Origin of the sequence: Pseudomonas sp. MYb2, assembly GCF_002979955.1 — a bacterium.
Lineage (GTDB): Bacteria > Pseudomonadota > Gammaproteobacteria > Pseudomonadales > Pseudomonadaceae > Aquipseudomonas.
Genome location: NZ_PCQC01000004.1, coordinates 211723 through 442408, shown reverse-complemented (window position 1 = coordinate 442408; position 230686 = coordinate 211723). Strand labels below are relative to the sequence as shown.

Annotated in this window: 198 protein-coding genes and 1 pseudogene (1 of these 199 cut by a window edge); 99 read left to right on the top strand and 100 right to left on the bottom strand. The window is 59.7% G+C overall.

Annotation, left to right across the window (positions count from 1 at the left end; genetic code table 11):
* From CQ009_RS09410 to CQ009_RS09370, 9 genes are all read left to right on the top strand, one after another.
* Nucleotides 1-955, top strand: partial view of an NAD(P)/FAD-dependent oxidoreductase gene (locus CQ009_RS09410; protein ID WP_064388224.1) — the 3' portion only. It extends 728 nt beyond the left edge of the window; 955 of the gene's 1683 nt are visible here — the last part of the coding sequence; its start codon lies off the left edge, out of view; the stop codon is at nucleotides 953-955.
* A gap of 12 nt (nucleotides 956-967) precedes the next feature.
* The gene (locus tag CQ009_RS09405; protein ID WP_105705759.1) at nucleotides 968-1762 is read left to right on the top strand and encodes a carbon-nitrogen hydrolase family protein; all 795 of its coding nucleotides are present in this window, start codon (nucleotides 968-970) and stop codon (nucleotides 1760-1762) included.
* Between the two features lie 38 nt (nucleotides 1763-1800).
* Nucleotides 1801-4203 carry a pyrroloquinoline quinone biosynthesis protein PqqF gene (pqqF, locus tag CQ009_RS09400; protein WP_105705756.1) on the top strand — a complete coding sequence of 801 codons (2403 nt, stop codon included), beginning with the start codon at nucleotides 1801-1803 and terminating at the stop codon, nucleotides 4201-4203.
* Between the two features lie 168 nt (nucleotides 4204-4371).
* Nucleotides 4372-4446, top strand: a complete 75-nt coding sequence (gene pqqA / locus CQ009_RS09395; RefSeq protein WP_003422658.1) for a pyrroloquinoline quinone precursor peptide PqqA — start codon at nucleotides 4372-4374, stop codon at nucleotides 4444-4446.
* Nucleotides 4447-4527: 81 nt separating this feature from the next.
* Entirely contained in the window at nucleotides 4528-5439 is a 912-nt protein-coding gene (pqqB, locus tag CQ009_RS09390; protein ID WP_105705754.1) for a pyrroloquinoline quinone biosynthesis protein PqqB, read from the top strand.
* Nucleotides 5440-5579: 140 nt separating this feature from the next.
* Nucleotides 5580-6332, top strand: coding sequence for a pyrroloquinoline-quinone synthase PqqC (gene pqqC / locus CQ009_RS09385; RefSeq protein WP_105705752.1), 753 nt, complete (start codon nucleotides 5580-5582; stop codon nucleotides 6330-6332).
* On the top strand, nucleotides 6329-6604 hold the full coding sequence (pqqD, locus tag CQ009_RS09380) for a pyrroloquinoline quinone biosynthesis peptide chaperone PqqD (protein ID WP_105705750.1): 276 nt from the start codon (nucleotides 6329-6331) through the stop codon (nucleotides 6602-6604). Before pqqC ends, pqqD begins: the two co-directional genes overlap by 4 nt.
* Nucleotides 6576-7736: a pyrroloquinoline quinone biosynthesis protein PqqE gene (gene pqqE / locus CQ009_RS09375; protein ID WP_064388212.1), complete on the top strand. Its 1161-nt coding sequence runs from the start codon at nucleotides 6576-6578 to the stop codon at nucleotides 7734-7736. Before pqqD ends, pqqE begins: the two co-directional genes overlap by 29 nt.
* Nucleotides 7702-9513 carry a S9 family peptidase gene (locus CQ009_RS09370; protein WP_105705747.1) on the top strand — a complete coding sequence of 604 codons (1812 nt, stop codon included), beginning with the start codon at nucleotides 7702-7704 and terminating at the stop codon, nucleotides 9511-9513. Before pqqE ends, CQ009_RS09370 begins: the two co-directional genes overlap by 35 nt.
* Before the next feature lie 111 nt (nucleotides 9514-9624).
* On the opposite strand, the gene CQ009_RS09365 is transcribed toward CQ009_RS09370, so the two are convergent.
* A complete protein-coding gene (locus CQ009_RS09365) occupies nucleotides 9625-9783 on the bottom strand; it encodes a YqaE/Pmp3 family membrane protein (RefSeq protein WP_003228885.1) in 159 nt (52 codons plus the stop codon).
* A 193-nt stretch (nucleotides 9784-9976) separates the two neighbouring features.
* Nucleotides 9977-11260: an aspartate aminotransferase family protein gene (locus CQ009_RS09360; protein ID WP_105705745.1), complete on the bottom strand. Its 1284-nt coding sequence runs from the start codon at nucleotides 11258-11260 to the stop codon at nucleotides 9977-9979.
* A gap of 169 nt (nucleotides 11261-11429) precedes the next feature.
* Here CQ009_RS09360 and CQ009_RS09355 point away from each other — a divergent pair, with 169 nt between their 5' ends.
* Entirely contained in the window at nucleotides 11430-12344 is a 915-nt protein-coding gene (locus tag CQ009_RS09355; protein ID WP_105705743.1) for a LysR family transcriptional regulator, read from the top strand.
* Nucleotides 12345-12571: 227 nt separating this feature from the next.
* Here CQ009_RS09355 and CQ009_RS09350 read toward each other — a convergent pair whose 3' ends face one another.
* From CQ009_RS09350 to bioB, 10 genes are all read right to left on the bottom strand, one after another.
* Nucleotides 12572-14350, bottom strand: coding sequence for an acyl-CoA dehydrogenase C-terminal domain-containing protein (locus tag CQ009_RS09350; protein ID WP_105705741.1), 1779 nt, complete (start codon nucleotides 14348-14350; stop codon nucleotides 12572-12574).
* A 227-nt stretch (nucleotides 14351-14577) separates the two neighbouring features.
* Nucleotides 14578-16374, bottom strand: a complete 1797-nt coding sequence (locus tag CQ009_RS09345; protein ID WP_105705739.1) for an acyl-CoA dehydrogenase C-terminal domain-containing protein — start codon at nucleotides 16372-16374, stop codon at nucleotides 14578-14580.
* Between the two features lie 90 nt (nucleotides 16375-16464).
* Nucleotides 16465-17754: a GGDEF domain-containing protein gene (locus CQ009_RS09340; protein WP_105705737.1), complete on the bottom strand. Its 1290-nt coding sequence runs from the start codon at nucleotides 17752-17754 to the stop codon at nucleotides 16465-16467.
* 192 nt (nucleotides 17755-17946) lie between these two features.
* Nucleotides 17947-19752 carry a phenylacyl-CoA dehydrogenase gene (locus CQ009_RS09335; protein ID WP_008085151.1) on the bottom strand — a complete coding sequence of 602 codons (1806 nt, stop codon included), beginning with the start codon at nucleotides 19750-19752 and terminating at the stop codon, nucleotides 17947-17949.
* A 275-nt stretch (nucleotides 19753-20027) separates the two neighbouring features.
* Nucleotides 20028-20324 (bottom strand): hypothetical protein, encoded by a 297-nt coding sequence (locus CQ009_RS09330; RefSeq protein WP_064388199.1) that lies wholly within the window; start codon nucleotides 20322-20324, stop codon nucleotides 20028-20030.
* A 108-nt stretch (nucleotides 20325-20432) separates the two neighbouring features.
* Entirely contained in the window at nucleotides 20433-21113 is a 681-nt protein-coding gene (bioD, locus tag CQ009_RS09325) for a dethiobiotin synthase (RefSeq protein ID WP_016983173.1), read from the bottom strand.
* Nucleotides 21110-21919 carry a malonyl-ACP O-methyltransferase BioC gene (gene bioC, locus CQ009_RS09320; protein WP_105705735.1) on the bottom strand — a complete coding sequence of 270 codons (810 nt, stop codon included), beginning with the start codon at nucleotides 21917-21919 and terminating at the stop codon, nucleotides 21110-21112. Before bioC ends, bioD begins: the two co-directional genes overlap by 4 nt.
* Entirely contained in the window at nucleotides 21912-22643 is a 732-nt protein-coding gene (locus CQ009_RS09315; RefSeq protein WP_105705733.1) for an alpha/beta fold hydrolase, read from the bottom strand. The genes bioC and CQ009_RS09315 overlap by 8 nt, the downstream gene beginning before the upstream one ends.
* Nucleotides 22636-23814: an 8-amino-7-oxononanoate synthase gene (bioF, locus tag CQ009_RS09310; protein ID WP_105705732.1), complete on the bottom strand. Its 1179-nt coding sequence runs from the start codon at nucleotides 23812-23814 to the stop codon at nucleotides 22636-22638. Before bioF ends, CQ009_RS09315 begins: the two co-directional genes overlap by 8 nt.
* A gap of 129 nt (nucleotides 23815-23943) precedes the next feature.
* Entirely contained in the window at nucleotides 23944-24999 is a 1056-nt protein-coding gene (gene bioB, locus CQ009_RS09305) for a biotin synthase BioB (protein ID WP_064388191.1), read from the bottom strand.
* 90 nt (nucleotides 25000-25089) lie between these two features.
* Between bioB and CQ009_RS09300 the strand changes: the two genes are divergently transcribed.
* From CQ009_RS09300 to rarD, 5 genes are all read left to right on the top strand, one after another.
* A complete protein-coding gene (locus CQ009_RS09300; RefSeq protein WP_105705730.1) occupies nucleotides 25090-25824 on the top strand; it encodes a ComF family protein in 735 nt (244 codons plus the stop codon).
* 183 nt (nucleotides 25825-26007) lie between these two features.
* Nucleotides 26008-26772 carry a TOBE domain-containing protein gene (locus CQ009_RS09290; RefSeq protein ID WP_105705726.1) on the top strand — a complete coding sequence of 255 codons (765 nt, stop codon included), beginning with the start codon at nucleotides 26008-26010 and terminating at the stop codon, nucleotides 26770-26772.
* A 70-nt stretch (nucleotides 26773-26842) separates the two neighbouring features.
* Nucleotides 26843-28744, top strand: coding sequence for a PhoX family phosphatase (locus CQ009_RS09285; RefSeq protein ID WP_064388184.1), 1902 nt, complete (start codon nucleotides 26843-26845; stop codon nucleotides 28742-28744).
* Between the two features lie 170 nt (nucleotides 28745-28914).
* Nucleotides 28915-29889 (top strand): serine/threonine protein kinase, encoded by a 975-nt coding sequence (locus CQ009_RS09280; RefSeq protein WP_016983182.1) that lies wholly within the window; start codon nucleotides 28915-28917, stop codon nucleotides 29887-29889.
* A gap of 206 nt (nucleotides 29890-30095) precedes the next feature.
* Nucleotides 30096-30983, top strand: coding sequence for an EamA family transporter RarD (gene rarD, locus CQ009_RS09275; protein WP_064388182.1), 888 nt, complete (start codon nucleotides 30096-30098; stop codon nucleotides 30981-30983).
* Nucleotides 30984-31206: 223 nt separating this feature from the next.
* On the opposite strand, the gene CQ009_RS09270 is transcribed toward rarD, so the two are convergent.
* Nucleotides 31207-31725 (bottom strand): glycine cleavage system protein R, encoded by a 519-nt coding sequence (locus CQ009_RS09270; RefSeq protein WP_064388181.1) that lies wholly within the window; start codon nucleotides 31723-31725, stop codon nucleotides 31207-31209.
* Nucleotides 31726-32229: 504 nt separating this feature from the next.
* Between CQ009_RS09270 and CQ009_RS09265 the strand changes: the two genes are divergently transcribed.
* Nucleotides 32230-34407, top strand: coding sequence for a malate synthase G (locus CQ009_RS09265; protein ID WP_105705724.1), 2178 nt, complete (start codon nucleotides 32230-32232; stop codon nucleotides 34405-34407).
* A gap of 330 nt (nucleotides 34408-34737) precedes the next feature.
* Here the strand turns inward: CQ009_RS09265 and CQ009_RS09260 are convergent, their stop codons facing one another.
* Nucleotides 34738-35184 carry a response regulator gene (locus CQ009_RS09260; protein ID WP_105705721.1) on the bottom strand — a complete coding sequence of 149 codons (447 nt, stop codon included), beginning with the start codon at nucleotides 35182-35184 and terminating at the stop codon, nucleotides 34738-34740.
* Nucleotides 35185-35436: 252 nt separating this feature from the next.
* Between CQ009_RS09260 and CQ009_RS09255 the strand changes: the two genes are divergently transcribed.
* The 8 genes from CQ009_RS09255 (at nucleotide 35437) to CQ009_RS09220 (ending at nucleotide 44606) form a co-directional block, all read left to right on the top strand.
* Nucleotides 35437-37377 carry a DUF294 nucleotidyltransferase-like domain-containing protein gene (locus CQ009_RS09255; protein ID WP_105705718.1) on the top strand — a complete coding sequence of 647 codons (1941 nt, stop codon included), beginning with the start codon at nucleotides 35437-35439 and terminating at the stop codon, nucleotides 37375-37377.
* Nucleotides 37374-38081 carry a PolC-type DNA polymerase III gene (locus CQ009_RS09250; RefSeq protein WP_105705715.1) on the top strand — a complete coding sequence of 236 codons (708 nt, stop codon included), beginning with the start codon at nucleotides 37374-37376 and terminating at the stop codon, nucleotides 38079-38081. The genes CQ009_RS09255 and CQ009_RS09250 overlap by 4 nt, the downstream gene beginning before the upstream one ends.
* Before the next feature lie 244 nt (nucleotides 38082-38325).
* On the top strand, nucleotides 38326-38802 hold the full coding sequence (locus CQ009_RS09245; protein WP_371920179.1) for an RNA polymerase sigma factor: 477 nt from the start codon (nucleotides 38326-38328) through the stop codon (nucleotides 38800-38802).
* Nucleotides 38799-39773, top strand: coding sequence for a FecR domain-containing protein (locus CQ009_RS09240; RefSeq protein ID WP_105705710.1), 975 nt, complete (start codon nucleotides 38799-38801; stop codon nucleotides 39771-39773). The genes CQ009_RS09245 and CQ009_RS09240 overlap by 4 nt, the downstream gene beginning before the upstream one ends.
* Before the next feature lie 207 nt (nucleotides 39774-39980).
* Nucleotides 39981-42419, top strand: coding sequence for a TonB-dependent siderophore receptor (locus CQ009_RS09235; RefSeq protein ID WP_105705707.1), 2439 nt, complete (start codon nucleotides 39981-39983; stop codon nucleotides 42417-42419).
* A gap of 74 nt (nucleotides 42420-42493) precedes the next feature.
* The gene (locus CQ009_RS09230) at nucleotides 42494-43624 is read left to right on the top strand and encodes a PepSY domain-containing protein (RefSeq protein WP_105705769.1); all 1131 of its coding nucleotides are present in this window, start codon (nucleotides 42494-42496) and stop codon (nucleotides 43622-43624) included.
* On the top strand, nucleotides 43621-43800 hold the full coding sequence (locus tag CQ009_RS09225) for a hypothetical protein (RefSeq protein WP_064388170.1): 180 nt from the start codon (nucleotides 43621-43623) through the stop codon (nucleotides 43798-43800). Before CQ009_RS09230 ends, CQ009_RS09225 begins: the two co-directional genes overlap by 4 nt.
* A 176-nt stretch (nucleotides 43801-43976) precedes the next feature.
* Nucleotides 43977-44606, top strand: a complete 630-nt coding sequence (locus CQ009_RS09220) for a glutathione S-transferase (RefSeq protein WP_008078080.1) — start codon at nucleotides 43977-43979, stop codon at nucleotides 44604-44606.
* A 181-nt stretch (nucleotides 44607-44787) separates the two neighbouring features.
* On the opposite strand, the gene creD is transcribed toward CQ009_RS09220, so the two are convergent.
* A complete protein-coding gene (gene creD, locus CQ009_RS09210; protein WP_105705701.1) occupies nucleotides 44788-46158 on the bottom strand; it encodes a cell envelope integrity protein CreD in 1371 nt (456 codons plus the stop codon).
* A 141-nt stretch (nucleotides 46159-46299) separates the two neighbouring features.
* On the opposite strand from creD, the gene CQ009_RS09205 reads away from it, so the two are divergent.
* On the top strand, nucleotides 46300-47301 hold the full coding sequence (locus CQ009_RS09205; protein ID WP_105705699.1) for an acyltransferase: 1002 nt from the start codon (nucleotides 46300-46302) through the stop codon (nucleotides 47299-47301).
* Nucleotides 47302-47303: 2 nt separating this feature from the next.
* Here the strand turns inward: CQ009_RS09205 and creC are convergent, their stop codons facing one another.
* The 3 genes from creC to CQ009_RS09190 all read right to left on the bottom strand — a co-directional run bounded on the left by creC (nucleotide 47304) and on the right by CQ009_RS09190 (nucleotide 49979).
* Entirely contained in the window at nucleotides 47304-48722 is a 1419-nt protein-coding gene (creC, locus tag CQ009_RS09200; protein ID WP_105705696.1) for a two-component system sensor histidine kinase CreC, read from the bottom strand.
* A complete protein-coding gene (gene creB, locus CQ009_RS09195; protein WP_064388165.1) occupies nucleotides 48722-49402 on the bottom strand; it encodes a two-component system response regulator CreB in 681 nt (226 codons plus the stop codon). Before creB ends, creC begins: the two co-directional genes overlap by 1 nt.
* Before the next feature lie 73 nt (nucleotides 49403-49475).
* Nucleotides 49476-49979 (bottom strand): ATP-dependent zinc protease, encoded by a 504-nt coding sequence (locus CQ009_RS09190; protein WP_008078089.1) that lies wholly within the window; start codon nucleotides 49977-49979, stop codon nucleotides 49476-49478.
* Nucleotides 49980-50236: 257 nt separating this feature from the next.
* Between CQ009_RS09190 and CQ009_RS09185 the strand changes: the two genes are divergently transcribed.
* Entirely contained in the window at nucleotides 50237-51124 is an 888-nt protein-coding gene (locus tag CQ009_RS09185) for an acyltransferase (protein ID WP_105705693.1), read from the top strand.
* 1 nt (nucleotide 51125) lies between these two features.
* Here CQ009_RS09185 and CQ009_RS09180 read toward each other — a convergent pair whose 3' ends face one another.
* On the bottom strand, nucleotides 51126-51683 hold the full coding sequence (locus CQ009_RS09180; protein WP_064119218.1) for a DUF2780 domain-containing protein: 558 nt from the start codon (nucleotides 51681-51683) through the stop codon (nucleotides 51126-51128).
* Nucleotides 51684-51831: 148 nt separating this feature from the next.
* Between CQ009_RS09180 and CQ009_RS09175 the strand changes: the two genes are divergently transcribed.
* On the top strand, nucleotides 51832-52467 hold the full coding sequence (locus CQ009_RS09175; RefSeq protein ID WP_064388163.1) for a sigma-70 family RNA polymerase sigma factor: 636 nt from the start codon (nucleotides 51832-51834) through the stop codon (nucleotides 52465-52467).
* On the top strand, nucleotides 52464-53138 hold the full coding sequence (locus CQ009_RS09170) for an anti-sigma factor domain-containing protein (protein WP_105705691.1): 675 nt from the start codon (nucleotides 52464-52466) through the stop codon (nucleotides 53136-53138). Before CQ009_RS09175 ends, CQ009_RS09170 begins: the two co-directional genes overlap by 4 nt.
* Before the next feature lie 120 nt (nucleotides 53139-53258).
* Here CQ009_RS09170 and fdhA read toward each other — a convergent pair whose 3' ends face one another.
* From fdhA to CQ009_RS09125, 8 genes are all read right to left on the bottom strand, one after another.
* Nucleotides 53259-54458, bottom strand: coding sequence for a formaldehyde dehydrogenase, glutathione-independent (gene fdhA, locus CQ009_RS09165; protein ID WP_064388161.1), 1200 nt, complete (start codon nucleotides 54456-54458; stop codon nucleotides 53259-53261).
* A 200-nt stretch (nucleotides 54459-54658) separates the two neighbouring features.
* The gene (purU, locus tag CQ009_RS09160; RefSeq protein WP_008086918.1) at nucleotides 54659-55516 is read right to left on the bottom strand and encodes a formyltetrahydrofolate deformylase; all 858 of its coding nucleotides are present in this window, start codon (nucleotides 55514-55516) and stop codon (nucleotides 54659-54661) included.
* A gap of 215 nt (nucleotides 55517-55731) precedes the next feature.
* Nucleotides 55732-56364 carry a sarcosine oxidase subunit gamma gene (locus CQ009_RS09155; RefSeq protein ID WP_008086919.1) on the bottom strand — a complete coding sequence of 211 codons (633 nt, stop codon included), beginning with the start codon at nucleotides 56362-56364 and terminating at the stop codon, nucleotides 55732-55734.
* Nucleotides 56365-56496: 132 nt separating this feature from the next.
* Complete coding sequence (locus tag CQ009_RS09150; protein ID WP_105705689.1) at nucleotides 56497-59514, bottom strand: sarcosine oxidase subunit alpha; 3018 nt, start codon at nucleotides 59512-59514, stop codon at nucleotides 56497-56499.
* On the bottom strand, nucleotides 59511-59840 hold the full coding sequence (locus CQ009_RS09145; protein WP_105705687.1) for a sarcosine oxidase subunit delta: 330 nt from the start codon (nucleotides 59838-59840) through the stop codon (nucleotides 59511-59513). Before CQ009_RS09145 ends, CQ009_RS09150 begins: the two co-directional genes overlap by 4 nt.
* 14 nt (nucleotides 59841-59854) lie before the next feature.
* A complete protein-coding gene (locus CQ009_RS09140; protein WP_003206307.1) occupies nucleotides 59855-61105 on the bottom strand; it encodes a sarcosine oxidase subunit beta in 1251 nt (416 codons plus the stop codon).
* 20 nt (nucleotides 61106-61125) lie between these two features.
* Nucleotides 61126-62379, bottom strand: a complete 1254-nt coding sequence (locus CQ009_RS09135) for a serine hydroxymethyltransferase (RefSeq protein ID WP_008086924.1) — start codon at nucleotides 62377-62379, stop codon at nucleotides 61126-61128.
* 255 nt (nucleotides 62380-62634) lie between these two features.
* Complete coding sequence (locus CQ009_RS09125; protein ID WP_105705685.1) at nucleotides 62635-63345, bottom strand: TraX family protein; 711 nt, start codon at nucleotides 63343-63345, stop codon at nucleotides 62635-62637.
* 126 nt (nucleotides 63346-63471) lie between these two features.
* On the opposite strand from CQ009_RS09125, the gene CQ009_RS09120 reads away from it, so the two are divergent.
* The 3 genes and pseudogenes from CQ009_RS09120 (at nucleotide 63472) to CQ009_RS09105 (ending at nucleotide 66316) form a co-directional block, all read left to right on the top strand.
* Nucleotides 63472-64512, top strand: a complete 1041-nt coding sequence (locus CQ009_RS09120) for a low specificity L-threonine aldolase (RefSeq protein ID WP_064119210.1) — start codon at nucleotides 63472-63474, stop codon at nucleotides 64510-64512.
* Nucleotides 64513-64816: 304 nt separating this feature from the next.
* A pseudogene (locus CQ009_RS09110) lies at nucleotides 64817-65347 on the top strand (transposase); the annotation flags it as partial.
* A 144-nt stretch (nucleotides 65348-65491) separates the two neighbouring features.
* Complete coding sequence (locus CQ009_RS09105) at nucleotides 65492-66316, top strand: NAD(P)-dependent oxidoreductase (RefSeq protein ID WP_064388156.1); 825 nt, start codon at nucleotides 65492-65494, stop codon at nucleotides 66314-66316.
* A 181-nt stretch (nucleotides 66317-66497) separates the two neighbouring features.
* Here the strand turns inward: CQ009_RS09105 and gbcB are convergent, their stop codons facing one another.
* Entirely contained in the window at nucleotides 66498-67598 is a 1101-nt protein-coding gene (gene gbcB, locus CQ009_RS09100; RefSeq protein WP_064388155.1) for a glycine-betaine demethylase subunit GbcB, read from the bottom strand.
* 297 nt (nucleotides 67599-67895) lie between these two features.
* Here gbcB and gbcA point away from each other — a divergent pair, with 297 nt between their 5' ends.
* Complete coding sequence (gene gbcA / locus CQ009_RS09090) at nucleotides 67896-69191, top strand: glycine-betaine demethylase subunit GbcA (protein WP_064388154.1); 1296 nt, start codon at nucleotides 67896-67898, stop codon at nucleotides 69189-69191.
* A 948-nt stretch (nucleotides 69192-70139) separates the two neighbouring features.
* On the opposite strand, the gene CQ009_RS09085 is transcribed toward gbcA, so the two are convergent.
* From CQ009_RS09085 to CQ009_RS09060, 6 genes are all read right to left on the bottom strand, one after another.
* Nucleotides 70140-70910 (bottom strand): electron transfer flavoprotein subunit beta, encoded by a 771-nt coding sequence (locus CQ009_RS09085; protein WP_064388153.1) that lies wholly within the window; start codon nucleotides 70908-70910, stop codon nucleotides 70140-70142.
* 9 nt (nucleotides 70911-70919) lie between these two features.
* Complete coding sequence (locus CQ009_RS09080) at nucleotides 70920-72140, bottom strand: electron transfer flavoprotein subunit alpha/FixB family protein (protein ID WP_105705682.1); 1221 nt, start codon at nucleotides 72138-72140, stop codon at nucleotides 70920-70922.
* Entirely contained in the window at nucleotides 72140-74089 is a 1950-nt protein-coding gene (dgcB, locus tag CQ009_RS09075) for a dimethylglycine demethylation protein DgcB (RefSeq protein WP_105705680.1), read from the bottom strand. Before dgcB ends, CQ009_RS09080 begins: the two co-directional genes overlap by 1 nt.
* Nucleotides 74090-74252: 163 nt before the next feature.
* Nucleotides 74253-76313, bottom strand: a complete 2061-nt coding sequence (gene dgcA / locus CQ009_RS09070; RefSeq protein ID WP_016983627.1) for a dimethylglycine demethylation protein DgcA — start codon at nucleotides 76311-76313, stop codon at nucleotides 74253-74255.
* Between the two features lie 15 nt (nucleotides 76314-76328).
* The gene (locus CQ009_RS09065; protein ID WP_064388149.1) at nucleotides 76329-76859 is read right to left on the bottom strand and encodes a DUF5943 domain-containing protein; all 531 of its coding nucleotides are present in this window, start codon (nucleotides 76857-76859) and stop codon (nucleotides 76329-76331) included.
* Between the two features lie 106 nt (nucleotides 76860-76965).
* Nucleotides 76966-77943, bottom strand: coding sequence for a dipeptidase (locus CQ009_RS09060; RefSeq protein ID WP_007962626.1), 978 nt, complete (start codon nucleotides 77941-77943; stop codon nucleotides 76966-76968).
* A 234-nt stretch (nucleotides 77944-78177) separates the two neighbouring features.
* Here CQ009_RS09060 and CQ009_RS09055 point away from each other — a divergent pair, with 234 nt between their 5' ends.
* From CQ009_RS09055 to CQ009_RS09045, 3 genes are all read left to right on the top strand, one after another.
* Nucleotides 78178-78579 carry a lysozyme inhibitor LprI family protein gene (locus tag CQ009_RS09055; protein ID WP_105705767.1) on the top strand — a complete coding sequence of 134 codons (402 nt, stop codon included), beginning with the start codon at nucleotides 78178-78180 and terminating at the stop codon, nucleotides 78577-78579.
* 212 nt (nucleotides 78580-78791) lie between these two features.
* Nucleotides 78792-79046 carry a type II toxin-antitoxin system RelE/ParE family toxin gene (locus tag CQ009_RS09050; RefSeq protein WP_064388148.1) on the top strand — a complete coding sequence of 85 codons (255 nt, stop codon included), beginning with the start codon at nucleotides 78792-78794 and terminating at the stop codon, nucleotides 79044-79046.
* Nucleotides 79030-79353 carry a helix-turn-helix domain-containing protein gene (locus CQ009_RS09045; protein ID WP_105705678.1) on the top strand — a complete coding sequence of 108 codons (324 nt, stop codon included), beginning with the start codon at nucleotides 79030-79032 and terminating at the stop codon, nucleotides 79351-79353. Before CQ009_RS09050 ends, CQ009_RS09045 begins: the two co-directional genes overlap by 17 nt.
* Before the next feature lie 63 nt (nucleotides 79354-79416).
* Here the strand turns inward: CQ009_RS09045 and CQ009_RS09040 are convergent, their stop codons facing one another.
* Nucleotides 79417-80382, bottom strand: a complete 966-nt coding sequence (locus tag CQ009_RS09040; protein ID WP_105705676.1) for a tyrosinase family protein — start codon at nucleotides 80380-80382, stop codon at nucleotides 79417-79419.
* A gap of 229 nt (nucleotides 80383-80611) precedes the next feature.
* On the opposite strand from CQ009_RS09040, the gene CQ009_RS09035 reads away from it, so the two are divergent.
* On the top strand, nucleotides 80612-81028 hold the full coding sequence (locus CQ009_RS09035) for a DUF3010 family protein (protein WP_105705674.1): 417 nt from the start codon (nucleotides 80612-80614) through the stop codon (nucleotides 81026-81028).
* Between the two features lie 84 nt (nucleotides 81029-81112).
* Here the strand turns inward: CQ009_RS09035 and CQ009_RS09030 are convergent, their stop codons facing one another.
* On the bottom strand, nucleotides 81113-82057 hold the full coding sequence (locus tag CQ009_RS09030) for a GlxA family transcriptional regulator (RefSeq protein ID WP_064388144.1): 945 nt from the start codon (nucleotides 82055-82057) through the stop codon (nucleotides 81113-81115).
* A 191-nt stretch (nucleotides 82058-82248) separates the two neighbouring features.
* On the opposite strand from CQ009_RS09030, the gene CQ009_RS09025 reads away from it, so the two are divergent.
* From CQ009_RS09025 to CQ009_RS08990, 8 genes are all read left to right on the top strand, one after another.
* Nucleotides 82249-83193 (top strand): choline ABC transporter substrate-binding protein, encoded by a 945-nt coding sequence (locus tag CQ009_RS09025; protein ID WP_105705672.1) that lies wholly within the window; start codon nucleotides 82249-82251, stop codon nucleotides 83191-83193.
* 75 nt (nucleotides 83194-83268) lie between these two features.
* The gene (locus tag CQ009_RS09020) at nucleotides 83269-84156 is read left to right on the top strand and encodes a 3-keto-5-aminohexanoate cleavage protein (protein ID WP_016983621.1); all 888 of its coding nucleotides are present in this window, start codon (nucleotides 83269-83271) and stop codon (nucleotides 84154-84156) included.
* A gap of 142 nt (nucleotides 84157-84298) precedes the next feature.
* Nucleotides 84299-85264, top strand: coding sequence for an L-carnitine dehydrogenase (locus CQ009_RS09015; RefSeq protein WP_105705671.1), 966 nt, complete (start codon nucleotides 84299-84301; stop codon nucleotides 85262-85264).
* 394 nt (nucleotides 85265-85658) lie between these two features.
* The gene (locus CQ009_RS09010) at nucleotides 85659-86696 is read left to right on the top strand and encodes an ABC transporter ATP-binding protein (RefSeq protein ID WP_105705670.1); all 1038 of its coding nucleotides are present in this window, start codon (nucleotides 85659-85661) and stop codon (nucleotides 86694-86696) included.
* Nucleotides 86697-86712: 16 nt separating this feature from the next.
* Nucleotides 86713-87633: an ABC transporter permease gene (locus CQ009_RS09005; RefSeq protein WP_007908947.1), complete on the top strand. Its 921-nt coding sequence runs from the start codon at nucleotides 86713-86715 to the stop codon at nucleotides 87631-87633.
* A complete protein-coding gene (locus tag CQ009_RS09000; RefSeq protein ID WP_064393237.1) occupies nucleotides 87623-88447 on the top strand; it encodes an ABC transporter permease in 825 nt (274 codons plus the stop codon). Before CQ009_RS09005 ends, CQ009_RS09000 begins: the two co-directional genes overlap by 11 nt.
* A 165-nt stretch (nucleotides 88448-88612) precedes the next feature.
* Entirely contained in the window at nucleotides 88613-90037 is a 1425-nt protein-coding gene (locus CQ009_RS08995) for a gamma-aminobutyraldehyde dehydrogenase (protein ID WP_105705669.1), read from the top strand.
* Nucleotides 90038-90262: 225 nt separating this feature from the next.
* Nucleotides 90263-91747 carry an APC family permease gene (locus tag CQ009_RS08990; protein WP_105705667.1) on the top strand — a complete coding sequence of 495 codons (1485 nt, stop codon included), beginning with the start codon at nucleotides 90263-90265 and terminating at the stop codon, nucleotides 91745-91747.
* A gap of 58 nt (nucleotides 91748-91805) precedes the next feature.
* Here the strand turns inward: CQ009_RS08990 and CQ009_RS08985 are convergent, their stop codons facing one another.
* On the bottom strand, nucleotides 91806-92363 hold the full coding sequence (locus tag CQ009_RS08985) for a hypothetical protein (RefSeq protein ID WP_064120574.1): 558 nt from the start codon (nucleotides 92361-92363) through the stop codon (nucleotides 91806-91808).
* 443 nt (nucleotides 92364-92806) lie between these two features.
* Between CQ009_RS08985 and CQ009_RS08980 the strand changes: the two genes are divergently transcribed.
* Nucleotides 92807-93307 (top strand): Bro-N domain-containing protein, encoded by a 501-nt coding sequence (locus CQ009_RS08980; RefSeq protein ID WP_064393241.1) that lies wholly within the window; start codon nucleotides 92807-92809, stop codon nucleotides 93305-93307.
* A 55-nt stretch (nucleotides 93308-93362) separates the two neighbouring features.
* On the opposite strand, the gene CQ009_RS08975 is transcribed toward CQ009_RS08980, so the two are convergent.
* Entirely contained in the window at nucleotides 93363-93548 is a 186-nt protein-coding gene (locus CQ009_RS08975; protein WP_053117475.1) for a hypothetical protein, read from the bottom strand.
* Between the two features lie 403 nt (nucleotides 93549-93951).
* On the opposite strand from CQ009_RS08975, the gene CQ009_RS08970 reads away from it, so the two are divergent.
* Nucleotides 93952-95580 carry a glucan biosynthesis protein D gene (locus tag CQ009_RS08970; RefSeq protein WP_105705665.1) on the top strand — a complete coding sequence of 543 codons (1629 nt, stop codon included), beginning with the start codon at nucleotides 93952-93954 and terminating at the stop codon, nucleotides 95578-95580.
* 202 nt (nucleotides 95581-95782) lie between these two features.
* Here the strand turns inward: CQ009_RS08970 and CQ009_RS08965 are convergent, their stop codons facing one another.
* From CQ009_RS08965 to CQ009_RS08955, 3 genes are all read right to left on the bottom strand, one after another.
* Nucleotides 95783-96889, bottom strand: a complete 1107-nt coding sequence (locus tag CQ009_RS08965) for an NADH:flavin oxidoreductase/NADH oxidase (protein WP_064393243.1) — start codon at nucleotides 96887-96889, stop codon at nucleotides 95783-95785.
* Between the two features lie 253 nt (nucleotides 96890-97142).
* Complete coding sequence (gene recJ, locus CQ009_RS08960) at nucleotides 97143-98852, bottom strand: single-stranded-DNA-specific exonuclease RecJ (protein WP_105705662.1); 1710 nt, start codon at nucleotides 98850-98852, stop codon at nucleotides 97143-97145.
* Between the two features lie 55 nt (nucleotides 98853-98907).
* Nucleotides 98908-99450 (bottom strand): YaeQ family protein, encoded by a 543-nt coding sequence (locus tag CQ009_RS08955; protein WP_007908961.1) that lies wholly within the window; start codon nucleotides 99448-99450, stop codon nucleotides 98908-98910.
* A gap of 146 nt (nucleotides 99451-99596) precedes the next feature.
* Between CQ009_RS08955 and CQ009_RS08950 the strand changes: the two genes are divergently transcribed.
* Together CQ009_RS08950 and CQ009_RS08945 are read left to right on the top strand one after the other, a co-directional pair.
* Nucleotides 99597-100796, top strand: coding sequence for a CaiB/BaiF CoA-transferase family protein (locus tag CQ009_RS08950; protein ID WP_064393245.1), 1200 nt, complete (start codon nucleotides 99597-99599; stop codon nucleotides 100794-100796).
* Nucleotides 100750-101703: a TIGR02285 family protein gene (locus CQ009_RS08945; RefSeq protein WP_163024162.1), complete on the top strand. Its 954-nt coding sequence runs from the start codon at nucleotides 100750-100752 to the stop codon at nucleotides 101701-101703. Before CQ009_RS08950 ends, CQ009_RS08945 begins: the two co-directional genes overlap by 47 nt.
* Before the next feature lie 176 nt (nucleotides 101704-101879).
* On the opposite strand, the gene CQ009_RS08940 is transcribed toward CQ009_RS08945, so the two are convergent.
* The 7 genes from CQ009_RS08940 to xerD all read right to left on the bottom strand — a co-directional run bounded on the left by CQ009_RS08940 (nucleotide 101880) and on the right by xerD (nucleotide 109120).
* Nucleotides 101880-102161: a DUF3509 domain-containing protein gene (locus CQ009_RS08940; RefSeq protein ID WP_064393247.1), complete on the bottom strand. Its 282-nt coding sequence runs from the start codon at nucleotides 102159-102161 to the stop codon at nucleotides 101880-101882.
* A 162-nt stretch (nucleotides 102162-102323) separates the two neighbouring features.
* Nucleotides 102324-102731, bottom strand: coding sequence for a response regulator (locus tag CQ009_RS08935; protein ID WP_064393248.1), 408 nt, complete (start codon nucleotides 102729-102731; stop codon nucleotides 102324-102326).
* A gap of 127 nt (nucleotides 102732-102858) precedes the next feature.
* Nucleotides 102859-104217 (bottom strand): transporter substrate-binding domain-containing protein, encoded by a 1359-nt coding sequence (locus CQ009_RS08930; protein ID WP_105705660.1) that lies wholly within the window; start codon nucleotides 104215-104217, stop codon nucleotides 102859-102861.
* Between the two features lie 121 nt (nucleotides 104218-104338).
* Nucleotides 104339-105748, bottom strand: a complete 1410-nt coding sequence (gene thrC / locus CQ009_RS08925) for a threonine synthase (protein ID WP_064393250.1) — start codon at nucleotides 105746-105748, stop codon at nucleotides 104339-104341.
* Nucleotides 105749-105814: 66 nt separating this feature from the next.
* A complete protein-coding gene (locus CQ009_RS08920) occupies nucleotides 105815-107119 on the bottom strand; it encodes a homoserine dehydrogenase (protein ID WP_064393251.1) in 1305 nt (434 codons plus the stop codon).
* A 130-nt stretch (nucleotides 107120-107249) separates the two neighbouring features.
* Nucleotides 107250-107981 carry a bifunctional protein-disulfide isomerase/oxidoreductase DsbC gene (dsbC, locus tag CQ009_RS08915; RefSeq protein WP_105705657.1) on the bottom strand — a complete coding sequence of 244 codons (732 nt, stop codon included), beginning with the start codon at nucleotides 107979-107981 and terminating at the stop codon, nucleotides 107250-107252.
* 242 nt (nucleotides 107982-108223) lie between these two features.
* On the bottom strand, nucleotides 108224-109120 hold the full coding sequence (gene xerD, locus CQ009_RS08910; RefSeq protein WP_105705655.1) for a site-specific tyrosine recombinase XerD: 897 nt from the start codon (nucleotides 109118-109120) through the stop codon (nucleotides 108224-108226).
* 108 nt (nucleotides 109121-109228) lie between these two features.
* Here xerD and CQ009_RS08905 point away from each other — a divergent pair, with 108 nt between their 5' ends.
* Nucleotides 109229-111040, top strand: coding sequence for a sodium:proton antiporter (locus tag CQ009_RS08905; RefSeq protein WP_105705653.1), 1812 nt, complete (start codon nucleotides 109229-109231; stop codon nucleotides 111038-111040).
* 89 nt (nucleotides 111041-111129) lie between these two features.
* On the opposite strand, the gene CQ009_RS08900 is transcribed toward CQ009_RS08905, so the two are convergent.
* The 6 genes from CQ009_RS08900 to ffh all read right to left on the bottom strand — a co-directional run bounded on the left by CQ009_RS08900 (nucleotide 111130) and on the right by ffh (nucleotide 115207).
* The gene (locus CQ009_RS08900) at nucleotides 111130-111543 is read right to left on the bottom strand and encodes an acyl-CoA thioesterase (protein WP_105705650.1); all 414 of its coding nucleotides are present in this window, start codon (nucleotides 111541-111543) and stop codon (nucleotides 111130-111132) included.
* Nucleotides 111544-111634: 91 nt separating this feature from the next.
* On the bottom strand, nucleotides 111635-111985 hold the full coding sequence (rplS, locus tag CQ009_RS08895) for a 50S ribosomal protein L19 (protein ID WP_003175895.1): 351 nt from the start codon (nucleotides 111983-111985) through the stop codon (nucleotides 111635-111637).
* A gap of 45 nt (nucleotides 111986-112030) precedes the next feature.
* Complete coding sequence (gene trmD / locus CQ009_RS08890; protein ID WP_038357743.1) at nucleotides 112031-112783, bottom strand: tRNA (guanosine(37)-N1)-methyltransferase TrmD; 753 nt, start codon at nucleotides 112781-112783, stop codon at nucleotides 112031-112033.
* Nucleotides 112784-112785: 2 nt separating this feature from the next.
* Nucleotides 112786-113322, bottom strand: a complete 537-nt coding sequence (gene rimM / locus CQ009_RS08885) for a ribosome maturation factor RimM (protein ID WP_064393256.1) — start codon at nucleotides 113320-113322, stop codon at nucleotides 112786-112788.
* A 5-nt stretch (nucleotides 113323-113327) separates the two neighbouring features.
* Entirely contained in the window at nucleotides 113328-113579 is a 252-nt protein-coding gene (rpsP, locus tag CQ009_RS08880) for a 30S ribosomal protein S16 (RefSeq protein WP_003185073.1), read from the bottom strand.
* Nucleotides 113580-113830: 251 nt separating this feature from the next.
* Nucleotides 113831-115207: a signal recognition particle protein gene (ffh, locus tag CQ009_RS08875; protein ID WP_008081630.1), complete on the bottom strand. Its 1377-nt coding sequence runs from the start codon at nucleotides 115205-115207 to the stop codon at nucleotides 113831-113833.
* Nucleotides 115208-115417: 210 nt separating this feature from the next.
* Between ffh and CQ009_RS08870 the strand changes: the two genes are divergently transcribed.
* The 3 genes from CQ009_RS08870 to CQ009_RS08855 all read left to right on the top strand — a co-directional run bounded on the left by CQ009_RS08870 (nucleotide 115418) and on the right by CQ009_RS08855 (nucleotide 119030).
* A complete protein-coding gene (locus CQ009_RS08870) occupies nucleotides 115418-116230 on the top strand; it encodes an inner membrane protein YpjD (protein WP_038357737.1) in 813 nt (270 codons plus the stop codon).
* A gap of 12 nt (nucleotides 116231-116242) precedes the next feature.
* Entirely contained in the window at nucleotides 116243-117484 is a 1242-nt protein-coding gene (locus tag CQ009_RS08865) for a transporter associated domain-containing protein (protein ID WP_105705648.1), read from the top strand.
* Between the two features lie 229 nt (nucleotides 117485-117713).
* Entirely contained in the window at nucleotides 117714-119030 is a 1317-nt protein-coding gene (locus tag CQ009_RS08855; RefSeq protein ID WP_064393258.1) for an MFS transporter, read from the top strand.
* Between the two features lie 88 nt (nucleotides 119031-119118).
* Here the strand turns inward: CQ009_RS08855 and purT are convergent, their stop codons facing one another.
* The 5 genes from purT to CQ009_RS08825 all read right to left on the bottom strand — a co-directional run bounded on the left by purT (nucleotide 119119) and on the right by CQ009_RS08825 (nucleotide 122598).
* Nucleotides 119119-120300: a formate-dependent phosphoribosylglycinamide formyltransferase gene (gene purT, locus CQ009_RS08850; protein ID WP_102900595.1), complete on the bottom strand. Its 1182-nt coding sequence runs from the start codon at nucleotides 120298-120300 to the stop codon at nucleotides 119119-119121.
* Nucleotides 120301-120400: 100 nt separating this feature from the next.
* Entirely contained in the window at nucleotides 120401-120868 is a 468-nt protein-coding gene (locus CQ009_RS08845; protein WP_105705643.1) for a VUT family protein, read from the bottom strand.
* 352 nt (nucleotides 120869-121220) lie between these two features.
* A complete protein-coding gene (locus CQ009_RS08835) occupies nucleotides 121221-121430 on the bottom strand; it encodes a DUF1289 domain-containing protein (protein WP_105705639.1) in 210 nt (69 codons plus the stop codon).
* The gene (locus tag CQ009_RS08830; protein WP_064393263.1) at nucleotides 121427-121951 is read right to left on the bottom strand and encodes a gamma carbonic anhydrase family protein; all 525 of its coding nucleotides are present in this window, start codon (nucleotides 121949-121951) and stop codon (nucleotides 121427-121429) included. The genes CQ009_RS08835 and CQ009_RS08830 overlap by 4 nt, the downstream gene beginning before the upstream one ends.
* A 47-nt stretch (nucleotides 121952-121998) precedes the next feature.
* Nucleotides 121999-122598 (bottom strand): CoA pyrophosphatase, encoded by a 600-nt coding sequence (locus CQ009_RS08825; protein ID WP_064393264.1) that lies wholly within the window; start codon nucleotides 122596-122598, stop codon nucleotides 121999-122001.
* Nucleotides 122599-122745: 147 nt separating this feature from the next.
* On the opposite strand from CQ009_RS08825, the gene CQ009_RS08820 reads away from it, so the two are divergent.
* The 7 genes from CQ009_RS08820 to nagE all read left to right on the top strand — a co-directional run bounded on the left by CQ009_RS08820 (nucleotide 122746) and on the right by nagE (nucleotide 131512).
* Entirely contained in the window at nucleotides 122746-123300 is a 555-nt protein-coding gene (locus tag CQ009_RS08820; protein ID WP_064393265.1) for an NUDIX hydrolase, read from the top strand.
* Nucleotides 123301-123372: 72 nt separating this feature from the next.
* Nucleotides 123373-123888, top strand: coding sequence for a murein L,D-transpeptidase family protein (locus tag CQ009_RS08815; RefSeq protein WP_008081650.1), 516 nt, complete (start codon nucleotides 123373-123375; stop codon nucleotides 123886-123888).
* Nucleotides 123889-124170: 282 nt separating this feature from the next.
* A complete protein-coding gene (locus tag CQ009_RS08810) occupies nucleotides 124171-124902 on the top strand; it encodes a GntR family transcriptional regulator (protein ID WP_105705637.1) in 732 nt (243 codons plus the stop codon).
* A 30-nt stretch (nucleotides 124903-124932) separates the two neighbouring features.
* On the top strand, nucleotides 124933-126039 hold the full coding sequence (gene nagA / locus CQ009_RS08805; RefSeq protein WP_105705635.1) for an N-acetylglucosamine-6-phosphate deacetylase: 1107 nt from the start codon (nucleotides 124933-124935) through the stop codon (nucleotides 126037-126039).
* Nucleotides 126020-127042: an SIS domain-containing protein gene (locus CQ009_RS08800; protein ID WP_105705633.1), complete on the top strand. Its 1023-nt coding sequence runs from the start codon at nucleotides 126020-126022 to the stop codon at nucleotides 127040-127042. Before nagA ends, CQ009_RS08800 begins: the two co-directional genes overlap by 20 nt.
* Before the next feature lie 220 nt (nucleotides 127043-127262).
* A complete protein-coding gene (gene ptsP, locus CQ009_RS08795; protein WP_105705631.1) occupies nucleotides 127263-129776 on the top strand; it encodes a phosphoenolpyruvate--protein phosphotransferase in 2514 nt (837 codons plus the stop codon).
* A 23-nt stretch (nucleotides 129777-129799) separates the two neighbouring features.
* The gene (nagE, locus tag CQ009_RS08790; protein WP_105705630.1) at nucleotides 129800-131512 is read left to right on the top strand and encodes an N-acetylglucosamine-specific PTS transporter subunit IIBC; all 1713 of its coding nucleotides are present in this window, start codon (nucleotides 129800-129802) and stop codon (nucleotides 131510-131512) included.
* A gap of 260 nt (nucleotides 131513-131772) precedes the next feature.
* Here the strand turns inward: nagE and CQ009_RS08785 are convergent, their stop codons facing one another.
* The 3 genes from CQ009_RS08785 to purL form a co-directional block, all read right to left on the bottom strand.
* Nucleotides 131773-132135: a DUF6124 family protein gene (locus tag CQ009_RS08785; protein WP_053117409.1), complete on the bottom strand. Its 363-nt coding sequence runs from the start codon at nucleotides 132133-132135 to the stop codon at nucleotides 131773-131775.
* 1093 nt (nucleotides 132136-133228) lie between these two features.
* The gene (locus CQ009_RS08780; RefSeq protein WP_095050948.1) at nucleotides 133229-133540 is read right to left on the bottom strand and encodes a YqfO family protein; all 312 of its coding nucleotides are present in this window, start codon (nucleotides 133538-133540) and stop codon (nucleotides 133229-133231) included.
* A gap of 5 nt (nucleotides 133541-133545) precedes the next feature.
* On the bottom strand, nucleotides 133546-137442 hold the full coding sequence (gene purL, locus CQ009_RS08775; protein ID WP_105705628.1) for a phosphoribosylformylglycinamidine synthase: 3897 nt from the start codon (nucleotides 137440-137442) through the stop codon (nucleotides 133546-133548).
* Between the two features lie 285 nt (nucleotides 137443-137727).
* Between purL and mltF the strand changes: the two genes are divergently transcribed.
* On the top strand, nucleotides 137728-139188 hold the full coding sequence (gene mltF / locus CQ009_RS08770; RefSeq protein ID WP_082355505.1) for a membrane-bound lytic murein transglycosylase MltF: 1461 nt from the start codon (nucleotides 137728-137730) through the stop codon (nucleotides 139186-139188).
* A gap of 83 nt (nucleotides 139189-139271) precedes the next feature.
* On the opposite strand, the gene pdxJ is transcribed toward mltF, so the two are convergent.
* The 8 genes from pdxJ to lptF form a co-directional block, all read right to left on the bottom strand.
* Nucleotides 139272-140018: a pyridoxine 5'-phosphate synthase gene (gene pdxJ / locus CQ009_RS08765; protein WP_047292711.1), complete on the bottom strand. Its 747-nt coding sequence runs from the start codon at nucleotides 140016-140018 to the stop codon at nucleotides 139272-139274.
* A gap of 39 nt (nucleotides 140019-140057) precedes the next feature.
* Nucleotides 140058-140747: a DNA repair protein RecO gene (recO, locus tag CQ009_RS08760; RefSeq protein ID WP_064393275.1), complete on the bottom strand. Its 690-nt coding sequence runs from the start codon at nucleotides 140745-140747 to the stop codon at nucleotides 140058-140060.
* A 114-nt stretch (nucleotides 140748-140861) separates the two neighbouring features.
* Nucleotides 140862-141764: a GTPase Era gene (gene era / locus CQ009_RS08755; RefSeq protein ID WP_007909024.1), complete on the bottom strand. Its 903-nt coding sequence runs from the start codon at nucleotides 141762-141764 to the stop codon at nucleotides 140862-140864.
* Nucleotides 141757-142446, bottom strand: a complete 690-nt coding sequence (gene rnc, locus CQ009_RS08750; RefSeq protein ID WP_016986099.1) for a ribonuclease III — start codon at nucleotides 142444-142446, stop codon at nucleotides 141757-141759. The genes era and rnc overlap by 8 nt, the downstream gene beginning before the upstream one ends.
* 182 nt (nucleotides 142447-142628) lie before the next feature.
* Nucleotides 142629-143483 carry a signal peptidase I gene (lepB, locus tag CQ009_RS08745; RefSeq protein WP_064393276.1) on the bottom strand — a complete coding sequence of 285 codons (855 nt, stop codon included), beginning with the start codon at nucleotides 143481-143483 and terminating at the stop codon, nucleotides 142629-142631.
* Between the two features lie 5 nt (nucleotides 143484-143488).
* Nucleotides 143489-145288 (bottom strand): translation elongation factor 4, encoded by a 1800-nt coding sequence (gene lepA / locus CQ009_RS08740; RefSeq protein ID WP_038357686.1) that lies wholly within the window; start codon nucleotides 145286-145288, stop codon nucleotides 143489-143491.
* Between the two features lie 172 nt (nucleotides 145289-145460).
* Nucleotides 145461-146522 (bottom strand): LPS export ABC transporter permease LptG, encoded by a 1062-nt coding sequence (gene lptG, locus CQ009_RS08735; protein WP_064393277.1) that lies wholly within the window; start codon nucleotides 146520-146522, stop codon nucleotides 145461-145463.
* On the bottom strand, nucleotides 146515-147636 hold the full coding sequence (gene lptF, locus CQ009_RS08730) for an LPS export ABC transporter permease LptF (RefSeq protein WP_064393278.1): 1122 nt from the start codon (nucleotides 147634-147636) through the stop codon (nucleotides 146515-146517). The genes lptG and lptF overlap by 8 nt, the downstream gene beginning before the upstream one ends.
* A 576-nt stretch (nucleotides 147637-148212) precedes the next feature.
* Here lptF and CQ009_RS08725 point away from each other — a divergent pair.
* The 5 genes from CQ009_RS08725 (at nucleotide 148213) to rlmF (ending at nucleotide 154889) form a co-directional block, all read left to right on the top strand.
* Nucleotides 148213-149703 carry a leucyl aminopeptidase gene (locus CQ009_RS08725; RefSeq protein ID WP_064393279.1) on the top strand — a complete coding sequence of 497 codons (1491 nt, stop codon included), beginning with the start codon at nucleotides 148213-148215 and terminating at the stop codon, nucleotides 149701-149703.
* A gap of 60 nt (nucleotides 149704-149763) precedes the next feature.
* Nucleotides 149764-150192 carry a DNA polymerase III subunit chi gene (locus CQ009_RS08720; RefSeq protein WP_064393280.1) on the top strand — a complete coding sequence of 143 codons (429 nt, stop codon included), beginning with the start codon at nucleotides 149764-149766 and terminating at the stop codon, nucleotides 150190-150192.
* Between the two features lie 8 nt (nucleotides 150193-150200).
* Entirely contained in the window at nucleotides 150201-150596 is a 396-nt protein-coding gene (locus CQ009_RS08715) for a hypothetical protein (RefSeq protein ID WP_064393281.1), read from the top strand.
* Between the two features lie 193 nt (nucleotides 150597-150789).
* Nucleotides 150790-153636, top strand: coding sequence for a valine--tRNA ligase (locus CQ009_RS08705; RefSeq protein ID WP_105705626.1), 2847 nt, complete (start codon nucleotides 150790-150792; stop codon nucleotides 153634-153636).
* Between the two features lie 233 nt (nucleotides 153637-153869).
* A complete protein-coding gene (gene rlmF, locus CQ009_RS08695) occupies nucleotides 153870-154889 on the top strand; it encodes a 23S rRNA (adenine(1618)-N(6))-methyltransferase RlmF (RefSeq protein ID WP_105705622.1) in 1020 nt (339 codons plus the stop codon).
* A 197-nt stretch (nucleotides 154890-155086) separates the two neighbouring features.
* On the opposite strand, the gene CQ009_RS08690 is transcribed toward rlmF, so the two are convergent.
* Nucleotides 155087-155368 carry an HU family DNA-binding protein gene (locus CQ009_RS08690; RefSeq protein ID WP_003221909.1) on the bottom strand — a complete coding sequence of 94 codons (282 nt, stop codon included), beginning with the start codon at nucleotides 155366-155368 and terminating at the stop codon, nucleotides 155087-155089.
* 520 nt (nucleotides 155369-155888) lie between these two features.
* Between CQ009_RS08690 and yejK the strand changes: the two genes are divergently transcribed.
* Nucleotides 155889-156893: a nucleoid-associated protein YejK gene (gene yejK, locus CQ009_RS08685; protein WP_007909053.1), complete on the top strand. Its 1005-nt coding sequence runs from the start codon at nucleotides 155889-155891 to the stop codon at nucleotides 156891-156893.
* The gene (locus CQ009_RS08680; RefSeq protein ID WP_034154584.1) at nucleotides 156893-157243 is read left to right on the top strand and encodes a glutaredoxin family protein; all 351 of its coding nucleotides are present in this window, start codon (nucleotides 156893-156895) and stop codon (nucleotides 157241-157243) included. Before yejK ends, CQ009_RS08680 begins: the two co-directional genes overlap by 1 nt.
* Nucleotides 157244-157359: 116 nt before the next feature.
* Here the strand turns inward: CQ009_RS08680 and CQ009_RS08675 are convergent, their stop codons facing one another.
* From CQ009_RS08675 to CQ009_RS08655, 5 genes are all read right to left on the bottom strand, one after another.
* Complete coding sequence (locus CQ009_RS08675) at nucleotides 157360-158295, bottom strand: glutathione S-transferase family protein (RefSeq protein WP_105705619.1); 936 nt, start codon at nucleotides 158293-158295, stop codon at nucleotides 157360-157362.
* An 84-nt stretch (nucleotides 158296-158379) separates the two neighbouring features.
* On the bottom strand, nucleotides 158380-158682 hold the full coding sequence (locus CQ009_RS08670; RefSeq protein WP_008083651.1) for a GIY-YIG nuclease family protein: 303 nt from the start codon (nucleotides 158680-158682) through the stop codon (nucleotides 158380-158382).
* 39 nt (nucleotides 158683-158721) lie between these two features.
* Nucleotides 158722-159192 carry a nuclear transport factor 2 family protein gene (locus CQ009_RS08665; RefSeq protein WP_105705617.1) on the bottom strand — a complete coding sequence of 157 codons (471 nt, stop codon included), beginning with the start codon at nucleotides 159190-159192 and terminating at the stop codon, nucleotides 158722-158724.
* 192 nt (nucleotides 159193-159384) lie between these two features.
* The gene (locus CQ009_RS08660) at nucleotides 159385-160689 is read right to left on the bottom strand and encodes a CynX/NimT family MFS transporter (protein ID WP_064393287.1); all 1305 of its coding nucleotides are present in this window, start codon (nucleotides 160687-160689) and stop codon (nucleotides 159385-159387) included.
* The gene (locus CQ009_RS08655; RefSeq protein ID WP_105705615.1) at nucleotides 160679-161338 is read right to left on the bottom strand and encodes a FadR/GntR family transcriptional regulator; all 660 of its coding nucleotides are present in this window, start codon (nucleotides 161336-161338) and stop codon (nucleotides 160679-160681) included. Before CQ009_RS08655 ends, CQ009_RS08660 begins: the two co-directional genes overlap by 11 nt.
* A gap of 265 nt (nucleotides 161339-161603) precedes the next feature.
* On the opposite strand from CQ009_RS08655, the gene CQ009_RS08650 reads away from it, so the two are divergent.
* Nucleotides 161604-163229, top strand: a complete 1626-nt coding sequence (locus CQ009_RS08650) for a S8 family serine peptidase (RefSeq protein WP_105705613.1) — start codon at nucleotides 161604-161606, stop codon at nucleotides 163227-163229.
* A gap of 65 nt (nucleotides 163230-163294) precedes the next feature.
* Here CQ009_RS08650 and CQ009_RS08645 read toward each other — a convergent pair whose 3' ends face one another.
* The 4 genes from CQ009_RS08645 to CQ009_RS08630 all read right to left on the bottom strand — a co-directional run bounded on the left by CQ009_RS08645 (nucleotide 163295) and on the right by CQ009_RS08630 (nucleotide 167454).
* Nucleotides 163295-164059 carry an amino acid ABC transporter ATP-binding protein gene (locus CQ009_RS08645; protein ID WP_038357653.1) on the bottom strand — a complete coding sequence of 255 codons (765 nt, stop codon included), beginning with the start codon at nucleotides 164057-164059 and terminating at the stop codon, nucleotides 163295-163297.
* 11 nt (nucleotides 164060-164070) lie between these two features.
* Nucleotides 164071-165165, bottom strand: a complete 1095-nt coding sequence (locus CQ009_RS08640) for an amino acid ABC transporter permease (protein WP_105705611.1) — start codon at nucleotides 165163-165165, stop codon at nucleotides 164071-164073.
* Nucleotides 165166-165175: 10 nt separating this feature from the next.
* The gene (locus CQ009_RS08635) at nucleotides 165176-166357 is read right to left on the bottom strand and encodes an amino acid ABC transporter permease (protein WP_064393292.1); all 1182 of its coding nucleotides are present in this window, start codon (nucleotides 166355-166357) and stop codon (nucleotides 165176-165178) included.
* A gap of 65 nt (nucleotides 166358-166422) precedes the next feature.
* A complete protein-coding gene (locus CQ009_RS08630) occupies nucleotides 166423-167454 on the bottom strand; it encodes an amino acid ABC transporter substrate-binding protein (protein ID WP_007914328.1) in 1032 nt (343 codons plus the stop codon).
* 468 nt (nucleotides 167455-167922) lie between these two features.
* Between CQ009_RS08630 and CQ009_RS08625 the strand changes: the two genes are divergently transcribed.
* The 5 genes from CQ009_RS08625 (at nucleotide 167923) to CQ009_RS08605 (ending at nucleotide 173231) form a co-directional block, all read left to right on the top strand.
* Nucleotides 167923-168579, top strand: a complete 657-nt coding sequence (locus tag CQ009_RS08625) for an alpha/beta hydrolase (protein ID WP_064393293.1) — start codon at nucleotides 167923-167925, stop codon at nucleotides 168577-168579.
* A gap of 96 nt (nucleotides 168580-168675) precedes the next feature.
* Nucleotides 168676-170154, top strand: a complete 1479-nt coding sequence (gene rhlB / locus CQ009_RS08620) for an ATP-dependent RNA helicase RhlB (RefSeq protein WP_064393294.1) — start codon at nucleotides 168676-168678, stop codon at nucleotides 170152-170154.
* Between the two features lie 135 nt (nucleotides 170155-170289).
* Complete coding sequence (locus CQ009_RS08615; RefSeq protein ID WP_105705609.1) at nucleotides 170290-171234, top strand: ornithine cyclodeaminase family protein; 945 nt, start codon at nucleotides 170290-170292, stop codon at nucleotides 171232-171234.
* A 148-nt stretch (nucleotides 171235-171382) separates the two neighbouring features.
* Nucleotides 171383-172510: an FAD-binding oxidoreductase gene (locus CQ009_RS08610; protein WP_105705606.1), complete on the top strand. Its 1128-nt coding sequence runs from the start codon at nucleotides 171383-171385 to the stop codon at nucleotides 172508-172510.
* Nucleotides 172511-172604: 94 nt separating this feature from the next.
* Entirely contained in the window at nucleotides 172605-173231 is a 627-nt protein-coding gene (locus CQ009_RS08605; protein ID WP_064393297.1) for a transcriptional regulator, read from the top strand.
* 124 nt (nucleotides 173232-173355) lie between these two features.
* Here CQ009_RS08605 and CQ009_RS08600 read toward each other — a convergent pair whose 3' ends face one another.
* The 6 genes from CQ009_RS08600 to CQ009_RS08575 all read right to left on the bottom strand — a co-directional run bounded on the left by CQ009_RS08600 (nucleotide 173356) and on the right by CQ009_RS08575 (nucleotide 178638).
* Nucleotides 173356-174132 (bottom strand): ABC transporter substrate-binding protein, encoded by a 777-nt coding sequence (locus CQ009_RS08600; RefSeq protein WP_105705602.1) that lies wholly within the window; start codon nucleotides 174130-174132, stop codon nucleotides 173356-173358.
* A gap of 241 nt (nucleotides 174133-174373) precedes the next feature.
* A complete protein-coding gene (moaE, locus tag CQ009_RS08595; RefSeq protein ID WP_105705599.1) occupies nucleotides 174374-174826 on the bottom strand; it encodes a molybdopterin synthase catalytic subunit MoaE in 453 nt (150 codons plus the stop codon).
* 3 nt (nucleotides 174827-174829) lie between these two features.
* A complete protein-coding gene (moaD, locus tag CQ009_RS08590) occupies nucleotides 174830-175072 on the bottom strand; it encodes a molybdopterin converting factor subunit 1 (protein ID WP_064393300.1) in 243 nt (80 codons plus the stop codon).
* Nucleotides 175069-175542 (bottom strand): cyclic pyranopterin monophosphate synthase MoaC, encoded by a 474-nt coding sequence (gene moaC / locus CQ009_RS08585; RefSeq protein WP_064393301.1) that lies wholly within the window; start codon nucleotides 175540-175542, stop codon nucleotides 175069-175071. The genes moaD and moaC overlap by 4 nt, the downstream gene beginning before the upstream one ends.
* Before the next feature lie 239 nt (nucleotides 175543-175781).
* Nucleotides 175782-177176 carry a PhoH family protein gene (locus CQ009_RS08580; protein WP_008080207.1) on the bottom strand — a complete coding sequence of 465 codons (1395 nt, stop codon included), beginning with the start codon at nucleotides 177174-177176 and terminating at the stop codon, nucleotides 175782-175784.
* A 337-nt stretch (nucleotides 177177-177513) separates the two neighbouring features.
* Nucleotides 177514-178638 carry a polysaccharide deacetylase family protein gene (locus tag CQ009_RS08575; RefSeq protein WP_105705596.1) on the bottom strand — a complete coding sequence of 375 codons (1125 nt, stop codon included), beginning with the start codon at nucleotides 178636-178638 and terminating at the stop codon, nucleotides 177514-177516.
* A 250-nt stretch (nucleotides 178639-178888) separates the two neighbouring features.
* Between CQ009_RS08575 and yaaA the strand changes: the two genes are divergently transcribed.
* From yaaA to CQ009_RS08510, 13 genes are all read left to right on the top strand, one after another.
* Nucleotides 178889-179668, top strand: coding sequence for a peroxide stress protein YaaA (yaaA, locus tag CQ009_RS08570; protein ID WP_105705592.1), 780 nt, complete (start codon nucleotides 178889-178891; stop codon nucleotides 179666-179668).
* Nucleotides 179669-180479: 811 nt separating this feature from the next.
* Nucleotides 180480-181796, top strand: a complete 1317-nt coding sequence (locus CQ009_RS08565; protein WP_008087506.1) for a nucleotide sugar dehydrogenase — start codon at nucleotides 180480-180482, stop codon at nucleotides 181794-181796.
* Nucleotides 181797-181974: 178 nt separating this feature from the next.
* Nucleotides 181975-183456, top strand: coding sequence for a mannuronan synthase (gene alg8 / locus CQ009_RS08560; RefSeq protein ID WP_301303247.1), 1482 nt, complete (start codon nucleotides 181975-181977; stop codon nucleotides 183454-183456).
* Nucleotides 183457-183491: 35 nt separating this feature from the next.
* The gene (locus CQ009_RS08555; protein WP_105705589.1) at nucleotides 183492-184661 is read left to right on the top strand and encodes an alginate biosynthesis protein Alg44; all 1170 of its coding nucleotides are present in this window, start codon (nucleotides 183492-183494) and stop codon (nucleotides 184659-184661) included.
* A 9-nt stretch (nucleotides 184662-184670) separates the two neighbouring features.
* Entirely contained in the window at nucleotides 184671-186176 is a 1506-nt protein-coding gene (gene algK / locus CQ009_RS08550) for an alginate biosynthesis TPR repeat lipoprotein AlgK (protein ID WP_305889162.1), read from the top strand.
* The gene (locus CQ009_RS08545) at nucleotides 186173-187654 is read left to right on the top strand and encodes an alginate export family protein (RefSeq protein ID WP_105705586.1); all 1482 of its coding nucleotides are present in this window, start codon (nucleotides 186173-186175) and stop codon (nucleotides 187652-187654) included. Before algK ends, CQ009_RS08545 begins: the two co-directional genes overlap by 4 nt.
* Before the next feature lie 26 nt (nucleotides 187655-187680).
* A complete protein-coding gene (algG, locus tag CQ009_RS08540) occupies nucleotides 187681-189252 on the top strand; it encodes a mannuronan 5-epimerase AlgG (protein ID WP_105705765.1) in 1572 nt (523 codons plus the stop codon).
* Nucleotides 189253-189262: 10 nt separating this feature from the next.
* The gene (locus CQ009_RS08535) at nucleotides 189263-190723 is read left to right on the top strand and encodes an alginate O-acetyltransferase (protein WP_105705583.1); all 1461 of its coding nucleotides are present in this window, start codon (nucleotides 189263-189265) and stop codon (nucleotides 190721-190723) included.
* Nucleotides 190724-190731: 8 nt separating this feature from the next.
* Nucleotides 190732-191856, top strand: a complete 1125-nt coding sequence (locus CQ009_RS08530) for a mannuronate-specific alginate lyase (protein ID WP_064393309.1) — start codon at nucleotides 190732-190734, stop codon at nucleotides 191854-191856.
* Between the two features lie 330 nt (nucleotides 191857-192186).
* The gene (locus CQ009_RS08525; protein WP_105705580.1) at nucleotides 192187-193752 is read left to right on the top strand and encodes an MBOAT family protein; all 1566 of its coding nucleotides are present in this window, start codon (nucleotides 192187-192189) and stop codon (nucleotides 193750-193752) included.
* Between the two features lie 10 nt (nucleotides 193753-193762).
* The gene (locus CQ009_RS08520) at nucleotides 193763-194938 is read left to right on the top strand and encodes an alginate O-acetyltransferase (protein ID WP_105705577.1); all 1176 of its coding nucleotides are present in this window, start codon (nucleotides 193763-193765) and stop codon (nucleotides 194936-194938) included.
* Nucleotides 194939-194952: 14 nt separating this feature from the next.
* Nucleotides 194953-195609, top strand: coding sequence for an alginate O-acetyltransferase AlgF (locus tag CQ009_RS08515; protein ID WP_105705573.1), 657 nt, complete (start codon nucleotides 194953-194955; stop codon nucleotides 195607-195609).
* 205 nt (nucleotides 195610-195814) lie between these two features.
* Nucleotides 195815-197266: a mannose-1-phosphate guanylyltransferase/mannose-6-phosphate isomerase gene (locus CQ009_RS08510; protein ID WP_105705571.1), complete on the top strand. Its 1452-nt coding sequence runs from the start codon at nucleotides 195815-195817 to the stop codon at nucleotides 197264-197266.
* Nucleotides 197267-197348: 82 nt separating this feature from the next.
* On the opposite strand, the gene CQ009_RS08505 is transcribed toward CQ009_RS08510, so the two are convergent.
* Both CQ009_RS08505 and CQ009_RS08500 read right to left on the bottom strand, forming a co-directional pair.
* Complete coding sequence (locus tag CQ009_RS08505; RefSeq protein WP_105705569.1) at nucleotides 197349-200198, bottom strand: RHS repeat-associated core domain-containing protein; 2850 nt, start codon at nucleotides 200196-200198, stop codon at nucleotides 197349-197351.
* A gap of 169 nt (nucleotides 200199-200367) precedes the next feature.
* Nucleotides 200368-203193, bottom strand: a complete 2826-nt coding sequence (locus CQ009_RS08500; RefSeq protein WP_105705567.1) for an RHS repeat domain-containing protein — start codon at nucleotides 203191-203193, stop codon at nucleotides 200368-200370.
* A 178-nt stretch (nucleotides 203194-203371) separates the two neighbouring features.
* Between CQ009_RS08500 and CQ009_RS08495 the strand changes: the two genes are divergently transcribed.
* Together CQ009_RS08495 and CQ009_RS08490 are read left to right on the top strand one after the other, a co-directional pair.
* Nucleotides 203372-203836 (top strand): hypothetical protein, encoded by a 465-nt coding sequence (locus CQ009_RS08495; RefSeq protein ID WP_064393316.1) that lies wholly within the window; start codon nucleotides 203372-203374, stop codon nucleotides 203834-203836.
* 37 nt (nucleotides 203837-203873) lie between these two features.
* Nucleotides 203874-204698 carry an SDR family oxidoreductase gene (locus CQ009_RS08490; RefSeq protein ID WP_105705565.1) on the top strand — a complete coding sequence of 275 codons (825 nt, stop codon included), beginning with the start codon at nucleotides 203874-203876 and terminating at the stop codon, nucleotides 204696-204698.
* A 106-nt stretch (nucleotides 204699-204804) separates the two neighbouring features.
* Here CQ009_RS08490 and CQ009_RS08485 read toward each other — a convergent pair whose 3' ends face one another.
* The gene (locus tag CQ009_RS08485) at nucleotides 204805-205686 is read right to left on the bottom strand and encodes a LysR family transcriptional regulator (RefSeq protein ID WP_064393318.1); all 882 of its coding nucleotides are present in this window, start codon (nucleotides 205684-205686) and stop codon (nucleotides 204805-204807) included.
* Between the two features lie 110 nt (nucleotides 205687-205796).
* Here CQ009_RS08485 and CQ009_RS08480 point away from each other — a divergent pair, with 110 nt between their 5' ends.
* Together CQ009_RS08480 and CQ009_RS08475 are read left to right on the top strand one after the other, a co-directional pair.
* Entirely contained in the window at nucleotides 205797-207167 is a 1371-nt protein-coding gene (locus tag CQ009_RS08480; protein WP_105705563.1) for an MFS transporter, read from the top strand.
* Nucleotides 207164-207562: a hypothetical protein gene (locus CQ009_RS08475; protein ID WP_064393320.1), complete on the top strand. Its 399-nt coding sequence runs from the start codon at nucleotides 207164-207166 to the stop codon at nucleotides 207560-207562. Before CQ009_RS08480 ends, CQ009_RS08475 begins: the two co-directional genes overlap by 4 nt.
* A gap of 114 nt (nucleotides 207563-207676) precedes the next feature.
* Here the strand turns inward: CQ009_RS08475 and CQ009_RS08470 are convergent, their stop codons facing one another.
* The 4 genes from CQ009_RS08470 to CQ009_RS08450 all read right to left on the bottom strand — a co-directional run bounded on the left by CQ009_RS08470 (nucleotide 207677) and on the right by CQ009_RS08450 (nucleotide 212576).
* On the bottom strand, nucleotides 207677-208543 hold the full coding sequence (locus CQ009_RS08470) for an HlyD family secretion protein (protein ID WP_064393321.1): 867 nt from the start codon (nucleotides 208541-208543) through the stop codon (nucleotides 207677-207679).
* 10 nt (nucleotides 208544-208553) lie between these two features.
* Nucleotides 208554-208754 carry a DUF1656 domain-containing protein gene (locus CQ009_RS08465; RefSeq protein WP_007914106.1) on the bottom strand — a complete coding sequence of 67 codons (201 nt, stop codon included), beginning with the start codon at nucleotides 208752-208754 and terminating at the stop codon, nucleotides 208554-208556.
* Nucleotides 208744-210936, bottom strand: coding sequence for an FUSC family protein (locus tag CQ009_RS08460; RefSeq protein WP_105705561.1), 2193 nt, complete (start codon nucleotides 210934-210936; stop codon nucleotides 208744-208746). The genes CQ009_RS08465 and CQ009_RS08460 overlap by 11 nt, the downstream gene beginning before the upstream one ends.
* 140 nt (nucleotides 210937-211076) lie before the next feature.
* Entirely contained in the window at nucleotides 211077-212576 is a 1500-nt protein-coding gene (locus CQ009_RS08450; RefSeq protein WP_105705559.1) for an efflux transporter outer membrane subunit, read from the bottom strand.
* Nucleotides 212577-212883: 307 nt separating this feature from the next.
* Here CQ009_RS08450 and CQ009_RS08445 point away from each other — a divergent pair, with 307 nt between their 5' ends.
* The 4 genes from CQ009_RS08445 to CQ009_RS08425 all read left to right on the top strand — a co-directional run bounded on the left by CQ009_RS08445 (nucleotide 212884) and on the right by CQ009_RS08425 (nucleotide 216833).
* Nucleotides 212884-213852, top strand: a complete 969-nt coding sequence (locus CQ009_RS08445; protein ID WP_007914118.1) for a LysR family transcriptional regulator — start codon at nucleotides 212884-212886, stop codon at nucleotides 213850-213852.
* 259 nt (nucleotides 213853-214111) lie between these two features.
* Nucleotides 214112-214486, top strand: a complete 375-nt coding sequence (locus CQ009_RS08440; protein WP_105705557.1) for a DUF6124 family protein — start codon at nucleotides 214112-214114, stop codon at nucleotides 214484-214486.
* Between the two features lie 707 nt (nucleotides 214487-215193).
* The gene (locus CQ009_RS08430; RefSeq protein ID WP_105705555.1) at nucleotides 215194-216168 is read left to right on the top strand and encodes a D-glycerate dehydrogenase; all 975 of its coding nucleotides are present in this window, start codon (nucleotides 215194-215196) and stop codon (nucleotides 216166-216168) included.
* A gap of 155 nt (nucleotides 216169-216323) precedes the next feature.
* Nucleotides 216324-216833, top strand: a complete 510-nt coding sequence (locus tag CQ009_RS08425; protein ID WP_064387942.1) for a DUF2165 family protein — start codon at nucleotides 216324-216326, stop codon at nucleotides 216831-216833.
* A 27-nt stretch (nucleotides 216834-216860) separates the two neighbouring features.
* On the opposite strand, the gene CQ009_RS08420 is transcribed toward CQ009_RS08425, so the two are convergent.
* Complete coding sequence (locus CQ009_RS08420; protein ID WP_064387943.1) at nucleotides 216861-217763, bottom strand: DMT family transporter; 903 nt, start codon at nucleotides 217761-217763, stop codon at nucleotides 216861-216863.
* A gap of 139 nt (nucleotides 217764-217902) precedes the next feature.
* Between CQ009_RS08420 and CQ009_RS08415 the strand changes: the two genes are divergently transcribed.
* Nucleotides 217903-218778: an AraC family transcriptional regulator gene (locus CQ009_RS08415; RefSeq protein WP_064387944.1), complete on the top strand. Its 876-nt coding sequence runs from the start codon at nucleotides 217903-217905 to the stop codon at nucleotides 218776-218778.
* A gap of 214 nt (nucleotides 218779-218992) precedes the next feature.
* On the opposite strand, the gene CQ009_RS08410 is transcribed toward CQ009_RS08415, so the two are convergent.
* From CQ009_RS08410 to CQ009_RS08385, 6 genes are all read right to left on the bottom strand, one after another.
* A complete protein-coding gene (locus CQ009_RS08410; RefSeq protein WP_105705553.1) occupies nucleotides 218993-221422 on the bottom strand; it encodes a TonB-dependent receptor in 2430 nt (809 codons plus the stop codon).
* A 206-nt stretch (nucleotides 221423-221628) separates the two neighbouring features.
* Nucleotides 221629-222618, bottom strand: a complete 990-nt coding sequence (locus tag CQ009_RS08405; protein WP_105705551.1) for a FecR family protein — start codon at nucleotides 222616-222618, stop codon at nucleotides 221629-221631.
* Entirely contained in the window at nucleotides 222615-223181 is a 567-nt protein-coding gene (locus CQ009_RS08400; protein ID WP_105705549.1) for an RNA polymerase sigma factor, read from the bottom strand. The genes CQ009_RS08405 and CQ009_RS08400 overlap by 4 nt, the downstream gene beginning before the upstream one ends.
* Before the next feature lies 1 nt (nucleotide 223182).
* Nucleotides 223183-223509 (bottom strand): DUF3325 domain-containing protein, encoded by a 327-nt coding sequence (locus CQ009_RS08395; protein ID WP_105705547.1) that lies wholly within the window; start codon nucleotides 223507-223509, stop codon nucleotides 223183-223185.
* Nucleotides 223509-225095 (bottom strand): PepSY domain-containing protein, encoded by a 1587-nt coding sequence (locus CQ009_RS08390; protein WP_105705545.1) that lies wholly within the window; start codon nucleotides 225093-225095, stop codon nucleotides 223509-223511. Before CQ009_RS08390 ends, CQ009_RS08395 begins: the two co-directional genes overlap by 1 nt.
* Complete coding sequence (locus CQ009_RS08385; RefSeq protein ID WP_016986986.1) at nucleotides 225092-225397, bottom strand: DUF3649 domain-containing protein; 306 nt, start codon at nucleotides 225395-225397, stop codon at nucleotides 225092-225094. Before CQ009_RS08385 ends, CQ009_RS08390 begins: the two co-directional genes overlap by 4 nt.
* A gap of 188 nt (nucleotides 225398-225585) precedes the next feature.
* Here CQ009_RS08385 and CQ009_RS08380 point away from each other — a divergent pair, with 188 nt between their 5' ends.
* From CQ009_RS08380 to CQ009_RS08365, 4 genes are all read left to right on the top strand, one after another.
* Entirely contained in the window at nucleotides 225586-226074 is a 489-nt protein-coding gene (locus CQ009_RS08380) for a sigma-70 family RNA polymerase sigma factor (RefSeq protein WP_064387950.1), read from the top strand.
* Complete coding sequence (locus CQ009_RS08375; RefSeq protein WP_105705542.1) at nucleotides 226071-227003, top strand: FecR domain-containing protein; 933 nt, start codon at nucleotides 226071-226073, stop codon at nucleotides 227001-227003. Before CQ009_RS08380 ends, CQ009_RS08375 begins: the two co-directional genes overlap by 4 nt.
* A gap of 179 nt (nucleotides 227004-227182) precedes the next feature.
* The gene (fecA, locus tag CQ009_RS08370) at nucleotides 227183-229516 is read left to right on the top strand and encodes a TonB-dependent Fe(3+) dicitrate receptor FecA (protein WP_105705540.1); all 2334 of its coding nucleotides are present in this window, start codon (nucleotides 227183-227185) and stop codon (nucleotides 229514-229516) included.
* Nucleotides 229517-229848: 332 nt separating this feature from the next.
* Entirely contained in the window at nucleotides 229849-230217 is a 369-nt protein-coding gene (locus tag CQ009_RS08365) for an endonuclease domain-containing protein (protein WP_064387953.1), read from the top strand.
* The last annotated feature ends 469 nt before the right edge of the window (nucleotides 230218-230686 follow it).

Sequence of the window (230686 nt, the reverse complement as noted above, 5' to 3'; positions counted from 1 at the left end):
GCTGGAAATCTTCCGCGTGGTGATGACCAACTGTGACGATCACCAACACTTGGTGGTCGGCGGCGTTGAGCAAGTGCCGCAAGGCATCTGGCGGCATGTGCCGGAGCGCTGCGTGCACTGGCCGGAGGGCACCAGCCTGAAATCCCTGCACCGTGGTGCGCCGCGTTCCGGCGTGAAGAAAATCGCCCACGCGCCGGATGGCCGTTTCGCGGTCACCGACAACAACGGCGACACCCGCGAATACGCCGCTGTGCTGACCACTTGCCAGAGCTGGCTGCTGACCACGCAGATCGAATGCGACGAAAGCCTGTTCTCGCAGAAGATGTGGATGGCCCTCGACCGCACCCGCTACATGCAGTCGTCGAAAACCTTTGTGATGGTCGACCGGCCGTTCTGGAAGGACAAGGATCCGGAAACCGGCCGCGATTTGATGAGCATGACCCTCACTGATCGCCTGACCCGTGGCACTTACCTGTTCGACAACGGCGACGACAAACCGGGGGTGATCTGCCTGTCGTACTCGTGGATGAGCGATGCGCTGAAGATGCTGCCGCATCCGGTGGAGAAACGCGTGGAGCTGGCGTTGAATGCATTGAAAAAGATCTATCCGAAAGTCGACATCGCCGCGCGGATCATCGGCGATCCGATCACCGTTTCCTGGGAAGCCGATCCTTACTTCCTCGGTGCGTTCAAGGGCGCCCTGCCCGGCCACTATCGCTACAACCAGCGCATGTACGCGCACTTCATGCAGGACGAGATGCCGGCCGAGCAGCGCGGGATTTTCATCGCCGGCGACGACGTGTCGTGGACGCCAGCCTGGGTCGAAGGCGCAGTGCAGACCTCGCTCAACGCGGTGTGGGGGATCATGAAGCATTTCGGTGGTTCGACACATAAAGCGAACCCTGGCCCGGGTGATGTGTTCAAAGACATCGGCCCTATCGCCCTGCCCGAGTAAGAGGAATCCCTGATGCGTGTAGCCCTTTACCAATGCCCGCCGCTGCCCCTGGACCCCGCCACCAACCTGCAACGCCTGCATCAAGTGGCGATGGAGGCCAAGGGCGCTGACCTGCTGGTGCTGCCGGAGATGTTCATGACCGGCTACAACATTGGCGCCGAAGCGGTCAGCACATTGGCCGAGGTCTACAACGGTGAATGGGCGCAGCAGATCGGACGAATCGCCAAAGCCGCAGGTTTGGCGATTGTTTACGGCTATCCGGAGCGCACTGCCGACGGGCAGATCTACAACGCCGTGCAGCTGATCGATTCGAGCGGTGAGCGCCTGTGCAACTACCGCAAAACGCATCTGTTCGGTGATCTGGATCGCTCGATGTTCAGTCCCGGCGATGATGACTTCCCCATCGTCGAGCTCAACGGCTGGAAGCTGGGTTTCCTGATCTGCTACGACCTGGAATTCCCGGAAAACACCCGACTTCTGGCGCTCGCCGGCGCCGAGCTGATTCTGGTGCCGACGGCGAACATGATCCCATTCGATTTCGTCGCCGACGTCACGGTGCGTTCGCGTGCCTTCGAAAACCAGTGCTACGTGGCTTACGCCAACTATTGCGGCAGCGAAGGCGAGATCCATTATTGCGGGCAAAGCAGCCTCGCCGCGCCGGACGGCAGCCGTATTGCCCAGGCCGGACTCGACGAAGCGCTGATCATCGGCGAACTGGATCGACAGTTGATGCTCGACTCGCGCGCGGCCAATCGCTACCTCAGCGATCGCCGCCCCGAGCTTTACGGCGCGCTCAACCAGCGTTAATCCGCTAGCATTGGCACTTCACTGTTCTGGAAGTGCCCATGCCTGCGCTGACTCACCCCCGCCCCCACACTGAAACCCTGGCCAACGGCTTGCGTGTGACCCTGCGTCATGTGCCCGGTCTGAAGCGCAGCGCCGCCGCGTTGCGCGTAGCTGCAGGTAGCCATGACGTGCCATTGGCGTGGCCGGGGCTGGCGCATTTTCTCGAGCATTTGTTGTTTCTCGGCACTGAGCGTTTTCCTGCGGGCGAAGGGCTGATGGCCTATGTGCAAGGTCACGGTGGCCAAGTGAATGCCAGCACCCGCGAACGTACTACAGATTTTTTCTTTGAGTTGCCAACACGTTCGTTCAGCGCTGGGCTGGAACGTCTGTCAGACATGCTCGCCAAGCCGCGTATGAATCTGCACGATCAGTTGCGGGAACGCGAAGTGTTGCAGGCGGAATTTGTCGCCTGGTCGCAGGATCCTGCAGCGCAGCAGCAGTTTTCCTTGTACGAAGGTTTACCGGCAGAGCATCCGCTGCGCGGATTTCATGCGGGTAACCGGGAAAGCCTGAGCGTGGAAGATCCGGCGTTTCAGCAGGCGTTGAAAGATTTCCACCAACAGTTTTATCAGACCGGGCAAATGACCTTGAGTCTGACGGGCCCGCAAAGTCTTGAAGAACTCAAAGCGCTGGCTGAGTCATTCGCGTCCAAGTTGCCGGTTGGGGATAAAGTTGCGCAGGCCGCGCCCCTGCCGCTGGCGGTGAAAAGTTATCAACAGGTCGCTGAGAGACGCGGCAATCTTTTATTCGCGCTTGATGCTTTGCCTGAGTCATCTGTCGAAGCTTTGGCGTTTCTCTGCCATTGGCTAAGCAGCGCCAAGCCCGGCGGACTGCTGGCGTATTTGCAGCAACAACAACTGGCGGATGGGTTGAAAGCCACGCCGGTTTATCAGTTTGCCGGGCAAGCGTTGTTGCATCTGGAACTCACCGCCCCCTCCGAGCCGTTAAACGCCATTCGCGAACAACTGCTGGATTGGCTGAGCTTCTTTGCTCAGCAGGATTGGACACCATTGCGCAAAGAATACGCGGCGTTGCTTCAGCGGCATCAGCAAGTCAGCGGCGCACTGCAACTGGCGCGACTCGACAGCGAACAGCTGGATAATGGCCTGTCCGAGGCGGGCGTAGCAGCCCTCACGCAGATCCTCCGTGAAATCGGCACTGTGGATAACTTCGCCAACCAATGGCACCTGCCCGCCGCCAATCCTTTTCTGCGAACCGGCGAACCGTTGGCCAACGCCGGACTGATTCGCGGCCAGACCAGCGCCCACCGTGGCCTGCGCACGTTTGCTCAGGATCGCTCGCGCGGCCGGCGCGAACGCTCACCGATGCAGTTCAGCCAGGCGTTGCCGGACGGCGGCGATGAAGGCGCGATTTATCTACGCTGGCAGGTGGAGGCCGCCGCCAGCGCAGATCTGCAATCGCGGTTGCAGCGTAGTCTCTGGCAAACGCAGCAGGACGCGCGCGAGGCCGGCGTTGACTTGTCTTTCAGCGCCACGGGCAATCAATGGCTATTGAAACTGACCGGCCTGCAGGAGCCAATGCCCAGCGTCCTTGAGCACGCGCTGAAATGTCTTACGCAAGTTGAGGCGGATTCGCCGCTTACTGCGCCTAAAACGCCGCTGATCCCCATTCGCCAATTGCTTGAAGTGCTGCCGGAACGGGTTCTGCAATTCGCCAAAACCGGTGACGATGCCAAACAGCTGTGGACAACTTCGCGCTGGGACGGACTCGCGCTGGGTCTGAACCAACAAACGCAATCTGCCATGGGCCTGGCGCTGAGCCGTATTCCCGGCATTCCGGACAATCAGTTGCCCGCGCCGACGGCGCTCACCGCGCAAAAACAGTGGCGCCACATCGACACCGCCTCCAGCGAACATGCCTTGCTGCTGTTCTGCCCAACCGCCAGCGGCGACATTGCCGACGAAGCCGCATGGCGCCTGCTCGCGCAGCTTTGCCAGACGCCGTTCTATCAGCGCCTGCGAGTCGAATTGCAATTGGGTTACGCGGTGTTCAGTGCCCTTCGCCAGGTTCAGGGACAAACCGGCCTTTTATTTGGCGTGCAATCGCCAAGTGCCAAACCCGCGGAGTTGCTCGAACACATTCAACAGTTCCTCAAAGGCGTTCCCGCTTTGATCGAACAGCTTGATGACGCCAGTCTCGACCGGCACCGGCAAAACCTCGCCAATCAATTCGATGCTGCCACCCTGGCGGACAAAGACGCCGCCGAACTGTTGTGGCAGGCCAGACTCGCGGGCCACTCGTCGGATTATCTTGAGCAACTGATAGCCGCCATCGGCCAACTGAATCGCCAGACACTGCTCAACGCAGCGCAGCGCTTGATCGACGCAGAGGGCGGCTGGCTCTGCCTCGCCAGCGATCCAGCGCCCGAAACCCCGTGGTGAGCGGCAAATTGATCATTACCGAGGCTGCAAGGAGCTTTCTCAAAGATTCATGGGCATTTACCCGGAAATTTTGAGTAACATAGCAGCCTAACTATTTGGAACATCTATGCACTGCCGTGGACTATAACTATGGACAGCGCTATCCCACCAACCCTGAAGGAGACACCCATGTCCTGGACAAAACCAGCTTACACCGACCTGCGTATCGGCTTCGAAGTCACCATGTACTTCGCCAGCCGCTGAGTTCTGCTTACGTAGAATTGCAGTGCAACGCCTCGGCTCGCCGGGGCGTTTTATTTTCCGCGTTGAAATGATGGAGTGTTCATGTTCGTCCAGATTCTGGGTTCGGCCGCTGGCGGCGGTTTTCCGCAGTGGAACTGCAACTGCGTCAACTGCGCAGGTTTTCGCGACGGCAGCCTGAATGCCAAGGCCCGTACCCAATCGTCCATCGCGATTTCCGATGACGGCGTGAACTGGGTGCTGTGCAACGCCTCGCCGGACATCCGCGCGCAGCTGCAAAGCTTCGCCCCGATGCAACCGGGTCGCGCCCTGCGTGACACCGGCATCAGCGCGATCATCCTGATGGACAGCCAGATCGACCACACCACCGGTCTGCTCAGCCTGCGCGAAGGTTGCCCGCATCAGGTCTGGTGCACGGACATGGTTCACGAAGACCTCAGCACCGGTTTTCCGCTGTTCAAGATGCTCACGCACTGGAACGGCGGGCTTGACTGGAACCGCATCGAACTCGACCAGAGTTTCACCGTGGCCGCGTGCCCGAACCTGCGTTTCACCCCGCTGCCATTGCGCAGCGCCGCGCCACCGTACTCGCCGCACCGCTTCGATCCGCATCCGGGCGACAACATTGGCTTGATCGTTGAAGACCTGAAGACCGGCGGCAAACTGTTCTACGCGCCGGGTCTGGGCAAGGTCGATGCGCCGTTGCTGGAAATCATGGCCGGCAGCGATTGCCTGTTGGTCGACGGCACGATGTGGGATGACGATGAGATGCAGCGTCGTGGTGTTGGCACCCGCACCGGTCGCGAGATGGGCCATCTGGCGCAGAACGGACCTGGCGGCATGCTGGAAGTGCTGGAGCAGTTGCCGGAGCAGCGCAAAGTGCTTATCCACATCAACAACACCAACCCGATTCTCGATGAGGATTCGCCGGAGCGTGCGGAGTTGGCGCGGCGTGATGTTGAAGTGGCGTTCGATGGCATGAGTATTGTGCTGTAAGCATTTGAGAACGCTGCGCGGTCTATCGCGAGCAGGCTCACTCCTACATTGGAATGCGATCACCTGTAGGAGTGAGCCTGCTCGCGATAAGGCCGGCACAGACACCAGATATTTCTAGGGTTGTTCCCCGGAGAACCGCAATGACCGACTCCCCGCTGTCCCCCGCCGAATTCGAAGCGGCCCTGCGCGCCAAAGGCGCCTACTACCACATCCACCACCCGTATCACGTGGCGATGTACCAAGGCCGCGCCACGCGCGAGCAGATTCAGGGCTGGGTCGCCAACCGCTTTTACTATCAGGTGAACATCCCCCTGAAAGACGCGGCGATCCTCGCCAATTGCCCGGATCGGGAAATCCGCCGCGAATGGATTCAGCGCCTGCTCGACCACGACGGCGCCCCCGGCGAAGACGGCGGTATCGAAGCCTGGCTGCGTCTCGGTCAAGCGGTCGGTCTCGACCCGGATCAACTGCGTTCCCAGGAACTGGTATTGCCCGGCGTACGCTTTGCCGTCGACGCCTACGTCAACTTCGCCCGCCGCGCCAGTTGGCAGGAAGCCGCCAGCAGTTCGTTGACCGAGCTGTTCGCGCCGCAGATCCACCAGTCGCGCCTCGACAGCTGGCCGCAGCATTACCCGTGGATCGATCCGGCCGGTTACGAATACTTCCGCACCCGCCTCGGTCAGGCGCGGCGTGATGTCGAGCATGGTCTGGCGATCACGCTGGAGCACTACAAGACTCGCGAAGGTCAGGAGCGCATGCTGGAAATTCTCCAGTTCAAACTGGACATTCTTTGGAGCATGCTCGATGCCATGAGCATGGCCTACGAACTGAACCGCCCGCCGTATCACAGCGTGACCGAACAACGGGTCTGGCATAAAGGAATCACCTTATGAGTTTCGACCGCAGCAAAGTCCCGAGCTGGCGCCCTGGCTACCGCTTCCAGTACGAACCGGCGCAGAAAGGTCACGTGCTGCTCTATCCGGAAGGCATGATCAAGCTCAATGAAACCGCTGCGTTGATCGGCGGCTTGATTGACGGCGAACGTGATGTTGCGGCGATCATTGCCAAGCTCGATGAGCAGTTCCCCGGCGTGCCCGAGCTCGGTGACGACATCGAGCAATTCATGGAGGTTGCCCGTGCGCAGCACTGGATCACCCTTGGCTGATCTGCCGGCAAAACCTGAAATCGGCCTGCCGCTGTGGCTGCTCGCCGAGCTGACGTATCGCTGCCCGCTGCAATGCCCGTACTGCTCCAATCCACTGGATTTCGCCGAGCAGGGCAAAGAGCTGAGCACCGAGCAGTGGATCAAAGTCTTTCGCGAAGCGCGGGAGATGGGCGCGGCGCAACTGGGCTTTTCCGGTGGTGAACCGCTGGTGCGGCAGGATCTCGCCGAGCTGATTCATGAAGCGCGGCAGTTGGGTTTTTACACCAACCTGATCACTTCCGGCATCGGCCTGACTGAGCAAAAAATCAGCGACTTCAAGAAGGCTGGTCTCGATCACATCCAGATCAGTTTCCAGGCCAGCGACGAGCAAGTGAACAACCTGCTCGCTGGCTCGAAAAAGGCTTTCGCGCAGAAGCTGGAAATGGCCCGCGCGGTGAAGGCCCACGGTTATCCGATGGTGCTGAACTTCGTCACCCATCGGCACAACATCGACAAGATCGACCGCATCATCGAACTGTGCATTGCGCTTGAGGCCGACTTTGTTGAACTCGCCACTTGCCAGTTTTACGGTTGGGCGCAGCTCAATCGTGTCGGCCTGCTGCCGACCAAAGAGCAATTGGTGCGCGCCGAACGCATCACCAATGAATATCGGGCGAAGCTGGAAGCCGAAGGGCATCCGTGCAAGCTGATTTTCGTCACCCCGGATTACTACGAAGAACGCCCGAAAGCCTGCATGAACGGCTGGGGCAGCATCTTTCTGACGGTCACTCCGGACGGCACCGCCCTGCCCTGCCATGGCGCCCGACAGATGCCGGTACAATTTCCCAATGTGCGCGATCACAGCATGCAGCACATCTGGTACGACTCGTTTGGCTTCAATCGCTTTCGCGGTTACGACTGGATGCCGGAGCCGTGCCGCTCCTGCGACGAGAAAGAAAAAGACTTCGGCGGCTGCCGCTGCCAGGCATTCATGCTCACCGGTGATGCGAGCAACGCTGACCCTGTGTGCAGCAAATCCGAACATCACGGCGTGATCCTCAAGGCCCGCGAAGAAGCCGAGACCGCCACCCAAACCATCGAACAACTGGCCTTCCGCAATGAACGAAACTCGCGCCTCATCGCCAAGGGCTGAGCCTTTCAGCGCTTCGCAAGCCGTCGCTGCCGGCATGGACTTCGCCGAACTTCAGCTCGGCGCCAACGGGTTGTTCTGGAATGAATATCGCCCGGAAGATGCCGCGTGCCGGATCTGGCACTGGCGCGACGGCGTGGCGAAATGTCTGACGCCGAACGGCTTCAGTGTCCGCAGTCGGGTGTACGAATATGGCGGTGGCGCGTTTTGTCTGACGCCGGATGGGGTGGTTTTCGTCGCGGAGGCGGATCAGCAGCTGTATCGGCAGACGCTGGATGGAGCACCTGAGGCGCTGACGTCGGGCGAGTGTCGGTTTGGCGATCTGCATTTTGCGTTCGGCCAAGTGCTGGCGGTCGAAGAACAGCAAGATCAGCATCGGCTCGTAGCAATCGATCTGGCTGACGGGACGCGGCATTCATTGGCTGAAGGCGCGGATTTTTATGCGGCGCCAATCCTTAGTGTGGATGGCCAGCGTTTAGCGTGGATCGAGTGGAGTCGCCCGCATCAGCCATGGACGTCGACTCGGTTGATGGTGGCTGAGCGATTGACTGACGGGGCATTTGGTTCGCCGCGATGCGTTGCCGGCGCCGAGTTTGAAGAGTCCATCCAACAACCGCGATTCGATGCCGAAAATCGCCTGTATTGCCTGACCGATCGTGGTGGATTCTGGCAGCCGTGGGCTGAGACTTCCGACGGTTTGGAACCATTGCCTGCTGCACAAGCCGATCACGCGCCAGCACCGTGGCAACTGGGCGGCTGCACTTGGCTGCCTGTTGATAATTCGTATTTGGCGAGCTGGAGCGAAGGTGGTTTTGGCCGCCTGACGCTCGGTGACGAAGATTTCACGGGTGACTACAGCCGCTTCCGTCATCTCGCTGTGGATGAGCGACTTATCTACTGCATCGCCGCCTCACCGATCAGTCCTTCGGCGGTCATCGCCATTGATCGAACCACGCGAGAAGTGAACGTGCTGGTGGGTGGCGTGGCGCCCTTGCCTGCTGAACGCATCAGTCGTCCGCAAACACTGCGCTACCCAAGTGGTTCAGGCCAAGCTCACGGGTTCTTTTATCCAGCCATGAGCGGCGAGGCAAAACCGCCGCTGGTGGTGTTCATCCACGGTGGCCCGACATCGGCCTGCTACCCGATGCTTGATCCGCGCATTCAGTACTGGACGCAACGTGGCTTCGCCGTTGCTGATCTCAACTATCGCGGCAGCAGTGGATATGGCCGGGAATATCGCCAGGCCTTGTACCTGAGCTGGGGTGAGGTGGATGTCGAGGATGCTTGCGCGGTGGTGAGTTATCTGGCCGAGCAGGGTTTGATCGACGGTGATCGCGCGTTCATTCGGGGCGGCAGCGCAGGCGGTTACACAACGTTGTGTGCGCTGGCGTTCAAGCAGGTCTTCCGCGCCGGCGCCAGCCTTTACGGTGTCAGTGACCCGGTAGCGTTGGCTCGGGCGACGCACAAGTTCGAGGGGGATTATCTGGACTGGCTGATCGGCGATCCCGAACAGGACGCCGAACGCTACGCTGCCCGCACGCCGTTACTGCACGCGAGCAACATCCGCGTGCCGGTGATTTTCTTTCAGGGTGAACTGGACGCTGTGGTTGTCCCGCAACAGACTCGCGACATGGTCACGGCCCTGGAGCAGAACGGCATCCCGGTCGAAGCCCATTACTACCCCGACGAACGCCACGGCTTTCGCCGCGCGACCAATCAGGCGCATGCGCTGGAACAGGAGTGGAAATTCTATCGACGGGTGATGGGATTTACAGACTGAAACCCTCTCCCTGTAGGAGCTGCGGCACGCTGCGATCTTTTGATCCTGATCCTCGAATTAAAATCAAAAGATCGCAGCGTGCCGCAACTCCTACAGGTTTATGCCGCTGACTCAGCGCTTGGCGATGATGTACACCGCATGCACGATCCCCGGAATATACCCGCACAACGTCAGCAGAATGTTCAACCAGAACGCCCCGCCAAACCCGACCTGCAGAAACACACCCAGTGGTGGCAACAGAATAGCGATGATGATGCGAATGAAATCCATGGGGCAGCTCCTGTATGGGGGTTGGCTCACTTGAGCCATACAAGCTAATCGACCTGCGCCGTTCGTCAGGGTTCAGTGCAACTGCCATTTGATCGCCACCACCTCAAAAAAAACGCCCCACGCCAAAAGAATCAGGCGTGGGGCGTGCGTTATACCGCGAGACGGTTCTGGAAATCAGGTAGGAAACTTCAGCTCAGACGGCAATCCCTTTGCGGCATCGCAGTTGTGCGGTGCGCACTCGCGAGAACGCGCGGCCCAGGCGCAGGAGCATTTCGTCGATGTTGGCTTTGCTGACGGTGAGGGCCGGGGTGAAGCGCAGGCAGTTGGCTTGCGGGGCGTTGAGCAGCAGGCCTTCGTGGAGGGCGGCGTGGACCACGGCTTCGGCGGAATCGTCTGACAGGGTCAGTCCGTAGAACAGGCCTTGGCCGCGCAGTTCGCCGTGGTCGTAGCGGTGCGCCAATCGAGCCAGACCCTCGCGCAGGTGCTGACCGTTGTCGTTGACCTGCTGGAGAAAGCTGCGGTCGTGCACGCTGTCGAGCACCACCAGACCGGCGGCTGTCATCAGTGCGTTGCCGTGATGCGTACCACCGAGTTCGCCCGGCTCGAAACAGCAGGCCTTGCCCCGCGCCAGCAGCGCTGCCAAGGGCACGCCGCCGCCAAGCCCTTTACCGAGCACGACGATATCGGCGCGCACGCCGTAGGATTGTTCGGCGAGCAAGGATCCGCAGCGGCCGATGCCCGTTTGCACTTCGTCGAGGATCAGCAGAATGCCCAGTTCTCGGCACAGCCGCTCGACACCTTTGAGGTAATGTTCGGTGGCCGGCACAACCCCGGCATCACTCTGGATCGGTTCAAGCATGATTGCCACGGTTTGCGCATCGACCGCCGCATGCAGCGCCGGCAAGTCGTTGAATGGCACCTGATCGAAACCTGGCAACAGCGGCGCGAAACGGTTGTGCAGGTTGCAACTGTCCGAGGCAGAAATCGTCGCCAGACTACGGCCATGACACCCCTGCTTCGCGACAATAATCCGCGAGGCGCCGCCGCGATGCAGTTGGCCCCATTTGCGCGCCAGTTTGATTGCCGCTTCACAGGCTTCGCTGCCGCTATTGAGCAAGTACGCCTGATCGCTGGCGGTAGCGGCGCACAGACGCTCGGCGAGGTTGAGCATGCCGCGATTATGCAGATTGAAACCGGGGTTGATCAGTGCTTGCGCCTGACTGCTGATGGCTTTGACCAACGCCGAGGGGCTGTGGCCAAGGCTATTGGCGCCACCGGCCTGGGAAAAGTCGAGATAAGCGCGGTCATTACTGTCCCACAACCATGATCCCTGCCCCCGGACGAACACCTGTTGCGGTCGTTCGACGCTGGGCATCAGGCGCTCGACGCTGAGATTTTCGCTGTGGTCAGAAGGATTGGCCTCGAAAGCAAGGTCATCAAGACTCGGCATCTGGCGCCGCAAACTGAACAGATTCATTGAAAAACACCTCGTTTGAGGTGTTTTGAACTGCCTATGTAAACACTATCAAAGCGAACGCTATTCATCGCGCTTTCTGGCCCTGTAAGCCTTGTGAATGCGGTTAGACTAGGCTCACTGACGCCTTCGGGCCATTTCGATTTCCCAGCATTTTCGATAAGCATTACTTATGGATTTCAAACAACTGCGTTATTTCGTCGCGGTCTACGAAGAAGGCCATGTCGGCCGTGCCGCTGAACGCCTGTCGATCTCGCAACCGGCGCTGTCGCAGCAGATTCGCCAGCTCGAACAGAACCTTGACGTCACCCTGTTCGAGCGCAGCAGCAAACGCCTGCTGCCCACCCTCGCCGCGCATACGTTGTACAACCACGCACTGCCGCTGCTTGATGGTCTGCAACGGGCGCGCGAGGCATTGGGCAACTTCAAGGGCCAGGCATTGCGCACGCTGGCGATTGGCGTGCTGCAAACGGTGCACACCAGTCTGGTGCCGCAAATGCTCGAGCGGGTGCGCAAGGCGCAGCCGCATCTGGTGGTGCAGATTTACGAATTGACCGGGCTTGAGATCGAACGACGTCTGCTCAATGGCTCCCTGGATATCGGCATCAGTTATCTCCCGCCGCGCCAACCGGGCTTGCACGGCGTGATGCTCTACGAAGACGAACTGACACTGGTGATCCCGGCGGATCATCCGCTGCGCGAATTCAAGAAAGTCTCGATGCGCCAGGCCGCTGAATTGCCGATGTTGCTATTGGGCGAAGAGTTTCAGATCCGCCAGATCTGGCAGGCACAACTCACTGCCCTTGGGCGACGTCCGCAGGTGCAGGCCGAGCTGAATAATATGGTGGGGATTCTCGACAGTCTGCCGCACACCAAACTGGCGACGGTGCTGCCGGGTCGTTCGCAGAAGGAATACGACGATCAGGACCTGTTGTGGAAACCGCTGAGCGAACCACGGGTGCCACTGAAGGTTGGTTTGGTCTGTCGTGATGTACAGCGCCAGCAAGCACCTTTGGCGCTGTTGCAGACATTGCTGGAGGAAGTGATACAGCGCGAAGTGAGGCCTGAGCAGGAACCTCTGGCCTGATCACTTTTCTGCGGGCAAAAGAAAACCCCGCCGAAGCGGGGCTTTGCAGACTGTTTCCCTGACATCCATTTCACTCCGCCACCCTGGCAGAATCCTACGTGTCCGTGTTGTTGCTTTGCGCTTCCTGCGCGACGTCCATGAAATGTAGATTAGCCGTGGATCCAATCTACGCATATGGGAGAACAGCAGCACGTCATGTAAGAGAATGCTTACATGACGCTATCGCATCAGAATTGCGCTGCATCCAACAGGAACAACGACTCGCTACCGGCCTTCACTGAGGCGCTCAACGAGTGGATGCGCGGCAGCAGACGGGCGAAGTAGAAGCGCGCAGTGCCAAGCTTGCTGGCGTAGAAATCGTCCTGCGTTTCTTTGCCCAGCGAAGCCTTGGCCATCAGTGCCCACATGTAGGCGTACGCCGTGTAACCGAACGCTTGCAAATATTCGACCGAAGCCGCGCCGATTTCGTTCGGATTGTTTTTCGCCCGATCCAGCAACCACGACGTCAGTTCGTCGAGGGTGTCGACAGCGTCGTTCAACGGTCTGGTGAATTCGCCCAGATCGGCACTGGCCGTTGCGGAGAAATGACGGATCTCGTCAGCAAACAATTTGTAGAACGCGCCGCCGCTGCCGACGATCTTGCGACCAACCAGGTCCAGCGCCTGAATGCCGTTGGTGCCTTCATAGATCTGGGTGATGCGCACGTCACGCACCAGTTGCTCCTGCCCCCACTCGCGGATGTAACCGTGGCCGCCGAAAATCTGCTGGCCGTGCACGGTGGTTTCCAGACCCAGATCGGTAAGGAAAGCCTTGGCCACTGGCGTCAGCAGAGCAACCAGATCCTCAGCACGCTTACGCGTTGTAGCGTCTTCACTGAACTTGGCAGTGTCGAGTTGCATCGCCACGTAGGTGGAGAACGCACGGCCGCCCTCGTTCGAGGCTTTCATGGTCAGCAGCATGCGCCGCACGTCCGGGTGGACGATGATCGGGTCAGCGACTTTGTCTTTGTTCTGCGCGCCGGTTGGCGAACGGCTTTGCAGACGGTCGCGGGCGTATTCAACGGCGTTCTGGTACGAACGCTCACCAGTCGCCAGGCCTTGGATACCAACGCCCAGCCGCTCGTAGTTCATCATGGTGAACATCGCGGCCAAGCCTTTGTTTGGCTCGCCGACCAGATAACCGACAGCTTCGTCGAAGTTCATCACGCAGGTCGCGGACGCCTGGATGCCCATTTTATGTTCGATCGAACCGCAGTTCGCCGGGTTGCGTGCGCCCAGGCTGCCGTCGGCATTGACCATGAACTTCGGCACCAGGAACAGCGAAATGCCTTTCGGGCCCGCCGGGGCATCTGGCAGTTTGGCCAGCACCAGGTGAATGATGTTTTCGGTAAGGTCGTGTTCGCCACCGGTGATGAAGATCTTGGTGCCGCTGACCTTGTAGGAACCGTCGGCCTGAGGCTCGGCCTTGGTGCGAATAATCCCCAGGTCGGTGCCGGCGTGCGGCTCGGTCAGGCACATCGAACCGGCCCAGACGCCGGCGTACATGTTCGGCAAGTAGGCGGCTTTCAGCTCTTCGCTGGCGTGGGCGTTGATCGACAGGCAGGCGCCAGCGGTCAGCATCGGGTACAGACCGAAGGACAGGCTGGCAGAGTTGACCATTTCTTCAACTTGGGCCGAGACGGCTTTGGGCATGCCCATGCCGCCGTATTGCGGATCGCCACCGACGCCAACCCAACCGCCTTCAGCATAAGTCTGATAAGCCTGTGGGAAACCGGCCGGGGTGGTGACGGCACCGTCCGACCAGTGACAACCTTCTTCGTCAGCCGCACGGCTCAGAGGCGCGATGCTTTTGCTGGTGACCTTGCCGGCCTCTTCGAGAATGGCTTCAACGGTTTCGGCGTCGACGGTCTCGGCCAGCGCTGGCAGTTCGGCCCAGAGTTTGGCGACTTCGAACACTTCATTGAGGACGAAGCGCATATCGCGCAGCGGCGCTTTGTAGTCAGCCATGGCAAACCTCGCAAGATCTAAACAGGTGATTCGTGGAATGGTGTTTTCGTTGAGGCGGAGTGTACCTCAACAACTTTTGCGACACATAGGGTCAACCGGTGACTGATTTGTTATTTTTAGTCACCACAAAAAAGATCGCAGCCTTCGGCAGCTCCTACAGAGAAATTAGATCCCGTGTAGGAGCTGCCGAAGGCTCGGGCCGCGATCGGACGATCTTTTGATCTTCCTTAAAGCGCAAACACCTCCGCCGGCAACTTCATCAAACAATCACTCCCCGCCTCGATCGCCGCTCGATGCGCCGCCGTACGCGGCAACAATCGCTTGAAGTAAAACTCGCTCGTCGCCAATTTGCCCCGCAGGTAATCCGCCTCACCCTCGCCCGCTTCCAGTTGCGCCTGCGCCACCAACGCCATGCGCAACCACAGATAACCGAGAATGATGTAACCGCTGTACATCAGGTAATCCACCGACGCCGCGCCCACTTCATCCGGATTCTTCATCGCCGCCATGCCGACCTTCATGGTCAGGTCGCCCCACTGCTGGTTCAACTGATTGAGTTGCGCAACGAAACTGCCCAGTTGCGGATGCTCGGCGTTGGCTGCGCAGAATTTGTGGACGATTTTGGTGAAGCCACGCAGCAACTTACCCTGACTGCCCAGCACCTTACGTCCGAGCAGATCCAGCGCCTGAATGCCATTGGTGCCTTCGTAGATCGGTGCAATCCGACAGTCGCGAACCAACTGCTCCATGCCCCACTCGCGAATAAAACCGTGGCCACCAAACACCTGCATGCCGTGGTTGGTCACTTCCAGCCCGGTGTCGGTCATGAACGCCTTGCAGATCGGCGTGAGGAACGCCAACAGGTCTTCCGCCTCCTGCCGTGCCTCGGCGTCGCTGCTCAGATGCGCGACATCGAGCAACTGCGCGGTGAAGTAGGTCAACGCGCGGTTGCCTTCGTTGAAAGCTTTCATGGTCAGCAACATGCGCCGCACGTCCGGGTGGACGATGATCGGGTCGGCCGCTTTTTCCGGGGCTTTGGCGCCAGTCAGTGAGCGCATCTGCAAGCGGTCGTTGGCGTATTTGATCGCGCCCTGAAAGCTTGCCTCGCCCAGACACAACCCCTGCATGCCGGTGCCGAGCCGCGCGTGGTTCATCATGGTGAACATGCAGTTCAGGCCCTTGTTCGGTTCGCCGATCAGGTAGCCCTTGGCGCCGTCGAAGTTGAGCACGCAAGTGGCCGACGCTTTGATGCCCATCTTGTGCTCGATCGAACCGCAAGACACGCCGTTGCGCTCGCCTGCTTCGCCCGCCGCATCCGGCAAGAACTTCGGCACGATAAACAGCGAAATCCCTTTGGTCCCTGCCGGCGCGTCCGGCAGTTTCGCCAACACCAGATGGATGATGTTGTCGCTCATGTCGTGCTCGCCGGCAGAGATGAAAATCTTGCTGCCGGTGACCGCATAACTGCCGTCAGCCTGAGGCACGGCGCGGGTCTTGATGATGCCCAGGTCAGTGCCGCAGTGGGCTTCGGTCAGGCACATGGTGCCGGTCCATTGCCCGGCGGTGAGTTTGCTCAGGTAAGTTTCTTTTTGCTCGGCAGTGCCGTGGGCATGGATTGCCGACATCGCTCCGTGGGTCAGGCCCGGGTACATGCCCCAGGAGGTGTTGCTGGAGCCGACCATTTCGCTGATCACCAATCCCAGCGAACTCGGCAAGCCCTGGCCGCCATACACCGGATCCGCCGCCAGACCATGCCAGCCGCCCTCGACGTATTGTGCGAAGGCTTGCTTGAAGCCTGTAGGCGTTGTCACCACACCGTTGTCGAAATGGCAGCCCTCTTCGTCACCGCTGCGATTGAGCGGCGCGAGGACGTTCTCGCAGAACTTCGCACCCTCTTCGAGAATCGCGTTGATCATGTCCGGGCTGGCGTCGTGGGCGCCGAGGGCGGCGTAGTTGCTGTGAAAGTCGAAGACGTGGTCGATCAGAAAGCGCATGTCGCGCAGGGGAGCTTTGTACTCAGGCATGGTGGCTTCTCCGTCAGCAGATTTCTCCAACCTACTGCTGGCCACCACGCCCCACAATCACTGTGCAGACGCTGAATGCGCCGTCATCACTCAACCTGCGGCCGTGTCCATGCGCACCGCGCCGCGGCGGTTTTGTCCGTATGCCACCACGCAGTTACGCCCCGCGCCCTTAGCGGCGTAAAGCGCCTCGTCGGCGGACTTCAGCACTTGCTCCGGATTGCGCTGTTCCACTCGTTCGGCGACGCCGATGCTCACCGTCACCGATACGCTGGAGGCACCCGAGCCGGCCCGGCGCTGACGACCCTGTTGATCATCCTGCGGACGGTTTTCCTGATTGCGCAATTGAATGCTGTAGGAAGCAATCGACTCGCGGATCACTTCCAGATGCGGCATGCACTCCTCAAGGGTTTTGCCTGCAAACACCAAGGCGAATTCCTCACCACCATAGCGATACGCCCTACCGCCACCGCTGATTTTCGCCAGTTTGCTGGCGACCAGACGCAGCACCTGGTCACCGACATCGTGGCCATGGGTGTCGTTGAATTTCTTGAAGTGATCGACGTCACTCATCGCCAACACGTAGTTACGACCGAGGCGTTGCATGCGTTCGTTAAGTGCGCGGCGGCCCGGCAGACCGGTGAGTTCGTCGCGGAAGGCCATTTGATATGCCTCATGCGCAACTGCTGCGGCAATCATCAGCATCACCTGGCTGCACATGATGTTCAGGGTGAACGGCAGGATGAAGGTTTTCGGCAGCATCCAGAACACCCCGAGCAAGCCGACCAGTTGCGCCGCGTGCAGTGGGCGCGGATTGCGCCAGTATTGCCAGGCGAGCAACAGAAATGCCGAGATAAACACGGGATAGGACAGTTGGATCAGACTCATCCACGCACCGTGCAGTGCTGGCCAGCGAATCTCCGACAGCCAGATCAGCAGCGCCTGGGGATAACTTTGCTCAAGGCCCAACGCGACGCTGCCGAATGCCAGTAAAACGGCAAACCGCGCCACCATGTCCTGAAACAGATGCGTGCGCTCCTGCCACGCGGCGAAGAGGCCGAACAGTAAGGGCAGCAACAGGCAGACCAGATGAAACACTACCGCAGCGTCTTCGCGGACCTTGCCGTTGTCACGGTAATAATCGGTCTGGGTATCGAGGAGAAAGTAGGCGATGTACACCGTGAGCATCAGAAACAGTTCACGCTGACGGCGGTAAACCGCGCAATAAGCACCACCCAACAACAGCACCAACGTCGGCAACACATTGAACAGCGAAGTGAAGAACACGTTGAGGTCTTTGACGTACGCAGCCGCCAACCCCGCGAGTAATAAAAGCAGTGAAGGTAGGAAATGACTGAAACGTACAGCGGAAGAACGCGGCAAGGGTAAAGCTCCGACCCGTCATGGCAAAGAGATGGCATTGTGCCTGCAAAGTGCAGCCAAGCCCACACAATGTGATCCAGATCACACACTGTCTCTTTAACGGCCGGAAGCTCGACTATCTGAGCGATTCGCCAACAAAAAAACCGCTGCCCCCTAACGGGAGCAGCGGTTTTCATAAGACAGCGCTAGAGCTTAGTAACCCAGCGCGAAGTCTTCTTCTTTCATGTCCATCAGGTTGTTGGCGCCCGACAGCATGGTGGCCACGTGCGTACGGGTACGCGGCAGGATGCGCTGGAAGTAGAAGCGCGCAGTTTGCAGCTTGGCGGTATAGAACGCTGCGTCGCCAGTGCCTTCTGCCAGCTTCTCGGCAGCCAGACGCGCCATGTCGGCCCAGAAGTAAGCCAGGCAGGCATAACCGGAGTACATCAGGTAATCCACGGAGGCCGCGCCGACTTCTTCGCGATCTTTCATGGCAGCCATACCGACCTTCATGGTCAGCTCGCCCCACTCTTTGTTGATTGCCGCCAACGGTGCGACGAACTCTGCAACGGCTTCGTTGCCTTCGTTGTTCTGGCAGAACTTGTGGACGATCTTGGTGAAGCCTTTCAGAGCTTCGCCTTGAGTCATCAGCACTTTACGGCCGAGCAGGTCGAGCGCCTGAATACCGGTGGTGCCTTCGTACAGCATCGAAATGCGGCTGTCGCGAACGTTCTGCTCCATGCCCCACTCGGCGATGAAGCCGTGGCCGCCGTAGATCTGCACGCCGTGGTTGGCGGATTCGAAACCGACTTCGGTCATGAACGCCTTGGCGATCGGAGTCATGAAGGCCAGCAGTGCGTCGGCTTTCTTCTTCTCTTCTTCGTCCACACCGTATTTGACGATGTCGACCTGTTTGGCGGTGAAGTACACCATCGCACGGTTGCCTTCGGCGAACGCCTTCATGGTCAACAGCATGCGGCGTACGTCAGGGTGCACGATGATCGGGTCAGCGGCTTTTTCCGGCGCTTTCGGGCCAGTCAGGGAGCGCATTTGCAGACGATCGCGAGCGTATTTCAAGCCACCCTGGAAACCGATTTCGGCGTGGGCCAGACCTTGCAGCGCGGTGCCCAGACGTGCGGTGTTCATAAAGGTGAACATGCAGTTCAGGCCTTTGTTCGCCGGGCCGATCAGGTAACCGGTAGCGCCGTCGAAGTTCATCACGCAAGTGGCGTTGCCGTGGATGCCCATCTTGTGTTCCAGCGAACCGCAGGTCACTGCGTTGCGCTCACCGACAGTGCCATCGGCATTCGGCATGAACTTTGGAACGATGAACAGCGAGATGCCTTTGGTGCCAGCCGGCGCGTCCGGCAGGCGAGCCAGCACGATGTGGACGATGTTGTCGGCCATGTCGTGTTCACCGGCCGAGATGAAGATCTTGGTGCCGGAGACTTTGTAGGAACCATCAGCCTGAGGTTCGGCCTTGGTACGCAGCATGCCCAGGTCGGTGCCGCAGTGCGGTTCGGTCAGGCACATGGTGCCGGTCCATTCGCCGGAAACCAGTTTGGTCAGATAGGCTTCTTGCTGCTCAGGGGTGCCGTGCTCGGAGATGGTGTTCATCGCGCCGTGCGACAGGCCTGGGTACATGCCCCACGACCAGTTGGCTTCACCAACCATTTCGCTCACTGCCAGACCCAGCGACTCAGGCAGGCCTTGACCGCCGTGCTCGACGTCGTGAGCGAGGCTCGGCCAGCCGCCTTCGACGAATTGCTTGTAAGCCTCTTTGAAGCCGGTCGGGGTTTTCACGCCGGACTCGCTCCAGGTGCAACCTTCGAGGTCGCCCACGCGGTTCAGCGGTGCCAGTACCTGCTCACAAAACTTGGCGCCTTCTTCGAGAATGGCGTCAACCATGTCCGGAGTTGCGTCTGCGCAAGCCGGAAGGCTCTGATAGTGCGCTTCGTAGCCGAGCAGCTCGTCACGAACGAAGCGAATATCACGCAAGGGGGCCTTGTAGTCAGGCATAGCGATAAACCTCTGCTGATGTAACCGGGAATGAACGACCGTGTTGATTTGTTGTGACGGTCAAACAGTTGTTTGAAACATACGTTTACGCCGAAATCTTGTCAAGCATCGATCTTTTGCCGTTCGTCATCAGATTTTTAAAACGTCGGACACAGCAAAACGCCATGCACTCGAACGAGCCACGGGCGCTGAAAAAAGATTAGTTGAGGGAGAAGGACTTACAACAAAAAACGCCGCGAAAGGTCGCGGCGTTCAGCGTGCAGAAGACAAGAAAATCAGGCGAACGTATCGATGATCGTACCGAGCACTTCATCGGAAGCCTTGGCGACTTTCACACCCAGCTCTGCCTGGATCTTGCCCTGAGACATCTCGACCACATTGCTGGCCAGATCCGATTGCTGGGCACGATCGACACCACGCAGACGATCGATTTGCACTTCGGACGACTGGCTGGTCACCGAGCGTTCGATGGTGTTGTTGGCTATCTGGCTGGCCGCCTGATCGACGCGGTTCTGACCGCTCTGGATCGAGCTCAAACCTGCATAAAAAGCTGTGTTACCGGAGATTTCCATAACAGTTCTCATCCTTGGGAAGGATCAACGACCGCCATTGAAGCAGAGGCGTCAGAAAAACACCCGTCAAAAACACTAATGGCACAGTGCCTGCCCATAGAGAAAAGCTTAGTCGAGCAGATCCAGCTGTAAATGATCTGCCACCGCTTCTGCACTCAAGGCCTTGAGTTTAGGCACGCGTCCAAGACACGGTGCCGGAATCCGCTCAGCCAGCGTCGCGAGATTCTCCTCCAGCCGCGAAGTCTTCGGGTCGATGATATTCGCCACCCATCCCGCCAGTTGCAAACCATCACGGGCAATCGCCTCGGCCGTCAGCAAGGCATGACTGATACACCCCAACCGCACGCCCACCACCAGAATCACCGGCAGCTTCAGCGCAATCGCCAGATCCGACAGATTATCCTGATCGGCCAAAGGCACTCGCCAGCCACCCGCGCCCTCGATCAGAGTGAAATCGGCGTTCATCGCCAGAATTTCGCGCATCGGTGCCAGCAGCGATTGCACGGTCAAAGCCACGCCCGCCTCTCGCGCCGCCAAATGCGGAGCGATCGCCGGTTCGAACGCCACCGGATTGACCTGTTGATAACTCAGCGGCAACGAACATTCGGCCAGCAGCGCCAACGCATCGGCATTGCGCAACCCCTTGGGCGTCACTTCGCACCCGGATGCCACCGGTTTGCCCGCCGCTGTACTCAACCCGGCGGAGCGCGCCGCATGCAGCAACCCGGCGGCAACCGTGGTCTTGCCGACATCGGTGTCCGTTCCGGTAATGAAATAGGCTGCGCTCATACGGGTTTCTCCAACACGGCGTAGACCACCTGATAAGTCGCCGGCAATCCCGACGCCTCACGGAACTGCTCGTAAGCTTCGACCAGCCCGAGAATCCGCGCGCGCCCGGTCAAACCGCCCGGCCGTCCCGGGTTCAGATTGTGCGCACCCAAGGCTTTCAACTCGTGGGTCAAACTGCGCACATCCGGGTAATGCAGTACATGCGCCTGATTCTCTAGACTCAGCGTGCGCAAACCACTCGCCGTGCACAGTTGCTGATAGCGGGCGAACTCGCGGAAGCGGTTGACGTGCACCAGCCCGTCGACCTGCCGCCAGCTATCGCGCAGCTCAAACAACGTCCCTGTACAAAGACTAGCAAACGCAAAGATTCCGCCCGGTTTCAATACGCGAAAGGCTTCGTTGAGCACTGCGTCGAAATCCGCACACCACTGCACCGCGAGGCTGGAGAAGATCAGGTCGCAGGTCGAATCCTGTAACGGCAGCCGTTCCGCATCGCCGGCAATGAAATGCTGCGCGCCACCCAACGGACGTGCGTGCTCGAGCATGCCCTCGGCAATGTCCAGCGCCACACCGTGGCTCTCGGCAAACCGCGAAGCCAACGCGCGGGTGAAGTAACCCGTGCCACAACCGAGATCCAGCCAGCGCGCCGGGACGAAATCCGTCGACAGGCGCTGAATCAACTGTGTACCAACATCACGTTGCAACTCGGCGACGCTGTCGTAACTGGCCGCTGCACGGGAAAAAGACGCTGCGACCTGACGCTTGTCAGGCAAGCCGCCAGGCAGCACAAGAGACAAATCAGTCATCACCGCACTCATGTAAAAAAGCCTGGATTGCACCCGCCAGTCCGTGGGGGTCTTCCAGAAGAAACGCATGACTGGCCTGTTCGATCAGACCAATTTCGATATCCGGCAAAAGCGCGAACAACGCCCCCGCCGCTTCGGCCGGGACCAGACCGTCCTGCCCGCCGAACAAATGAAACTGCGGGCCACGAAACGCCTGCAGCGCCTCGCGGGTGTCGATCTGCGCGAGCAATTCCAGTCCCGCCATCAACGCCGCCGGCGTAGTCTGCGGTACGCCGCCGAGCATCAATCGCGACAAGCCGCGCGGATCCTGCGCACCTTGAGCACACAGCAGCGAGAAACGTTTGAGGGTCATCCGCGAATCAGCCTGGCAACCGGCAAGAAACGCATCGAAGGTCTCACCCGGCATCGCGTTCGGCCAATGTTCATGAGCAACAAAGGAAGGATTGCTCGCCAGCGTCAGCAAACCGCAGCAACGCTCGCCACGCCGTGCCGCCAATTCGGCCGCAAGCATGCCGCCCAGCGACCAGCCGCCCAGCCACACGTCCTGAGGAATGCGCTCGTCGAGTTCGTCGAGCCAGTCTTGCAGGTCGCTGGAATCCAGCTCCGGCAACGGCTCGATTTCAACGTTGAGATGTTCATCGAGCCCCTGCAGTGCCGCCGCCAGAGGCTCCATCGGCGAAATACCGAGGCCCCAGCCGGGCAGCAGAATCAGGCGATTACGCATGGTTTGGCTCCGGCGTCAGTTGGGCAAAGCAATCAGCCAGTCCCTCTAACAATAGCTGCACCTGCGCCTCGCTGTGAGCAGCGGTCAGGGTCACGCGCAGCCGAGCGCTGCCGGCAGGAACGGTCGGCGGGCGAATCGCAGTGACCATCAGCCCACGCTCGCGCAACATCTGCGACAGACGCACCGCGCGCCCGGCATCGCCGATCATGATCGGCTGGATCGGTGTGAAGCTGTCCATCAACTCCAGCCCGATCTGCTCGGCGCCACGGCGGAACTGGCGGATCAACGTCTGCAGATGCGCTCGGCGCCAATGCTCGGTGCGCAGCAGTTCAAGACTTTTCAGCGTTGCACACGCGAGCGCCGGCGGCTGGCTGGTGGTGTAGATGTACGGGCGGGCGAACTGGACCAGACTTTCGATCAGCTCCTCGCTGCCAGCGACAAATGCCCCAGCGGTGCCGAACGCTTTACCAAGGGTGCCGACCAGTACCGGCACATCCTCCTGGCTCAAACCGAAATGCTCGACGATGCCACCGCCATTTGCCCCCAGCGGCCCGAAACCGTGAGCGTCATCGACCATCAGCCATGCACCTTTGGCCTTGGCTTCGCGGGCCAGTGCCGGCAGGTCGGCCAGATCGCCGTCCATGCTGAACACGCCGTCGGTGACCACCAGCGTGTTGCCGGTGGCTTTCTCCAGGCGCTTGGCCAGACTGTCCGCGTCGTTGTGTAGATAGCGATTGAAACGCGCACCGGACAACAAACCGGCATCCAGCAGCGAAGCATGATTGAGGCGGTCTTCCAGCACCGTATCGCCCTGCCCGACCAGCGCAGTGACCGCGCCGAGGTTGGCCATGTAGCCGGTAGTGAACAGCAGCGCACGCGGGCGACCGGTGAGGTCGGCCAAGGCTTCTTCGAGGGCATGATGCGGACTGCTGTGGCCGATCACCAAGTGCGAAGCACCGCCACCGACGCCCCATCGCTGCGCGCCGTGACGCCAGGCTTCGATGACTTGCGGGTGATTGGCCAGGCCCAGGTAATCGTTGTTGCAGAAGGCGAGCAACGGTTTGCCGTCGACCACCACTTCGGGCCCCTGCGGGGACTCAAGCAGCGGGCGCTGGCGATAGAGGTTTTCGGCACGGCGGGCAGCAAGGCGTGCGGCGAGATCGAAAGACATGCAGGCCTCACATCTGAAAAATGACTGTGTAGGAGCTGCCGAAGGCTGCGATCTTTTGATGTTGTTTTTTAAAGACAAGATCAAAAGATCGCAGCCTTCGGCAGCTCCTGCATGGGATCCGTGGGGCGATCAGACGGCGGCGTTGTAGAACTGCTCGCTGCTCTTCTGCTCCACCAACGCCTGCTCGATCGCAGCCTGGTGAACCTCGTCGGCATGCTCTTCACGCGCTTCCGGCTGGATACCCAGACGCGCAAACAATTGCATGTCCTTGTCCGCCTGCGGGTTGGCGGTGGTCAGCAGTTTGTCGCCGTAGAAAATCGAGTTGGCGCCGGCGAAGAACGCGAGCGCCTGCATCTGCTCGTTCATCGCTTCGCGGCCGGCGGACAGGCGCACGTGGGATTGCGGCATGAGAATGCGAGCCACGGCGAGCATGCGGATAAAGTCGAACGGGTCGATGTCTTCGGCATTTTCCAGCGGCGTGCCGGCGACCTTCACCAGCATATTGATCGGTACCGATTCCGGATGCTCCGGCAGATTGGCCAACTGGATCAACAGATTGGCGCGGTCATCCAGCGATTCGCCCATGCCGAGAATGCCGCCGGAGCAGATCTTCATCCCCGACTCACGCACGTAGGCCAGCGTTTGCAGGCGCTCGCTGTAAGTGCGGGTGGTGATGATGCTGCCGTAGAACTCAGGCGACGTGTCGAGGTTGTGGTTGTAGTAATCGAGGCCAGCCTTAGCCAGCGCTTCGGTCTGATCCTGATCGAGGCGGCCGAGGGTCATGCAGGTTTCCAGGCCCATGGCCTTCACGCCTTCGACCATCTTCAGCACGTACGGCATGTCTTTCGCCGACGGGTGCTTCCACGCCGCCCCCATGCAGAAACGTGTCGAGCCGATGGCTTTGGCGCGGGCAGCCTCTTCGAGGACTTTCTGCACCTCCATCAGCTTTTCTTTTTCCAGACCGGTGTTGTAGTGACCGGACTGCGGGCAGTACTTGCAGTCTTCCGGACAGGCGCCGGTCTTGATCGACAGCAGAGTCGAAACCTGAACACGGTTGGCGTTGAAATGTGCACGGTGCACCGTCTGCGCCTGGAACAGCAAGTCGTTGAATGGCTGTACGAAGAGTGCTTTGACTTCGGCCAGAGACCAGTCGTGACGCAGGGTGGCGGTGGTGCTCGCGCTCATGGCTAATTCCTTGGTTATGCTTGCTGGCGGCTGCGGGAACGGAATACCCACAGGCGCTACACGGATGTTCGGCATATTTAAGGAAGAGACATGCGCTGTCAACCACCATGCAAAGAGTCGGTTTACATCTGTTTAAAAAACGTACAAACCTGTTTGTTGTGTGATGAGCCGGCAGAAGCAGAAATGCCAATGTGCGTGGCCTGCGAAACTGAATTGCCCTGGCTCGGCGATCACTGCATCTCCTGTGCTTTGCCGCTTCCCTCCGCCGGTCTGACCTGTGGCGAGTGCCAGCTAGAGCCGCCAGCTTTCGAAGATGTGGTGGTGCCATGGCTGTATGGCTTCCCGGTCGACAGTTTGATTACACGGTTTAAACACAACGCAAAATGGCCGTTTGGCCACCTGCTCGCCGACGTTCTCGGGCAATACCTGCAACATCGCTTCGATGAGGGTTTGCCCAGACCCGATGCGTTATTGCCGGTGCCGTTGGCGCGTAAACGTCTGCGCCAACGGGGATTCAATCAGGCTGCGATGCTGGCGCAGTGGCTGAACAAGTCGCTTGATCTGCCAATTGAGGAGACTGTTCTGCGTCGCATCAAAGACACTGATGCCCAACAGGACCTCGATGCCAAGTCGCGTAAACGCAATCTGCATAAAGCCTTCGACCTCATGCCGGACGCGCAGGTGAAAGGCCGGCATCTGGCGCTGGTTGATGATGTGCTGACCACTGGCGCCACTGCGCAGGCGCTTGCGCGTCTATTGATGGACGCTGGCGCTGCGCGGGTCGATGTCTATTGCCTGGCGCGCACGCCGAAACCCGGAAGCTGAAGCCAACACAATCCCCCTGTAGGAGTGAGCCTGCTCGCGATAGCGTCATCAATGCCAACATCTATGCTGACTGAACCACCGCTATCGCGAGCAGGCTCACTCCTACAGGGATTTGGGTTCGGCTTGACTCTCGCGTCGCTAGCGGCCAACTTCCACGTCCACCGCCACAAAAAGCACCCATCCATGTCCATGCCTTCCCTGTTGTCCCAGCACATCGTCCGCCGTCCGCAGCGTATCGCCCTGCTGCAACACATCGCCGAACAGGGCTCGATCACCCGCGCGGCGAAAAGCGCAGGCCTGAGCTACAAAGCGGCGTGGGACGCGATCGATGAGCTGAACAACCTCGCGCAGAAACCGCTGGTCGAGCGTGCCGTCGGCGGCAAGGGCGGCGGCGGCGCGAAACTCTCCAGCGAAGGCGAGCGCGTTTTGCGTCTGTACCAAAAATTGCAGGCCTTGCAGGCGCAGGTGCTGGAGGCAGCGGAAGATGCCAGCGACCTCGATCTGCTCGGTCGGTTGATGCTCAGAACCAGCGCGCGCAATCAGTTGCACGGCAAAGTCGTGGCAATCGAAACGCAGGGCCGTAATGACCTGATCCGCCTCGAACTGGCCGAAGGGCTGTGCCTCGACGCGCAGATCACCCACGACAGCACCGTGCATCTGGAGCTGCAAGCCGGTACCGAAGTGGTGGCCCTGATCAAGGCCGGCTGGCTGGAATTGCTCGGCAACGATCAGTCTGCAACGTCTGGTCACAATCTTCTAAAGGGCACCATCGAAGCGATTCTCGACGCCGAAGACGGCCCGAGCGAAGTGCGGATTACCCTGCCCAACGGCCATACCCTCTGCGCCCTGGCTGAGCCGCTCGACTTGCGCACGCGCGGATTGAGCGTGGAACAACCGGTGCAGGTGCAGTTTTCGCCGTCCAACGTGCTGATCGGCACACCGCTGTAATCAGGCGCTGCAACGAAAGCGTCATCGACGCTCATTAAGGTGGCTGCCAAAACCAAGCAGGGAGCCTGATGTGAGCCTATTAGAAGAAAACCAATCCACTGACCTGGAAAAAATGGTCGGCCTCAGCCGTCGCGGTTTCATCGGCGCCGGTGCGCTGTGCGGTGCGGCGATGTTCCTCGGCGGCAGCCTGTTGAGCCGCAGCGCGCTGGCCACAGGCATTAGCGCCGGCAACAGCCGTTTGCTCGGCTTCGAGAGCATTCCTGCCGCGACCACCGACGTCATCACACTGCCCAAAGGCTACAAGTCTTCGGTGCTGATCAGTTGGGGCCAGCCCCTGCAAAAGAACGGCCCGGCGTTCGACCCGAGCGGTAACGGCACCGCTGCCGCACAGGAAGTGCAGTTCGGCGACAACAACGACGGCATGAGCCTGTTCGCCTTCCCCGACGACCGCAACCGCGCGTTGATGGCGATCAACAACGAATACACCAACTACCGCTACCTCTACCCGCACGGCGGCATGCCGCAATCGGCCGAAGACGTGCGCAAGGCACTGGCTTGCGAAGGCGTGTCGGTGATTGAAGTGCAACGCAAGAACGGTCAGTGGCAGTTCGTTCAAGGTTCGCGCTACAACCGGCGCATCCACGGCAACTCGCCGCTGCGTATCAGCGGCCCGGCGGCCGGTCACGATCTGATGAAGACCGCTGCCGACAAGCACGGCAAGAAAGTCCTTGGCACGTTCCAGAACTGCGCCAACGGTAAAACTCCGTGGGGCACCTATCTGACCTGCGAAGAAAACTTCACCGACTGCTTCGGCAGCAGCAATGCCCAGCAGCAGTTCGACCCTGCGCAAAAACGCTACGGCGTCTCGGCTGCCAGCCGCGAAATCAACTGGCACCCGTACGACCCGCGCTTCGACATGGCGAAGAACCCCAACGAACTCAACCGTCACGGCTGGGTGGTCGAGATCGATCCGTTCGATCCGCAATCGACCCCGGTCAAACGCACCGCACTGGGCCGCTTCAAACATGAAAACGCCGCCCTGGCCGAGACCGACGACGGTCGCGCCGTGGTGTACATGGGCGACGACGAGCGTGGCGAATTCATCTACAAATTCGTCAGCCGTGACCGCATCAACCATCGCAACGCCAAGGCCAACCGCGACATTCTCGATCACGGCACCCTGTACGTGGCGAAATTCGATAATGGCGACAGCAACCCCGATCACCCGAAAGGCCAGGGCCAGTGGATCGAGTTGACCCACGGCAAAAACGGCATCGATGCCAGCAGCGGCTTTGCCGATCAGGCTGAAGTGCTGATCCATGCGCGCCTTGCCGCCAGCGTGGTTGGCGCAACGCGCATGGACCGTCCGGAATGGATCGTCGTCAGCCCCAAGGATGGCCAGGTTTACTGCACCCTGACCAACAACGCCAAGCGTGGCGAGGACGGCCAGCCGGTGGGTGGGCCGAACCCGCGTGAGAAAAACGTCTACGGGCAGATTCTGCGCTGGCGCACCGACCGTGACGATCACGCGTCGAAGACGTTTGCCTGGGACCTGTTTGTGGTCGCTGGCAACCCGGGCGTGCACGCCGGGACGCCGAAGGGCGGCTCGAAGAACATCACCCCGCAGAACATGTTCAACAGCCCGGATGGCTTGGGTTTCGACAAGGCTGGGCGCTTGTGGATTCTCACCGATGGTGATTCGAGCAACGCCGGCGACTTTGCCGGGATGGGCAACAACCAGATGCTCTGCGCAGATCCGAAGACCGGTGAGATTCGCCGGTTCATGGTCGGGCCGATTGGTTGCGAGGTGACGGGGATCAGCTTCTCGCCGGATCAGAAAACCCTGTTTGTCGGGATTCAGCATCCGGGGGAGAACGGCGGTTCGACCTTCCCTGAGCATTTGCCGAATGGCAAGCCACGGTCTTCGGTGATGGCGATTACCCGCGAAGACGGCGGGATCGTCGGCGCCTGACAGGCCCTCATCGCGAGCAAGCTCACTCCTACATTTGGCATGCGTGCGTTCCCCTGTAGGAGTGAGCCTGCTCGCGATGGCGTCAGCACAGACACCAACCACCTGCCCCGCTGCCATCTGCGCTACCATGCTGGGCCGGACGCGGCAGCCTGCTGCGCGCAGGAGTCAGCATGGCCCACCCGTTTGAAACCCTCACACCCGACCTCGTGCTCGATGCCGTTGAAAGCATCGGCTTCCTCAGCGATGCGCGCATCCTGGCGCTCAACAGCTACGAAAACCGTGTCTATCAGGTCGGCATCGAAGACTCCGAACCGCTGATCGCCAAGTTCTACCGCCCGCAGCGCTGGACCAACGAAGCCATCCTCGAAGAACACAAGTTCACCTTCGAACTGGCCGACGTCGAAATCCCGGTGGTGGCGCCGCTGATCCACAACGGCGAAACCCTGCACGAACATGCCGGTTTCCGCTTCACGTTGTTTCCGCGTCGCGGCGGCCGGGCGCCGGAGCCGGGCAATCTTGACCAGCTGTATCGCCTCGGTCAGTTGCTCGGGCGCATTCATGCGGTTGGCGCGACCAAGCCCTTCGAACACCGTGAAGCCCTCGCCGTGCAGAACTTCGGCCACGCCTCGCTGAACACCTTGCTCGAAGGCAATTTCATTCCGAAAAGCCTGCTGCCGGCCTACGAGTCCGTCGCCCGCGACCTGCTCAAACGCGTGGAAGATGCCTACGCCAACACACCGCACCAGAACATCCGCATGCACGGCGATTGCCACCCCGGCAACATGATGTGCCGTGACGAAATGTTCCACATCGTCGACCTCGACGACTGCCGCATGGGCCCTGCGGTGCAGGACATCTGGATGATGCTCGCCGGTGATCGTCAGGAATGCCTGGGGCAGTTGTCGGAATTGATGGATGGCTACAACGAGTTCCACGATTTCGATCCGCGTGAACTGGCGCTGATCGAACCGTTGCGTGCCTTGCGCCTGATGCACTACAGCGCCTGGCTGGCGCGGCGCTGGGATGATCCGGCGTTCCCGCACAGCTTTCCGTGGTTTGGCACCGAGCGTTATTGGGGCGATCAGGTGTTGGCGCTGCGTGAGCAACTTTCAGCACTGAATGAAGAGCCACTGAAACTTTTCTGATCCGCCTCCATCCTCTGTAGGAGTGAGCCTGCTCGCGATAGGGTTTTATCAGTCAACGAAAATGTTGAATGTCAGAGCGCTATCGCGAGCAGGCTCACTCCTACATTTGTTCGGTGTTCACAATTTCCCGACCTATCCGCTAAGGCATTCGTAGACAAACCTCCTTACAATCCCTCCTTTGTCAGCTGCCTAAGCAAGGACTCTGCATGCAAGCCGCCAACCCGCGTCGCGGGTACATTCTGGGCCTGAGTGCCTACATTATCTGGGGCCTGTTCCCGATCTACTTCAAAGCCATCGCCGAGGTGCCGGCGGTCGAGATCATCATCCATCGGGTGCTGTGGTCGGCGCTGTTCGGCGCGCTGCTGCTGATGGTGTGGAAACACCCGGGCTGGTGGCGCGAACTGCTGGACAACCCGAAACGTCTGGCAATTCTGGCGTTGAGCGGGACGTTGATCGCGGCCAACTGGCTGACCTATGTGTGGTCGGTGAACAACGGACGCATGCTCGAGGCCAGCCTCGGTTACTACATCAACCCGCTGGTCAACGTGCTGTTGGGGATGTTGATTCTTGGTGAGCGTCTGCGGCGGATGCAGTGGCTCGCGGTCGGTTTGGCGGCGGTTGGTGTGGCGCAGCAGGTATGGCAAGTCGGCAGTCTGCCGTGGGTGTCGCTGGTGCTGGCGTTGACCTTCGGTTTCTACGGCCTGATTCGCAAACAGGCACCGGTCAAGGCGTTGCCAGGGCTGGTGGTGGAAACCTGGATGCTGGTGCCGATTGCCATTGCCTGGCTGCTGTTCAACCAGACCGCGACCAGCGCGCAACCGGAGTTCTGGACCACGTCCCAAGCCTGGTGGCTGGTGGCGGCCGGCCCGGTGACATTGGTGCCGCTGGTGTGCTTCAACGCCGCCACGCGCCACTTGCCTTACACCACCATCGGCTTCCTGCAATACCTGGCGCCGACCCTGGTGCTGTTGCAAGCCGTGCTGTTGTTCGGTGAGCATCTATCGTCCAGCACACTGATCGCGTTCATCTTCATTTGGGCCGGTCTGGCCGTTTATAGCGTTGACGCCGTGATCAGTTTGCGCCGGCGCAGTTGATCAAAAAACGCACAAACCCTCGCAGGCCGCGGTTCTCGTGGCCTGCATCGTTCTTTCCCAAGGTTATCCACAGCGTGATCCCCGCCGTTTGTGCGCAAGTCACTGAATGTTGGCGGTTTTTTGATCAACTCCAGCAAAGCCACGGCGGGCCTGGCGATGCGGGCAGTCTCTACAGGTTATCCACAGGCAGGTGCACGTTTAAACTGGATAACCCGGGAGACGCTCAAAGGTCAGTGCGTAACACCAGTTCGACCATCAGATCATCGGCCAGGGTTTCCAGGCGCGACTGCAAGACGTCGAGTGACAAAGTCAGCGGTACCGCGAGAATCGCCTCAGCATGGAACAGCGGCTCGCTGCTCATCGGTGCCGGGCGCACTTCCGTCACCAGCCGTTCAAGGTTGACGCCCTGCTCGCTCAAAAGCCGTGTGATGTCGCGGACGATGCCAGGCCGATCATTGCCCACCAACTCCATGGCGATCGGCTTCCATGTGCAGGACTGCTCAATGCCACTCTCGGCAATCAATACGCGAATGCCATGCGTCGACAATGCTTGTAGGGAATCGACTAATTCGTCGTAAGCCTCTGCCGGCACGCCCACCCGAAGAATCCCGGCGAACTGCCCGGCCATCCGCGACATGCGACTTTCCAGCCAGTTACCGCCGTGCTCGGCGATGCATTGGGCGATGCGCTCGACCTGTCCGGGCTTGTCCGGGGCAAAAACGGTGAGTACGAGATGGTCCATGGCGTCGCCCTCTTGTCATGACTTTTGTTGTAGAAGGGGAAGTATAGGCAAGGGTCGATTTTGCGTTGAGGCGACCGACGCTTTCGCGAGCAGGCTCGCTCCCACATAAACCGCTGCCATAGCAGCCAAATAGTATTTATGTGTACAACTTTTGATATTTAGCTGGAACAATCCAATGGTTTTTTGAGAACATCCTGTTCCGCGATGTGACCGCAATGCGACATGAGGTCGCAGAACGACGTAATTAGTCTGATTTTCACAAGCGCAACTCATCATGTAGTATGCCGCAGCGCGCACTACATAACGCTGGATCGATGTCTGCCCAAGGCATGTTCGCAACCCTGAAAGCCCCGTCAGCAAGGCCCCAAGCCTTTGATTGGTCCCAGCCCAGCCGCCAGCAATGGCATGTACTGGTCGGCAGGTTTGTGGTTTAAATGGCCAGAGGCTTCATTGTCAAAATTGAAGAGCTGAAAAGCGAAATAGCTGAGCAGAGTGAGGCAAGCAATGACTGAACACGTTCAAGTCGGTGGCCTGCAGGTCGCCAAAGTCCTGTTCGACTTCGTGAACAACGAAGCCATTCCCGGTACCGGCCTCACCGCCGAAAAATTCTGGGAAGGTGCCGACAAGGTCATTCATGACCTGGCGCCGAAGAACAAAGCCCTACTCGCCAAACGCGATGACTTCCAGGCTCGTATTGACGCTTGGCACCAGGAACGCAACGGTCAGGCGCACGACGCCGTGGCCTATAAAGCCTTCCTGCAAGAAATCGGTTATCTGCTGCCAGAAGCGGCTGATTTCCAGGCAACGACGCAAAACGTCGATGATGAAATCGCCCGTACCGCCGGCCCGCAACTCGTTGTGCCGGTGATGAACGCCCGCTTCGCTCTCAATGCTTCGAACGCCCGCTGGGGTTCGCTGTATGACGCCCTCTACGGCACCGACGCGATCAGCGAAGACGGTGGCGCGGAAAAAGGCAAAGGCTACAACAAGGTGCGTGGCGACAAAGTCATCGCCTTCGCCCGAGCCTTCCTCGACGAAGCTGCGCCATTGGCTGCTGGCTCCCATGTCGATTCGACCGCCTACAAAATCGCTGACGGCAAACTGCTGGTCACCCTCAAGGGCGGCAGCAACACTGGCCTGCGCGATGACGCACAACTGATCGGTTTCCAGGGCGACGCCAACGCGCCAATCGCGATCCTGCTGAAACACAATGGTCTGCACTTCGAAATCCAGGTCGATGCCACCACCCCGGTTGGCCAGACCGATGCTGCCGGCGTCAAAGACATCCTGATGGAAGCGGCGCTGACCACCATCATGGATTGCGAAGACTCCGTGGCTGCCGTCGATGCCGACGACAAAGTGGTGATCTACCGCAACTGGCTCGGCCTGATGAAGGGCGATCTGGCGGAATCCGTGTCCAAGGGTGGCCAGACCTTCACCCGCACCATGAACCCGGATCGCACCTACGCCGTGCCGAATGGCGGTGAAGTGACGCTGCACGGTCGTTCGCTGTTGTTCGTGCGTAACGTTGGCCATCTGATGACCATCGACGCGATCCTCGATAAAGATGGTAACGAAGTGCCGGAAGGCATTCTCGACGGTCTGGTCACTTGCCTCGCGGCGATGCACAACCTCAACGGCAACACCTCGCGTCGCAACACCCGCACCGGTTCCGTGTACATCGTTAAACCGAAGATGCACGGCCCGGAAGAAGCAGCGTTCACCAACGAGCTGTTCGGTCGCATCGAAGACGTGTTGGGCCTGAAACGCAACACCCTGAAAGTCGGGATCATGGACGAGGAGCGCCGCACCACGGTCAACCTCAAGGCCTGCATCAAGGCTGCCAGTGAGCGCGTGGTGTTCATCAATACCGGTTTCCTCGACCGCACCGGCGACGAAATCCACACCTCCATGGAAGCCGGCCCGGTTGTGCGCAAGGCTGACATGAAGGCTGAGAAGTGGATCGGCGCGTACGAAAACTGGAACGTCGATATCGGTCTGAGCACCGGCCTGCAAGGTCGCGCGCAAATCGGTAAAGGCATGTGGGCGATGCCCGACCTGATGGCGGCGATGCTCGAGCAGAAAATCGCTCACCCATTGGCCGGCGCCAACACCGCTTGGGTTCCATCGCCGACTGCTGCTGCGCTGCACGCGCTGCACTACCACAAGGTCGACGTGTTCGCCCGTCAGGCCGAACTGGCCAAACGTGCGCGTGCTTCGGTAGACGATATCCTGACCATCCCGCTGGCGGTCAATCCGAACTGGACGCCAGAGCAGATCAAGAACGAACTGGACAACAACGCCCAGGGCATTCTCGGTTACGTGGTGCGCTGGATCGACCAGGGTGTCGGCTGCTCGAAAGTGCCGGACATCAATGACGTCGGCCTGATGGAAGACCGTGCCACGCTGCGTATCTCCAGCCAGCACATCGCCAACTGGCTGCGCCACGGTGTCGTCACCGAAGCACAAGTGATGGAAAGCCTCAAGCGCATGGCGCCGGTGGTGGATCGTCAGAACGCCAACGACCCGCTGTACCGTCCACTGGCCCCGAATTTCGACAGCAACATCGCCTTTCAGGCGGCGGTCGAACTGGTAGTCGAAGGCACCAAGCAGCCGAACGGTTACACCGAGCCGGTATTGCACCGTCGTCGTCGCGAGTTCAAGGCTGCCAATGGCCTGTAAATTTGCGTAGATGGTGGATATGAAAAAGCCCTGATCGAGAGATCAGGGCTTTTTTGTTTATGCGGCGGGGCTGGGTTTTCTGGTCGACTTAAGATCCATCCCCCTCACCCCAGCCCTCTCCCCCATGGGGTAGAGGGGAAAGGGAGCAGATCTGTATGCCTTTCAAAATCTGAGCTCGGCTCAGGAATTGCCAAGGATAGAGGGGCAACGGAGCAGATCTTGGTGCTTTTCAAAACCTGAGTTCGGCTGGGAATCTCAGGTCGGTGTACCTCGAACATCCACCGCGGTCAGTCCCCTCTCCCTCCGGGAGAGGGCTAGGGTGAGGGGCTCTTAGGGTTCAATCCCCAATTCATGTTTCACCAGCGCCAACAACTTGCCCGTATCAATCGGCTTGAGCAGAAAATCCACCACGCTCAAATGCATCGCCGCAATCGCGTCTTTCACATCGGCATCGCCGGAGACGATGATGATCGGCATCGCCGCCCGCACCGATTCGCGCACCTGCCGAATCAACTCAAGACCACCGACATGGCCCATACGCAGATCGGTGATGACCAGCCCGATCAAAGGCTTTTCCTCAAGCATTTTCAGCGCCGTTTCGCCACTGGCAGCGGTCAGGCAACGAATGCCGTCCAACGCGAGAATCTCCGACAACAGCTCCCGGGCGTCCTTGTCGTCATCGACGATCAATACGCGCTGCGGTGGAAGATCAGGTTCGAGCATGACTGCACTGAGCGCTTCTCGCTCGGCATCGCTCAAAATATCGTGGTCGGACATGGCGTTCTCTAAGTGTTCAAAACAGTCCCTTGGCAAGTGGTCAGACATCGCTGGGCAGAGCTTCAATGTGCACTTCGTCGGATTTTTTTCCAAGGGGGTAATCGAGGGAATTTCCGACTGTTTGCGTAGGGCATCTCCGAAACTTCGCCAATGGTGGCAAAACCTAGACTTACGTCCAATGGGCACCCTGTCCGTAGGGGCCGACCATGGCCATAACGATCCGACAACAACAATTCGAAAAAGACTGCGGTAATGGTTATGAGTAAAGCGGATGCCTTCACCCAGGCAGGGAAAACCGCGGTATTGCAGAACATTCAGGGCACCCTGCAATTCCTCCAGCGCTTCCCGCCCTTCAATCAGATGGAACACGCCCACCTCGCTTATCTGGTGGAACAATGTCAGCTGCGGTTTTACGCTCAGGGCGAGAGCATCATCAAACCCAGCGACGGCCCGGTCGAACACTTCTATATCGTCAAGCAAGGCCGGGTGGTCGGCGAACGCCAGCACATCACCAAACCCGGTACCGAAACCACTTTCGAGATCACCACGGGCGAATGCTTCCCGTTGGCCGCGTTGCTTGGCGAGCGGGCAACGCGTACCGAACACCTGGCTGGCGATGACACCTTCTGTCTGCAACTGAACAAACTGGCGTTCATCAAACTGTTCGCGCTCTCCAGCAGCTTCCGTGACTTCGCCTTGCGCGGGGTCAGCAGCCTGCTTGATCAGGTCAATCAGCAAGTGCAGCAGAAAGCCGTGGAAACCCTCGGCACACAGTATTCGCTGAATACCCGTCTCGGCGAACTGGCGATGCGTCATCCGGTGACGTGCAGCCCGGACACGCCACTGCGCGAAGCGGTGAAGTTGATGCACGAACAGCAGGTCGGCAGCATCGTCGCGGTGGATGAGCACAAGTCACCGCTGGGGATTTTCACCCTGCGCGATTTGCGTCATGTCGTGGCGCAAGGCATCGGCGACTTCAGTGAAGCCATCGAGCGTCACATGACTCACGCGCCCTTCTATCTTTCACCGGATCACAGCGCATTCGATGCGGCCATTGCGATGACCGAACGGCATATCGCCCACGTCTGCCTGGTCAAGGATCAGCGCCTGTGCGGCGTGGTCTCCGAGCGTGATCTGTTTTCCCTGCAACGGGTCGATCTAGTGCATCTGGCGCGCACCATCCGCAGCGCCCAACGTGTCGAGCAACTGGTGACCTTGCGCGGCGAGATCGGTCAACTGGTCGAGCGCATGCTCGCCCACGGTGCGTCGTCGACGCAGATCACCCACATCATCACCTTGCTCAACGACCACACCGTGTGCCGGGTGATCGAGTTGACCCTCGCCGAAAAAGGCGACCCCGGCGTGCCGTTCAGTTGGCTGTGTTTCGGCAGCGAAGGCCGCCGCGAACAGACACTGCACACCGATCAGGACAACGGCATTCTGTTCGATGCCCGTGATGCGGCACATGCCGCCGAGATTCGCGGCAAGCTGTTGCCGATTGCCCAGCAGATCAACCAGAGCCTGGCGCAGTGCGGCTTCACCCTGTGCAAGGGCAACATCATGGCCGGCAACCCTGAGCTGTGTTTGTCGCGGGCGGAATGGGCGCGGCGTTTTGCGGCGTTTATTCGCGAGGCGACACCGGAGAATCTGCTGGGCTCGAGCATCTACTTCGATCTGCGCGTGGTCTGGGGCGATGAACAAGGTTGCGCGCAACTGCGCCGGGGCATTCTTGATCAGGTCGGCGACAACCGTTTGTTCCAGCGCATGATGGCCGACAACGCGCTGCGCAATCGTCCCCCGGTGGGACGCTTCCGCGAGTTTGTGCTGGCGCGCAAGAATGGCGAGAAAGCCACGCTGGACCTCAAGGTTCAAGGCCTGACGCCGTTTGTGGATGGCGCGCGACTGTTGGCGCTGGCCAACGGTATCGACGCCAACAACACCCTCGAACGTTTCCGCCAGTTGGTCGACAAAGAGGTCATCGAACGGCTCGACGGCGCGGCGTATGAAGAGGCGTATCACTTCATTCAACAGACGCGCATGCAGCAGCATCAGTTGCAGACCCGCGAGAATCTGCCGTACTCCAATCGCGTCGATCCCGACAGCCTCAATCACCTCGACCGGCGCATCCTGCGTGAATCCCTGCGCCAAGCGCAGCGCCTGCAAACCAGCCTGACCTTGCGGTATCAGCTATGAGCCTGTTTTCGTGGCTGCGCCCGGCCAGTCCGGTGGTGCCGGCGCAGTTGCAGCAGCGTTTGGCGAAGCTGCCGGCGACCGGCGAGTTGAGCGACTGTACCCTGCGCGAGCAGCGTTGGGTGGTGCTGGATCTTGAAACTACAGGGCTCAATCTGAACAAGGATCGGGTGTTGTCGATTGGCGCGGTGGTGATCGAGGATGGCGCGATCGATTTCCGTCAACAGTTCGAACGCACGCTGCAGTGCCGCGAATTGAAGTTGAGCCCCAGCGTGCTGATTCATGGCTTGGGGCCGAATGCGATTGCAGCCGGCAGTGAACCCGCCGAGGCCTTGCTGGAACTGCTCGAGTTTATCGGCGACAGCCCGGTGCTGGCATTTCATGCGCCGTTCGATCAGCACATGCTCGGGCGGGCGTTAAGGGAACATCTGGGGCACAGGTTGCAGCAGGTGTTTCTGGATGTCGCTGATATTGCGCCGCTGTTGTGTCCACAGGCGCAGATTCGCGAGGCCGGGCTGGATGAGTGGATCGAGTGGTTCAAGCTTGAAGTGTTCGAACGGCATAACGCGAGTGCCGATGCGCTGGCCACGGCGGAGCTGGCGTTGATTCTGTTCAGCCGGGCGCGTCAGCAGCAGATTCACAGTCCGTTGAATTTGCAGCAGCGGTTGAGCCAATGGAAACGCCGCCAGCAAGCCCCCTCCTTCTAACCCTCCCTGTAGGAGCTGCCGCAGGCTGCGATCTTTTGACCTTGATCTGCAAAAACAAGATCAAAAGATCGCAGCCTGCGGCAGCTCCTACAGGTTTATCCAAACGTGTCACCTGACCAGTGGCCAATTGCTAACCATTCCCACCTCTGCCAGAATCGCGAACAATTCGCGTTAGTTAATATTTCCCAATCGGTGATATTTGGTGTCTTCAGCTCAGAGTCCTCACAGTGAACTCGTTGGTGCGATGTATCGCGACCATCGCGGTTGGCTATTGGCCTGGCTGCGACGCAATGTGGCGTGCCCGCAACGGGCCGAGGATCTGAGTCAGGACACTTTCGTGCGCCTGCTCGGCCGCGATGAAATGCTGACACCCCGCGAGCCACGAGCGTTTCTGGTGGCGATCGCCAAAGGCCTGCTGTTCGACTATTTCCGTCGCGCCGCGCTCGAACAGGCCTACCTCACCGAGCTGATGCTGATCCCCGAAGGCGAACAGCCTTCTATAGAAGAACAGCAACTGATCCTCGAAGACCTCAAGGCCATCGACCGCTTGCTCGGCCAACTGTCGACCAAGGCCCGCGCCGCTTTCCTCTTTAACCGCCTCGATGGCCTCGGCCATGCCGAGATTGCCGAGAAGCTCGGCGTTTCGGTGCCGCGTGTGCGCCAATACCTGGCGCAGGGCATTCGGCAGTGCTACATCGCCCTGTACGGTGAGCCGACGTGAGCCCGGCCAGTTCCAGACCGGTACCAGCGCATGTGCTGGACGCGGCAATTGCCTGGCAACTGACCCTCGATTCGAGCACCGCGCTGGAACGTGAAGAGTTCGCCAAATGGCACGCGGCGCATGAAGAACACGCCCGCGCCTGGCGCCAGTTGGGCATGCTTGATCAACGTTTCAGTGTGGCCAAAGGCCCGGCGCGCAATGCACTGCTGCAATCACGCGAAGGCATTCGCCGGCGAGTGCGCAAGCTCGGCAGCGGGCTGGCCAGCGTTGTGGTGATCGTCGGTCTCGGGCTGTTCGCCAGTGAACGGTGGCTGCCGCTGGACTACTGGCTCGCCGATCAGCGTACGGCCACCGGCGAACAACGCACCCTGCACCTTGCCGACGGCACCGTACTCAACCTCAACACCCACAGCGCAGTGGATGTGCGTTTCGATGACAAGCGCCGACTGATCGTTTTGCAGGAAGGCGAGATTCTCGTCGAAACCGGTCATGGCGATGCGCGGCCGTTTATCGTCGAAACCCGCGAGGGCAGCATGCGCGCCCTCGGCACGCGGTTCCTGGTCAAGCGCGAGGAAGATGGCACCCGCCTGAGCGTGTTGCAGTCGGCTGTCGCCGCCCATGCGCAGGCGAATCCTGAAGAACAGATCCTGCGTGAAGGCCAGCAAGTGCTGCTGCGCAGTGATGGCCTGGGCTCGATTGTCGCCCTTAATCCCGGCGCCGATGCCTGGACGCGCGGGATGCTGGTGGTCGACAACGCACGACTGAGCGATCTGGTGCATGAGCTCGGACGTTATCGCCGTGGGCATCTGGGCGTGGCGCCGGACGTGGCGGACTTGCGTATTACCGGCAGCTTCCCTCTGCATGACACCGATAAGGCTTTGAGCGCGCTGCTGCCAACTTTGCCGGTGCAGATCGAGCGGCATACGCCGTATTGGGTCACAGTCGCGAAGGCTGATTCCAAACCTGAATGATCGGGTGGCTGAGCGGTTGCCATCGCGAGCAGGCTCACTCCTACAGTTGAAATGCGTTCCCCTGTAGGAGTGAGCCTGCTCGCGATGGCGTCATCCGCCACACCGCTGTTTTCCTTAATCAAAATTATTTTCACCCAGCCCTATCACTTTTCGAGTTTCATCCGGCACACAGGCAATTGAGAAATATTTCCATTCAGGAGCCGCCGTATGTCCCGTTCGCTAGACACCTTGTTGCGCCCCAGCCTGCTGGCCGTCGCCATCGCGCTCAGCGCGCCGCTGATCAGCAACCCGTTGCTCGCTGCTGAACAAGCGTCCAGCGTGCGCGCCTACAACCTGCCGGCCGCTCCGCTGTCGACCACCCTCAACCAGATCGCCAGCCAGGGTGGCCTCGCGCTGTCGCTGAGCCCGGCACTGGCGGCGGGCAAGACGTCGGCACCGGTCAACGGCCAATACGACGCAGCCGGCGCTCTGCGCGCAGCCCTGCGCGGCACCGGTCTGCAACTGGAGCAGAGCGGCGCTGGCACTTACACTTTGGTCGCCGTGCCTGACGGCGCGATGGCCCTGCCGGAAACCGCGATCATTGGCGTGGAAAACAGCGAAAGCGCCTGGGGCCCGGTCGAAGGCTACACCGCCACTCGCACCGCCGCCGGCACCAAGACCGACACCGCGCTGGTCGAAGCGCCGCGGTCGATCTCCGTGGCCACCCGTCAGCAAATGGAAGATCGTGGCGTGCACAGCCTCGACGACGCGGTGCGTTACATGCCCGGCATCACCGCCAGCAGCTACGGCAGCGACACCCGCATCGACTGGCTGCGCGTGCGTGGTTTCGAACCGACCCAGTACCTCGATGGCCTGGCGCTGCCACGCGGCATTTACGCCAACCCGAAACCGGAAACCTGGAACCTCGACCGCCTCGCCTTGCTCCGTGGCCCGGCGTCTTCGGTGTATGGCCAAACCCCGCCAGGCGGCCTGCTCGACATGGTCAGCCGTCGTCCGAGCGCCGAAGCCAGCAGCGAAATCCAGTTGCAGTACGGCAGCGACAACCACCGCCAGATCAACTTCGCCAGCACCGGCAAGATCGATGAAGCAGGCCAGTTCCTGTATGGCATCAGCGGCGTCGTGCGTGACAGCGATACGCAGATCGACCACATCGAAAACAAGCGCTACAACATTGCGCCGAGCCTGACCTGGAACATCGACGACGACACCAGGCTGACCTTGCTCACGCAGTTCACCCGTGACGATACCGGGGTCACCAGCCAGTTCTACCCGATCCAGGGCACCAAGATCGACATGCCCTTCGGCAAGATCTCCCACCACAAGAACCTCGGCGATCCTGACTACGATTTCTACGACCGCACCTACTACGCGCTCGGTTATGCCTTCGAACATCGCCTGAACGATGTCTGGCAATTCAAGCAGAACCTGCGCTACACCAAGTCGGATCTGGCGTTCCAGACCGTCACCGTCAATAGCTACAACCCCTCGTTCGCCGGTTTCACCGTGGACAACCAGGGCAATGTCGGTCGCGGAACCACCAACGTCGATGAGGACATCAGCCAGTTCGCCGTGGACAACAACTTCCAGGCCGACTTCGCTACTGGCGACATCCGTCATACCCTGCTGCTGGGTCTCGATCACCAGCGCAGCAACGACAACTACACCTCGATCTTCGGCAGTGCGCCGGACATCAACGTCAACAACCCGATCTACGGCCAGACCATCGTTCGTCCACCGCGCTCCAGCGCGTTTTACGATTACGACCAGAAGACCACCCAGACCGGCCTCTATGTGCAGGACCAAATGGCCCTGGACCAATGGCGTCTGACCCTGGGCGGGCGCGAAGACTGGGTGCACACCAGCACCAGGTTCTTCAACAAGGACGACGCCACCAACACCCAGCGTGACAAGGCGTTCAGCGGCAACGCAGCGATCAGCTACGTGTTCGACTCGGGCTTCGTGCCGTACCTGTCGTACGCCGAATCCTTCCAGCCGACCGCTGGCGCCGATGCCACCGCTACGGACTCCTTCAAGCCGACCGAAGGCAAGCAGTGGGAACTGGGCATCAAGTACCAGCCACCGGGCAGCAAAACCCTGCTCAGCGCCGCGGTGTATGACCTGACCCAGAAGAACGTCTCGGTCAACAGCATCGTCAACAACGTGACCATCACCAGCCAGACCGGCGAAGTGAAAGTCAAAGGCCTGGAGCTCGAAGCGGTCTCCGACGTGACCGACAACCTGAAAGTCATCGCCGCCTACACTCTGGCCAAATCCGAAGTGCAAAAAGGCGTCGACAAGGGCAATCGCCTGCAACTGATGCCGAACCAGCAAGCTTCGCTGTGGACTGATTACACCTGGCACTCCGGCGTGCTCGATGGCTTCGGCATCGGTGGCGGTGTCCGATACACTGGCAACACCTACGGCGACAAAGGCAACACCTGGCTGGGCAAGGCGGACGCCTACACCGTGTTCGACGCGGCCGTGCATTACGACCTCGGTCGTCTGGACAACAGCCTCAAAGGTGCGTCGCTGGCACTCAACGCGACCAACCTGTTCGACAAGGACTACATTTCCACCTGTGACGGTTTCTATTGCTACTACGGCGACCAGCGCAGCGTCGTCGCCAGTGCCACTTACAAGTGGTAAACCACTGAGCTGAAACAGGCCCTGTTACCAGGCCGTCCTTCGTGGACGGCTTTGGTGTTTTTGAAGGTCATGAAATGAAAAGTAAAACAATTCGTCGCTGGGCGTTTATCCACACCTGGACCAGCCTGATCTGCACCGTGTTTTTGCTGATGCTGGCCTTGACCGGTCTGCCGTTGATTTTCAGTCACGAAATCGACCATTTGCTCGGTAACGCCCCGGAATTGCGGGAGATGCCGGCCGACACGCCGCAGCTCAATCTGCAGCAACTGGTGGATGCCGCGCAGCAACATCGACCGGGCGAGGTCATGCAGTACTTCGGTTATGACGACGAAGACCCGAATGCAGCGTTCGCGATCATGGCGAAAACCGCCGGCACCGAGCCCAACTCCTCGCACACCTTCATGCTCGATGCGCGTACGGGTGAAGCACTGGAAACCCCGTCGGCCAACGGCGGTTTGATGCTGTTTATCCTGCGCCTGCACGTCGACATGTTCGCCGGACTGCCGGGCAAGTTGCTGCTGGCGTTCATGGGGCTGCTGTTTGTCGTGGCCATCGTGTCGGGGACGGTGTTGTATTTGCCGTTCATGCGACGCTTGAACTTCGGTACGGTGCGTCAGGACAAGTCCACGCGGTTGCGCTGGCTCGACCTGCATAACCTGATCGGCGTGGTCACCCTGACTTGGGCGTTGGTGGTCGGCGTGACCGGCGTGATCAGCGCCTGCGCCGATCTGCTGATTGCCGCCTGGCGCAACGACGCACTGACCGCGCTGATCGAGCCTTACCGCGATGCGCCACCGCTGACACACCTGGCACCGGCCACCCGCTTGCTCGACATCGCCGCTGAAGTCGCCCCGGGCATGAAGCCGGATTTCATCGCGTTCCCCGGCACGCGGTTTTCCAGCGAGCACCATTACTCGGTGTTCATGAAGGGCGGCACGCATTTGACTTCGCACTTGCTGACGCCGGTGCTGATCGACGCCACAACCCTGAAGGTCACCGCCGTAGCCGAAAGGCCGTGGTACATGGACGCCATGGGCATGTCGCAACCGCTGCACTTTGGTGACTACGGCGGCATGCCGATGAAGATCCTCTGGGCCACGCTTGATGTGCTGACCATCATCGTCCTCGCCAGTGGCGTGTATCTGTGGGTGGTGCGACGCAAGGCCGCCAAGCCTGTGCTGGAAACGGCGGAGGCGTCTGCATGAAGCCGCGTCAGTCGAATTTCTGGAAAGTCTTCAGCACGCCGATCGTGATAGCGCTGCTCAGTGCGGCGGGGTTGTTTGCGGCGTTGCTGGGGGATGGCATCTGGGATGCGTTGAGCTGGGTCGGCTTGGGTGTTCCTGCGGTTCTGGCCATAAGAGGTCTACTGCTGCGAAGCTGAAAAACCTTGGTAGGAGTGAGCCTGCTCGCTATAGCGGTGGGCCATCCAACATTGATGTTGAATGTGATTGCGCTATCGCGAGCAGGCTCACTCCTGCATTGGGTCCGGCGTGAGGCTTGAGCTCGTGCGCTGACGCGCTATGCTGCTCCCTCATCGTTCTGATCGAGACCCTGCCAATGTCCGCCCCCAGCATGACCCTTTACCACAACACGCTCTCCCCGTTCGTACGCAAAGTGATGGTCTTGCTGCACGAGACCGGTCAGCAGGATCGCGTCGCGCTGCAAGACTGCGTGCTCAGCCCGGTCAGCCCCAGTGCTGAACTCAATGCCGACAATCCGCTGGGCAAGATTCCGGCCCTGCGTCTGGCCGACGGCAATGTCATCCATGACAGCCGCGTGATCCTCGAATACCTCGACCATCAACATGTCGGCAACCCGCTGATTCCGCGCGAAGGCGCAGCCCGCTGGCGCCGTCTGACCCTCGCCTCGATGGCCGACGGGATCATGGATGCCTCGGTGATGGTGCGTTATGAACAAGTATTGCGGGCCCCGGAAAAACACTGGGACGAATGGCTGGAGGCGCAACGCGAGAAGATCCGCCGTGCGTTGAACCTGCTGGAAAACGATGCGATTGCCGAGCTGACCAGCCACTTCGACGTGGCGGCGATCAGTGTGGCCTGCGCGTTGGGCTACCTCGATCTGCGTTTCCCCGATCTGGGCTGGCGTGAAGCCAACCCGCAACTGGCCAACTGGTTTTTTGAAGTGAGCCAGCGACCGTCCATGATCGCGACCATGCCCAAGCCTTAGTTTTTTGGCGCCTGCTCCGGCATCATCGCGAGCAGGCTCACTCCTACAGTTGAGCACATTTCCCTGTAGGAGCGAACCTGCTCGCGAATGCACCACCTCGGTTCCACAGGCAAAAACCCGATAATCCGCGTCACCAACTCATCCTTCCAGCGCTGATCCTCACGCAACCCCAGCGACCGGCTCATTCCACCACCCCGATATCAAACTCCAACGGCTTGCCCGGCTTCTGCCCGATCCCGTACCAGTCCAGTTTTCGCGTCAGCACCATAAACACGCCAAGCAAGCCGAACAGCAACAGCGACCCCATCAGCAAAGCGTAATCCTCGGCACTCAACAATCCATACAGCAGGCCATACAAGGCCGCCAACCCCGCCGAAAAACTCAAACCGTGACGCACGCTGTGCAGCACATGGCAGACATAAAAGCCGATCAACAACACACAACCACTGGCCGACAGCAAATACGCCAGAGCGAACCCGATGTGTTCCGACAACGACAGCAACAACAGGTAAAAGAACGCCAACGCTACGCCCACCAGTGCGTACTGCACCGGGTGCACCGCCAGGCTTTTGAGCACTTCGAAGAGAAAGAAACCGGCGAACGTCAGAACGATGAACAGCAGCGCATATTTGATCGCCCGGTCACTCTTCAGGTACTGATCCACCGGGTCGATAAAACTCACGCCGAAACTGCGGCCGTTGAACGCCGCGCAATCATTGCTGGCCACACAACGGCTCATCGCGTCCTGCAAATTGGTGGAAAAGAATGTGGTCTGCCAATCAGCGTTGAAGCCCTGATCATTGATCTCGCGCTTCGCCGGCAGGAAGTTGCCGATGAAGCTTGGATGCGGCCAGTTGGCACTGAGGCTGACACTGCTGGTTTTGCCCACTGGCAGCACTTGCAATGAACCGGTGCCTTGCAGGCGCAGGTCGAACGCAAAGGCCAGCTCGGTGTTTTGGCTGGTATCGAGCAGCGGCAGCGTCACGCGCACACCCTCGCCGAGCCAGCCGACCTGCGTACCCGGCACAAAGTCCAGGCGCTGTCCCTCGAACTCCAGTTTCAGGGCATTTTCGATCCCGCGAATGTCGCTGATACCGACCGCGAGAAATGGCGCATCAAACCGATAGTCAGTGAAATCTTCCTTGATGCCCAATTGCGCTGGCAACGAGAAATGTCCGTCGATGCGATTGTCGGCGTGGAACAGCCGCGCCTCGTAAATGCCCCGGGCGCGCAGCTCAGTCTGCACCTGGCCATCAAGCTCGAAACGCTCCGGCAGGAAGTACAGACGCCCGCGCTCCTCGTGTGGATCGTCGTAGCGCTGATTGGTCTTGTCGTTGATCTTCCAGTTGTGAATCACTTTGCGATACGGCACCACCATCACCGGCCCGCTCAGTTGTTGGCTGTAACTGGAGCTGCGGGCGATGTCTTCGAGTACGCCGTCACGCAGTTGCTGACGCTCGTCGATGACGCCATCGATCATCAGCAGGGGAATCAGCAACAGCAGGATCAGCAGGGCAATCGCCCCCAATTTCAGTGCCAGACTTCGGTTCATCAGGACGCTCCCTTGTTGGAATGGGGCGAGTCTGCGAGCGCTGTGTGGTTTTGTGATGGAGGTTGTGTGGGATTTGCGTGGAAATACCTGTAAAAGGTTTTTCCCATTTACGGGGCAGTGCTCAGACAAAGGACGATCACGTTGCGCAACAACTCTTTCGATTTGATCAGGCACCTGGCGGCGCTGATGGTGCTGGTCAGTCATCACTTTGCCCTGTCGGGCCTGGAAGAACCGGGCATTGCCGGTTACAACTCGCTGGGCGGTATCGCCGTGACGGCGTTCTTTTCGATTTCCGGCCTGCTGATCAGCCAAAGCTTTTTCAACTCGCGCAGCTTTGCCGATTATCTGGGCAAGCGCGTTGTGCGCATCTTCCCGGCTCTGATCCTTTGTGCGTTTGTGATGACTTACCTCGCCGGGGCGGTGTTTGCCGACGGCTATGTTGCGAGCTTCGGCGCCCTGGCTGACTTTCTGCGCATCTCGGTGTTCGGGCGGGCCAACATCGAACCGATCACCCAGGGGTTTATCCTCAGCGAATCCTTCAACGGCAGCCTCTGGACGCTGAAGATCGAATTCGGCTTTTACCTGTTGCTGGCGCTGGCGTTGGGCATGTATCGACGGGCACTGATGCCGTGGGTTTTGCTGGCTGTGTTTGCAGTAGCGACCTACGCTCTGGGCAATCACGTGCCCGGCGCGCTGGCGCAAAAGCTGGCGGTTTACAGCGCGGCCGGCATCGCGTTCTTTGCCGGCGCAGTGATTGCCTTCAACCAGCAATACCTGAGCGATCGCCGCGTACTGGCAATCGCTCTGGTGACAGCGGCAGGCTTGATATTTTTCAGCCTCGGCACGCCGCTGGCCAGCGTGCTGGCGACCCTGGGTGTGTGCCTCGCGACCCTGAGCCTGGGCTTGCTGTACGTCGACAAAACCATCCGCAGACGATTCGATATTTCCTACGGGATGTATCTGTACGCCTTCCCGGTGCAGCAACTGATCATCAACAAGACCTCACTGACGTTTATCCCGTCGATGCTCGTCTCGGCCGTGATCGTCATGGTTCTGGCCACGGTTTCGTGGCGCTTGGTCGAGCAACCAGCGCTGCAGTTTGTCCATCGCAGAAAGCACCCGCTGGCCGCCACGCAGCCCTGACGTTACGGCAGGCTGAGCGTCACTTCGACGCCGCCGGGCACATTGCGCACTGCCAGCCGGCCACCATGCAACTTGGCCACTTCTTCGACGAAGTTAAGTCCCAGACCGGTGCTTTTGCGGCCGCTGTCGGGACGAGGCAGTGAGTAAAAGCGTTCGGTCAGACGCGGCAAGGCGTAATCGGGAATCGGTGCGGTTTCATTGAACAGCTGCACCTCGATGTACTCGCCATGCCGTGCAGCACTGAAGCGCAGCAGGCACTGTGGCGCGGTGAAATCGAGCGCATTTTCCAGCAGATTGCCCAGCGCCTGACGCAATAGAAACGGCTCACCAATCAGCAGAAGATCCGCCGCAATCGTCTGTTCGACACGCAATTGCTTGCCCTCGATCCGCGCGGCCTGCCCTTGCAACAATTCGTCGACCAACACGGCCAGCGGCACGGCGACCCGCTCCTCCAACCCTTGGCGTTGTTCGACCTGCGCCAGATTCAGCAAGCGTTCGATCAACTGCTGCATGCGTGCACTTTCACTGTCGATATTGCCGACAAAACGCAGACGCTGAATCGGCGGCATTTCCTCTTGCAGCAATTCCGCCGCACCACGAATCGCGGCCAGCGGGCTCTTCAATTCATGGGTCAACGTGTGCACGTAACGCTCGACGTAAGCCTTGCCCTCCAGTTGCGTGCGCATCTGTTCGACCGCCGAAGCCAGTTGCTCCAGCTCGCCGCCGCGATAGTGCGGCACTTCCACGCGCCGGCCTTCGCTCACGGCCTGGGCATAACCGGTCAAGCGATGCAGCGCACGGCTCAGCCACCACGACAGCAGCGCGCCAAACAACAGGCCGAGGCCGATCAGGCCGGCGCCGTAAAACAGCAAACGCCGTTCGGTGCGATCGACATAGGGCTGCAATGAGCTGTTGGGCTTGGCCACAGTGACCACGCCGATAATCTGGCCGTTGTCGCGGATCGGCGCGCCGACGTGCATCACCGATGAACTCGCATCATGCGGATCGCTGCGGGTCGAGCGTGCGCCGTACTCACCGCGCAACGTCAGGTAGACGTCGTTCCAGCGCGAGTAATCCTGGCCGACCGCGACACCACTGGAATCGAGCACGACGATGCCCTTGGCGTCAGTCACGTAGATGCGGTGGTTGACCTGATTTTTCGGCAAGCCCCAGATCGTCGCTTGTGGCTGACGTTCGCCGTAAGCGCGGAGCAATTCTGGCCAGCGGTTCTCGCTGAGGGTGCCGGCCTTGAAATCGTCGCGCAGGATTTCCGCCATCAGGTTGGCGGTGTCGACCAGGGTTTCTTCGGTGGACTGGCGCACGCCGGGACGGATTTCTTCCATCACCGTGTTGAGCACGAAATAACCGGTAAGGCCGATGAACAGCACGTACACCAGAAAAATCCGCAGCCCCAGGGACATCAGCTGTGCCCCGGGCTGTAGCTGTAACCGAGACCGCGATGGGTCTGGATCGGCTCGGCGTCGGCGCGCACCAGGCGCAGTTTGGCGCGCAGGCTTTTGATGTGGCTGTCGATGCTGCGCTCGTAACCGGCGTCTGCGGCCACGCCCAGTGCGTCGAGCAATTGCTCACGGCTGAACACTCGCTCGGGTTGTTCGAGCAGGCATTGCAGCAGACGGAATTCGTGGCGGGTCAGGCTCAGGTTCTGGCCGCGATAACTGATTTGCACACGTTCAGGATCGACGCGAAACAGCGCTGAAGAAGCTTCAATCGGGGGGCGCGGCGCCATGCGCTTGAGAATGGCCTTCACCCGCGCGGCGACTTCCCGCGGGCTGAACGGCTTGACCACGTAGTCGTCGGCACCAATTTCCAGGCCCACCACGCGATCAATCTCGGCATCGCGCGCGCTGAGGAACAGCACCGGCACTTCACTGAAGCGCCGCAGCTGTTTGCAGGTTTCGAAACCGCTGATGTCCGGCAGGCCGATGTCGAGGATGATCAGGTCGGCCGGCGTCTGCCGCTGATGCTCCAGCGCCGCCGCGCCGAGGCTCAGCCACGTGGTGGTGAAGCCCTCGCCCTGCAAGGCAAAAATCAGCGTGTCGGCAATCGCCGCTTCGTCTTCGACAATCAGGATATGAGGCATGGCGTCCGAGCCCGTAGGTTAAGTGCGCGAACGGTGCCCCAAGCCTGACGTTACGTCAATCAGACCACTTGGCTCAGCAGTCAGGTTTGTCTGCGGTAAAGCGACGCGCCGGGTTCACCGCCGCGCCGAATTCGCGCAAGGCCTTGGCACCGATCAGCAACGGATAATTGAAGTTGCTGCGGTCGGTCAGGTTGACCTCGACAGTACGCTTGACGTTACCCAGACACAGCTCGAGATCGACCACCGGGCGTTTGGCGACTTCGGTGCTTTCGCCCTCGTCCTCTTCATCCGAACGGCTCTTGATCTTGCTGATCCGCGCGACCTTGTGTTCGTAGACCTTGTTGCTGGCGTCCTTGGTGCCGAGGCGGAAACGCACCCAGTCATCGCCGTCGCGAGTGAAGGTTTCGATGTCCTTGGCCGACAGCGAGGCGGTCAGTGCACCGGTGTCCATCTTGGCCTTGAGCACTTCGCCGCCGATTTCCGGCAGCGCAATGTATTCGTAGCGCCCGTACAGGGTCGGCTCGGCGGCCATGACCGGCAGGGCGACGAGGGCAAACAGTGCAAGGAGGGATTTCACGTAAGGGGCTTCCTTGGGGAGTTGGGCAACGGGATTTTAGACCGTTGCGCGCTTGATCGTTCCCACGCTCTGCGTGGGCATGCATCCAGTGACGCTCTGCGTCACAGGGACGCGGAGTGTCCCGGGCGGCGTTACCACGCAGAGCGTGGGAACGATCAGGTTAACGCGACTGAAGTGAAACATTCGTCACCGCCGATTTGGCCTGCCGCGCGAAGCTGCTTATCATGGCGCGCCCATCCGCTTGCAAAGAGTTGCTTATGCGCCGCCTGCTCACCGGCTGTTTCGTCACCCTGCTGCTGTTGCTCAACACCCTGATCCTGATCGGGCCGTTGCTGGTGTTTGCCCTGCTCAAACTGGTCGCACCGGGCCGCTGGCGTGACTACGCATCGGCGGCGGTGATGTGGATCGCCGAGACCTGGGCAGAAATCGACAAACTGATTTTCCGCTTGTGCATTCCCACCCAGTGGGACATTCGTGGCGGCGAAGATCTGCGTGGCGACACCTCGTATCTGGTGGTCAGCAATCACCAGTCGTGGGTCGATATTCCGGCACTGATCCAGACGCTGAACCGACGCACGCCGTTCTTCAAATTCTTCCTCAAGAAAGAGCTGATCTGGGTGCCGTTCCTCGGGCTGGCGTGGTGGGCGCTGGATTACCCGTTCATGAAGCGCTACACCAAGGCGTTCCTGGCGAAGAATCCGGAATTGGCGGGCAAGGATCTGGAAATCACCAGACAGGCCTGCGAGCTGTTCAAGCGTCAGCCGGTGACCGTGGTGAATTATCTGGAAGGTACCCGCTACACCGCCGCCAAAAGTGTCGAGCAACAATCTCCGTTCAACCACTTGCTCAAGCCCAAGGCCGGCGGCGTGGCGTTCGTGCTGGCGGCGATGGGTGAACAGCTGGACGCCATTCTCGATGTCACCGTGGTTTATCCACAGGCGAACATTCCGGGCTTCTGGGATCTGATCAGTGGCAACGTGCCGCGCGTGATCATCGACATCAAGACCCGCGAACTCGACCCGGCGTTGTGGCAGGGTGATTACGAGAATGATCCGGCGTTTCGCCAGACGGTCCAGAGCTGGGTCAACCAGCTCTGGAGCGAGAAGGATCAGCGCATCGCCGAACTGCGCAGCGAGCGCCGCTGAATCAGCTACCGGTGCCGGCGCCCCAGATGCTGCCCAGGCTTTGCAGCAGCGGGCCGCCGACGCCTTGGTCACCCAGATACTTGAGCAGCACCGGGGCAAACTGGCCGACCATGCCGCTGTCCATGCCCAGCGCGCCGAAGGCGTTGTTCAGATCATTGGTGTCCTTGACGTTGCCCAGGGCGTTTTCCAGACCGGCGGACTTACCGGACTGACCGAGCAAACCACTCAACGCCGCCAGGTTGCCGCTACCGCCCGACAGCTTGTCGATGCCTGGCACTTCTTTGGCCAGTTGCGAATAATCGGTGCTGCTCAATTGATTCTTGGCCAGGCCCAGCATGGCGCTGGTGCCGCCAACCGCTTGCTGCGGCGTAACACCCAGACCGGTGACGGCCTGCAGCAGACCGGCGGTTTCCGAAGTCGGCGCGGCGGCGGTGGCAGCGTTGCCGCCCTGCATGCTCGAAGCAGCCTTTGTCACGTCGTCCAGGCTGAAACCGGCAAACACCGGGCTGGCCGCAAGGGTCATCAGCGAAGCCATTGCAATACCGCGTGAAATCTTCATTCAGACATCCTCTTGCGCTGTGAAAACCGTCCGTCGATAGACGATAAAACTGCCGGTTTGACCGGGTACTCGCGGGCATGTTCCTCGCCTGCGCATCCATTTTCATCATACCCACGTATATGAATCGTGAAACCCTGGAATTACCGCGATGAATGGCACAACCGCTATCGCTGAACTAGCCTGTGAACATTCCGAGTCTAGCCCTCGTGCACTCAGCCTTGTCTGGAGAGTCGTCATTTCCATCGCCGACACCGATCAGTTGCGACAGCTGTTGGCCCAGTGTTCATTGGGTGATCGTCGCGCCTTCGAAACCCTCTACCGCAGTGTCGGCCCGCGTCTGCATGGCGTGGCCTTGCGCTTCATGGGCCGGACTGATCTGGCCGAAGAAGTGTTGCAGGAAGCCTTCGTGCGCATCTGGAACAACGCCTCACGCTACGAGGCGCACCTGTCGGCACCGCTGACCTGGATGATCAACATCACCCGTAATCAAGCCATCGACCAGTTGCGCAAGCACCGCGACCGGGCGCTGACCGACCTCGAACAAGACGCCTTGCCGGACCAAAGCCCGTCAGCCCATGACCAGTTGAACAGCGCCCGCGAGGCCACGGCCCTGAACCGTTGTCTGGAAACCCTGGAAAGCATGCAGCGCCAGTCGATCAGCGTGGCTTACTTTCAGGGCTTGTCCTGCTCGGAACTGGCCGAACACCTGGCGGCGCCACTCGGTTCGGTGAAATCGTGGATCCGCCGGGGTATGGAACGCCTGCGCCGGTGCCTTGAATCATGAATTACCAGACCCCTGCCCTGCGCCGAGCCCTCGCAGCCGATTACGCCATCGGCCTGATGTCGGCGGCGGCGCGTCGACGGTTTGAACAGCTATTGCTCGATGACGCCGCGCTCCGGGCGGAGTTGGCGCAGTGGCAGGAAACGCTGGTCAGCCTCACCGAATCCCTGCCGGACCATCCAGTGCCCGACCGCGTCTGGCAAGGCATCACCGCGCGCATCGAACCCCAAGTGCTGCATGTCCCCGAGAAACGACCGTTCTGGAACTGGCTGCGACTCACCGCAGCGGTGTGCTCCATCGCGGTGCTGGTGCTCCTCGGCTCGCTGTACAACCGCGACGACGCCCGCTATCGCGCCACCCTGCTGACCGCCGACGCGCAACCGGCGTTGAAGGTCGAGGCGCATGAAGATTATCTGCAGGTTGAGCCACTGACATTGGCGGCGGTCGATGCGGATCGCAGCCTGGAACTGTGGGCGATTCCGGCGGATGGCAAACCGATCTCGCTGGGGGTGATTCCGGCGGGGGGCAAAGGCAAGGTTGAGTTGAGTGAGGTGCAGCGGGGGTTGATCGAGCAACCGATTGCGTTGGCGGTGAGTCTGGAACCGAAGGGTGGTTCACCGACCGGGCAGCCGACTGGGCCGGTTTTGTATCAAGGGGCTTTGGCGGCTCTCTGATTGCATAAGATCAAAAGATCGCAGCCTTCGGCAGCTCCTACATTGATCCGTGTAGGAGCTGCCGAAGGCTGCGATCTTTTGATCTAAAAAAAAGGCGACCCGAAAGTCGCCCTTGCTTACTTATGCCGCACTAAACAACTTGTGCGGATCAATCACAAACTTCTTCGGCACGCCCGCATCGAACTCGCCGTAACCTTCCGGCGCCTGATCGAGGCTGATCACTTGCACGCCCACCACTTCAGCAATGTTGATGCGATCCCACATGATCGCCTGCATCAGTTGGCGGTTGTATTTCATCACCGGCGTCTGGCCGGTGTGGAAGCTATGCGACTTGGCCCAGCCCAGACCGAAACGAATGCTCAGGCTGCCCATTTTTGCGGCAGCGTCGACGGCACCCGGATCTTCGGTGACGTAGAGGCCCGGAATACCGATCTTGCCGGCAACACGTACCACACCCATCAGCGAGTTGAGCACGGTGGCCGGGGCTTCGGCTTTCACGCCGTCGTGGCCGTGGCCGCGCGCTTCGAAGCCGACGCAGTCCACTGCGCAATCCACTTCCGGCTCGCCCAGCAGTGCGGCGATCTGCTCATGCAGCGGCGTGTCTTGCGACAGGTCGACGATCTCAAAACCCTGAGCCTTGGCGTGGGCCAGGCGGATGGTGTTGACGTCGCCGACGATCACCACCGCCGCCCCGAGCAGACGCGCGGAAGCTGCGGCGGCCAGACCGACCGGGCCGGCACCCGCGATGTAAACGGTGCTTCCCGGACCCACGCCAGCCGTGACGGCGCCGTGGTAACCGGTTGGCAGAATGTCGGAGAGGCAGGTCAGGTCGCGGATTTTCTCCATGGCCTTGTCGCGATCCGGCAGTTTCAGCAGGTTGAAGTCGGCGTACGGCACCAGCACGTATTCGGCCTGGCCACCGGTCCAGTCACCCATGTCGACGTAGCCGTAAGCACCGCCGGCACGGGCCGGGTTGACGGTCAGGCAGACCCCGGTGTGTTGCTCCTTGCAGGAACGGCAGCGCCCGCAAGCAACGTTGAACGGTACGGAAACCAGATCACCGATTTTCAGGTTTTCGACGTCGGAGCCTTTTTCGATCACCTCGCCGGTGATTTCGTGGCCCAGCACCAGACCGGTCTGCGCCGTGGTACGGCCGCGCACCATGTGCTGGTCGGAGCCGCAGATATTGGTGGAAACCACTTTGAGAATGACCCCGTGCTCGATCTTGCGACCGCGCGGGTCCTGCATTTTCGGATAGTCGATTTTCTGTACTTCGACCTTGCCAGCGCCGAGATACACCACACCACGATTGCCAGACATGCTTTCACCTCGCTGTTGTTTTTATGGAACCGCGTTGCCCAGGCAGGCAGCGCGTTAAGTGCTCGGGTACAGATGCTGTTTCTTGTGTTGCCTGTCAGGGCCTCATCGCTGGCAAGCCAGCTCCCACAGGATTTGTGTCGTTTACAGAATTTGAATTCAACACCGAATCCTGTGGGAGCTGGCTTGCCAGCGATGGCGATCTAAAGTACGACCGTACGATTGGCGTTCAAAAAAACCCTTCTTTCGATGTGATACCCAACGGCACGGGCAAGGGTCAGGCCTTCGATATCACGCCCCTTGGCAATCAGATCCTCAGGGTAATGACTGTGATCCACCGCCTCGACGCCCTGGGCAATGATCGGCCCTTCATCGAGGTCGTTGTTGATGTAATGCGCCGTCGCGCCAACCAGCTTCACGCCCTTGTTGTAGGCCTGGTGGTACGGTTTGGCGCCCTTGAAGCCCGGCAGCAGCGAGTGATGAATGTTGATCGCCTTGCCATCGAGCTTGCGGCACAACTCCGGCGACAGCACCTGCATATAGCGCGCGAGAATCACCAGTTCGGCGCCGGACTCTTCGATCACCTGCCACACCTGACGCTCCTGCGACGGTTTGTCGTTGGGGTCGAGGGGGAAATGGTAGTAGGGAATCTGGTGCCAGTCGGCCAGCGGCTTGAGATCCGGGTGATTGGACACCACCGCCGCGACGTCCATCGACAACTGACCGATGCGCTGGCGATAGAGCAAATCGTTAAGGCAGTGATCGGCCTTGGAAACCATGATCACCACTTTCGGCCGGTAGTTTGGCGCTGTCAGCTCGAAGATCATGCCGAATGCCTGTCCGCGTTCGGCTAAACCGGCGCGGAAGGACTGTTCGTCGAAGCCGTCGGGCTGGCGGAATTCCACGCGGATGAAGAAACGCCCCGAGAGGCGGTCATCGAACGAGTGGTGCTCGGTGACGTAGCAACCCTGCTCGAACAGAAAACGCGTCACCGCGTCCACGGTGCCGAGGACGCTGGGGCAGTCGGCGGTCAGAATCCATGTGTCTGGGGCGCGGCTCATGGTGCGGTGACTCCTGTTCTTTGTGCGGGGTGGCAGGTTTTTCCCTCACCCTAGCCCTCTCCCAGAGGGAGAGGGGACTGACCGAGTTGTTCTCTCGCGTTACGCCGACCTGAGATATCGGGTCGAACTCAGGCTCGAAAACCACACAAATCTGCTCCCTTTCCCCCTCTCCCCCTGGGGGAGAGGGCTGGGGTGAGGGGGGTGGCTTTTGATCTTCAGGCCTGAACGCTCAACCCGTACTCAGCCGAAGCATCCTGCAACCACAACCACCAGTAATCCGAGAAGCTGCGACGAATCAGCAGTTCCCAAGTGTCTTCGGCGGTATGACGAATCATCAGCTGCGACTTGGCGAACACCGTGCCGACCGCTTTACCGACCGGAAAGTTATTCGGATGCACGTCATAGCTGGTCGACTTCATCAGCACCTGACGCACGTTCGGCCCGCTGAGTTCGAGCACCTGCTGGCCGCCGCTGACGTTGACGATCGCGATGTGCAGATCGCCCAGCGCTTCACGCAGTTTCTGTTCGGCAGCGAATTCTTCGCCGCTCGGCACGATCAGCAGCCACTCGTCCGGGCCCATCCATTGCAGGCTGGTTTCGCCTTTGACGATCACGCTCAGGGCGCCGGGCAATTCGATGCCCAGCGCTTTATGGACGCCGGCGGCGAACGCCGCATCGTGGCCATCGCCACGGATGGTCAGGTGACCGAGGAGTTTCTTTTCACGCACGATCACACCGGCGTTCTTGCGGCCCTTGCCGACCAGGCTGGCGAGGTCGGCATGGTGCAGCGACGACTCGGCCTTGGCGCCGGTGGTCGGGCGTTGTTGGTAAACATTGGCTGTGGTCATAAAGCACCTTCCTGAATTCTTGATCGTTCCCACGCTCTGCGTGGGAATGCCGCCATGGACGCTCTGCGTCCGCTCTTGGGACGCAGAGCGTCCCGGGATGCATTCCCACGCAGAGCGTGGGAACGATCAGTGTCAGATGTTCTGGCGATCACCCTTCGGATCGAAGAACACCGAAGAAACGATTTCCGCCTCGATCACGCTGCCATCGGCCAGCGGTGCAAACACCCGCTCCCCAAGACGCTTCAGACCGCCCTTGACCACACCCATGGCAAACGAATAGCCGAGGGAGTTGTGCGCGTAGCTGGAGGTCACGTGGCCAACCATGGTCATCGGGATCGCCTGCTTGGTGTTGAACACCAATTGCGCACCTTCCGGCAGCCACACGTTCGGATCGATCGGCTTGAGTCCCACCAGTTGCTTACGCTGATCTTTCACGCAGTCTTCACGGTTCATCCCACGCTGGCCGATCCACGAGAACGGTTTGGTGCGACCCACGCACCAGCCCATGTTCAAGTCGTCCGGGGTCATCGAGCCGTCAGTGTCCTGGCCAACGATGATGAAACCCTTCTCGGCACGCAGCACGTGCATGGTTTCAGTGCCGTACGGGGTCAGGTTGTACTGCTTGCCGGCCTCGACGATTTTCTCCAGCACGCCCATCGCATAGTCGGCCTGCACGTTGACTTCGTACGACAGCTCACCGGTGAACGAAATGCGGAACACCCGCGCCGGCACACCGCCGACCAGACCTTCTTTCCAGGTCATGAACGGGAACGCTTCGTTGCTCAGATCAATGTCGGTCACGGCGCTGAGCAGCTTGCGGCTGTTCGGCCCGGACAGGGTCATGGTCGCCCAGTGGTCGGTGACGGAGGTGAAGTAAACCTTCATGTCCGGCCATTCGGTCTGGTGGTACAGCTCCAGCCACTGCAATACGCGAGCGGCGCCGCCGGTGGTGGTGGTCATGACGAAATGGTTGTCGGCCAGACACGCCGTGACACCGTCGTCGAAGACCATGCCGTCTTCTTTGCACATCAAACCGTAGCGGGCTTTGCCCACGTCGAGCTTGGTCCAGGCATTGGTGTACACGCGGTTGAGGAACTCGCGGGCATCCGGGCCTTGAATGTCGATCTTGCCGAGGGTCGAGGCGTCGAGCAGGCCGACGCTGTCGCGCACGGCTTTGCATTCGCGCTTCACCGCGGCATGCAGGTCTTCGCCGTTTTTCGGGAAGTACCATGGACGCTTCCACTGACCGACGTCTTCAAACTCGGCGCCGTTCTTCACATGCCAGGCGTGCAGTGCGGTATGACGCACCGGCTCGAAGATGTGCCCACAGTGACGACCGGCCACGGCGCCGAAAGTCACCGGCGTGTAGTTCGGGCGGAACATCGTGGTGCCCATTTGCGGGATGGTCACGTTCAGCGAGCGGGCGGCGATGGCCAGACCGTTGACGTTGCCGAGCTTGCCCTGATCGGTGCCGAACCCCAGCGCGGTGTAGCGTTTGACGTGCTCGACTGACTCGAAACCTTCGCGGGTTGCCAGTTCGATCGCTGCAGCGGTCACGTCGTTTTGCAGGTCGACGAATTGCTTCGGCGCCCGTGCGGTGTTCTTTTCATGCGGCACCTGGAACAGCGCCAGCGTCGGTTCTTCGTGACGGCTCAGGGCTTTCGGCAGCACGCCTTCGACAGTCTGGAAACCGGCTTCAGCGGCAGCGCGCACGCCGCCTTCAAAACCATCGGCCAGAGAATCACCGAGTACGTAAACGCCGTTGATGCCACCGACGCACACGCGTTTCTGCGGTGCTTCGCCCGGTACGAAGCCGAGGATGTCTTCGCGCCAGGTCGGCTTGCCACCGAGGTGCGAAGCCAGGTGAACGACAGGGCTGTAACCACCGGAACTGGCGACCACATCGCAGTCGAGCCATTCGCCTGGGCTGGTCACGGCGTGGGCTTTGACATCAATCGCAGCAACACGGGCAGCGGTGACACGCTTGCTGCCACGGGCTTCGATCACGGCGCTGCCGGTGAGAATCCGAATACCTTTGGCGCGGGCTTCTTCCACCAGCGCACCACGCGGATTGCTGCGCGCATCGGCGATGGCGACCACTTGCAGGCTGGCGTCGAGCCAGTCCAAAGCAACGCGGTAGGCGTGATCGTTGTTGGTGCTAAGAACAAGCTTCTTGCCCGGAGCTACGCCGTAGCGACGCACGTAAGTCGACACAGCGCCGGCCAGCATGTTGCCCGGCACGTCGTTGTTGCCGTAAACCAGCGGACGCTCGCAAGCACCGGTTGCCAGCACGACACGCTTGGCGCGAACACGGTGAATACGCTGACGCACCTGGCCAATCGGCGCGCGGTCACCGAGGTGATCGGTGAGGCGCTCGTGAATGGTCAGGAAGTTGTGGTCGTGGTAACCGTTGACCGTGGCGCGCGGCAACAGCAGCACGTCCGGGGTGTTCTTCAGTTCAGTGATGACACTGGCAACCCAATCCATCGCCGGTTTGCCGTCGAGGCTTTCACGAGAGTCGAGCAGGCTGCCGCCAAACTCTTCCTGCTCATCGGCAAGAATCACTCGGGCACCGCTGCGCGCAGCGGCCAGTGCAGCGGCGAGACCGGCCGGACCAGCGCCGACGATCAGCACGTCGCAATGCTGGTTCATGTAGTCGTAGGTGTCCGGATCGACCTCGGTCGGCGAGCGGCCCAGACCGGCAGCCTTGCGAATGTACTTCTCGTACGTCATCCAGAACGATTGCGGGTACATGAAGGTTTTGTAGTAGAAACCCGGCGGCATCAGCTTGCCGCCGACCTTGCCGAGAATGCCCATCATGTCGTTGTTGACGCTCGGCCAGCCGTTGGTGCTGGTCGCGACCAGACCTTGATACAGCGCTTGTTGCGTGGCGCGCACGTTGGGAATCTGGGTGGCTTCGGTGGCACCGATCTGCAGCACCGCGTTCGGCTCTTCGGCACCGGCAGCAAAGATCCCGCGAGGACGCGAATACTTGAAGCTGCGGCCAATGATGTCGACGCCGTTGGCGATCAGCGCGGCGGCCAGCGAGTCACCCTCGAAGCCTTTGTAGCTCTGACCGTTGAAGGTGAAGCTCAGCACTTTGTTGCGGTCGATCCGTCCACCGTTGGACAGGCGATTGGTCTGGCTCATACCTTCTCTCCCTGCGCCGTCGTGGCTGTTTTCGCCGAATCAGCCTTGTCGGTGAATTGCGGCTTGGTGCCGATCTTGTAGGTTTCGAGAATCTCGTAGGTCACGGTGTCGCGGGTGACGTTGAAGTACTGACGGCAACCGGCAACGTGATCCCACAGTTCGTGGTGCAGACCGCGCGGGTTATCGCGGAAGAACATGTAGTCGCCCCACTCCTCGTCGGTGCAGGCGCCTGGATCGAGCGGGCGCGGAATGTGCGCCTGACCGGATGCGTGGAATTCCTCTTCGGAGCGCAGTTCGCCGCAGTGAGGACAGAAGATATGCAACATGGGGATTTCTCCTGTTAGTGGGCGACGGCAGCAGCGCCGTGTTCGTCGATGAGTGCGCCGTTGTGGAAACGGTCGATGGAAAACGGTGCGGCCAGCGGGTGCATTTCACCCTTGGCCAGACTCGCGGCAAACACGTTGCCCGAGCCAGGCGTTGCCTTGAAGCCACCGGTGCCCCAACCGCAGTTGAAGAACATGTTCGGCACCGGGGTTTTCGAAATGATCGGGCAAGCGTCCGGCGTGGTGTCGACGATGCCGCCCCACTGGCGGTTCATGCGTACGCGGGACAACACCGGGAACATCTCGACGATGGCCTGAATGGTGTGCTCGATCACCGGGTACGAACCACGCTGGCCGTAGCCGTTGTAGCCGTCGATACCAGCGCCGATCACCAGGTCGCCCTTGTCGGACTGGCTGATGTAACCGTGCACGGCATTGGACATGATCACGCTGTCGATAATCGGTTTGATCGGTTCCGACACCAGCGCTTGCAGCGGGTGGGATTCGATCGGCAGACGGAAACCGGCGAGCTTGGCCATGTGCCCGGAGTTACCGGCAGTGACCACACCGACGCGTTTGGCGCCGATGAAACCCTTGTTGGTTTCAACACCGATGCACACGCCGTTTTCCTTGCGGAAACCGATGACTTCGGTCTGTTGGATCAAGTCCACACCGAGGGCGTCAGCGGCACGGGCAAAGCCCCAGGCCACGGCATCGTGACGGGCGACGCCGCCGCGACGCTGAACGGTGGCGCCCATCACCGGGTAGCGGGTGTTTTTCGAGCAGTCGAGGTACGGAATCTCGTCAGCGACTTGCTTGGCGTTGAGCAGTTCGCCATCGACGCCGTTGAGGCGGTTGGCGCTGACCCGACGCTCGGAATCACGGATGTCCTGCAGGGTGTGGCACAGGTTGTAGACGCCACGCTGAGAGAACATCACGTTGTAGTTGAGGTCCTGCGACAGGCCTTCCCACAGTTTCATTGCGTGTTCGTAGAGGTGCGCCGACTCGTCCCACAGGTAGTTGGAGCGCACGATGGTGGTGTTGCGCGCGGTGTTACCGCCGCCCAGCCAGCCTTTCTCGACCACGGCCACATTGGTAATGCCGTGTTCTTTTGCCAAGTAGTAGGCAGTCGCCAGACCGTGCCCGCCGCCGCCGACGATGACCACGTCGTAGACCTTTTTCGGCGTCGGCGTGCGCCACATGCGCTGCCAGTTTTCGTGGTGGCTGAGGGAGTGTTTGAAGAGGCCGAAGCCCGAATAGCGTTGCATAGTCAGTTACTCCAGAACACTCAGCGATAAACCGGGAAGTCTGCGCACAGGGCCGACACTTGCTGGGCAACATTGGCCTCGACGTCGGCATCACCGAGGTTGTCGAGGATGTCGCAGATCCAGCCAGCCAACACTTCGCACTGGGTCACCTTGAAGCCGCGAGTAGTGACCGCCGGGGTACCGATGCGCAGGCCCGAGGTCACGAACGGCGATTGCGGGTCGTTCGGCACGGCGTTCTTGTTGACGGTGATGTGCGCACGGCCAAGGGCGGCGTCAGCATCTTTGCCGGTCAGACCCTGACGGATCAGGCTGACCAGGAACAAGTGGTTGTCGGTGCCGCCGGACACTACATCGTAGCCACGTTTGATAAACACGCTGGCCATCGCCTGAGCGTTGTCGATCACTTGCTGCTGATAAGCCTTGAAGCCTGGCTCCAGCGCTTCCTTGAAGCACACGGCTTTACCGGCGATGACGTGCATCAGCGGGCCACCCTGAGCGCCGGGGAACACGGCAGCGTTGAGCTTCTTCTCGATCTCTTCGTTGGACTTGGCCAGGATCAAGCCGCCACGTGGGCCGCGCAGGGTTTTGTGCGTGGTGGTGGTGACCACGTCGGCGTACGGCAGCGGGTTCGGGTACAGACCGGCAGCGACCAGGCCGGCGACGTGGGCCATGTCGACGAACAGCAGCGCGCCGACCTTGTCAGCGATCTGACGGAAGCGCGGGAAGTCGAGGGTCTTCGAGTAAGCAGAGAAACCGGCGACGATCATTTTCGGCTTGGATTCGACGGCGAGACGTTCGACTTCGTCGTAATCGATCAGCCCGGTGTCGGTGTTGATGCCGTACTGCACGGCGTTGTAGAGCTTGCCCGAGGACGACACTTTGGCGCCGTGGGTCAGGTGACCACCGTGGGCCAGGCTCATGCCGAGGATGGTGTCGCCCGGCTGGATCAGCGCCAGGTACACGGCGCTGTTGGCCGAAGAACCGGAGTGCGGCTGGACATTGGCGTAATCGGCGCCGAACAGCTGCTTGGCGCGCTCGATGGCCAGCGCTTCGACTTTATCGACGTGCTCGCAGCCACCGTAGTAGCGCTTGCCCGGATAGCCTTCGGCGTATTTGTTGGTCAGGCCGCTGCCTTGCGCTTCCATGACGCGTTTGCTGGTGTAGTTCTCTGACGCGATCAGCTCGATGTGATCTTCCTGACGTTGCTCCTCGGCATTCATCGCCGCCAGCAGTGCATCGTCGTAACCCTGGATCTGGTCTTGCTTGCTGAACATCGCGTCTCTCCCAGCGGCATCTGTGCGCCATTCGTCTCGGTAAGGCACTGGCAATCACGGCAGTGCCCTTTGATGCCGATGGTATGACCGGCGCAGACAGCTCAAATGCCTGCGCGCGCCACGCAAAGGTGCGTTTACGACATGGCTGAAAATGGCTTGTTGAATCTGCACAGATCCCCTGTAGGAGTGAGCCTGCTCGCGATGGCGGTGGGTCAGATACGCCGCCATCGCGAGCAGGCTCACTCCTACAGGGGGTTATGCGGCGAGCTGGCGGATAAGTAGCAGCAGGAGGAAATGCGCGGGATAGAGGGCATAAGCCCAGCGCCGCATCGGCGGTGGCTGGAGATGTCGCACATGTCGCAACAGGAACATTCCGAGCACTGGCGCAAACAGACAGGTGGCAATGCCAAGAATGGCGACGCTGCTACCGAACCTTGCCGAGTCGTAAAGCACTTGCCACTGATTCGCTGCGAGGCATATCAAACCCGGCAGCAAGCTGAAGTACCACGGCCGGCGAAACACCAATAGCATCGCCAACGGGAGCAGAACCCCGAAGAAGCCGAACATCAGTCGTTCCGGGAAAACTATCGCCATCACCAGGGCAGCAACACCCAGCAATCGCGACATGATCGAGGGATCCTGCCACCCCCGCGCCACCAGTAAACCCAGCGCCAACGTCGGCATCACGTTCAACGTATCCGGCTCTGGAATGTACAGCCGATAGGGGATTTCACTCACGGCGCTGAACAACACCAACCAGCCCAGATAGCGCCATTCCGTCTTCCGCGAACCATCGCGCGCCAGATTCGCCGCCATCGCCAGACAAAACCATGGAAACGCCAGCCGCCCCGGCACGTACAGCCAATCGGCGGAGAACCCGACATATCGCAGGTGATCGAGCAACATGCTCAGCAGCGCCAGCCACTTGAGCAGATCCAGCGCGCCGTCGCGTTTTCTCAGGTGCATAATCGGCCTGCGTCCATGTAATGTTCTGACAGCGACATCCCGTGTGCTCCCCGGAAGATCTTCGGTAAAGTGCGCACCATCATTGACCACGAGCCTTCACAAGAGTCTCGACCACGGAAGCCGGCCATGACCGACAAGAGCCAACAATTCGCCAGCGACAACTATTCCGGTATCTGCCCTGAAGCCTGGGCTGCCATGGAACAGGCCAACCACGGCCACCAGCGCGCTTACGGCGACGATGAATGGACCGCTCGCGCGTCCGATCATTTCCGCAAACTGTTCGAAACCGACTGCGAAGTGTTCTTCGCCTTCAACGGCACCGCCGCCAACTCGCTGGCGCTGTCGTCGTTGTGCCAGAGTTACCACAGCGTGATCTGCTCGGAAACCGCCCACGTCGAAACCGACGAATGCGGCGCCCCGGAATTCTTCTCCAACGGCTCGAAACTGCTGATCGCCGGCACTGAAAACGGCAAGATCACCCCGCAGTCGATCCGCGAAGTCGCGCTCAAGCGTCAGGATATTCACTACCCGAAACCGCGCGTGGTCACCCTGACCCAAGCCACCGAAGTCGGCAGCGTCTACACCCCGGAAGAAGTCCGCGCCATCAGCGCCACCTGCAAAGAGCTGGGCCTGCACCTGCACATGGACGGCGCGCGTTTCTCCAACGCCTGCGCGTTCCTCGGTTGCTCGCCAGCAGATTTGACCTGGAAGGCTGGCGTCGACGTGCTGTGTTTCGGCGGCACCAAGAACGGCATGGCCGTGGGTGAGGCGATCCTGTTCTTCAACCACAAACTGGCCGAAGACTTCGACTATCGCTGCAAACAGGCCGGTCAGTTGGCGTCGAAAATGCGCTTCCTTTCGGCACCGTGGGTCGGCATCCTTGAAACCGATGCATGGCTGAAATATGCGCGCCACGCTAACCACTGCGCACAATTGCTGGCAGAACTGGTCAGCGACATTCCGGGCGTCGAACTGATGTTCCCGGTCCAGGCCAACGGCGTGTTCCTGCAACTGTCGGAACCGGCCATCGCTGCGTTGACCGCGAAGAACTGGCGTTTCTACACCTTCATCGGCAAGGGCGGCGCACGCTTCATGTGCTCGTGGGACACCGAAGAAGAACGCGTCCGCGAACTGGCCCGCGACATCCGCGAAGTCATGTCCGCCTGACCTGACGCCTGCGCACTGATCGTTCCCACGCTCTGAGTGGGAACGCCTCCCGGGACGCTCCGCGTTCCAGCCCCAGATGCTAAACACCGCGATGACGCGGAGCGTCAGTGGCTGCATTCCCACGCGGAGCGTGGGAACGATTTTCGGTCGGGAATGATTTTTCCCACCAGCACTTCAGACTTCTCTGCTAGCGCAATCACTTCGTCCGTCTCACCCTGATCGTTCCCACGCTCTGCGTGGTAATGCCTCCCGGGACGCTCCGCGTTCCATTCCCGTCGCACCGCAAGATTCAAGGAAGAATCCCATGGGCCGCAGCCGCTATACCATTACCGAAACCGACAAACCGCATTTTCTGACCTGCACGATCATGGAATGGTTACCGCTGTTCATCCGCCCATACATCGTCGACCACCTGCTCAACTGCTGGCGATATCAACAGGCCCACAATGACTTGAAGCTGTACGGCTACGTGATTCTGGAAAACCATCTTCACTTCGTCGCTCAGGCGCCCGACCTGAGTAAATGCCTCAGCCAATTCAAATCATTCACTGCTCGACAGATTATTGATGACTTGCAAAGCAAAGGCGCTGACAAAGCCCTGCAACGGCTGCGCTTTAGCAAACGGGCGCACAAGCAGGATCGCGTGTATCAGCTGTGGCAGGAAGGCTCCCACGCAGAGATGGTTTATAGCGAATCGGTCATGCGCCAGAAGCTTGAATACATCCACAACAACCCGGTGAAACGCGGGTATGTGGATTTGCCAGAGCATTGGCGTTATTCGAGTGCCAGGGACTACGCGGGAACGCCGGGGCTGATCGAGGTTCAGTGCTGGTATGGAAATGGGACGCAGAGCGTCCCGGGCTGCATTCCCACGCTGAGCGTGGGAACGATCAATGGCGGAGAAAGTGCTACCTGATCTGCTTGGTCTACATTGTCTGTCGAGCCCTCCGCTCGCATAACAATAAGCAGGAGCATCGGCATGTCGTTACAAGGCAAAACCCTGTTCATCACTGGCGCCAGCCGTGGCATTGGCCGTGAGATTGCGCTGCGTGCCGCGAGGGACGGGGCCAATATCGTGATTGCGGCGAAGAGCGCCGAACCCCACGCCAAACTGCCCGGCACCATTCATAGCGTCGCCGCTGAAGTCCAGGCGGCGGGCGGCAAGGCGTTGGCGTTGCAGGTGGATGTGCGTGATGAGGACGGCGTACGCCGGGCTCTCGCCCAAGCCAACGAACATTTCGGCGCTATCGATGCGCTGGTAAACAACGCCGGGGCGATCAAGTTGACCGGTGTGCAGCACATCGAACTCAAGCGCTTTGACCTGATGCACCAGATCAACACCCGTGCGGTGCTGCTGTGCAGTCAGGCCGCCCTGCCCTATCTGAAGAAATCCGCCGGGCATATTCTCAATCTGTCGCCGCCGCTGAATCTGGCGAGCAAGTGGTTTGCGCAGTTCAGCCCGTACACGGTGACCAAGTACGGCATGAGCATGCTGACGTTGGGGATGAGCGAGGAATTTGCCAGTTACGGGATCAGCGTCAACTCACTGTGGCCGCAAACGATGATTGCCACGGCGGCGATTGAGTTTCAGTTGGGCAATCGCGAGTCGTTCAAACAAGCGCGCCAGCCTTCGATCATGGCGGATGCCGCGCATGTGATTCTGGATAGCAGCAACCGGCAGATCACCGGGCGGTTGTTGATTGATGAGGAGATTTTGCGGGAGAGCGGCGTTGGCGAGTTTGAGCATTACCGGTTTGATCGGGAAAGCGAGGCGGCGTTGATGCCGGATTTGTTTGTTGACTGAAATAGCCCCTCACCCTAGCCCTCTCCCAGAGGGAGAGGGGACTGACCGTGGTGTTTATCAGAGTTACGCCGACGTGAAATACCGAGCCGAACCCACATTTTGAAAAGCCCAAAAATCGGCTCCCTCTCCCTCGGGAGAGGGCTGGGGTGAGGGGCAAGCCGTACGCAAAAATTCGAACCACTCAAAAATCGATACGCACATCCCCCTTCGGCACACTGCAGCACGACAAGATAAACCCTTCCGCCTCATCGTCCTCGGTAATCCCGCCGTTGTGCTCCATCTCCACCTCACCGCCCAGCTTGAGCACTTTGCACGTCCCGCAAATCCCCATGCCGCAGGCCTTCGGAATCATCAGCCCCAGCTTGGCCGCCGCCGCATGCACGGTCTCACCCGGTGCCACACGAATGCTCTTGCCGGACGAGGTGAATTCGACCTGATGCAGGTCGGCGATATCGATTTCCGGCGCATCCGCTGCCTGCTCGGCCTGTTCCACCGCATCGGCACGGGCTTCCGGTGGCGTCGCACCGAAGGATTCCTCGTGATAACGCGACATGTCGTAACCGGCCACTTCGAGCAGGCGCTTGACCGCGTTCATGTACGGCGTCGGGCCGCAGCAGAACACCTCGCGCTCAAGGAAGTCCGGCACCATCAATTCGAGCATCTTGTGATTCAGGTAACCGCGATATCCGGCCCATGGCTCACCCAAGCCATGCTTCTCGCAAATCAGATGCAGGCTGAAGTTGTCGATCCGCGACGCCATGTGCTCCAGCTCGCGGTGATAAATGATGTCTTTGGGCGAGCGTGCACTGTGGATAAAGGTCATGTCGACGTTGGCGTTGGTGTCGTAAAACCAGCGCGCCATCGACATGCACGGCGTGATACCGACGCCGCCGCTCAGATAGAGGACTTTCGGGCTCGGGAAATCGATGGCATTGAACAGCCCGACCGGCCCGTGCACCGCCAGCTCCTGCCCTTCGTGCAAGGTGTCGTGCAGCCAGTTGGAAACCTTGCCGCCCGGCACGCGTTTGATCGTCACCGAAAAGCTGTACGGCACCGACGGCGAACTGGAAATCGTGTACGAGCGCATGATCGGCTGCCCTTCGATTTCCAGCTCCAGGGTGACGAACTGCCCGGGCTTGAAGAAGAACAGGATCGGCTGGTCAGCCATAAAGCAGAAGGTGCGCACGTCCCAGGTTTCCTGGATGACTTTGACGCAACGGACGATGTGTCGGCCATTGGCCCAGGTCTGGGTGGTGACCGGATTCAGGAAGCTGTTGGACATGCTGTTCTCCACGGCCGACTGTCGGCCTCATGTCGGCGATTCTGCGTATAGCGCGAACCGCCCGTTTACCTATCCGCGACATCGGCATACTTATCGCGACCAGCCCCCAACCACCGGGGGTTGCGCGTCGGGAACAGATTGCACCATGTCGCCCATGGATAAGGTTGCGCCCTGCGCCGGGCCCACACTCGCCCCAACACCAAGACAGCTTCTTTACACCTTGCGTAGCAACCGTTAGCAGCACACCTGATCAGCCACTTTTCGCCGGCCACGCAGATGGCCATGAGGATCACATCGATGGACGTCACCGCAAAAATCAGCCTGGGCGATCCGCTGGAACCCGCACGCAAGGCCACCGCGCAAATGCTCCAGGAGCGCGAGCGCACCTTTTCGCTGCCGCAACCTTTTTATAGCGATGAGCGGCTGTTCGATATCGACATGCAGGAGATCTTCCAGAAAGAATGGTTGATCGCCGGCATGACCTGCGAAATCCCGGCCAAAGGCAACTACCTGACCCTGCAGATCGGCAAGAACCCGATCATCGTCATCCGGGGTGCCGAAGGCGTGGTGCATGCGTTCCACAACGTCTGCCGTCACCGTGGCTCGCGTCTGTGCACCAGTGAAAAAGGCAAGGTCGCCAAACTGGTCTGCCATTATCACCAGTGGACGTACGAGCTGGACGGTCGCCTGCTGTTCGCCGGCACCGAAATGGGCGCCGACTTCGACATGAAGCAGTACGGCCTGAAACCGGTGAACGTGAAGACCGCCGGCGGCTACATCTTTATCAGCCTGGCCGAGAATCCGCCGGCCATTGATGACTTCCTGTCGACGCTGAACCATTACATGGAACCGTACGACATGGAGAACACCAAGGTGGCAATCACCACCACCTTGATGGAAAAAGCCAACTGGAAACTGGTGCTGGAAAACAACCGCGAGTGCTACCACTGCAACGCGTCGCACCCGGAACTGCTGAAAACCCTGCTGGAATGGGACGACGTCACCGACCCGCGCGCCGATCAGGCGTTCAAGGACCACGTCGCCGCGTCCGCCGCTGCCTGGGAAGCCGAGAAGATTCCTTACGCCCACGCCAGTTTCGGCCTGCGCAACCGCATCGTGCGCATGCCGCTGCTCAAAGGCACCGTGTCGATGACACTCGACGGCAAACAGGGCTGCGCGAAACTGATGGGCCGGATCAAGAACCCGGATCTGGGCTCGATGCGCATCCTGCATCTGCCACATTCGTGGAACCACTGCATGGGCGACCACATCATCGTCTTCACCGTGTGGCCGATCAGCGCACAGGAAACCATGGTCACCACCAAGTGGATCGTGCACAAGGATGCGGTTGAAGGCGTGGATTACGATGTGGAACGCATGCGCCAGGTGTGGGATGCGACCAACGATCAGGACCGGCGTCTGGCGGAAGAGAACCAGCGCGGGATCAACTCCACGGCGTATCAGCCTGGGCCTTACTCGAAGACGTATGAGTTTGGTGTGGTCAACTTCGTTGATTGGTACAGCGAGCGCCTGTTGAGCAACCTCGGCGCCGAGCCTGCGCCGTACCTCAAAGGCGTGCCTGTGCAGGGCTGATCAAGATCAAAAGATCGCAGCCTTCGGCAGCTCCTACAGGTGGAATGCGTTCCCTTGTAGGAGTGAGCCTGCTCGCGATAGCTATCTCACCTTCACCACATCCCTGAACCTTGATTGCACAATTTCTGATCAATCACCCCACACCCTATACCCACCAAGCCTCCCAGCCTTTCGCAAACAAGTTATCCACATAGCCACCCACAGCAAATGGGGGTAACTGTGGATGAACGAAAAAATAACTGACTGATTTATGAAGAAAAATCGTGACTTATCCAGAAGTACGGTTTGCAAGACGCATTGGTTGTTTTTTGATCATATTCCTGTAAGCCAAGTTCTGCATGGTCTGTAGAGGATGACGAACACGTTATCCACAGAAGCGCCAACAGAGTTCGGGGGTAACTTTGCCTTATCTGTGGAAAAGCCTTGGAGGCTGTGTGAAATCGGGATTTGCGCGGGAGTTTTTCGTCGAAACAGATTAATTGATTGTTTTTTGATCAACTCTTCACAGGCCACGTTTTATAAGGGTCTCAGCGGATAGCGAACATCTTATCCACAGAAGCGCCAACAGAGATTGGGGGCAACTTGCTGAGTTATCCTGGCGAAAAAGCCCTGAAAATCCGTGACTTAGGCTGGCTGTTTTTTGATCGGATAGCTGCAGGGCTTGAATGACGTGGGGTGTAGAGAGGGGCGAACATGTTATCCACAGATCGACCAACAGGGACTGTGGGTAAACCGCTACCCTCATCTGAACGCCGCCCGCCCAGCCCTCTCCCGGAGGGAGAGGGAGCCGACCGAATCGCCTATTTGAACTCCATCGACCTGAACGAACATTGTGATCTCAGGCTTGGCCAAACCAACGTCACCACGCAATCGCAGGTCGATGTAATTAGCCAATACCACTCGGTCGGTCCCCTCTCCCTCTGGGAGAGGGCTAGGGTGAGGGGCTTTTCAGCGAACAACACCTTCTTCAATCAGCAACTTGAGAATCGCTTCAGCACCGGCCTGCGCGGTAACTCCTTTGAGCACCTGTCCACCGCCGCCACTGGCTTTGGCCGTCGCTGCTTTCATCCGGTCGGCACCGCTTTTGGCTTTGATCACTTTCAGGCGCTTGGGCCTTGGTTTGGCCGGTTGCAGGGTGGCGGCAGCGAGGAGTTCATCGTCGATAACTTCAACGTCGTCCGCCTCCAGCACCCCACGACGCGCCGGGCCGTAGGCACTCTGCCGAGGCTTCGGCGCAGCGTTATCCACAGTTGCCATAAACGGCAGCTTCACCTTCAACCGCCGCCGCTGCCCACGCGGCAACGCTTGCAGCACTAGCGCCGAACCGTCATTGATCGACTCCACCTGAGCCAGCCCCACTACCAGCGGCCAGCCCAGACCTTCCGCCAGCAGGAACGGCAACATCCCCGAACCTTCACCGGTTTCTGCCTGGCTGCCGGTCAGCACCACCTGCGCACCGGCATCGCGCAGATACGCGGTCAGCGCCGGCAGCGCATCGGCGCCAGCCGGTTGCTCCAGCACGTGCATCTGTTCCAGCCCCATGCCCAGGTAGGCGCGCAACGCCGGTTCCGCAACGTCGCCGGCATGCAGCACTTGCAGGTTATCCCCAGCCAGTTGCAGACCCAGTTCCACGGCGCGCGCGTCCTGATCAGCACGGCGTGGCCGCCCGGAAGTCGGGTGAGCGCCGATTGAAACCAGACTGATTACTTTCGTGTTCATAGCGTTTCCTTAAGCCGCATCGCGCTTGGCTTCGTTGCGGTAAGCCGCGACCGCTTCGATCAACGCCTGAAGAATCTCCGCGCTCTCGCCGATCACCGACAAATCGGCACGCTTGATCATGTCGCAACCCGGATCAAGGTTGATTGCCACGACCTTGTCGCAGGCACCAATGCCTTGCAGGTGCTGGATCGCGCCTGAGATACCCACAGCCACATACACCCGCGCGGTCACCCAGGTGCCGGACGCGCCGACCTGGCGATCACGGGCCATGAAGCCATCGTCCACGGCGACCCGCGAAGCGCCTTCGGTAGCGCCGAGCACTGCGGCCGTTTCGTGGAACAGCGCCCAGTCTTTGACGCCGTTGCCGCCGGAGAAAATGAACTCCGCTTCGGCCATCGGAATCGCCGCCGGGTCCACTGCCACCGCACCGAGATCCTCAATCCGCGACAGGCTGCGCGCGACACTTGTGGATAACTCCACCGGTAATACTTCATGACGGGTTTCACTGACTGGCTCGGCGCATTCGGCCGCCGCCAGAATCAACCGCGCGACCGGACGGGCAAGGTCTTGCAAGCCCGCACCTGCACGGCCGATGCACTCCTGATCCTTGACCTGCCAGACCCGTGTCGCCGGGCGCTCGCCCAATGCTGCAGCAAAACGCCGACCGAGTTCACCACCACCGCTGCGACTGTCCGGCAGCAGCCAATGCCGTGGATTGAACTGGTTATCCACAGCGCGCAAACCTTGCACGCGTTGCTCCGGTGCATAACCGTTGAACTGTTCGCCTTCGAGCACCAGCAGGCGATCGACGCCAGCAGTGGCGAAAGCGTTTTCCTTGTGCTCGCCAAAAACCACGGCCAACACCGCGCCGTCATTACCGGCAAGCTGATGGGCGAGACCGAGCAAGTCACGGTCGTGGCTGCTCAAGCGACCGCCGACCATGTCCGGCACCACGCTGATGTAGAACGCCGGGGCCGGCACTTGATGCAGCGGCAATTGCACTTCCACAGCCGCCGAACGTTTGACCGCCCCGCCCTGTTGCGCACCGCTGCGGTCGATCCGTTTGATGCCGTTGGGGCCGATAAAACCGATGCCGTGCAGGTTCTTGCGGATGACGCCGTTGGGCCCCATCCAGCTGTGTTGCGCCGGTTGCATGGCCGCATGCAGCGGATGCAGGCGGTTACGCGCAATCCATTCGGCGCGTGGGTCGCGGCGGATAATGTCGCTCATCAGTGGGCCTCCGCAGGTTCACGTTTGGCCGGGGTGGCAGGCTTGCTCGGCGCGGCGTCTTCGAGCAGCGCGTCGGCCACCAGTTCAGCGATGTCCTTGATCAGCGGACGCGGTTCGACCACGCCTTCGAGCATCGCCGTGCACTGTGGACAACCCACGGCCACCAGTTCGGCGCCGGTCTCGCGGATGTCTTCCATGCGCATATCAGGTATCCGTTGCTTGCCCGGAATGTCGGTGATCGGCGCCCCGCCACCGCCGCCGCAGCAGCGCGAACGGAAGCCGGAACGTTGCATCTCTTTGACTTCAATACCGAGCGCACGCAGCACTTCACGCGGCGCTTCGTACTCGCCGTTGTAGCGGCCGAGGTAGCACGGATCGTGATAAGTCACGCTGTTGCCTTTGTGCTGTCCGAGATTGAGTGCACCGGCCTGAATGATTTCCGCCATGTAGGTGCTGTGGTGCTGCACCAGGTAGTTGCCGTCGAACGCGCCGTACTCGTTTTTCAGCACGTGGAAGCTGTGCGGATCGCAAGTGACAATGCGGTTGAAGCTGTATTTGGCCAGAGTCTGGATGTTGCGTTTGGCGAGCAACTGGAAGGTCGCTTCATCGCCGAGACGCCGCGCCACATCGCCACTGTCACGCTCTTCGAGACCGAGCACGGCGAAGTCGATTTTCGCCGCTTTCAGCACTTTGACGAACGCGCGCAGGGTGCGCTGGTTACGCATGTCAAAAGCACCGTCGCCAACCCAGAACAGCACGTCGGTGGATTTCTTTTCGCTGAGCAGATTGAGGTTCAGATCCGCCGCCCAGTTCATCCGACCGCCCGGAGCAAAACCGCCGGGGTTGTCGGTGGCGATAAGGTTTTCGAGAACTTCGGCCCCCTTGTTCGGGGTCGCGCCTTTTTCCAGGGTCAGATGGCGGCGCATGTCGACGATGGCGTCGACGTGCTCGATCATCATCGGGCATTCCTCGACGCAGGCGCGGCAGGTGGTGCACGACCAGAGGGTTTCGGCGTCGACCAGACCGTTGACGATCGGTTGATGCGGATTGCCTGAGTGTTCGCCGATGGGTTTGCCAGGATAAGGACTGCCGGCGAACTTGGCATCGGTGCCGCCAGCGAGGCCGACGACCATGTCCTGAATCAGTTTTTTCGGGTTCAGCGGCTGGCCGGCGGCGAAGGCCGGGCAGGCTGCTTCGCACTTGCCGCACTGCACGCAGGCGTCAAAACCGAGTAACTGGTTCCAGGTGAAATCCTTGGGTTTTTCCACCCCCAGTGGTGCGTTCGGATCGTTCAGATCCAGCGGCTTCAAACCGGTGGAACGACCGCCGCCAAAGCGTTCGGCGCGACGGTGCCAAGCCAGATGTAGCGCACCGGCGAAGGCGTGTTTCATCGGCCCGCCCCAGGTCATGCCGAAGAACAACTCCGACACGCCCCACAGCACACCAATCCCCAGAATCGCCGCAAGCACCCAGCCGCCGAAGTTCTCCGGCAGGATTCCAGCCACTGGCAAGGTCAGCAGAAAGAACGACGCCGAGAACGCCAGCAGGCTTTTCGGCAGGCGCATCCACGGACCTTTCGACAGCCGCGCGGGCGGGTTGCGCCGACGCAGATAAACGAAGATCGCGCCGACGAACATCACTGCCGTCATCAGCAGCAAGGCGTAACCGAGAATGCGGTTATGCAGGCCGAAACCGTGCACCAGCAGCGCCAGCACAATCGACGCCACCGCGCCGCCGGCCGTGGCCACGTGGGTATTGGCGATGTATTTGTCCCGCGCCACCACATGGTGCAAATCGACCATGTAACGCTTGGGCATGGCCAACAGGCCGCCGATCAGATCGACCTTCGAGGCCCGGCCCCGACGCCACATGGCCACCCGCCGCAACGCGCCAAGGACACCAAGGCCGATAGCTGCGAACAACAGGATTGGAAGAAGGGTGTTCAACATGGTGAAGCTCCCACCAGTACAACCTGGAGAAACACGGCGTTCAATGATCGTTCCCACGCTCTGCGTGGGGATGCATCCCGGGACGCTCCGCGTCCCAAGCGGACGCAGAGCGTCCATTGCGGCATTCCCACGCAGAGCGTGGGAACGATCGGTTCACTAGCCCTTAGAAATCCTTGCAGAGCCGCAGGGCGTCATAGATCGCAGCGTGGGTGTTGCGCTGCGCCACGCAGTCGCCGATGCGGAACAGCAAGTAGCCGTCGCCCGCCTCGCTCAGCGAAGGTTGTGGCTGGATCGCGAACAACGCTTCGACGTCGATCTGGCCCTTGTTGCGCGAACCCTCTTTGAGCGCGTAGTAGATTTCCTCATCCGGACGCACGCCGTTTTCCACCACCACCTGATCGACCACCCGCTCCTCTTTCGCGCCGGTGTATTCGTTCTCCAGCACCGCAACCAGTTTGTCGCCTTCGCGGTAGACCTTCTCGAGCATCATGTCGCCGGTCATGATCACTTCTTTCGGGTACATGCTGCGGTAGTAGGTCGGGAACGACGTACCGCCGATCGCCACGCCCGGCTTGATGTCGTCGGTGACGATCTCGACCTGGCTGCCCTTGTCGGCGAGGAAGTCGGCTACCGACATCCCGGTGAACTCGCAGATGGTGTCGTAGACCAGCACGTTCTTGCCCGGCGCGACCTTGCCGTCGAGCACGTCCCAACTGCTGACCACCAGCCCTTCGGCGGCACCCCAGTGTTCGTTTTGTTCCAGGTACGGATGCCCGCCGACCGCCAGCACCACCACGTCCGGACGCAAGTCCATGATGGTGTCGGCATCAGCCGCCGTGCCCAGACGCAGATCGACTTTCAGCCGCGCCAGTTCCAGCTGGAACCAGCGGGTGATGCCGGCGATCTGGTCGCGCTGCGGTGCTTTCGATGCGGTGGTGATTTGCCCACCGATGAATTCCTTTTTCTCGAACAGGGTCACGTCGTGGCCACGCTCGGCGGCAACGCGTGCCGCTTCCATGCCGGCAGGGCCGGCACCGACGATCACCACTTTGCGTTTCGGCCCGGTGGATTTCTCGATGATGTGCGGCACGCCCATGTATTCACGGGACGTCGCGGCGTTCTGGATGCACAGCACGTCCAGACCTTGGTACTGGCGGTCGATGCAATAGTTGGCGCCGACACACTGCTTGATCTGGTCGATCTGGCCCATCTTGATCTTGGCGATCAGGTGCGGGTCAGCGATGTGCGCACGGGTCATGCCGACCATGTCGACGTAACCGCCTTCAAGAATCCGCGTAGCCTGGTTCGGGTCCTTGATGTTCTGTGCGTGCAGCACCGGCACCTTGACCACTTCCTTGATCCCGGCGGCCAGATGCAGGAACGGCTCCGGTGGATAACTCATGTTCGGAATCACGTTGGCCAGGGTGTTGTGGGTGTCACAACCCGAGCCGACGACGCCGATGAAGTCGAGCATGCCGGTGTCGTCGTAATACTTGGCGATCTGCTTCATGTCCTCGTGGGACAAACCGTCCGGGTGGAACTCGTCACCGCACAGACGCATGCCGACGCAGAAGTCATCACCGACCTCGGCGCGCACGGCTTTCAGCACTTCCAGACCGAACTTCATCCGGCCTTCAAAGGTGCCGCCCCATTCGTCGGTACGCTTGTTGACGCGCGGACTCCAGAACTGGTCGATCATGTGCTGGTGCACCGCCGACAGTTCAACGCCGTCGAGGCCACCGGCCTTGGCCCGGCGCGCGGCCTGGGCGTAGTTGCCGATCACCCGCCAGATTTCTTCCGGCTCGATGGTTTTGCAGGTGGCGCGGTGCACCGGTTCACGGATGCCCGACGGCGACATCAGGGTCGGCCAGTTGAAGCCGTCCCAGCGCGAGCGCCGGCCCATGTGGGTAATCTGAATCATGATCTTGGCGCCGTGCTTGTGCATGGCGTCCGCCAGATTCTGGAAATGCGGAATGATCCGGTCGGTGGACAAGTTCACCGAGCTCCACCACTCCTGCGGGCTGTCGATGGCGACCACGGAGGAACCGCCACAGATCGCCAGGCCGATGCCGCCCTTGGCTTTCTCTTCGTAATACTTGACGTACCGGTCGGTGGTCATGCCACCGTCAGTCGCGTAGACCTCGGCGTGCGCAGTGCTGAGCACGCGGTTGCGGATGGTCAGTTTGCCGATCTGGATCGGCTGGAACATTGCTTCGAAAGCCATGGCGGGTTCCTCGACTTACAACGGCTTGACGGTGAACAGGCCGTCGTCGTGGCCTTCTTCAGAGCCACCGTAAACTTGCTCGGCAACCGTGCGAATCTTGCTGCCGCGCGCCTCAAGAATCTGATCCATGGCACCGGCAAACCAACCGGTGAACATGTAGTCGACTTTGCGCCCGACCTTGCCGTAGACGTAGACGAATGCCGAGTGTTCGAGCTTGACGCTGGCGGTGCCTTTGTCGAGGTCGATGTCCTGGATCCTGAACAGGCCCCAGCCGCGTTGCGACAGACGCTTCATGTAGTGCTCGAACACCGCGACGCCTTCCAGGCCGTGGCATTCAGCTTCTTTTTCGCACCAGTGCCAGGCGGATTTGTAGCCGGCCTTGTAGAGGATCTCGGCGTAGGCTTCAGCGCCCAGGACCTCTTCAATGCCCATGTGGTTGTTGACGAAAAAGTGGCGCGGTACGTAGAGCATCGGCAGGGCGTCGGAAGTCCAGACACCGGTCTCGCTGTCGACTTCGATTGGCAATTGCGGGGCGATCTTGGCCATGGAAACTTAACTCCAGAAAAATAGTGGATTCAGTGGTGACCGCTGCCCTCACCCCAGCCCTCTCCCACAGGAGAGGGGGCAGATCGGCGGCGGTCTTGAGTCAGCGTTACTCGCCCCAGACGTCTTTGAGGACGTTGACCCAGTTTTCGCCCATGATCTTGCGCACCACGCGCTCGGAATGGCCGCGCTTGAGCAGGGTTTCAGTGAGGTTCGGGAACTCGCCGACGGTGCGGATGCCCAGCGGGTTGATGATCTTGCCGAAGCTGGTCAGACGGCGGGCGTAGCCCTTGTCGTGGGTCAGGTATTCGAAGAAGTCCTGCCCGTGGCCCTGGGTGAAGTCGGTGCCGATGCCAATGGCGTCTTCGCCAACGATGTTCATGGTGTATTCGATCGCTTCGGCGTAGTCGTCGATGGTCGAATCGATGCCCTTGGCGAGGAACGGCGCAAACATGGTCACGCCGACAAAACCGCCATGGTCGGCGATGAACTTCAGTTCTGCATCGGACTTGTTGCGCGGGTGTTCTTTCAGACCCGACGGCAGGCAGTGGGAATAGCACACCGGTTTTTTCGATTCGAGGATGACCTCTTCGGACGTCTTCGAACCGACGTGGGACAGGTCGCACATGACGCCGACGCGGTTCATCTCAGCCACGATCTCGCGACCGAAGCCCGACAGGCCGCCGTCACGTTCGTAGCAACCGGTGCCCACCAGGTTCTGGGTGTTGTAGCACATCTGCACGATGCCGACGCCGAGCTGTTTGAACACCTCGACATAGCCGATCTGATCTTCAAAGGCGTGGGCATTCTGGAAGCCGAAGAGGATGCCGGTCTTGCCTTGTTCTTTGGCGCGACGGATGTCGGCGGTGGTACGCACCGGCATCACCAGATCGCTGTTTTCGCGGATCAGCTTCTGGCTGGCAGCGATGTTGTTCACGGTCGCCTGAAAGCCTTCCCACACCGACACAGTGCAGTTGGCTGCCGTCAGACCGCCCTTGCGCATGTCTTCGAACAGCTCGCGGTTCCATTTGGCAATGATCAGACCGTCGATAACGATGCTGTCGGCGTGTAATTCGGCTGGGCTCATCAGGCGTCCCCTTATTGGCGATTCATGCGCCGAATCGTCTGCCGGCGCTTTGGGGCCAGCATATGCCTCGGTGCCGGGGCGACCGGGTGCAAAAACGACAGGGGAATTGCCGAAAGCGTCAATCCGCGACAAAGGGTCGCCAGACGCTCCGATCAGCTACCTGTTCAAGCCCGCCAGCTTGAGCCAGAATCTGGCGCATCTTGGAAACACCACTGGATTAGAGCGGCGACAACAATGAAATCGATCTTCCTGGCTTTGGCTTTGATTGCGACCGGCGTACAAGCCGCCGAAGAATCCGACAACAACCCCTGCGACGCCGTCGAAAACGACGTCCAGACCCTGGAATGCTCGACCTACAGCCGCACCACCGCTGAAGACCTGCTCAAGGACAACTACGCCAGCCTGACCGAACGCATGCAGACCGCGTACGGCAAAAACGCCACGCAACTGGCGGATATCACCGCCAAGCTCAAGACCGCCCAGCAACAATGGCTGAAGACGCGGGATGCCGATTGCGCGGTGGAAGCGTTCCCGGCCACTGCTGGCAGCAAGGCGTTCACAATTGCGCAGAATGATTGCGTGGCGCGGATGAGTGATGAACGGTCGGAGTTTTTGGAGTCGATTGGGCAGGAATAGTCCTCAAAATTTGAAGGAAAATTGGCACTGCTTTCTGCAATTGCCTCGTGAATCTCTTCTTCTTACGGCACATGCCAACTTCGCCTACACCTATTGCGTGAAAGCCCCGATCTACGGGCGCTTCACGCAATATCCTGACAACTGTTCTTGATTGGCCACTTTAAAAATATAAGTAAATATTCGCGAATCTTATAAAAGACTTATATTCTTCCATGAACAGCATCCACTGGACACGAAAGGCCGTTAAGCAACTCTTGAAATTGCACTCTGTGCATCAGGTACAGGTTCGAGATGCCGTTACGGCGCTTGCCGACATGCCTGATGTGGGCAATGTCAAAGCACTGATTGGCCATGACTACGCCTACCGCCTGCGTGTCGGTAATTATCGAGTCATGTTCGACTGGGATGGCGCAATCAAAGTGGTCAGTATTCAAGAGGTCAAGAAACGCGATGAACGCACCTACTGACATCCAAATCATCAACGACGCCGAGGGCAAACCGGCCTTCGTGGTCATTCCCTATGCGCAATATGTCGCGCAGAAAATGCAGCCCGATCTGATTCCCCATGAAGTGGTCAGTCGGATGGTCGACGGAGCGACACCGATCCGTGCCTGGCGCGAATACCTAAACCTGACTCAGGAAGAAGTCGCCAAACGCATGGGCATTTCGCAACCGGCGTTTGCTCAACAGGAAACGGTGTCCAAGCCACGAAAAGCAACTCGCGAAAAGATTGCGGCGGCCTTTGGAATCAGCTCTGAGCAGCTTGAGCTCTAGCCGGTAACGGCGTGTTTGCCTGCTGCAAAAGCCAGACATTCACACCGCCACCCGATGCCAGCATCAGTCGTGAAATGGAGAACGAGGTTTCACATGATCGAGGATCAGACGTGGCGCCTCATATTCATACCCCAGGTCAGCGATGTCGCTCACGTCCCGAGCAGTCTGAGCAAACGGTTCGAGCACATCATCATAGTTATGTCCTTTCGGACCATTAACCAGCGGCGCGTAATGCGGCGCCCAACGTTCGTTGCTCTGGAGCATCAGTGACTGCCAGTCTGCCCACACCTTGTCGACAAAGCAGTGATGCAGGAAGAACACCGGATCATCTGGAGAGGTCATCGGCAACATATTGCCGCCCACCCAAAGGTGGACGCGATTATGCAGTTGTGAACCCGCAGTGGTTACCTGCGGATCACCGCGCTGGGTGATCCAGCCTTCCAGACGATTTCGGAAGCCGCGCACAGTTGGACCGGAATCATAAGGCGGGGTGTCGTAAAGACTTTCGCGCAAAGCCATTTGCAGATCTTCCGGGGTCGGCAATGAGTTTACGACCAGCCCGAACTGGCGCTTCAAACCAGGACCTGGCAAATCGTCATCCGGATAGGAGGGAACCGGCCATTGACCGTGTTTATAGGCAAACCGACCGGTTGCTACACGCCAGTCATCGCCTTCAACACCATTGCCGCCCATAAAATCCTCAGCCCACACTGGAGAGTTGTGCGGATCGGCTGCATCTTCGGTCCAGTTCCAGTACGGGATCGTGATGGAGGGGTTAATCGCCTGAAGGTCATTTTCGAACTTCAGCAAAAACGCGCGGTGCCAAGGCAGGAACGAAGGCCCACGGTGGGCACCATTGCGGTAGTTCGGATCGTTTGGTTCATGTGGCAGCACGGTGGGCTTCATGACCTGGTGATGCAGATGCACATACTCATCGTATTGGCCTGACTGTTTGAGCTGGAGGCAGGCATCGACGAAGTTGTCTTTTTCGATTGGGGTCAGCGAGCGAATGTTCTTGCGCTGCTTCATGTCTTCAATCCCTTGAGCGAGGTTAGGTGTAGAAAGGGCGACAATCGTCCCAATCCTCCGACAACCAAGCTAGGCGCCAGTCGGAAGGCCGTCTACTGTCAGAAATTACAGGTCAGCGACGATTTCTGACCAGCGGTATTGCACCGTTGGGGCGCCGACGCGAAGTGACTTGACCGCCCGACTGCGTCAACATGACCGCCATCCAATTCGCTCATAAGGTCACTCGCCCATGAACATCTGCGGCATCGAAATCAAAGGCAGCGAAGCAGTCATCGCCGTGGCCGCTCTCGACGGTTCGGCTTTGAGCCATGTCCCCCTTGCCACCAAGAAGATCGCCCTCGAAGACGATGACGAGGCGGCCAACGTGAAGCTGTTCGCGGCGCAGGTGGCGTCGTTTGTGCGCGAGAACTCGGTTGACCGGATTGCGATCAAGAAGCGCAGCAAGAAGGGTGAGTTTGCCGGTGGGCCGACGACGTTCAAGATTGAGGGGATTTTGCAGCTGCTGGATGGCTGTGAAGTGACGTTGTTGTCGCCGCAGACGATCAATGCGCAGGCGAAGAAGCATAATTTCGAGCTGCCGGGGACGCTGAACAAGTATCAGCATGAGGCTTACAAGGCAGCGTGTTCGGCGTTGATGAAGAAGTAAGATCAAAAGATCGCAGCCTGCGGCAGCTCCTACATTGGAATGTATTTCCATGTAGGAGCTGCCGCAGGCTGCGATCTTTTGATGTTAGGCCTGGGCGGTACGCCGGTCTTCGCGCGGGCAGCGCGCAAAGCGTGCCCGGTAGCTGCGGGTGAAGTACGACGGTGATTCAAACCCGCAGGCAATGCTGACTTCGAGCACGCTCATGTCGGTCTGGCGCAGCAGCTGCCGGGCCTTTTCCAGGCGCAGGCGCAGATAGAAATTGCTCGGCGTATCGTTCAAGTGCAGCCGAAACAAGCGCTCCAATTGCCGCCGCGTCACCTTGATCGAATCCGCCAGTTGCAGCGTGGTCAGCGGCGGTTCGCTGTGCTGCTCCATCTCGCCGATCACTTGCACCAGTTTCTTGTTGCTGATCCCGTAACGCGTGGCGACTTCCATGCGCTGGTGGTCTTTGCGCGGACGGATGCGCCCCAGTACAAACTGCTCGCTGACCTGAATCGCCAGCTGCGGGCCGTGGGCCTGGGCGATCAGATCGAGCATCAAATCAATCGAAGCGGTGCCGCCCGCCGAGGTGATGCGCCGACGGTCGATCTCGAACAGCTCTTGGGTCACGCTGAGCTGTGGATAAGATTCCTTGAACGCGTCGATGGCTTCCCAGTGCAGGGTCAGGCGATGGCCATCGAGCAGGCCCGCCTCGGCAAGGACAAAGCTGCCGGTGTCGATGGCGCCGAGTGTCACGCCGTCGTTATCCAGCCGCCGCAACCAGTGCTCCAGCGCTGGCGTGGCGAATTTCAGCGGTTCAAACCCAGCCACCACCAACAACGTCGCGCCTTTCTTCAACGGCTCCAGTGCCGCATCGGCATTGACCGACATGCCATTGCTCGCCAGCACCGCCCCGCCATCAGCGCTCAACACGTGCCAGCGATACAACTCGCCACGAAAGCGGTTGGCCACGCGCAGCGGTTCGATCGCGGAAATAAAGCCGATGGCGGAGAACCCCGGCATCAGCAAAAAGTAGAAATCCTGGGACATGGGCGCACTCGGTTGGCGGGTAGCGTGGGATGTTGATACGCCAGTTGTCTTCGGCATTCAAGACCGCAGGTCGCTACAGTGCAAATGCCAGTCGCCGCAGTGCGCTTTCATGGGCGTATAGCTGCGTAACTTTGCATCACCGGCACGACAGATGCCGGAACTCACAATAACGACCTGCCGAGGAACCCGACATGAAACGACTGATCAGCAGCTGTGTTCTTGCACTCAGCGGTACCGCTTTCTTGAGCGCCAGCGTCATGGCGGCCGAACCCGCCTCGTGCCAGAACGTGCGCATGGGCGTGGTCAACTGGACCGACGTGATCGCCACCAGTGCCATGACCCAGGTCCTGCTCGACGGCCTCGGCTACAACACCAAACAAACCAGCGCCTCCCAGCAAATCATCTTCGCCGGGATCCGCGATCAGCGCCTGGACCTGTTCCTCGGTTACTGGAACCCGCTGATGACCCAGACCATCACCCCTTTCGTCGACGCCAATCAGGTCAAAGTGCTTGAAGCGCCGAGCCTGAAAGACGCTCGCGCGACCCTCGCGGTGCCGACCTATCTGGCCGACAAGGGCCTGAAAACCTTCGCCGACATCGCCAAGTTCGAAAAAGAACTGGGCGGCAAGATCTACGGCATCGAGCCAGGCTCGGGCGCCAACACGCAGATCAAGGCAATGATCGCGAAGAACCAGTTTGGCCTCGGCAAGTTCCAGCTGGTCGAGTCCAGCGAAGCCGGGATGCTCGCCGCCGTCGATCGCGCCGTGCGCCGCAAAGAGGCCGTGGTGTTCTTCGGCTGGGCGCCGCACCCGATGAACGTCAACGTGCAGATGACCTATCTGACCGGCAGTGACGACGCTCTCGGCCCGAACGAAGGCATGGCCACCGTGTGGACCGTCACCTCGCCGAAATACGCCGAGCAGTGCCCGAACGTTGGCCGTCTGCTGACCAACCTGACGTTCACCGCCGAGGACGAGAGCCGGATGATGCAGCCGCTGCTCGACCACAAGGACGCTTTCGAATCGGCCAGGCAATGGCTCAAGGATCACCCCGAAGACAAGCAGCGCTGGCTCGAAGGTGTGACTACTTTCGATGGCAAACCGGCCGCTGAAAATTTCCAGCTGACCAGCAAATAACTCACCCCGAATCAACGCTTCGCAGCCCCGAAAAGGGCTGCGGACAGACCCATCACGCCTGAAGGAAACCGCACCATGAACCACGACGTCATCATCACCTGCGCACTCACCGGTGCTGGCGACACGACCGCCAAGAGCCCGCACGTGCCGGTCACCCCGAAACAGATCGCAGCGGCAGCCGTTGAAGCGGCCAAGGCCGGCGCCACCGTCGTGCACTGCCATGTGCGCGATCCGCAGACCGGCAAGTTCAGCCGCGACGTGGCGCTGTACCGCGAAGTGATGGAGCGCATCCGCGAGGCGGACGTCGACATCATCGTCAACCTCACCGCCGGCATGGGCGGCGACCTGGAGATCGGTGCTGGCGAGAACCCGATGGAGTTCGGCCCGAACACTGATCTGGTTGGCCCGCTGACCCGTCTCGCTCACGTTGAAGAGTTGCTGCCGGAAATCTGCACCCTCGACTGCGGCACGCTGAACTTCGGCGATGGCGACACCATTTACGTCTCCACCCCGGCGCAACTGCGTGCTGGCGCCAAGCGCATCACCGAGCTGGGCGTGAAGGCTGAGCTGGAGATTTTCGACACCGGGCATCTGTGGTTTGCCAAGCAGATGATCAAGGAAGGTTTGCTGGATAACCCGTTGTTCCAGCTGTGCCTGGGCATCCCGTGGGGCGCGCCGGCGGATACCACCACGATGAAAGCCATGGTCGATAACTTGCCAGCCGATGCGGTGTGGGCCGGGTTCGGGATTGGCCGGATGCAGATGCCGATGGCGGCGCAAGCGGTGTTGCTCGGCGGCAACGTGCGGGTCGGGCTGGAAGACAACCTGTGGCTGGACAAGGGTGTGCTGGCGACCAATGGCCAACTGGTTGAGCGCGCCACCGAGATTCTCAGTCGCCTCGGTGCCCGCGTGCTGACCCCGGCGGAAGGTCGCAAAAAAATGGGCCTGACCCAGCGCGGTTAACGAACTCACCTCAAAACCCTGTGGGAGCGAGCCTGCTCGCGAAGAGGCCGGTACATCCGAAGCATCTTCAGCAGCAGAGCCAGCGCATTCGCGAGCAGGCTCGCTCCCACAGTTGATCGCCGAACTATTCAGGAATGTCGCTATGAGCTTTATCACCGAAATCAAGACCTTCGCCGCGCTGGGCAGCGGTGTCATCGGCAGCGGCTGGGTCGCGCGCGCCCTCGCCCATGGCCTGGATGTGATCGCTTGGGATCCGGCCCCCGGCGCCGAAGCAGCACTGCGCAAACGTGTGGCCAATGCCTGGGGCGCGCTGGAGAAAAACGGTCTGGCGCCGGGTGCTTCGCAGGATCGTCTGCGCTTTGTCGCGACCATCGAAGAGTGCGTACGCGATGCCGATTTCATTCAGGAAAGCGCCCCGGAACGTCTGGAGCTGAAACTCGATCTGCACAGCAAGATCAGCGCCGCGGCCAAGCCGAATGCGTTGATTGGTTCAAGTACGTCCGGCCTGTTGCCGAGCGAGTTTTACGAGAGTTCGACAAACCCGGAACGCTGCGTGGTCGGCCACCCGTTCAACCCTGTCTATCTACTGCCGCTGGTGGAAGTGGTCGGTGGCAAGAACACCGCGCCGGAAGCTGTGCAAGCAGCGATGAAAGTCTACGAATCCCTCGGCATGCGCCCGTTGCATGTGCGCAAGGAAGTGCCTGGGTTCATCGCCGACCGCTTGCTCGAAGCGCTGTGGCGTGAAGCGCTGCATCTGGTCAACGACGGCGTGGCGACCACTGGCGAGATCGATGATGCGATTCGCTTTGGCGCTGGTTTGCGCTGGTCGTTCATGGGCACGTTCCTGACTTACACGCTGGCCGGCGGCGATGCGGGCATGCGTCACTTCATGTCGCAATTCGGCCCGGCGTTGCAGTTGCCGTGGACCTATCTGCCGGCGCCGGAGCTGACTGACAAGTTGATTGATGATGTGGTGGATGGCACCAGCGATCAGCTTGGTCGTCACAGTATTTCGGCGCTGGAGCGTTATCGTGATGATTGTTTGCTGGCGGTGCTGGAGGCGGTGAAGACTACCAAGGAGAAGCATGGGATGGCGTTCAGCGAGTGATGTTTCTGGAATGACATCGTGGCCCTCACCCTAGCCCTCTCCCAGAGGTAGAGGGGACCGACCGCGGTGTTTATGCGAGCCGCACCGACCTGATTTATCGAGCCGAACTCAAGTTTTGAAAGGCCCCCGATCTGCTCCCTTTCCCCCTCTCCCCCTTGGGGGCGGTCCGACGTTTCGGGAGGGCTGGGGTGAGGGGGTAGCTTTTGACCTTGCCTCTGATTTCAGAGCAAAGGTCGAAACCGCCACCCTCACCCCCCGCCCTCTCCCGGAGGGAGAGGGAGCTAAAAGCAATCCCTGCATCCTGCACACCTCCTGTAGGAGCTGCCGCAGGCTGCGATCTTTTCGACGCCACACACGACTTTTTTGAAAGCCCGCTTTACCGGAGCACCGCACCATGACGCTTGCAGTCCAGTTCACCAACGTTTCCCGGCAGTTCGGCGACGTAAAAGCCGTTGACCGGGTTTCCATCGATATCGAGGACGGCGAGTTCTTTTCCATGCTCGGCCCTTCCGGCTCGGGCAAAACCACCTGCCTGCGCCTGATCGCCGGGTTCGAACAACCGAGCGCCGGCTCGATCCGCATTCACGGTGCTGAAGCGGCCGGTTTGCCGCCGTATCAACGCGACGTCAACACGGTGTTTCAGGATTACGCGCTGTTCCCGCACATGAACGTCCTCGACAACGTCGCCTACGGGTTGAAGGTCAAAGGCGTCGGCAAAACCGAACGGCACAAACGCGCCGAAGAAGCCTTGGACATGGTCGCCCTCGGCGGTTACGGCGCGCGCAAACCGGTGCAGTTGTCCGGCGGTCAGCGCCAGCGTGTCGCCCTCGCCCGCGCCCTGGTCAATCGTCCGCGCGTGTTGTTGCTCGATGAGCCTCTGGGCGCGCTCGATTTGAAATTGCGCGAACAGATGCAAAGTGAATTGAAGAAACTGCAGCGCCAGCTCGGCATCACCTTCATCTTCGTCACTCACGATCAAACCGAAGCGCTGTCGATGTCCGATCGTGTCGCCGTGTTCAACAAGGGCCGCATCGAACAGGTCGACACGCCGCGCAATCTGTACATGAAACCGACCACTACATTCGTGGCTGAATTCGTCGGCACCTCGAACGTGATTCGCGGCGATCTGGCGCGTGAAATCAGCGGTCATCCGCAGCCATTTTCGATCCGCCCCGAACACGTGCGTTTCGCCGAAGGCCCACTGGCCAGTCACGAAATCGAAGTCAGCGGTCTGCTCCACGACATCCAGTACCAGGGCAGCGCCACGCGCTATGAATTGAAGCTGGAAAACGGCCAGACCCTGAGCATCAGCCACGCCAACAATCAGTGGATCGACAGCAGCGCGCAACACCAGACCGGTCAGCGCCTGAGTGCGCGTTGGGCGCGGGAAGCGATGATTCCGTTGCACGACACCGTGACGAGCGGGGTTTGATATGAGCACGCTCGCGATGACTGCATCGCCGCCGTTGCGCAGGTTTTCCAACCTGCTCTACCGCAAGCCGAACCTGTATTTGTCGATGCTGCTGGTGCCGCCGCTGCTGTGGTTCGGCGCAATCTATCTTGGCTCGCTGCTGGTGCTGTTGTGGCAGGGTTTCTACACATTTGACGACTTCACCATGGCGGTCACTCCTGACCTGACCCTGGCCAATTTCGCCGCGCTGTTTCAGCCGTCGAACTTCGACATCATCCTGCGCACGCTGAGCATGGCCATCGTTGTGTCGATCGCCAGCGCCATCGTCGCGTTCCCGATCGCCTACTACATGGCGCGCTACACCACGGGCAAAACCAAGGCGTTTTTCTACATCGCGGTGATGATGCCGATGTGGGCCAGTTACATCGTCAAGGCCTATGCGTGGACGTTGCTGTTGGCCAAGGGCGGCGTGGCGCAGTGGTTCGTGCAGCACCTGGGGCTGGAGCCGGTTTTGCAGTTCATTCTGGGCATTCCCGGGGTGGGCGGCAGCACCTTGTCGACCTCGCATCTGGGGCGGTTCATGGTGTTTGTCTACATCTGGCTGCCGTTCATGATTCTGCCGATTCAGGCGTCGCTGGAACGTCTGCCGCCGTCGCTGTTGCAGGCCTCCGCTGACTTGGGCGCGAAGCCGCGGCAGACCTTTATGCAGGTGATTTTGCCGCTGTCGATTCCGGGCATTGCCGCTGGTTCGATCTTCACGTTTTCGCTGACCCTGGGCGACTTCATCGTGCCGCAACTGGTCGGGCCGCCGGGGTACTTCGTCGGCAGCATGGTCTACGCGCAGCAAGGGGCGATCGGCAACATGCCGATGGCCGCGGCGTTCACGCTGGTGCCGATTGTGTTGATTGCGGTTTACCTGTCCATCGTCAAACGACTGGGGGCTTTCGATGCGCTCTGATTCTTCATCACAAGGGCATGCCTCTCCAGGCCTGAAAATCGCAGCGTGGGGCGGGTTGGTGTTTTTGCACTTCCCGATCCTGATCATCTTCCTGTACGCCTTCAACACCGAGGAAGCCGCGTTCAGTTTTCCGCCGAAGGGCTTCACGCTGCACTGGTTCAGCGTGGCGTTTTCCCGGCCGGATGTACTGGAATCGATCAAGCTTTCATTGCAGATAGCAGCCATCGCTACATTGATCGCGATGGTGCTCGGCACGCTGGCTTCGGCAGCGTTGTACCGCCGGGATTTCTTCGGCAAGCAGGGCATCTCGCTGATGCTGATCTTGCCGATTGCGTTGCCGGGGATCATCACCGGGATCGCGCTGCTGGCGACGTTCAAGACACTGGGCATCGAGCCGGGGATGTTCACCATCATCGTCGGCCACGCGACCTTCTGTGTGGTGATCGTCTACAACAACGTGATCGCCCGCCTGCGCCGCACTTCGCACAGCTTGATCGAGGCGTCGATGGATCTCGGCGCCGATGGCTGGCAGACGTTTCGTTACATCATCCTGCCGAACCTTGGCTCGGCATTGCTCGCTGGCGGCATGTTGGCGTTTGCGCTGTCGTTCGACGAAATCATCGTCACCACGTTCACCGCCGGGCATGAACGCACGTTGCCGTTGTGGCTGCTCAATCAACTGAGCCGACCACGGGATGTGCCGGTGACCAACGTCGTCGCGATGCTGGTGATGATGGTGACGATGCTGCCGATCCTCGGCGCGTATTACCTGACGCGCGGTGGCGAGAGCGTCGCTGGCAGCGGCGGTAAATAAATATCTAACAAACACCAAAAATCCCCTGTGGGAGCGAGCCTGCTCGCGAAGAGGCCGTCACATCCAACATCGATGTCGACTGATACACCGCTTTCGCGAGCAGGCTCGCTCCCACAGGGTTCTCGATTCGGCCAGAACAATAAAAGTGTTAGTGAGGACAAACCCATGCAAACCAAACTCTTGATCAACGGCCAACTGGTCAACGGCGAAGGCCCGGCGCAACCGGTGCTCAATCCTTCGCTTGGCGAAGTGCTGGTAGAAATCAACGAAGCCAGCGAAGCCCAGGTTGACGCTGCCGTACGCGCCGCCGATAACGCCTTCGCCGACTGGTCGCAAACCGCGCCGAAAGACCGTTCGCTGCTGTTGCTCAAACTTGCCGACGCCATCGAAGCCCACGGCGAAGAGCTGGCCAGACTGGAATCCGACAACTGCGGCAAACCTTACAGCGCCGCGCTCAACGACGAGATTCCGGCGATTGCCGACGTGTTCCGTTTCTTCGCCGGTGCCAGCCGTTGCATGAGCGGTTCGGCCGCTGGCGAATATCTGCCCGGCCACACCTCGATGATCCGCCGCGATCCGGTCGGCGTGATCGCCTCCATCGCGCCGTGGAATTACCCGCTGATGATGGTCGCCTGGAAAATTGCCCCGGCGCTGGCCGCCGGTAATACCGTGGTGCTCAAGCCGTCGGAACAAACCCCGCTGACCGCGTTGCGTCTGGCCGAACTGGCGTCGGAAATCTTCCCGGCCGGTGTACTCAATCTGGTGTTTGGTCGTGGGCCTACCGTTGGTAGTCCGTTGGTCACCCACCCGAAAGTGCGCATGGTCTCGCTGACCGGATCCATCGCTACGGGCGCCAATATCATTTCCAGCACCGCCGACAGCGTCAAACGCATGCACATGGAACTGGGCGGTAAAGCGCCGGTAATCATCTTCGATGACGCCGATATCGATGCGGCGGTGGAAGGCATTCGCACGTTTGGTTTCTACAACGCCGGGCAGGATTGCACGGCCGCCTGCCGGATCTATGCCCAGCAAGGCATCTACGACAAGTTCGTCGAGAAGCTCGGCGCGGCGGTCGGCAGCATCAAGTACGGCTTGCAGGATGATCCGTCGACTGAACTGGGTCCGTTGATCACGGCGCAACATCGCGACCGCGTTGCCGGGTTTGTCGAGCGTGCTGTGGCGCAGCCGCACATTCGTTTGATCACTGGTGGCAAAGCTGTTGATGGCAATGGTTTCTTCTTCGAGCCGACGGTGTTGGCCGATGCGCAGCAGGACGACGAAATCGTTCGTCGCGAAGTGTTTGGGCCAGTGGTTTCGGTGACCAAGTTCACCGATGAAGCGCAGGCGCTGGAATGGGCCAACGATTCGGACTACGGCCTCGCGTCCTCGGTGTGGACGGCGGATGTAGGACGCGCGCATCGCCTGTCGGCGCGCTTGCAGTACGGCTGCACGTGGGTGAATACGCACTTCATGCTTGTCAGCGAAATGCCTCATGGCGGTCAGAAATTGTCCGGGTACGGGAAGGACATGTCCATGTATGGGCTAGAGGACTACACCACGGTTCGCCATGTGATGTTCAAGCATTAACAGCGAAAAGATCGCAGCCTGCGGCAGCTCCTACATGATGGACGCCGCTCTTCTGTAGGAGCTGCCGCAGGCTGCGATCTTTTCCGCGACACACGGACGATGTCGGCGATTCACCACCAGGCTTCACCGAAACCAAAACAACAACTACCGACCCGGGCGGCGCCCACAAAGCCCCGCCACGGTCTCGGCCATCCGAAATCTGCCGATTTCACGGAGCAAGCACACATGAGTTCCTCATCCGATCTCGCCACAGCCGTTGCCGACAGCGATGCCGAACAACTGCGCAAACTGGGCTACACCTCGAACTTCAACCGCAGCATGAGCCTGTGGGAAAACTTCGCCTTGGGCTTCACTTATCTGTCACCGGTCGTAGGGGTTTATACCCTCTTCGGCCTGTGCCTCGCCGCTGGTGGCCCACCGATGTTCTGGGCTTACTTGCTGGTCGGTTGCGGCCAATTACTGGTGTGCCTGATCTTCGGCGAAGTGGTTTCGCAGTTCCCGATTTCCGGCGGAGTTTACCCTTGGGCACGTCGATTGGTCGGTAAGAAATGGGCATGGATGGTCGGCTGGATCTACTCCATCGCCCTTTGCGTGACCATCGCTGCCGTTGCGGTCGGTGCGGGCCCGTACCTGGCCGCCATGCTCGGCTTTGAGCCAAGCAACAACACCAACATCGTCATCGCGCTGGTGCTGACCCTGTTCGCCACACTGGTCAACCTCAGCGGCACCAAAGTACTGGCGCGCATCGCCATGTTCGGCTTCCTCTGCGAACTGGTTGGCGCAGTGATCGTCGGCGTTTACTTGCTGGTGTTCGAACGTCACCAACCACTCAGCGTGTTGTTCAACACCTTCGACATCAGCGTCGACGGCTCTTACCTGCCGGCGTTCCTCACCGCATCGCTGGCGGGGATGTTCCTCTACTACGGCTTCGAGGCCTGCGGCGATGTCGCCGAAGAAACCCCGAACCCCAGCGCAAAAATCCCGGTGGCCATGCGCATGACCATTTACATCGGCGGCATCGCGGCGATGTTCGCCTGCCTGGCGCTGATTCTTGCCGTGCCGGACATGCAAGCGGTGATCAACGGCACCGACAAAGACCCGGTCACTACCATCCTCAACAATGCCTTCGGCCCGGTCGGTTCGAAACTGGTGATGGGCGTGGTAATGATTTCCTTCATCTCCTGCGTCATCAGCCTACAAGCAGCGGCGAGCCGTCTGCTGTACTCCTACGCTCGCGATGAAATGGTCATCGGCAGCCGACTGCTGAAAAAGATTTCTCCTACAACCCAAGTACCGGTTGCCGCGCTGTTCGTGTCCGGCGTCCTGCCGGCCCTGATCATCGCCCTCGGTTTCTTCCTGCAAGACGCCGTGGCCACCATCGTCAGCTTCGCCGCCATCGGCATCTATCTCGCCTTCCAGATGATCGTGCTGGCCGCGCTGTACGCCCGCAGCAAAGGCTGGAAACCGAGCGGCAAATTCACCCTCGGCGCATGGGGCTGGCCGGTGAACATCGGCGCGCTGGTGTATGGAGTTGGCGCAATCATCAACATGGCCTGGCCACGTACGCCGGATGCGGCGTGGTATGTGAACTATGCGATGGTGTTGAGCACGGCGATCGTGATTGGCTTGGGCTTGATTTATATGTGGATTGGCAAGCCGTATGACCATGGCAAGGCGCCGGCTGGGGATGCTTGGAAGGTGAGTCGCTAAAAGCGTTTGATCCCGGCACCGACAAGGTGCCGGGGTTCCGGTAAGCCATGAAACCTCATCAAAAAGAAAGCTCCGCCTGATCGTGCTTCAACAGGGAAATACGGTCGAACAGTTTGATTTTTTCATTGGCTTTTTGCTTGGCGTGATCGGACATGAATGCAATCAATTCTTCGAGCTGACTGACGTCTCCGACCACCTTGAATTCCTTTTCCTTGTTGACGAAAACAAGCGACTTCTTCTTTCTCGACAACAGTTCAATGACGTTACTGAGCGTACCGGTGCTCTTTGCGTCCCAGATCATCAAACCGTAGTCAGCTGCTTCGGCCATGACGACGTCTTTTTCGGTGAAGAAGGCTCTCGACCCCTTGGAATGCTTGGAGTCGACTGTTCTGGCGGGCCACTGTCCAAGGTTATTCCTCGGAGCAGAACCGCTGCAGAACACTGTGGTTCTGGATCGTTCGAGACTCAGCAGGTACTCCTGAATGGAGGTATCGGCGCCACCTGCATCCCCAACCACCACCTCAAAATCTGACGCGACGATATTATTGATGCGCTCTTTAACCTTCGGATCAAGGTTCTTGATGTTGATAGAGCCGGCAATAAATACAGTGGTCATTGAGTTCACATCATCTGCAGCACTTCTCGAGATTCATATGAATAAAGGAAAAAATGCCGGTCAGGGATGAGCTCACCGTCATCAGTGCAAAATCAGGCATTTCCTACAGATATGACCTTCCTGAAAAAGCCCCATTTCCTACGCTGTGCGTCGACAGAGTAGACTTGTCGCCGCAAGCGCCTGACCGATAGGCTTTATCCCGTCGCTGCTAATTCAGCGACCCGGGGTCGAAGCCGGAAACTGTCAACGCGGTGCTTGCATGCCCTCCATTGAACTGTGGCTGTCACAGCTTCAGTTTTGCTTTATGGCGGGCCGTGTGGCGCGGGCCTTCTGGCTTTTCCGTGTTTGACTGGAAGTATCCCGACTTCGAACGCCACACGGTTCGCCACCCAACTTGTCGAAGAGTTGATGGCGACTTTCCTACTCAAATCGGAAGTCACTAAATGTCTGCGCAAATCCAAAATTCATCGTCGACCCACTTCACCCCCACCATCTTCACCCGCCACAACCGCTTCCTCCACGCCTTCATGCAAGACCACGAAGCCTGGTTCTGTGTCCAGGATCTCGGTCGCCTGATGGGCTATCCGCTTAACGAACGCCTCACCCTGAAACTCGATCCCGACCAGCGTCGCCATGTCCTCCTGCGTCGGGACGGCGAAATCATCGATTGCGCGATGGTCAGCGAGTCCGGCCTGTTCGCCCTGCTCGTCCATCACTTCGTCCCGGAAAACCGGCACCTGCGCCAATGGCTGAGCCATGAAGTCATCCCGATGCTGCGCGAAACCCATTCAAGCCCAATGGACAACCATCCGAGCCTGAGTTCGATGCATTGGGCAGGCGTCACCGTGCCGCTGCTGCACTGGCAACAGCAGGCGTGGGTCAAATGGCGGGATGTGCCGGAGTTGATGCATGGACAGCGACCGTATCCGGTATCGGGAACGTGAAGCTGATTCCATAAAAAAGGGGCGGACTTCTCAGTCCGCCCCTTTTGATCTTCTCTTAAAACCGCGAAACACTCCGCATCGCATCCACCAGATACCGCATCGCGATCCGGTCACTTTCCGAAAGCTCGCGATAACGCTCCACCAGCTTCAGCTCCTCCGAGTTCAGCCGACGCCTTCTGCGCCCACTGCCCAAGCAAGGAAAGATGCCCAACATGTCGGTAATGCCTTGGATTTTTGCCATGGACGATGTCCTTCTCTAATACTGCAAAGAACTGCTTAAACACCACATCGCCCTGCCCCTTACAGCAGCGCCTTGTGCCCTGCCGGCTAAATGGGTCGCGCCGGCCATGCCCCTAGAATAGAAATTAATTCGGCGCTGAAAAGGGGTTTTTAGAGTAATTAGTCAAGAAAAGCAGATATGCCGTGTAAATCAGAAAGTCCTGTCAGATTTTTAACCGACATGTCTTGTTTCATTGACACCCTGTCGCACTGAATCAACGAATTTTGCATTGCGAGCGAACGGTTTAAGCTAGCGGGCATCTGTTTATAGTCCGTTGCGTTTGGCCGAAGGCTTGTCCGAACCGTTATTTCTGATCCAGCACGTGCCAGGAACGGCGCGGGATTGCACACGACAGGTTGTATTTATGCACCGCAGGAATTTGCTCAAAGCGTCCATGGCCATTGCGGCTTACACCGGTCTTTCGGCCACCGGCCTGCTGGCTACCCGTGCGTGGGCCGCCAGTGGCGGCGCTGCGGATGGCGAAGCGCAGGCCTTCGATTTCGAAGCGCTCAAGCGCCAGGCCAAGCAGCTCGCTGGCAGCGCCTATCAGGACACTAAACAGGTGCTCCCACCGACGTTGGCGACGATGACGCCGCAGAACTTCAATGCGATCCGCTACGACGGCGAGCATTCGTTGTGGAAGGAGAACAAGGGCCAGCTCGACGTACAGTTCTTCCACGTCGGCATGGGTTTCCGCCAGCCGGTGCGCATGTACAGCGTCGACCCGAAGACCCGCACCGCGCGCGAGGTGCATTTCCGCCCGACCCTGTTCAATTACGAGAACACCTCGGTCGACACCCAGCAGCTCAAGGGCGATTTGGGTTTTGCCGGCTTCAAGCTGTTCAAGGCGCCGGAACTGGATCGCCATGACGTGGTGTCGTTCCTCGGTGCCAGTTACTTCCGTGCCGTGGATGCGACTGGCCAATATGGCCTCTCCGCGCGCGGTCTGGCGATCGACACTTACGCCAAGAAACGCGAAGAATTCCCCGACTTCACCAAATTCTGGTTCGAGACCCCGGATCAGAACGCCACGCGTTTTGTGGTGTACGCCCTGCTCGACTCGCCGAGCGCGACCGGCGCGTACCGCTTCGACATCGATTGCCAGGCCGAGCGCGTGGTGATGGAGATCGACGCACACATCAATGCGCGCACCGCCATCGAGCAACTGGGCATCTCGCCGATGACCAGCATGTTCAGCTGCGGCAACCACGAACGCCGCATGTGCGACACCATTCACCCGCAAATCCACGACTCGGACCGTCTGGCCATGTGGCGTGGCAACGGTGAGTGGATCTGCCGTCCGCTGAACAACCCGGCGACCCTGCAGTTCAACGCGTTTGCCGATACCAATCCGAAGGGCTTCGGTCTGGTGCAGACCGACCATGAGTTCGCCAACTATCAGGACACCGTCGACTGGTACAGCAAGCGCCCGAGCCTGTGGGTAGAACCGACCACCGCGTGGGGCGAAGGCTCCATCGATCTGCTGGAAATTCCTACCACCGGCGAGACGCTCGACAACATCGTCGCGTTCTGGACCCCGAAGAAACCGGTGGCTGCCGGTGATTCGCTGAATTATGGCTACAAGCTCTACTGGAGCGCTCTGCCGCCGGTGAGCACGCCGTTGGCGCGGGTGCAGGCGACTCGTTCTGGCATGGGCGGTTTTGTTGAGGGTTGGGCACCGGGTGAGCATTACCCGCCGGTGTGGGCGCGTCGTTTTGCCGTGGACTTCACCGGTGGTGGTCTGGATCGACTGCCGCAGGGCACCGGTATTGAGCCGGTAGTGACGTGTTCGAACGGCAAGGTGCAGGATTTCAGCGTGCTGGTGCTGGATGACATCAAGGGTTACCGGATCCTGTTTGACTGGTACCCGACCAGTGACAGCGTTGAGCCGGTGGAGCTGCGGTTGTTTATTCGCACCAACGATCGCACGTTGAGCGAGACCTGGTTGTACCAGTACTTCCCGCCGGCGCCGGATAAGCGCAAATACCCTTGAGGGGTCTGTAGCGCCTGATTGGGCCTCATCGCGAGCAGGCTCGCTCCTACAGTTGATCTCTGTCGAACACGTATTTTGTGAACGACAAATAATCCTGTAGGAGTGAGCCTGCTCGCGATAGCGTCCGCCCAGTCAGCACAAAAAAACCAGAAAAAAGCCCCGGCCATCACTGACCGGGGCTTTTTGCTTTATCGCTATTCATTCAATCCCGTAAATCAGACTCATGAATCGGCTGATCCCGATGCGTCGCACGCTGATACTGCGCCGGCCACACCGCTTTGCGTCCACCCAGATCATCGTCGGCATGCAGCGGCCAGTACGGATCACGCAGCAGCTCGCGGGCGAGGAAGATGATGTCGGCCTGACAGGTGCGCAGAATGTGCTCAGCCTGCGCCGGCTCGGTAATCATTCCCACAGTGCCGGTGGCGATGCCTGACTCTTTACGTACGCGCTCGGCGAAACGCGTCTGATAACCCGGCCCCACCGGAATCTCAGCGTTGGCTGCGGTTCCGCCCGACGACACGTCGATCAGATCGGCGCCAAGGGTGTGCAGGCGTCGCGCCAGCTCGACGGTTTCATCCGGGTTCCAGCCATCCTCAACCCAATCGGTAGCCGAAACGCGAACAAATAACGGCAACTCCTCAGGCCAAACCGCCCGCACCGCCTCCGTCACTTGCAGCACCAGACGAATACGATTTTCAAACGAACCTCCGTACTGATCGCGGCGCTGATTGCTCAGCGGCGAGAGAAACTGATGCAGCAGATAACCATGCGCCGCATGCACCTCAACCACACTGAAACCGGCCTTCAACGCGCGTTTCGCGGCATCGACAAAGGCCTGAATGACGTCGGCAATCTGCCCTTCATCGAGTTGTTTCGGTTGCGTGTGTTGTGGGTCAAAGGCAATGGGCGAAGGCCCGACCGGTGTCCAGCCGCCGTCATCGGGTTTGACGCTGCCATGCTTGCCGATCCACGGCCGATGGGTGCTGGCCTTGCGCCCGGCGTGGGCCAGTTGAATCCCGGCGACCGCGCCTTGGGACGTGATGAAGCGGGTGATGCGTTGCAGCGGTTCGATCTGTTCGTCGTTCCACAGGCCAAGGTCTTCGGCGGTGATCCGCCCGTCGGCGGTGACTGCCGTCGCTTCGGTGAAGACCAGGCCTGCGCCACCCACGGCGCGGCTGCCGAGGTGTACCAGGTGCCAGTCATTGGCCAGGCCATCGACACTGGAGTACTGGCACATCGGTGACACAGCGATGCGGTTGGGCAAGGTCAGTTGGCGCAGGGTGAAGGGTTCAAGCAGCAGACTCATGGGGCACCTCTCAAATCAGTGGGCAGGCTCCAGGGTTCTGTTTGAATAGTCGACGAGTGACAGGAAAAAGGTGCAGCACCCGCCCCCGCGGGCAAAAAATTCGACAAGACGTCACAAGGCCAATCAAGCAGTGCTTAGAGCCTAGTCGACAACGGGGGATCGGGGGAAATTCAAGAAAAGATCGCAGCCTGCGGCAGCTCCTACAGAGCGCACTTCTATGTAGGAGCTGCCGCAGGCTGCGATCTTTTGATCTTCAGCGCGGTTCGATATGAGCAATCATCAACTGAACGGTCTCATTACCCCGAAACTCGTTAACGTCGAGCTTATAGGCGAGCTCAACCCACTTGATCGTCGGATTCGGCCAGATATCCCGGTCAATCCCAAACGCAATGCCATCCAGTTTCACCGAACCACATTCGCTCTTCAGCACCACTTTCAAATGCCGCTCGCCGACGACGCGCTGTTCAACCAACTGAAACACGCCGTGAAACAGCGGCTCCGGGAAGTGCTGTCCCCAAGGCCCAGCGTGGCGCAGGGCGCGGGCCAGTTCGAGGTGAAATTCTTCTACCGCCAGTGTGCCGTCCGACAGCATGCGCCCGGTCAGGTCTTCCTCGCGAAGTTGCCTACGCACTTCAGCGTCGAATGCCTCGGCGAACAGCGGAAAATTCTCCTGCGGCAAGGTCAGACCGGCCGCCATCGCGTGGCCACCGTACTTGGCGATCAGGGTCGGATGCTGCGCCGCGACCACGCTCAAGGCATCGCGAATATGGAAGCCCTGAACAGAGCGGCCCGAGCCTTTGAGCAAACCATCACCGGCATCGGCGAAGGCAATGGTCGGACGGAAGTAACGCTCTTTCATCCGCGACGCGAGAATCCCGATCACGCCTTGGTGCCACTCCGGATCGAACAGGCACAAGCCAAACGGCATCGATTCGACCGGCAAATCCTTGAGCTGCGCCAGCGCTTCACGCTGCATGCCCTGCTCGATGGATTTGCGATCCTGGTTCATGCCGTCCAGTTGCGCGGCCATTTCCCGGGCCAGATTGGCGTCGGCGGTGAGCAGGCATTCGATGCCCAGGCTCATGTCGTCCAGACGCCCGGCGGCGTTCAGGCGTGGACCGACGATAAACCCCAGATCGGTGGAGGTAATGCGCGCGGCGTCACGCTTGGCCACTTCAAGGATCGCTTTGATCCCCGGCCGTGCGCGACCGGCGCGAATGCGTTCAAGACCTTGATGCACCAGAATGCGGTTGTTGGCGTCCAGCGGCACCACGTCGGCAACGCTGCCCAGCGCCACCAGATCCAGCAGCTCGCCGATGTTCGGCTGCGGCTTGTTCTCGTACCAGCCGAGGCTGCGCAACCGCGCGCGCAATGCCATCAACACGTAGAAAATCACCCCGACGCCGGCCAGCGCCTTGCTCGGAAATTCGCAACCGGGCTGATTCGGGTTGACCAGCGCATCGGCCTGCGGCAGTTCATCGCCCGGCAAGTGGTGGTCAGTGATCAGCACTTTGAGGCCATGGCGCTTGGCGGCGGCCACACCTTCGACGCTGGAGATGCCGTTGTCGACGGTGACCAGCAAATGCGGCTCACGAGTCAAAGCGACTTCAACGATTTCCGGGGTCAGGCCGTAGCCATATTCAAAGCGGTTCGGCACCAGATAATCGACGTGCGCCGCACCGAGCAAACGCAAACCGAGCATACCGACCGTGCTGGCCGTCGCACCGTCCGCGTCGAAGTCGCCGACGATAAGAATGCGCTGGCGCTGCTCCAGCGCCGTCACCAGCAAGTCCACCGCCGCGTCGATGCCCTTGAGCTGCTGAAACGGGATCAACCGCGCCAGGCTCTTGTCCAGCTCTGCCTCGGACTGCACGCCCCGTGCCGCGTACAAGCGGGTCAGCAGCGGAGGAATATCACCCAGAAAGGGCAGCGTGGCAGGCAGTTGACGAGGTTCGATGCGCATGGGGTGACGGAGACTTCTCTCTAATACGTGGGATTATGCAGTTGAAGGCGCGGGATCAGCCGCGCTCACCTTGCAGCCATTGCAACTGGACTTCGTGCTGACCACGGTCGTCGGTGACGAAGATCGTCCCTTCGCTGATCATCACGTCCCACTTGATGACGCGGGGCATGTCCTTGGCCAGCGTCTCCAGCACTTCCTGCGGGACGGCGGCGATGTTGACGTTTTTCAGGTTCTTGATCGCCGGGATCACCTTGGTTTCCCAGACGCGCAGACTGCCATAGGCCAGCAGGCTGGTGCGCTCGGTGCGACGCGAGCACCAGGTCAGACGGTCGGCGTCTGGCTGGCCGACTTCGATCCAGTGCAGAACACGGTCGTCCAGGCTCTTTTCCCACAGTGCAGGTTCATCCACGTCTGACAGACCGCGACCAAACGACAACTGCTCGTTGTACCAGAGGGCGTAGGCCAGCAGGCGCACGGTCATGCGCTCTTCGGTTTCCGAAGGGTGACGGGCGATGGTCTGCTTGACGCTCTCGTAGACACTGCGGTCGAGATCGGTGAGGTTCAGTTCAAACTTGTAGGTAGTGGACGGCTGGGCCATGAACGGGCTTCTTGATACGAGGAAAGTCGGCAAGTCTAACCGATGCGGTAGGCAATCATCGAATTGATGGCGATCAAGCTGCGGCGTCTGACCGCCGGCTATGTTAAAACGCTGTATCCGCACAGCCTTGTCCTACAGGATTCAGTATGCCGTTCGCCAACAAACCGCTCTCGGGTGTGAAAGTCATTGAATTGGGTACGTTGATTGCCGGGCCGTTTGCCTCGCGTATTTGCGGCGAGTTCGGCGCCGAAGTGGTCAAGATCGAATCGCCGGACGGCGGTGATCCGCTGCGCAAGTGGCGTAAATTGTACGAAGGCACGTCCCTGTGGTGGTTCGTCCAGGCGCGCAACAAGAAGTCGCTGACCCTGAACCTAAAACACCCCGACGGTTTGGCGATCCTGAAAAAACTGCTCAGTGAAGCGGACATCCTCATCGAAAACTTCCGTCCAGGTGTCCTGGAAAAACTTGGCCTGAGCTGGGAAACCCTGCACGCCTTGAACCCGAAACTGGTGATGGTGCGTCTGTCCGGTTTCGGTCAGACCGGACCGATGAAGGATCAACCGGGCTTCGGCGCGGTCGGCGAATCCATGGGCGGCTTGCGTTACATCACCGGTTTCGAAGACCGCCCGCCAGTGCGCACCGGGATTTCCATTGGCGATTCGATTGCCGCGCTGTGGGGCGTAATTGGTGCATTGATGGCGCTGCGTCATCGCGAGGTCAACGGCGGCCTCGGCCAGGTAGTTGATGTGGCGTTGTACGAAGCAATTTTCGCGATGATGGAAAGCATGGTGCCGGAGTTCGATGTGTTCGGCTTTATCCGCGAGCGCACCGGCAACATCATGCCCGGCATCACACCCTCCTCCATCCACACCAGCGCCGACGGCAAGCATGTGCAGATCGGCGCCAATGGCGATGCGATCTTCAAGCGTTTCATGCTGATCATCGGCCGTGATGATCTGGCTAACGATCCGGCATTGGCCAGCAACGACGGTCGCGATAATCGCCGCGATGAGCTGTATGGCGTCATTGATCGCTGGGTCAACTCGCAGCCGTTGCAAACCGTGCTCGACCTGCTCAATCAGGCCGGTGTGCCGGCCAGCCGGATCTTCAGTGCCGAAGACATGTTCAACGATCCGCAGTATCTGGCCAGGGAAATGTTCCTGCATGCCAAGCTGCCGGACGGCAAGGACTTCAAGATGCCCGGCATTGTGCCGAAACTCTCTGAGACACCGGGCTCTTCCGAATGGGTCGGACCGCAGCTGGGTGAACACAATGCGCAGGTACTTCACGATCTTGGTTATGACGAGACACAGATCGCCCGACTGCGTGAAGACGGAGCCATTTAAGCTGAAGCGCCAGCCATCATCTCCCAACAACCGCGCCCGTCACTGGTGGACATGGCGGCTGTTCAGTCTGTTATTTCTGTTGGCCCTGTCCGCCGGAGCTCAAGCAAAACCGACGCTGATCTGGTTGCTGCGTGATCTGCCGCCACTGACCATTTTCGAAGGCCCTAAAAAGGGCCAAGGCGTGATCGATCAACTGATGCCGATGCTGATTGCCGGCATGCCGCAGTACGAACACAAGGTGATGCGGGTCAATCGTGCCCGCGGCCTGCAAATGCTTCATGAGAACCCCTTCGCCTGCGACCCCGCGCTGCTGTGGAGCAAAGAGCGCGCGCAGTGGGTGGCGTATTCGATCCCGGCGATTCGCGCGGTGGCCAATGGCTTGGTGGTGCGCCAACAGGATCGCGCGGTGCTTGAACCGTATCTGGCCGATGGTGAAGTGGATCTGTCGGCGTTGCTGGCCGCGACTGACCGCAAAGTCGGCGTCGTTGCCGAGCGCAGCTACGGAGAATTCATCGACACCCGGTTGCATCAGGCACCCAGCGGCGCACTGACGGCGCACTATGGCAACGATGCGCTGAGCAATCTGCTGTCGATGCAGCGACTGGGCCGGTTGCAGGTGGTGCTGGGTTATTGGCCAGAGATTCGCTATCAGGCGAAACAGGCGCAGATCAATGAAGATGAGCTCGAGTTCTATCCGATTGCGGGCAACGGCAAATATCTTTCAGGATACGTCGCCTGTTCCGACACCACACAGGGACGTCAGGCCATCACCGAGATCAACCATCTGCTGCGCACCCTGCCCCACGAACGCTTGAATGAGCTCTACGCCGCGTGGCTAGACCCCGACAGACGCGAGGATTACCTGGAGCAGGCCCATCTGTTTTTCGAACATCAGGCCGCGCAATAAGCAAACGCCAGACAAAAGAAACCCCGAGAAGTGGGGAGACGACTCGGGGTTAAACGTGGCCTACATAAAGACCCGTAGCAGCAAGCGACAAGCACCGGAGCACAATGCTTGATCCTGCTGTTATGGGGTCTGACTGACAGGGACGCCGGAAGGTTCCCACAAAAAATATTTCATCTTCACAGCACCGGACGCTTGTCCAGGGCTGCATTGCGCAAAGCCGCAATGACACAGGGTTCCAGCCGCCCTTCGGCGATCAGGATGTCGCGGTGCAAGCCGTCGACCACATCGGTCAACTGACGTTTGTCGCTCAACTGCGCCTGATTGAATTCGCGCTCTACGACGATGGCGCCGCTGCTGTTCTTCAAGCTCACCAGGCATTCGCCACGGGTGCCGCCAGGTGACAGGGAAACCTGATACGGGCTCAGAGCCTCACCGAGCAATAGACTGATACTTTCCATCTCGATCTCCACTCAATCGTCCGAAAACATTGTGTCTGGGGCGTGTCCACAGTAAATGACCACCGGCCCGAGAAGAAAGTTCTGAATAGCCGACTCGTCCCTGAGTTGTCACTGGCCTGTCAGAGCATGCACGGAGAAGATGACAGAAACATAACTGCCTGCTCACGCGCGTGCCGGATGCCTTACCGTCATCAGGTAACTGTCGAGCATTGCTCTCATCAGTACAGCCGAAACCGGCGTATGAAGCCGCCCCAACAGCTGTAGCTCATGCTCTTGCAGCAGCGCTTCGAGATCGCTGTGCAATCCCGGCGGCGCCCGACCCAACAGAATGACGGCGCGCGCCTCCTGACGCTCCGCCAGTTGCCGGATGAGCGCGATTCCTTCACCACCACTGAGCAGTGGATCGCAGATCGCAATGTCGATCATGGCACGGTGCGCCAGCGAGCGTCGTGCCGAAGCCAGCGACGAAGAGGTCAGGACATCGTAGATTCCGACTGCATTGAACATCTGGTGCAGCGCCATCAGTTGATAAGGATCGGGTTCGAGAATCAGGACTTTGAGCGAGCGCATGGCAACCTCTGTGACGGCAATCGCGGGCTCTCCCGCAGTAGCCGTTCACTCTAGGCGAGCCTTCTACAGCCTCCCATCGGAAAAGGCGGCGCGTGACATAGGAATTTTCCTTACTTCAATCAAGACATCAGCTTTCCGACGCCGCGTCGCCCGGAGTGATATCTGTCCAGCCGCCAAGCAAACCGCGTAATTGGCCATCGGCACTGTAAAAAGGCACCGTCCATTGGTAAATCTCCCGGTGGCCGCTTCTGAGTTGCAGGTGGCGTTTGCTGAAGCGCGTTCTGCGCGATCTCAGTTGCTCCATGAACTCTTCATGGAGCAAACCAGCGGTGCTTTCCGGGACGGCATCGACATCAATCAATCGTTGCCCCTGAACCTGATCGAAGCGGATCGACAACGCCTCTTCATAGCTTTTGTTGCACAAAATCAGGCGTCCCTCCAGATCGCGGACGAACACCGGATCGGGCATCGCATCGAGTAGTACCCGCTGGAACACCAATTGATCGCCCAGATGTTTTTCCGCATCGTGGCGCTGCTTGATCTCCGCTGTCAGGCGGCGATTCCAGAGCAGCGATAACGCAGCGAAAATGCAGCCGGCAGACAGTCCCCAGAAAATCAGTTCAGTCAGGCTCCGGCGTTGCTTGGAGGTCCGCTCCGCGCCGATGCCACCCAGCCATTTCTGGCGAATGGCGCGCAACTCGACGGCCGGAAAAGCTTCCAGCGCCTTGTTCAGGATACTCAGCAGTTCGGGCTGGCCTTTGCGCACTGCCAGGTGATCGGCTTCCCACTTGCCCTCCAGCAACTCACCGACATGCAGCAGTCCCGAAGGAAACAGTTGCGCGCCGATTTCGTTTTCGATGGTGACGTAGGCCTCGCCACTTTCAACCAGTGCCCGGGCTTCAGCGTAGGTTTTTACCGAACGTATTTCGATTGAGGGGTAATCGCGGCGAATTGTACTTTCCAGCGCGTGTCGTGCTGGCAACACCAATACTCGCTTGGCCAATTGTTCGAGCGATTGTACGGCCGGCTCGCCCGCGCGCCCGACGAATAGCCAGCCAGCGCCGCCAAACGCATGACTGAAATCCAGTGTCATCCTGCGCTCATCGTTGTCTGCCAGCGTTGTACTCATGTCGGCGGTACCGTTTTCAAGGTGCTCAAGCATCCGGTCGGTGGAGAACGACTCTCGAAAAACGAACTGCAAACCGGTCATGGCGCTGATGCGCTTGAGCAAATCGCTATTCAAACCGTTCCAGTGGCCGTGCTCATCCTGGAACAGGTACAACGGGTATTGCACCGATGCGACGATGACGGTCGGGTTTTCGCGAACCCATTGACGTTCGTGCTCATTAAGCTCCACAGGCCGGACGCTTGGGGCCTGTTCTTCATTCAGCACCAGGTGGGCCGCTACGCCAATGCGCCAGCAGCTCAACAGGCCCATAAGAAGAATCCCGTTCAGGGTATGTATCCATCCTCTCTCAAACAGCATTGCCACTTCCTTCGTGATCGACTCACCCGTCCTTACATGGGCGAAAACCCGAGCAGTGTGGCAGCAGAAACAAAAAAGCCCGTCAGGAGACGGGCTTCAAAATGTGACAGCTTTTCCAGGCTTAAAGCGGCTTGCCGCGGTTGCCATGCTGGCTGACAAAGGCTTGCACGGCTTTCAGCTCGTTTGGCAAAACGGTGCAACGCTCGTTTCGCTCAAACAAATCAGAAAGATGTGCAGGTAGCTCGAGAGCTTTTCCTACACCGGCTTTTTCCACGGCATCGGGGAATTTAACCGGATGAGCGGTGCCCAGGATCACCATCGGGATATCCAGGCTGCGGCGGCACTCGCGCGCCGCCTTGACGCCGATGGCGGTGTGCGGGTCCAGCACTTCGCCAGTCTGCTCGTAGACTTCGGCGATGGTTTCGCAGGTTTGTGCGTCATCCACGGCCAGCGAGTCGAACAGTTTGCGCGCTTCGGTCCAGCGCTCTTGCTCGACGCTGAAACCGCCGCCCTGCTTGAACGAATCCATCAGACCGGCGATCGCTGCACCGTTGCGACCGTGCAGGTCGAACAGCAGGCGTTCGAAGTTCGACGAGACCATGATGTCCATCGACGGCGACAGGGTGGCGTGCAAGGTGTCCTTGACGTACTGATTGCCGCTCATGAAGCGGTGCAGGATGTCGTTGCGGTTGGTGGCGACGATCAACTGGTTGATCGGCAAGCCCATGTTGCGCGCCAGGTAACCGGCGAAGATGTCGCCGAAGTTACCGGTTGGCACCGAGAACGACACCGAACGCGCCGGGCCGCCCAACTGCAGGGCTGCGTGGAAGTAGTAAACGATCTGGGCCATGATCCGCGCCCAATTGATCGAGTTCACCGCGACCAGACGCGTGCCTTTGAGGAAGCTCTGATCGGCGAAGCTCGCCTTGACCATTTCCTGGCAGTCATCGAAGTTGCCTTCGATGGCGATGTTGTGGATGTTCTCGCCGAAGATCGTGGTCATCTGGCGACGCTGCACTTCGGACACACGGTTGTGCGGGTGCAGAATGAAGATGTCGACGTTTTCGCAGTGCTTACAGCCTTCGATGGCGGCCGAGCCGGTGTCACCGGAGGTCGCGCCGACGATGACCACGCGCTCGCCGCGCTTTTCCAGCACGTAGTCGAGCAGACGACCGAGCAGTTGCAGGGCGAAGTCCTTGAACGCCAGGGTCGGACCGTGGAACAGCTCCAGCACCCATTCGTTGCCGTTCAGCTGACGCAGCGGCGCGACGGCGCTGTGGGCGAACACGCCGTAGGTTTCTTCGAGAATCTTTTTGAAATCGGCATCGGGAATGCTGCCGGTAACGAACGGGCGCATCACGCGGAAGGCCAGTTCGTGATAGGGCAGGCCGGCCCAGGAAGCGATTTCTTCCTGGGTGAAACGTGGCAGGTTTTCCGGGACGTACAGACCGCCGTCGGTTGCCAGACCAGCCAGCAGGACGTCTTCGAAATTCAGGGCCGGTGCCTGGCCGCGGGTACTGATGTAACGCATGACTGACTCCAATGGAGAGTGTTCACGGCACTGGCCCCGTTCACGGGGCCGGTGCAGGACAACGACTTAGTTCAGGTGCTCGACGCGGATCCGTACAACCGGACCATTGACGCCGGCCAGCGCTTCGAGGGCGGCGATGGCATCGTTGATGCGCTGCTCGACCACACGGTGGGTCAGCAGGATCATCGGCACCAGACCGTCGTGTTCCTCGACTTCCTTCTGCATGATCGACTCGATGTTGATGCCGCGCTCCGAGAGGATGCTCGCTACCTGAGCGAGTACGCCCGGATGGTCCTTGGCCTGAATACGCAGGTAGTACGCACTTTCGCAGGCTTCGATCGGCAGGATCGGATGGGCCGACAGCGAGTCCGGCTGGAAAGCCAGGTGCGGCACGCGGTTTTCCGGGTCGGAAGTCATGGCGCGAACCACGTCGACCAGGTCGGCGATCACCGACGAAGCGGTTGGCTCCATGCCGGCGCCAGCGCCGTAGAACAGCGTCGAACCGGCGGCGTCACCGTTGACCATCACCGCGTTCATCACGCCGTTGACGTTGGCGATCAGGCGATCGGCCGGGATCAGCGTCGGGTGGACGCGCAACTCGATGCCGGCGTCTGTGCTGCGCGCCACACCGAGGTGCTTGATGCGATAACCCAGCGCTTCGGCGTAGTTGACGTCAGCGGTGGTCAGCTTGGTGATGCCTTCGGTGTAAGCCTTGTCGAATTGCAGCGGAATGCCGAACGCGATGGAAGCCAGAATCGTCAGCTTGTGCGCCGCATCGATGCCTTCGACGTCGAAGGTTGGATCAGCCTCGGCATAACCCAGCGCTTGCGCTTCGACCAGCACGTCTTCGAACGTACGGCCCTTCTCGCGCATTTCGGTGAGGATGAAGTTGCCGGTGCCGTTGATGATCCCGGCCACCCAGTTGATGCGGTTGGCGGAAAGGCCTTCGCGGATCGCCTTGATCACCGGAATGCCACCGGCCACCGCTGCTTCGAACGCCACGATCACGCCTTTCTCGCGTGCCTTGGCGAAAATTTCATTACCGTGAACGGCAATCAGAGCCTTGTTCGCGGTGACCACATGCTTGCCATTCTCGATGGCCTTGAGTACCAGCTCGCGGGCAACGGTGTAGCCGCCCATCAGCTCTATGACGATGTCGATCTCAGGGTTCGTGGCCACTTCGAAGACATCGTTGGTAATCGCAATACCGGTCGTCTGGAACTGAGGCTTTGGCGTGCGCGTGGCAATTTGTGCCACTTCAATCCCACGCCCGGCACGACGAGCAATTTCCTCGGCGTTGCGCTGAAGTACGTTGAAGGTACCGCCACCGACGGTCCCTAACCCACAGATGCCTACTTTGACCGGATTCACTGTGAACTCCCCATAAAACGGCCGACTCAGGGTCGGCCGGAAAACAACCGCGTGCTCGCGGCTCTCTATTAATGGCCCGGCGATCTCGCTGCCGGACCATGATCGTCACGGTTGACCGTGACGATGCGAATTACTTGGCGCCCAGCGCCAGTTTGGCGACTTGTGGCGCAGGCTGGTAGCCCGGAATGACTTGTCCGTCGGCCAAAACGATGGCCGGTGTACCGTTCACGCCAATCGACTGACCGAGGGCGAACTGTTTGGAAACCGGATTCTCGCACTTGGCGGCCTTGATTTCCTTGCCATCGACCATTTTGTCCATGGCCGCTTTCTTGTCTTTCGAGCACCACACGGCTTGCAGTTGCTCGTCACCCGGCGAGTTCAGGCCTTGACGCGGGAACGCGACGTAGCGCACTTCGATGCCGCGCTTGTTCAGCTCCGGCACTTCGGCGTGCAGCTTGTGGCAGTACGGGCAGGTGGTGTCGGTGAACACGGTGATGTGCGATTTGGTTTCGCCCACGGCCGGGTAGACCACGGTTTCGGCAACCGGAATGTCGTTGATCAGCTTGGAGATGCCCAGGCGCTCGGTCTTTTCGGTCAGGTTGACCGGTTTACCGTCCTTGAGCTGGAACAGATAGCCCTGCACCACGTATTGGCCGTCCGCGCTGGCGTACAGCACGCGGCTGCCCTTGAGCTTGACTTCGTACATGCCCGGCAACGGGCTGGCGGAAATGCTCTCGACCGGGACTTCGAGCTGGAGGTTTTCCAGGCTTTTACGAATGGCTTTGTCGGCCGCGTCATCGGCGACGGCAAAGGTGCTGACCAACGCAATGGCTGCGGCGGCGAAAATCTGGGTCAGACGCATGAGAACTCCTGAAGGCGGACAAATGAAACGGTCAGAACGCCCGTGCCGGAACACCGGGTCATAACCGTCCATCGTGCAAACCGGCAAAGCCTAACACATAAGGTCACGGTGGCCGAATGCGCCTGTCGCCACTCATCACCCCTGCCTCATGTAGGAGCTGCCGAAGGCTGCGATCTCTTGATTCAGTTTCTAAGATCAAAAGATCGCAGCCTTCGGCAGCTCCTACAGGGGGAGGTCTGTGGTTAGCCGCGGGGGTGGTGTTTGGCATGCAGTTCCTGCAATCGGGCGCGGGCGACATGGGTATAGATCTGCGTGGTGGAAAGGTCACTGTGACCGAGCAGCATCTGCACTACGCGCAAGTCCGCGCCATGGTTGAGCAGATGCGTGGCAAACGCGTGACGCAAGGTGTGCGGCGACAGCGACTTGCCGATTCCAGCAACCTTGGCCTGGTGCTTGATGCGGTGCCAGAACGTCTGGCGGGTCATCTGCTCGCCGCGCTGACTGGGGAACAGCACATCGCTGGGCCGCCCTCCGAGCAACTCGCCACGACCATCACGCATGTAGCGCTCGACCCAGACAATCGCCTCCTCGCCCATCGGCACCAGCCGCTCCTTGCTGCCCTTGCCCATCACGCGTAATACGCCCTGGCGCAGGTTGACTTGCTCCAGCGTCAGGCTGACCAGTTCGGTCACCCGCAAACCGCAGGCGTACAGCACTTCAAGCATGGCTCGGTCGCGCTGGCCGATGGCTTCGCTCAGATCCGGCGCTTTGAGCAACGCCTCAACATCGGCCTCCGACAAGGATTTGGGCAATGGCCGACCCAGTTGTGGCATGTCGACGCGTAACGTCGGGTCAACGCCGATCATCTTTTCCCGCAGCAGATAGCGATAAAAACCACGCACACCGGAGAGAAATCTCGCCGTGGAACGCGGTTTGTAGTTCTGCTCCAGACGCCACGCCAAGTGATCGAGGATCAGCTCGCGGCCGGCATTGATCAGTTCCAGGTTCTTCTCCTGCAACCAGCCGTTGAACAGCGCCAGATCGCTGCGATAGGCGCCACGGGTGTTATCGGACAGGCCCTTTTCCAGCCATAACGCGTCGAGGAATTGGTCAATGAGGGGATGATCGATGGCAGGCATGGGCGCTCAAGTCACACAGTCTCAAGGACTGTGAGCAAATGTAGAGTGAACTGTAGGAATGGGCACTAGTCTTTCATAGCCCGCAATTTCAAGGAACAGGGAGCATCAATGAACGAGCAGCAAATTCTATTGGCATTTGGCGGGATTGGCGCTGCGGCGCTGGGTTGCCAATGGCTGGCCTGGCGCCTGAAGCTGCCGGCGATTCTGTTTCTGTTGCTGACGGGGATCCTGGTCGGCCCGGTATTGGGCTGGCTTGATCCGCAGGAAATGTTTGGCCCACTGCTGATGCCGCTGGTGTCGCTGGCGGTGGCGCTGATTCTGTTCGAGGGCAGCCTGACCCTGCACCTCTCCGAATGGCGCGAGATCGGCAGCGTTGTCCATCGTTTAGTAACCATCGGGGCGATCTCGACCTGGGTAGTCATCGCCGTCGCGACGCACTTTTTGCTCGGCTTCGACTGGATGCTGGCCATTCTCTTTGGCAGCCTGACGCTGGTCACCGGCCCGACCGTGATCGTGCCGATGTTGCGGGTGGTGCGGCCGAAAGCTTCGATCGCCAACATTCTGCGCTGGGAAGGCATCGTCATCGACCCGATCGGCGCCCTCCTCGCCGTGGTGGTGTACAGCTTCATCATCGCCAGCGCTGAAGGTCATGGCCTCAAGCAGAGCCTGTTCACCTTTGGTGGCGTGATTCTGTGCGGCGCGGTGTTCGGCATTGTCGGTGGCTGGCTGCTCGGCACAGTGATCCGTCGGCAGTGGTTGCCGGAGTATCTGCATAACCTCGCCTCGCTGGCGGCGGTGTTGGGGATTTTCATTGCCTCCAACGAGGTGATGCACGAGTCCGGTTTGCTGGCGGTAACGTTGATGGGCATGTGGCTGGCGAACATGAAGGGCGTGGATGTGCGGCACATCCTGCACTTCAAGGAAAACCTCAGCGTGCTGCTGATTTCCGGGCTGTTCATCTTGTTGGCGGCGCGCCTGGATTTGTACGCCTTGATCGGCCTTGGGCCGCTGGTGTTGATTCTGTTGCTGGTGATTCAGCTGATCGCCCGGCCATTGAACGTGCTGCTCAGCACGGCTGGATCGAGCCTGAGCTGGCGGGAGCGCGCACTGCTGTGCTGGATTGCGCCACGGGGGATCGTTGCGGCGGCGGTGTCGGCGATTTTTGCAATTCGTCTGCATGAGGCCGGACACGAGGGCGCATTGCTGCTGGTGCCGCTGACCTTTGCGGTGATCATCGGCACCGTTGTGCTGCAAAGTGCGACTGCGCGACCGCTGGCACGCCTGTTGAAGGTTGCAGAGCCTGCGCCAAGTGGATTCCTCATCGTCGGCGCAAACGGGCCAGCGCGGGAGCTGGGCAAATCGCTGCAGCAACTGGGCAGCCGCGTGCTGTTGACCGATTCGAGTTGGGAAAATATTCGCGCGGCGCGGATGGAAGGCTTGCCGACATATTTCGGCAACCCGGCCTCGCAACATGCCGATGCGCATCTGGATCTGGTCGGGCTGGGGCATTTGCTGGCGCTGTCGCCGTCGGGCGAACTCAATACTCTGGCGGCGATGCGCTTTCGGCATGATTTCGGCCATCAGCGCCTGTTTGGTCTCGCCAGCGGGCATGAGAGCCGACGCAGCGACAAACACCGCGCCAGCCTTGAGCATCGCGGCAATCAGTTGGGTAGCGAGGCATTCACTTACGCGAAGCTGGCCAGCCAGATGGGCCAGGGTGCCGAGTTGTACAGCACGACGCTGACAGATGGATTTGGCTGGGAGGATTACCGGGCGCTGCATGGCAATCGCGCCACGTTGTTGTTCATGCGCGATGACAGTGGCTGGGTGCATGTGGTGACGCCGGAGACGGCGCTGAAGCCTGGGGCGGGGTGGACGTTGTTGGCGTTGATTCAGCCTGAGGCCAGCGGCGCCTCTTGAATCGAATCGCGAGCAGGCTCACTCCTACAGGGAACGCATTCCAACTGTAGGAGTGAGCCTGCTCGCGATGGCTTAGACTCGGTTTCAGATCAGGCAGCAAAACCCGGCAGCACCGGCACCGGCCGCTTCTCATCATCAATCGCGACAAAGCTGAACTGCCCATGAATCGCTTTCTCGCGGCCATCGCAGCTCATGCTCTCGACAAACACTTCCACCTCGACCTTGAGGCTGGTGTTGCCGACCTTGATCACCTTTCCGACCAGCTCAACGATGGAGCCGGCCGGGATGGCGTGGTTGAAGTCGATGCGATCGGTGGACACAGTCACCAGCGGCAGCCGGCAGAAACGCGTGGCGGTGATGAACGAGACTTCGTCCATCCATGCCAATGCGGTGCCGCCGAACAAAGTGTTGTGGTGGTTGGTGGTCGGCGGGAAGACGGCCTTGGTTACGCGGGTTACCGAGAGTTCGGTACGGCGCTGGATTTCCTGGTCGCGGGTGGTCATGGTTCGGGCCTGAAACGAAAATACGGTGAATAAATTGCAGGCAACAAAAAAGCAGCCCGTAGGCTGCTTTTTTCTGCATCGGAAGCTGGACTTAAGCCAGTTTTTCCTTGATGCGAGCTGCTTTACCCGACAGGTCGCGCAGGTAGTACAGCTTGGCTTTACGTACGTCACCGCGACGTTTGACAGCCATGCTGTCGATCTGCGGGGAGTAGGTCTGGAAAGTACGTTCTACGCCAACACCGTTGGAGATTTTACGAACGGTGAACGCACTGTTCACGCCGCGGTTACGCTTGGCGATTACAACGCCTTCGAACGCTTGCAGACGGGAACGATCGCCTTCCTTCACTTTCACCTGAACGACAATAGTGTCGCCTGGGGCGAAGGTAGGGATTTCTTTGGTCATCTGCTCTGCTTCGAGTGCAAGGATGATTTTGTTGGTCATGCTGTGCTCCTAAGGTAAATCGTTCGATCTACCATCGATACGTTGTTAACTATCGTCCCGCTCGCGGATGTATTCCTCGAGCAGCTTCTTCTCTTCTCCAGAAAGCGAGCGGCTTTCCAGAAGATCGGCGCGTCGTTCAAAGGTCCTACCAAGGGACTGCTGTAAACGCCAACGCCGGATATGCGCGTGGTTGCCACTCAGCAACACGTCGGGTACACGCTGATCCGCATACACCTCAGGTCGGGTGTAGTGCGGGCAATCCAGCAGACCATCCGTAAAGGAATCTTCCTCGGCGGAGTCCGCATGCCCTAAAGCTCCAGGCAGCAGTCGTGTAACCGCATCGATCAGGACCATGGCCGGCAGCTCGCCGCCAGACAGTACATAGTCGCCAATCGACCACTCTTCATCGACATGAGCTTCAATAAAACGCTCGTCAATGCCTTCATAGCGGCCGGCAATCAGGATCAATGCATCCGATTGTGCCAACTCGCGTACCGCCGACTGATTCAGTTGACGGCCTTGGGGGGACAGGTAAATCACCTTCGCCGCCTCCCCGGCTGCTGCCTTGGCCTGAGCCAGAGCATCTTCCAGGGGCTTGATCTTCATCACCATGCCCGGACCACCGCCAAACGGGCGATCGTCCACAGTGTGATGCCGATCCGTCGTGTAATCTCGCGGATTCCAACAGGTCAGCTGCAAGAGCCCCTGTTTGACCGCACGACTGGTGATGCCGTAGTCGCCGATGGCGGAAAACATCTCGGGAAACAAACTGATCACTTCTACGCGCAAGTTAGCCACGCTTAGAAGTCCGCGTCCCAATCCACCTTCATCTCGCCCGCTGCCAGGTCGATGGCCAACACGCATTGCTCCGTATAGGGCAACAGGCGTTCGCGATCATCCAGGCTGCCAGCGCAAGGCTTGACGACCATTACATCATTGGCGCCGGTTTCCAGAAGATGATCGATTTTCCCGAGCAATTGCCCAAGGGTGTCGATGACCTTCAGACCTTCCAGCTGGTACCAGTAGTACTCACCGTCGGTCAATTCAGCGAACAGATTGCGCGGCACGCAGATCTCATAACCGGCCAGAAGACGAGCTTCTTCACGATCATCAAGACCCTTGAGCTTTGCGACCAGGAACTTGTCGCTCCCGCGTCCACTGACCAGCTCGACCTGTTTGACATTGCCTTCGCGCTTGAGCGTCCAGGTTTTGTACTGCAACAGGTTTTCAGTCGGATCAGTAAAGGAATAAACCTTCACTTCGCCGCGAACGCCATGAACAGAATAAATTTTGCCAATAACGATCAAATCATCGGCAACAGCAGGCGTCGCGTTCATATTGCTCAGGCCGCAGCCTTTGCAGATTCCTTCAGCAACTGAGCAACACGCTCAGAAGGCTGTGCACCAACGCTCAGCCAGTAGGCTACGCGCTCTTGGTTCACGGACAGACGGATTTCCTGACCACGGGCAACAGGGTTGAAGAAACCAACCTGTTCTTTGTGGGAGCCGTCACGCGGGTTACGCGAGTCGGTTACGGTCAGGTGGTAAAACGGGCGCTTTTTGGAGCCGCCAAGGGCAAGACGGATTGTTAGCATGTGAACATCGTTCCTGTAGTCGGTGCTGCAAATCTAAATGCACAGCGGGCATGGGTGCCCGAAAGGCCGCATATTCTAAGGAATATCCGGACTTTTGCAAATGACTTTTTCCGGCGCCTGTGGCATGCCGTGCAGATCTGCATATAGAGCCGTCGATGAAAACGGCCAGTCAGCTCCCGCCGAGTGCGGGTTTGCTGTTGATCCTGCGTCCTTGCAGGGTCTGCGCCGGTACGACGACCGGCGCGGATTCTTTACATTTTCGGCATGCCGCCGCCGGGCAACATTCCGCCCATGCCGCGCATCATTTTCGCCATTCCGCCTTTGGCGGTGAATTTCTTCATCATCTTCTGCATCTGCTTGTGCTGCTTGATCAAGCGACCGATGTCCTGCACCTGAGTGCCGGAGCCCATGGCGATCCGGCGTTTGCGCGAACCGCTGATCAGCTCAGGGTCGCGGCGCTCGGCCGGGGTCATGGAATTGATGATGGCTTCCATCTGCTTGAACTGTTTCTCTGCGGCGTTCTGGGCATTGCCCATTTGCGACAGGTTGACGCCACCGATGCTCGGCAGTTTGTCCATGAGGCCACCGAGGCCGCCCATGTTCTTCATCTGTTGCAGCTGATCGCGGAAGTCTTCGAGGTCGAAGCCCTTGCCCTTCTTCAGCTTCTTGGCCAGTTTGTCGGCCTTGTCCTTGTCGAGGGTCGCTTCGGCCTGTTCGATCAGGCTGAGCACGTCGCCCATGCCGAGAATGCGCGAGGCGATACGCTCAGGGTGGAACGGGTCGAGCGCTTCGCTCTTCTCGCCCATACCGATGAACTTGATCGGCTTGCCGGTGATGGCGCGTACCGACAATGCGGCACCGCCACGGGCGTCGCCGTCGACCTTGGTCAGGATCACACCGGTCAGCGGCAGAGCATCACCGAAGGCCTTGGCCGTGTTGGCGGCGTCCTGACCGGTCATGGCGTCGACCACGAACAGGGTTTCGACCGGGTTGATCGCGGCGTGCAGCGCCTTGATCTCGCCCATCATCTCTTCGTCGATGTGCAGACGACCGGCGGTGTCGACGATGACCACGTCGATGAATTTCAGTTTTGCTTCTTTAATAGCCGCGGTGGCGATGTCGACCGGCTTCTGGCTCAGGTCGGACGGGAAGAACGTCACGCCGATGTCATTGGCCAGGGTTTCCAGCTGTTTAATCGCCGCTGGACGGTAAACGTCCGCCGACACGACCATGACCGACTTCTTCTTGCGCTCTTTAAGGAAGCGCGCCAGTTTGCCGGCGGTGGTGGTTTTACCCGCACCTTGCAGACCGGCCATCAGAATGACGGCAGGTGGCACGGCACTCAGGTTCAAGTCTTCGTTGGCCGCGCCCATCAGGCTTTCGAGTTCAGCCTGGACGATCTTCACGAACGCCTGGCCTGGCGTCAGGCTGCGCGACACCTCGGTGCCGACAGCGCGCTCCTTGACCGAATTGACGAAGTCCTTGACCACCGGCAGGGCGACGTCGGCTTCGAGCAACGCCATGCGCACTTCACGCAGGGTGTCTTTGATGTTGTCCTCGGTCAGCTTCGCCTTGCCGGTGACATGGCGCAGCGTCTGCGAGAGACGGTCGGTTAAGTTTTCAAACATTGCGCGATCCTTTCAGGCCCTGTGTAGACCGGGATAATGGCGGCCCAGACCGGAATCAACATGTGCTCGGCGAGCCTGCGGCGTGGGCAGGTCGCGGATTATAGCGAAGACTGCGGCTGGCGGACACCTCGCTGTCAGCTTCCTGAGTCTTTCGTGCGATGGCGGTTCTATGCCAAACTCAGCCCCTTTCGGGCTTGCCTAACAGGATTTATGCTCCCCTTGTCACCCAGTTTATTGACCACCCTCGCCGCCGCCCTTCTATATGCCGCTGCGACCCTTTATCAGAGCACCCGCCTGGCCACCGGCGCCAAGGCGAACAAGCGCCTGCTGGTCAGCCTCGGTGCGCTCGCCGTGGTGGCCCACGCCGCCAGTCTGCTCACTCACTTGTTGACGCCGATCGGTCTGGGCCTGGACTTCTTCAGCGCCTCGAGCCTGATCGCGGCGGCGGTGATTGCCCTGACCCTGATCGCCTGTTCACGAATCCCGGTGGAAAACCTGCTGGTGCTGCTGTTCCCGCTCGGCGCGGTCACGGTGTTGCTGGCGCAGTTCGCGCCCACCGGCACGGTGCAGATCATCGACGAAGAGCCGGGCATCCTCGCGCACATTCTGTTGTCGATCCTCGCCTACGGCATGTTCACCATCGCGGTGTTCCAGGCCTTGCTGCTATTGGTGCAAGACCACCAACTCAAGCACAAGCACCCGTCCGGGCTGATCAAGAATTTCCCGCCGCTGCAAACCATGGAAAGCCTGCTGTTCGGTTTCCTCTGGGCCGGCTGGACGCTGCTGTCGCTGTCGCTGATTTCCGGCTGGCTGTTCGTCGAGAACCTGTTCGCCCAGCACCTGGTGCACAAGACCCTGCTGGCCTGCCTGGCCTGGATCGTATTCAGCGTGCTGCTGTGGGGCCGTAATCGTCTCGGCTGGCGCGGTCACAAGGCGATTCGCTGGACTCTCGCCGGTTTCTGTCTGCTGATGTTGGCGTATTTCGGCAGCAAACTGGTTCGCGAATACATCCTGCACATCTGACGGGCGGCATAAATGGACGGTTTGCCCCTAGGGCCGATGCTCGCGGTATTTGTCCTGCTGATTTTATGGTCAGGGCTGTTTACCGCCGTCGAAATCGCGCAGCAACACCTGCTTGCGCAGCGCACCGCCTCGCGCGCCAGCGATAAACCGCTGGCGAAGCTGAGCTTCCCGCTCGACAGCCTGATCCTCTGCAACACCCTGTGCCGTGCGCTTGCTGTGGTGATCGCGACGCTGCTGGCGATTTTCCTCTGTGAAGAAAACGGCCCGTGGGCGGCGTGCCTGGTGGGCGGCGCGATCCTGCTGGTGTTCGCCGATTACTTCCCGCGCACTGTCGCCCGGCGCTACCCCGATGCCGTGCTGGCTTTCGGTAACTCCCTGTTGGCAGTACCACTGAAGGTCGTTTATCCGCTTGCCTGGCTGTTCAGCCGTATCAGCAGCCTGCTGATGCGTCCGTTCGTGCGCAAAGCGCAAGTGGTACAGCAAAGCGAAGACGATGCCCCTTCCGATCGTCACGATGACCCCGAGCACCCGGTTCATGCACATCCGGTTTCAGGCATCCACGCGTTGGACAACATTACGGTCAACGACATTCTGGTGCCGCGCAGTGATGTCGACGGCATCAACCTCGACGATTCGATCGAAGAGATCATTGAACAACTGCGCCATAACAAGCGCACGCGCCTGCCGGTGTTTCACAGCGACATCAATCAGGTTGAAGCCGTGCTCAATACCCGGCAGATCCGTCATCTGCTGAACAATGCCGATTTGACTCGTGAAACCCTGCTGGCGGCAAGTTACGAGCCGTACTTCGTACCGGAAAGCACACCGTTGCAACTGCAGCTGCTGAACTTCCACAAGCAACAGCGACGGCTGGGCATGGTAGTCGACGAGTACGGCGAAGTGCTTGGTATCGTCACGCTGGAAGATATTCTCGAAGAGATCGTTGGCGAATTTGAAAGTGAGCACAGCCTCGATAACCCGCATATTCATACGCAGCCCGATGGACGAATGGTGATTGATGGCACCGCTTCGATTCGTGAATTGAACAAGTGCCTGGGCTGGCATTTGCCGAGCGACGGGCCGAAAACGCTGAACGGGTTGGTGACTGAAGCACTGGAGACGATTCCCGAGAGTGCGGTTTGCTTGAAGATCGGCCGTTATCGCCTGGAGATTCTCGAGACCGAGGAGAACCGGGTGAGCAAGGTGTTGATCTGGCATACCTCGTCTGTGCCTGCTCTGATGCCTGCCCGATAGACGACTTTTTGCTCTTGTTCAATCGTTAGCCCCCTTCCTATAATCGAGGCGCTTACCCAAGCGCCGCCGAGCCTCGTGCTTACCCCGCACACAACAGGTTTCGGCCATTTCCGCTGCACTCCGGCGACTGTTCCTACCTGAAACAGCGACCGCGCCTCATCCCACATCCCTGGGTGTTCGACCATAATAATTCGCTCCAACGGAGCTCATGACTGTCAGGGATCACCGCATGACGACCAGTACTGCTTATAGCGACACCGCTCCTGCCCAACCGACCAACTCCGCCACCCGCGTGGCGACGGCGAGTTTTATCGGCACCGCAATCGAGTTCTACGATTTCTATGTTTACGCCACGGCGGCCGCGCTGGTGATCGGGCCGGTGTTCTTTCCGCAGACGTCCGGCACCGCGCAGATGCTCTCGGCGTTTCTTACTTTCGGTATCGCCTTCCTTGCCCGACCGCTGGGCTCGGCGCTGTTCGGCCACTTCGGTGACCGTATCGGGCGCAAGTCGACGCTGGTGGCATCCTTGCTGTTGATGGGCGTATGTACAACGCTGATTGGCGTGCTGCCGGGTTACGCCACCATCGGCGCGTGGGCACCGATTCTATTGTGCGTGCTGCGTTTTGGTCAGGGCCTGGGATTGGGCGGCGAATGGGGCGGTGCCGCCCTGCTCGCCACGGAAAACGCGCCAAAGGGCAAACGCGCGTGGTTCGGCATGTTCCCGCAGCTCGGCCCGTCCATTGGTTTTCTCGCGGCCAACGGCTTGTTTCTGACCCTGGCCATGACCCTCGATGACGAGCAATTTCGCAGTTGGGGCTGGCGCATTCCGTTCCTGCTCAGCGCAGCGCTGGTGATGGTCGGTTTGTATGTGCGTTTGAAGCTGCATGAAACCCCGGTATTCGCCAATGCCGTCGCTCGGCAGGAACGGGTGAAGGTGCCGCTGGTCGAGCTGTTCAGCCAGTACTGGGCGCCAACCTTGTTGGGCGCAGCGGCGATGGTGGTGTGTTATGCGCTGTTCTATATCTCGACGGTATTCTCCCTCAGCTATGGAGTTTCCACGCTCGGCTACAGTCGCGAAACATTCCTTGGGCTGCTGTGTTTTGCCGTGCTGTTCATGGCTGCCGCCACACCACTGTCCGCTTGGGCCAGCGACCGTTATGGACGCAAACCGGTGCTGATCATCGGTGGCGTGCTGGCGATACTTTCCGGGTTTCTGATGGAGCCGCTGCTGACTCAGGGTTCGACCTGGGGCGTAGCGCTGTTTCTGTGCATTGAGCTGTTCTTGATGGGCGTGACGTTCGCGCCGATGGGGGCGCTGTTGCCAGAGCTGTTCCCGACCCACGTGCGTTATACCGGCGCTTCGGCGGCGTATAACCTGGGCGGCATTGTCGGGGCCTCGGCGGCGCCGTTCTTTGCGCAGAAACTGGTGGCAATGGGGGGTTTGAGTTATGTCGGCGGGTATGTGTCGGGGGCGGCGGTGCTGAGTTTGATTGCGGTGCTGTGCCTGAAGGAAACGCGTGGCAACGATCTGAATCGGGTTGCCTGATAGGCCGCCATCGCGAGCAGGCTCACTCCTACAGGGGAACGCATTTCAACTGTAGGAGTGAGCCTGCTCGCGATGGGCGCGACTCGGTTTAGAGTTCTACGACAACAGCCTGAGCAGCACGGGTCGCCTTGGCACGCGCAGCCTCGATCGACTCATCCCGCGCCAGCGCCACGCCCATACGGCGCTGGCCATTCACTTCCGGTTTACCAAACAGACGCAACGCCGTATCGGGCTCGCTCAACGCAGCACCCAGATTGGCGAATGCGGTCTGGGTCGACTGCCCTTCCACCAGAATCACCGCAGAAGCCGAAGGCCCGAACTGACGGATCAACGGCACTGGCAGGCCCAGAATCGCGCGAGCGTGCAGAGCGAACTGCGACAGATCCTGCGAAATCAATGTAACCAGACCAGTGTCATGCGGACGCGGCGAGACTTCGCTGAACCACACCTGATCACCCTTGATGAACAGCTCAACGCCGAACAGACCACGGCCACCCAGCGCTTCAGTCACCGCTTTGGCAACGCGCTCGGACTCAGCCAGGGCAATCGGGCTCATGGCTTGCGGCTGCCACGATTCCTGATAGTCGCCCTTCTCCTGACGGTGACCGACCGGCGCACAGAACGTGGTGCCGCCGATGTGGCGCACGGTCAGCAGGGTAATTTCGTAATCGAAATCGATGAAACCTTCGATGATCACCCGACCTTTACCGGCGCGACCGCCTTCTTGCGCATAATCCCAGGCTTTCTGCACGTCATCGGCGCTGCGCAGCAAGCTCTGGCCTTTGCCCGACGAACTCATCACCGGTTTGACGACGCATGGGAAGCCCAGGTCTTCAACGGCTTTGCTGTAGTCCTCGAAGGTGTCGGCGAAGTGATATGGCGAGGTCGGCAGATCCAGCTCTTCAGCGGCCAGACGACGAATGCCTTCACGGTTCATGGTCAATTGCGCCGCGCGCGCGGTCGGGATCACGGTGAAGCCTTCGGCTTCCAGTTCGACCAGCGTGGCGGTGGCGATGGCTTCGATTTCCGGCACGATGAAGTGCGGTTTTTCGGCTTCGATCACTGCGCGCAGGGCAGCGCCGTCGAGCATGTTGATCACGTGGCTGCGATGCGCAACTTGCATGGCCGGCGCGTTGGCGTAGCGGTCAACGGCGATCACTTCAACGCCCAGGCGTTGCAGCTCGATCACCACTTCCTTGCCCAACTCACCACAGCCACACAGCAATACGCGGGTCGCGGTCGGCGACAATGGAGTTCCGATACGGGTCATCTCAGGTCCTCAAAGAAGCGGATCATCGAGGAAAGCAACGCCAGACGCGCTTTCCATGGGGAGAAAGCGCGGCATTTTACATGAACCCGAGGGTTTGGCTTCAGCCGGCGACGGCCTGTTTGCGATCGCGCCAGGCCATGATCAGCCAAACGGCGGTGACACCCGCGAATTTCGACAGCAGCGCAGTGATGATCACCGGCGGCGTCAGCAGGTCGATCATGCCGAAGAAGATAAAGGTATCGAGGGGAATACTCAGCGCCGAACTGATCCACAAGCGGTCGCGCAATGGGCGCTTGGTGATGCTGAATACCAGCCAGTCGATGATTTCCGACACCGCGAATGCCGTGGCACTGGCCAGCGCGATGGACGGATCGGAGGTGACGTAAGACAACACCAACGCCGCCAGCATCGCCACCAGCGCACCGTGACCGAAACGGGTTTGCACCATGTCGCGCAGTATGAACACCAGACCGCCCCAGGCCGACCAGATGATGTCCAGGTGTGGCGCGGTGGAAAAGGCGAAGTTGATCAGCACGACGCTGCTGATGTAGGCGATGAGGAAAATCATGGAGGCGACCTGGCAGATTGGCGCACAGATTACTGGACCCGCAGATCAAGAGCCACCCCCTCACCCCAGCCCTCTCCCCATGGGGGGCGAGGGGGAAAGGGAGCAGAACTTCGTTGAATCGACTCCCGAGTTCGACTCGATAACCCAGGTCGGTGCGACCCGAGCAATCAACGCGGTCGCTCCCTCTCCCTTCAGGCGAGGGGGAAAGGGAGCCTATTGGGGGCCTTTCAAATCTTGAGTCCGACTCGACATGTCAGGTCGGCGTATAGCGTAAGACACCTCGGTCAGTCCCCTCTCCCAATGGGCGGTCCGACGTTTCGGGAGGGTTAGGGTGAGGGCAATCTCTAGCCGTTCACGATTTCGAAGGGATCATCCACACCAACCCACTCGCCTTCGCCCGCTCATGACACAACCCCAGCACCACGCGGCGCTCGTCATTGGTCATGCGGCCCCAGCGGGTGATTTCCGCGACCGTACGCTGGCAGCCGGTACAAATATCCTGCTCATCCAGCGCACAAATATTCACGCACGGCGAGGCGACAGGTCTTTCGACAGTCGTCATTGTTCTTGCTCAACCAGATCGCGCGCGTAACGCTGCGAGTTATGCACATAGTGGGCGGCGCTGGCCTCAAGCATCTTCTTCTGCGCCTCGGTCAGCTCGCGCACAACCTTGCCCGGCGAACCCATGACCAGCGAACCATCGGGAATTTCCTTGCCTTCGCCGATCAGCGAGTTGGCGCCGATGATGCAGTTCTTGCCGATCTTCGCGCCGTTGAGAATCACCGCGTTAATGCCGATCAGGCTGTAATCGCCGACGGTACAGCCATGCAGCATCGCATTGTGGCCGATGGTCACGCCGGTGCCGATGGTCAGCGGATAGCCCATGTCGGTGTGCATCACGGTGCCGTCCTGGACGTTGCTGTTCTTGCCGATCAGGATCAGTTCATTGTCGCCACGCAACACGGCGTTGAACCAGACGTTGGCGCCTTCTTCCAGTTTGACCTTGCCCACCAGCACGGCATTGGGGGCGACCCAGCTCTGTGGATGGGTCTCGACACGGGCGTCGCCCAAGCGGTATTTCATCTTGTTTTCCTCAGGGCTCACGGTGAATGGCCGTTCGAACGACGGCTTCAGGTGTTGATAAAACTTTTCGGCGGTTGGTGCAGGCTGATTTTCGCGTCATAGAGCAGGTTGATCAACTCGACGATCATGATCGCCGTCAGGCCCCAGATTTTGTATTCGCCAAAGCGGTAGCTCGGCACGTACCAACTGTGTCCCTGATAGTCGATGCGATGGGTATGCTCGCGAGGGTCTTTACGGAAGAATTCCAGCGGCACGCTGAAGACAGCGGCAATCTCGGCATCATTGGCGCGATATTCGACAAAATCGGGAATCACACCGACATAAGGCGTGACCTTGATGCCGTGCAGGGAAATCAGTGGGCTGAGCGGGCCGATCACTTCGACCAACCCGGGCGGCAAACCGATTTCCTCTTCGGCTTCACGCAGGGCGGTGAAGATCAGATCCGGGTCTTCCGGATCGCGGCGCCCACCAGGGAAAGCGACTTCGCCGCCGTGGGTCGAGAGCCCGCTGGCGCGCAGGGTCAGCACCAGTTCCGGCTCGTCACTGCGGGTGATCGGCACCAGAACGGCGGCCTCGGGGAAACGTGTGTCGGTTTCCAGCGTGCGCGGTGTGTGGTTGCTTACCCGATGCAGTAGCTCGTCCAGCATGAGTGTTCTCGATCTGTGCCTTACCCTGCATCATGCACCAATCATTGCGAGTGCCCAAGCCCCGGAAACCTGTCGTGTCGCGAAACGACAACTTGCCGACCGGCACCGCTGCACGCCAAGATAGGCGCAGCATTCAGGAAGCCCAGCATGAATTTTTGCAGCCACTGCGGTAAACCGGTCACCCAGCGCATTCCCGAAGGCGATTCGCGGCTGCGATTTGTTTGTGACAGCTGTCAGACCATTCACTATCAGAACCCCAATATCGTCGCCGGCTGCGTGCCGACCTGGGGCACGAAGGTGCTGCTCTGCCGTCGCGCCATCGAGCCGCGCCTCGGTTACTGGACGTTGCCTGCCGGTTTCATGGAGAACGGCGAGACCATCGAACAAGCCGCCGTGCGTGAAACGGCTGAAGAAGCCTGCGCCCGGGTGCGTAACCTGAGCATCTATACGCTGATCGACGTGCCGCACATCAGTCAGGTGCATGTGTTCTTCCGCGCCGAACTGGTGGATCTCGACTTTGCTGCGGGCCCCGAGAGCCTCGAAGTGCAACTATTCGACGAAGCCGACATTCCTTGGGACGAGCTGGCTTTCCGCACGGTGGGGCGTACCCTAGAATGCTTCTTCGCTGATCGGCGTGTTGAGGAGTATCCGGTTCGTTCGGAGTCGATTCCGCCGTTGGTGCAGCCGGTCATTGTTGGTTAGAAATCAAAAGATCGCAGCCTGCGGCAGCTCCTACATAAATCCTGTTTGCTTCACTCCTGGGGAATCGTTTCAATGCGCTGGTTGCTTGCCCTGTTCTGCCTGTCGTTCGTTAGCGTCTCCCAAGCGTCCTTCGTGACCACCGTGACGCCGGCGAATACCCCGCTTATCGAGAAAGTTCTGGTGCTCAAATCGGCGCATCAATTGCAGTTGATCGCCGACGGCAAGCCGCTGAAGACCTATCGCATCTCCCTGGGCAAGGGCGCGAAAAAAGGTCCGAAACTGATTGAAGGCGACAAGCGCACGCCGGAAGGTTTTTATTGGATCGACTGGCGCAAGACCAGCGACAAATTCAACCTGTCGATGCACATTTCCTACCCGAACATCAGCGACTCGGCCCGCGCCCGGCGTGAAGGCGTCGAGCCTGGCGGCATGATCATGATCCACGGCACGCCGGATTCGGAAGAAACCCCGGAAGACCTGTTCCACACCCTCGACTGGACCGATGGCTGCGTCGCCATGCGCAACGTTGATATGCGCGAAGTGTGGAGCCTGGTGCCGGACGGCACGATGGTCGAAATCCGCCCGTAACCAGCGACCGCTGGTCACCCGCAAAAAATAAATCAAAAGATCGCAGCCTGCGGCAGCTCCTACAGAGGTGATACCACTTCCCACTGTAGGAGCTGCCGCAGGCTGCGATCTTTTGCTTTTTACAGCCCACCTTTAATACCACTTCAAACCAGACCCTGCATAACCCGCCATTTCATTGGGCAAACCGCCGATTGCCTGCGTTGACATGGTATTCAAGTGGTATTAATTTTCGTCCCACAAGCGAGCCACAACAATCCTATACTCGCGTCGGAAATGACCTACATGAACGACTTCCAGGCCCTACGCCCAGACGACTCCCAGCCGACGCCGCTGTACTTGCAACTGGCACGCAATCTGGAAGCAGCGATTCATGCCGGGCAGTGGAAAGCCGAACAGGCGATGCCCTCGGAACGCAATCTCAGCGAGTTGCTCGGCATCTCCCGCGTCACCGCACGCAAGGCGCTGGAAGTCCTCCTCGATCAAGGCCTGATCCGCCGCCTGCAAGGTTCCGGCACCTTCATCACGCCACGCCTCGAACAACCACTGTCGCGCCTCTCGGGTTTCAGCGAGATGCTGCGCCTCAAGGGCTTCGTGCCCAGCTCGCAATGGCTGGAACGTGAAATCACCCTGCCGACCCACGAAGAACTGATCCGTCTCAGCCTGTCGCCGAACGACAAGGTCGCGCGCATGAAGCGTCTGCGCAAAGCCGATGACACCGTTATGGCAATCGAAATGAGCACCCTGCCCGCCTCGATCATGCCCAAGCCGGAACTGGTCGGCGATTCGCTCTACGAATACCTCGACGGCATCGGCAAACCAATCGTCCGTGCCTTGCAGCACATCCAGGCGATCAATGCCTCGGACGAATTCGCCGCACTGGTCGGCATCGCCCCCGGCACCGCGATGCTGCTGATGACTCGGGTCGGCTACCTGGAAGACAACACGCCGATTGAAGTCACCGACACTTATTGCCGCAACGACTACTACGACTTTGTTGCAGAGCTTCGCCGCTGATCAGCAGCCGAGCCAAACGAGAGAACCAAAATGTCCGAAGACAACATCCTCACCGCCAGCGGCTGGATTCGCGGCCGGCTGATCCACGAACACGGCAAAGTCGTGTCGATCGAAGGCATGCCTTGCGATCCGGCAACCAATGATCTGCCGTATCTGCTGCCGGGCTTCATTGATCTGCACGTGCATGGCGGTGGCGGCAAAGACATCATGGAAGGCGCCATCGCTTTCGAAACCATTACCAAAACCCACGTGCGTTTTGGCACAACGTCGCTGCTGGCCACCACCATGACCGCACCGAGTGCCGAGATTTCCAGCGTCCTGAAGGAAGTAGGAGAATTCTGCGAACAGCGTCCGAAAGGTGCCGCGCGCGTCCTCGGCGTACACCTCGAAGGCCCGTACATCAATCCGGGAAAACTCGGCGCGCAACCGAACTTCGCCCACACCGCGTTGATGGCCGAAGTCGAAGAGTATCTGGCACTGGCGCCAATCCGCGTGATCACCATCGCCCCGGAAATCGCCGGTCACGACGGATTGATCCGCGAACTCAGCAGCCGTGGCGTGCGCATGCAGATCGGCCACACCCTCGGCAGTTACGAGGAAGGCGTCGCCGCAATGGAGGCTGGCGCGACCAGTTTCACTCACCTCTACAACGCCATGAGCCCGCTGCATCACCGCGAGCCGGGCATCGTTGGCGCGGCATTGGCCCACGCCAAATTCGCCGAACTGATTCCGGACTTGCTCCACGTCCATCCGGGAGCAATCCGCGTGGCCCTGCGCTCGATCCCGTGCCTGTATTGCGTCACCGACTCGACCGCCGCCGCCGGCATGCCCGACGGTGAATACAAGCTCGGCAGCCACACCGTGACCAAATGCCTGGGCGGCGTGCGCCTGCCCGACGGCACCCTGGCCGGCAGCACCCTGACCATGGATCAGGCCCTGCGCAATCTGGTGAAGATCGGTTTGCCAATCGCCGAGGCCTCGCAGCGCCTGTCGCAATTTCCCGCCGACTACCTCGGCATCAACGAACGCGGGCGCCTTGCACCAGGTGCCTGGGCCGACTGCGTGCGGCTCGATCGCTCACTCACACTGACCGCCGTCATGGTCGAAGGAGAAGACATTGACTTCAAAAATGCTTGAGGAGGCGCTGTCCTCGTTCGAGGCCGTGCAAGCCCAACTGCAACAGCTCGACCCGCAAATGATCGAGATCGCCGGACGCCTGCGTCGTCAGCCGCCGCAAGTGGCGATGACTGTCGCACGCGGCAGCTCCGACCACGCGGCGAGCTACTTCGCCTACCTGACCATGCAACAACTGGGTGTGCCGGTGGCGTCGTTGCCGATGTCAGTGGTGACCATGCAGCAAGCGCCGTTAAAGGTCAGCGGTCAGGTCGCGTTCGCGTTTTCGCAATCGGGGCAGAGCCCGGATCTGGTCAACAGCCTGCGTCTGTTGCGCAAGCGTGGCGCGCTGAGCGTATCGATGGTCAACGCTGCCGATTCGCCACTGGAAGCGGCGTGTGAATTCAGCGTGCCGCTGCTCGCCGGGACTGAAAGCAGCGTCGCCGCGACCAAGAGTTTTATCGCCACCCTCAGCGCCAGCGCTCGTTTGATCGCGCACTGGAAAGAGGACAGCGAATTGCTTGAGGCCGGCAACGCGCTGCCCGAAGGCCTGCGCGAAGCGGCGAAACAGGACTGGAGCGTGGCCATCGAAGCGCTGCGTGATTGCGAGCGATTGATGGTGATCGGCCGTGGTGCCGGTTTCGCCATTGCTCAAGAGGCCGCGCTGAAATTCAAGGAAACCTCGGCGATTCAGGCCGAAGCGTTCAGCAGCGCCGAAGTGCGTCACGGCCCGATGGCATTGATCGACGAACACTATCCATTGTTGGTGTTCGCTCCGCGCGGCGCCGAGCAGGCGGGTCTGTTGAGCCTCGCGGCAGAGATGCGTCAACGCGGCGCCCGTGTGTTGCTCGCCGCGCCGGACGATGTGAGCGAACGCGATCTGACCCTGAGCCGCGCCGAACACCCAGCGCTCGATCCGATTCTGGCGATCCAGAGTTTCTACGTGATGGCCGCAGGGCTGGCCGTGGCCCGTGGCATGGACCCGGATCAGCCGCGCCACCTGAGCAAAGTAACCCGCACGCACTGACACCCGCTGATCAATGCATAACCCTATCGGCGGACGCGAAAACCGCCGATTGATGCACAACCCTGTCGGCGGATGCAGAACCGTCGATTGATGCACAACCCCTGTAGGAGCTGCCGAAGGCTGCGATCTTTTGATTTTGATTCACAGAAAACAAGATCAAAAGATCGCAGCCTGCGGCAGCTCCTACAGGGATCAGCGAAATTACTGATGAGACCGAGCCATGCACAACAACAATAAAGAGCTGACCCTCAGCGCCCCGCTCAGCGGCCCGGTGCTCACGCTCGCCAAAGTCCCGGACGCGGTGTTCGCCAGCGGCGCGATGGGTGACGGCATCGCCATCGACCCGATCAACGACACGCTGTACTCGCCGTGCGCCGGGGTGATCATTCATGTCGCGCGCACCGGCCACGCACTCACCGTTCGTGCCGACAACGGCGCGGAAATCCTCCTGCACCTGGGTCTCGACACCGTTGAGTTGAACGGCGAAGGTTTCTCGATGCTGGTCAAGGAAGGTGGCCGCGTGACCAAGGGTCAGCCGTTGTTGCGCTATGACCTGGACAAAGTCGGCCAGCAATGCAAAAGCCTCGTCAGCCTGTTGATCCTGACCAACAGCCAGGATTTTCAGGTACGCCCGATCACGCTGAAAGCGGTGAAAGTCGGCGATCCGCTGCTGCACATTGTGGCGCGCAACGGTTCGGCAGCGAGCGCCGAAGTCGTCGGTGGGCCAGAGGTTCATGGTCAAGTGTTGGTGGCCCATCGCGGCGGCTTGCATGCGCGCCCTGCGGCGCTGATTCGGCAGACCGCGCAAGGTTTCAAAAGCCAGTCGCAGCTACACTTCGCCGGCAAATCGGCGCCGTGCAACAGCCTGATCGGTTTGATGGGGCTGGCGGTTGGCGAGCAGGATGAAGTGCAGGTCAGCTGTCAGGGACCGGACGCTGAAGCGGCGTTGCAAGCGTTGCTCACGGCATTGGCGACTGCCCTGCCGGATGATCATCACGCGGCGGCACCAGCAAGTGTTGCACCTCTCAAACGCCCGGCCGAGGCTGGCGTGTTGCACGGGGTTTGCGCTGCGCCGGGATTCGTCGGTGGGCCGCTGTTTCGCTTGAACGCGATCAGTTTGCCGGTGGACGCGGGCAATCACGATCCGCTGCAACAACAGCAAGTGCTTGAAGCTGCACTGCAACAGGTCAGCAGCGAAATCGACGGCACCCTCGCCCAAGCGAAAAAACACAAGAACGCCGAAGAAGAAGCAATCTTCGCCGCACACTTGGCGTTGCTGGAAGACCCGGCACTGCTCGACGCTGCACAGCAATCCATCGAACAAGGCACTGCGGCGACTCACGCCTGGAGCCAGTCGATCGATGTGCAGTGCGAAGTGCTGCAGCGCACCGGCAGCGCGCTGCTGGCTGAGCGCGCCAACGATCTTCGCGATCTCAAACAACGCGTGCTGCGTGCGTTGCTCGGTGAGGCATGGAATTACGATGTGCCGGCCGGTGCCATCGTCGCTGCGCATGAACTGACGCCATCGGATCTGCTGCAACTTAGCGCCCAAGGTGTCGCCGGTTTGTGTATGGCCGAAGGTGGCGCGACTTCGCACGTGGCGATTCTCGCTCGCGGCAAAGGTCTGCCGTGCATGGTGGCGTTGGGTTCGGCATTGCTTGATCAGCCGCAAGGTCAATCGGTGGTGCTCGATGCCGATGGCGGTCGTCTGGAACTGACGCCAAACGCTGAGCGCTTGGCTGAAGTTCAACAGGCGCAAATTGATCGCCAGCAACGTCGCGATGCTCAACAGGCAAAAGCTCATCTGCCGGCCGAAACCCGTAATGGCGTGCACATCGAAGTCGTCGCCAACGTCGCCTCCAGCGGTGAAGCGGCAGATGCCTTTGCCAACGGCGCCGATGGTGTCGGTCTGCTGCGCACAGAGTTTCTCTTCGTCGATCGCCAGACCGCGCCGGATGTCGAAGAACAGCGCAGCGCCTATCAAGCCGTGATCGATGCGATGGGCGACAAGTCGGTGATCATCCGCACCATCGATGTCGGCGGCGACAAGCAACTCGATTACCTGCCGCTGCCGATCGAAGCCAACCCGGTGCTCGGTCTGCGCGGCATTCGTCTGGCTCAGGCCCGCCCGGAAATCCTCGATCAGCAACTGCGCGCGCTGCTGCAAGTCAGCCCGCTGCGTCGCTGCCGAATCCTGTTGCCAATGGTTACCGAAGTGGATGAGCTGCTGCACATCCGCCAGCGCGTTGAAGCGTTGTGCCTGGAGATGAACATCACGCAGCGCCCGGAAATCGGCGTGATGATCGAAGTCCCCGCCGCCGCATTACAGGCCGAACAACTCGCCGAACACGCCGACTTCCTCTCCATCGGCACCAACGATTTGTCGCAATACACCCTGGCCATGGATCGCGATCATGCCGGTCTCGCTGCACGCGTCGACGCCCTGCAACCGGCGCTGCTGCGCCTGATCGCCATGACCTGCGAAGGCGCGGCGGTGCACAAGCGTTGGGTCGGCGTCTGCGGCGCCCTCGCCTCTGATCCGCTGGCCACGCCGGTGCTGATTGGTCTGGGCGTTACCGAATTGTCGGTCAGCCCGGTGCAGATCGGTGAAATCAAGGATCGCGTGCGCCAGGTACACGAAGCCGAATGCCAGCGCCTCAGTCGCGACCTGCTCAAGTTGAGCAGCGCCGCCGCCGTGCGCCACGCCTGTCATCAACATTGGCCTCTGCGCTAACAAAAACAACAAGGACAAACGCCATGTACCAACTCTTCATCGAAGGCCTGCAACGCCTCGGCCGCGCGCTTATGCTGCCGATCGCGATCCTGCCGATTGCCGGCCTGCTCCTGCGGCTGGGCGACACCGACCTGCTGAACATCGCGATCATTCACGATGCCGGCCAAGTGATCTTCGCCAACCTGGCGATGATCTTCGCCATCGGCATCGCCGTCGGTTTCGCCAAGGACAACAACGGCACCGCCGGCCTCGCCGGGGTGATCGGTTACCTGGTGATGATCTCCACGCTCAAGGTGCTCGATGCGAGCATCAACATGGGCATGCTCGCCGGCATCGTCGCCGGCCTGATGGCTGGCGCGCTGTACAACCGCTTCAAAGACATCAAGCTGCCGGAGTATCTGGCGTTCTTCGGCGGGAGACGGTTTGTGCCGATTGTCACCGGGTTCGCAGCGGTCGGTCTGGGCGTGGTGTTCGGCTACATCTGGCCGCCGATCCAGCACGGCATCAACAGCTTCGGCGCCTTGATGATGGAAAGCGGCAGCATCGGCGCGTTCGTGTTCGGCGTGTTCAACCGCCTGCTGATCGTCACCGGCCTGCACCACATCCTCAACAACATGGCGTGGTTTGTGTTTGGCAACTTCACCGACCCGACTACCGGCGCATTGGTGACGGGCGACCTGTCGCGCTACTTCGCCGGCGATCCGAAGGGCGGCCAGTTCATGACCGGCATGTTCCCGATGATGATCTTCGGCCTGCCGGCGGCGTGCCTGGCGATGTACCGCAATGCGCTGCCGGAACGCCGCAAGGTGATGGGTGGGATCTTTCTTTCAATGGCGCTGACCTCGTTTTTGACCGGGGTGACTGAACCGATTGAATTCGCCTTTATGTTCCTGGCACCGCTGCTGTATCTGCTGCATGCGCTGCTGACCGGGTTGTCGATGGCGATTACCAATGCGTTGAACATTCACTTGGGCTTTACGTTCTCCGGTGGATTTATCGACATGATTCTCGGCTGGGGCAAGTCCACCAATGGTTGGCTGGTGTTCCCGGTTGGGTTGGCTTACGCGGTGATCTACTACTTCGTCTTTGACTTCTGCATTCGTCGCTTCAATCTGAAAACGCCGGGGCGTGAGGATGTCGCTGTCAGTGAAAAAGCCGTACTGACTGAAAACGAGCGCGCCAGTGCATACATCAAGGCATTGGGCGGCGCTGAAAATCTGCTGACGGTTGGCGCCTGCACCACGCGGTTGCGGCTGGAGATGGTTGATCGCAACAAGGCTTCGGATGCTGATCTGAAAGCGCTGGGTGCGATGGCGGTTGTGCGACCGGGTAAAGGTGGCAGTTTGCAGGTGGTTGTCGGGCCGATGGCGGACAGCATTGCGGATGAGATTCGTCTGGCGATGCCGGCGTTGGGGCGTGCTGTTTTGGTTGAAACCGCTGTTGTTGATGAGCCGAAAGTTATGGCCGTTGCCGGTTCCGAGGCGCAGCAATGGCTGAATGCATTGGGCGGCAGCGACAATGTGCTGCAACTGGATTGCATTGCGATGACACGGATTCGCCTGCAATTGGCGGATGGCAAGGCGTTGTCCGAGGCGCAGTTGAAGGATCTGGGTTGTCACGGTGTCAGCCAGTTGGATGGCGGGATCTGGCATTTGCTGGTGGGGGATAAGGCGGCGAGTTTGAGTGGGGCGCTGGAAAGCCTGGTCAACCGCAGCGAAGTCAGCGCCAAAGTCTGACCCCACACATCACCCCTGTAGGAGCTGCCGCAGGCTGCGATCTTTTGATTTTGCTTTTTTACAATCATAAGCAAGAGCAAAAGATCGCGGCCTCGTTTCACTCGACAGCTCCTACAGGGAAGCTATCAATCCGAAGAATCAGGTCGGCCATCAGGCCGTCATCGCTGGCAAGCCAGGCTCCCACAGGTTCTTCACTGTTCTCAAAATTGTGCACGACCTTGTGGGAGCCAGCCTGCTGGCGATGAACGATGACGCGGTCGTCAGGTTTGTGGATCGACTCGATCCAGTGCGCGGTTTACTGCGAGCTCGGCGAGCATGATGATTTGCTGGATGGCCAGTGCCGTGCTGCGTTGCAAGCCGCCTAGCTCGGTTGCGAAGTTGCTGGCCATGGCGTTTGCTGAGGCCAACGATTCACAAGCGTGGGCGAGCAGGCTTTCGGTGTCGACGCTGGGGTGGACGAGGAACATGGTGCTCGGTTGTCGGGGTTTGGCCGGTTCAGGGCTGAGGTAGAAATCGAGGGCGCGTTTGATGGCTTCGCGGTTTTTGGCGAGGTCTTCGGCGCGGATGGCGGCTTCGAGTGGGGTGGTGGTTTCGGGGGGGGGATCTGGTATTAGCTTGTCCAAAATTCAACTCCTGCTATTGCAAGTGAGGATGCCATCGTTCGCCGGATCTCACGCGGCGAAGAGGTGGCAGCTATGTGCAGGGTGAGATCCACCGGAGCAGGCAACCGGCCAGACCGAAGTCTGCCCGCACACAGCCGCCATAACACAGGCAGCAGATTGAGCTGGCGCCAATTATCGTAGTGTTGGCGCTAGTTGCAAGCTTTCCGGGGATCTCACGCCCGGTCGCTGAATTGGCAGCGACAGGCAAAGACTAGAGAGCGGGCGTCCGACGGACAACCTGAAAACCTTGTGGGAAGACTCTGTTATTTCTACACATATCTAAACAGACCAAAGCAAACCCTCACCCTAGCCCTCTCCCAGAGGGAGAGGGGACTGACCGGAGTGTTTGGTGGATCTACGCCGACGTGAAATACCGAGTCGAATTCAGATCCTGAAACAGATCAAAAGCCCCTCACTCCCCCTCTCCCAGAGGGAGAGGGGACTGACCGAAGTGTTTGGTGGATCTACGCTGACGTGAAATACCGAGTCGAATTCAGATCCTGAAAAGCCCACAAATCGGCTCCCTCTCCCCCGGGAGAGGGCTGGGGTGAGGGGCGAATCCACTTCAAAACCAAAGCCGATCGCGCAGTGCTCCTCACCACTCAATAGGCCGAGTGTCAGCTCGCCTGCTCTTGATCTTGATCCACAGGCCCCGTCGGCAGGCTGAGTGGAGGGATTTATCCGGGGGTGGGAGCGCAGCGACCGTTTGGCGCAGCCAAATGCATCGAGAGGAGGTGCAGCGGAGCAAACCGGAGGCGATGCGCCCGGATGGATCCCGGAGCGAAGGAACCCCGAGCCTTAGCGAGCGGGCCGAACGTTGGGGCACAGACCTTTGGTTCCTTTGGGGCGTTTGCCAAAGGGACTCGCTGTAAGAGCGAAACCGCCAGCGGCAACGCCCGAAGAAACGGATATTCACTCAGTCAGCCAGAGCATGGTCGCCTATAAGGGCGCCATCGCGAGCAGGCTCACTCCTACAGAAAAGCAAATCGCGGGCAACAAAAAACCCGCAGACCATCACTCATCTGCGGGTTTCCTGTTTCAGCAGCCAGGAAGATCAGAAATCTTCCAGCCGCCACACTTCATAAGCCGGCGTCTCGTAGGGATGACTGAGCTTCAACGCCGCCACAACAGCCACGATCAACTCATCCGCCACCACCAGCTCAACCTTCCATTCCTCAACCCGCTCAACCTGCCCAGCCTCGCCAATGAACGGCTGACTGCCGTCCAAAGGCCGAAACTGGCCAGACCCAAGCACCTGCCACGCACAGTGGTCATAGTCACCGATCCGCCCACCACCGGCAGCGAACACAGCCCCTTTGACCACCTCGACATGACTGTCAGGAACAAAAAACGCCAGCTTGTACACAGGCCTTAGTTCACCCAGACCCGCGCATTACGGAACATGCGCATCCAAGGTGCATCTTCGGTCCAGTCTTCCGAACGCCACGAGTTCTGCACGGCACGGAACACACGCTCCGGGTGCGGCATCATGATCGTCACACGGCCATCACGGCTGGTGAGACCGGTAATCCCGCGCGGCGAACCGTTCGGGTTGGCCGGATACGACTCAGTGACCTTGCCATGGTTATCGACGAAACGCATCGCCACGCAACCCGACAGATCGGCTTCCAGCAGCGCATCTTCGCTGGAGAACTCGGCGTGACCTTCACCGTGAGCAATGGCGATCGGCATACGCGAACCGGCCATGCCCTGCAGGAAGATCGAGTTTGATTCCTGGATCTGCACCATCGCCACACGCGCTTCGAACTGCTCGGAGCGGTTACGCACGAAGTGCGGCCAGAACTCGCTGCCCGGGATCAGCTCGTGCAGGTTGGACATCATCTGGCAACCGTTGCACACGCCGAGGGTGAAGCTGTCGTTACGTTCGAAGAAACCCTGGAACGCATCGCGGGCGCGGCTGTTGAACAGTGCCGACTTGGCCCAGCCTTCACCGGCGCCGAGCACGTCGCCGTAGGAGAAACCACCGCACGCCACCAGACCTTTGAACTCGTTCAGGTCGACACGGCCAGCGAGAATGTCGCTCATGTGCACGTCGATCGCGTTGAAACCGGCGCGGTCGAAAGCGGCAGCCATTTCCACCTGACCGTTGACGCCCTGCTCACGCAGCACGGCAACCTGAGGGCGGATGCCTTTCTTGATGTAAGGCGCGGCGATGTCCTGGTTGACGTCGTAGCTCAGCTTGACGCTCAGGCCCGGGTTGTCTTCTTCCAGCAGCACGTCGAATTCTTGCTCGGCGCAGTCGGCGTTGTCACGCAGACGCTGAATCTGGTAGCTGGTTTCAGCCCAGGTGCGTTGCAGCAGACGACGCTGGCCTTCGAACACGGTGTCACCGTTGAAGGTGATGTTGATCTGGCCATTGTTGATCGGCTGACCGATCACCGACACGCAGTCGCCCAGACCGGCCGCGCTGAATTGCGCGAGGATGTCTGGCGTGGCGTCCTGACGAACCTGGATGACGGCACCCAGCTCTTCGTTAAACAGGATCCCGGCGATTTCTGCCGAGGACTCGGCAACGCTGTCGAGGTTCAGGCTCAGACCGCAGTGACCGGCGAAGGCCATTTCCACCACGGAGGTCAGCAGACCACCGTCGGAGCGGTCGTGGTAAGCCAGCAGGTGACCGTCGGCGTTGAGGCCCTGGATCACGGCGAAGAAGGCTTTCAGGTCTTCGGCGTCATCGACGTCCGGTGCGTGTTTGCCAAGCTTGCCGTGTGTCTGAGCAAGGATCGAAGCGCCCATACGGTTCTGACCGCGACCGAGGTCGATCAGGATCAGGTCGGTGGTGCCCTTGTCCATGCGCAGTTCCGGGGTCAGGGTCTGACGGATGTCAGCCACTGGCGCGAAACCGGTCACGATCAGCGACATCGGCGAGGTCACGGTTTTTTCTTCGCCGTTGTCGTTCCAGCGAGTGGCCATGGACATCGAGTCCTTGCCCACCGGAATGGTAATGCCCAGCTCAGGGCAGAGTTCCATACCGACCGCTTTCACGGTGTCGTACAGACGCGCGTCTTCGCCCGGGTGGCCGGCAGCCGACATCCAGTTCGCCGACAGTTTGATGTCGGAGATCTTGTTGATGCGCGAAGCAGCGATGTTGGTCAGGGTTTCGCCGATGGCCATGCGGCCCGAGGCCGGAGCGTCCAGCAATGCCAGCGGAGTGCGCTCGCCCATCGCCATCGCTTCACCGGTGTAGACGTCGAAGCTGGTCGCGGTGACGGCAACGTCGGCCACCGGAACCTGCCACGGGCCGACCATTTGGTCACGGGCCACGAGGCCGGTGATGGTGCGGTCGCCGATGGTGATCAGGAAGCTTTTGCTCGCCACGGCCGGGTGATGCAGAACGCGTTCGATGGACTCGCTGATGTCGAGGTTCGACGGATCGAAGTCATCGCCCAGCTCAGCTTCGCGAACCACCGAACGGTGCATGCGCGGGGCTTTGCCCAGCAACACTTCCAGTGGCATGTCCACCGGGTTGTTGCCGAAGTGGCTGTCGGTCACGGTCAGTTGCGGCTCGGCAGTCGCCTCGCCCACTACGGCAAACGGGCAGCGCTCACGTTCGCAGATCGCCTGGAAGCGTTCGAAGTCTTCAGGGCCGACCGCGAGAACGTAACGTTCCTGGGATTCGTTGGACCAGATTTCGTGCGGGGCCATGCCCGGCTCGTCGTTGGGAATGTTGCGCAGTTCGAAACGGCCACCGCGGTCGCCGTCGTTGACCAGTTCCGGGAAGGCGTTGGACAGACCGCCCGCGCCGACGTCGTGGATGAAGCTGATCGGGTTCTTGTCACCCAGTTGCCAGCAACGGTCGATGACTTCCTGGCAGCGACGCTCCATCTCAGGGTTTTCACGCTGTACGGAAGCGAAGTCGAGATCCGCCGAGCTGGTGCCGGTGGCCATCGAGGAAGCGGCGCCGCCGCCCAGACCGATCAACATCGCCGGACCGCCGAGGACGATCAGCTTGGAGCCAACGACGATCTCGCCTTTCTTGACGTGTTCTTCGCGGATGTTGCCCATGCCGCCAGCGAGCATGATCGGCTTGTGGTAACCACGAACCTCGTCACCGTGCGGGGTGGTGATCGATTGTTCGAAGGTACGGAAGTAGCCAGTCAGGGCCGGACGGCCGAATTCGTTGTTGAACGCGGCGCCGCCGAGCGGGCCTTCGATCATGATGTCCAGCGCGGTGACGATGCGCTCAGGCTTGCCGTACGGCACTTCCCACGGCTGTTCGAAGCCGGGGATCTGCAGGTTCGACACGGTGAAACCGGTCAGGCCAGCCTTTGGCTTGGCGCCACGACCGGTTGCACCTTCGTCACGGATCTCGCCGCCGGAACCGGTCGATGCGCCCGGGAACGGGGCAATCGCGGTCGGGTGGTTGTGGGTTTCAACCTTCATCAGGATGTGCACCGGCTCCTGCACCGCGCCGTACTGGCGGGTTTCAGGGTTCGGGAAGAAACGGCCGGCAACGTTGCCGACGATCACCGAGGCGTTGTCCTTATAAGCCGACAGAACGCCTTCGCTGTGCATCACGTAGGTGTTCTTGATCATGCCGAACAGGCTTTTTTCCTGGTTCTCACCATCAATATCCCAACTGGCGTTGAAGATCTTGTGGCGGCAGTGCTCGGAGTTGGCCTGGGCGAACATCATCAGTTCGATGTCGTGCGGGTTGCGCTTGAGACCGTTGAAGGCGTCGACCAGATAGTCGATCTCGTCTTCGGCCAGAGCCAGGCCCAGCTCGGTGTTGGCTTTTTCCAGCGCGCCGCGACCACCACCGAGGATGTCGATTGCGGTCAGCGGCTTCGGCTCGGCGTGGCTGAACAGACCGGCGGCCTGTTCAAGGTTGGCCAGCACGATCTGGGTCATGCGGTCATGCAGCACGTCGGCAATCTGCTGCGCTTGGGCTTCGCTGAACTGACCGGCCACGTAGAAGGCAATACCGCGCTCCAAACGCTGGATCTTGCTCAGGCCGCAGTTGCGGGCGATGTCGCTGGCCTTGCTCGACCATGGCGAGATGGTGCCGAAACGCGGCAACACCAGAAACAGACGGCCGGTCGGCTCTTGAACCGGAACGCTTGGACCGTACTTCAGAAGGCGCGCTAGCACCTGCTGTTCGTCGCCGGTCAGGACGCCGGTGACTTCGGCGAAGTGAGCGAATTCAGCATACAGGCCACTGACAGCTGGAACCTTCTGGCTCAGTTGCTCAAGGAGTTTGCTGTGGCGAAAGGCAGAAAGGGCAGGAGCGCCGCGCAGGATCAACATCTTCGGGACAGCCTCGGGAAGGGGTGTGCTTTGAGGCCGTGCATTCTAGCCTAAACCGCCCTCAACATCACCCGAAACGCTACGCACGGTTGCACTCGGACCTCAATCTGTGTTTCTGCCTTGAAAGTCAGGTAAATCAACCCTGTAGCAACGGCTTATTTTTACTGTAACAAAATGCCCCGAAGGCCCGTTTTTGCTGGGTTTCGTCAGGTTTTGTGATGTCTAGCAGACAAGCCCCGTGCTGTCGATATATGGCGCCCGTGGCCGTTTGCGTATACTGCGCAGATGTTTTTCCCAACGGCTTTGCGTCCGCGGTACGCCAAATGGCTGATCGCAACCGGACTCTTCCTGATGCTCGGTGGCTGTGTTGATAAACCCAACACTCTCGAGCGCATAAAGGAGGATGGTGTGCTGCGGGTGATTACCCGTAACAGCCCCGCCACCTACTTTCAGGATCGCAGCGGTGAAACCGGCTTCGAATACGAGCTGGTGAAACGCTTCGCCGACGATTTGGGTGTGGAACTGAAAATCGAGACCGCTGACAACCTCGACGACCTGTTCAATCAGATCGGCAAACCGAACGGCCCGGTGCTGGCCGCCGCCGGTCTGGTCAGCAGCGAACAGCGCAAGAAACAGGTGCGCTTCTCGCATTCCTACCTCGAAGTCACCCCGCAGATCATCTACCGCAACGGCCAGTCGCGGCCAACCGATCCCGGCGATCTGGTCGGCAAGAAGATCATGGTGCTCAAAGGGAGCACCCACGCTGAACAACTGGCCGAGCTGAAACAGAAATATCCTGGCATTGAGTACGAAGAGTCCGATGCGGTTGAAGTCGTTGACCTGCTGCGCATGGTCGATGAAGGTCAGATTGACCTGACCCTGGTCGATTCCAACGAAGTGGCGATGAATCAGGTGTACTTCACCAACATCCGCGTGGCTTTCGACCTCGGCGATGCACGCAGCCAGAGCTGGGCGGTGGGCCCGGGCGAAGACAACAGCCTGCTCAACGAGATCAATGCCTACCTCGACAAGGTGCAAAAAAACGGCACCCTGCAACGCCTGAAGGATCGCTATTACGGCCACGTCGACGTCCTCGGCTACATGGGCGCCACCACCTTCGCCCAACATTTGCAGCAGCGCCTGCCGAAATACGAACAGCACTTCAAGAATTACGCGAAGAAAGAGAAAGTCGACTGGCGCCTTCTAGCGGCGATCGGTTATCAGGAATCGCTGTGGCAACCGACCGTCACCTCGAAAACCGGTGTGCGCGGTTTGATGATGCTGACCCAGAACACCGCTCAGGCGATGGGCGTGTCCAACCGTCTCGATCCGAAGCAAAGCATCATGGGCGGCGCCAAGTACCTGGCTTATATGAAGGATCAGCTCGACGATTCGATCAAGGAACCGGATCGCACCTGGTTTGCCCTGGCAGCCTATAACGTCGGCAGTGGTCACCTGGATGACGCGCGCAAACTGACGGCCAAGGAAGGTTTGAACCCGGACAAATGGCTGGACGTGAAGAAGATTCTGCCGCGTCTGTCGCAGAAGCAGTGGTACAGCAAGACGCGTTATGGCTACGCCCGTGGCGGCGAACCGGTGCATTTTGTGGCGAACATTCGTCGTTATTACGACATTCTGACCTGGGTGACGCAGCCGCAGCTTGAGGGCGATCAGGTGGCCGAAGGTAACCTGCATGTGCCTGCGATCGACAAGTCAAAACCCGCTCAAGAACCTGCCCCGCTTTAAAGCAAAAGATCGCAGCCTTCGGCAGCTCCTACAGGGATACACATTCCAATGTAGGAGCTGCCGAAGGCTGCGATCTCTTGATCTTAACCCTTGAGAGCAGCCGCCAGAATCAGCGCCTTCATCTCGGAAACAGCAGACTTGAATCCCACGAACAGCGCATGCGCCACCAGCGCATGGCCGATGTTCAGTTCGTTGATGCCTTTGATCGCCGCTACGGCTTCAACGTTGTGATAGTGCAAGCCGTGACCGGCGTTAACGATCAGGCCTTGGGCCAGACCAAACGCCACACCGTCCGCCACACGTTTCAATTCTTCAGCCACTTCAGTCGGGGTTTCGGCATCGGCGTAGCGACCGGTGTGCAATTCGATGGCTGGAGCGCCAACGCGCTTCGACGCTGCAATCTGCCGCTCATCAGCATCGATGAACAGCGACACTTCGCTGCCGATCTTCGACAGACGCTCAACCGCAGCCTTGATCCGCTCTTCCTGCCCCGCTACATCCAGACCACCCTCGGTCGTCAGTTCCTGACGGGTTTCCGGCACCAGGCAGATGTGCGCCGGACGGATGCGCTCGGCGAACGCCATCATTTCTTCGGTGACACCCATTTCGAAGTTCATGCGGGTCTGCAGCACGTCTTTAAGCAAGAGCACATCGCGCTCCTGAATGTGCCGGCGGTCTTCACGCAAATGCACGGTGATGCCATCGGCGCCCGCCTCTTCCGCATCCAGCGCCGCCTTGACCGGGTCCGGGTAGCGCGTGCCACGGGCCTGACGCAGGGTGGCGACGTGGTCGATGTTCACGCCAAGAAGAATGCGATTGCTGGTGGTCACGGGTGCGCTCCTGAATTGAGAGATTCGGCGCACAGCATATCAGGGCTTGCGAAACAGCTCGCGGCTTACCAGCGGGCGACCGCCCAAATGAACGGCCAGTGCCTGACGCATCAGACGCTTGGCGGCGGACAGCGCGCCGGGGGCGGTCCAGTCGGCTTCGGCCATCGCCAGTAATTCAACGCCGTTAAACAGGCCCGGTTGCAACAGGAAGACCCGCTCCAGCCCCGCGTCCACTTGCAGACGATAGAGACCGTCCGCCGCGACGGGTTCACCGTGAACGTCAGTGTTCAGTGAAAAGCCGTAACCGAGGTCATCCAGCAGGCGCCATTCGAATGAGCGCAGCAGCGGCTCCAGCGGACGGCCTTCAGCCAATGCCAGCAAGGTCGCGGCGTAGTGATCGAAAACACCCGGATGCGGGTCTTCGGCGGGCAACAAGCGGATCAGTAACTCATTGAGGTAGAGACCGCTGAACAGCGCCTCGCCATTGAGCCACGCGGATGTGCCGGAGCTTTCCATGCGTCCGACATTCTTTAGCTCACCCTTGCCGCGAAACTCCACTTCCAGCGACACGAAAGGCCGCGCCAACGTCCCGGCCTTGCCCCGCGCACTGCGCAACACCGCCCGCAAGCGACCTTGCGGCGTGAGGAAGTCCACGAGCGCACTGGTTTCGCGGTAGGCGCGGGAGTGCAGGACGTAGGCGGGTTGGGCGGGAGGTGGGGTTTGCGACATGAACGTTGTTTCCCGATCAGGGATTGCAAAAAAGATCGCAGCCTTCGGCAGCTCCTACAGGTGTACGTCATGTAGGAGCTGCCGAAGGCTGCGATCTTTTGATCTTCGAATCGCTTACAGGTCGCCGTAACCCAGCGAACGCAGCGCGCGCTCGTCGTCGGACCAGCCGCCCTTCACCTTCACCCACAGATTGAGCATGATCTTGGAGTCGAACAGCAGCTCCATGTCCTTGCGCGCTTCGGTGCCGATGCGTTTGATGCGCTCGCCCTTGTCGCCAATGATGATCTTCTTCTGGCCGTCACGCTCAACGAGGATCAAGGCGTGGATGTGCAGGGTCTTGCCCTGCTGCTTGAACTCTTCGATTTCGACGGTGATCTGGTACGGCAGCTCGGCGCCCATCTGGCGCATGATTTTCTCACGCACCAGTTCGGCGGCGAGGAAACGGCTGCTGCGGTCGGTGATCTGGTCTTCCGGGAAGAAGTGATCGTTTTCCGGCAGGTGATCGGCAATGACCTTTTCCAGCGCGTCGAGGTTGTGCCCGTGCTGCGCGGAAATAGGAATGATCTGCGCGTTCGGCAGTTGTTCCTGCAACCAGGACAGATGCGGCATCAGCTCGGCTTTGTCTTCGATACGGTCAGTCTTGTTCAGCGCGACGATCAGCGGGCCGGTCACGTACTGCACGCGCTCGAGAACCATCTGGTCTTCGTCGGTCCACTTGGTGCGGTCAACCACGAAAATCACCACATCGACGTCTTTCAACGCCGCCGAAGCGGTTTTGTTCATGTAACGATTCAGAGCCTTTTCGCCACCCTTGTGCATGCCGGGGGTGTCGACGTAGATCGCTTGCACGTCACCTTCGGTTTTGATCCCGAGCATGTTGTGGCGAGTGGTCTGCGGCTTGCGCGAAGTGATCGCGAGCTTCTGGCCGAGGATGTGGTTCAGCAGCGTCGACTTACCGACGTTGGGACGGCCGACGATGGCAACATAGCCACAGCGAGTTGCATTTGTATCAGTCATTGCCATTCTCCACGCCCAGGGCAATCAGTGCTGCAGCGGCCGCTACCTGTTCGGCAATACGACGGCTCACACCCTGACCTCGGCTTTTTTCATTCAGTAAGACAACTTCGCACTCGACGAAGAAGGTTCGGCAGTGCGGCTCGCCCTGGATATCCACCACTTCGTAGCGTGGCAGATCGCACCCGCGCGATTGCAGGTGTTCCTGCAGACGGGTTTTCGGATCCTTGTTGGTATCGACCAGCGTCAGGCCTTCGAACTCGCCAGCCAACCAGGCCAGAACGCGCTCGCGAGCCATGTCCATGCCGGCGTCCAGATAGATTGCACCGATCAAGGCTTCGAGGGCATCGGCCAGAATCGATTCGCGACGGAAACCACCACTCTTCAATTCACCGGAACCCAAGCGCAGGTAATCGCCAAGGTCGAAACCGCGCGCCAGGACTGCCAGCGTCTCACCTTTCACCAGACGTGCGCGCAAACGCGACAACTGGCCTTCGCGGGCCAGCGGGAAGCGATCGAACAACGCCTCGCCGGCAACGAAGTTGAGGATGGCATCACCGAGGAATTCCAGGCGTTCGTTGTTGCGCCCGGCAAAGCTGCGGTGCGTGAGGGCCAGCAGCATCAGCTCCTGATCCTTGAAGGTGTATCCGAGCTGACGCTCGAGACGGCTTAAAGAAACGCTCACGGTTTACCCACGCTGAGTTCGTGGCTGGATTCCACCGCCATCGCCGGGATACGGCGCAGGCCTGGGACAATTAACGCTGTGTTCAAAAATTACATCCTGAATATCGTGGCTTCATGCCCCGGAGCCGATTGTGGTGGCTCCAGAAATGCAGTCGGCGCTGTGGTCAACAGCGCCGTGTGTGATTACTTGATCAGGCCAACCCGCGAGAAATTCGGCAGGTGACTGAGTTTCGGCTCCGGCCAGCTCATCCAGACCGCGAAGGCCTTGCCGACGATATTCTGGTCGGGAACCATGCCCAGCAGATCCTTGGGAATGTTCGGATCATCCCAGTAGCGACTGTCGTTCGAGTTGTCGCGGTTGTCGCCCATCATGAAGTAGTGCCCGGCCGGCACGGTCCATGTGTGATCCGGAGGGGTGCGGTAGCGGCTCATTTCCTTGCGGATCAGATGCTCGGCGGCGCCCAGTTTCTCTTTGTACAGCTCGGCGCTGCCCAGCGTGCCCGGCTCGGAGCCGATCATTTGCTCGGCAATCGACTCGCCATTGACGAACAGACGCTTGTCGGCGGTGTAGCGCACCGTGTCGCCCGGCAGGCCGACTACACGTTTGATGTAGTTGACGTTCGGGTCGCTCGGGTAGCGAAACACCATGACATCGCCGCGTTGCGGATCACCGACCTCGATGATTTTCTTGTCGATCACCGGCAGGCGGATCCCGTAAGAAAACTTGTTCACCAGAATGAAGTCGCCGACATCCAGGGTCGGTTTCATCGAGCCGGACGGAATCTGGAACGGTTCCACAAGGAACGAACGCAGCACCAGCACGATGAACAACACCGGAAAGAACGACTTGCCGTATTCAACCAGCAGCGGCTCTTTGTTCAGCTTTTCAACGACCACCCCATCAGGCTGGCTGACGCTGCCTTGATAAGAGGCAATGGCAGCACGCCGACGCGGTGCCAGGATCAACAGATCAAGCAACGCCAACAGGCCGCAGACGAACACGGCGATGACCAGCAACAGCGGGAAATTTAGTGACATAGGACCTAACTATCCAACCTGAGCACGGCAAGGAAGGCTTCTTGTGGAATTTCCACGTTGCCGACCTGCTTCATGCGTTTCTTACCGGCCTTTTGCTTCTCGAGCAGTTTCTTCTTACGGCTGACGTCACCACCGTAGCATTTGGCCAATACGTTCTTTCTGAGTGCCTTGACGGTTGTCCGGGCGACGATCTGACCACCAATGGCGGCCTGAATCGCCACATCGAACATCTGACGCGGAATCAGTTCTTTCATCTTCTCGGTCAACTGGCGACCTTTGTAGTGCGAGTTGTCACGGTGCACGATCAATGCGAGGGCATCGACCTTGTCGCCGTTGATCAGCACGTCCAGTTTCACCAGATTAGCCGATTGGTAACGATCGAAATGGTAATCCAGCGAAGCATAGCCGCGGCTGGTGGATTTGAGACGGTCGAAGAAGTCCAGGACCACTTCGTTCATCGGCAGGTCGTAAGTGACTTGCACCTGATTGCCGAGGAACAGCATGTCGACTTGAACGCCGCGCTTCTCGATGCACAGGGTGATGACGTTGCCCAGGTGTTCCTGCGGCACCAGAATATTGGCGCGCACGATCGGCTCGCGCATGTCTTCGATCGACGAGACATCCGGAAGCTTGGATGGGTTGTCGACGTAAATCGTTTCACCGGTTTTCAGTACCAGCTCGAAGATTACGGTTGGCGCGGTGGTGATCAGGTCCAGGTCGTATTCGCGCTCGAGACGCTCCTGAATGATCTCCATGTGCAGCATGCCAAGGAAGCCGCAACGGAAGCCGAAGCCCAGTGCGTCGGAGCTTTCCGGGGTGTACTGCAGCGACGAGTCGTTGAGGGTCAGCTTCTGCAGTGCTTCGCGGAAATCTTCGAAGTCGTCGGAGCTGACCGGGAACAGACCGGCGTAAACCTGTGGCTGGATGCGTTTGAAGCCGGGCAGCACTTCAACGTCCGGGGTCGAGCTCAGGGTCAGGGTGTCACCGACCGGTGCACCGTGAATGTCCTTGATGCTGGCGATGATGAAGCCCACTTCGCCGGCCTTCAGGTCAGACGTGGCAGTGTGTTTCGGGTTGAACACACCAACGCTGTCGACCAGATGGATCTTGCCGGTGGACTTGACGAGGATCTTGTCGCCCTTCTTCACGCGGCCATGACGCACGCGCACCAGGGAGACAACGCCCAGGTAGTTGTCGAACCAGGAGTCGATGATCAACGCTTGCAGCGGATCTTCGATGTTGCCGGTCGGCGCAGGAATGGTGTGCACCAGACGCTCGAGCACTTCGTCGACACCCAGGCCGGTTTTGGCGCTGCAAGTGACGGCGTCGGTGGCGTCGATGCCGATGATCTTCTCGATCTCGTCCTTGACGCGATCAGGATCGGCCTGCGGCAGGTCGATCTTGTTCAGTACCGGCATGACCTCGAGGCCCTGCTCGATCGCGGTGTAGCAGTTGGCCACGGACTGGGCTTCAACACCTTGACCGGCATCGACCACCAGCAACGCACCTTCACACGCGGCCAGGGAACGGCTGACTTCGTAGGTGAAGTCGACGTGGCCCGGGGTGTCAATGAAGTTCAGCTGGTACTTGATGCCGTCTTTGGCCGTGTAATAAAGGGTGACGCTGTGGGCCTTGATGGTGATCCCGCGTTCACGCTCCAGATCCATGGAATCCAGTACCTGGGCTTCCATTTCACGCTCGGCCAGGCCGCCGCACATCTGGATGAAGCGATCGGCCAGCGTCGACTTGCCATGGTCAATGTGGGCGATGATGGAGAAATTGCGGATATGACTCAAATCACTCACGGATCAACACTCAAAAAGGCTGCAGGCATAGCCCGCCGAAAAATAGCCGGGAATTGTACCTGATACACGGCGCAAGCGTCACGTTCGCCTGTCACCCGGATTGCATGCAAAAACGCCCCGATCTGTCGATCGAGGCGTTCTCAAAGCTGAAACATTGGCAAAAATGCGCCGATCAACCGGCTCTTCGCAGCAGCCAGACACCCGCCAGCGCACAAACCCCGGCCGGTACCAGCACCGCGAACAGCGGCGAGAAACCAAACACCAGGCTCGACGGGCCGAGCAAATCCTGGACGATACGGAAGGTGAAACCCACCAGCACACCGGTGAACACTCGCTGACCGAGGGTCACCGAACGCAACGGGCCGAAGATGAAGGAGATCGCCATCAGCACCAGCGCAGCAGTCACCAACGGCTGCAACACCTTGACCCAAAAAGCCAGCCAGTAGCGGCCATTGCTCAGACCTTGCTCGGACAGATAGTGGATGTAGCCCCACAGACCGCTGATCGACAGCGATTCCGGAGCCATGACCACGGTGCTGAGCAATTGCGGGCTCAGGGACACGTCCCAGCGCTCGGTCGGCGTATTCACGACTTCCGTGCTGCGCTCATTGAATCTGGTGGTCGCCACATCGGTGAGCTGCCAGTGATTGCCGTCGAATTCGGCCTTCTTGGCGAAGCTCGAACTGAGCAGATGGCGCTCTTTGTCGAAGTGATAGCGGGTCACGCCATACAGCAGGCCGTTTGGTTGCACGGCGTTGATGTGGATGAATTCTTCACCCTGACGGTGCCACATACCGTGCTTGGCACTTTGCGCGTCGCCGCTGCCCTGCGCCAACGAACGATTGGCCTGGGCCATGCTCTCGGTCGCCGGAGCAACGTATTCGCCGATCAGCACGCCGGCCAGCATGAGCACCAGCATCGGCTTCATCACGGCCCAGACGATACGGCCGATGGATACCCCAGCGGCGCGCATGACCGTCAGCTCGCTGCTGCTGGCCAGACTGCCAAGGCCGATCAGGCAACCGATCAAAGCCGCCATTGGCAACATTTCGTAGAGACGGCGTGGCGCGGTCAGCAACACGAAGCTCAGAACATCAACGAGGGTGTAGGTGTCGCTGACGTCACCCATCTCATCGATGAAGGCAAACAGGGTCGCCAGACCGAGGATGATTGCCAGCACGGCGATGATCGCCATGAACACGCTGCTGCCGATGTAGCGGTCGAGTTTAACCACGGGCCACCTCCAGCGCAGCGCTGCGACGGCTGGCCATCTTCAGGCGCAAAGGCTCCCAATAGAGCAGGCCGAGGCCGATGATCAGGAAGATCGCATGCACCCACCACAAGCCGAGGGCCGGCGGGATCTTGCCTTTTTCAAGGGCGCCGCGCGCGGCAATCAGGATGGTCAGGTAAGCCATATAAAGAAGAATCGCCGGCAGCAGCTTGAGGAAACGCCCTTGACGCGGATTCACGCGCGACAGCGGCACCGCCATCAGGGTCACGATAAATACCAGCAGCGGCAGGGACAAGCGCCATTGCAGTTCGGTTTTGGAGCGGATGTCATCGCTGCCCAGCAGAGACGAGGTCGGCATGGCGTCACGGTCGGTGACTTCTTCGCTGACGTCCGGCTTGGGTAGCAGCACGCCGTAGGTTTCGTAGTGGATCGCGCGGTAATCGGCCTGACCCGGACTGCCATCGTAGCGGTAGCCGTTGTCGAGGATCAGATAGCGATTGCCGTCGGGGCGGACTTCCTGGCGACCGCTTTCAGCCACCAGTACGGAGATTCCGCGATCCTTTTGATCGGCACCGAGGTTCTTCTGCGAAATGAACACACTGCCCAGATTGACGCGATCGTCGCTCAGGGTTTCGGTGTAGGTCACCCGAGTACCGTCACGCAGGGCTTGAAAGCGCCCCGGCTCAAGGGTGTCGAATTCAGTCAGCGCATCCTGCTTGTTCAGCAGCAACTGAAACTGGTTGGCACCTTGCGGAGCCAGGCCCAGGCTCAGCCATGCTACCACCAGCGCCACCAGGGTCGCCGGGAACAGGGTCATGCGAAACAGCTTCTGCTGGCTCATGCCGGTGGCCGACAGCACGGTCATTTCGCTTTCGAGATACAGGCGACCGTAAGCCAGCAGGATGCCGAGAAACAGGCCCAGCGGCAGGATCAGCTGCAGGAAACCCGGCAGACGAAAGCCCATGATCAGGAACAGCGAGCCCGGATCGAGCTGGCCGGCAGCGGCCTGAGCCAGATATTTGATGAAGCGACCGCTCATGATGATGACCAGCAGCACGGCACTCACGGCGCTGAGGGTCAACAGGACTTCGCGGGACAGATAACGGAAGACGATCAAACCAGACACTCCAGGGTTGTCAGGCTAAGGCGGCCAAACAAGCAAACACATCGACCGGCCCGCAACGCAGAGCCGTCGGAAAAAGATGCGGCATTATCCTGTGATTGAGGTCGCCTGTCACTGCGCACACTCATCCATGTCTGTAATCCTTTGCAGATCGCACAACCTAGGGGGCGTTCTCAATTAGTTTTCACACCGCGCCGGGTCTGCTGTTGTGCAGGGCAAGGCGCGAGAAGCGTGGTTTGGTCATTCCAAATAAGCTTCGAGCAACGCAGCCCTGCACAACAGCAGGCCCGGCCCTTCGGGTTGTGCCTTAAAGCCGGCCAGTCTGCGTTGCAGGCCTTGGAAAGGGAACAACCATTCCCAGCGGCCTGCGCCTTGCCTGGCTGGCTTTAAGACGACAACGCGGTGTGAAAACTAATTGAGAACGCCCCCTAGGGTTGTCAGGCGCAGGGAGCGAGGTTCAAACTGCGGCCCTTGTCGCAGGCTTTGGCCTGCGCCTCTTCTATCTATAAGCAGGCGACTGCGGACACCGTCGAACGCCTGCGTGTTGACCATTCATTCAGGGATCCGGACATGGAACTGGTTGTAAAAAGCGTTAGCCCAGAAACGTTGAAAACCGCCACCCTGGTGGTTGCTGTCGGCGAAGGCCGCAAACTCGGCGTCGCCGCCAAACAAGTCGACGAACTCAGCGGCGGCGCGATCAGCGCCGTCCTCAAGCGTGGCGATCTGGCCGGCAAGGTCGGTCAAAGCCTGCTGCTGCACAGCCTGCCGAACCTCAAAGCCGAGCGCGTGCTGCTGGTCGGCGTGGGCAAGGAAGAAGAACTGGGCGACCGTCCTTTCCGCAAAATCGTAGCCGGCATCCTCAACACCTTGAAGGGTCTGGGCGGCAGCGACGCCGTGCTGGCGCTGGATGAAATCATTGTCAAGAACCGCGACAGCTACGGCAAAACCCGTCTGCTGGCGGAAACCCTGGTGGATGGCGAATACACCTTCGACCAGTTCAAGAGCCAGAAAGCCGAACCTCGCGCCCTGAAAAAAATCACCCTGCTGACCATCAAGGCTGCTCAGGCTGAAGTGCAGCGCGCGGTGAATCACGCCACCGCGATTGCCAACGGCATGGCCTTCACCCGCGATCTGGGCAACCTGCCGCCGAACATTTGCCATCCGACGTTCCTTGGCGAACAAGCGAAGAACCTCGGCAAAGAGTTCAAGGATCTGAAAGTCGAAGTCCTCGACGAGAAGAAGATCAAAGCGCTGGGCATGGGCTCGTTCTACGCCGTCGGCCAAGGCAGCGAGCAGCCGCCGCGCCTGATCGTCATGCAATACAACGGTGGCAAGAAATCCGAGAAGCCGTACGCCCTCGTCGGTAAAGGCATCACCTTCGACACCGGCGGCATCAGCCTGAAGCCGGGCGCCGGCATGGACGAAATGAAGTACGACATGGGCGGCGCGGCCTCCGTGTTCGGCACCCTGCGTGCGGTGCTTGAGCTGAAACTGCCGATCAACCTGGTATGCATCCTCGCCTGCGCGGAAAACATGCCGAGCGGCAATGCGACCCGTCCGGGTGACATCGTCACCACCATGAGCGGCCAGACCGTGGAAATCCTCAACACCGACGCCGAAGGCCGTCTGGTGCTGTGCGATGCGCTGACCTACTCCGAGCGCTTCAAGCCACAAGCAGTGATCGACATCGCCACCCTGACCGGCGCTTGCGTCGTTGCACTGGGAGCGCACACCTCGGGCCTGCTGGGCAACAACGACGAACTGATCGACCAACTGCTGAGCGCCGGCAAAGCCGCTGACGACCGCGCCTGGCAATTGCCGCTGTTCGACGAATACCAGGAGCAACTGGACAGCCCGTTCGCCGACATCGCCAACATTGGCGGGCCGAAAGCCGGCACCATCACTGCCGCGTGCTTCCTGTCGCGCTTCACCAAGAACCTCAACTGGGCGCACCTGGACATCGCGGGCACCGCATGGACCAGCGGTGGCAAGGACAAGGGCGCAACCGGCCGTCCGGTGCCTCTGCTGACCCAGTACCTGCTGGATCGCGCCAAAGCCTGAAACCGATGACTTGCGGCGGCGTTACTCTCCTGTAGCGCCGCTGGCAACTCAGGAACCGCAATGACCAAAGTCGACTTCTATATCCTGCCCAGCGCCGATCCTTCGGCTCGTCTGGATTTTGCCTGCAAGCTCACCGAAAAAGCCTGGCGCATGGGTCACCGCATCTACCTGCACTGCAGCGACGCAGCCCAGCGTGACGATCTCGATGCGCGATTGTGGGCATTCAAGGGTGAAACCTTCGTTCCCCATGGCCCGGCTGACAGCGAACCCGATGGCCTGATCGTTCTGGGCGTGGGTGATGACTGCGGCCAACATCAGGATTTGCTGGTCAATCTCGACCTGAAAGTCCCGGCATTCGCCAATAAATTCGCCCGTGTGGCGGAAGTGGTGGTCGAAGACCCGACGATTCGTGCCGCGGCGCGGGACAGTTTCCGTTTCTACCGCGAACAGGGCTATCCTCTGCAAGATCACCGTTTACAGCGACTCTGAGCATTCCAATGGACACTCCGAAACCGCAGCAAAAATCCGCACATCTGCTGGACGATCTCGAATCGATCCGCCAGTTGCTCGGCGATGACAACCTGCAACCGCCACTGCTGACCGATACGGTCGACGACGGTGAGCAGGAACAGATTCCGATGTTGTTCGATTCTGTCGGCAGCGAGCCGCCGGCCGTCGAATCAGCACCTGCGCCAGCGCCAACAGCTGCCGCACAACCTGCCGCGCCGGTGGATAAAGGCCCGGACGCCTTGCTTCATCTCGACAGCGAACTGCGTGCCGCCGCGCAATTGATCATGCAAGACGTGATCGACGACTTCGCCCCGCACATCGAGACCGAAATCAAACGCCGCCTCGATGCTCGGATGGAACGGCTGCTCAGCCAGTACGAATAACGCACCCCGTGTAGGAGCTGCCGAAGGCTGCGATCTTTTGACCTTTGTTTCTTAAAACAAGATCAAAAGATCGCAGCCTTCGGCAGCTCCTACATTTAAATCCCCTCCGGGCCCGCCCCGCTCGCCCTCGGCCCCATGCCCCGCTATACTCGTCGGCTTTTCCTGAATTAATGCCAATAGGGTCCCGCCGCGCATGGATAAGACCTACCAGCCGCACGCCATTGAAACTTCCTGGTACAACACCTGGGAGTCCGAGAACTACTTCGCCCCGCAAGGCGCGGGCGACTCCTACACCATCATGATTCCGCCGCCGAACGTCACCGGTAGCCTGCACATGGGTCACGGGTTCAACAACGCGATCATGGACGCGCTGATCCGTTTCCGCCGCATGCAGGGTCGCAATACCCTGTGGCAGCCGGGTACCGACCACGCCGGTATCGCCACGCAGATGCTGGTGGAGCGTCAACTCGAAGCCCAGGGCCAGAATCGCCACGATCTGGGCCGCGAAAAATTCCTCGAGAAAGTCTGGGAGTGGAAGGATCAGTCCGGCGGCAACATCAGCCGTCAGATCCGCCGCCTCGGCTCGTCCGTTGACTGGAGCCGCGAGCGCTTCACCATGGACGACGGCCTCTCGGAAGCGGTCAAAGAAGCGTTCGTGCGCCTGCACGAAGACGGTCTGATCTATCGCGGCAAGCGTCTGGTCAACTGGGACACCAAACTGCACACGGCGATTTCCGACCTCGAAGTGGAAAACCACGACGAAAAAGGCTTCCTGTGGAACCTGAAGTACCCGCTGGCCGACGGCGTGAAAACCGCTGAAGGCAACGACTTCCTGATCGTCGCGACTACCCGTCCGGAAACCATGCTCGGCGACTCCGCCGTCGCGGTTAACCCGAACGACGAGCGCTACCAGGCCCTGATCGGCAAGTTTGTCGAGCTGCCACTGGTTGGCCGCCGCATCCCGATCATTGCCGACGACTACTGCGATCCTGAATTCGGCACCGGCTGCGTGAAAATCACCCCGGCCCACGATTTCAACGACTACGAAGTCGGCAAGCGCCACAACCTGCCGCTGCTGAACATCTTCGACAAGAACGCCAACGTGCTGCCGGCAGCCCAGGTGTTCAACCTCGACGGCACGCTGAACGACAGCATCGATGGCGCGATTCCGGCTGAATACGCCGGCCTTGAGCGTTTTGAAGCGCGTAAGCAGATCGTCGCTGCGTTCGACGCCGCCGGCCTGCTGGTCAGCGTCAACGACCACGGCCTGAAAGTGCCGAAAGGCGATCGCTCCGGCACCATCATCGAGCCGTGGCTGACCGACCAGTGGTACGTATCGACCAAGCCTTTGGCCGAGCCCGCGATTGCCGCCGTTGAAGACGGTCGTATCCAGTTCGTGCCCAAGCAGTACGAAAACATGTACTTCTCGTGGATGCGCGACATCCAGGACTGGTGCATCAGCCGTCAGCTGTGGTGGGGCCACCGGATTCCGGCCTGGTACGACGAGTCGGGCAAAGTCTACGTCGGTCGCGACGAAGCCGAAGTGCGTGCCAAGCACAACCTCGGCCCGGACGTGGCGCTGCAGCAAGACAACGACGTACTCGACACCTGGTTCAGTTCCGGCCTGTGGACCTTCTCCACGCTGGGCTGGCCTGAGCAGACCGAATTCCTGAAGAAATTCCACTCCACCGACGTGCTGGTGACGGGCTTCGACATCATTTTCTTCTGGGTTGCCCGGATGATCATGCTGACCATGCACCTGATCAAGAACGAGGACGGCACCCCGCAGGTGCCGTTCAAGACCGTTTATGTACACGGTCTGGTGCGTGATGGCCAAGGCCAGAAAATGTCCAAGTCCAAGGGCAACGTCCTTGACCCGCTGGACATCATCGACGGTATCGAGCTGGAAGAACTGGTGCAGAAACGCACCTCAGGCCTGATGCAGCCGAAACTGGCGAAGAAAATCGAGAAGCAGACCCGCGACGAATTTGCCGACGGTATCGCCAGCTATGGCACCGACGCCCTGCGCTTCACCTTCTGCTCGCTGGCTTCGACCGGTCGCGACATCAAGTTCGACATGGGCCGCGTTGAAGGCTATCGCAACTTCTGCAACAAGATCTGGAACGCCGCACGTTACGTTCTGGACAAGGGCGAAGACTGCGGCCAGAACGGCGAAGCCTACGAGCTGTCGCTGGCGGATCGCTGGATCATTTCGCAGCTGCAACGCACCGAAGCCGAAGTGACCCGTCAGTTGGATCAGTTCCGTTTCGACCTTGCCGCGCAAGCGCTGTACGAGTTCATCTGGAACCAGTACTGCGACTGGTACCTGGAATTGTCCAAGCCAGTGCTGTGGGACGAGAACGCCCCGGTTGAGCGTCAGCGCGGCACTCGCCGTACGCTGGTGCGGGTACTGGAAGTGGCGCTGCGCCTGGCGCATCCGTTCATGCCGTTCATCACTGAAGAAATCTGGCAGCGCATCGCGCCGTTGGCCGGCATTCAGGGCAAGACGATCATGCTGCAAGCGTGGCCAGTGGCCAACGAAGAACGCATCGATCCGGCCGCCGAAAATGACATCGAGTGGCTCAAGGAACTGATGCTCGGCACGCGTAACATCCGTGGCGAAATGAACATCGGCCCGGGCAAACCTCTGCCGATCTACCTGAAGAACGTCAGCGCTGAAGACCAGCGCCGCCTGACCGAAAACGAAGCGCTGCTGAAGAAACTGGCGCGTCTGGAATCGATCACTGTTCTGCAGGCTGGTGAAGAAGCGCCGCTGTCCGCGACCGCGCTGGTTGGCGAGATGGAAGTGCTGGTGCCGATGGCCGGTCTGATCGACAAGGGCGCTGAGCTCGCGCGTCTGGACAAGGAAATCCTGCGTCTGCAGGGTGAAGTCCAGCGCGTTGGCGGCAAACTGTCCAACGCCGGTTTCGTTGACAAGGCCCCGCCTGAAGTCATCGAGAAAGAACGCGCCAAACTGGCCGAGGCTGAACAGGCCCTGGGCAAACTGGCCGAGCAGCATGCGCGGATTGCCAGCCTGTAAGGGCAAATCGCAATGAAAAAGGGAGGCCCGGGTGGCCTCCCTTTTTTATTCCTGCAATAAACACGAATCCCTTGTAGGCCTTCGCCTGCTCGCGATGACGGAGTGCCAGTCGACAAATATTCTGGCTAATCCACCGCAATCGCGAGCAGGCTCACTCCTACAATTGGTCGGTGTTGCCTTTAGATGTGGGACAATACCCGCCACTTTCAGCCATACCCGAATCGACCACGCCCATGAACGCCCCCCGCACACCCAAACCTGCGCGCAAGAAGCCTGACTCCGCGACCCCGGCCAAAGCCGTTGCACCGCGCGAAAAGGCCAGCCTGCACCCGCGCAATCGCCATCAGGGTCGTTATGACTTCCCGGCGCTGATCAAGACCACGCCGGAACTGGCGAAGTTTGTGATCACCAACCCGTACGGCAAGGAAAGCATCGACTTCGCCAGCCCCGATGCGGTGCGCGTGTTCAATCGGGCGCTGCTCAAGTCGTTTTATGGTATCCAGCATTGGGACATCCCGGCGGATTACCTCTGCCCGCCTGTGCCGGGCCGTGCCGATTACGTGCACTTCCTCGCGGATTTGCTGGCGAGCATGAACGACGGCAAGGTCCCGCGCGGCGCCATCGTCAACGTGCTGGACATCGGCATGGGCGCCAACTGCGTGTATCCGCTGATCGGTAACAGCGAATACCGCTGGCACTTCCTCGGTTCGGAAATTGATCCGACGGCCGTGGCTGCCGCCCGAGCCATCGTTCAGTCCAACGACCTGAACAAGGTGATCCAGCTGCGCCAGCAGGAAAACCGCAAGCACATCCTGATCGGTCTGCTGGAACCTGGCGAGCGCTTTGACCTGACCATGTGCAACCCGCCGTTCCACGCTTCGATGGACGAAGCGACCAAGGGCAGCGAGCGCAAATGGCGCGCACTGGGCAAGGCTGATCCGAAACGTAAACTGCCGGTGCTGAACTTCGGCGGGCAGTCGGCGGAGTTGTGGTGTGAAGGCGGGGAAGCGCGTTTCGTAACGCAACTGATCGCCGAAAGCGCGAACTTCCAGCACAAAGTGTTGTGGTTCAGCACGCTGGTCTCGAAAGCCTCGAACCTGCCCGCCATTGAAACTGCGCTGAAGAAGGCTGGCGTACTGGAAAGCCAGGTCGTAGAGATGTCGCAGGGGCAGAAGCAGAGCCGCTTCGTGGCGTGGACGTTCCAGACCAAGTCCGAGCAGCAGATCTGGCGCCGCGAGCGCTGGACGCGCTGACACCTGCGTCGTTGCCCCCTGTAGGAGCTGCGGCACGCTGCGATCTTTTTTGATCTTGACCCTGAAGAGCCAGATCAAAAGATCGCAGCCTCGTTTCACTCCACAGCTCCTACAGGCGGCGTAACGCCTCGCCAAATCGCAGACACAAAAAAACCGTGCCCGGATCACTCCGGAGCACGGTTTTTTATTGCTGCGTCTTACTTGTTCACAGCGTCGGTCAGGCCTTTGGCCACAACCAGCTTGATCACTTTCTTCGCAGGGATTTCGATGGCAGCGCCAGTCGAAGGGTTACGGCCAGTGCGGGCAGGACGCTCGGTCACTTTCAGCTTGCCGATACCTGGCAAGGTGATTTCGCCGCCGTTTTCCAGCTGATCGGCAACGATTTGGCCCAGTTGGTCCAGAGCGTTACGCGCGGTGGTTTTCGGCGCGTCGATAGCTTCAGCGATGTCGGCGATCAGTTGGTCTTTAGTAAGAGCCATGTAGTGTTCCTTCCCTATCAAATTCATATGGATTGCAGAGTGCAGTGTCAGCCATCGAGCCCGATCTTCTGGATCTGGCACCCTCGGCGATAACCACGACGAGTCGGGTTATAGATGCCGAAATCAGGGTTTGGTTCGACCTGACAAATGCTGATTGCACGCTTAACGCAGTGACTTCGCGTAAGACCGGGCAAAACTAGCACAGAGACGGGGAAATATCCGCCTCTAGCTACCCATTTGGTCAGCTTTATTGCTCTAAATCGGTAAAAAACTGCATAAGCCCGGCAGCACGACCCGGTTTTGCCCTACAACCCCCCGTTTATACTGCCGTCGACACAGTTTCCCGGTTATGCAGGAGCTGCCGAAGGCTGCGATCTTTTGATTTGGCTTTTGAAAAAAACAAGATCAAAAGATCGCAGCCTTCGGCGGCTCCTACAGAGAGTCTCGACCGGAGATTCGGGTACACTTAGCGCTTTTTCGGGGGAGCCTGCCCTCCTCCCTTCCAACAGCCGAGAAGCCCATGCCGATCCGTCATTGCATCGTCCACCTGATCGACAAAAAACCCGACGGCACGCCCGCAGTTCTGCACGCCCGTGACACGGAACTGGCCGAGTCTGCAGCCATCGAGAACATGCTCGCCGACCTCAACGAGAGCTATAACGCCAAACAGGGCAAAGCCTGGGGTCTGTTCCATCCGGAATCCGGTGCGTTCCCGTTCAGTGGCTGGCTGAAGGAATACATGGAAGGCGGCAAGGACTTCACCGCGTTCAGCAAAGTCGCGGTCGAGCATTTGCAAAAGCTGATGGAAGAATCGAACCTGTCGGTCGGCGGCCACGTGCTGTTCGCCCACTATCAGCAAGGCATGACCGATTACCTGGCGATCGCCCTGCTGCACCACAGCGAAGGCGTGGCGGTGACCGATGAGCTGGACGTGACCCCGTCGCGCCACCTCGACCTCGGTCAGTTGCACTTGGCGGCGCGCATCAACGTCTCCGAGTGGCAGAACAACAAGCAGTCCAAGCAGTACATCTCGTTCATCAAGGGCAAGAACGGCAAGAAGGTTTCGGAATACTTCCGTGACTTCATCGGTTGCCAGGAAGGCGTCGACGGCCCGGGCGAGACGCGCACGCTGCTCAAGGCCTTCAGCGACTTCGTCGAGAGCGAGGACTTGCCGGAAGAATCCGCCCGCGAGAAGACCAAGACCCTGGTCGATTACGCCAGCAGCCAGGCCAAACTCGGCGAACCAATGGGCCTGGAAGAACTCTCCGAGCTGATCGACGAAGAGCGCCCGAAAGCCTTCTACGATCACATCCGCAACAAGGATTACGGCCTGTCGCCAGAGATTCCGGCGGACAAACGCACCTTGAATCAATTCCGCCGCTTCACTGGCCGTGCCGAGGGCCTGTCGATCAGTTTTGAAGCGCACCTGCTGGGCTCGAAGATCGAGTACGACGAAGAAGCCGGCACCTTGGTGATCAAGGGCCTGCCGACCTCGCTCACCGATCAGCTGAAGCGCCGTAACTGATGCTCGGCAATGTGCTGAAGAAGGTTGCGCTGGTTCTGCTGGTGGTCGTGGTTTATCAGAACTGGGGCAAGATCGAGCGGGTGTTCAACCCTTCGCAAATGGTTGCAGAGCAAACGCGCGCGCAAGCCAATGTCGTGCTCTACGCCACCGACTGGTGCGGCTACTGCAAGCAGACCAAACGCTTTCTCGACAGCAAGGGAATTCCCTTCAAGGAGTTCGATATCGAGAAGGATGCCGAGGCGCGCAAGGCGTATGAGGCATTGGGTGGACGCGGGATTCCGTTGATTGATGTCAACGGCACGTTGATTCGCGGATTCGACCCGGACGAAATCCTCGCCGCCCTGAAATAACCTGTAGGAGTGAGCCTGCTCGCGATAGCGGTGTGTCAGTCGATAAATCCGCCGATTGACACACCGCTATCGCGAGCAGGCTCACTCCTACAAAGTTTTGCTACAGACTTGAGAGATCAGCGTGCTTCGATGCGGAAACCAAAGCGCGGGAAGTGCACATGCACCACGCCGCCACGCTCGTCTTCGCGACGAATGATCAACTCTTCGCTACCGGCAAACAACAACTCACCCACCACCGGATCAACCCCGTAATCCGTCGCCGAGATTGCCACCTGCTGGCCAGCCTTGAAGCCGTTCGGGTCAACGAACTGCTCGTTCGGCAAATCTGCCGGCGTCGCATTGCGCGCCACTTCCAGTGCTTCCTCAGAGGTCATCGCGCTCGCCGCGCCATGGCCAAAGCCCAGCACTCGACCCAACCACGCCGAAACGGCCGGATACTCATCCACCAGCGGCGCCGTGACGTGAGTCGCCTTGAGGAACCACATTGGATGCGCCAGTGCGAAGTCGGCAATCGACGGCTCACCGAACAGGAAGTCACCCTGCTCGCGCTGCAATTGCTGCTCCAGCCGCGCCATGATCGTCGGCCACTGATGCTTGGCCTGTTCGGCGGATAAACGCGTGGCACTGCCACCCGAGAACAGACCTGCACGGTCGGCGATAAACGCCTTGATCGCTTCCGGTGGCAGCTTGGCGAAACGCACAGCCACCGATTCCGGCTGGAATACCAGACTTACGGCATGCTGGAACACCACCGAATCAACCCAGGTGGCGAAACTCGCGGTGGTCATTTCCTGACCTTCAGGAAAGAAGCTCGGCAGGGCTTTTTCCTGCTCCAATCGACGGGCGATCAGCGAAGTGTCGCAATAGATGTCTGCGCCGATTTGCAGCACCGGAGTCTTGCGATAACCGCCGGTCAGGGCGGTCAGATCAGGTTTCGGCATCACCGGCGAGATATGCACCGAGCGCCACGACAAGCCTTTGAAGCCCAGCAGCAGGCGGGCCTTCTCGGCAAATGGAGAGGTCGGGTAATGATGCAGAATCAACTCGGACATGCTCGGCTCCGCCGCTCAGATAGTGAGCTGGCAGCTTAGCGTGCATTTGCTTAGCAGCCTACAGATCTGGCTGATGGGAACCAATCAGTCAGATTGATAAGACGCGACCAGACATTCCTTGGCACTCTTGCGCAACTTTTTGATCAGCCGTTCCTGGCGCAACGCATCACTTTTGTCGCGGCACAGTTCAGTGTAAACCAATGCCATGGCCGGGCTGGAGAGGAAGAACCGTGCGCCTTTGCCACTTTGATGCTTGGCGAAACGACGCACCGGATCGTCGCTGATCCCGCAATACAACGAACCATTGGCAGCGCGAACGAGGTAGACGAACCAGGATTTGCTCACCGGCTCGGCAACATCGACAGATTTTTCGCTAAGGCTGGTCACTTCGGGATCAGAACGTGTAGGAAACAGGCGGCGATCTTATCAGCGACTGGCCTGAAATGCCCTCAGTCCCTTCAACGCCTGCGCTCGCACGGCATTGCGTACCAGCGGCGTCCAGCCGAGCAGCAAGCCTTTGAACCCCAGTGCCTGACGGGACCAGCGCCACAGATCGAAGTGGTCGTGATGCTCGCAGATCTTGCCGTCACGGAAGACGAAACGCGCCTGGATATCGTTGATGACGATGTTGCCGGTCTGGCTGAACAGGTAAGTCGCGACCCAATGCGCTCCGCCGCTGCGCTCGTCGGCGCGGACGTTGTCGAAGGTCAGCGAGAAATCCCTGGCCCGAGTGGTAAGCATGCGCCACATGTCGCCGGCATCGCGCCCGCGCAGTTCGCCAAAGGCCGGGTCGCTGAACACCACGTCGTCGGTATAGCACGCGGCCATGGCCTCGGCATCCAGACGCTGGAAGGCTTCGTAGAAGCGGGTGATCAACTCGGCGTGGACTTCACTCATGGGCAATCTCCAGATAGGTACAGATTGCCAGCACGATAATCTGCAATGGGCGGAAACACTATCGGCATTCGCCCACCGAATACGGCAACACACAAAACTCCTGTAGGAGCTGCGGCACGCTGCGATCTTTTGATGTTGATTTACCAAGGATAAAATTCAAAAGATCGCAGCGTGCCGCAGCTCCTACAGGGGTCAGATTCTTTCGCTCTGCACTTGCACGTACAGCGCACGCCCGGCTCCGAGGCCGGCGAGGATCGCACCTGTGCCAATGATGCCGAAGATCCAGCCCACCGCGTTCCAGCCGCCGGTCCAGTCATGCACCACGCCGACCGCGAACGGCCCCATCGACGCCAGCGTGTAACCGAAGCCCTGAGACATGCTCGACAGGTTCGCCGCAACATGGGAATCGCGTGAGCGCAACACGATCAGGGTCAATGCCAGACTGAACGTACCGCCCTGCCCCAGACCCAGCAGAATCGCCCAGCCCCACAAACCTTCGATCGGCGCATAGAGACAGCCGAACAGGCCACCGAGGGTCAACGCCATGACCACGACAATCGCCAGACGCTGATCCTTGCCACGGGTCGCCAGCCACGGCGCCGCCAGCGAACTGGCGAGCTGGATAATCACCGAACCGGACAACACCAGACCTGCCTGAGTCGGCGTCAATCCACGACCGATGAGGATCGACGGCAACCAGCCGAACACGATGTACGCCAGCGACGATTGCAGGCCCATGTACAAGGTCACCTGCCAGGCCAGCGGATCACGCAGCAAACCGCGCACGCGATAGGCGACATTGTGTGCGCCGTGTTTCTGGCCGACCTGCGGCAGCCAGAACAACGCCGCCACCAGCGCCGGGATGACCCAGAAGCCCAGGCCAATTGTCCAGTCGCCGCCAAAATGCTCGCTTAGAGGCACGCTCGTGCCCGCCGCCATTGCCGCGCCCAGGCACAGGGCCATGGTGTAGACGCCGGTCATGGTGCCGGCGTGTTTGGCGAAGTCGCGTTTGACGATGCCCGGCAGCAATACGCCGACGATGCCGATACTCGCGCCGCCCAGTACGCTGCCGGCGAACAGACCGATTTCACCAAAGCTGCTGCGCAAAATGATGCCGCCGGCCAGTGTCAGCAGAATCCCCAACACCACACGTTCAGCACCGAAACGCCGCGCCAGAATCGGCGCCAGCGGTGCGAACAAACCGAGGCACAGCACCGGCAGCGTGGTCAGCAATCCTGCCTGAGCCGCCGACAGACCGAGGCTTTTCGACACGTCGCTGAGCAGCGGCGCCATGCTCGACAGGGCCGGACGCAGGTTCAACGCGACCAGAATCAAGCCGAGCAGCAACAGCCAGGGCCGGCGCACCAGCGGATGGCTTTGTTGCACTTGCTCGTCATCGGCCTCGGCATCGATCAGCAGCTCTTCAAGCTCCGTTGTGCGTTTGGGGGTTGTGGATATCTCACTGCGGGACATGGATTTCTCGGTTTCAAGGTTCATTGATCAACTGCCTCGACAAGGCTTTGGCCCGTTCCGGGTCGCGTTGTTCGACCGCATCGAGCAACGCGATGTGCAGGTCGAACACTTCCTGACGGCGCGGGACGATGTTCAGGGTCTGGCGCAATTGCGCGCCGACGATGCTGGAGAAATAGCGATACAGCTCGCTGAGGGTCGGGTTGTGCGCGGCGTCGACCAGCCGGCGGTGGAACACCAGATCACAGGCAATGTAGGTGTCGAGGTCGCCATGGTAGTGACTGCCGCTGGTGCCAAGGGCCTCGCGCAATGCAGCGAGGTCTTCATCGGTGCGGCGCAATGCCGCCAAACCGATGGCTTCGACTTCGAGGATGTGCCGGGTTTCACGCGCCTGATCCAGCGAGCAGCGCGACAGCGCCTTCAGCGTGTCGAGCGGATCGACCAGCGCGCGCAAATAACTGCCGTCGCCCTGACGAATCTCGATCAGCCCGGAAAACGCCAGCACACGCATGGCTTCACGCACGGTGTTGCGGCTGATGCCCAGTTCGGCGCACAGCTCGGGTTCGGTCGGCAGACGCTCGCCGACTTGCCAGGTACCGCTGTTGATGCGCTGACGAAGTTGATCCAAGGCCTGATCGACCAGGGATCGTTTGATGAGTGGAGAAATGTCTGACATAGGATTCGCCCTTTCATCCAATCATAGGATGAATTTTCTGACATGTTAGTCAGGAGAGCCGTAGTAGGCAACCGGTCATTGCCGCACAGGGAAAAACCGAAAAACCTACTTCATGGGTGCCCCAATTCCCTCGCACGCAGCGCGATTTCTCACATGGCAAACAGAAGGTCCCTACATACCTTCAACGGCACGGGATTTCAGACTTCGGAAACTGAATGGCGAGCGTATCCGCTTGCCTGTCATCCAAAGGGAATGAATAAAACTCATGGTAAAAGTCAATTTCGGCCAACAACACAGTCTGCCGCTGATCCTGGAAAAGGACCGACAACTGCTCGCTGTCCGCAGTCATGCCGGGCAATCGCTGAGCCGGGTTCTTTGCGGTGAAACCGCCTGCACCGCACTGCACGGCAGCGAACTGTTGCTGCAGGTCGAGGACGCTGATGTCCAGGTGTTCAAACTGGCAAAGGATGCGGACATTTCAGATACGAAGCGAATACTTCGCGAACTGCCCGACGTGCGCTTCGCCGGCAGCGTGTTGGTGGACCCTCACAGCCGGGAGCCGGTGCTGTATACCGAGAACATTTTCCTCAAGTTTATGGACTCGCTCTCCGCCACACAGTGCCTGGCCGTACTCATTGAACTGGGTCTGAGGATCAAACAGAAGGTGCCCTACGCTCTCAATGCTTTTTTCGTACATAACCCGGATCTCCAGGGGATCGATGTGTGCACTCGCGCCACTGAATGGCTGAAACGAGAAGACGTCGAATATTGCCACCCGGAAATGCTGCGTCCGGCGCAGCGCCGAGCGATTCATCCCAATCAGTGGCATCTGAAAAAAACCACCGTGACCTATCAGGCTGAAATCGACGCCAGCGCCAATGTCGAAGCTGCGCACGGACTGGCGCAAGGTGAAGGCATCGTGATCGCCGTCATTGATGATGCATTTGATATCGATCATCCCGAGTTCGCCGGGGAAGGCAAAATCGTCGCAGCGATGAACTTTGACCGACGCGATGCCAAGCAGGGACCGCGCCCGGGCAACACTCTCCAGCGCCATGGCACTGCCGCCGCAGGCATCGCTTGCGCCAATGGTTACGCAGGTGCCAGTGGCGTGGCCCCGCGCGCCAACCTTATGCCACTAAAACTCAATAAACCCTTGGGCTCGCGCGCAGAAGCCGACGCTTTTTTCTGGGCTGCCGATCAGGGCGCCGACATCATTTCCTGCAGTTGGGGCCCTGCCGAGGGACATTGGGCCGACCCCACCGATCCTCGGCACACCAGCGTGTTCCCGCTGTCTGCCAGCACTCGGTTAGCCATCAAATTCGCGGCGACTCAAGGGCGCAACGGCAAAGGCTGTGTAATCTTTTTCGGTGCCGGCAACGGCAATGAATCAGCGGATAACGACGGCTATTCGAGTCATCCCGAGGTGATTGCCGTGGCCGCTTGCAACGACCAGAATCGACGCAGTGCATATAGCGATTACGGCAAGGCCGTCTGGTGTTGCTTTCCCAGCGGGGATCAACCGCATCCCGATCCGAAATTCAAACCTGCGACCTCGATCGCGCAAACACGCGGTATCCGGACGACGGACCTGAGCACAAAGTTTGCGGCGGCTATCCTGCCCGCCTACACCGACACATTTAGCGGCACGTCCAGCGCCTGCCCAGGCGCAGCAGGCGTCGCCGCCCTGGTGCTGGGAGTCAATCCGAAGCTGAGCCGAGTCGCCGTACGGCAGATTCTCGCCGATTGCTGCGACAAGATCGGTCACCCTGACGATGGTGCACTCGGCGAATACGACGCCAATGGCCACAGCCACTACTACGGACACGGACGAATAAATGCGCTGCGCGCGGTGCAGTTGGCATTCGAGCGAGATGACAGCCCTGGCTGATCCGCGCACATAAAAAAGCCCCGCCAACGAATTAGCGGGGCTTACCCTGACGCGCGTTCAGGCGATCAATGCAAAATCTGACTCAAGAACAACTTCGTCCGCTCATTCTGCGGATTATCGAAGAAGTCATTCGGCGCCGCCTGTTCAACGATCTCACCCTTGTCCATGAAGATCACGCGGTTGGCCACGGTGCGGGCAAAGCCCATTTCGTGGGTTACGCAGAGCATGGTCATGCCGTCTTCAGCCAGACCGATCATGGTGTCCAGAACCTCTTTCACCATCTCCGGATCAAGCGCTGAAGTCGGTTCATCGAACAGCATGATTTTCGGTTTCATGCACAGCGCGCGGGCGATCGCCACACGCTGCTGCTGACCACCGGACAGTTGCCCCGGAAACTTGTGCGCCTGCTCCGGAATGCGTACGCGTTCCAGGTAATGCATGGCAATTTCCTCGGCCTTGCGCTTGGGCATCTTGCGTACCCACATCGGCGCCAGGGTGCAGTTCTGCAAAATGGTCAGGTGCGGGAACAGGTTGAAGTGCTGGAACACCATGCCGACTTCGCGGCGGATCGCTTCGATCTGCTTGAGGTCGTTGGTCAGTTCCACGCCGTCGACGACGATGCGGCCCTGCTGATGTTCTTCCAGACGATTGAGGCAACGGATCGTCGTCGATTTGCCCGAACCCGAGGGGCCGCACAGGACGATACGCTCGCCCTGTTTGACGTTGAGGTTGATGTCTTTGAGCACGTGGAACTGGCCGTACCACTTGTTGACACCCTGCATCTGAATAATGCCTTCAGGACCTGCAGGCTTTTTGATTGCTTCACTCATTTACACAACTCCTAACGCTTGTGGCCAGTGTCGAGCTTGCGTTCCAGATGCATGGAATAGCGCGACATACCAAAACAGAAAATCCAGAACACCAGGGCGGCGAACACGTAGCCTTCGGTGGCCATGCCCAGCCATTTCGGATCGGCAGCGGCTTGCTTGACGCTGTTGAGCAGGTCAAAGAGGCCGATGATGATCACCAGACTGGTGTCCTTGAACAGCGCAATGAAGGTGTTGACGATGCCGGGGATCACCAGCTTCAGGGCTTGCGGCAGAATCACCAGGCCCATCGAACGCCAGTAACCGAGGCCCATCGCCGCAGCCGCTTCGTACTGACCTTTGGGGATCGCTTGCAGACCGCCGCGCACCACCTCAGCCACATAGGCCGACTGGAACAGGATCACGCCGATCAGCGCCCGTAGCAGTTTGTCGAAGTTCATGCCCTCAGGCAGGAACAACGGCAGCATCACCGAAGACATGAACAGCACGGTGATCAACGGCACGCCGCGCCAGAACTCGATGAAGGTCACGCAGACCACACGAATCGCCGGCATGTTCGAGCGTCGCCCCAGCGCCAGCACAATCCCCAACGGCAAGGCACCGGCGATGCCGACGGTGGCGATCACCAGGGTCAGCATCAGGCCGCCCCACTGGCTGGTCGCCACGTTGGTCAGACCGAACCCGCCATGCAGCAAGGTGAAGGCAATGATCGGGTACAGCACCAGAAAGCTCAGCCCGTAGATCGCTTTGTGCGGCACACGCGCGATGAACAATGGCGCCGCGCCGATCACCGCCAGCCACACGGTCAGGTCGACGCGCCAGCGCAGTTCCGGCGGGTAGTAGCCGTACATGAACTGGCCGAAACGCTGCTGAATGAACACCCAGCAGGCGCCGTCCTTGGTGCAGTCGGCGCGAGTGGTACCGACCCAGTTGGCATCAATGATTGCCCAACTGAGGATCGGTGGCACGACGAGGTAGATCAGGTAGAACGCAAACAGGGTCAGCAGGGTGTTGAGCCAGCTGGAGAACATGTTCGCGCGCATCCACGCCACCACGCCGATGCTGCTGTTGGGTGGAGGCATGTCGGGTCTGAAAGTATGAGTACTCATGCGCTTTTCCTTACCGCTCGATCAGCGCAATGCGCTTGTTGTACCAGTTCATCAGCAGAGAAATGCTGATACTGATCGCCAGGTACACGCTCATGGTGATGGCAATCACCTCGATCGCCTGACCGGTCTGGTTAAGCACCGTGCCGGCGAACAGCGAGACCATTTCCGGGTAACCGATACCGGCGGCCAGCGAAGAGTTTTTCGCCAGGTTGAGGTATTGGCTGGTCAGCGGCGGAATGATCACGCGCAAGGCTTGTGGAATGATCACCTTGCGCAGGGTCGGGCCGTTGCGCAGGCCGAGCGAACGCGCCGCTTCGGTCTGACCATGGCTGACCGACTTGATCCCGGAACGCACGATCTCGGCAATGAACGCCGCGGTGTATACGGTCAGGGCCAGAGTCAAGGCGAGCAATTCCGGGATCAGCACCCAGCCGCCGACAAAGTTGAAGCCTTTGAGCTCAGGCATTTCCCAGTGCAACGGGGCACCGAAGATCAGTGCGCACAGGGTCGGGATCACTAGCAGAATCGCCAGACCAACCCAGAACTTGTGGAACGGCACGCCGGTTTCTTCAAAGCGCTTGTTCGCCCAGCGTGTCATCAGCACGATGCCGACAATGGCCACCACGATACTGATCACGAACGCCCAGAAACCGTCGGCGGCCAGCGCGGCCGGCATGTTCAGGCCACGGCTGCTGACGAAGAAGGTGTCACCGAAGTTATGGCTGTTGCGCGGCCCAGGCATGGTCAGGAACACCGCGAAGTACCAGAACAGAATCTGCAACAGTGGCGGAATGTTGCGGAAAACTTCCACGTACACCGTCGCCAGCTTGCTGATGATCCAGTTCTGCGACAGGCGCGCCACACCGATGATGAAACCGAGGATCGTCGCCAGGATCACGCCGATGACGGTCACCAGCAGGGTATTGAGCAGACCGATGACAAAGACGCGGGCATAGCTGTCCGCTTCGGTGTAGTCGATCAGGTGTTGAGCGATGCCGAAGCCGGCACTGCGCTCAAGAAAGCTGAAGCCGGAAGTGATGCCCCGGTGCTGCAGGTTGGTTTGGGTGTTGTCGAACAGGTACCAGCCCATCGAGACCACCGCGACAACGGTGATGATCTGGAATAGCCACGCACGCACTCGTGGATCGCTGAGGCTGAGCCTCTGCTTTGGTGCGCCGATTGAATTTTGCATGAAGTGCCCCGCAAGAAATGGAACAGAACATCACCCGGCGGTTGGCCCGCCGGGTGATAGAACCATTAGCGCACTGGTGGTGCGTACTGAATGCCGCCGTTGTTCCACAGGGCGTTCAGGCCACGGTCGATTTCCAGCGGAGTGCTCTTGCCGAGGTTTTTCTCGAAGATTTCGCCGTAGTTGCCGACTTGCTTGACGATCTGCACAACCCAGTCCTTCGGCAGTTTCAGGTCTTTGCCGTATTCGCCGTCGGCACCGAGCATACGAGCGACGTCCGGGTTCTTGGTCGACTTGGCTTCAGCCTCGACGTTCTTCGAGGTGATGCCGGCTTCTTCGGTGTTGAGCAGCGCGTAGCCAACCCAACGCACGATGGCCAGCCACTCGTCGTCGCCGTTACGCACGACCGGACCCAGTGGTTCTTTGGAAATGGTTTCCGGCAGAACCACGTAGTCTTTCGGCGATGCCAGCTTGGAGCGCTGGGCAAACAGCTGAGACTTGTCGGAGGTCAGTACGTCGCAACGACCGGATTCCAGCGACTTGGCGCTTTCATCGGAGGTGTCGAAAGTGATCGGGGTGTATTTCAGACCGTTGCCGCGGAAGTAGTCGGAAACGTTCAGTTCGGTAGTGGTACCGGCCTGGATGCAGATGGTTGCACCGTCCAGCTCTTTGGCACTTTTCACGCCCAGCTTGTTGTTCACCAGAAAGCCGATGCCGTCGTAGTAGGTAATGAAGCCCGGGAATTTCAGGCCCATGCCCGCATCGCGGGAACTGGTCATGGTGGTGTTGCGCGACAGGATGTCGATCTCGCCCGATTGCAGCGCGGTGAAGCGCTCCTTGGCGTTCAACTGACTGAACTTGACCTTGGTCGCGTCGCCGAATACGGCAGCGGCCACAGCGCGGCAGACGTCAGCGTCGATCCCGAGGATCTTGCCGGTAGCGTCCGGTACCGAGAAGCCCGGCAGACCGTCGCTCACGCCACACTGCACGAAACCTTTCTTCTGCACTGCATCCAGGGTTGCACCCGCCTGAGCGAACCCGCTGACACCGAGTACTGTTGCTGCAGTCACGATGGCCAGGGTGGATTTCAACATCTTCATTCAAACCTCCAGTTTTGCTCTTGTTGTGTCGGAGCTTGAGTCCAGTCGCACCCTTTTGAGGCGTTGTTGACCCGTGTTGGCTTTTTTTGGGGTCAACCGACGTAAGACCTTCGCTATGAGTCTAGTAGGAGAAAATCCACATCATGGACAACTCACTTCTCACCAATCGGCCGAACGGGCTGTAGCCCTTTCACGTTCGCTGCGCCCGTAGCGGCCATTGGCGAACATCCATCACCGGATTTTTTGCAATCCCGTCGCCAGTCGTACACTGATAGTGTTACCGCCGGGCGTAGGATCTTTCGTACAGTTCCCTCCATAGCAAAGCCCGTACCACACCGACTGCGGAAACGATTCGGCGACAGGTCAATAGCAAAACTTGTAACCTTGCGACATCTTCTTAACGGATCAACCAGACGCGCACTCGAATCACGCACTCAATGAGAGCGCCCGCACATATTTGGAGCAGACATGACCGAGCCCTTGATTCTTCAGCCTGTTAAGCCCGCAGACGCCTGCGTGATCTGGCTGCACGGCCTCGGCGCCGATCGCTATGACTTCCTGCCCGTAGCGGAAGCCTTGCAGGAAAGCCTGTTGAGCACGCGTTTCGTGCTACCGCAGGCGCCGACTCGTCCAGTGACGATAAATGGCGGATATGCCATGCCGAGCTGGTACGACATCAAGGCGATGAGCCCGGCGCGAGCGATTGATCGCGATGAGCTGGAAGCCTCTGCCGATCGCATCATCGAATTGATCGAAAACGAGCGCGCCAGCGGAATAGACGCCTCGCGGATTTTCCTCGCAGGGTTTTCCCAAGGTGGCGCCGTGGTGTTGCACAGCGCGTTTGTGAAATGGCAGGGGCCGTTGGGCGGTGTGCTGGCGTTGTCGACGTATGCGCCGACCTTTAATGATGAGATGCAGCTTTCAGCCAGTCAGCAGCGGATTCCCGCGATATGCCTGCACGGCCAGTTTGATGGCGTGGTGCAGAACTCGATGGGACGCAGCGCCTACGAGCATTTGGTGAAGCATGGTGTCACCGTGACATGGCAGGAATACCCAATGGAGCACGAAGTGTTACCCGAGGAAATTCGCGACATTGGCGTCTGGTTGAGCGAGCGTCTGCGCTGATCACGCCAGCATTGCCTGTCCTTTGATCATCCCACTACGCCGCGCCCGTTTCTTGCATTACACTGGCCGGCGTACATTCCTTAACCAATTGATGAGATGACCGTGCTCGAAGCACTCAAGAAAATGTTCGGTAAAAGCGAGGCTGAGCAGCTCGCGCCAGTTCCCAGTGTGCCGTCGCACGCCCCCGGTCATCGCCACGATGCGCCCCAGGCCGACCGCCCCGCTGCCGTAGCAGCACCGAAGCAAGACCCAAAACCCGTTCCGGCCGCGCCAATCGTCGCCGAGCCTGCACGCAGTGAAGAGCCGAAACCGGCCAGACCGCGTCGCGAACCGAAGCCCAAGGCTCCGGTCATTCCGTGGAAGCTCGAAGATTTCGTCGTCGAGCCACAGGAAGGTAAAACCCGCTTTCACGATTTCAAACTGGCTCCAGAACTGATGCACGCCATTCAGGATCTGGGCTTCCCGTATTGCACGCCGATCCAGGCGCAAGTGCTGGGTTTCACCCTCGCCGGCAAAGACGCCATTGGCCGCGCGCAAACCGGTACCGGTAAAACCGCCGCGTTTTTGATCTCGATCATCACCCAACTGTTGCAAACACCGCCGCCGAAAGAACGCTACATGGGCGAACCCCGTGCGCTGATCATCGCGCCGACCCGTGAGCTGGTGGTGCAGATCGCCAAGGACGCCGCCGACCTGACCAAGTACACCGGCCTCAACGTCATGACGTTTGTTGGCGGCATGGACTTCGACAAGCAGCTCAAGCACCTCGAAGCGCGCCACTGCGACATCCTCGTCGCGACCCCGGGCCGCCTGCTCGACTTCAACCAGCGTGGCGACGTGCACCTGGACATGGTCGAAGTGATGGTGCTGGACGAAGCCGACCGCATGCTCGACATGGGATTCATCCCGCAAGTGCGGCAGATCATTCGTCAGACCCCGCCGAAAAGCGAACGCCAGACGCTGCTGTTCTCCGCGACCTTCACCGAAGACGTGATGAACCTCGCCAAGCAGTGGACGACCGATCCGTCCATCGTCGAAATCGAAATCACCAACGTCGCCAACGAAAACGTCGAGCAACATATTTACGCCGTGGCCGGTGCCGACAAATACAAACTGCTCTACAACCTGGTCAACGACAATGGCTGGGAGCGGGTGATGGTCTTCGCCAACCGCAAGGACGAAGTCCGCCGCATCGAAGAGCGTCTGGTGCGCGACGGTGTGAACGCTGCGCAGTTGTCCGGCGACGTGCCACAACACAAACGCATTAAAACCCTGGAAGGCTTCCGCGAAGGCAAGATCCGCGTTTTGGTCGCCACCGATGTTGCCGGTCGCGGCATCCACATCGACGGCATCAGCCACGTGATCAACTTCACCCTGCCGGAAGTGCCGGACGACTACGTGCACCGCATCGGCCGTACCGGTCGTGCGGGCGCTGACGGCGTGTCGATCAGCTTCGCCGGTGAGGACGACTCCTACCAGTTGCCGTCCATCGAAGAGAAGCTCGGTCGCAAGATCAGCTGTGAAACGCCGCCGACGCACCTGTTGCGTGCGGTTGAGCGCAAACGTCCGCAGTAAGCGCCGTTTGAAAGCGAAGCGCAGCCGGCAACGGACTGCGCTTTTTTTTCGCCCGGGATTTGATCGGAGCTTGCGAGACACAACTAAAAGTCCATAATGGACAAATAAGTTTAAATAAAGACTCCGGAGCCTGACATGTCCAGTACGCCCTACGTGATCGACCAGCATCAGGCCCGCGAGTTATTGGCGCGCATCGATGTGCCGCAGATCCTGCGCAAGTTGTTTCGCGACCTTGCAGCGGGTAACGCCGTGCAACCGGCGCAGCAGCTGGTGGAATTCCCGCAGGGTGCTGGCGACTTCATCAATTATCTAGGCGTGCTGGCCGAGGATGGCGTTTACGGGGTCAAGACTTCGCCGTACATCGTTCGCGAGCAAGGTGCGCTGGTAACGGCGTGGACGCTGTTGATGTCGATGAAAACCGGTCAGCCGTTGTTGCTGTGTGATGCAGGTGAACTGACCACTGCGCGTACGGCGGCGACTACAGCGGTGGCGGTTGATGCGCTCGCGCCTTTGGACGCTGAACATTTGGCGATTATTGGGAGCGGCAAGGTTGCTCAGGCGCATCTGCACTATGTGAAATCGCTGCGTGACTGGCAGAGCATCAGCCTGTATTCGCCAAGTTTGTCCGCCGACATGCAAACTCAATCACTGTTGAAAGCCATTACGCCCAATCTGAAGATCGCTGACAGCCGTGAAGCGGCCATCGCCGAAGCTGATGTGATCATGCTCTGCACCTCCTCAGCCGGGCCGGTGATCGATCCGGCCGCGTTGAGCAAACCGACGCTGATCACCTCGATCAGCACCAACGCCCCGCGCGCCCATGAAGTCCCGCCGCAGAGTCTCAATGACATGCAGGTGTTCTGTGACTATCGTCTGACCACGCCGGGGTCGGCGGGTGAGATGTTGATTGCCAGTGAACAATATGGCTGGAGCAAGGATTCGATTGTCGGTGACCTCGCCGACCTGCTCAGCGAGAAAGTGCAGCGCCCGGGTTACGACCGTCACGTGTTTTTCCGCTCAATCGGCTTGGGCCTGGAAGACATCGCCCTCGCCAATGCGGTTTATCACTTAACCCACTAACACCAAAAATCCCTGTAGGAGTGAGCCTGCTCGCGATAGCGGTCTTACACTCAGCATTATTGTTGCCTGATACACCGCTATCGCGAGCAGGCTCACTCCTACAGGGGATAGCGAACTATTGGATATTGCGTACTCACTGGAGAACCTCATGAGCCAGGCAGATTTCATCATCATCGGCGGCGGGATTGCCGGCGCTTCCACTGGTTTCTGGCTGTCGCCCCACGCCAAAGTCATCGTGCTCGAGCGCGAATCCCATCCGGCCTATCACTCCACCGGCCGCTCCGCTGCGCTGTTCACCGCCGCCTACGGCACGCCGCAAGTGCGCGCACTGACCCAGGCCAGCCGAGCGTTTTTCGACAACCCGCCAAGTGGTTTCTGTGAACATCCATTGCTGACCCCGCGCGGCGAAATGACCGTGGACTTCACCGGTGACGCCGCCGAACTGAACAACCAATACCTCAGCGCCAAAGCCACGGTGCCGGAGATGCAACTGCTTAGCGCCGACGAAGCCTGCGCGCGGCTACCGATCCTGCGCCGGGAAAAAGTCCACGGCGCGATCTACGATCCGAGCGCCAGCGACATCGACACCGACGCCTTGCATCAGGGCTACCTGCGTGGCATTCGTCGCAATAACGGTGAAGTCCACACCGAGTGCGAAGTGCTCGGCCTGAGCCGTGAGGCCAACGGCCTCTGGCAGGTGCAAACCAACGGCCAGACTTTCAGTGCGCCGGTGATCATCAACGCCGCCGGCGCCTGGGCGGACAAAATCGGCGTGTCGGCCGGTGCCAAGCCGCTGGGCCTGCAGCCGAAACGCCGCGCCGCGTTCATCTTCGCCGGCCCCGAAGGCGTCGACATTCATCACTGGCCGATGCTGGTCAGCCTCGATGAGTCCTTCTATATGAAGCCCGACGCCGGCATGTTCCTCGGCTCGCCGGCCAACGCCGACCCAGTCGAACCTCACGACGTGCAACCGGAAGAACTGGACATCGCCATGGGCATTTACCAGATCGAAGAGGCCACCACGCTGACCATCCGCCGCCCGACCCGCACCTGGGCCGGTCTGCGCAGTTTTGTCGCCGACGGCGATTTGCTCAGCGGTTTTGATCAACAGGTGCCGGGGTTGTTCTGGGTCGCCGCGCAAGGTGGCTACGGCATTCAGACGTCGCCGGCGATGGGTCAGGCCAGCGCGGCGTTGGTGCGTGGCGAGCCACTGCCCGAGCACTTGCGCAACTTCGGCCTGAGCAGCGCCATGCTCTCCCCTGCCCGCCTCGCCTGATCGCCCCATCCGGATGACGCGCCCAACGGATTGCGGCACACTCGCAGCGCCTCCTGATCACGGAGGCGTTGACGCTGCCTGGAGTTCCACTGTCATGACCGCCCCTGAATTCGACCCGGCCCTGGATAACTTCCGTGCCATCGCCGATGCCATCGCCACGCTGTTCTTTCCGCACGCCGAAGTGGTGCTGCACGATCTGCGCACGCAGAAGGTCGATTACATCGCCAACAACCTGTCCAAGCGCGAGATCGGTGACGACTCATCGCTGGAAGACATGCTCAGCGAAGATGTCAGCGACAGGAACATCGGCCCGTACGAGAAGCTCAACTGGGACGGTCAGAAGATTCGTAGCCTGAGCAGCGTCCTGCGCGACAGCGAAGGCCTGCCACTGGCGGTGCTGTGCATCAACCTGAATATTTCGTTGTTCGAGAACGCCAAGGCTGCGCTGGACCTGTTCCTGTCGCCGAGCAAACTGATCCCGCAACCGGACTCACTGTTTCGCGATGACTGGCAGGAACGCATCAACACCTTCCTCCACGCCTGGCTGCGCGAGCGGCAACTGAGCCTGAATGTGCTGACCCGCGATCACAAACGTGAGCTGGTGCTGGCACTGCACGCCGAGGGCGCGTTCAAGGGCAAGAGCGCCTCGAACTACGTGGCCAATGTGCTGAACATGGGGCGGGCGACGGTGTACAAGCATTTGAAGGAAATGAAGGGCTAGAGATTTGCGGTGATTGAACCGACCCCATCGCTGGCAAGCCAGCTCCCACAGTTTTTTTGTTGCACACAACATCTGTGTACGACTCAATCACTGTGGGAGCTGGCTTGCCAGCGATGACGGACTATCAGTCGCCGTAAATGTCGGACTTGAAATACTTCTCGGAAATCTTCTGGTACTCGCCACTCGCGCGAATACCATCAATCGCGCCATTCAACTGGCTGACCAATTCAGTATTGCCTTTGCGCACCGCAATCCCCGCGCCCTCGCCCACGTACTTCGGATCCTTCAGCTCAGGCCCGACAAACGCATAACCCTTGCCGCGTGGCATCGACAAAAAGTCATTTAACGGAATGGTATCGGCAAAAATCGCATCGAGGCGCCCCGCCGCCAGGTCCATGTAGATCTCTTCGTTGTTACTGTAGCGCTTGACGTTGATGCCCTTCGGTTCGAACACCTCGGTGGCGTAACGATCAGTAGTCGTTGCGCGCTGCACGCCGACGTTCTTGCCCTTGAGGCTGGCGTATTGATCATCAACCGTGGCGCCTTCCTTCATCACCAGACGCGACGAAGTGAAGTAGTACTTGTGGGTAAAATCCACCGACTTCTTGCGGTCTTCGTTGATCGTCATCGACGACAGCGCCAGGTCGATCTTCTTCACTTTCAGCGAAGGAATCAGACCGTCGAACTCACCTTCGACCCACACGCACTTGACCTTCATCTGCGCGCACAGGGCGTTGCCGATGTCGTAGTCGAAACCGACGATTTCGCCCTTGTCGGTTTTCGACGCGAATGGCGGGTAAGCGGCTTCAATGCCGATGCGCAGGGTTTGTTCGGCGGCGAACGCGCTGGCCGAGGCCAACAGGCTCAGGGCCAGACCGGTGATGAGGGGGAGTTTCTTCATGTTCGTTCTCTCGCGGGTTGTTGTTGGTTTGGCAAGAAAGAGCTGAAACGGAGGGAGATACTTTTTTGTACTTATAAATCCATATTGGACTTATATGTATAGGCAGTCAATCAGGCAAAGACAGAGGTTTTTGGTGTTGCAGATGACGTCATCGCGAGCAGGCTCACTCCTACAGGGGGAACGCATTCCAATTGTAGGAGTGAGCCTGCTCGCGATGGCTGACTAGAGGGCGACTCAGGGTTTATTTCTTCCAGCGATCCGCAGCCGCATGATCGCTGTCCCGCCCCTCAACCCAACGCGGCCCGTCACTGGTGTTTTCCTTCTTCCAGAACGGCGCACGGGTTTTCAGGTAGTCCATGACAAAGGCGCAGGCATCGAACGCGGCCTGGCGATGGGCGCTGGCGGCGCCGACGAAAACGATCGGTTCGCCCGGCTCCAGTGCGCCGATGCGGTGCAGCACTTCCAGTTTCAACAGCGGCCAGCGCTGTTCGGCGTCGATGACGATCTTGCCGAGGGCTTTTTCGGTCATGCCTGGATAGTGCTCGAGGAACATTCCCGCCACATCCAGTCCATCGTTGAAGTCGCGCACATAGCCGACAAAACTCACTACCGCGCCGACGCCGACATTGGCCGCATGCATCGCGTTGACTTCAGCGCCCGGATCGAACGGCGTGGCCTGCACACGAATCGTCATGGCTCAGCCTCCGGTCACGGTAGGGAAGAACGCCACTTCGTCGCCATCGACCACCGGCTCGTCGAGCTGGCAGAGGTCTTCGTTGCGCGCGCACATCAGGTTCTGCTCGCTCAGTACTTCAGCGCCATCACGTTTCGCCAGCAATGCGCGCACGTCTTCAACGGTGGCGAAATCGCCTTCAACGTTCACCGAATCGACGCCCAGCGCTTCACGGTAACGGGCAAAAAACTTCACGGTCAGGTTCATGGCTGCTCCGCTTGAAAGTGCCCGCTCTTGCCGCCGACCTTTTCCAGCAGACGCACGCTTTCGATGGTCATGCCGCGATCCACGGCTTTGCACATGTCGTAGATGGTCAGGGCGGCGACGCTGGCGGCGGTCAGCGCTTCCATCTCGACGCCGGTCTGCCCGGACAGCTTGCAGCGGGCGACGATGCGCACCGCGTCTTCACCTTCGGCGCTGAGTTCGACTTTGACGCCAGTGAGCAGCAGCGGGTGGCACAAAGGAATCAGATCGCTGGTTTTCTTCGCCGCTTGAATGCCGGCAATGCGCGCCACGGCGAACACGTCACCCTTGGGATGGCCGCCGCTGACGATCATCTGCAGGGTTTCGGGGAGCATGCGCACCAGCGCTTGGGCCGTCGCTTCACGGAACGTCACGGCTTTTTCGGTGACGTCGACCATGTTGGCGCGACCTTGGGAATCGAGATGAGTCAGCACGGGATTACTCCTGATCAGGAGCGTGGATTGTAAACCTGCGGGTCAAATTTCTGCGAGTGAGATTACCGTCACCTCGCAAATCCCCTGTAGGAGTGAGCCTGCTCGCGATAGCGGTGTGTCAGCCAACACTCATGTTGAATGTCACACCGCTATCGCGAGCAGGCTCACTCCTACAATGGTTTTGTGTTCAGGCATAAAAAACCGGGCGGCTGTTGGGCCGCCCGGTTTTGGGTGAAGGGTTACAAATGCGTTTCGGCGTATTCAGCCAGAATCGAGCGAGGCACCCCTTGCAGGGTGATGTGCACACCGTTGGGGAAATCCTTGAAGCGTTCGGTCAGGTAGGTCAGCCCGGAGCTGGTCGCGGACAGGTAAGGGGTGTCGATCTGTGCGAGGTTGCCCAGGCACACCACTTTGGAACCGGCGCCGGCACGGGTGATGATGGTTTTCATCTGGTGCGGCGTGAGGTTCTGGCATTCGTCGATCAGGATCAGGCTCTGCTGGAAGCTGCGACCACGAATGTAGTTGAGCGATTTGAACTGCAACGGCACTTTGCTGAGGATGTAATCGACGCTGCCATGGGTGTTTTCGTCATCCATGTGCAAGGCTTCGAGGTTGTCGGTGATGGCGCCCAGCCAAGGCTCCATTTTTTCCGCTTCGGTGCCGGGCAGGAAGCCGATTTCCTGGTCCAGGCCCTGCACGCTGCGGGTCGCGATGATGCGGCGATAACGCTTGCTGACCATGGTCTGCTCAATCGCAGCAGCCAGTGCCAGAATGGTTTTACCGGAGCCTGCGGCACCTGACAGGTTGACCAGATGAATGTCCGGATCGAGCAGCGCGTACAGCGCCAGACTTTGATAAATGTCGCGCGGTTTAAGGCCCCACGCTTCCTGGTGCAGCAGCGGTTCCTGGTGCAGGTCGAGAATCAGCAAGCGGTCTTCTTCAATCTCCTTGATCCAGCCGACGAAGCCCTGCTCATCAATGATGAACTCATTGATGTGTACCGCCGGCAAATTGTCGATCAATTGCACCTGGTGCCAGGTGCGGCCGTGATCCTGACGAGTTTCAACCTTGCTCACGCGGTCCCAGAAGGAGCCGGTCATGTTGTGGTAACCGTTGGGCAGCAGGGACACGTCGTCGACCAGTTGGTCGGTGCTGTAGTCCTCGGAGGCGATACCGCAGGCGCGCGCCTTGAGGCGCATGTTGATGTCTTTGGTGACCAGCACCACCGGTTTTTTCGGCTCGCGGGTGTGCAGGTCGATCAGTTGGTTGATGATTTTGTTGTCGTTCAGGTGCTCGGGCAGAATCAGGTTCGATTCAGCCTGCTTGCTCATCAGAATTGACAGCAAGCCCTTCGGCCCGCCCTTGCCGCGCTGGATCGGTACACCCAGTTCGACGTCTTCCGGGGAAGCATCACCCAGGGTCTTGTCGATCAGCCGGATGGCCTGACGGCATTCGGCGGCCACGCTGTGATGCCCGCTCTTGAGCTTGTCCAGCTCTTCAAGCACGGTCATCGGGATCGCGACGTGATGTTCTTCGAAATTAAGCAGGGCGTTTGGATCGTGAATCAATACGTTGGTATCGAGTACATACAGGATTGGCTGGTTGGAGGAAGGGCTACGTCCGTGATCATCCATACTCGGTCACCTATGTCAGAGCCAGTAGACGCAATACCTGAGCGGTGCTGCGCCTCGAAGTGACTGCCGAAATCTCACCTGCGGAGATTCAAGTGACTGCAAACAAACGGGTCTTGGAAGACGCCACCTGTGTTGCAGGTTTCGGCGGTCTGTCTTCGTAATACTCCAAAACCGATGACATAAAAAAGTACTTTGACGGTTTTTTTAAGTTTATTTTGCAAAGTGACGAAAAGCCCTTGGCGGACTCCGTCGACACCGTTAGAGTCGGAAGTCCGCCTGCATCAAATCCTCAGAAAAAATCGCCCTACGCCCAATGTTTCCGGGCTTTTGCCGTTTCTCAGCGAAACGCGTCCTGACAGTCTTCCCAGCCGATGCCGCTCTGCGCGGTTTGCGTGATCAGCCACGGCAACGAGGTCTTCACCGCGTCTTGTTTCATGTTGAAATTGATCACCCCGTGACGCCACAGCAGCATCAGGGTCAGCACTCGCTGCGCACTCGCCGCGCCTTTGAGTTTGCCGGCACCGTCCTGGGCATCGATGTCCCACAGTGCCACTTGCAGCCCTTGGCTATTGAAGAAACCTTGTGCATCACTGCGGCGCTGGCCCTCCGGCGGACGGAACAGCGGCACGTAGTTTTCCGGCAGTTTGGTCTTCACCAGATCGGCGCTGCGGCGCACTGAATCCTGCCAGTCCTGCCAGTGACTGTGGGAGCGGAACTCCCAACCCTGCACACCGACGCATTGTTTCGAGAAGCTCGCTTGCAGGCTGGTGACCGAGCGATCGGCCAACCGCGCCTGAATATCCTTGCCCAACACGAAGAACGTGCCACTGAGGTTCGATTTGCGCAGGTACTCGGTGAGCCAGTCGGTGTTGTCCGGCTGCAGGTTGGCGGCGCTGTCGAAGGTCAGCAGAAACAGCCGGTCGTGCATCTCGTTGCCATTGCGCTCGTAGTCGCCGAAACGATCGAATTCGTTGCTGGTCTGCGGCGACAAGGCCGCCTTGCGCATCAATTCGTCCAGATACTGCAAATGGAAGATCCGGCTCGGCTCGGCCCACTTGGTGTAATAACTGTCGTCGCTGACCACGAACTTCGCGGCCTGCTCGCGCAGGGTCGGCAGGTCTTCGACGAGGAAGCAGAACGAGGCATCCTGGTCGCAGCTTTGCTGGGCGTAGTTGTAGTTGGTCAACAGCCGCTGCCAGAGGTGCTGGCGCAGGCTGTTGACCGCGTCGATATTGATCGTGCGCAGGCCCAGACGCTGAGCCAAAGCAGCTTCGTCAATCGATTCGGTGCCGAGCAGGCCACGGGCGAACATGAGGATTTCTGCCCGGGACGCGACGTCGAACAGGGTCGGACTGGTCAGTTGTTCCGGCCAGGTGCTGCGATCCAGCGTCGCCACATCGCCCGGCGCCGCAACGGCACCGAAGCTCAACAGCCATGCGGTGAATAAAAGAACAATGCGCAAAAGGGATGTCTCCATAACAAAACCCGCGCGGCACTATAGCTGATAAGCCACGACGCTGATCCCTGTAGGAGTGAGCCTGCTCGCGATAGCAATAGATCAGTCACCACCCTGTTGAATGTCAGACCGCTATCGCGAGCAGGCTCACTCCTACAGGGAATGCGCCAAGCCGTCGATCACCTATCACGCTCATAGCTGGAGTCAACACCGACAACCCCCTAGAATCGCCCCCACGATTAAAGGAGACGACTTCATGCTGATGGTGATTTCCCCCGCCAAGACCCTCGATTACGAAACACCGCCGGCGACCCAGCGCTTCACTCAGCCGCAATACCTAGACCACTCCCAGGAACTGATCCTGCAACTGCGCGATCTGACCCCGGCGCAGATCAGCGAGCTGATGCACGTATCGGACAAGATCGGCGGGCTCAACGCCGCGCGTTTCGGCAGCTGGACGCCCGCGTTCACCCCAGAGAATGCCAAGCAGGCACTGCTCGCCTTCAAGGGTGACGTCTACACCGGTCTCGACGCGCAATCCTTCAGCGAAGCCAATTTCGATTACGCGCAAAAACACCTGCGCATGCTCTCCGGCCTCTACGGCCTGCTGCGTCCGCTGGACTTGATGCAACCGTATCGCTTGGAAATGGGCACCAAACTGGCCAACGCCCGTGGCAAAGACCTTTATGCCTTCTGGGGCACGCGCATCAGCGAATGGCTGAACGAAGCGCTGGCCGATCAGGGCGACGACATTCTGCTCAACCTCGCCTCAAACGAATACTTCTCGGCGGTCAAACGCACAGCGTTGAACGCGCGGATCATCAACACCGAGTTCAAGGATCAGAAGAACGGCCAGTACAAGATCATCAGCTTCTACGCGAAGAAGGCTCGCGGCCTGATGAGCCGTTTCGTGATCCAGGAAAAAATCAACGATCCAGCGCTGCTCAAGCAATTCGATGTACAGGGTTATCGCTACAGCGCTGAACAGTCGAAACCCGACAATCTGGTGTTTTTGCGCGACCACGCACCTGAATAAAGCATGCCCAATGCACGACTCTTTCTATAAAGAGTCGTGCAGCTCGCACGATGTCAAAAATCCCCCGCCTGTTTTCGCCATTTTAATGGCGCCAGAAAAACCTCCCTGTCTTTTCTAAGATTAGTTTCACTCGACACTGATCATTTTTTTCAGTAGTGGCACCTAAATTTTTTCACGGTAGTGGCACAAAACCATCTAACGTGATTATTCGCCTGTTAATAAAGGTCGGAAACGAAAGTGCTATCAAATTGAGATTAGTGCCATCTCTGACAATATTTCAAGAAATTTCAGATTTCGCGATGAGCGGACAGGAACTTCGTCCGAATGCATAGCTCATACCACCGGTAACGATTCTCGCCGAGTTTGTACGAGATAACTTACGCAGAGCAGAAAGCCATGTAACCAAGTTGTCACAGCAACTTGCCCGAATGACTAACTAGTCTGATTACGGAACGATGGACAGGAGATACGCACCATTAATATCCCCTACAAAGGCCATGGCCGCGCCCCTATAAACGTGCTCGCCTGAGCACCCAACCGCTTGATTTAAAGGGCTTTCATCCTGACTTCGAGCGCGTAATACGATTGCACAAGAGTCTTCTACGAAGAAGATCGGCTGCATAACAGGGCAAGTCATAACAACAAGGCCTGGTTGCGCACATCTTGAGTGCACTTATTTAGACACTCGAAACTTAGTATGCCTGCACACGGCATTGTGGCGCCTGTAAGCCGCACTTTCGAGTGCACTAATGAACGCTGAACACCATTAACTCCGGCCTTCTAAGGCCTGATATATACAGAGGTAATTGCGATGCGCATCAGCATATTTGGTTTGGGTTACGTTGGCGCAGTATGTGCCGGTTGCCTGTCTGCACGGGGCCATGACGTGGTTGGCGTCGATGTTGCCAAAGACAAGATCGACATGATCAACGCTGGCAAATCCCCCATTGTTGAACCGGGCCTGGGCGAACTTCTGCAACAGGGTATCCAGACCGGTCGTCTGCGTGGCACGACAAACTTCGCCGAAGCGATTCGTGACACTGACTTGTCGATGATCTGCGTTGGCACGCCGAGCAAAAAGAACGGCGACCTCGAACTGAACTACATCGAAGCGGTGTGCCGCGAGATCGGTTTTGTTCTGCGTGAAAAAACCACCCGCCATACCATCGTCGTACGCAGCACCGTACTGCCGGGCACTGTTGCCAACGTGGTGATCCCGATTCTCGAAGACTGCTCGGGCAAGAAGGCCGGCGTCGACTTCGGCGTTGCGGTCAACCCGGAGTTCCTGCGTGAATCCACCGCCATCGCCGACTACGACCTGCCACCGATGACCGTCATCGGCGAGTTCGACAAGGCTTCGGGCGACGTTCTGCAATCGCTGTACGAAGAACTCGACGCACCGATCATCCGCAAGGACATCGCTGTCGCCGAGATGATCAAGTACACCTGCAACGTCTGGCACGCGACCAAAGTGACCTTCGCCAACGAGATCGGCAACATCGCCAAAGCGGTCGGCGTTGATGGCCGTGAAGTGATGGAAGTGGTCTGCCAGGACAAGACCCTCAACCTGTCCCAGTACTACATGCGCCCGGGCTTCGCCTTCGGCGGCTCGTGCCTGCCGAAAGACGTGCGTGCGCTGACCTACCGCGCCGGTTCCCTGGACGTCGAAGCGCCGCTGCTCAACTCGCTGATGCGCAGCAACGAATCGCAAGTGCAGAACGCCTTCGACATCGTTGAAAGCCACGACAAACGCAAAGTCGCCCTGCTCGGCCTGAGCTTCAAGGCCGGCACCGACGACCTGCGCGAAAGCCCGCTGGTAGAACTGGCCGAGATGCTGATCGGCAAGGGTTACGACCTGAGCATCTACGACAGCAACGTCGAGTACGCCCGTGTTCACGGCGCGAACAAGGACTACATCGAGTCGAAAATCCCGCACGTATCGTCCCTGCTCAACGCGGACTTCGATTCGGTGATCGACAACTCCGACGTGATCATCCTCGGCAACCGCGACGAGAAATTCCGCGCGCTGGCCCAACAAGCGCCGCACGGCAAACAGGTCATCGACCTGGTCGGCTTCATGGCCAAAGCCACCGACGCCGGTACTCGCACCGAAGGTATCTGCTGGTAAAGCAGCCCTGTAGGAGCTGTCGAGTGAAACGAGGCTGCGATCTTTTCGGGAACACCAAAATCCCAAGCGAAAGATCAAAAGATCGCAGCCTTCGGCAGCTCCTACATGTCCTTGCAAGTTTTTGTAAGCCTGCCTTAACCCCATCGGGCCCGGCCCGAGATAGAGACGGATGCAGATTATGCACAGGCTAAAGCACGGCCTACTTCAGGCCGCCGGTTGGCTGTTTTACCTAAGTTTGTTGATGGGCCTGGCCTTGATGCTGCCCACGTCCACATTCGACTCCGAGTCGAAGGACTTCATTTTCCTGATTGGCGCCGTGGGTATCTGGCGCTACTCGATGGGTGCAACGCACTTTGTGCGCGGCATGATTTTTCTCTACATCGTTTACCCGCACCTGCGCCGCAAAGTGCGCAAGCTGGGTAAGGCGGCGGACCCGTCGCATGTGTTCCTGATGGTCACCAGTTTCCGTATCGACGCGCTGACCACGGCGCAGGTCTACAGCTCGGTGATCCGTGAAGCCATCGACTGCGAACTGCCGACCACCGTGGTCTGCTCGATCGTCGAAATGTCCGATGAGCTGCTGGTCAAGGCACTGTGGGCGCGGATGAATCCGCCAGATCGCGTCAAGCTCGACTTCGTGCGCATTCCCGGCACCGGCAAACGTGATGGCCTGGCCTACGGTTTCCGCGCGATCTCCCGTCACCTGCCGGACGACCGTGCAGTCGTCGCGGTGATCGATGGCGACACCGTGCTCGGCGAAGGCACCGTGCGCAAGACCGTGCCGTGGTTCCAGCTGTTCGGCAACGTCGGCGGCCTGACCACCAACGAATTCTGCGAAGTGCGCGGCGGCTACATCATGAGCGAATGGCACAAGCTGCGTTTCGCCCAGCGCCACATCAACATGTGCTCGATGGCCCTGTCCAAGCGCGTACTGACCATGACCGGTCGTATGTCGGTGTTCCGCGCCACCGTGGTGACTAACCCGGAATTCATCGCCGACGTTGAAAGCGACTCGCTGCAACACTGGCGTCTGGGCCGCTTCAAGTTTTTGACCGGCGACGACAAGTCGAGCTGGTTCAGCCTGATGCGCCTCGGTTACGACACCTTTTACGTGCCTGACGCGGCGATCAACACCGTGGAACACCCGCCGGAAAAAAGCTTTATCAAAGCCAGCCGCAAACTGATGTTCCGCTGGTACGGCAACAACCTGCGCCAGAACTCGCGAGCGCTGGGCCTGGGTGTGAAACGCCTCGGTGCCTTCACCTCGGTGGTGCTGTTCGACCAACGCGTGTCGATGTGGACCTCCTTGCTCGGCCTGACCGTGGCGATCATCGCCAGCTTCAAATACGGCACCGCGTTCATCCTGGTTTACCTGCTGTGGATCGGCATCACCCGCCTGATCCTGACATTGCTGCTGTCGTGCTCCGGTCACCGCATCGGCCCGGCTTACCCAGCGATTCTGTATTACAACCAGATCGTCGGTGCGCTGGTGAAGATCTACGTGTTCTTCCGCCTCGACCAACAATCCTGGACTCGCCAACCCACATCCCTGACCCGTGATCTCGCCAGCTTTCAACGTTGGTTCAACACCTGGTCGTCTCGGACCATGACCTTCTCCGCCGGCAGCATTTTTGTCGCCGTGCTGCTGATGATGGTCTGACCCGCCCCTATTGAATTAACAAGGAAATCGCCCCTATGAATACCGCCGTCAACGCCAACGTAGTGCATGAATCCGAAGCCCAGCGCCAACACGCCCGCGTGAAAATCCCGGCCAAGCTGCGCTTCTTCGGTCCAGACCGGACGCCGGTCGAAGCGCGGGTCATCGACCTGTCTGCCGGTGGTCTGGCGTTCAACGCCGGGCAACTTCAGTTGACCATTGGCCAGGTGTACAAGGCGCGTCTGCAATTCGTCATCGACAACCTCGGCATCGCCATGGACGTTGAACTGCAAGTGCGTTCCTTCGACCGCCAGACCGGCCGTGCCGGCTGCCAGTTCCAGAACCTTGAGCCGCAGGACATTTCCACCCTGCGCCACTTGATCACTTCGCACCTGGCCGGCGACATCGTCAGCATCGGCGAAGTACTGGCAACCCTGCAGCGCGACAACTTCACCAAAGCGCGCAAGGTCAAGGACGGCGGCTCCGGCATGACCCCGTTCGGGCGCCTGAAAGCAGTGACCTTCAGCGCCGGTATCTTCGCGGTCGGTCTGGTCGCGGCGGGGTTCATTTTCAAATCGGTATACGGCATGTACTTCGTCAGCCACGCGCAGGCCGGTCTGGTCAGCGTACCGGGGATGAACATCACCATGCCGCGCGACGGCACCGTGCAGAGCCTGGTCAAGTCCGATGGCGTCGCGGCCAAAGGCGCGCCACTGGCGACCTTCAGCACCAGCATGCTCGATGTGCTCAAGGGCCATCTGGAAGAAGATCAACTGTCCCCGGCCAAGGTTGAAGAACTGTTCGGCAAGCAAATGACCGGCACCCTGACTTCGCCGTGCGATTGCACCGTGGCCCAACAACTGGTGGCGGACGGTCAGTACGCAAGCAAAGGTGATGTGATCTTCCAATTGGTGCCGCGCAACACCCAGGCCACCGTCGATGCGCGCTTCTCTTATCGCCAGTTCGGCGACGTGCGTCCGGGCACCCCGGTGAGTTTCCAGATCGCCGGCGAAGACAAGACCCGCACCGGCAAGATCGTCAGCAGCACCAGCCTGAAAAGCGCCGACCTGTCCTCCGACATCCGCGTGCAGATCCAGCCTGACGAGCCGCTCGACAGCAGCCTCGCCGGCCGCCCGGTGGAAGTGAACAGCGACCGTGGCCCGAACCTGAACTGGCTGATCGACAAAGCCATGGCTGCCGGTCTTTAAGTCGAGGACATGCCTGTGACTACTCCTATCTTCAACACACCGCCAACCCTGTGGGAGCGAGCCTGCTCGCGATGGGAGCGCCGCGGTTTGTCTGATGTACCGAGTTGCCTGAATCGCGAGCAGGCTCACTCCTACATGGGGACCGTGTGTGCCTTGGCATTGGCGGTGAGTCTGGCCGGTTGCGCCGGCCTGCCCGATCAGCGTCTGGCCAACGAAGCGCTGAAGCGTGGCGACACCGCCACCGCCGCGCAGAACTATCAGCAACTGGCCGATCTGGGTTACAGCGAAGCGCAAGTCGGCCTCGCGGATATCCAGGTCGACAGCCGCGACCCTGCACAAATGAAACAGGCCGAAGCGACTTATCGCGCTGCCGCCAGTGTTTCGCCGCGTGCGCAGGCACGTCTTGGCCGTCTGCTGGTGGCCAAACCGGGTTCCACCGAAGCCGAGCATCAGGAAGCCGAAAGCCTGCTGAAAAAAGCCGCCGCCAATGGCGAAGGCAACACGTTGATCCCGCTGGCGATGCTCTACCTGCAATACCCGCACAGCTTCCCCAACATCAACGCGCAGCAGCAGATCGATCAGTGGCGCAAATCCGGTTACCCGGAAGCAGGTCTGGCGCAGGTGCTGCTGTATCGCACTCAGGGCACTTACGACCAGCACCTGGATGACGTGGAAAAGATCTGCAAAGCCGCGCTCAACACCACCGACATTTGCTACGTCGAACTGGCGACCGTGTACCAGAAACGCGCGCAGCCAGAGCAACAGGCCGAGCTGATCAAACAAATGCAGGCCGGTTACGCCCGTGGCACCGTCACTGCGCAACGCGTTGATTCCGTGGCCCGTGTACTGGCCGATTCGACCCTGGGCAAGCCTGACGAAAAAACCGCGCAGTCGCTGCTCGAACCGATTGCTCCGGGCTACCCGGCGTCGTGGGTGACTCTCGCGCAGTTGCTCTACGACTACCCGGAACTGGGTGACGTCGACCAGATGATGAAGTACCTCGACAACGGCCGCGCCGCCGACCAGCCGCGCGCCGAACTGTTGCTGGGCAAGCTCTACTACGAAGGGAAAATGGTCCCGGCCGACGCCAAAGTCGCTGAAGAACATTTCCAGAAAGCCGTCGGCCGTGAAGTCGCCGCCGACTACTACCTCGGCCAGATCTATCGCCGTGGTTACCTCGGCAAGGTCTATCCGCAGAAGGCTCTCGACCACTTGCTGACCGCTGCGCGCAACGGCCAGAACAGCGCCGATTTCGCCATCGCCCAACTGTTCTCCCAAGGCAAGGGCACCAAGCCCGACCCGCTCAACGCCTACGTGTTCAGCCAATTGGCCAAGGCGCAAAACACCCCGCAAGCCGATGAGCTGGCGACTACCCTCGCCGCGCAATTGCCGCCCGAGCGTCTCGCCGAAGCGCAACGTCTGCTGCAACAAGAGCAAGCCAGCCGTGGCGCTCTGAACCCGAACACGCTGCAACTGCACGCCCTGCAAGAAGAAGACGGCGAGGAAAAATTATGAAGTTGAATCCATTCGTGAAGGCCGGTATTGGCCTCACTTTCGCGCTGATCTGGTCTTGCCCGACACTGGCCGCGATGACTGAAACCAAGAACTTCGGCCTCGAAGTGAAAGTCACTGGCCAGTCCGAAGACGACCGCGATCTTGGCACCGCCAGCGGCGGCGACGTCAACGGCGTCGGCCTCGACCTGCGTCCGTGGATCTACGGCGAAAGCGGCGCGTGGAGCGCCTACGCCATGGGCCAGGCGGTGACCTCGACCGACATCATCGAAACCGACACCCTGCAACAATCCGACGGTGAACAAGCCACCGACAACGGTGATCGCAAAACCAAGAAAAACTACCTGGCGATGCGCGAGTTCTGGGTCGGCTACAGCGGCCTTACCCCGTACCCAGGCGAGATGCTCAAGTTCGGTCGCCAGCGCCTGCGCAATGACGACGGCCAATGGCGCGACACCAACATCGAGGCGTTGAACTGGACCTTCGACACCACCCTGTTGCGCGCCAACGCCGGTGTCGCCGAACGCTTCAGCGAATACCGCACCGACCTCAAAGAGCTGGCGCCGAAAGACAAGGATCGCCTGCACGCCTACGCCGATGCCGCTTACCAGTGGACACCGGGGCAATGGGTCGGCATTCGTGGTCACCACACCCACGATGACGGCAAACTCGATTACGCCGAACCCGGTGTTCCGCGCGACTCGCTGGACAAGACCGAGAACGGTGACATCAGCTGGATCGGCCTGACTGCCGACAGCGACGCCTACAACTGGCGCAACACCAACACCGTCAACTACTGGGGCAGCATCACCGGCATGAGCGGCGACCGCGACACGGTCAACGCGCTGAACGCCGATGGTTCGCGCCCGGCGCAAGCCAAGCGCAGCGATGACGTCAACGGCTGGGCTACTGACATCGGTGTGCGTCTGCGCCTCGATCCGCAATGGCAAGTCGGCGGCGCCTATGCCCGCGCCAGCGCCGATTACGAGCAAAACGGTCTGGAGAGCAACCGCTCCAACTACACCGGTACGCGCTCGCGGGTGCACCGTTTCGGCGAAGCGTTCCGTGGCGAAATGAACAACATGCAGACCGCAACGCTGTTCGGTTCGTGGATGGTCAACGACGAGTACGACGCCAGCCTGATCTACCACAAGTTCTGGCGTGTCGACGGCAACAAGCCAGTCGGCAGCAACGGTATCAACGCGGTGGAAAACAACACCGACGACGCCACCGGCGCGATCCTTTCCAGCACCTCGCTGCCGCTTGAAGACGGCAACAAGGACCTCGGTCAGGAGATGGATCTGGTCGTCACCAAGTACTTCAAGCAAGGCCTGTTGCCGGCGGCGTTGAGCCAGTCGATCGACGAGCCTTCGGCCCTCGTGCGTTTCCGTGGCGGTGTGTTCAAACCGGGCGATGCCTACGGCAAGCAGGTTGATTCGTACATGCACCGCGCGTTCATCGACGTGATCTGGCGCTTCTGATGCAAACCGCCAAGGGAGTGCCCGACATGATCAGCACCAGGATAGGCTCACTCAGCCTGCTGGCCGGCGCGATGCTGCTGGCCAGCGCTGGCGCCTTCGCCAATGTGGAGCCGGCCAAGCCTGCGACCACGGCCAAGGAGCTGCAACAGGCCAAGACGTATACCGTCAGCAGCGCACCCACCGAGGCGCTGAATCTGGCCGCGCCGAAACTGCCGGACATTTCCGGCTACACCGCCGAAGCCGCTGCGGCGAAAATCAACCGCAGCAAACCGGGCAAGATCAGCGTGCGCCGGATGATGCAGGAAGACGCGTTGAAGGACTTCATCGGCGGCGACAACAAGATGGCCGAATGGGTGGTGCGTCAGCACGGCATCCCGCAGGCGATCTTCGTCGACGACGGTTACATGAACCTCAAGGACTTGGCCAAGAAACTGCCCAAGCAGTACTTCAGCGAGACCGCGCCGGGCGTGTACCTGTCGAAGCTGCCGATCGTCGTGGGCCGTAAAGGCATCCTCGAAGTCGACGGCCAGACCCAGGAACTGCGCCTGTCGCAAGAGGCCGGTGCGTTCATGGTCAACGACGGCCAACTGTTCGTGCGTGACACCAAAGTCACCGGCTGGCGCGAAAAGGAAAACGGCCCGGCAACCTTCCGTTCGCCGAAGGAATTCCGTCCGTTCCTGCTCGCCTGGGGTGGCACCGAGACCTACATCGTCAACAGCAAGATGGCCAGTTTCGGCTATGCCAACAGTAAGTCGTACGGGGTGAGTATTTCCCAGTACACGCCGAACATGGCCAAGGTGCTCAAGCGACCTGAACCGACCGGCTGGATCGTCGGCTCCGAGTTCTCCGACATGTGGTACGGCTTCTACTGCTATGAGACCCGCGACTTTGTGGTCAAGGGCAACACCTACAAAGACAACATCGTCTACGGCATCGACCCGCACGACCGTTCCCACGGCCTGATCATTGCCGAGAACACCGTGCACGGCACGAAGAAGAAGCACGGGATCATTATTTCCCGTGAGGTCAACGACAGCTTCATCTTCAACAACAAGAGCTTCGACAACCACCTCTCGGGCCTGGTGATCGACCGTAACAGCGTCAACAACATCATTGCCTACAACGAGATCTACAAGAACCACACCGACGGCATCACCCTCTACGAGTCCGCCGACAATTTGCTGTGGGGCAACAAGGTCATCAGCAACAAGCGCCACGGCATTCGCATTCGTAACAGCGTGAACATCCGCCTCTACGAAAACGTTGCCATGGCCAACGGTCTGACCGGCGTCTACGGCCACATCAAAGATCTGACCGACACCGACCGTGACATCAAGCTCGATCCGTTCGATGCGCAGGTGTCGCTGATCGTCGTTGGCGGTGAACTGGCGGCCAACGGCAGCGGACCGCTGTCGATCGACTCACCGTTGAGTGTCGAGCTGTATCGCGTGTCGATGCTGGCGCCGACCAAATCCAGCGGCATCAGCTTCAACGGCATCCTCGGCGAGCGCCAGGATGAAATTCTCGACCTGCTGGTGCGCCAGCAGAAAGCCGTGCTGATCGACCCTGTCGAACGCCAGACCGAAATGCAGGACTGAGGATAATTTTATGCACCCACACTTGATCAGATTACTCAGCCTGTCGGCCCTGACCGTGGGCATTCTCGCGGCCAGTAACGGCGCCCGTGCCGATGACGCAGCTGGCGCGACGCCGCCAAAGTTCAGCGCCGAACCGTGCTGCAACCTGTGCCCGGCGGCGCATGACGCGAAGAATTACACCACGCGTTATCAGCAGAACTTCACCACCCTGGTGCAGGCGCAAGGCGACTGGCTGTTCCGGACGCAGGAAGATTTGCGCACCGAGTTCAACACCACCCCGGCCGGCTACAAACGTCTGCAACAACTGCACGATGCGTTCAAAGCCAAAGGTGTCGAACTGGTGATCGTCTACCAGCCGACCCGTGGCCTGGTGAACCGCAACAAGCTCAACCCGCAGGAAAAAGCCGCGTTCGATTACGAGAAAGCGCTGGGCAACTACAAGACCATGCTCGGCCGTTTCGCCAAGATGGGTTACGTGGTGCCGGACCTGTCGCCGCTGACCAACGAATCGCTGCCGGACACCCTGCCCGCCCACGATTTCTACTTCCGTGGCGACCAGCACTGGACGCCATACGGTGCGCAGCGCACGGCGAAAATCGTCGCTGAAAAGGTCAAGCAGATCCCGGCCTTCGCCGACGTGCCCAAGCGTGAATTCGAGACCAAGCGCTCCGGACGCATGGGCAAGACCGGTACCCTGCACAACATGGCCGGGCAACTCTGTGGCACCAGTTACGCGATTCAGTACATGGACCAGTTCACCACCGAGCCTAAGGGCGAAGCGGGTGACGGCGATCTGTTCGGCGACTCTGGCAACCCGCAAATCACCCTCGTCGGTACTTCGCACAGCGGCAAGAACTACAACTTCGCCGGTTTCCTCGAAGAGGCCATCGGCGCTGACATTCTCAACGTCGCCTTCCCCGGCGGTGGCCTGGAAGGTTCGATGTTGCAGTACCTCGGCAGCGACGAATTCCAGAAGACCCCGCCGAAGATTCTCATCTGGGAATTCTCGCCGCTGTACCGCCTCGATCAGGAAACCATCTATCGCCAGATGATGTCTCTTCTCGACAACGGCTGCGAAGGCAAAGACGCGCAAATGTCCGCGAGCACCACGCTCAAGCCGGGCAGCAAACAAGAACTGCTGGTCAACAGCAAGAACCTGAACCTGCAGAACAGCAGCCATCAGGTCGACATCCGCTTCGCCGACCCTTCGGTGAAAACCCTGCAAGCCACCCTCTGGTACATGAACGGTCGCCACGAGGACATCAAGATCGAGAAACCGGAAACCTCCGACACCGACGGTCGTTTCGCCTTTGAGCTGCGCACGGACGAAGACTGGGCCACGCAGAACCTGCTGGCGGTCGAAGTCCAGGGCCCGGAAGCGGGTACCGCGCCACAGAAAGTCGAAGCGAAAATCTGCAAACGCAACGTATTCCCGGGCGCTGGGCAACAAACCGCTCAGGTCGGGCAATGAGGTCTGCTATGCGAAACTCGAAACTGAAAACTCTTTTAGCGCCAACGCTGCTCGGGCTGGCGATCTTCGCCGGCACCGCGCAGGCCGCCGCGCCACTGCGTCCACCTCAGGGCTATTTCGCGCCTGTGGATAAATTCAAGACCGGTGACAAAAGCGAAGGCTGCGATGCGATGCCGACGCCGTACACCGGGCCGCTGCAATTTCGCAGCAAATACGAAGGTTCGGACAAGGCTCGTGCAACGCTGAACGTGCAGTCGGAAAAGGCCTTTCGCGACACCACCAAAGACATCACCACGCTGGAACGCGGCACCGCCAAACGGGTGATGCAGTTCATGCGCGACGGTCGTCCGGAACAGCTCGATTGCACGCTGAACTGGCTGACCGCGTGGGCCAAGGCCGATGCGTTGATGTCGAAAGACTTCAACCACACTGGCAAGTCGATGCGCAAATGGGCGTTGGGCAGCATGGCCTCTTCGTACATTCGCCTGAAATTCTCCGACTCGCATCCGCTGGCCCAGCATCAGCAGGAAGCGCAGTTGATCGAGGCGTGGTTCAGCAAAATGGCCGATCAGGTGGTCAGCGACTGGGACAATCTGCCGCTGGAAAAAACCAACAATCACTCGTACTGGGCTGCATGGTCGGTGATGGCGACGTCGGTCGCGACCAACCGCCGCGACCTGTTTGACTGGGCGGTGAAGGAATACAAGGTTGGCGTCAATCAAGTCGATGCCGACGGCTTCCTGCCGAACGAACTCAAGCGCCAGCAACGCGCCCTCGCCTATCACAACTACGCCCTGCCGCCGCTGGCGATGATCGCCAGTTTCGCCCAGGTCAACGGGGTCGATTTGCGTCAGGAAAACAACGGTGCGCTGAAGCGACTCGGTGATCGGGTGTTGGCGGGGGTGAAAGACCCGGATGAATTCGAGAAGAAGAACGGCAAAGAGCAGGACATGACCGATCTGAAAGAGGACATGAAATTCGCCTGGCTCGAACCGTTCTGCACGCTCTACACCTGTGCGCCGGATGTCATCGAGAAGAAGCACGGCATGCAGCCGTTCAAGACTTTCCGCCTCGGTGGGGATCTGACCAAGGTCTATGACCCATCCCATGAAAAGGGCAACAAAGGCTCATAAAGCAAAAGCCCCTCACCCTAACCCTCTCCCAAAGGGAGAGGGGACTGACCGAGGTGGCTGTGCGAGTTACGCCGAAATGAAATACCGAGTCGATCTCAGGTGTTGAAAAACAATCGAGATCAGGCTGCAAGGAAATACCGAGTCGATCTCCAATTCTTGAAAACCATGGAGATCAGGCTCCCTCTCCCTCCGGGAGAGGGCGGGGGGTGAGGGAAAGATTTCAAGGCCCTGCACAACCCTGACAGAAACACCGTTTCACCCCTCCACTACCACGGGGGGTTTGGGGGGGCTTTGGCCCTTGACTGTTGGTTCAAACATGGAGAGATCGGGATGGTATTTTCATCCAACGTGTTCCTGTTTCTGTTCTTGCCGATCTTTCTCGGCTTGTACTACTTGAGCGGGCAACGCTATCGCAATTTGCTGCTGCTGATCGCCAGCTACGTGTTCTATGCCTGGTGGCGTGTGGACTTCCTCGCGCTGTTCGCCGCCGTCACGCTGTGGAACTACTGGATCGGCCTCAAAGTCGGTGCCGCCGGCGTACGAACCAAACCGGCGCAGCGCTGGCTGTTGCTCGGTGTCGCAGTCGACCTGTGCATCCTCGGCTACTTCAAGTACGCCAACTTCGGCGTCGACAGCATCAACGCGATGATGACGTCGGTCGGTCTCGAACCGTTCATCCTCACCCACGTGCTGTTGCCGATCGGTATCTCGTTCTACATCTTCGAGTCCATCAGCTACATCATCGACGTGTATCGCGGCGACACCCCGGCCACGCGCAACCTGATCGACTTCGCAGCGTTCGTGGCGATCTTCCCGCACTTGATTGCCGGCCCGGTTTTGCGTTTCCGCGACCTCGCCGACCAGTTCAACAACCGCACGCACACCCTCGATAAATTCTCCGAGGGCTGCACGCGGTTCATGCAGGGTTTCATCAAGAAAGTCTTCATCGCTGACACCCTCGCGGTGGTCGCTGACCATTGCTTCGCCCTGCAAAACCCGACTACGGGTGATGCCTGGCTCGGCGCGCTGGCCTACACCGCGCAGCTGTATTTCGACTTCTCCGGTTACAGCGACATGGCCATTGGTCTGGGCTTGATGATGGGTTTCCGTTTCATGGAAAACTTCAAACAGCCGTACATCAGTCAATCGATCACCGAGTTCTGGCGCCGCTGGCACATCAGCCTGTCGACCTGGCTGCGTGACTATCTGTACATCACCCTCGGCGGTAACCGTAAAGGCACGCTGATGACCTATCGCAACCTGTTCCTGACCATGCTTCTCGGTGGTCTGTGGCACGGCGCGAACATCACTTACATCGTCTGGGGCGCCTGGCACGGCATGTGGCTGGCGATTGAAAAAGCGCTGGGTCTGAACACCTCGCCGCGCAGCCTCAACCCGATCCGCTGGGCGCTGACCTTCCTGCTCGTGGTCATGGGCTGGGTGATCTTCCGTGCCGAAAACCTGCACGTTGCCGGGCGCATGTACGGCGCGATGTTCAGCTTCGGTGAATGGTCGTTGTCGGAACTCAATCAGGCCAGCCTCACCGGTCTGCAAGTGGCGACTCTGGTCGTGGCGTACGTGACGCTGGCCTTCTTCGGTCTGCGCGATCTGTACACCAATCAGCCACCAGCCAAAACCAAACCTGAAGTCAACGTCGAGGCCAACGGCCCTGCGACGGCGACCCCGGGGATGATCAAGGCAGCGCCAGGCGAAAACCCGGCAAGCATCCATGAGCCCGGCTACACCGTCGGCGTCGAAGCCCAGGTGCAACCGGCCTACTGGAGCGCTGACTGGTCGCGCTACGTGATGCGCGGCTTGATCCTGCTGCTGTTCATCGCCTCGATTCTCAAACTCTCGGCGCAAAGCTTCTCGCCGTTCCTTTACTTCCAGTTCTGAGGGATCTGACATGACCCGCTCATTACGCATCTTCTACATCGCCCTGTTCCTGGTGACCCTGTTGGTCCTCGGTGTGTGGTCGGTTCGCAGCTTCTTCGGCTTCAGCACCAATGCCGATGCGACGGTGCTCAACGGCCGCTGGACCAAAGCTGTGGAAACCCATTACGACGAAGAATTCCCGATCAAGCGTCTGGGCACCAACCTCTGGGCCGCGCTGGATTTCAAACTGTTCAACGAAGGTCGTCCGGGCGTGGTGCTCGGTCGCGATCAGTGGTTGTACAGCGATGAGGAATTCAACCCGATCGTCAACGAAGAGCTGAACCTGCAAGGCAACTACGCGCTGGTCGAAGGCGTGCGCCAGACCCTGAAAGACAAAGGCGTGAAACTGGTGATGGCGATCGTGCCGGCCAAGGTTCGTCTGTACCCGGAGCATCTGGGTGAAGTGAAACCGGCGAGCATTCACGAAAACCTTTATGAGGATTTCCACCAACGCGTCGCGGCGGACAAGATCCTCGCCCCGGACCTGCTCAAACCACTGCAACAGGCCAAGCAGAGCGGCCAGCAAGTGTTCCTGCGCACCGACACCCACTGGACGCCGGAAGGCGCCGAGATCGCCGCGAACACCCTGGCAAAAACCATCGCCGACAAGTTCCCGCTCAGTGGCGAGCCGCAGCGCTTCGTCACCACCCCGGCGGAGAAGGTTACGCACAAGGGCGATCTGCGCTTGTTCCTGCCGCTCGATCCGCTGTTTGAAAACCTGATGCCGGCGCAAGAGCCGCTGCAAAAGCGCAACACCGTCGCGGCCGGCGAGCAGCCTGCCGGTGACGACGCGCTGTTCGCCAGCAACGAAGTGCCGGTGGCACTGGTCGGCACCAGCTACAGCGCCAACCCCAACTGGAACTTCGTCGGTGCGCTGAAACAAGCGCTGCACAGCGACGTGGTGAGCTACGCCGAAGACGGCCACGGCCCGATCCTGCCGATGCTCAGCTACCTGAAAAGCGATGACTTCAAGAACAGCCCGCCACAGGTGCTGATCTGGGAGTTTCCTGAACGTTATCTGCCTGTGAACAACGAAATCGGCGACGCCGACCCGCAGTGGGTCGCAGAGCTTAAACAAGCCGGCGCACGCCAACAAAACGTAGCAATCAACACTAAATCCGAGACGCCCGATCGGGCGCAAAACTGAAAGAGAGGTACACCATGACTTTCACTACTACTCCTCGTCGTCTCGCAAAGCGCATTGCACTGGTTGCTGGTCTGAGCGTGCTGTCAGTCCAGGCTTTCGCCGGTGGCGACGCCGCGCTCTACGGCCCGACCGCACCGAAAGGCTCGTCCTTTGTGCGCGTCTATAACGCCAGCAACGCTGAAGTCAGCGCCACTGTCGGCAGCACCAACCTGAGCGACGTTGCGCCACTGGCCAGCAGCGACTTCAGCTTCATGCCGGGCGGTGATTACAGCGCCAAGGTCGGCAGCCAGACCCTGCCAGTGAAGCTCGCCGGTGACCACTACTACACCCTGGTCAACAACGCTTCCGGCGCGCCGCAATTGATCGAAGAACCGCCGTTCAAGAACAAGCAGAAATCCCTGGTGCGCGTGCAGAACCTCAGCGACAAACCGCTGACCCTGAAGACCGCCGACGGCAAGACCGACGTGGTGCCGAACGTGGCTGCCAAGGGCCGTGGCGAGCGTGAAATCAACCCGGTGAAAGTCAGCCTGGCGCTGTACGAAGGTGACAAGAAAGTCGGCGACGTGAAGCCGGTCGCCCTGGAGCGTGGTGAAGCCGCAGTGCTGTACGTCACCGGCAGCGGCAGCAGCCTGTCGCCAGTCTGGGTGAAACGCCCGGTATCGACCCGCTAACAAATTTCCCGATGAGACGCTGACCCCTGTAGGAGCTGCGGCACGCTGCGATCTTTTGACTTTTTATGAAGATCAAGATCAACAGATCGCAGCCTTCGGCAGCTCCTACAAGGGAATGCGGCGGCCTCTCGGTACGAAACAAAAACAAGAGTGAAACGACACAGCGTTCGTGCCTCTAACCAATCGATTTTATGGAGTAAACAATATGATTCCGGTGATCTTGTCAGGTGGTAGCGGTTCACGTCTTTGGCCGCTTTCGCGTAAGCAGTTCCCTAAGCAATTCCTCGCCCTGACCGGCGAACACACACTGTTCCAACAGACCCTCGAACGCTTGGTGTTCGAAGGCATGGACACCCCGATCGTGGTCTGCAACAAGGATCACCGCTTCATCGTCAACGAGCAGTTGGCCAATCGCAATCTCGAATGCCAGCGCATCCTGATGGAACCGTTCGGCCGCAACACCGCGCCGGCCGTGGCGCTGACCGCGATGATGCTGGTCAATGAAGGTCGTGACGAACTGATGCTGGTGCTGCCGGCTGACCACGTCCTCGAAGACCAGAAAGCCCTGCAACGCGCTCTGGCCCTGGCCACCGTCGCCGCCGAAAACGGCGAAATGGTGCTGTTCGGCGTGCCGGCGACCAAACCGGAAACCGGTTACGGCTACATCAAGTCCACCGGCGATTCGCTGCTGCCCGAAGGCGTTAGCCGCGTCTCGCACTTCGTCGAAAAACCCGACGTCAAACGTGCCACCGAGTACGTCGAATCCGGCGGTTACTATTGGAACAGCGGCATGTTCCTGTTCCGCGCCAGCCGCTTCCTCGAAGAGCTGAAAAAGCATGATCCGGACATCTACGACACCTGCCTGCTGACCCTTGAGCGCAGCGAGCAGGACAATGACACCGTGACCTTCGACGAAGCCACCTTCGCTTGCTGCCCGGACAACTCCATCGACTATTCCGTGATGGAAAAAACCCAGCGCGCCTGCGTAGTGCCACTGACCGCTGGCTGGAGCGATGTCGGCTGCTGGTCGTCGCTGTGGGAAGTCAACGAGAAAGACGCCAACGGCAACGTCAGCAAAGGCGACGTGGTGATCCAGGACAGCAAGAACTGCATGATCCACGGCAACGGCAAACTGGTGTCGGTGATCGGTCTGGAAAATATTGTCGTGGTCGAAACCAAAGACGCGATGATGATTGCCCACAAGGACTCGGTCCAGGGCGTCAAGCAGATGGTCAACACGCTCAACGAGCAAGGCCGCAGCGAAACCCAGAACCACTGCGAGGTTTACCGTCCGTGGGGCTCGTACGACTCGGTGGACATGGGCGGGCGTTTCCAGGTCAAGCACATCTCAGTGAAACCGGGCGCGTGCCTGTCGCTGCAGATGCATCACCACCGCGCCGAACACTGGATCGTGGTCAGCGGCACCGCCGAAGTGACCTGCGATGAAAACGTGTTCCTGCTCTGCGAAAACCAGTCGACCTACATCCCGATTGCCTCGGTGCATCGCCTGCGCAACCCGGGCAAGATCCCGCTGGAAATCATCGAAGTTCAGTCGGGTTCGTACCTGGGCGAAGACGATATCGAACGCTTCGAAGATATCTACGGTCGCTCCACCCCGGTCGAGCGCGGCGTGTCGGTGAAAACCATCGCGCAATAACGTTCAGCAAGACAAGAAGCCCCCGTCCAGCCCGCTGCGTCCCCTATCCGCAGTGGGTTGGGCGGGGGCTTTTTCTTTCGAATCAGCCCATTTTCAAAGGCCTTGCTTTCTGCTTTGCGAACGTTTTCCAGTTGTCCAACTGCTGACTCGACAACGCCTTGAGCTTTCCGGTTTTAAAGAACGCTGTGTGCAATTCCTGCTTGGTCACATGACCTGAATCGATCATGAATTTCGCCATGTTTCCGCCCCAATGCTGAGGTCCGCCCCCGACATTCGTGGTGAAGTAGGCCGTTTGATACTCGGCCCCCGGGTACATCGCAGTGAACACTTCGTAGGCAAAAAAATCGGCGATGTATTCGTCATAGTTACTATTGGCAACGCTCGTATCCGTTAATGGCTGAAAGCCAACATGTGCATGTGAAAGGTAGTGCATGGCTTCATGGACGATCGTTGAGCGTATCTTGTCGGCGTTGAGCCGGCCATTTTCCGAATAATCCGGCGCAGTGACCCCCATATAGATAACGCCCTTGGGCGAAGTCCACGCAGGAGGATTCGCGGCAAGATTTTCTTTATTGAAGTACATACTGCCATTACCGGGAATCTCACGGATCTTTTCGGTGAGCTGTTCATGCGTCACATCGACAACATTGATCGCCCCCACCTGTAATCCAAACAATTGATTCGCTGTCTTCGCGAGACGGGAAAGATCTACATAGTCTTGAGTTCGCCAGCTTTTTGAAGCGACGTTGGCTGATTGTTTCCCGGGAGCCAGGATCACAGGCTGAAACACGTTCGGGGCTTGCGCTACCGATCCCGGCGGCGGTGGTCGTGGTGGCGCCATGGGGCCCGCGCCGGGAAGCGGTGGCCGCGGCGGAGCCATCGGGCCGGCACCGGGCGGCGCCGGGGGGGCAGGCCGTGGTGGCGGTGGACGGGGCGGTGGCAACGACGACACATCCGGTTTTTGTGGTTTCCTACCGTCACCATCAACAAGCGTTACGGGATTGTTAAGCACCATCCGATAAAGATTCAGACCGTCAATGGCCCCAGCCGGATCCGGATTTATCCAGCGCTGCAACCACGGGATGTAATACCGAAAGCCGTAGTAGTACAGCCCGCTGGCATCACGTTCCTTGCCCGAATAACGCACGGTACGGTAACTGACCTCGGACTCGCTGCTCCACGCCGTTTCGCCGAATGGATAGTAGGTTTCCTGACTGATTATCCGCGCGTCTTCGCCCAACTCGAGACTGGCCGAGCCGAGATGATCGGTGAAGGTGTAGCGATAGCGATCATTGCCACCGGGCGGAGGCAGCGTTTGCCAATGCAGGACACTGGCGCTGTTAAGCCCGGCCTGTACCGAAACAACCTGCAGTGTCTCGCCAGCGCTGTCGATACGTAACTCCAGTCCCGGCAGATAACGCACCTCGGTGAGCACCGTGCGCGCATTAGTCTGCAAAGACCTGATCTTGCGTACGCGTTGCCCCCCGGCGTCGTAAAGATAAGTTTCCTGATCGTCAGATTCGCCAATCCGCTCCACCGGGCTGACCGATTGCAACTGGTTGCGCATGTTCCATCGCACCCGTCTGCGTTGATCCAGCTCGAGCAAATTGCCGCGTGCATCGAAGGCAGCTGCAATGTGCTCCTCGGTCGGCGGCACGTCGTTGCACCAAGGCAGAGCGCGATTGCTGTAGCGGGCGGTCTTGATTTGGCGTCCGTGCGCCTGAACGCCGACATGCGTCAACTCGAGCAAATTGCCGCCGGCATCATAACGATAGGTTTGCCGGTAGTTGCTGAATGCCGCCGGATCGGCGCGACCGGCAAACTCCGGCCCCTGGTTCCGCGCCCCCGCCTCCCAGCCGCTCGCCTCGTTCAATTGATAGAGACTGTCGTAAGTAAATCGGCTGATCGGCTCGATGCGCTGGTTGGCAAAAAATCGGATGGGCTGGGCTTTGTCCTCAATGCTCAACACATTGCCCATCGGGTCGTAGGCGTAGACCAATTGCTGCAATAACTGGCCGCTGGTGCTGCTAGCACTGCGGCTGGTCAAACGACCGTTCTGCGGCTGATAGGCCAATGTGCTGCGTACACCGTTGCCCGCCAACTCATGCTCGACTTGCCCGTCGGCGTTGTAACGAATGTCACTGACCATCGGTCGGCTATCGGCCTGGTGCTTCAACTGCAAATGCGCGGCACGCAAACGCCCGTCGACTGTCAGTTCAACCCCCTGCCTATTACCTCGCGCGTCGACTTGTTCGAGCACTTGAGCAAGCGGGCCAAAGCGCCATCGGCTAGTGGCGCCCTCGCCCGGCTCAAGCAACCGTGCACGTTCTTCAATCAGTTCGGGCCAATCGGGGGTGACGGGATCCTGGGTGAAGTGGCGAGTGTTTTCGTTGCATTGGCCGCTGATCGCAAAGGTTTCAAACAACACGCTGCCCGCCGGATCGTCATGGCGGATTAACTGGCCGAGCTGATTTCTGTTCGGGTCACCGGCGCCGAGCTGGCCATAGCTGTAACGCTCGACGCACCGGCGCGGCGTCGCTACGGTTTCTTCGAAGATCGCCACCGGTCGCAGCAATACGTCATATTCCACGTCACGACGGGTTCCCCGGCTGTCCCAATCAAGCAGCAATTGCCCGCCGAGACCGTACAACGCGACCTGCGTACCAGCGTCGACGTTATCCGAGCGCAACACTTGGTTACTCAACGAGTAAACCGTGGCCAGAGTGGCCGGGGTCTGTGGGTCGGACATTTGCAGTGCCCACGAACGCGGGTCCCACTGCGCAACAGCGCGCCCGGGCATGTCATGCAAGGTGCGGTGGATGCGACTTTGAGTGGCGCCGACGCCATCGCCGCGCCAATAGTCGACCGTGCGAATCAAAAGCCCACGAGGGTCGCTCGCCGTAAGCGTCGGAGTGTTGTAATGGACCCCCATATGTCTCGTACCCTACATTCAATGACTGCGCCATTTCGTCCCAGCGAAGACATATAACCGCTCGGACGCCCGGATGCCTACTGTCAGAAATTACAGTTACGACCCACGGTCGCATTCGATTGCCGCGCCAATGAAGACGATATCGAACGCTTTTTCATACCCTTGCCAGTTAACGCGCGATCGCCACACGCTTGCTCATCGACTGGCGGATTTTAGTAAAGGCATGCGCAGATACACTGGCATTTGTTCTGGTGAACAAGCCTCTCTTGCCCGGTTGATAACGGGTGATACTGGCAGTTCCTTCAACGGTCTGATAATGGATATTCCATGCCTGCAGTTTTCGATCGAATTTCATGAATGCAAAAGCGTTTTTAAACTCCTGCATTTGTCCACTGTCGTTAACGGCAAAACCGTAATCGGGGTACTCCATCGCAGCACCGAGACCCAAACCACGTTCGCTACGAGGCAGGTTATTGAACTGGGCATCTTCCTTGCCACCTTCCACATGACGCACTCGAAGCACGTTTTTGTTCAACTGCTCGACCGTCAGCGAACAGCCACTGAAGGCCGGGGTGAAGACGTGATCCGGCTGGACCCCGGACGGATTGACGGGGATATCGACATAGCCCCCCTGAGGTGCCCAATAGCCGGCGACCGCGTTGGCTTTATCAGGCATCTCGCCGGCAGCGATGTCGACAATTCTCAATGCGTTGAAAGCACCACTGCTTGCGCCTGAGTAAGCCAGTTTATCCATCGTGAAGATGAATTCGGCGCCGCCCGCGGTATTACTGAGGCCGTTGACGACAGCTTTGGAATAACGCCCAGGCGTCGGGTCTAAATACTTGGTGTCGACCACAACCTTGCCGAACTCGGGTGCTTGCAATGCCTTGCCGATATTGGTCGGGTTGCCCATCGCAGGTACAAATCGATTGGGTTCGCCTTTATCCTTGAATGCGAGGGCGGGGATCTGGCGATCGGAAGCTGTGGCAATGACCGGTTCCCACAAGCCATTGGCCAACTGTTTACGGGTAACCGCTCCGTCGCTATCGATATAGGTAACGGGGTTGTTCAGTGCCATTGTGTAGAGGTTGCTCCCATCGATATAGCCTTTGGGATCCGGGTTCATCCAGCGCTGTAACCACGGGATGTAATACCGATAGCCGTAGTAATACAGACCCGTTGCATCGCGCTCTTTACCGGAGTAGCGAATCGTTCGATAACTGACTTCAGACTCCCGGTTCCATGCCGTCTCGCCGAATGGGTAGAACGTTTCCTGACTGATGATTCGCCCGTCTTCGGCCAGTTCAAGACTGGCCGATCCGAGGTGGTCGCAGAAGTGGTAACGGTACTGATCATCACTGTCCGAAGATGGTCGATCCTGCGGGTGCAACACGTTTACGCTGTTGAGTCCGGTCTGTGCCGAAATGACCTGCATTACCTCGCCAGCACTGTCGGTACGCAACTCCAGCCCCGGTAAATAGCGCACTTCGTTGATGACGGTGCGCGCGTTGGTCTGCAGCGAACGGATCTTGCGCACACGCTGACCACTGGCGTCATACACATACACTTCGCGATCGTCGAGCCCGCCGCGCCTTTCCACCGGGGTGACTGATTGCAACTGATTACGCAGGTTCCACTGCACGTTATGCCCTTGATCCAGCGCGAGCAGATTGCCACGAATGTCATAGGCCGCCGCGATCTGCGCTTCGCTGGGCGGCACACCGTTGAGATAGGGCAAACCGCGATTGCTGTAACGGGCAACTTGCAACTCACGTCCTTGGCCTTGTCCGCCGAGATGATTCAGCTTCGTCAGATTGCCGCCCGTATCGTAGTGATAAGTCTGCTGATAGTTGCTGACTGCCGCTGGGTCAGTACGACCGGGCGTACTCGCCCCCTGACTCGCTGCACCCGTCCCCCACCCGGTCGCCACGATCAACCGGTAAAGGCTGTCGTAGACAAACTCGCTGAGCGGATCGATACGCTGGTTGGCGAAATAGCGGATCGGCATTGCCTGATCCCTGATGCTGACAACGTTGCCCATGCGGTCATAGGCGTAGATCAGATCCTGCAATATCGCACCGCCAGTTTTGCGCGCGTGACGATTCATCAGGCGACCGTCCTGCGGCCGGTACTGCAAACTCGTTCGCACACCGTTGCCGGCCGTTTCCCGCTCGACCTGGCCGTCGGCGTTGTAGTGGATATCACTGACCAGAACCTGCTCGACGGGCTCGTCCTTGAGTTGCAACCGGATAGCGTGCAACCGGCCATCGACAGTCTGGGTGAACCTCTGCCGATTGCCACGGGCATCGATTTGTTCGAGTACTTGCCCGTGTGCTCCGATACACCAACTACTGACCGCACCGTCGCCAGGCTCCAGTAACTGCAAACGCTCGTCGATCGGTTCGGGCCAGTCCGCACGGGTCAGTTGCAACGTGAAGTGGCGAGTGCTTTCGAGGCGATGGCCGCTGAGTGCAAAACGGTTGAACTGCAGGCTGCCGGCCGGATCGTCGTGACGGATCAACTGACCGAACTGGTTTCGCGCTTGCTCGCCTTGACCCGGCGCGCCGTAGACAAAACGCTCGGCACATGACCGCGGCTGCCCAGGAGCAGTTTCGAACACCGCTAGCGGACGCCGCATCAGGTCATATTCAATTTCACGCACGCTGCTGCGGCTGTCCCAGGTCATCAGCACTTCAGCCGCGAGCCCCCGCAGTTCGATCTGCGTCCCGGCATCGACACTGTCAGTGCGCAACTCCTGACCGCTGAGGGCATACACCGTCGTCAGGTTGGCCGGTGTTTGCGGGTCGGTGGCTTGCTGCGCCCACAATCGCGGATCCCACTGCCGGATCGTGCGCCCGGCCTCGTCACAGACCATTCGGCTGGTACGCGATTGCGCCGCAAGACTGGCGTCGGCACGCCAGTAATCGAGGCTGCAAATGGTTAACCCGCGAGGGTCGACCACTACGAGTCGAGGAGTTTTGTAGTGCAGATCCATAGCGCTACTCCGCAGGACAAGTCGATTTCAACTGCTGCAGAGCATCTGAGCAGTTGGACAACGCTCAGGCTACTGACAGAAATGACAGTGCCGACCGGCGGCAAATCCCGCTCGCGTTCATGTCCATTTGCTTTGCCCTTCGGTAGGATGAAGTTCACGTGATTGCGGAGACTCGAACATGTTCATCGGCATCCTGCTGGTCATCACCTGGCTGATCCTGTTACTGCGCTACCCGGCCAAGGCCTTGCCGGTTTCGGTGGCCGCCGCGATAGGTCTCGGTCTGGTGGCGATGTGGGTCGTCTGGCTGGACAACCGCGAGATCAAGCAATTGGCGCGGCTTGAGTTGCGCATCAGTTATGCGCCCGAACAGTGCCCGGCTGATCGTCCCTTGCAGCTGAAAATGAACAATGGCAACAATGTACCGCTGACCGAATTGCGCTGGCGCATCGCCGCCTACGCGCCGGGCGATACGGTCAACCTTGCCGACAATCAGTACACTGCCCCACGTTATCGCGGCCCCGGTGAATTACAGGCCGGCGGCAATTGGCAGGATTGTCTGCCGCTGCCGCCGCTGCGCCCCGGCTATCGCCCGCAGACCCTGGAGTTTCGCGCCGAGCGTTTGCAGGGCAGTTTCTCCGACTGATCGCCCTTCTCCGATTTTTTTGCACAAGGAATGCGCCATGCCCGTTGCGTTGATTACCGGTTGTTCCAGCGGCATTGGCCGCGCCCTTGCCGATGCGTTCAAAGCGGCGGGTTATGAAGTCTGGGCCAGTGCGCGCAAGGCTGACGATGTAGCAGCTCTGAGCCGTGCCGGATTTACTGCGGTGCAGCTGGACGTCAATGACAGCGTGGCGCTGGAGCAACTCGGCGAGCGGATCAACCAGCAACATGGCGGCCTCGATGTGCTGATCAACAACGCCGGTTATGGCGCCATGGGGCCACTGCTCGATGGCGGTGTAACGGCAATGCAACGCCAGTTCGAGACCAATGTGTTTTCGATTGTCGGCGTCACGCGTGCACTGTTCCCGGTATTGCGCCGGGCCAAGGGGCTGGTGGTGAACATCGGCAGTGTGTCCGGGGTTTTGGTCACCCCGTTTGCCGGTGCGTATTGCGCGTCGAAAGCCGCCGTACATGCCTTGACCGATGCCTTGCGCATGGAGCTGGCGCCGTTCGGTATTCGTGTGATGGAGGTGCAGCCGGGGGCGATTCAGTCCAGCTTTGCCAAAAATGCAGGGCACGAGGCCGAGCAGTTGATCAATGAACAATCGCCGTGGTTTCCATTGCGCGAGGGCATTCGCGCCCGGGCCAAGGCCTCGCAGGATAAGCCGACACCGGCGAGTGAGTTTGCGGCTGAACTGCTCAAGGCTGTGCAGCAGAGCAAACCGCCACGGCTAATCCGGATTGGCAATGGCAGCCGGGCGTTGCCGCTGTTGGCGGCGTTGTTGCCGAAGGGGTTGCTGGAGTCGGTGTTGATGAAGCGGTTCGGGTTGGGTGGGCAACTTTGAGACCGGGTTGACGCCTTCGCGAGCAGGCTCGCTCCCACATTTGAAATGCGTTTTCCTGTGGGAGTGAGCCTGCTCGCGAAGAGGCCTGGCCTGGCAACGCATACCCTCAGCCCCAACCCTTCATGAAATCAATGAACGCTCGCACCTTCAACGGTAAATGCCGGGTATCCGGATACAGCGCATACACCCCTTGCTGAGCAAAACGGTAGTCCGCCAACAACCGTTGTAACCGTCCCGCATCGAGATCGTCCTGAATCAGCCATTGCGGCAAAATCGCCACACCCTGCCCGGTCAACGCAAACGCCCTGAGCGTCGCCGAGTTGTCCGCAACGATAGCCGTGGTACCCGGTTTGGGCTGGTAGAAATGCTCCACGCCGTGTGGATCGCTCACGGTCATTTCCGGCACCCGTCCGTGCCCCAGCGTTGGCATCGACTCCAGCGTCGCCAGTGTGGCAACCGGGGCAAAGCGCTCGATCAACGCAGGCGTGGCCACCGCAAACACCTCGAATGTCGACAGCTGCACCGCGCGCAGATTGGAGTCGTGCATGCGCCCCAGGCGAATCGCCATGTCGAAGCGTTCGGAGATCAGATCGGCGTGAGTCGAGGAGGTCGACAGGTGAATATTCAACTGTGGCTGCTGTTGACGAAACACCTCCAGCGCCGGCACCACCTGTGCCAGGGCAAACTCCACCGTGGTGGTGATGCGCAACGTGCCTTTGAGCTGTGAATGCTCCGAACGCGCTTCCTCGATCGCCAATCGTGCCTCGTCCAGGGTGCGTAAACAGCGTCGATAAAAACGTTCGCCAGCGTCAGTCAGTGCCAGTTGTCGCGTATTGCGGGTGAGCAAAGTCACGCCCAGCTCTTCTTCTAGCCGTTTGAGATTGAAGCTCACCACCGCTCGCGTCTGGCCCAGAGTTTCGGCCGCAGCGGTCAACGACCCGGCCTCGACCACGGCTTTAAAGGTGTCAAAACGATCCAGACTGACCATATTCAGCCCACCCCCATGTCAAAAATATTTTGACAAACTAGCAGCCAAACCAGCGTTTTCCTATGACTGAAAGCCCCCTACCCTGCACGTCTCATCACAGGGAAGCTGCCATGGCTTATCGCTCGAAAGTCGCGCTGGTGTATCTGTTGGGGTTCGCCCTCGACTTGTTGAACATGTTCGTCGCCAGCATTGCCTACCCTGACATCGCCGGACAAATGCAAGCGTCGGTGACACAACTGGCGTGGATCACCAATGCCTACATGCTCGGCCTGACGCTGATCATTCCGCTGAGCGTATGGCTGGCGGCGCGATTCGGTGAGCGTCGACTGATCCTCGCATCGCTGCTGTTGTTTGGCTTCGGCTCTGCTCTGGTGGCGCAAGCGGGCTCGATTGAAAGTTTGATCGGTTGGCGGTTGTTGCAAGGGCTGGGTGGCGGGTTGCTGCTGCCGGTCGGCCAAGCGTTGGCGTATCGACAGTTTGCGCCGTCGCAGCGCGCGCATTTCACCGGTGTGGTGTTGCTGGTGGCGCTGATGGTGCCGGCACTGTCGCCGGCAGCGGGCGGATTGATTGTTCAGGCGTTGTCCTGGCGGTGGATTTTCTACCTGAATTTGCCGGTGGCGCTGCTCGCTTTTGGCCTTGGTCTGTTCTGGTTGAAACCCGATCAGCCTTCGGCTGAACGCCCGACGCTGGATGCTCGCGGCCTGCTATTGGCCGCGACGGCGCTGAGTTTATTGTTGATCGCCGTAAGCCTGGTGAGTGAAACAGACACCCGCATCCCCGGCCTCTTCACCCTCGCGCTCAGCTTCTTGGCACTGTGTATTTATCTGCGTGACGGCTGGCGCAAACCCGACGCGATCCTCGAACTGCAACTGATCAAGAATCCGTCTTTGCGCCTGGCGATGCTGATCTACCTGTGCGTGCCCGGCGTCTTCACCGGCACCCACATGATCGCCGTGTTGTACCTGCACAACCTCGGCGTCGGCGCCGCACAAACCGGTGCGTTGATGCTGCCGTGGGCGGCGGGTTCGGGCGTAGCGATCCTGCTCGGAAAACGCAGCTTCAACCGAGTCGGGCCCAAGCCGTTGCTGAGTGCCGGCATGCTTTTGCAATGCCTCGGTATCGTCTTGCTGATGCGCATCGAACAACCCGCCAGCACGCCGCTGATCATCGCCTACGCCCTGATGGGCCTTGGCGGCAGCCTGTGCAGCGTCAGCGCGCAGACATTGGCGTTTGTCGGTATCACACCAGAAAAAATGGGCCACTCCAGTGCCTTGTGGAACATCAATCGTCAGCTCGGTTTCTGCCTCGGCGCGGCGTTGCTCAGCTCCTTGTTGGGGGCTTTGGGTGGTGAGGGTTTTCGCTACTGCTTCCTGGCCGCTGCGCTGCTCACGTTGCTGCCGATGGTCAGTGTTTTGCGGTTCGATTCGACGGCAGTGCTCGCGCTGCTGACTTCACAATTACCCAAGGAAAAATCTACATGACTGACTACAGCGAATATTTTGAGGAAGTGATTCAGGCACACGAAGCCATCGAGCGATGGTTTGCCGTGGAGGGAGACGACGCTGAGCTGGAGCGACTGCTAGCGCGATTTTCGCCTGAGTTCTCCATGGTTTCGCCGCTTGGCCGGGTGTTGGATTTCGAGGTGTTGAGCGGCTTGTTTCAGATGGCTGGAGGTAAGAAGCGCGGGTTCAAAATTGAGCTCAGCGAACTCTGCGGGATTGCATTACACGAGCGCGGTGCGACGGTGAGTTACCGCGAGCAGCAGACGGACGCGAGTGGATTGAATACGGATCGGCGTTCGACGGTGGTGTTTGAACAGACCGCCGCCGGGCGGGTGGTCTGGCGGCATTTGCAGGAGACGTTTTGCGCTGAGTGATGGTTCGGTATTGGTCTGAAATACCGGGTCGCTCTTATCGCGAGCAGGTTCACTCCTACAGGGATCTTCGGTGTGTAGGAGTGAGCCTGCTCGCGATGCAGACGACGCGATCTATCAGTTATCAACAGATTCCTGACTCACCACCACCGTACAGGTAATCCCCGCCGCCAACAGCACACCCTCCGGCACTTCATCGATGTGAATGCGCACCGGCACGCGCTGCGCTAACCGAACCCAGTTAAAGGTGGGATTCACATCGGCGATCAACTCACGGCTTTCCGGGTTGTCGCGGTCGTAGATGCCACGGGAAATACTTTCCACATGGCCCTTGAGCACTTCGCCGCTCATCAACTGCATGTCGGCTTTGTCGCCGACTTTCACGTGGGGCAGTTTGGTTTCTTCGAAGAAGCCGTAAACCCAGAACGAGTTCATGTCGACCACGGCCATTTTCGCTTCGCCGATGCGCGCATAGTCACCGCGATGCACGTTGAGGTTGGTCACATAACCGTCGACGGCGGCGCGCACTTCGGTGCGTTTGAGATTGAGTTCGGCGGCCTCAAGTTGCGCCTGCGCGTGTTGGTAATCGGCCAGGGCGGCGTCGGCGATGTTGCTGGCGTCGTCGCGGTTTTCCTTGGAGATCACCAGGTTGTCGAGGTCGGCGCGGCGATGGGCGTTGACCTTGCGCATCTCCCACGTCGACTTGCGCGAAGCGACCAGCGACTGCGCTTGTTTGACGGCGATGCGGTAGTGCTCGGGGTCGATCTGCATGAGCAAATCGCCCTTTTTCACCAGTTGGTTATCACGCACCGGCACGTCGATCACCTCGCCGGTAACGTCGGCGGCGACGTTGATGATGTCGGCGCGAACGCGACCATCCCGCGTCCACGGCGTGTTCATGTAGTGCTCCCACAACGTGCGGCCGATCCACAGCGCCAGGGCCAGCACCAGCAGGGTCGCGAGCAGGCTGAAAAACTTTTTCATCAGATCGTTCTCAACGGTAGACAGTCAGCGCCATGGCGCCGAACAGACAGGTAAACAGACTCAGACGCAGCAGCGCCGGGTGCCAGAAAAAACGGTACAAATCGAAGCCGGACAAGAACCGGTCCACCGCCCAGGCCAGTGCCGCAGCGATGAAAAACATCAGGGTCATGGTCGGCATGTACACGCCGTGGAAGGCGATTTCACGAGGCATGGGCAAGTCCTTCGGGCTTGGCGGGGGCGAACGCGGCGAGCGGTGATTGCGGGTCGAGCAGCGAGGTGCGGATAAAGTGCAGATAGCTCTTCACCCGGCGCAATGCGGAGGTATCGAAGTGTGGGGCGAACGGCTCATCGGTCGCCGCCACGCGGCTGATCGCATGGTCGACGGCGACCAGTGCGCGCTCGAGATTGCTGGAGTTCGGTTGCAGGAACAGTCGCACCAGCGCGCGGCCCATCACGCGGATCGCCTGGCGCCACGGCTGCGATTCGGCATAGGCCGGGTGCACTGGCAGGATCGCCTGCTCCTTGCGCAACTCGATGATCGCGTGGCCGACTTCGAGCACCACGAACATCCAGCGCAGCAGGTTCTTTTGCACCTTCGGCTCACCCGCCGCGAGACCGTAGGCCTGATGCAGCAAATCGCGGGTGCGGCTCTCGAAACTCGAGGCCAGGCCTTTGAGTTTGCCGCTGATCGCGTAGACCACTTGCCCGCGCAGATCCTGCTCCAGACGTTTCCACAGCCAGCGGCTGTTCGGCGGCAAAATAATTGCCCCGGCTGCCGCGCAAACGAGCATGCCCATGACCATGGCGATGTAGTCGTTGATAAAGGTGTAGGGGTTGTAAATGGTCAGGTTGTCCGGCACTGAACCGGTACTGAAGAAGATCAGCAAACCGAGGCCGACCCCGGCGTATTGCGGCCGCGAGGTGAGGAACGAGCCGAGCACGATCACTGGCGCGAGCATCACGCAAAGCAAAGGGAAACCGTCGATCCACGGGAAGATGAAAAACATCTCGACGAAGCCGATCAATGCGCCGAGGAAGGTGCCGCAGGCCATTTGAAATGCCATGCGTTTCGGGTTCGGCGTAGCGGCGGAGAGGCCCACGGTGGCGGCGGCGATCAGGGTCATGGTCGCGCCACTTGGCCACGCGGTGGCGACCCAGTAGCTGCCGAGCACCACCAGAATAAACGAGGCGCGAATGCCTGATGCCGCAGCGGCCCACCAGTTGGTTTGCGGGGTGAACGGTTCATCCCAGCGCTCGCGTTCGTGTCGGTGATCGGCGAGTGACGCGTGGGTCTGTGCATAACTGTGCAGGTCGTCGACGAAGCGATAGAGCAATTCGTACGCGGTGTGGAAATCCAGTTGTTCGGCTTCACTTGGATCGGTGTCCTGAAAGATCCCGCGAAGGGTTCGCACACGCGTCGGCAGGCCTTCTTTGTAGCTCGCCAGCGCTGTCGCCAAACGAGCGGCATCGGGGCTGGTCAGGGCGCGGCCGCTGAAGCCGTCGAGCACTTCGGCGAGATCCTGCAGGCCCGGTCTGATCGCCGCGACAACGTGCTCTTCGCCGTTGACGCGCAGGCGTTCAAGCAACTGATGCAGGGCGTTGAAGCGCGTGGTGATGCCCATGAATTCGCTGTTCAAACGGCTCAGGCGACCGTTGCGTCGGCGCATGTGCGGGTCTTCGAAAACGGTCACACTGCGCAAGCCTTCAAGGCCCACCGCTTCGGCGATGAAGCGCACGTTGCTCGCCTCGAAAGACTCGGCTTTACTGCGCCCGCGCAGGCCATCGGTGACGAACAGCGCAAACACGCCGAAGCGCTGATACAAGGCGTTGCGCATGGCGGCGCTGGCGGTTTGCGGGAGGATCGCGGCGCTGACCAGGGTCGAGCAGAGAATACCCAGCGAGATCTCCAGTACCCGCCACACCGCCGCCATGAATGCGCCGTCCGGGTGCGCCAGTGCGGGCAAGCCGACCATCGCTGCCGTATAACCGGCGAGGACAAAACCATAAGCCCGGAAGTTACGGCAGCGCGCGGCACCGGCCGAGCATATGCCGACCCAGATCGCCAACGAACCGAGGAACAGTTCGGTGTTCTGCGCGAATAACGCAATCAGCGCGACCATCATCGCCGACCCGGCCAGCGTCCCGAGGAAGCGATAGAAACTCTTGGCGAACACCTGGCCGCTTTGCGGCTGCATGACGATGAACACGGTGATCATCGCCGTGCGCGGCTGCGGCAATTCCAGGCGCATGGCCAGCCACAGCGTGAGGAATGCGGCGAGCAACACCTTGAAGATGTAGACCCAGGTCACGCCATCGCTGCGCGCCCAGTCGAAGAAACCACGGCGCCATTCCAGGGAGTAGAGCCAGCGCAGAGGTGCGGGCAAGGGAGTCATTTAATTGTGCTCATGGATTCAGGCAAGACGCGGTCCCTGTAGGAGTGAGCCTGCTCGCGATAGCCATTTCACATTCAACATTTCTGTCGACTGATGCACCGCTATCGCGAGCAGGCTCACTCCTACAATGGGTTGTGTGTTCAACGTAGGAGGGCCGGGGTTTTCGGCGCTTGGGTTTTCTCGGCCGACGGTACGTCGTTGCCGGCACCAAGGCCCCCGCCCAGCGCAGTCACCAACTCCGCATGCGCACTCAACCGCGCCGCCTGCACCTGCTGCTGCACTTGCTGCTGCTTGAACAGCAACGTCTGCGCATTGAGCACGTTGAGGTAATCGGTGAGGCCGCGCTGATACGCGATCATCGCGATGTCGTAGGTCTTCTGCGCCGTGGCCACCGACTCGGCAGCGAAGCCTTGCTGCTTGTCCATCGACTCGCGGCGGATCAACTGATCCGAGATGTTCTTCAGTGCATTCACCAGCGTCTGGTTGTAATGCGCCACGGCGATGTCGTAACCGGCGGAGGCTTCACCCAATTCGGCACGCAGTCGGCCACCGTCGAAGATCGGCAGCGAGATCGCCGGGCCGACGTTGTAGTTGAGTTTCTTGCCGGTCAAAAACTCCAGCGCACCTCCGCCGGTGGCCATGTAACCGAGGCTGCCGACCAGATCGACGTTGGGATAAAACCCGGCGTGCGCCACATCGATCCCGCGAGCCTGTGCCGCGACTTGCCAGCGACTGGCGACCACGTCCGGACGCTGGCCGAGCAGTTCGGCGGGCAACGCTGACGGCAGTTTCAATGCCGCACCTAGGGACAATGTCGGGCGCTGCAACTGCGCGCCCTCGCCCGGCCCTTTACCGGCTAACGCTGCCAACTGATTGCGACTGAGGGCAATCTCTTCGTCCAGCGCATCGATTTGCCGATGGGTTTCCGGCAGCGGCGTCTCGGCCTGGCTGACTTCGAAGTGCGTGCCGATCCCGCCGTTCAAACGCTTCTGCGCCAGATCGAGAATCTGCTGTTGCTGCTTGAGCGTCGCGTCAACAATGTCGCGCTGCGCGTAATGCAGCGACAGTTCGATGTAGGCGCGAACGATGTTGTACTGCAATTCCAGCTGCGCCAGCCGCGCTTCGGCCGCACTCATGTGCGCCAGATCCACCGCCCGCTCGCTGCTATTGCTTTCGCGGCCCCAGAGGTCGAGGGCGTAGCTGAAACCCAGTGCGGCGTTGTTGTCCCAGGTGGTGGTGTTGGCCAGCTCGCCCGGACCGTAGAACTGATCGGTCGGCCAGTTGTGTCGTTTGAGCGTCGATTCGCCGTTGATCTGCAACGACTCCGCCGCTTCGGTAACGCCGGCCAGGGCTTTGGCCTGACGCACCCGCGCGGCGGCCATGGCCATGGTCGGGCTGCCTTGCACGGCGAGGCCGATCCAGCGGTTGAGTTGCGGGTCGCCGTAGGCTTGCCACCATTGCGCGGTGGGCCAGTTGGCGTCACGGGCGGCGTGGGCGATGGCGTCGTCGGTGGCCAGTGTATTGGCGTCCAACGCGTTGCCCTGCGGGGCAATTCCGTCCGTTGAGATGCAGCCGCCAAGACCCAGGGTAAAAGCCAGAACACTGAGCGGCAAAAGCGCTCTGTTGATGCGACGCGGCACAGCTGCGAATTCCTGAGAAGAGGATAAGGCGGGGCGTGTTCTCTGTAGGAGCTGCCGCAGGCTCGGGCCGCGTTCGGACGATCTTTTGACCTTGATTCCCTTAAAACAAAATCAAAAGATCGTCCGAACGCGGCCCGAGCCTTCGGCAGCTCCTACAGGAATCGGCGCAATTCTAGGGGGCGCCCTCAATGGCGATAAGCTGGGATTTCTGTGAATCTTTGTTACGGTTAACGAGATAATCCCTTGGTCGGGGGTCTCGCCCCTGAAACTTCGTGTCACAATTTGCCATCTCCCTTGAGAGCACCCCATGGACACTTTGCAAAACATGCGCGCCTTCAGTTGTGTCGCCGAAGCCGGCAGCTTCACTGCCGCCGCCGTGCAACTCGACACCACCACCGCCAACGTCTCGCGCGCGGTCTCCAACCTGGAAGCCCACCTGCAAACCCGCTTGCTCAACCGCACCACGCGGCGCATCGCCCTCACCGAAGCGGGCAAACGCTACCTGCTGCGCTGCGAACAGATCCTCGCCTACGTCGAAGAGGCCGAAGCCGAAGCCAGCGACGCCCACGCGCGCCCGGCCGGGCAATTGAAAGTGCACACCATGACCGGCATCGGCCAGCACTTCGTCATCGACGCCATCGCCCGCTACCGCAAGACTCACCCGGATGTGACCTTCGACCTGACCCTGGCCAACCGCGTGCCGGACCTGCTCGACGAGGGCTACGACGTGTCCATCGTGCTCGCCAGCGAATTGCCGGACTCGGGCTTTGTCTCGCAACGCCTGGGCATCACCTACAGCATCGTCTGCGCCTCACCGGCCTACGTGAAAGCCAACGGCGCCGCGCAAAAGCCCAGCGACCTGCTCAACCACGCCTGCCTGCGCCTGGTCAGCCCGGTGATCCCCTTGGAGAAATGGGCCTTCGACGGCCCGGAAGGCCAGGAAATGGTCACCATCAACAGTTCGCCGTTTCTGGTGAACTCCGCCGACGCGATGAAAACCGCGATCACCAGTGGCATGGGCGTGGGCGTGTTGCCGGTGTATGCGGCGATTGAAGGCTTGCGCAACGGCACGCTGGTGCGGGTGATGCCGAACTACCGCTCGCAGGAATTGAACCTGTATGCGATCTACCCTTCGCGGCAGTACCTGGATGCGAAGATCAAAACGTGGGTCGAATACCTGCGCGGGTCGTTGCCAGAAATCCTCGCCGCACACCAAGCCGAACTGGCCGCCTACGAACTCAGCGGCAGCCTCGCCGGCGCCCGAGTCGCCAACTGACGTTTAAACACACCACGCCCCTGTAGGAGCTGCCGCAGGCTGCGATCTTTTGATCTTGCCGTTTAAAAATCAAAAGATCGTCCGAACGCGGCCCGAGCCTACGGCAGCTCCTACAGATTGAGGATTTCGCGGATGTTTCCGACAGGTCGCGTCGGTTGTCTGTCGGAAGTGAGGTGGATTGGCTTTGGGTGTCGCTGACGAATCAGCGACCGGGCTTGGTCGTCCGAATTATGAATGGAGCACTTCAAGGAGTTTCACCGTGCTCAATCCTGCTCAAAATCCATCTGCAAACGAAGATACCACCCCCTACGAATTCCCCGGCTCAAAAAGATTCCACGAAGCCGCCGAACGCGCCCTCGACCACTACCTCAAACCCAACGCACTCACCCTGCGCTTCCACAAACCCAGCACCATGTTCCAGGTCGCCCCGGAACAGGACAGCGAAAGCCTGCTGGTCCACGCCTGCGAATCCCTGGCACAGGCGAGCCTCATGACCAGCGACATCGCCGCCTACATCGACCTGCCGCAACGACGGACGATCCTGGCGATTCAGCAGATCATCATGCTGGCTGAACTGGCGGTGAACCGGGCGCTGGATAACCACGAAATAGCCCAACCCCCAACCCACAACTGATTCCCCTGTGGGAGCGAGCCTGCTCGCGAAGACGTCAGCACACTCGATATTTACGGCGTCTGACACACCGCTATCGCGAGCAGGCTCACTCCTACAGTTGGATTGAGTACATCTGGCAGGAACTGGTCGGCTGTCAGGCCGCCATCGCTGGCAAGCCAGGCTCCCACAGGAATTGTGTGCGGTCTGAAAGAAATGGGTCGGCTGTCAGGCCGCCTTCGCGAGCAAGCTCTACTCCTACAAAAAGCACAAGCAAGATCAAAGGATCGCAGCCTGCGGCAGCTCCTACACAGGATGAGCGCAAGCTCGACAAAGCTTTTGATCTTGATCCACGAGCGACGTCGGAAGGCTGAGTGGAGGGATTGATCCGGGGGTGGGAGCGCAGCGACCGTTTGGCGCAGCCAAACACAGCGAGAGGAGGTGCAGCGAAGCAAACCGTAGGCGCTGCCCCCGGATCGATCCCGGAGCGAAGGAACCCCGAGCCCCAGCGAGCGGGCCGCACGTAGGAGCAAGCCTTTTTGGTTACTTTTTCGGCGTCTGGAAAAAGTGACCCGCCGTAAGGGCGGAACCCTAAGCCGCCATCACCAAAAAAACGGATATACACCCAAACCCCAAGAACATGGTCGGCCCAAAGGCCGCCAAGCCCCCCGAGACAATCAAAGCGAGAAAATGTTAGCTTGCTTGCAATCAAGCCCGTCGAGCCCTCAGCAATGAAAAAGACTGTCCTGGCCTTCAGCCGCATCACCCCGCCAATGATCGAACGCCTGCAACAAGAGTTCGACGTCATCGTCCCCAACCCAAAAACCGGCGACATCAACGCCCAATTCAACGAAGCCCTGCCCCACGCCCACGGCCTCATCGGCGTCGGCCGCAAACTCGGCCAGGCCCAACTCGAAACCGCGACCAAACTCGAAGTGGTCTCAAGCGTCTCCGTCGGCTACGACAACTACGACCTCGACTACTTCAACCACCGCGGCATCATGCTCACCAACACCCCCGACGTCCTCACCGAAAGCACCGCTGATCTGGCTTTTGCACTGATCATGAGCAGCGCCCGCCGCGTCGCCGAACTCGACGCCTGGACCAAGGCCGGCCAATGGCAAGCCAGCGTCGGCGCCCCGCTGTTCGGCTGTGACGTACACGGCAAAACTCTCGGCATCATCGGCATGGGCAACATCGGTGCCGCCATCGCCCGCCGTGGCCACCTCGGCTTCAACATGCCGATCATCTACAGCGGCAACAGCCGCAAAACCGACCTTGAACAACAACTCGGCGCGCAATTTCGCAGCCTCGACCAACTGCTGGCTGAAGCCGACTTCGTCTGCCTGGTCGTGCCACTCAGCGACAAAACCCGCCACCTCATCAGCCACCGCGAATTGGCCTTGATGAAACCAAGCGCCATCCTCGTCAACATCTCCCGTGGCCCGGTCGTCGACGAACCCGCGCTGATCGAAGCCCTGCAAAACAACCGCATTCGCGGTGCCGGTCTGGACGTTTACGAAAAAGAACCGCTGGCCGAGTCGCCACTGTTCCAGTTGAAAAACGCCGTAACCCTGCCGCACATCGGCTCGGCCACGAATGAAACCCGCGAAGCCATGGCCAACCGTGCCCTCGCCAACCTGCGCAGCGCCTTGCTCGGCGAACGCCCGCAGGATCTGGTCAACCCGCAAGTCTGGCGCGGATGACAGAACGGGCAAGTACGACAGTACTTGCCCGTTTTATTAAAAAACACAATGAAACACACACCTTGTAATTGAACCCGAACCAAAACCCGAAACAACCGTTATAAACTCTCCTCAACTATCGAATTCACGACAATAAGTTATGGAGAGATTTAACCTTGAACAGCCTTAGCACCGACGAAATAGTACGATATAGTAAAGTCATCCTCATGGCACTTATAAGCTTTTTTGGAATTCTGGTGATGTTCAGCAACTTTACCGACTATGCTTCAAATTATGAGTATGTCGGCCATGTTCTGAGCATGGACACCAGTCTGAAAAACCCCAATATACGCTATCGGGCAATCACTTCCCCCATGCTGCACCACCGGATCTACTGGCTGATCATAACGCTGGAGGCGCTCTATACAAGTTTCTGCCTCGTGGGCACTTATCACCTTTACCGAAAAATAAAACAATCGGCAGCGGTTTTTCATGAAGCCAAAAAGTATGCGGTTATCGGTTTGTTGATCGCAATATTCATTTACTACTTCTGCCTGCAAGTCGTTGGCGTCGAATGGTTCGACATGGACAACTCGGAAATCTGGAACGCCAAGGACTGGGCAAGGCATATAGTCGACTTTATATTCCCGCTAATGATTTTTATCATTCTGAAGATCGAGCAGTGATAAATAAGCGCTCGATCTTCAAAGCGATCAGGCTAACTTTTCCTGCGCTGAAAGTTGCGCTGGCCGAGGCTTGCGAAATACCAACAAGTTACCCAGCATCACCAGTACCAGGCCGGCCAGTGCTGGCGCTGTCCACTGATAACCTTCAGCAAACGCAGAAACGTTCAGTGCCACCACCGGGAACAGCACCGTGCAATAGGCAGCCCGTTCCGGCCCCATGCGCCCGACCAGCGTCAGATAAGCGGTGAAGCCGATGACTGAACCCGGTATCACCAGATACAAAAGCGCCCCGACATAGCGTGATGACCAGTCCATGTCGAACGGAATACCTTTGACCAGGCACCACAGCGATAACATCGCAGCACCGTAGGCCATGCCCCAGGCATTGGTGGTCAGCGGCTTGAGGCCGGCCTTCTGTTGCAGGCTCGAGAGCATGTTGCCCGCCGAGAAACACAGCGTGCCGCACAGCGCCAGACCGAGACCGAACAAGGTTTGCGGGGTAGCCTGATGCCCGGCCAGTTCCGGCCAGAACAACATGCCGAGGCCAGACAGCCCCAGCGCACCGCCCATCAGCACATTGCGCGCAATACGCTGAGCGAAGAACACCCGCGCATTCAGCGCGTTCCACAATGTCGCGGTGGAAAACACCACTGCTACCAGGCCGCTGGGAATCCACTGACTGGCCGTCAGGAAACACATGAAGTTCACGCAGAACAGGCACAACCCCTGCGCGACACAGATCAGGTGACCGCGCCGGTTCATCGGTTGCAGACGCCGACTGAGCAGCAGCAATGCAAACAGCACCAGTGCAGCGAGGCCGAAGCGATAAACGATCGACACCGCAATCGCCACCACGCCCAGTTGCCATTTCAGGGCAATCCAGGTGGTGCCCCAGATCAGCACGGTCAGCAGATACAACGAAAGATTCATGACAGAGGCTCCTCGATAGGCCTTGAGTGTCGACTGCATCTGCCAGACTGCGCTTGCACAATCTTGCGCTTTTGTCGCCCGCCGGGCTGGCAGGGCGGCGCCTACGGAGTAGGATGCAAGGCGTTGGAGAGAAACGATCATGTCCGCCATCGATACCCTGCAAGTCTTTCAGGCACTTAACCGTTCGCCCAATGCACGTCTCGTGCATAGCGCCGAACTCGGTGACGGTTTGTCTGCGGCCCTGTGGACCAATCACCATGACGCCCAGGAATACGAGGCGCCGAGTCATCACACTCTTTCCTGCTATATCGCGGGCGGCACCGGCACCTTTCGTCGCGGGCAACCGGGGCACAAAGGCGGGCCGGACAAGTTGTGCATTCTGCCGGCGGATCACCAGTCCGGCTGGGTGATCAACGGCGATATTCGCCTCGCGCACCTGTATTTCAGCGCCGAACAATTTGCCCTGGGTTGCGTCACGCTGCTGGATCGCGAGCCACGGGAAATGCAATTGCGTGAACAGACCTTTCTTGAAGACCCGCAGCAGGCGCAGCGCTTTCGCCAGTTGCTGACGTTGAACTGGGATGAGCCCGCGGAACGTTTGCTGACCAGCAGCCTCGCCCATGAACTGCTCAGCCACACGCTGCTCAGCCAGGTCGGTGCTCGTCAGGGCTTGCGGCTAAAGGGCGGCCTGGCGCCGCATCAGCGCCGGCAATTGGTGGAGTTCATCGACAGTCAGTTGGCCGAACCGATCAGCCTCGGACAACTGGCCGGGATGTGTGCGTTGTCGGAATACCACTTTGCGCGGATGTTCCGTACGAGCTTCGGCCTGCCACCGCATCAATACGTGCTGGCGCGGCGCTTGAGCCGGGCGCGGGAGTTGTTGCGCAGCACTTCGCTGCCGTTGGGGGAGATTGCGCTGGCGTGCGGGTTTGCCAGCGCGAGTCATTTCACTAATCGGTTCAAGCAGGTTCTGGGCGGGACGCCGGGCGAATATCGGCTGGCGTTTTTGCGTTGAAGCCTTTTCCCCTCACCCCAGCCCTCTCCCTGAGGGAGAGGGAGCCGACCGAGGTGTCTGGCGCTATACGTCGACCTGAAACACCGAAGCGATTATGTATTCAAAGCATCACGTTCAAGTCGGTGTACCTTTGGAATATCCCCCGGTCAGTCCCCTCTCCCTCGGGGAGAGGGTTAGGCGGGCGGCGTTCCGATGAGGGGTTTTTGATCTTGGCTTAAAACTCCAAAGTGCTGGACAGCGAAACCTGCCGCGAATCGCCCATCGACACGAAGAACCGGCTCGCCGCCGAGGTGTAGTAAGTGCGATCAAACAAGTTCTTCACATTGAGCTGAAACTTGACCTTCTGCCCTTCAACCTTGGTGTCGTAAGTGGCGAACGCATCGGCCACGGTGTAGCTCGGCAGATCAAAATCATTCACCGCGTTACCGGCACGCTCACCGACATAACGAGCGCCAGCGCCAACGCGTAGCTGATCACCGCCGATCACGCTGCCGAAGTCATACACCGCCGACAATGAACCGGAATTCTTCGCCACATTCTGCAAACGCTTGCCTTTGTAGTCCGGGTCTTCGGTGACTTCGGCATCGGTGTAGGCGTAGCTGCCGATCATGCTCCAGTGCTCGCTCAACTGACCGGTCAGATCCATTTCCAGACCACGGGAGCGCACTTCGCCGGCCGCACTGTAGATCGTCGTCGGGCCTTCGGAATTGGCCACCAGCACGTTGCGTTTCTTGATGTCGAACAGCGCGATGTTGCCGGTGATTTGTCCCGGCATATCGAGGCGCGCGCCCAGCTCCCATGACTTGGCTTCTTCCGGTGCAATGCTGCCGTCGAGCACGGTGCTGCTGCCGCTCAACGGGGCGATGGTCGAGTTGGGTTTGAACGATTCGGTGTAGCTGCCGTAGAACGACAAGGCGTCGGTGTAGCGATACACCAGACCGGCGCGTGGCACCCACTTCTGGCCGTTGCTGTCGGTGTTGGCCTTGAACGGCACGCCTTTGCCTGCGTACTGGTCGTACTCCTGAAAGCGCCCGCCAGCGACCAGAATCCACTGGTCGGTGAGGTGGATCGAGTCCTGCAGGAAGATCGAATCGCTGCGCAGTTCATCGGTCTGCGCGCTGTCGGCGGCACTGACGGTGGTGCCTTCGACTTCACGGCCATACACCGGACTGACGTAGCTGAAAGTGCTCAGGCTTTTCTGGCGGATCAGGTCGGCACGGTAGATCTTGCGATATTCGTCGTCGACGCCGAACACCAGGTCATGCTGCAGGCCCAGCACGTTGACTTTGCCTTCAAGGCTGGCGGTGGTGAAACGGTCGGTGCTGATCGCGCCTTGGGTGCCGTCCATGCTGCGGGTCAGTGTGCCGTTTTTGGTGTTGATGGCGGTGACACGCACCTGGCTGGCGTCGTAGGTTTCACGGTTCCAGCTGTAGCCGAAGTGGGCTTTCCAGTCGTCGTTGAGTTCGTGGTCAGCTTCGAAATGGTAGAGGTCGGAACGCCCTTCCATGTCGTTGAACGGCTCGTCCAGACGCTCGTTGCGCGAGATATCCAGCGGATGATTGGTGCGCGGATCGATCAGCGTGCCACGGTCGAACGGCGTGAGGAATTCACGGTGTTCGTAAGCGAACAGCAGCTTGGTGCTTTCGCCGAACCAGGCCAGCGACGGCGCGATCAGGGTTTCGCGATGGGTGCCGAAATTGCGCCAGTAATCTTCGTCTTCATGATCAAGCACCATGCGATAGGCCAAACCGGTATCGCCCAGTGCACCGGTGCTGTCGAAGGTGCCGCCACTGCCATTCTTGCCGTCGCCGTAGGTCGAGCCACGCAAGGTCAGCGCGTTGTACGGCGTCAGTTCGGGTTTCTTGCTGACCATATTGACCACGCCGCCCGGGTCCTGAATGCCATAGAGCAACGAGGCCGGCCCCTTGAGCACTTCGACGCGATCGACCGTGGCGTTCATGCCACGGCCCTGCACGATCGGCATGCCGTCGCGCATGATCGAACCGTTACGGTTGTCACCGAAGCCGCGCGTCATCACCGAGTCTTGCGTGCTGCCGAGCGTGTTGCCTTGAGTGATGCCACTGACGTTGGCCAGCGCATCGTCGAGATTGCGCGGGGCCTGATCGCGGATGACCTGTGCCGCAATCACGTTGACTGTCTGCGGGACTTCCTGCAGCGAGGCCGAGGAACGCATCACCGAGCTGGTTTCCGGTGGCTGATAGCTCATTGAGTCGTTGCGCAACGAGGTTATGGTGGTGGCGCCAAGGTTCAGCGCGCCTTCAGTCGGTTTCGGTTCCAGCGCCAAGGTATGGCTGTCGGTGCGGCGGAAGCTCAGGCCCGAGCCGCTGAGCAGGCGCTGCAACGCCTGTTCGGCGTTCATCTGGCCGTTGACCGCCGGTGCAGTGAGGCCGTACGGCGCTTCATCGGTGTAGACCACGCTCTGCCCGGTGACACGACTGAAGTCGCTGAGGGCTTGGGGAAGCGGTTTGGCGGCCAAGGCGAAATTGAACTGTTTTTGCGTCTGACTGCTGGCCGCTTCAGCGGCGAGCGTCATGCTCGTCGGCAACAACGCCAATGCCGAAAAACTCAACGCCGACACGCCCAACCACTGTTTGACCGAACCCGATTTTGCCCTGGACTTCATTGCTCAATGACCTGTGTAGAACCGCTACGGATGCGAATGGATCGCAGTTTCAGTCACTACACGGATGGGGCAGATGTTTACCTCACCAACATTTGAAAATTATTTTTTGTGGTGTTCGATCGGGCGCCATCGCGAGCAGGCTCACTCCTACATTTGGAATGCGTTCCCCTGTAGGAGTGAGCCTGCTCGCGATGGCTTTAGCCGCCTCAACGCAAAATAATCAGATGCCCCAACACCTGATGCTGCTCAAACCCCATCACTCCCTGCAGGGAACTGAGCACCGCCTGTGGATCCTTGCTCGGAAAACTGCCACTGACCTTGCGCGCCGCCAACTCGTCGTTGAGCACAACAATCCGCCCCGGGTAATAACGCCGCAGATCTTCAACCACCTCGGCCAGCGTCGATTTGTAATACGTCAGCCAGCCCTGGCGCCAAGCCAGTTGCGCCTCACTGTCCGTCGCGTGAAGTTTTTCCGCCGCGCCGTCACCGTAAGCCACCTGCTGCCCGGCCGTGAGAATCTGCTGTTCGCCTTGACGATCGGCCTTTACCCCAACGCGCCCGGACAGCACCGTGACCTGCGCGCCGTGTGGCTGCAGGCGCACTTCGAATTGCGTACCGAGCACCCGCGCCTCGCCCTGCTCGGCCTCGACCACAAACGGATCACCGGTGTGCGTCACGCTGAAAAAACCGGCACCGCGACGCAGCTGCACATGCCGCTCGCCGTGACTGAAATCCACGGCAATGGCGCTGTCGGCATCGAGCGTGACTTGCGATTGATCGGCCAGGGTCACCGTACGAATTTCACCGGGGGCCGAGACGTAATCCGCGCCGAGATCTTCGACCCAACGCTGCGGCTGCCAGCCCGTACCGAGGCTGACCATCAACAGCAGACACGCCGCCATCGCCAGCGCTGCGGACCAACGCAACAGCGGCGAACGACGCGGGCGCGCCATCGCATCGAGATAGCCCTGCAACGCCAACGCCTCTTCAGCGGCCAGTGTCTGCGCCGGACCTTCGCTCAATTCCCAGAGCACTTGCGCCTGCGCGTATGCCTCGGCGTGGGCCGGATCGGCGCGCAGCCATTGGCTGAATGTCAATTGATCGCCAGCACTCGGACGATCGTGCAACAGGCTCAGCCAGGCCAGTGCGGCCTGCTCCTGAGCGGGCGTCGGACGGATGCAATCGGTGTGCTTCACGGTGCTTTCCCTGGCGGACGTGGCGCGGGTTCGCGCAGGCTGGCCTTGCAGGCCTCGAGGGCGCGCATCATATGTTTTTCCACAGCACTTTGGGAAAGGCCCATGGCTTTGGCGATTTGCGCGTACTTGCGACCGTGGATGCGATTGAGCAAAAAGATCTGTCGAGTACGCTCGGGCAACGCACGCAACGCCGCTTCGACATGGCGCAAATCGTTGCCCGCTTCCAGCGCGGCTTGCGGCTCGCTGCCGTGGCTGTGCGGTTCGTCCGGTTGCCAGCCTTCATTGACCCGTGTGCGCGTGCCTTCGCTGCGCAGATGGTCGATGGCAATGTTGCCGGCACAGCGCAAAAGGTAGGTGCTGAGTTCTTCGACCTGCACCAGCGGCCGTCGCCAGAAGCGCAGAAACAGGTCCTGCACCAGATCCGCCGCCGTCGCCCGGCAACCGACGCGCCGGCTCACCAGCGCTTCCATTTGCGAACGCTGGGACAGAAAAACCTGGAGAAAATGCGCACGTGCGCCACGCGGCTCGTCGTCGCGCGATTCTGGCGGCAGACCGATCAGCACCTCAGCATTGCGCCCAGGCCGCGACCGGACTGGCCAACAGGCTCAATCCGGCCAGTGCCAAGGCCAAACGCGGGCGATACGGCAGCAGCAACACCAAGGCCAGCGCACTGAGCATCAGCACGGCGAACCAGTCGACCAGACCGAAGCTCAAGCCGTTGGCCTTCACCGCTGCCGCGAGCGACAAGCACAGCAACAACCATCCGCCGATTTTCAGGCCTTGGCGACGACGCTCAGAAGGCTTCTGCCCGAGCAGTTCATCGTGGTGCCGAGGCATCGACAGGCACAACGCGGTGAATCCGGCGTAGGTGAGCAACAAAGGCAACAGCATCAGTTCGCCCCTTGCTCAAGGATGATCGGCGCAGCCTTTTCGCGACGGGGCTTTTTGGCGCTGGCGGTGTTTGCGGCGCGCTGCATTTTCCACCCAGCCCACGCCAGGAAGAGACCTGTTGCGACGCACGTCAGATCAAAACCGGCCAAGGTCCAATCGCCCTGCATCAGGGTTGCAGCAAGGTTCCACGGCGTGGTCAGCGCATTGACAAGCGGCACCGCGACGAACAGTGCAGCGCCCAGCACAAGCTGTTCAATCCAGGCCTTGCGCCCCGGACGCCACAACGCGTGCACCACACTCAAACCCCAAGCGATGAAGAACGCATTCACTTCCCAATCCGCACGTCCGGCAAGGCTCACCGGCAACAGACGATTGGCCAGAAAGAACACCGCCACCGCCGAAACCAGCCCGGCCATGCTGGCGATGTTCAGCACTTCCACCATTCGCAACTCGAACGGCATCACACCGCTCTTGGCGTGTTTGAGTTGACGCTTGCCGAGCCAGATCACCAGCCCGGTGCCGATCATTGCCGTCCCGGCCAGGCCACAGATGAAGTACAGCCAGCGCAAAACCGGGCCGGCGAAATGGCCCATGTGCAAACCATAGAACGCGCCGCCGACGGCCATCGCCACCGGTTGTTCCGGTGTGCTGCCGAGCCGCTCGCCGGTGACGCCGTTGAAGGTCACGGCGCTGCCGAAATCATGCACCACGCGATCACTGGCGCGTGACAGCACCACGCTGGCATTGGCGTCGCCCGGATTGTTCACTGACAGGCGTGCGGTGGCGCCACCCGACCATTGCTCGCTGGCCTTGGCCAACAGCGGCGCCATCGGCGCGAGTGTTGCGCTCACGTTGGCCCGCTCGGGAGTCTTCGAGGCGGGAAATACTTCGTCGTAGAACTTGCGCACGTCGCTGCCGTAAGACGCGACGATGCTCGCCGGCATGACCATCGACATGAAAATCACCAGGCTGCTGTAAGTGATCATCAAGTGAAACGGCAGCACCAGCACGCCGACGGCGTTATGCCCGTCGAGCCAGGAACGCTGGCCTTTACGCGGGCGGAAGGTGAAGAAGTCCTTGAAGATTTTCTTGTGGGTGATGATGCCGGTGATCAGCGCGACGAACATCACCATCGCAGCGATGGTCGCCAGCCAGCGGCCCCACGGGTAAGGCATCTGCAACTGAAAGTGGAAGCGGTAGAAAAACTCGCCGCCCATGCTTTCTCGGCCCTGCACTTCGGTGCCGGTTTGTGCGTCGAGGGTTTTCGATTCGAAGCGCCCGCGCTCGCCGGGATTGGCCGGCGCTTGCTGCCAGCGCACGGTCAGCCCGGGATCGCGGGCATCAGGCATATCGATCAGCCAGCGTGAGGCGCCAGCGGCATGTTGCTGCAGATAATCCTGGGCCAGGGTCAGGCTCGTCTCGGCACTCACCGAGCGCGCCGGGATTTCCGGCTGCATCCAGTGGCTGATTTCATCTTTGAAATAGGCCAGCGTCCCGGTCAGAAAAATCGCAAACAGCAACCAGCCGAACAGCAATCCGGTCCAGGTGTGCAGCCAGGCCATCGCCTGACGGAAACCTTCTTTCATGCCAGCCCCAATCCACGTGCAGCACCGGAAATGGTCGCCAGAATCACGCTCGGCACCAACAAACCGACCCACGCCGACCATGCGGTGCGGCATGCGAAACACCACAGTACGGCGACCAGATAGACCAGAAACGAAATGGTCATGCCGGTGACCACGGCTTCAGCGCGGCTCAACGGCAACCACAATGTCAGGGTGACGCTGGCCAGCGCGGCAACCAGATAGCCGCCGAACACCGCCGCCAATACTCGCGAGGTGACCGCCAGACGGTAGGACATGGGAAGTGTGGCGAGTTTGCCTTTCATGTTTCGACCCTGAAACGAAAAACGTCCGGCCGATGTGCCGGACTGCTAGGCGAGCAATATTAATGATAAATATTCTCATATGCAAAAGCATCTGATTGCCGGCTGAGCGCTTCACCCCCTACAATGCGAACAGTTCTTGTTCTCTAACGTACTCTCTACCGCGTCAAGAAAGCGCCCGGAGTTCACCGTTGTCGTCCGCCCACCCCGTCGAATCGCTCTATCAGGCTCATCACAGCTGGCTGACTGGCTGGCTGCGGCGCAAACTCGGCTGCCCGGACAGCGCAGCGGACCTGGCGCAGGACACGTTCATCAAGCTGCTGACCGCCCGCGAGCCACCGGTGATCAACGAGCCGCGCGCCTTCCTCACCACGCTGGCGAAGCGCGTTCTGTTCAATCATTACCGCCGGCAAGACCTCGAACGCGCTTATCTCGATACCTTGGCGCAGATGCCGGAGATGGTCGCGCCGTCGGAAGAAGACAAAGCGATCATCCTGCAAACCCTGATGGAGCTGGATCAATTGCTTGACGGCTTGCCGCGTCAGGTCAAACGCGCCTTTCTGCTGGCGCAGGTCGATGGCCTGACCTATCCACAGATCGCTGCGGAACTCGGCATTTGCGTGGCCACGGTCAAACGGCATCTGAACAAAGCGGCGATGCGTTGCTACTTCGCCCTATGAACCGCGCCCCGGATTTCTCTTCGCAAGTGGCCGAACAGGCCGTGCACTGGCTGATGGAAATGCAGCAAGGCGCACTCACCCCGCGTCAGCAACAGGCCTGGCAACAATGGCTGGACGCGCACAGCGAACATCAGCGCGCATGGGAACACATTCAACGGGTCAACCAGCGCTTGCGCGGTGTGTCTTCACCGTTGGCGCATGCGGCGCTGAACGGGCCGAAGTCGGGTAGCCGTCGTCAGGCGCTCAAGCTGCTGCTGATTCTTGGCGCCGGCTCAGCCGTCACCTGGAGCGTGCGCGAACACAACCCGCTGCCGTCAATGCTCGCCGATTACCGCAGTCCGGTCGGCCAGCGGCGCAAAGTGGCGCTCGGTGCTGGCGATCAGTTGCAGCTCAACACCGCCAGTGCGGTGGATGTGAACACTTCAGCACGCCTGATTCGTCTGCTCGAAGGCGAAATCCTCCTGACTGCCGCGCAATCCTTCGAAGTGCGCACGGCGCAGGGCACGCTGAAAACCCACGGTGCACGTCTCAACGTGCGCCAGTTTGCCGATCGTACGCAGGTCGCGCTGTTCGACGGTCGCGTCGAACTGAGCAGCAATGGACGCGCGCCAATGTTGCTGCCGGTCGCGCGCGAATCGAGTTTCACCTCGACATCCGTCAGCGCAGCAAAACCGCTGAATGCCAACAGCGGCGCCTGGGCCGACGGCATGCTGGTCGCGGCGCACATGCGCCTCGGCGACTTCCTTGATGAACTCGGCCGTTACCGTCGCGGGCAGCTCAATTGCGATAAAACAGTCGCCGATCTGTTGATCTCCGGGACGTATCCGCTGGACGACAGTGAGCGAATTCTCGATCTGCTGGAAATCAGCTTGCCGGTGAAAGTGAAGCGCTTCACCCGCTACTGGGTGACCGTCGAAGCGCGGGTTTAAAAAGCAAGATCAAGAGATCGCAGCCTTCGGCAGCTCCTACATTTGGAATGCATATTTCCGGTAGGAGCGGCCGAAGGCTGCGATCTTTTGATCATTGAAAAATAAATGAGCCGTTTTTCGGATCTGGCGTGACAGAGAAGGAAAGCCCCCTTGATTCAACCTTCTCAGGATCATCCGACATGCACCCCACCCGCCTCACGCCAATGGCTCGCAGCCTGCGCAACCTCGTCTTCGGCGCCAGCCTGAGTTTCAGTGCCATGCCTGCCGCACTGGCCGCCGATGCCAAGGCTTATCACATCGCGCCATCGTCGCTGGAAAGTGCGCTCAACCAGTTTGGCCGAGAAGCGGGTGTGCTGATTTCTTTTGGCTCGCAAGTCACCAACGGCGTGCAAAGCCGTGGCCTGGAAGGCAGCTACACAGCCGAGCAAGGTTTGAATGCATTGCTCGAGGGCACCGGCCTGCAAGCACGCGCCGAGGGCAATAACGCCTTCAGCCTGCAATCGGCGGGCGATGCGGCGCTGGAGCTGGACACCTCGAAAGTCGTCGGTGACTGGCTCGGCGACGCGGCGCAGATCAACGTCTTCGAACATCCTGGTGCCCGTGACGTGATCCGCCGCGAAGAATTCGAACGCCAGGGGGCGACCCAGGCCCGCGACGTGCTCAACCGTATCCCCGGCGTCAACGCCCCGGAAAACAACGGCACCGGCAGCCACGACATGGCACTCAACTTCGGTATTCGTGGATTGAACCCGCGTCTGGCTGCACGTTCGACGGTGTTGATGGACGGCATCCCGGTGCCGTTCGCACCTTACGGTCAGCCACAGTTGTCGTTCGCACCGATCAGCATGGGCAACATGGATGCCGTCGACGTCGTACGCGGCGGCGGCGCTGTGCGCTATGGCCCACAGAACGTCGGCGGCGTGGTCAACTTCGTGACACGCGCCATCCCGGATGAGCCGACGGTCAAGGGCGGCTTCCAGACCGAAACCAGTCCATCGTCGAGCCATGACGGCTTCAAGACCAGCGCCAACCTGCTGGCCGGCGGCACCAATGCCAACGGTCTCGGCGGCGCCCTGCTGTACTCCGGCACGCGTGGCGGTGACTGGCGTGAACACAGCGACACCGAGATCGACGACCTGATCCTCAAGGGTAAATATCAGCTCGACGAGGCCAACAGCTTCAACGCCATGGCCCAGTATTACGAAGGCAAGGCCGACATGCCCGGCGGCCTGAATGTCGCCGATTACGACGCCGATCCCTATCAATCGACGCGCCTCAAAGATCAGTTCTGGGGCCGCCGCACCCTGTTCAACTTTGGCTATCGCTATCAGGAAGATCGCCGCGAGTTCACCGCCAACACGTTCTTCACCAAAACCCTGCGCAGCGGTTATCTGGATCAGGGCACATTCCTTTCGCTGTCGCCGCGCGAGTATTGGGTACGCGGCCTGGAAACCCGTTTCGCCCAAGGCTTCGACCTCGGTCCGACCAGTCATGAAGTCGGCGTCGGCTACCGCTACATCAACGAAGCCGGCCACGAACTGCGGTACCGCACGCCGATCGCCAGCAATGAATACCCGACCACCAACAGCCGCAATGACCGCGACACCCGCGGCGGCACCGAGGCCAATGCGTTCTTCGTCGATGACCGCATCGACATCGGCAAATGGACGATCACCCCGGGCGTGCGCTACGAGATGATCGACTCGCAGCAGACCAACAACCTGACCAACGTCAAATACAAGGGCGACTACAACACCGCGCTGCCGGCGCTGAACGTGCTCTATCACCTGACCGACAGCTGGAACCTGTACGCCAACACCGAAGGTTCGTTCGGCAGCGTGCAGTACAGCCAGATGCCCAACCGCGTGAGCAGCGGCGAAGTGAAACCGGAAAAGGCCCGCACCTGGGAGCTCGGCACGCGCTATGACAACGGCGCGTTGCGGGCAGAGATTGGCGCATTCCTGATCAACTTCGACAATCAGTACGAAAGCAACCAGACCAACGACTCGGTGATCGCCCGTGGCGAAACTCGCCATCAAGGCATCGAGACCAGCGTCAACTACGCGCTGGATGACTTGAGCCCGGCGCTGGCCGGTTTCGATGTCTACGCCACTTACGCCTACGTTGACGCGACCATCCGCGAAGACGGGCCGAACAAAGGCAATCGCGTGCCGTTTTCTTCGAAGCACAAAGGCACGCTTGGCGTCGGATACACCGAAGGGCCGTGGAAGTTGAACCTCGACAGCAGCTTCCAGAGCGACCAGTTCGCCGACAACGCCAACACTTCGAAAGAAAGCGCCGACGGCAGCACCGGCAAGATCCCCGGTTACATGCTGTTCAGCAGCCGCGCGGGGTATGACTTCGGGCCGCAGCTGGCGGATCTGAATGTCGCGGTGGGGGTGAAAAACATCTTCAACACGCAGTACTTCACGCGTTCGTTTGATGACAACAACAAGGGCAAGTATGTGGGGGAGCCTCGGACGGTTTATGTGCAGACTTCTGTGGCGTTCTGAGGATTGAAAAGCCCCTCATCGGAACGCCGCCCGCCTAGCCCTCCCGAAACGTCGGACCGCCCAGAGGGAGAGGGGACTGATTGGGGGATGCTTGCGAGCTACGCCGACCTGAACGTGCTGTGCCGAATCCATAATCGACTCGACCTGAAACCGCTTTGCCGAATCTATAATCGACTCGGTCTTCAGGTCGATGTACCCCGCAAGACACCTCGGTCGGCCCCCTCTCCCTCCGGGCGGTCCGACGTTTCGGGAGGGCTGGGGTGAGGGTCAGCAGGTCAGCGGGTCTTGGTCTAAAGTAAAACTTCAAACCAACTTCACAAGGATCGTGAAGCATGCAAACTCGCCCTACCCTCGCCCAATTCGCTCGCCATCTACGCGTCAATCAAACCGACTGCGAACACCTGCTGTGGCAAAAACTCCGCTCCCGCCAGATCGCCAATCTGAAATTTCGCCGGCAGTTTCCCTGTCCGCCCTATGTGCTGGACTTTTACTGTGCCGAGCTGAAATTGGCGATTGAACTGGACGGTGGTCAGCACTATGAAACGTCGGGACTGATTCATGACCAGCGCCGGACACGCTATCTGAACCAAAAGGGCATTGAAGTCGTGCGCTTCAGTAATCTTGAGATGATCCAGCAGATGGACGATGTGCTAGAGCAAATCATAAGAATTGCGGCGAATCGAAAAATGCCCTCACCCTAACCCTCTCCCAGAGGGAGAGGGGACTGACCGGGGGATGCTTTAGAAATGCATCGACCTGAACGTATTGGACCGAATCCATAATCGACTCGGTCTCTCAAGTCGACGTACCTCTTCAGACACCTCGGTCGGCCCCCTCTCCCGGAGAGAGGGGGTACTGATGGCGGGATGCTTCAGAAATAAACCTGAAAGTACATCACCCGAATCCATAATCGACTCGGTCTCTCAGGTCGACGTACCTCTTCAGACACCTCGGTCGGCCCTCTCCCGGAGAGAGGGGGTACTGATGGCGGGATGCTTCAGAAATTCATAAACCTGAAAGTACATCAGCCGAATCCATAATCGACTCCGTCTTTTCAGGTCAACGTACCTCTTCAGACACCTCGGTCGGCCCCCTCTCCCGGAGAGAGGGGGCACTGATGGCGGGATGCTTCAGAAATTCATAAACCTGAAAGTACATCACCCGAATCCA

Excerpts from the sequence above, each read along its gene's own strand:
- CQ009_RS09405 (WP_105705759.1), top strand. The coding sequence starts at position 968 with ATGCGTGTAGCCCTTTACCAATGCCCGCCGCTGCCCCTGGACCCCGCC.
- pqqF (WP_105705756.1), top strand. The coding sequence starts at position 1,801 with ATGCCTGCGCTGACTCACCCCCGCCCCCACACTGAAACCCTGGCCAAC.
- pqqB (WP_105705754.1), top strand. The coding sequence starts at position 4,528 with ATGTTCGTCCAGATTCTGGGTTCGGCCGCTGGCGGCGGTTTTCCGCAG.
- pqqC (WP_105705752.1), top strand. The coding sequence starts at position 5,580 with ATGACCGACTCCCCGCTGTCCCCCGCCGAATTCGAAGCGGCCCTGCGC.
- pqqD (WP_105705750.1), top strand. The coding sequence starts at position 6,329 with ATGAGTTTCGACCGCAGCAAAGTCCCGAGCTGGCGCCCTGGCTACCGC.
- CQ009_RS09370 (WP_105705747.1), top strand. The coding sequence starts at position 7,702 with ATGAACGAAACTCGCGCCTCATCGCCAAGGGCTGAGCCTTTCAGCGCT.
- CQ009_RS09365 (WP_003228885.1), bottom strand. The coding sequence starts at position 9,783 with ATGGATTTCATTCGCATCATCATCGCTATTCTGTTGCCACCACTGGGT.
- CQ009_RS09360 (WP_105705745.1), bottom strand. The coding sequence starts at position 11,260 with ATGAATCTGTTCAGTTTGCGGCGCCAGATGCCGAGTCTTGATGACCTT.
- CQ009_RS09355 (WP_105705743.1), top strand. The coding sequence starts at position 11,430 with ATGGATTTCAAACAACTGCGTTATTTCGTCGCGGTCTACGAAGAAGGC.
- CQ009_RS09350 (WP_105705741.1), bottom strand. The coding sequence starts at position 14,350 with ATGGCTGACTACAAAGCGCCGCTGCGCGATATGCGCTTCGTCCTCAAT.
- CQ009_RS09345 (WP_105705739.1), bottom strand. The coding sequence starts at position 16,374 with ATGCCTGAGTACAAAGCTCCCCTGCGCGACATGCGCTTTCTGATCGAC.
- CQ009_RS09335 (WP_008085151.1), bottom strand. The coding sequence starts at position 19,752 with ATGCCTGACTACAAGGCCCCCTTGCGTGATATTCGCTTCGTTCGTGAC.
- CQ009_RS09330 (WP_064388199.1), bottom strand. The coding sequence starts at position 20,324 with ATGGAAATCTCCGGTAACACAGCTTTTTATGCAGGTTTGAGCTCGATC.
- bioD (WP_016983173.1), bottom strand. The coding sequence starts at position 21,113 with ATGAGCGCAGCCTATTTCATTACCGGAACGGACACCGATGTCGGCAAG.
- bioC (WP_105705735.1), bottom strand. The coding sequence starts at position 21,919 with ATGACTGATTTGTCTCTTGTGCTGCCTGGCGGCTTGCCTGACAAGCGT.
- CQ009_RS09315 (WP_105705733.1), bottom strand. The coding sequence starts at position 22,643 with ATGCGTAATCGCCTGATTCTGCTGCCCGGCTGGGGCCTCGGTATTTCG.
- bioF (WP_105705732.1), bottom strand. The coding sequence starts at position 23,814 with ATGTCTTTCGATCTCGCCGCACGCCTTGCTGCCCGCCGTGCCGAAAAC.
- bioB (WP_064388191.1), bottom strand. The coding sequence starts at position 24,999 with ATGAGCGCGAGCACCACCGCCACCCTGCGTCACGACTGGTCTCTGGCC.
- CQ009_RS09300 (WP_105705730.1), top strand. The coding sequence starts at position 25,090 with ATGCGCTGTCAACCACCATGCAAAGAGTCGGTTTACATCTGTTTAAAA.
- CQ009_RS09290 (WP_105705726.1), top strand. The coding sequence starts at position 26,008 with ATGTCCATGCCTTCCCTGTTGTCCCAGCACATCGTCCGCCGTCCGCAG.
- CQ009_RS09280 (WP_016983182.1), top strand. The coding sequence starts at position 28,915 with ATGGCCCACCCGTTTGAAACCCTCACACCCGACCTCGTGCTCGATGCC.
- rarD (WP_064388182.1), top strand. The coding sequence starts at position 30,096 with ATGCAAGCCGCCAACCCGCGTCGCGGGTACATTCTGGGCCTGAGTGCC.
- CQ009_RS09270 (WP_064388181.1), bottom strand. The coding sequence starts at position 31,725 with ATGGACCATCTCGTACTCACCGTTTTTGCCCCGGACAAGCCCGGACAG.
- CQ009_RS09265 (WP_105705724.1), top strand. The coding sequence starts at position 32,230 with ATGACTGAACACGTTCAAGTCGGTGGCCTGCAGGTCGCCAAAGTCCTG.
- CQ009_RS09260 (WP_105705721.1), bottom strand. The coding sequence starts at position 35,184 with ATGTCCGACCACGATATTTTGAGCGATGCCGAGCGAGAAGCGCTCAGT.
- CQ009_RS09255 (WP_105705718.1), top strand. The coding sequence starts at position 35,437 with ATGGTTATGAGTAAAGCGGATGCCTTCACCCAGGCAGGGAAAACCGCG.
- CQ009_RS09250 (WP_105705715.1), top strand. The coding sequence starts at position 37,374 with ATGAGCCTGTTTTCGTGGCTGCGCCCGGCCAGTCCGGTGGTGCCGGCG.
- CQ009_RS09245 (WP_371920179.1), top strand. The coding sequence starts at position 38,326 with ATGTATCGCGACCATCGCGGTTGGCTATTGGCCTGGCTGCGACGCAAT.
- CQ009_RS09235 (WP_105705707.1), top strand. The coding sequence starts at position 39,981 with ATGTCCCGTTCGCTAGACACCTTGTTGCGCCCCAGCCTGCTGGCCGTC.
- CQ009_RS09230 (WP_105705769.1), top strand. The coding sequence starts at position 42,494 with ATGAAAAGTAAAACAATTCGTCGCTGGGCGTTTATCCACACCTGGACC.
- CQ009_RS09225 (WP_064388170.1), top strand. The coding sequence starts at position 43,621 with ATGAAGCCGCGTCAGTCGAATTTCTGGAAAGTCTTCAGCACGCCGATC.
- CQ009_RS09220 (WP_008078080.1), top strand. The coding sequence starts at position 43,977 with ATGTCCGCCCCCAGCATGACCCTTTACCACAACACGCTCTCCCCGTTC.
- creD (WP_105705701.1), bottom strand. The coding sequence starts at position 46,158 with ATGAACCGAAGTCTGGCACTGAAATTGGGGGCGATTGCCCTGCTGATC.
- creC (WP_105705696.1), bottom strand. The coding sequence starts at position 48,722 with ATGTCCCTGGGGCTGCGGATTTTTCTGGTGTACGTGCTGTTCATCGGC.
- creB (WP_064388165.1), bottom strand. The coding sequence starts at position 49,402 with ATGCCTCATATCCTGATTGTCGAAGACGAAGCGGCGATTGCCGACACG.
- CQ009_RS09185 (WP_105705693.1), top strand. The coding sequence starts at position 50,237 with ATGCGCCGCCTGCTCACCGGCTGTTTCGTCACCCTGCTGCTGTTGCTC.
- CQ009_RS09180 (WP_064119218.1), bottom strand. The coding sequence starts at position 51,683 with ATGAAGATTTCACGCGGTATTGCAATGGCTTCGCTGATGACCCTTGCG.
- CQ009_RS09175 (WP_064388163.1), top strand. The coding sequence starts at position 51,832 with ATGAATGGCACAACCGCTATCGCTGAACTAGCCTGTGAACATTCCGAG.
- CQ009_RS09170 (WP_105705691.1), top strand. The coding sequence starts at position 52,464 with ATGAATTACCAGACCCCTGCCCTGCGCCGAGCCCTCGCAGCCGATTAC.
- fdhA (WP_064388161.1), bottom strand. The coding sequence starts at position 54,458 with ATGTCTGGCAATCGTGGTGTGGTGTATCTCGGCGCTGGCAAGGTCGAA.
- purU (WP_008086918.1), bottom strand. The coding sequence starts at position 55,516 with ATGAGCCGCGCCCCAGACACATGGATTCTGACCGCCGACTGCCCCAGC.
- CQ009_RS09155 (WP_008086919.1), bottom strand. The coding sequence starts at position 56,364 with ATGACCACAGCCAATGTTTACCAACAACGCCCGACCACCGGCGCCAAG.
- CQ009_RS09150 (WP_105705689.1), bottom strand. The coding sequence starts at position 59,514 with ATGAGCCAGACCAATCGCCTGTCCAACGGTGGACGGATCGACCGCAAC.
- CQ009_RS09145 (WP_105705687.1), bottom strand. The coding sequence starts at position 59,840 with ATGTTGCATATCTTCTGTCCTCACTGCGGCGAACTGCGCTCCGAAGAG.
- CQ009_RS09140 (WP_003206307.1), bottom strand. The coding sequence starts at position 61,105 with ATGCAACGCTATTCGGGCTTCGGCCTCTTCAAACACTCCCTCAGCCAC.
- CQ009_RS09135 (WP_008086924.1), bottom strand. The coding sequence starts at position 62,379 with ATGTTCAGCAAGCAAGACCAGATCCAGGGTTACGACGATGCACTGCTG.
- CQ009_RS09125 (WP_105705685.1), bottom strand. The coding sequence starts at position 63,345 with ATGCACCTGAGAAAACGCGACGGCGCGCTGGATCTGCTCAAGTGGCTG.
- CQ009_RS09120 (WP_064119210.1), top strand. The coding sequence starts at position 63,472 with ATGACCGACAAGAGCCAACAATTCGCCAGCGACAACTATTCCGGTATC.
- CQ009_RS09105 (WP_064388156.1), top strand. The coding sequence starts at position 65,492 with ATGTCGTTACAAGGCAAAACCCTGTTCATCACTGGCGCCAGCCGTGGC.
- gbcB (WP_064388155.1), bottom strand. The coding sequence starts at position 67,598 with ATGTCCAACAGCTTCCTGAATCCGGTCACCACCCAGACCTGGGCCAAT.
- gbcA (WP_064388154.1), top strand. The coding sequence starts at position 67,896 with ATGGACGTCACCGCAAAAATCAGCCTGGGCGATCCGCTGGAACCCGCA.
- CQ009_RS09085 (WP_064388153.1), bottom strand. The coding sequence starts at position 70,910 with ATGAACACGAAAGTAATCAGTCTGGTTTCAATCGGCGCTCACCCGACT.
- CQ009_RS09080 (WP_105705682.1), bottom strand. The coding sequence starts at position 72,140 with ATGAGCGACATTATCCGCCGCGACCCACGCGCCGAATGGATTGCGCGT.
- dgcB (WP_105705680.1), bottom strand. The coding sequence starts at position 74,089 with ATGTTGAACACCCTTCTTCCAATCCTGTTGTTCGCAGCTATCGGCCTT.
- dgcA (WP_016983627.1), bottom strand. The coding sequence starts at position 76,313 with ATGGCTTTCGAAGCAATGTTCCAGCCGATCCAGATCGGCAAACTGACC.
- CQ009_RS09065 (WP_064388149.1), bottom strand. The coding sequence starts at position 76,859 with ATGGCCAAGATCGCCCCGCAATTGCCAATCGAAGTCGACAGCGAGACC.
- CQ009_RS09060 (WP_007962626.1), bottom strand. The coding sequence starts at position 77,943 with ATGAGCCCAGCCGAATTACACGCCGACAGCATCGTTATCGACGGTCTG.
- CQ009_RS09055 (WP_105705767.1), top strand. The coding sequence starts at position 78,178 with ATGAAATCGATCTTCCTGGCTTTGGCTTTGATTGCGACCGGCGTACAA.
- CQ009_RS09050 (WP_064388148.1), top strand. The coding sequence starts at position 78,792 with ATGAACAGCATCCACTGGACACGAAAGGCCGTTAAGCAACTCTTGAAA.
- CQ009_RS09045 (WP_105705678.1), top strand. The coding sequence starts at position 79,030 with ATGAACGCACCTACTGACATCCAAATCATCAACGACGCCGAGGGCAAA.
- CQ009_RS09040 (WP_105705676.1), bottom strand. The coding sequence starts at position 80,382 with ATGAAGCAGCGCAAGAACATTCGCTCGCTGACCCCAATCGAAAAAGAC.
- CQ009_RS09035 (WP_105705674.1), top strand. The coding sequence starts at position 80,612 with ATGAACATCTGCGGCATCGAAATCAAAGGCAGCGAAGCAGTCATCGCC.
- CQ009_RS09030 (WP_064388144.1), bottom strand. The coding sequence starts at position 82,057 with ATGTCCCAGGATTTCTACTTTTTGCTGATGCCGGGGTTCTCCGCCATC.
- CQ009_RS09025 (WP_105705672.1), top strand. The coding sequence starts at position 82,249 with ATGAAACGACTGATCAGCAGCTGTGTTCTTGCACTCAGCGGTACCGCT.
- CQ009_RS09020 (WP_016983621.1), top strand. The coding sequence starts at position 83,269 with ATGAACCACGACGTCATCATCACCTGCGCACTCACCGGTGCTGGCGAC.
- CQ009_RS09015 (WP_105705671.1), top strand. The coding sequence starts at position 84,299 with ATGAGCTTTATCACCGAAATCAAGACCTTCGCCGCGCTGGGCAGCGGT.
- CQ009_RS09010 (WP_105705670.1), top strand. The coding sequence starts at position 85,659 with ATGACGCTTGCAGTCCAGTTCACCAACGTTTCCCGGCAGTTCGGCGAC.
- CQ009_RS09005 (WP_007908947.1), top strand. The coding sequence starts at position 86,713 with ATGACTGCATCGCCGCCGTTGCGCAGGTTTTCCAACCTGCTCTACCGC.
- CQ009_RS09000 (WP_064393237.1), top strand. The coding sequence starts at position 87,623 with ATGCGCTCTGATTCTTCATCACAAGGGCATGCCTCTCCAGGCCTGAAA.
- CQ009_RS08995 (WP_105705669.1), top strand. The coding sequence starts at position 88,613 with ATGCAAACCAAACTCTTGATCAACGGCCAACTGGTCAACGGCGAAGGC.
- CQ009_RS08990 (WP_105705667.1), top strand. The coding sequence starts at position 90,263 with ATGAGTTCCTCATCCGATCTCGCCACAGCCGTTGCCGACAGCGATGCC.
- CQ009_RS08985 (WP_064120574.1), bottom strand. The coding sequence starts at position 92,363 with ATGACCACTGTATTTATTGCCGGCTCTATCAACATCAAGAACCTTGAT.
- CQ009_RS08980 (WP_064393241.1), top strand. The coding sequence starts at position 92,807 with ATGTCTGCGCAAATCCAAAATTCATCGTCGACCCACTTCACCCCCACC.
- CQ009_RS08975 (WP_053117475.1), bottom strand. The coding sequence starts at position 93,548 with ATGGCAAAAATCCAAGGCATTACCGACATGTTGGGCATCTTTCCTTGC.
- CQ009_RS08970 (WP_105705665.1), top strand. The coding sequence starts at position 93,952 with ATGCACCGCAGGAATTTGCTCAAAGCGTCCATGGCCATTGCGGCTTAC.
- CQ009_RS08965 (WP_064393243.1), bottom strand. The coding sequence starts at position 96,889 with ATGAGTCTGCTGCTTGAACCCTTCACCCTGCGCCAACTGACCTTGCCC.
- recJ (WP_105705662.1), bottom strand. The coding sequence starts at position 98,852 with ATGCGCATCGAACCTCGTCAACTGCCTGCCACGCTGCCCTTTCTGGGT.
- CQ009_RS08955 (WP_007908961.1), bottom strand. The coding sequence starts at position 99,450 with ATGGCCCAGCCGTCCACTACCTACAAGTTTGAACTGAACCTCACCGAT.
- CQ009_RS08950 (WP_064393245.1), top strand. The coding sequence starts at position 99,597 with ATGCCGTTCGCCAACAAACCGCTCTCGGGTGTGAAAGTCATTGAATTG.
- CQ009_RS08945 (WP_163024162.1), top strand. The coding sequence starts at position 100,750 with ATGACGAGACACAGATCGCCCGACTGCGTGAAGACGGAGCCATTTAAG.
- CQ009_RS08940 (WP_064393247.1), bottom strand. The coding sequence starts at position 102,161 with ATGGAAAGTATCAGTCTATTGCTCGGTGAGGCTCTGAGCCCGTATCAG.
- CQ009_RS08935 (WP_064393248.1), bottom strand. The coding sequence starts at position 102,731 with ATGCGCTCGCTCAAAGTCCTGATTCTCGAACCCGATCCTTATCAACTG.
- CQ009_RS08930 (WP_105705660.1), bottom strand. The coding sequence starts at position 104,217 with ATGCTGTTTGAGAGAGGATGGATACATACCCTGAACGGGATTCTTCTT.
- thrC (WP_064393250.1), bottom strand. The coding sequence starts at position 105,748 with ATGCGTTACATCAGTACCCGCGGCCAGGCACCGGCCCTGAATTTCGAA.
- dsbC (WP_105705657.1), bottom strand. The coding sequence starts at position 107,981 with ATGCGTCTGACCCAGATTTTCGCCGCCGCAGCCATTGCGTTGGTCAGC.
- xerD (WP_105705655.1), bottom strand. The coding sequence starts at position 109,120 with ATGCCTGCCATCGATCATCCCCTCATTGACCAATTCCTCGACGCGTTA.
- CQ009_RS08905 (WP_105705653.1), top strand. The coding sequence starts at position 109,229 with ATGAACGAGCAGCAAATTCTATTGGCATTTGGCGGGATTGGCGCTGCG.
- CQ009_RS08900 (WP_105705650.1), bottom strand. The coding sequence starts at position 111,543 with ATGACCACCCGCGACCAGGAAATCCAGCGCCGTACCGAACTCTCGGTA.
- rplS (WP_003175895.1), bottom strand. The coding sequence starts at position 111,985 with ATGACCAACAAAATCATCCTTGCACTCGAAGCAGAGCAGATGACCAAA.
- rimM (WP_064393256.1), bottom strand. The coding sequence starts at position 113,322 with ATGAACGCGACGCCTGCTGTTGCCGATGATTTGATCGTTATTGGCAAA.
- rpsP (WP_003185073.1), bottom strand. The coding sequence starts at position 113,579 with ATGCTAACAATCCGTCTTGCCCTTGGCGGCTCCAAAAAGCGCCCGTTT.
- ffh (WP_008081630.1), bottom strand. The coding sequence starts at position 115,207 with ATGTTTGAAAACTTAACCGACCGTCTCTCGCAGACGCTGCGCCATGTC.
- CQ009_RS08870 (WP_038357737.1), top strand. The coding sequence starts at position 115,418 with ATGCTCCCCTTGTCACCCAGTTTATTGACCACCCTCGCCGCCGCCCTT.
- CQ009_RS08865 (WP_105705648.1), top strand. The coding sequence starts at position 116,243 with ATGGACGGTTTGCCCCTAGGGCCGATGCTCGCGGTATTTGTCCTGCTG.
- CQ009_RS08855 (WP_064393258.1), top strand. The coding sequence starts at position 117,714 with ATGACGACCAGTACTGCTTATAGCGACACCGCTCCTGCCCAACCGACC.
- purT (WP_102900595.1), bottom strand. The coding sequence starts at position 120,300 with ATGACCCGTATCGGAACTCCATTGTCGCCGACCGCGACCCGCGTATTG.
- CQ009_RS08845 (WP_105705643.1), bottom strand. The coding sequence starts at position 120,868 with ATGATTTTCCTCATCGCCTACATCAGCAGCGTCGTGCTGATCAACTTC.
- CQ009_RS08835 (WP_105705639.1), bottom strand. The coding sequence starts at position 121,430 with ATGACGACTGTCGAAAGACCTGTCGCCTCGCCGTGCGTGAATATTTGT.
- CQ009_RS08830 (WP_064393263.1), bottom strand. The coding sequence starts at position 121,951 with ATGAAATACCGCTTGGGCGACGCCCGTGTCGAGACCCATCCACAGAGC.
- CQ009_RS08825 (WP_064393264.1), bottom strand. The coding sequence starts at position 122,598 with ATGCTGGACGAGCTACTGCATCGGGTAAGCAACCACACACCGCGCACG.
- CQ009_RS08820 (WP_064393265.1), top strand. The coding sequence starts at position 122,746 with ATGAATTTTTGCAGCCACTGCGGTAAACCGGTCACCCAGCGCATTCCC.
- CQ009_RS08815 (WP_008081650.1), top strand. The coding sequence starts at position 123,373 with ATGCGCTGGTTGCTTGCCCTGTTCTGCCTGTCGTTCGTTAGCGTCTCC.
- CQ009_RS08810 (WP_105705637.1), top strand. The coding sequence starts at position 124,171 with ATGAACGACTTCCAGGCCCTACGCCCAGACGACTCCCAGCCGACGCCG.
- nagA (WP_105705635.1), top strand. The coding sequence starts at position 124,933 with ATGTCCGAAGACAACATCCTCACCGCCAGCGGCTGGATTCGCGGCCGG.
- ptsP (WP_105705631.1), top strand. The coding sequence starts at position 127,263 with ATGCACAACAACAATAAAGAGCTGACCCTCAGCGCCCCGCTCAGCGGC.
- nagE (WP_105705630.1), top strand. The coding sequence starts at position 129,800 with ATGTACCAACTCTTCATCGAAGGCCTGCAACGCCTCGGCCGCGCGCTT.
- purL (WP_105705628.1), bottom strand. The coding sequence starts at position 137,442 with ATGTTGATCCTGCGCGGCGCTCCTGCCCTTTCTGCCTTTCGCCACAGC.
- mltF (WP_082355505.1), top strand. The coding sequence starts at position 137,728 with ATGTTTTTCCCAACGGCTTTGCGTCCGCGGTACGCCAAATGGCTGATC.
- recO (WP_064393275.1), bottom strand. The coding sequence starts at position 140,747 with ATGTCGCAAACCCCACCTCCCGCCCAACCCGCCTACGTCCTGCACTCC.
- era (WP_007909024.1), bottom strand. The coding sequence starts at position 141,764 with ATGACTGATACAAATGCAACTCGCTGTGGCTATGTTGCCATCGTCGGC.
- lepB (WP_064393276.1), bottom strand. The coding sequence starts at position 143,483 with ATGTCACTAAATTTCCCGCTGTTGCTGGTCATCGCCGTGTTCGTCTGC.
- CQ009_RS08725 (WP_064393279.1), top strand. The coding sequence starts at position 148,213 with ATGGAACTGGTTGTAAAAAGCGTTAGCCCAGAAACGTTGAAAACCGCC.
- CQ009_RS08720 (WP_064393280.1), top strand. The coding sequence starts at position 149,764 with ATGACCAAAGTCGACTTCTATATCCTGCCCAGCGCCGATCCTTCGGCT.
- CQ009_RS08715 (WP_064393281.1), top strand. The coding sequence starts at position 150,201 with ATGGACACTCCGAAACCGCAGCAAAAATCCGCACATCTGCTGGACGAT.
- CQ009_RS08705 (WP_105705626.1), top strand. The coding sequence starts at position 150,790 with ATGGATAAGACCTACCAGCCGCACGCCATTGAAACTTCCTGGTACAAC.
- rlmF (WP_105705622.1), top strand. The coding sequence starts at position 153,870 with ATGAACGCCCCCCGCACACCCAAACCTGCGCGCAAGAAGCCTGACTCC.
- CQ009_RS08690 (WP_003221909.1), bottom strand. The coding sequence starts at position 155,368 with ATGGCTCTTACTAAAGACCAACTGATCGCCGACATCGCTGAAGCTATC.
- yejK (WP_007909053.1), top strand. The coding sequence starts at position 155,889 with ATGCCGATCCGTCATTGCATCGTCCACCTGATCGACAAAAAACCCGAC.
- CQ009_RS08680 (WP_034154584.1), top strand. The coding sequence starts at position 156,893 with ATGCTCGGCAATGTGCTGAAGAAGGTTGCGCTGGTTCTGCTGGTGGTC.
- CQ009_RS08675 (WP_105705619.1), bottom strand. The coding sequence starts at position 158,295 with ATGTCCGAGTTGATTCTGCATCATTACCCGACCTCTCCATTTGCCGAG.
- CQ009_RS08665 (WP_105705617.1), bottom strand. The coding sequence starts at position 159,192 with ATGAGTGAAGTCCACGCCGAGTTGATCACCCGCTTCTACGAAGCCTTC.
- CQ009_RS08660 (WP_064393287.1), bottom strand. The coding sequence starts at position 160,689 with ATGAACCTTGAAACCGAGAAATCCATGTCCCGCAGTGAGATATCCACA.
- CQ009_RS08655 (WP_105705615.1), bottom strand. The coding sequence starts at position 161,338 with ATGTCAGACATTTCTCCACTCATCAAACGATCCCTGGTCGATCAGGCC.
- CQ009_RS08650 (WP_105705613.1), top strand. The coding sequence starts at position 161,604 with ATGGTAAAAGTCAATTTCGGCCAACAACACAGTCTGCCGCTGATCCTG.
- CQ009_RS08645 (WP_038357653.1), bottom strand. The coding sequence starts at position 164,059 with ATGAGTGAAGCAATCAAAAAGCCTGCAGGTCCTGAAGGCATTATTCAG.
- CQ009_RS08640 (WP_105705611.1), bottom strand. The coding sequence starts at position 165,165 with ATGAGTACTCATACTTTCAGACCCGACATGCCTCCACCCAACAGCAGC.
- CQ009_RS08635 (WP_064393292.1), bottom strand. The coding sequence starts at position 166,357 with ATGCAAAATTCAATCGGCGCACCAAAGCAGAGGCTCAGCCTCAGCGAT.
- CQ009_RS08630 (WP_007914328.1), bottom strand. The coding sequence starts at position 167,454 with ATGAAGATGTTGAAATCCACCCTGGCCATCGTGACTGCAGCAACAGTA.
- CQ009_RS08625 (WP_064393293.1), top strand. The coding sequence starts at position 167,923 with ATGACCGAGCCCTTGATTCTTCAGCCTGTTAAGCCCGCAGACGCCTGC.
- rhlB (WP_064393294.1), top strand. The coding sequence starts at position 168,676 with ATGACCGTGCTCGAAGCACTCAAGAAAATGTTCGGTAAAAGCGAGGCT.
- CQ009_RS08615 (WP_105705609.1), top strand. The coding sequence starts at position 170,290 with ATGTCCAGTACGCCCTACGTGATCGACCAGCATCAGGCCCGCGAGTTA.
- CQ009_RS08610 (WP_105705606.1), top strand. The coding sequence starts at position 171,383 with ATGAGCCAGGCAGATTTCATCATCATCGGCGGCGGGATTGCCGGCGCT.
- CQ009_RS08605 (WP_064393297.1), top strand. The coding sequence starts at position 172,605 with ATGACCGCCCCTGAATTCGACCCGGCCCTGGATAACTTCCGTGCCATC.
- CQ009_RS08600 (WP_105705602.1), bottom strand. The coding sequence starts at position 174,132 with ATGAAGAAACTCCCCCTCATCACCGGTCTGGCCCTGAGCCTGTTGGCC.
- moaE (WP_105705599.1), bottom strand. The coding sequence starts at position 174,826 with ATGACGATTCGTGTGCAGGCCACGCCGTTCGATCCGGGCGCTGAAGTC.
- moaD (WP_064393300.1), bottom strand. The coding sequence starts at position 175,072 with ATGAACCTGACCGTGAAGTTTTTTGCCCGTTACCGTGAAGCGCTGGGC.
- CQ009_RS08580 (WP_008080207.1), bottom strand. The coding sequence starts at position 177,176 with ATGGATGATCACGGACGTAGCCCTTCCTCCAACCAGCCAATCCTGTAT.
- yaaA (WP_105705592.1), top strand. The coding sequence starts at position 178,889 with ATGCTGATGGTGATTTCCCCCGCCAAGACCCTCGATTACGAAACACCG.
- CQ009_RS08565 (WP_008087506.1), top strand. The coding sequence starts at position 180,480 with ATGCGCATCAGCATATTTGGTTTGGGTTACGTTGGCGCAGTATGTGCC.
- alg8 (WP_301303247.1), top strand. The coding sequence starts at position 181,975 with ATGCACAGGCTAAAGCACGGCCTACTTCAGGCCGCCGGTTGGCTGTTT.
- CQ009_RS08555 (WP_105705589.1), top strand. The coding sequence starts at position 183,492 with ATGAATACCGCCGTCAACGCCAACGTAGTGCATGAATCCGAAGCCCAG.
- algK (WP_305889162.1), top strand. The coding sequence starts at position 184,671 with ATGCCTGTGACTACTCCTATCTTCAACACACCGCCAACCCTGTGGGAG.
- CQ009_RS08545 (WP_105705586.1), top strand. The coding sequence starts at position 186,173 with ATGAAGTTGAATCCATTCGTGAAGGCCGGTATTGGCCTCACTTTCGCG.
- algG (WP_105705765.1), top strand. The coding sequence starts at position 187,681 with ATGATCAGCACCAGGATAGGCTCACTCAGCCTGCTGGCCGGCGCGATG.
- CQ009_RS08535 (WP_105705583.1), top strand. The coding sequence starts at position 189,263 with ATGCACCCACACTTGATCAGATTACTCAGCCTGTCGGCCCTGACCGTG.
- CQ009_RS08530 (WP_064393309.1), top strand. The coding sequence starts at position 190,732 with ATGCGAAACTCGAAACTGAAAACTCTTTTAGCGCCAACGCTGCTCGGG.
- CQ009_RS08525 (WP_105705580.1), top strand. The coding sequence starts at position 192,187 with ATGGTATTTTCATCCAACGTGTTCCTGTTTCTGTTCTTGCCGATCTTT.
- CQ009_RS08520 (WP_105705577.1), top strand. The coding sequence starts at position 193,763 with ATGACCCGCTCATTACGCATCTTCTACATCGCCCTGTTCCTGGTGACC.
- CQ009_RS08515 (WP_105705573.1), top strand. The coding sequence starts at position 194,953 with ATGACTTTCACTACTACTCCTCGTCGTCTCGCAAAGCGCATTGCACTG.
- CQ009_RS08510 (WP_105705571.1), top strand. The coding sequence starts at position 195,815 with ATGATTCCGGTGATCTTGTCAGGTGGTAGCGGTTCACGTCTTTGGCCG.
- CQ009_RS08505 (WP_105705569.1), bottom strand. The coding sequence starts at position 200,198 with ATGGGGGTCCATTACAACACTCCGACGCTTACGGCGAGCGACCCTCGT.
- CQ009_RS08500 (WP_105705567.1), bottom strand. The coding sequence starts at position 203,193 with ATGGATCTGCACTACAAAACTCCTCGACTCGTAGTGGTCGACCCTCGC.
- CQ009_RS08495 (WP_064393316.1), top strand. The coding sequence starts at position 203,372 with ATGTTCATCGGCATCCTGCTGGTCATCACCTGGCTGATCCTGTTACTG.
- CQ009_RS08490 (WP_105705565.1), top strand. The coding sequence starts at position 203,874 with ATGCCCGTTGCGTTGATTACCGGTTGTTCCAGCGGCATTGGCCGCGCC.
- CQ009_RS08485 (WP_064393318.1), bottom strand. The coding sequence starts at position 205,686 with ATGGTCAGTCTGGATCGTTTTGACACCTTTAAAGCCGTGGTCGAGGCC.
- CQ009_RS08480 (WP_105705563.1), top strand. The coding sequence starts at position 205,797 with ATGGCTTATCGCTCGAAAGTCGCGCTGGTGTATCTGTTGGGGTTCGCC.
- CQ009_RS08475 (WP_064393320.1), top strand. The coding sequence starts at position 207,164 with ATGACTGACTACAGCGAATATTTTGAGGAAGTGATTCAGGCACACGAA.
- CQ009_RS08470 (WP_064393321.1), bottom strand. The coding sequence starts at position 208,543 with ATGAAAAAGTTTTTCAGCCTGCTCGCGACCCTGCTGGTGCTGGCCCTG.
- CQ009_RS08465 (WP_007914106.1), bottom strand. The coding sequence starts at position 208,754 with ATGCCTCGTGAAATCGCCTTCCACGGCGTGTACATGCCGACCATGACC.
- CQ009_RS08460 (WP_105705561.1), bottom strand. The coding sequence starts at position 210,936 with ATGACTCCCTTGCCCGCACCTCTGCGCTGGCTCTACTCCCTGGAATGG.
- CQ009_RS08445 (WP_007914118.1), top strand. The coding sequence starts at position 212,884 with ATGGACACTTTGCAAAACATGCGCGCCTTCAGTTGTGTCGCCGAAGCC.
- CQ009_RS08430 (WP_105705555.1), top strand. The coding sequence starts at position 215,194 with ATGAAAAAGACTGTCCTGGCCTTCAGCCGCATCACCCCGCCAATGATC.
- CQ009_RS08420 (WP_064387943.1), bottom strand. The coding sequence starts at position 217,763 with ATGAATCTTTCGTTGTATCTGCTGACCGTGCTGATCTGGGGCACCACC.
- CQ009_RS08415 (WP_064387944.1), top strand. The coding sequence starts at position 217,903 with ATGTCCGCCATCGATACCCTGCAAGTCTTTCAGGCACTTAACCGTTCG.
- CQ009_RS08410 (WP_105705553.1), bottom strand. The coding sequence starts at position 221,422 with ATGAAGTCCAGGGCAAAATCGGGTTCGGTCAAACAGTGGTTGGGCGTG.
- CQ009_RS08395 (WP_105705547.1), bottom strand. The coding sequence starts at position 223,509 with ATGCTGTTGCCTTTGTTGCTCACCTACGCCGGATTCACCGCGTTGTGC.
- CQ009_RS08390 (WP_105705545.1), bottom strand. The coding sequence starts at position 225,095 with ATGAAAGAAGGTTTCCGTCAGGCGATGGCCTGGCTGCACACCTGGACC.
- CQ009_RS08385 (WP_016986986.1), bottom strand. The coding sequence starts at position 225,397 with ATGAAAGGCAAACTCGCCACACTTCCCATGTCCTACCGTCTGGCGGTC.
- CQ009_RS08375 (WP_105705542.1), top strand. The coding sequence starts at position 226,071 with ATGAACCGCGCCCCGGATTTCTCTTCGCAAGTGGCCGAACAGGCCGTG.
- fecA (WP_105705540.1), top strand. The coding sequence starts at position 227,183 with ATGCACCCCACCCGCCTCACGCCAATGGCTCGCAGCCTGCGCAACCTC.
- CQ009_RS08365 (WP_064387953.1), top strand. The coding sequence starts at position 229,849 with ATGCAAACTCGCCCTACCCTCGCCCAATTCGCTCGCCATCTACGCGTC.